This window comes from Micromonospora sp. NBC_01412, from assembly GCF_045040215.1.
Taxonomy (GTDB): Bacteria; Actinomycetota; Actinomycetes; order Mycobacteriales; family Micromonosporaceae; genus Micromonospora; species Micromonospora rubida.
In genome coordinates this window covers 3482710-3712109 of record NZ_CP109528.1, presented here as the reverse complement: position 1 = coordinate 3712109, position 229400 = coordinate 3482710, and the positions used below count along the sequence as shown (strand labels likewise).

219 protein-coding genes, 1 tRNA gene, 6 pseudogenes and 2 riboswitches (2 of these 228 only partly in view) are annotated in these 229400 nt (G+C 72.3%); of the genes and pseudogenes, 96 read left to right on the top strand and 130 right to left on the bottom strand.

The features are described from left to right. Window positions 1–198: the 5' portion of an NUDIX domain-containing protein gene (locus OG617_RS17150; protein ID WP_405102975.1), read on the bottom strand. 108 nt of this gene lie to the left of the window's left edge; the window shows 198 of its 306 coding nt (coding positions 1–198); the start codon lies at window positions 196–198; the stop codon falls past the left edge of the window. 625 nt (window positions 199–823) lie between these two features. After that, window positions 824–1129, bottom strand: a complete 306-nt coding sequence (locus OG617_RS17145; RefSeq protein ID WP_405102973.1) for a DUF6223 family protein — start codon at window positions 1127–1129, stop codon at window positions 824–826. A gap of 367 nt (window positions 1130–1496) precedes the next feature. On the opposite strand from OG617_RS17145, the gene OG617_RS17140 reads away from it, so the two are divergent. Together OG617_RS17140 and OG617_RS17135 are read left to right on the top strand one after the other, a co-directional pair. Then, on the top strand, window positions 1497–2627 hold the full coding sequence (locus tag OG617_RS17140) for a sensor histidine kinase (protein ID WP_405102971.1): 1131 nt from the start codon (window positions 1497–1499) through the stop codon (window positions 2625–2627). Continuing rightward, window positions 2624–3286: a response regulator gene (locus OG617_RS17135; protein ID WP_405102969.1), complete on the top strand. Its 663-nt coding sequence runs from the start codon at window positions 2624–2626 to the stop codon at window positions 3284–3286. The genes OG617_RS17140 and OG617_RS17135 overlap by 4 nt, the downstream gene beginning before the upstream one ends. Before the next feature lie 627 nt (window positions 3287–3913). Here the strand turns inward: OG617_RS17135 and OG617_RS17130 are convergent. The 7 genes from OG617_RS17130 to OG617_RS17100 all read right to left on the bottom strand — a co-directional run bounded on the left by OG617_RS17130 (window position 3914) and on the right by OG617_RS17100 (window position 8116). After that, window positions 3914–4354 carry an NUDIX domain-containing protein gene (locus OG617_RS17130; RefSeq protein ID WP_405102967.1) on the bottom strand — a complete coding sequence of 147 codons (441 nt, stop codon included), beginning with the start codon at window positions 4352–4354 and terminating at the stop codon, window positions 3914–3916. A gap of 29 nt (window positions 4355–4383) precedes the next feature. Continuing rightward, complete coding sequence (locus OG617_RS17125; RefSeq protein WP_405102965.1) at window positions 4384–4833, bottom strand: SitI3 family protein; 450 nt, start codon at window positions 4831–4833, stop codon at window positions 4384–4386. A 12-nt stretch (window positions 4834–4845) separates the two neighbouring features. Next, window positions 4846–5268 carry a hypothetical protein gene (locus OG617_RS17120; RefSeq protein WP_405103765.1) on the bottom strand — a complete coding sequence of 141 codons (423 nt, stop codon included), beginning with the start codon at window positions 5266–5268 and terminating at the stop codon, window positions 4846–4848. 173 nt (window positions 5269–5441) lie between these two features. After that, window positions 5442–5969: a DUF6244 family protein gene (locus OG617_RS17115; RefSeq protein ID WP_405102963.1), complete on the bottom strand. Its 528-nt coding sequence runs from the start codon at window positions 5967–5969 to the stop codon at window positions 5442–5444. A gap of 181 nt (window positions 5970–6150) precedes the next feature. Next, window positions 6151–6771, bottom strand: coding sequence for an IS630 family transposase (locus OG617_RS17110; RefSeq protein ID WP_405102961.1), 621 nt, complete (start codon window positions 6769–6771; stop codon window positions 6151–6153). Further along, a complete protein-coding gene (locus OG617_RS17105; protein WP_405102959.1) occupies window positions 6735–7175 on the bottom strand; it encodes a winged helix-turn-helix domain-containing protein in 441 nt (146 codons plus the stop codon). Before OG617_RS17105 ends, OG617_RS17110 begins: the two co-directional genes overlap by 37 nt. A gap of 257 nt (window positions 7176–7432) precedes the next feature. Beyond that, entirely contained in the window at window positions 7433–8116 is a 684-nt protein-coding gene (locus OG617_RS17100; protein WP_405102957.1) for a TetR/AcrR family transcriptional regulator, read from the bottom strand. Window positions 8117–8214: 98 nt separating this feature from the next. Between OG617_RS17100 and OG617_RS17095 the strand changes: the two genes are divergently transcribed. Continuing rightward, window positions 8215–9420: an FAD-dependent monooxygenase gene (locus OG617_RS17095; RefSeq protein WP_405102955.1), complete on the top strand. Its 1206-nt coding sequence runs from the start codon at window positions 8215–8217 to the stop codon at window positions 9418–9420. Window positions 9421–9578: 158 nt separating this feature from the next. Here the strand turns inward: OG617_RS17095 and OG617_RS17090 are convergent, their stop codons facing one another. Further along, a complete protein-coding gene (locus tag OG617_RS17090; protein ID WP_396680291.1) occupies window positions 9579–10106 on the bottom strand; it encodes a DUF6244 family protein in 528 nt (175 codons plus the stop codon). 235 nt (window positions 10107–10341) lie between these two features. On the opposite strand from OG617_RS17090, the gene OG617_RS17085 reads away from it, so the two are divergent. Together OG617_RS17085 and OG617_RS17080 are read left to right on the top strand one after the other, a co-directional pair. Continuing rightward, a complete protein-coding gene (locus OG617_RS17085; RefSeq protein WP_405102953.1) occupies window positions 10342–11061 on the top strand; it encodes a TetR/AcrR family transcriptional regulator in 720 nt (239 codons plus the stop codon). A gap of 5 nt (window positions 11062–11066) precedes the next feature. Next, window positions 11067–12041: a VOC family protein gene (locus OG617_RS17080; protein WP_405102951.1), complete on the top strand. Its 975-nt coding sequence runs from the start codon at window positions 11067–11069 to the stop codon at window positions 12039–12041. Window positions 12042–12123: 82 nt separating this feature from the next. On the opposite strand, the gene OG617_RS17075 is transcribed toward OG617_RS17080, so the two are convergent. Together OG617_RS17075 and OG617_RS17070 are read right to left on the bottom strand one after the other, a co-directional pair. Beyond that, on the bottom strand, window positions 12124–13119 hold the full coding sequence (locus OG617_RS17075; protein ID WP_405103763.1) for a ribonucleotide-diphosphate reductase subunit beta: 996 nt from the start codon (window positions 13117–13119) through the stop codon (window positions 12124–12126). A gap of 38 nt (window positions 13120–13157) precedes the next feature. Continuing rightward, complete coding sequence (locus tag OG617_RS17070; protein WP_405103761.1) at window positions 13158–15557, bottom strand: ribonucleoside-diphosphate reductase subunit alpha; 2400 nt, start codon at window positions 15555–15557, stop codon at window positions 13158–13160. A 170-nt stretch (window positions 15558–15727) separates the two neighbouring features. Beyond that, a riboswitch (cobalamin riboswitch) is annotated at window positions 15728–15943 on the bottom strand. Window positions 15944–16249: 306 nt separating this feature from the next. Here OG617_RS17070 and OG617_RS17065 point away from each other — a divergent pair. Further along, on the top strand, window positions 16250–19483 hold the full coding sequence (locus tag OG617_RS17065) for a hypothetical protein (RefSeq protein WP_405102949.1): 3234 nt from the start codon (window positions 16250–16252) through the stop codon (window positions 19481–19483). 320 nt (window positions 19484–19803) lie between these two features. Next, the gene (locus OG617_RS17060; protein ID WP_405102947.1) at window positions 19804–21054 is read left to right on the top strand and encodes a S8 family serine peptidase; all 1251 of its coding nucleotides are present in this window, start codon (window positions 19804–19806) and stop codon (window positions 21052–21054) included. Between the two features lie 124 nt (window positions 21055–21178). Here OG617_RS17060 and OG617_RS17055 read toward each other — a convergent pair whose 3' ends face one another. After that, the gene (locus OG617_RS17055; protein WP_405102945.1) at window positions 21179–21985 is read right to left on the bottom strand and encodes an ABC transporter ATP-binding protein; all 807 of its coding nucleotides are present in this window, start codon (window positions 21983–21985) and stop codon (window positions 21179–21181) included. 143 nt (window positions 21986–22128) lie between these two features. After that, on the bottom strand, window positions 22129–22281 hold the full coding sequence (locus tag OG617_RS17050) for a hypothetical protein (RefSeq protein ID WP_405102943.1): 153 nt from the start codon (window positions 22279–22281) through the stop codon (window positions 22129–22131). 158 nt (window positions 22282–22439) lie between these two features. Between OG617_RS17050 and OG617_RS17045 the strand changes: the two genes are divergently transcribed. Next, on the top strand, window positions 22440–23813 hold the full coding sequence (locus OG617_RS17045; RefSeq protein WP_405102941.1) for an N-acetylmuramoyl-L-alanine amidase: 1374 nt from the start codon (window positions 22440–22442) through the stop codon (window positions 23811–23813). A gap of 211 nt (window positions 23814–24024) precedes the next feature. Here the strand turns inward: OG617_RS17045 and OG617_RS17040 are convergent, their stop codons facing one another. The 17 genes from OG617_RS17040 to OG617_RS16960 all read right to left on the bottom strand — a co-directional run bounded on the left by OG617_RS17040 (window position 24025) and on the right by OG617_RS16960 (window position 40869). After that, a complete protein-coding gene (locus tag OG617_RS17040) occupies window positions 24025–26370 on the bottom strand; it encodes a M48 family metalloprotease (RefSeq protein ID WP_405102939.1) in 2346 nt (781 codons plus the stop codon). 299 nt (window positions 26371–26669) lie between these two features. After that, window positions 26670–27626: an amidohydrolase family protein gene (locus OG617_RS17035; protein WP_405102937.1), complete on the bottom strand. Its 957-nt coding sequence runs from the start codon at window positions 27624–27626 to the stop codon at window positions 26670–26672. A gap of 39 nt (window positions 27627–27665) precedes the next feature. After that, window positions 27666–28436 carry a GntR family transcriptional regulator gene (locus OG617_RS17030; RefSeq protein WP_405102935.1) on the bottom strand — a complete coding sequence of 257 codons (771 nt, stop codon included), beginning with the start codon at window positions 28434–28436 and terminating at the stop codon, window positions 27666–27668. A 201-nt stretch (window positions 28437–28637) separates the two neighbouring features. Then, a complete protein-coding gene (locus OG617_RS17025; protein ID WP_405102933.1) occupies window positions 28638–29519 on the bottom strand; it encodes a fumarylacetoacetate hydrolase family protein in 882 nt (293 codons plus the stop codon). Next, a complete protein-coding gene (locus tag OG617_RS17020) occupies window positions 29519–29929 on the bottom strand; it encodes a RidA family protein (protein WP_396680306.1) in 411 nt (136 codons plus the stop codon). Before OG617_RS17020 ends, OG617_RS17025 begins: the two co-directional genes overlap by 1 nt. Before the next feature lie 27 nt (window positions 29930–29956). Beyond that, complete coding sequence (locus OG617_RS17015) at window positions 29957–30493, bottom strand: cupin domain-containing protein (protein ID WP_405102931.1); 537 nt, start codon at window positions 30491–30493, stop codon at window positions 29957–29959. Then, window positions 30490–30861, bottom strand: a complete 372-nt coding sequence (locus OG617_RS17010) for a cupin (protein ID WP_350883987.1) — start codon at window positions 30859–30861, stop codon at window positions 30490–30492. Before OG617_RS17010 ends, OG617_RS17015 begins: the two co-directional genes overlap by 4 nt. Before the next feature lie 29 nt (window positions 30862–30890). Then, the gene (locus tag OG617_RS17005) at window positions 30891–32495 is read right to left on the bottom strand and encodes an FAD-dependent monooxygenase (RefSeq protein ID WP_405102928.1); all 1605 of its coding nucleotides are present in this window, start codon (window positions 32493–32495) and stop codon (window positions 30891–30893) included. Further along, complete coding sequence (locus tag OG617_RS17000; protein WP_405102926.1) at window positions 32492–33226, bottom strand: SDR family NAD(P)-dependent oxidoreductase; 735 nt, start codon at window positions 33224–33226, stop codon at window positions 32492–32494. Before OG617_RS17000 ends, OG617_RS17005 begins: the two co-directional genes overlap by 4 nt. 32 nt (window positions 33227–33258) lie before the next feature. Beyond that, window positions 33259–34338: an Ldh family oxidoreductase gene (locus OG617_RS16995; RefSeq protein WP_405102924.1), complete on the bottom strand. Its 1080-nt coding sequence runs from the start codon at window positions 34336–34338 to the stop codon at window positions 33259–33261. Continuing rightward, window positions 34335–35135, bottom strand: a complete 801-nt coding sequence (locus tag OG617_RS16990; RefSeq protein ID WP_405102922.1) for an ABC transporter permease — start codon at window positions 35133–35135, stop codon at window positions 34335–34337. The genes OG617_RS16995 and OG617_RS16990 overlap by 4 nt, the downstream gene beginning before the upstream one ends. Next, window positions 35132–35899: an ABC transporter ATP-binding protein gene (locus OG617_RS16985; RefSeq protein ID WP_396680317.1), complete on the bottom strand. Its 768-nt coding sequence runs from the start codon at window positions 35897–35899 to the stop codon at window positions 35132–35134. The genes OG617_RS16990 and OG617_RS16985 overlap by 4 nt, the downstream gene beginning before the upstream one ends. A gap of 60 nt (window positions 35900–35959) precedes the next feature. Further along, window positions 35960–36958 (bottom strand): ABC transporter substrate-binding protein, encoded by a 999-nt coding sequence (locus OG617_RS16980; protein ID WP_405102920.1) that lies wholly within the window; start codon window positions 36956–36958, stop codon window positions 35960–35962. Window positions 36959–37008: 50 nt separating this feature from the next. Then, on the bottom strand, window positions 37009–37905 hold the full coding sequence (locus OG617_RS16975) for a pentapeptide repeat-containing protein (protein ID WP_405102918.1): 897 nt from the start codon (window positions 37903–37905) through the stop codon (window positions 37009–37011). A gap of 38 nt (window positions 37906–37943) precedes the next feature. Further along, window positions 37944–38807, bottom strand: coding sequence for a riboflavin kinase (locus OG617_RS16970; protein WP_405102916.1), 864 nt, complete (start codon window positions 38805–38807; stop codon window positions 37944–37946). Window positions 38808–38948: 141 nt separating this feature from the next. Further along, entirely contained in the window at window positions 38949–39284 is a 336-nt protein-coding gene (locus OG617_RS16965) for a YnfA family protein (RefSeq protein ID WP_405102914.1), read from the bottom strand. A gap of 61 nt (window positions 39285–39345) precedes the next feature. Then, window positions 39346–40869 (bottom strand): glycosyltransferase family 2 protein, encoded by a 1524-nt coding sequence (locus tag OG617_RS16960; RefSeq protein WP_405102912.1) that lies wholly within the window; start codon window positions 40867–40869, stop codon window positions 39346–39348. Window positions 40870–41175: 306 nt separating this feature from the next. On the opposite strand from OG617_RS16960, the gene OG617_RS16955 reads away from it, so the two are divergent. Together OG617_RS16955 and OG617_RS16950 are read left to right on the top strand one after the other, a co-directional pair. Further along, complete coding sequence (locus tag OG617_RS16955; protein WP_405102910.1) at window positions 41176–42075, top strand: SDR family oxidoreductase; 900 nt, start codon at window positions 41176–41178, stop codon at window positions 42073–42075. A 58-nt stretch (window positions 42076–42133) separates the two neighbouring features. Continuing rightward, a complete protein-coding gene (locus OG617_RS16950; RefSeq protein WP_405102908.1) occupies window positions 42134–42583 on the top strand; it encodes an ATP-binding protein in 450 nt (149 codons plus the stop codon). Between the two features lie 26 nt (window positions 42584–42609). Here the strand turns inward: OG617_RS16950 and OG617_RS16945 are convergent, their stop codons facing one another. Further along, window positions 42610–42966, bottom strand: a complete 357-nt coding sequence (locus tag OG617_RS16945) for an STAS domain-containing protein (protein ID WP_405102906.1) — start codon at window positions 42964–42966, stop codon at window positions 42610–42612. 446 nt (window positions 42967–43412) lie between these two features. Here OG617_RS16945 and OG617_RS16940 point away from each other — a divergent pair, with 446 nt between their 5' ends. Beyond that, window positions 43413–44690, top strand: coding sequence for a DUF2786 domain-containing protein (locus OG617_RS16940; protein ID WP_405102904.1), 1278 nt, complete (start codon window positions 43413–43415; stop codon window positions 44688–44690). 130 nt (window positions 44691–44820) lie between these two features. Here the strand turns inward: OG617_RS16940 and OG617_RS16935 are convergent, their stop codons facing one another. From OG617_RS16935 to OG617_RS16915, 5 genes are all read right to left on the bottom strand, one after another. Then, window positions 44821–45312 (bottom strand): hypothetical protein, encoded by a 492-nt coding sequence (locus OG617_RS16935; RefSeq protein ID WP_405102902.1) that lies wholly within the window; start codon window positions 45310–45312, stop codon window positions 44821–44823. 196 nt (window positions 45313–45508) lie between these two features. Next, a complete protein-coding gene (locus OG617_RS16930) occupies window positions 45509–45682 on the bottom strand; it encodes a CsbD family protein (protein WP_161689222.1) in 174 nt (57 codons plus the stop codon). Between the two features lie 180 nt (window positions 45683–45862). Beyond that, window positions 45863–48130, bottom strand: a complete 2268-nt coding sequence (locus OG617_RS16925) for a heavy metal translocating P-type ATPase (protein WP_405102900.1) — start codon at window positions 48128–48130, stop codon at window positions 45863–45865. 13 nt (window positions 48131–48143) lie between these two features. Continuing rightward, a complete protein-coding gene (locus OG617_RS16920) occupies window positions 48144–49169 on the bottom strand; it encodes a hypothetical protein (protein WP_405102898.1) in 1026 nt (341 codons plus the stop codon). A gap of 28 nt (window positions 49170–49197) precedes the next feature. Then, entirely contained in the window at window positions 49198–49407 is a 210-nt protein-coding gene (locus OG617_RS16915) for a heavy-metal-associated domain-containing protein (RefSeq protein WP_405102896.1), read from the bottom strand. A 144-nt stretch (window positions 49408–49551) separates the two neighbouring features. On the opposite strand from OG617_RS16915, the gene OG617_RS16910 reads away from it, so the two are divergent. Beyond that, the gene (locus tag OG617_RS16910; protein WP_405102894.1) at window positions 49552–49854 is read left to right on the top strand and encodes a metal-sensitive transcriptional regulator; all 303 of its coding nucleotides are present in this window, start codon (window positions 49552–49554) and stop codon (window positions 49852–49854) included. A gap of 68 nt (window positions 49855–49922) precedes the next feature. Here OG617_RS16910 and OG617_RS16905 read toward each other — a convergent pair whose 3' ends face one another. Both OG617_RS16905 and OG617_RS16900 read right to left on the bottom strand, forming a co-directional pair. Further along, on the bottom strand, window positions 49923–50552 hold the full coding sequence (locus OG617_RS16905) for a DUF305 domain-containing protein (RefSeq protein ID WP_405102892.1): 630 nt from the start codon (window positions 50550–50552) through the stop codon (window positions 49923–49925). A gap of 91 nt (window positions 50553–50643) precedes the next feature. Next, complete coding sequence (locus tag OG617_RS16900) at window positions 50644–51324, bottom strand: hypothetical protein (RefSeq protein ID WP_405102890.1); 681 nt, start codon at window positions 51322–51324, stop codon at window positions 50644–50646. Window positions 51325–51767: 443 nt separating this feature from the next. Here OG617_RS16900 and OG617_RS16895 point away from each other — a divergent pair, with 443 nt between their 5' ends. Continuing rightward, window positions 51768–53174 (top strand): YibE/F family protein, encoded by a 1407-nt coding sequence (locus tag OG617_RS16895; protein WP_405102888.1) that lies wholly within the window; start codon window positions 51768–51770, stop codon window positions 53172–53174. 166 nt (window positions 53175–53340) lie between these two features. Further along, a riboswitch (cyclic di-AMP (ydaO/yuaA leader) is annotated at window positions 53341–53472 on the top strand. Window positions 53473–53475: 3 nt separating this feature from the next. Beyond that, entirely contained in the window at window positions 53476–54498 is a 1023-nt protein-coding gene (locus tag OG617_RS16890; protein WP_405102886.1) for a coiled-coil domain-containing protein, read from the top strand. A gap of 78 nt (window positions 54499–54576) precedes the next feature. On the opposite strand, the gene OG617_RS16885 is transcribed toward OG617_RS16890, so the two are convergent. Beyond that, window positions 54577–55389, bottom strand: a complete 813-nt coding sequence (locus tag OG617_RS16885) for a carbonic anhydrase (RefSeq protein WP_405103759.1) — start codon at window positions 55387–55389, stop codon at window positions 54577–54579. A gap of 246 nt (window positions 55390–55635) precedes the next feature. Here OG617_RS16885 and OG617_RS16880 point away from each other — a divergent pair, with 246 nt between their 5' ends. Next, window positions 55636–55974 carry a helix-turn-helix transcriptional regulator gene (locus tag OG617_RS16880; protein ID WP_396680350.1) on the top strand — a complete coding sequence of 113 codons (339 nt, stop codon included), beginning with the start codon at window positions 55636–55638 and terminating at the stop codon, window positions 55972–55974. A gap of 52 nt (window positions 55975–56026) precedes the next feature. Continuing rightward, complete coding sequence (mycP, locus tag OG617_RS16875; protein ID WP_405102884.1) at window positions 56027–57265, top strand: type VII secretion-associated serine protease mycosin; 1239 nt, start codon at window positions 56027–56029, stop codon at window positions 57263–57265. 73 nt (window positions 57266–57338) lie between these two features. Here the strand turns inward: mycP and OG617_RS16870 are convergent, their stop codons facing one another. The 6 genes from OG617_RS16870 to eccCa form a co-directional block, all read right to left on the bottom strand. Further along, complete coding sequence (locus OG617_RS16870; RefSeq protein ID WP_405102882.1) at window positions 57339–58661, bottom strand: WXG100 family type VII secretion target; 1323 nt, start codon at window positions 58659–58661, stop codon at window positions 57339–57341. Between the two features lie 17 nt (window positions 58662–58678). After that, a complete protein-coding gene (locus OG617_RS16865) occupies window positions 58679–59218 on the bottom strand; it encodes a hypothetical protein (RefSeq protein WP_405102880.1) in 540 nt (179 codons plus the stop codon). A gap of 37 nt (window positions 59219–59255) precedes the next feature. Beyond that, on the bottom strand, window positions 59256–60674 hold the full coding sequence (locus tag OG617_RS16860; protein WP_405102878.1) for a S8 family serine peptidase: 1419 nt from the start codon (window positions 60672–60674) through the stop codon (window positions 59256–59258). Window positions 60675–60758: 84 nt separating this feature from the next. Next, window positions 60759–61037, bottom strand: coding sequence for a WXG100 family type VII secretion target (locus OG617_RS16855; protein ID WP_405102876.1), 279 nt, complete (start codon window positions 61035–61037; stop codon window positions 60759–60761). 28 nt (window positions 61038–61065) lie between these two features. Continuing rightward, window positions 61066–61374, bottom strand: a complete 309-nt coding sequence (locus OG617_RS16850; protein ID WP_405102874.1) for a WXG100 family type VII secretion target — start codon at window positions 61372–61374, stop codon at window positions 61066–61068. Between the two features lie 469 nt (window positions 61375–61843). Further along, window positions 61844–65803: a type VII secretion protein EccCa gene (gene eccCa / locus OG617_RS16845; RefSeq protein ID WP_405102872.1), complete on the bottom strand. Its 3960-nt coding sequence runs from the start codon at window positions 65801–65803 to the stop codon at window positions 61844–61846. A 203-nt stretch (window positions 65804–66006) separates the two neighbouring features. Between eccCa and eccD the strand changes: the two genes are divergently transcribed. After that, a complete protein-coding gene (gene eccD / locus OG617_RS16840; protein ID WP_405102870.1) occupies window positions 66007–67404 on the top strand; it encodes a type VII secretion integral membrane protein EccD in 1398 nt (465 codons plus the stop codon). A 134-nt stretch (window positions 67405–67538) separates the two neighbouring features. Here the strand turns inward: eccD and OG617_RS16835 are convergent, their stop codons facing one another. Further along, the gene (locus OG617_RS16835) at window positions 67539–68735 is read right to left on the bottom strand and encodes a type VII secretion protein EccE (protein WP_405102868.1); all 1197 of its coding nucleotides are present in this window, start codon (window positions 68733–68735) and stop codon (window positions 67539–67541) included. Between the two features lie 149 nt (window positions 68736–68884). Between OG617_RS16835 and eccB the strand changes: the two genes are divergently transcribed. The 10 genes from eccB to OG617_RS16785 all read left to right on the top strand — a co-directional run bounded on the left by eccB (window position 68885) and on the right by OG617_RS16785 (window position 79353). Continuing rightward, window positions 68885–70465: a type VII secretion protein EccB gene (gene eccB / locus OG617_RS16830; RefSeq protein WP_405102866.1), complete on the top strand. Its 1581-nt coding sequence runs from the start codon at window positions 68885–68887 to the stop codon at window positions 70463–70465. Window positions 70466–70583: 118 nt separating this feature from the next. Continuing rightward, on the top strand, window positions 70584–70952 hold the full coding sequence (locus tag OG617_RS16825; protein ID WP_405102864.1) for a hypothetical protein: 369 nt from the start codon (window positions 70584–70586) through the stop codon (window positions 70950–70952). After that, window positions 70945–72162: a WXG100 family type VII secretion target gene (locus OG617_RS16820; RefSeq protein WP_405102862.1), complete on the top strand. Its 1218-nt coding sequence runs from the start codon at window positions 70945–70947 to the stop codon at window positions 72160–72162. The genes OG617_RS16825 and OG617_RS16820 overlap by 8 nt, the downstream gene beginning before the upstream one ends. A gap of 107 nt (window positions 72163–72269) precedes the next feature. Next, window positions 72270–72794, top strand: coding sequence for a PadR family transcriptional regulator (locus OG617_RS16815; RefSeq protein ID WP_405102860.1), 525 nt, complete (start codon window positions 72270–72272; stop codon window positions 72792–72794). Beyond that, window positions 72791–73519, top strand: a complete 729-nt coding sequence (locus tag OG617_RS16810; RefSeq protein ID WP_405102858.1) for an ABC transporter ATP-binding protein — start codon at window positions 72791–72793, stop codon at window positions 73517–73519. Before OG617_RS16815 ends, OG617_RS16810 begins: the two co-directional genes overlap by 4 nt. Beyond that, window positions 73516–75876: an FtsX-like permease family protein gene (locus tag OG617_RS16805; RefSeq protein WP_405102856.1), complete on the top strand. Its 2361-nt coding sequence runs from the start codon at window positions 73516–73518 to the stop codon at window positions 75874–75876. The genes OG617_RS16810 and OG617_RS16805 overlap by 4 nt, the downstream gene beginning before the upstream one ends. Window positions 75877–76067: 191 nt before the next feature. Then, window positions 76068–76490, top strand: a complete 423-nt coding sequence (locus OG617_RS16800; protein ID WP_405102854.1) for a hypothetical protein — start codon at window positions 76068–76070, stop codon at window positions 76488–76490. A 218-nt stretch (window positions 76491–76708) separates the two neighbouring features. After that, entirely contained in the window at window positions 76709–77638 is a 930-nt protein-coding gene (locus OG617_RS16795) for a hypothetical protein (protein ID WP_405102852.1), read from the top strand. An 83-nt stretch (window positions 77639–77721) separates the two neighbouring features. Then, the gene (locus tag OG617_RS16790) at window positions 77722–78054 is read left to right on the top strand and encodes a YkvA family protein (RefSeq protein WP_405102850.1); all 333 of its coding nucleotides are present in this window, start codon (window positions 77722–77724) and stop codon (window positions 78052–78054) included. A gap of 621 nt (window positions 78055–78675) precedes the next feature. After that, window positions 78676–79353 (top strand): C39 family peptidase, encoded by a 678-nt coding sequence (locus OG617_RS16785; protein ID WP_405102848.1) that lies wholly within the window; start codon window positions 78676–78678, stop codon window positions 79351–79353. Between the two features lie 285 nt (window positions 79354–79638). Here the strand turns inward: OG617_RS16785 and OG617_RS16780 are convergent, their stop codons facing one another. From OG617_RS16780 to OG617_RS16770, 3 genes are all read right to left on the bottom strand, one after another. Next, window positions 79639–79887, bottom strand: coding sequence for a ferredoxin (locus OG617_RS16780; RefSeq protein ID WP_405102846.1), 249 nt, complete (start codon window positions 79885–79887; stop codon window positions 79639–79641). A 16-nt stretch (window positions 79888–79903) separates the two neighbouring features. After that, the gene (locus OG617_RS16775) at window positions 79904–81106 is read right to left on the bottom strand and encodes a cytochrome P450 (RefSeq protein ID WP_405102844.1); all 1203 of its coding nucleotides are present in this window, start codon (window positions 81104–81106) and stop codon (window positions 79904–79906) included. 711 nt (window positions 81107–81817) lie between these two features. Further along, window positions 81818–82003 (bottom strand): antitoxin, encoded by a 186-nt coding sequence (locus tag OG617_RS16770; protein WP_405102842.1) that lies wholly within the window; start codon window positions 82001–82003, stop codon window positions 81818–81820. Window positions 82004–82193: 190 nt separating this feature from the next. Between OG617_RS16770 and OG617_RS16765 the strand changes: the two genes are divergently transcribed. Then, window positions 82194–83480 (top strand): AI-2E family transporter, encoded by a 1287-nt coding sequence (locus OG617_RS16765; protein WP_405102840.1) that lies wholly within the window; start codon window positions 82194–82196, stop codon window positions 83478–83480. A gap of 1 nt (window position 83481) precedes the next feature. Here the strand turns inward: OG617_RS16765 and OG617_RS16760 are convergent, their stop codons facing one another. Beyond that, complete coding sequence (locus OG617_RS16760; RefSeq protein ID WP_405102838.1) at window positions 83482–84159, bottom strand: dienelactone hydrolase family protein; 678 nt, start codon at window positions 84157–84159, stop codon at window positions 83482–83484. 123 nt (window positions 84160–84282) lie between these two features. Here OG617_RS16760 and OG617_RS16755 point away from each other — a divergent pair, with 123 nt between their 5' ends. The 3 genes from OG617_RS16755 to OG617_RS16745 all read left to right on the top strand — a co-directional run bounded on the left by OG617_RS16755 (window position 84283) and on the right by OG617_RS16745 (window position 85272). Beyond that, the gene (locus OG617_RS16755) at window positions 84283–84675 is read left to right on the top strand and encodes a MerR family transcriptional regulator (protein ID WP_161689195.1); all 393 of its coding nucleotides are present in this window, start codon (window positions 84283–84285) and stop codon (window positions 84673–84675) included. Next, window positions 84645–84992: a thioredoxin family protein gene (locus OG617_RS16750; protein ID WP_405102836.1), complete on the top strand. Its 348-nt coding sequence runs from the start codon at window positions 84645–84647 to the stop codon at window positions 84990–84992. Before OG617_RS16755 ends, OG617_RS16750 begins: the two co-directional genes overlap by 31 nt. Before the next feature lie 97 nt (window positions 84993–85089). Beyond that, window positions 85090–85272 (top strand): hypothetical protein, encoded by a 183-nt coding sequence (locus tag OG617_RS16745; protein WP_396680409.1) that lies wholly within the window; start codon window positions 85090–85092, stop codon window positions 85270–85272. Between the two features lie 57 nt (window positions 85273–85329). Here OG617_RS16745 and OG617_RS16740 read toward each other — a convergent pair whose 3' ends face one another. The 3 genes from OG617_RS16740 to OG617_RS16730 all read right to left on the bottom strand — a co-directional run bounded on the left by OG617_RS16740 (window position 85330) and on the right by OG617_RS16730 (window position 88998). After that, window positions 85330–87702, bottom strand: coding sequence for a glycoside hydrolase family 65 protein (locus OG617_RS16740; RefSeq protein ID WP_405102834.1), 2373 nt, complete (start codon window positions 87700–87702; stop codon window positions 85330–85332). Beyond that, window positions 87699–88451: a beta-phosphoglucomutase family hydrolase gene (locus OG617_RS16735; RefSeq protein ID WP_396680413.1), complete on the bottom strand. Its 753-nt coding sequence runs from the start codon at window positions 88449–88451 to the stop codon at window positions 87699–87701. Before OG617_RS16735 ends, OG617_RS16740 begins: the two co-directional genes overlap by 4 nt. Before the next feature lie 79 nt (window positions 88452–88530). Further along, complete coding sequence (locus tag OG617_RS16730) at window positions 88531–88998, bottom strand: DUF4442 domain-containing protein (RefSeq protein ID WP_405102831.1); 468 nt, start codon at window positions 88996–88998, stop codon at window positions 88531–88533. 338 nt (window positions 88999–89336) lie between these two features. Between OG617_RS16730 and OG617_RS16725 the strand changes: the two genes are divergently transcribed. From OG617_RS16725 to OG617_RS16680, 10 genes are all read left to right on the top strand, one after another. After that, window positions 89337–90206, top strand: coding sequence for a hypothetical protein (locus OG617_RS16725; protein ID WP_405102829.1), 870 nt, complete (start codon window positions 89337–89339; stop codon window positions 90204–90206). A 48-nt stretch (window positions 90207–90254) separates the two neighbouring features. Beyond that, window positions 90255–90530, top strand: coding sequence for a hypothetical protein (locus tag OG617_RS16720; RefSeq protein WP_405102827.1), 276 nt, complete (start codon window positions 90255–90257; stop codon window positions 90528–90530). Continuing rightward, a complete protein-coding gene (locus OG617_RS16715) occupies window positions 90523–91368 on the top strand; it encodes a cyclase family protein (protein ID WP_405102825.1) in 846 nt (281 codons plus the stop codon). The genes OG617_RS16720 and OG617_RS16715 overlap by 8 nt, the downstream gene beginning before the upstream one ends. A gap of 62 nt (window positions 91369–91430) precedes the next feature. Then, window positions 91431–92186 (top strand): ABC transporter ATP-binding protein, encoded by a 756-nt coding sequence (locus OG617_RS16710; protein ID WP_405102823.1) that lies wholly within the window; start codon window positions 91431–91433, stop codon window positions 92184–92186. Further along, the gene (locus OG617_RS16705) at window positions 92183–92893 is read left to right on the top strand and encodes an ABC transporter ATP-binding protein (RefSeq protein ID WP_405102821.1); all 711 of its coding nucleotides are present in this window, start codon (window positions 92183–92185) and stop codon (window positions 92891–92893) included. Before OG617_RS16710 ends, OG617_RS16705 begins: the two co-directional genes overlap by 4 nt. Before the next feature lie 3 nt (window positions 92894–92896). Continuing rightward, window positions 92897–93778, top strand: coding sequence for a branched-chain amino acid ABC transporter permease (locus OG617_RS16700; RefSeq protein ID WP_405102819.1), 882 nt, complete (start codon window positions 92897–92899; stop codon window positions 93776–93778). Then, on the top strand, window positions 93775–94767 hold the full coding sequence (locus OG617_RS16695; protein ID WP_405102817.1) for a branched-chain amino acid ABC transporter permease: 993 nt from the start codon (window positions 93775–93777) through the stop codon (window positions 94765–94767). The genes OG617_RS16700 and OG617_RS16695 overlap by 4 nt, the downstream gene beginning before the upstream one ends. Window positions 94768–94842: 75 nt before the next feature. Continuing rightward, window positions 94843–96069 (top strand): ABC transporter substrate-binding protein, encoded by a 1227-nt coding sequence (locus tag OG617_RS16690; RefSeq protein ID WP_405102815.1) that lies wholly within the window; start codon window positions 94843–94845, stop codon window positions 96067–96069. A 102-nt stretch (window positions 96070–96171) separates the two neighbouring features. Continuing rightward, window positions 96172–97089, top strand: coding sequence for an acetamidase/formamidase family protein (locus tag OG617_RS16685; protein WP_405102813.1), 918 nt, complete (start codon window positions 96172–96174; stop codon window positions 97087–97089). A 19-nt stretch (window positions 97090–97108) separates the two neighbouring features. After that, window positions 97109–98386 (top strand): amidohydrolase family protein, encoded by a 1278-nt coding sequence (locus OG617_RS16680; protein ID WP_405102811.1) that lies wholly within the window; start codon window positions 97109–97111, stop codon window positions 98384–98386. A gap of 35 nt (window positions 98387–98421) precedes the next feature. Here the strand turns inward: OG617_RS16680 and OG617_RS16675 are convergent, their stop codons facing one another. Next, window positions 98422–98574 carry a hypothetical protein gene (locus tag OG617_RS16675; RefSeq protein ID WP_405102809.1) on the bottom strand — a complete coding sequence of 51 codons (153 nt, stop codon included), beginning with the start codon at window positions 98572–98574 and terminating at the stop codon, window positions 98422–98424. A gap of 102 nt (window positions 98575–98676) precedes the next feature. Continuing rightward, on the bottom strand, window positions 98677–100155 hold the full coding sequence (locus OG617_RS16670) for an NAD-dependent succinate-semialdehyde dehydrogenase (RefSeq protein ID WP_405102807.1): 1479 nt from the start codon (window positions 100153–100155) through the stop codon (window positions 98677–98679). Between the two features lie 115 nt (window positions 100156–100270). Between OG617_RS16670 and OG617_RS16665 the strand changes: the two genes are divergently transcribed. From OG617_RS16665 to OG617_RS16650, 4 genes are all read left to right on the top strand, one after another. Next, window positions 100271–101803, top strand: coding sequence for a fumarylacetoacetate hydrolase family protein (locus tag OG617_RS16665; protein ID WP_405102805.1), 1533 nt, complete (start codon window positions 100271–100273; stop codon window positions 101801–101803). Continuing rightward, complete coding sequence (gene dapA / locus OG617_RS16660) at window positions 101800–102744, top strand: 4-hydroxy-tetrahydrodipicolinate synthase (RefSeq protein ID WP_405102803.1); 945 nt, start codon at window positions 101800–101802, stop codon at window positions 102742–102744. The genes OG617_RS16665 and dapA overlap by 4 nt, the downstream gene beginning before the upstream one ends. After that, window positions 102741–104258, top strand: a complete 1518-nt coding sequence (gene hpaE, locus OG617_RS16655) for a 5-carboxymethyl-2-hydroxymuconate semialdehyde dehydrogenase (RefSeq protein WP_405102801.1) — start codon at window positions 102741–102743, stop codon at window positions 104256–104258. Before dapA ends, hpaE begins: the two co-directional genes overlap by 4 nt. Before the next feature lie 81 nt (window positions 104259–104339). Next, window positions 104340–105050, top strand: a complete 711-nt coding sequence (locus OG617_RS16650; RefSeq protein ID WP_405102799.1) for a GntR family transcriptional regulator — start codon at window positions 104340–104342, stop codon at window positions 105048–105050. 79 nt (window positions 105051–105129) lie between these two features. On the opposite strand, the gene OG617_RS16645 is transcribed toward OG617_RS16650, so the two are convergent. Both OG617_RS16645 and OG617_RS16640 read right to left on the bottom strand, forming a co-directional pair. Continuing rightward, window positions 105130–105318, bottom strand: coding sequence for a DUF397 domain-containing protein (locus tag OG617_RS16645; protein WP_405102797.1), 189 nt, complete (start codon window positions 105316–105318; stop codon window positions 105130–105132). Then, window positions 105309–106109, bottom strand: a complete 801-nt coding sequence (locus OG617_RS16640) for a Scr1 family TA system antitoxin-like transcriptional regulator (RefSeq protein WP_405102795.1) — start codon at window positions 106107–106109, stop codon at window positions 105309–105311. Before OG617_RS16640 ends, OG617_RS16645 begins: the two co-directional genes overlap by 10 nt. 210 nt (window positions 106110–106319) lie before the next feature. Here OG617_RS16640 and OG617_RS16635 point away from each other — a divergent pair, with 210 nt between their 5' ends. Beyond that, a complete protein-coding gene (locus OG617_RS16635; protein ID WP_161689187.1) occupies window positions 106320–106655 on the top strand; it encodes a hypothetical protein in 336 nt (111 codons plus the stop codon). Window positions 106656–106711: 56 nt separating this feature from the next. On the opposite strand, the gene OG617_RS16630 is transcribed toward OG617_RS16635, so the two are convergent. Both OG617_RS16630 and OG617_RS16625 read right to left on the bottom strand, forming a co-directional pair. Continuing rightward, a complete protein-coding gene (locus OG617_RS16630; RefSeq protein ID WP_405102793.1) occupies window positions 106712–107557 on the bottom strand; it encodes a hypothetical protein in 846 nt (281 codons plus the stop codon). Next, entirely contained in the window at window positions 107554–108465 is a 912-nt protein-coding gene (locus tag OG617_RS16625; protein ID WP_405102791.1) for an ABC transporter ATP-binding protein, read from the bottom strand. The genes OG617_RS16630 and OG617_RS16625 overlap by 4 nt, the downstream gene beginning before the upstream one ends. A 132-nt stretch (window positions 108466–108597) precedes the next feature. Here OG617_RS16625 and OG617_RS16620 point away from each other — a divergent pair, with 132 nt between their 5' ends. The 5 genes and pseudogenes from OG617_RS16620 (at window position 108598) to OG617_RS16600 (ending at window position 112975) form a co-directional block, all read left to right on the top strand. Next, window positions 108598–109800, top strand: coding sequence for a sensor histidine kinase (locus OG617_RS16620; protein ID WP_405102789.1), 1203 nt, complete (start codon window positions 108598–108600; stop codon window positions 109798–109800). Then, window positions 109797–110462 (top strand): response regulator transcription factor, encoded by a 666-nt coding sequence (locus OG617_RS16615; protein ID WP_161689184.1) that lies wholly within the window; start codon window positions 109797–109799, stop codon window positions 110460–110462. The genes OG617_RS16620 and OG617_RS16615 overlap by 4 nt, the downstream gene beginning before the upstream one ends. Before the next feature lie 87 nt (window positions 110463–110549). Continuing rightward, window positions 110550–110765 (top strand): RNA polymerase sigma factor, encoded by a 216-nt coding sequence (locus OG617_RS16610; RefSeq protein WP_235966255.1) that lies wholly within the window; start codon window positions 110550–110552, stop codon window positions 110763–110765. Window positions 110766–110956: 191 nt separating this feature from the next. Beyond that, window positions 110957–111857 (top strand): annotated as a pseudogene (locus OG617_RS16605) (serine/threonine-protein kinase); the annotation flags it as partial. Then, window positions 111764–112975 (top strand): RICIN domain-containing protein, encoded by a 1212-nt coding sequence (locus OG617_RS16600; RefSeq protein ID WP_405102786.1) that lies wholly within the window; start codon window positions 111764–111766, stop codon window positions 112973–112975. The pseudogene OG617_RS16605 and the gene OG617_RS16600, both read left to right, overlap by 94 nt. 1015 nt (window positions 112976–113990) lie before the next feature. On the opposite strand, the gene OG617_RS16595 is transcribed toward OG617_RS16600, so the two are convergent. The 7 genes from OG617_RS16595 to OG617_RS16565 form a co-directional block, all read right to left on the bottom strand. After that, window positions 113991–115049: a hypothetical protein gene (locus OG617_RS16595; RefSeq protein WP_405102784.1), complete on the bottom strand. Its 1059-nt coding sequence runs from the start codon at window positions 115047–115049 to the stop codon at window positions 113991–113993. 89 nt (window positions 115050–115138) lie between these two features. Next, window positions 115139–116446, bottom strand: a complete 1308-nt coding sequence (locus OG617_RS16590; RefSeq protein ID WP_405102782.1) for an ABC transporter ATP-binding protein — start codon at window positions 116444–116446, stop codon at window positions 115139–115141. A gap of 122 nt (window positions 116447–116568) precedes the next feature. Continuing rightward, window positions 116569–118767, bottom strand: coding sequence for a CDP-glycerol glycerophosphotransferase family protein (locus tag OG617_RS16585; protein WP_405102780.1), 2199 nt, complete (start codon window positions 118765–118767; stop codon window positions 116569–116571). Between the two features lie 16 nt (window positions 118768–118783). Then, window positions 118784–120793, bottom strand: coding sequence for a DUF5941 domain-containing protein (locus OG617_RS16580; protein ID WP_405102778.1), 2010 nt, complete (start codon window positions 120791–120793; stop codon window positions 118784–118786). Then, the gene (locus OG617_RS16575; protein WP_405102776.1) at window positions 120790–121536 is read right to left on the bottom strand and encodes an ABC transporter ATP-binding protein; all 747 of its coding nucleotides are present in this window, start codon (window positions 121534–121536) and stop codon (window positions 120790–120792) included. The genes OG617_RS16580 and OG617_RS16575 overlap by 4 nt, the downstream gene beginning before the upstream one ends. Before the next feature lie 34 nt (window positions 121537–121570). Further along, window positions 121571–122398, bottom strand: coding sequence for an ABC transporter permease (locus OG617_RS16570; RefSeq protein ID WP_405102774.1), 828 nt, complete (start codon window positions 122396–122398; stop codon window positions 121571–121573). Window positions 122399–122415: 17 nt separating this feature from the next. Beyond that, window positions 122416–123786, bottom strand: coding sequence for an L-serine ammonia-lyase (locus OG617_RS16565; RefSeq protein ID WP_405102772.1), 1371 nt, complete (start codon window positions 123784–123786; stop codon window positions 122416–122418). A 343-nt stretch (window positions 123787–124129) separates the two neighbouring features. On the opposite strand from OG617_RS16565, the gene OG617_RS16560 reads away from it, so the two are divergent. After that, window positions 124130–124336 (top strand): PspC domain-containing protein, encoded by a 207-nt coding sequence (locus tag OG617_RS16560; RefSeq protein WP_161689174.1) that lies wholly within the window; start codon window positions 124130–124132, stop codon window positions 124334–124336. Between the two features lie 74 nt (window positions 124337–124410). On the opposite strand, the gene OG617_RS16555 is transcribed toward OG617_RS16560, so the two are convergent. The 6 genes from OG617_RS16555 to pdxH form a co-directional block, all read right to left on the bottom strand. Beyond that, complete coding sequence (locus OG617_RS16555; RefSeq protein ID WP_396680439.1) at window positions 124411–125097, bottom strand: DUF4230 domain-containing protein; 687 nt, start codon at window positions 125095–125097, stop codon at window positions 124411–124413. Window positions 125098–125304: 207 nt separating this feature from the next. Then, window positions 125305–125610 carry a type II toxin-antitoxin system VapB family antitoxin gene (locus tag OG617_RS16550; RefSeq protein WP_350884141.1) on the bottom strand — a complete coding sequence of 102 codons (306 nt, stop codon included), beginning with the start codon at window positions 125608–125610 and terminating at the stop codon, window positions 125305–125307. A 216-nt stretch (window positions 125611–125826) separates the two neighbouring features. Further along, window positions 125827–126429, bottom strand: a complete 603-nt coding sequence (locus OG617_RS16545) for a nitroreductase family protein (RefSeq protein ID WP_405102769.1) — start codon at window positions 126427–126429, stop codon at window positions 125827–125829. A 22-nt stretch (window positions 126430–126451) separates the two neighbouring features. Continuing rightward, entirely contained in the window at window positions 126452–127381 is a 930-nt protein-coding gene (locus OG617_RS16540) for an aldose 1-epimerase family protein (RefSeq protein WP_405102767.1), read from the bottom strand. Window positions 127382–127399: 18 nt separating this feature from the next. Further along, window positions 127400–128695, bottom strand: a complete 1296-nt coding sequence (locus tag OG617_RS16535; RefSeq protein WP_405102765.1) for an MFS transporter — start codon at window positions 128693–128695, stop codon at window positions 127400–127402. Then, the gene (gene pdxH, locus OG617_RS16530) at window positions 128692–129378 is read right to left on the bottom strand and encodes a pyridoxamine 5'-phosphate oxidase (RefSeq protein ID WP_405103757.1); all 687 of its coding nucleotides are present in this window, start codon (window positions 129376–129378) and stop codon (window positions 128692–128694) included. Before pdxH ends, OG617_RS16535 begins: the two co-directional genes overlap by 4 nt. 245 nt (window positions 129379–129623) lie before the next feature. Here pdxH and OG617_RS16525 point away from each other — a divergent pair, with 245 nt between their 5' ends. From OG617_RS16525 to OG617_RS16510, 4 genes are all read left to right on the top strand, one after another. Then, window positions 129624–130730 (top strand): citrate synthase 2, encoded by a 1107-nt coding sequence (locus OG617_RS16525; RefSeq protein ID WP_405102763.1) that lies wholly within the window; start codon window positions 129624–129626, stop codon window positions 130728–130730. A gap of 306 nt (window positions 130731–131036) precedes the next feature. Continuing rightward, window positions 131037–132164: a phosphoserine transaminase gene (serC, locus tag OG617_RS16520; RefSeq protein ID WP_405102761.1), complete on the top strand. Its 1128-nt coding sequence runs from the start codon at window positions 131037–131039 to the stop codon at window positions 132162–132164. 186 nt (window positions 132165–132350) lie between these two features. Then, complete coding sequence (sepH, locus tag OG617_RS16515) at window positions 132351–133436, top strand: septation protein SepH (protein ID WP_405102759.1); 1086 nt, start codon at window positions 132351–132353, stop codon at window positions 133434–133436. Between the two features lie 83 nt (window positions 133437–133519). Next, the gene (locus tag OG617_RS16510) at window positions 133520–134506 is read left to right on the top strand and encodes an aldo/keto reductase (RefSeq protein ID WP_405102757.1); all 987 of its coding nucleotides are present in this window, start codon (window positions 133520–133522) and stop codon (window positions 134504–134506) included. A 157-nt stretch (window positions 134507–134663) separates the two neighbouring features. On the opposite strand, the gene thpR is transcribed toward OG617_RS16510, so the two are convergent. The 5 genes from thpR to OG617_RS16485 all read right to left on the bottom strand — a co-directional run bounded on the left by thpR (window position 134664) and on the right by OG617_RS16485 (window position 139285). After that, complete coding sequence (gene thpR, locus OG617_RS16505) at window positions 134664–135242, bottom strand: RNA 2',3'-cyclic phosphodiesterase (protein ID WP_405102755.1); 579 nt, start codon at window positions 135240–135242, stop codon at window positions 134664–134666. Between the two features lie 13 nt (window positions 135243–135255). Continuing rightward, window positions 135256–135765 (bottom strand): hypothetical protein, encoded by a 510-nt coding sequence (locus OG617_RS16500; RefSeq protein ID WP_405102753.1) that lies wholly within the window; start codon window positions 135763–135765, stop codon window positions 135256–135258. 119 nt (window positions 135766–135884) lie between these two features. Further along, window positions 135885–137165, bottom strand: a complete 1281-nt coding sequence (locus OG617_RS16495; protein ID WP_405102751.1) for an MFS transporter — start codon at window positions 137163–137165, stop codon at window positions 135885–135887. A 64-nt stretch (window positions 137166–137229) separates the two neighbouring features. Further along, window positions 137230–137679: a MarR family winged helix-turn-helix transcriptional regulator gene (locus tag OG617_RS16490; RefSeq protein ID WP_405102749.1), complete on the bottom strand. Its 450-nt coding sequence runs from the start codon at window positions 137677–137679 to the stop codon at window positions 137230–137232. A 127-nt stretch (window positions 137680–137806) separates the two neighbouring features. Further along, a complete protein-coding gene (locus OG617_RS16485; protein WP_405103755.1) occupies window positions 137807–139285 on the bottom strand; it encodes an NCS2 family permease in 1479 nt (492 codons plus the stop codon). An 89-nt stretch (window positions 139286–139374) separates the two neighbouring features. On the opposite strand from OG617_RS16485, the gene OG617_RS16480 reads away from it, so the two are divergent. After that, the gene (locus tag OG617_RS16480) at window positions 139375–139653 is read left to right on the top strand and encodes a DUF2530 domain-containing protein (protein WP_405102747.1); all 279 of its coding nucleotides are present in this window, start codon (window positions 139375–139377) and stop codon (window positions 139651–139653) included. Between the two features lie 10 nt (window positions 139654–139663). Here OG617_RS16480 and OG617_RS16475 read toward each other — a convergent pair whose 3' ends face one another. Next, complete coding sequence (locus OG617_RS16475; protein WP_405102745.1) at window positions 139664–140494, bottom strand: DUF3027 domain-containing protein; 831 nt, start codon at window positions 140492–140494, stop codon at window positions 139664–139666. Between the two features lie 106 nt (window positions 140495–140600). Here OG617_RS16475 and OG617_RS16470 point away from each other — a divergent pair, with 106 nt between their 5' ends. Both OG617_RS16470 and OG617_RS16465 read left to right on the top strand, forming a co-directional pair. Further along, entirely contained in the window at window positions 140601–142322 is a 1722-nt protein-coding gene (locus tag OG617_RS16470) for an MFS transporter (protein WP_405102743.1), read from the top strand. Further along, entirely contained in the window at window positions 142319–143119 is an 801-nt protein-coding gene (locus OG617_RS16465) for a futalosine hydrolase (protein WP_405102741.1), read from the top strand. The genes OG617_RS16470 and OG617_RS16465 overlap by 4 nt, the downstream gene beginning before the upstream one ends. Window positions 143120–143128: 9 nt before the next feature. Here OG617_RS16465 and OG617_RS16460 read toward each other — a convergent pair whose 3' ends face one another. Next, complete coding sequence (locus tag OG617_RS16460; protein ID WP_405102739.1) at window positions 143129–144046, bottom strand: GNAT family N-acetyltransferase; 918 nt, start codon at window positions 144044–144046, stop codon at window positions 143129–143131. A 260-nt stretch (window positions 144047–144306) separates the two neighbouring features. Here OG617_RS16460 and OG617_RS16455 point away from each other — a divergent pair, with 260 nt between their 5' ends. Further along, window positions 144307–144543, top strand: coding sequence for a hypothetical protein (locus tag OG617_RS16455; protein ID WP_405102737.1), 237 nt, complete (start codon window positions 144307–144309; stop codon window positions 144541–144543). 118 nt (window positions 144544–144661) lie between these two features. Then, on the top strand, window positions 144662–145693 hold the full coding sequence (locus OG617_RS16450; protein WP_405102735.1) for a 1,4-dihydroxy-6-naphthoate synthase: 1032 nt from the start codon (window positions 144662–144664) through the stop codon (window positions 145691–145693). Here OG617_RS16450 and OG617_RS16445 read toward each other — a convergent pair. Both OG617_RS16445 and OG617_RS16440 read right to left on the bottom strand, forming a co-directional pair. Then, window positions 145654–146040 (bottom strand): cold-shock protein, encoded by a 387-nt coding sequence (locus tag OG617_RS16445; protein ID WP_405102733.1) that lies wholly within the window; start codon window positions 146038–146040, stop codon window positions 145654–145656. The two genes, OG617_RS16450 and OG617_RS16445, sit on opposite strands and share 40 nt — an antisense overlap. A 28-nt stretch (window positions 146041–146068) precedes the next feature. Further along, on the bottom strand, window positions 146069–146692 hold the full coding sequence (locus tag OG617_RS16440; RefSeq protein ID WP_405102731.1) for an HAD family hydrolase: 624 nt from the start codon (window positions 146690–146692) through the stop codon (window positions 146069–146071). An 84-nt stretch (window positions 146693–146776) separates the two neighbouring features. Here OG617_RS16440 and OG617_RS16435 point away from each other — a divergent pair, with 84 nt between their 5' ends. Continuing rightward, the gene (locus OG617_RS16435; RefSeq protein ID WP_405102729.1) at window positions 146777–149236 is read left to right on the top strand and encodes a helicase-associated domain-containing protein; all 2460 of its coding nucleotides are present in this window, start codon (window positions 146777–146779) and stop codon (window positions 149234–149236) included. A gap of 37 nt (window positions 149237–149273) precedes the next feature. Here the strand turns inward: OG617_RS16435 and OG617_RS16430 are convergent, their stop codons facing one another. After that, entirely contained in the window at window positions 149274–149513 is a 240-nt protein-coding gene (locus OG617_RS16430; RefSeq protein WP_405102727.1) for a hypothetical protein, read from the bottom strand. Window positions 149514–149616: 103 nt separating this feature from the next. Then, window positions 149617–150510, bottom strand: coding sequence for a L,D-transpeptidase family protein (locus OG617_RS16425; RefSeq protein ID WP_405102725.1), 894 nt, complete (start codon window positions 150508–150510; stop codon window positions 149617–149619). Window positions 150511–150683: 173 nt separating this feature from the next. On the opposite strand from OG617_RS16425, the gene OG617_RS16420 reads away from it, so the two are divergent. Continuing rightward, a complete protein-coding gene (locus OG617_RS16420) occupies window positions 150684–152363 on the top strand; it encodes a DNA repair helicase XPB (protein ID WP_405102722.1) in 1680 nt (559 codons plus the stop codon). Between the two features lie 91 nt (window positions 152364–152454). On the opposite strand, the gene OG617_RS16415 is transcribed toward OG617_RS16420, so the two are convergent. Beyond that, window positions 152455–155361 carry a hypothetical protein gene (locus OG617_RS16415; RefSeq protein ID WP_405102720.1) on the bottom strand — a complete coding sequence of 969 codons (2907 nt, stop codon included), beginning with the start codon at window positions 155359–155361 and terminating at the stop codon, window positions 152455–152457. 313 nt (window positions 155362–155674) lie between these two features. Here OG617_RS16415 and OG617_RS16410 point away from each other — a divergent pair. Beyond that, a pseudogene (locus tag OG617_RS16410) lies at window positions 155675–155904 on the top strand (hypothetical protein); the annotation flags it as partial. A 104-nt stretch (window positions 155905–156008) separates the two neighbouring features. Here the strand turns inward: OG617_RS16410 and OG617_RS16405 are convergent. The 3 genes from OG617_RS16405 to OG617_RS16395 all read right to left on the bottom strand — a co-directional run bounded on the left by OG617_RS16405 (window position 156009) and on the right by OG617_RS16395 (window position 158463). Beyond that, on the bottom strand, window positions 156009–156971 hold the full coding sequence (locus tag OG617_RS16405) for a zinc metalloprotease (protein WP_405102718.1): 963 nt from the start codon (window positions 156969–156971) through the stop codon (window positions 156009–156011). Between the two features lie 206 nt (window positions 156972–157177). Then, on the bottom strand, window positions 157178–157951 hold the full coding sequence (locus OG617_RS16400; protein WP_405102716.1) for a TIGR03089 family protein: 774 nt from the start codon (window positions 157949–157951) through the stop codon (window positions 157178–157180). Between the two features lie 302 nt (window positions 157952–158253). Continuing rightward, window positions 158254–158463 (bottom strand): GntR family transcriptional regulator, encoded by a 210-nt coding sequence (locus tag OG617_RS16395; protein ID WP_405102714.1) that lies wholly within the window; start codon window positions 158461–158463, stop codon window positions 158254–158256. A 373-nt stretch (window positions 158464–158836) separates the two neighbouring features. On the opposite strand from OG617_RS16395, the gene OG617_RS16390 reads away from it, so the two are divergent. The 3 genes from OG617_RS16390 (at window position 158837) to OG617_RS16380 (ending at window position 160825) form a co-directional block, all read left to right on the top strand. Continuing rightward, entirely contained in the window at window positions 158837–159100 is a 264-nt protein-coding gene (locus OG617_RS16390) for a DivIVA domain-containing protein (protein WP_405102712.1), read from the top strand. Continuing rightward, window positions 159097–159363: a hypothetical protein gene (locus OG617_RS16385; protein ID WP_405102710.1), complete on the top strand. Its 267-nt coding sequence runs from the start codon at window positions 159097–159099 to the stop codon at window positions 159361–159363. Before OG617_RS16390 ends, OG617_RS16385 begins: the two co-directional genes overlap by 4 nt. Before the next feature lie 304 nt (window positions 159364–159667). Continuing rightward, a complete protein-coding gene (locus tag OG617_RS16380; protein WP_405102708.1) occupies window positions 159668–160825 on the top strand; it encodes a hypothetical protein in 1158 nt (385 codons plus the stop codon). 39 nt (window positions 160826–160864) lie between these two features. On the opposite strand, the gene ligD (OG617_RS16375) is transcribed toward OG617_RS16380, so the two are convergent. Both ligD (OG617_RS16375) and ligD (OG617_RS16370) read right to left on the bottom strand, forming a co-directional pair. After that, entirely contained in the window at window positions 160865–161779 is a 915-nt protein-coding gene (gene ligD / locus OG617_RS16375) for a non-homologous end-joining DNA ligase (RefSeq protein WP_405102706.1), read from the bottom strand. Next, window positions 161769–162710: a non-homologous end-joining DNA ligase gene (gene ligD, locus OG617_RS16370; RefSeq protein ID WP_405102704.1), complete on the bottom strand. Its 942-nt coding sequence runs from the start codon at window positions 162708–162710 to the stop codon at window positions 161769–161771. Before ligD (OG617_RS16370) ends, ligD (OG617_RS16375) begins: the two co-directional genes overlap by 11 nt. 87 nt (window positions 162711–162797) lie before the next feature. Between ligD (OG617_RS16370) and OG617_RS16365 the strand changes: the two genes are divergently transcribed. Continuing rightward, the gene (locus tag OG617_RS16365; protein WP_405102702.1) at window positions 162798–163805 is read left to right on the top strand and encodes a Ku protein; all 1008 of its coding nucleotides are present in this window, start codon (window positions 162798–162800) and stop codon (window positions 163803–163805) included. 43 nt (window positions 163806–163848) lie between these two features. On the opposite strand, the gene OG617_RS16360 is transcribed toward OG617_RS16365, so the two are convergent. Next, complete coding sequence (locus OG617_RS16360) at window positions 163849–164241, bottom strand: PPOX class F420-dependent oxidoreductase (RefSeq protein ID WP_161689135.1); 393 nt, start codon at window positions 164239–164241, stop codon at window positions 163849–163851. 222 nt (window positions 164242–164463) lie between these two features. Between OG617_RS16360 and OG617_RS16355 the strand changes: the two genes are divergently transcribed. From OG617_RS16355 to OG617_RS16345, 3 genes are all read left to right on the top strand, one after another. Beyond that, window positions 164464–165126: an FKBP-type peptidyl-prolyl cis-trans isomerase gene (locus OG617_RS16355; protein WP_405102700.1), complete on the top strand. Its 663-nt coding sequence runs from the start codon at window positions 164464–164466 to the stop codon at window positions 165124–165126. 161 nt (window positions 165127–165287) lie between these two features. Next, on the top strand, window positions 165288–166112 hold the full coding sequence (locus OG617_RS16350) for an SCO6745 family protein (RefSeq protein ID WP_405103753.1): 825 nt from the start codon (window positions 165288–165290) through the stop codon (window positions 166110–166112). A 58-nt stretch (window positions 166113–166170) separates the two neighbouring features. After that, window positions 166171–166824, top strand: a complete 654-nt coding sequence (locus OG617_RS16345; RefSeq protein ID WP_405102698.1) for an HAD family hydrolase — start codon at window positions 166171–166173, stop codon at window positions 166822–166824. Window positions 166825–166854: 30 nt separating this feature from the next. On the opposite strand, the gene OG617_RS16340 is transcribed toward OG617_RS16345, so the two are convergent. Further along, window positions 166855–167607: a DUF981 family protein gene (locus OG617_RS16340; protein ID WP_405102696.1), complete on the bottom strand. Its 753-nt coding sequence runs from the start codon at window positions 167605–167607 to the stop codon at window positions 166855–166857. A 306-nt stretch (window positions 167608–167913) separates the two neighbouring features. On the opposite strand from OG617_RS16340, the gene OG617_RS16335 reads away from it, so the two are divergent. Next, window positions 167914–168921, top strand: coding sequence for an NADPH:quinone reductase (locus tag OG617_RS16335; protein ID WP_405102694.1), 1008 nt, complete (start codon window positions 167914–167916; stop codon window positions 168919–168921). Between the two features lie 208 nt (window positions 168922–169129). On the opposite strand, the gene OG617_RS16330 is transcribed toward OG617_RS16335, so the two are convergent. Next, window positions 169130–170764 (bottom strand): fatty acid--CoA ligase, encoded by a 1635-nt coding sequence (locus OG617_RS16330; protein ID WP_405103751.1) that lies wholly within the window; start codon window positions 170762–170764, stop codon window positions 169130–169132. A gap of 70 nt (window positions 170765–170834) precedes the next feature. On the opposite strand from OG617_RS16330, the gene OG617_RS16325 reads away from it, so the two are divergent. Beyond that, window positions 170835–171326 carry an NUDIX domain-containing protein gene (locus OG617_RS16325; protein ID WP_396680517.1) on the top strand — a complete coding sequence of 164 codons (492 nt, stop codon included), beginning with the start codon at window positions 170835–170837 and terminating at the stop codon, window positions 171324–171326. 132 nt (window positions 171327–171458) lie between these two features. Here the strand turns inward: OG617_RS16325 and OG617_RS16320 are convergent, their stop codons facing one another. Then, window positions 171459–173138: an MDR family MFS transporter gene (locus OG617_RS16320; RefSeq protein ID WP_405102691.1), complete on the bottom strand. Its 1680-nt coding sequence runs from the start codon at window positions 173136–173138 to the stop codon at window positions 171459–171461. A gap of 185 nt (window positions 173139–173323) precedes the next feature. On the opposite strand from OG617_RS16320, the gene rfaE2 reads away from it, so the two are divergent. Continuing rightward, on the top strand, window positions 173324–175180 hold the full coding sequence (gene rfaE2 / locus OG617_RS16315) for a D-glycero-beta-D-manno-heptose 1-phosphate adenylyltransferase (RefSeq protein ID WP_405102689.1): 1857 nt from the start codon (window positions 173324–173326) through the stop codon (window positions 175178–175180). Next, entirely contained in the window at window positions 175177–176055 is an 879-nt protein-coding gene (locus OG617_RS16310) for a glycosyltransferase family 2 protein (RefSeq protein ID WP_405102687.1), read from the top strand. The genes rfaE2 and OG617_RS16310 overlap by 4 nt, the downstream gene beginning before the upstream one ends. 70 nt (window positions 176056–176125) lie before the next feature. Here OG617_RS16310 and OG617_RS16305 read toward each other — a convergent pair whose 3' ends face one another. From OG617_RS16305 to OG617_RS16295, 3 genes are read right to left on the bottom strand one after another with little or no spacing between them, the layout of a single operon-like run. Then, on the bottom strand, window positions 176126–177229 hold the full coding sequence (locus OG617_RS16305; protein ID WP_405102685.1) for a glycosyltransferase family 9 protein: 1104 nt from the start codon (window positions 177227–177229) through the stop codon (window positions 176126–176128). A gap of 6 nt (window positions 177230–177235) precedes the next feature. After that, window positions 177236–177811, bottom strand: a complete 576-nt coding sequence (locus OG617_RS16300) for an Hsp20/alpha crystallin family protein (protein WP_405102683.1) — start codon at window positions 177809–177811, stop codon at window positions 177236–177238. Further along, a complete protein-coding gene (locus OG617_RS16295; RefSeq protein WP_405102681.1) occupies window positions 177808–178314 on the bottom strand; it encodes a DUF2231 domain-containing protein in 507 nt (168 codons plus the stop codon). The genes OG617_RS16300 and OG617_RS16295 overlap by 4 nt, the downstream gene beginning before the upstream one ends. A gap of 164 nt (window positions 178315–178478) precedes the next feature. On the opposite strand from OG617_RS16295, the gene OG617_RS16290 reads away from it, so the two are divergent. The 4 genes from OG617_RS16290 (at window position 178479) to OG617_RS16275 (ending at window position 181730) form a co-directional block, all read left to right on the top strand. Beyond that, window positions 178479–179096 (top strand): pyridoxamine 5'-phosphate oxidase family protein, encoded by a 618-nt coding sequence (locus OG617_RS16290; RefSeq protein ID WP_405102679.1) that lies wholly within the window; start codon window positions 178479–178481, stop codon window positions 179094–179096. A 72-nt stretch (window positions 179097–179168) separates the two neighbouring features. Next, entirely contained in the window at window positions 179169–179837 is a 669-nt protein-coding gene (locus OG617_RS16285; protein WP_405102677.1) for a helix-turn-helix domain-containing protein, read from the top strand. Next, a complete protein-coding gene (locus tag OG617_RS16280) occupies window positions 179827–181203 on the top strand; it encodes an MFS transporter (protein WP_405102675.1) in 1377 nt (458 codons plus the stop codon). Before OG617_RS16285 ends, OG617_RS16280 begins: the two co-directional genes overlap by 11 nt. A gap of 41 nt (window positions 181204–181244) precedes the next feature. Then, window positions 181245–181730 carry a GNAT family N-acetyltransferase gene (locus OG617_RS16275; protein WP_405102673.1) on the top strand — a complete coding sequence of 162 codons (486 nt, stop codon included), beginning with the start codon at window positions 181245–181247 and terminating at the stop codon, window positions 181728–181730. Window position 181731: 1 nt separating this feature from the next. Here OG617_RS16275 and OG617_RS16270 read toward each other — a convergent pair whose 3' ends face one another. After that, entirely contained in the window at window positions 181732–182268 is a 537-nt protein-coding gene (locus OG617_RS16270; RefSeq protein ID WP_405103749.1) for a DUF4240 domain-containing protein, read from the bottom strand. A gap of 180 nt (window positions 182269–182448) precedes the next feature. Between OG617_RS16270 and OG617_RS16265 the strand changes: the two are divergent. After that, a pseudogene (locus tag OG617_RS16265) lies at window positions 182449–182898 on the top strand (SRPBCC family protein); the annotation flags it as partial. Window positions 182899–183312: 414 nt separating this feature from the next. On the opposite strand, the gene OG617_RS16260 reads toward OG617_RS16265, so the two are convergent. Both OG617_RS16260 and OG617_RS16255 read right to left on the bottom strand, forming a co-directional pair. After that, the gene (locus OG617_RS16260; RefSeq protein ID WP_396680535.1) at window positions 183313–183561 is read right to left on the bottom strand and encodes a hypothetical protein; all 249 of its coding nucleotides are present in this window, start codon (window positions 183559–183561) and stop codon (window positions 183313–183315) included. A gap of 219 nt (window positions 183562–183780) precedes the next feature. Beyond that, window positions 183781–184674 carry a hypothetical protein gene (locus OG617_RS16255; RefSeq protein ID WP_405102671.1) on the bottom strand — a complete coding sequence of 298 codons (894 nt, stop codon included), beginning with the start codon at window positions 184672–184674 and terminating at the stop codon, window positions 183781–183783. 423 nt (window positions 184675–185097) lie between these two features. Here OG617_RS16255 and crcB point away from each other — a divergent pair, with 423 nt between their 5' ends. Then, entirely contained in the window at window positions 185098–185496 is a 399-nt protein-coding gene (gene crcB, locus OG617_RS16250; protein ID WP_405102669.1) for a fluoride efflux transporter CrcB, read from the top strand. Window positions 185497–185501: 5 nt separating this feature from the next. Next, window positions 185502–185891 carry a fluoride efflux transporter FluC gene (locus tag OG617_RS16245; protein WP_396680541.1) on the top strand — a complete coding sequence of 130 codons (390 nt, stop codon included), beginning with the start codon at window positions 185502–185504 and terminating at the stop codon, window positions 185889–185891. 104 nt (window positions 185892–185995) lie between these two features. On the opposite strand, the gene OG617_RS16240 is transcribed toward OG617_RS16245, so the two are convergent. Then, a tRNA-Thr gene (locus tag OG617_RS16240) sits at window positions 185996–186069 on the bottom strand. Between the two features lie 142 nt (window positions 186070–186211). Here OG617_RS16240 and OG617_RS16235 point away from each other — a divergent pair. Beyond that, the gene (locus OG617_RS16235) at window positions 186212–187966 is read left to right on the top strand and encodes a metallophosphoesterase family protein (RefSeq protein ID WP_405102666.1); all 1755 of its coding nucleotides are present in this window, start codon (window positions 186212–186214) and stop codon (window positions 187964–187966) included. A 199-nt stretch (window positions 187967–188165) separates the two neighbouring features. Here the strand turns inward: OG617_RS16235 and OG617_RS16230 are convergent, their stop codons facing one another. The 6 genes from OG617_RS16230 to tmk all read right to left on the bottom strand — a co-directional run bounded on the left by OG617_RS16230 (window position 188166) and on the right by tmk (window position 194474). Next, complete coding sequence (locus OG617_RS16230; protein WP_405102664.1) at window positions 188166–189002, bottom strand: stage 0 sporulation family protein; 837 nt, start codon at window positions 189000–189002, stop codon at window positions 188166–188168. Window positions 189003–189371: 369 nt separating this feature from the next. Next, the gene (locus tag OG617_RS16225; protein ID WP_405102662.1) at window positions 189372–190040 is read right to left on the bottom strand and encodes a hypothetical protein; all 669 of its coding nucleotides are present in this window, start codon (window positions 190038–190040) and stop codon (window positions 189372–189374) included. After that, window positions 190040–190345 (bottom strand): type VII secretion target, encoded by a 306-nt coding sequence (locus OG617_RS16220; RefSeq protein ID WP_405102660.1) that lies wholly within the window; start codon window positions 190343–190345, stop codon window positions 190040–190042. The genes OG617_RS16225 and OG617_RS16220 overlap by 1 nt, the downstream gene beginning before the upstream one ends. 1 nt (window position 190346) lies before the next feature. Further along, window positions 190347–190676, bottom strand: coding sequence for a YbaB/EbfC family nucleoid-associated protein (locus OG617_RS16215; protein WP_396680560.1), 330 nt, complete (start codon window positions 190674–190676; stop codon window positions 190347–190349). Window positions 190677–190800: 124 nt separating this feature from the next. After that, complete coding sequence (locus OG617_RS16210) at window positions 190801–192093, bottom strand: DNA polymerase III subunit delta' (protein ID WP_405102658.1); 1293 nt, start codon at window positions 192091–192093, stop codon at window positions 190801–190803. Then, the gene (gene tmk / locus OG617_RS16205) at window positions 192093–194474 is read right to left on the bottom strand and encodes a dTMP kinase (RefSeq protein ID WP_405103747.1); all 2382 of its coding nucleotides are present in this window, start codon (window positions 194472–194474) and stop codon (window positions 192093–192095) included. The genes OG617_RS16210 and tmk overlap by 1 nt, the downstream gene beginning before the upstream one ends. A gap of 145 nt (window positions 194475–194619) precedes the next feature. Here tmk and OG617_RS16200 point away from each other — a divergent pair, with 145 nt between their 5' ends. Next, a complete protein-coding gene (locus OG617_RS16200; protein ID WP_405102656.1) occupies window positions 194620–195828 on the top strand; it encodes an amino acid deaminase/aldolase in 1209 nt (402 codons plus the stop codon). A 78-nt stretch (window positions 195829–195906) separates the two neighbouring features. On the opposite strand, the gene OG617_RS16195 is transcribed toward OG617_RS16200, so the two are convergent. Next, window positions 195907–196497, bottom strand: coding sequence for a TetR family transcriptional regulator (locus tag OG617_RS16195; protein WP_396680566.1), 591 nt, complete (start codon window positions 196495–196497; stop codon window positions 195907–195909). 223 nt (window positions 196498–196720) lie between these two features. Between OG617_RS16195 and OG617_RS16190 the strand changes: the two genes are divergently transcribed. Then, window positions 196721–198040, top strand: a complete 1320-nt coding sequence (locus OG617_RS16190; protein ID WP_405102654.1) for a D-arabinono-1,4-lactone oxidase — start codon at window positions 196721–196723, stop codon at window positions 198038–198040. Window positions 198041–198110: 70 nt separating this feature from the next. Here OG617_RS16190 and OG617_RS16185 read toward each other — a convergent pair whose 3' ends face one another. The 7 genes from OG617_RS16185 to OG617_RS16155 form a co-directional block, all read right to left on the bottom strand. Then, complete coding sequence (locus OG617_RS16185; RefSeq protein WP_405102652.1) at window positions 198111–199076, bottom strand: DUF559 domain-containing protein; 966 nt, start codon at window positions 199074–199076, stop codon at window positions 198111–198113. A 117-nt stretch (window positions 199077–199193) separates the two neighbouring features. Further along, window positions 199194–202013, bottom strand: a complete 2820-nt coding sequence (gene topA / locus OG617_RS16180) for a type I DNA topoisomerase (protein ID WP_405102650.1) — start codon at window positions 202011–202013, stop codon at window positions 199194–199196. 410 nt (window positions 202014–202423) lie between these two features. Next, window positions 202424–203149, bottom strand: a complete 726-nt coding sequence (locus tag OG617_RS16175; protein WP_405102648.1) for a hypothetical protein — start codon at window positions 203147–203149, stop codon at window positions 202424–202426. Further along, a complete protein-coding gene (locus tag OG617_RS16170) occupies window positions 203140–203682 on the bottom strand; it encodes a hypothetical protein (RefSeq protein WP_405102646.1) in 543 nt (180 codons plus the stop codon). The genes OG617_RS16175 and OG617_RS16170 overlap by 10 nt, the downstream gene beginning before the upstream one ends. A 187-nt stretch (window positions 203683–203869) precedes the next feature. Further along, a complete protein-coding gene (locus OG617_RS16165) occupies window positions 203870–206254 on the bottom strand; it encodes a sodium-translocating pyrophosphatase (RefSeq protein WP_405102644.1) in 2385 nt (794 codons plus the stop codon). A 365-nt stretch (window positions 206255–206619) separates the two neighbouring features. Further along, window positions 206620–207054, bottom strand: coding sequence for an ATP-binding protein (locus OG617_RS16160; RefSeq protein WP_405102642.1), 435 nt, complete (start codon window positions 207052–207054; stop codon window positions 206620–206622). Further along, a complete protein-coding gene (locus OG617_RS16155) occupies window positions 207054–207410 on the bottom strand; it encodes an STAS domain-containing protein (RefSeq protein WP_396680580.1) in 357 nt (118 codons plus the stop codon). The genes OG617_RS16160 and OG617_RS16155 overlap by 1 nt, the downstream gene beginning before the upstream one ends. 132 nt (window positions 207411–207542) lie before the next feature. On the opposite strand from OG617_RS16155, the gene OG617_RS16150 reads away from it, so the two are divergent. Together OG617_RS16150 and OG617_RS16145 are read left to right on the top strand one after the other, a co-directional pair. Next, window positions 207543–210008 (top strand): DEAD/DEAH box helicase, encoded by a 2466-nt coding sequence (locus OG617_RS16150; RefSeq protein WP_405102640.1) that lies wholly within the window; start codon window positions 207543–207545, stop codon window positions 210006–210008. Window positions 210009–210169: 161 nt separating this feature from the next. After that, window positions 210170–210748, top strand: a complete 579-nt coding sequence (locus OG617_RS16145) for a hypothetical protein (protein ID WP_396680584.1) — start codon at window positions 210170–210172, stop codon at window positions 210746–210748. Window positions 210749–210800: 52 nt separating this feature from the next. On the opposite strand, the gene OG617_RS16140 is transcribed toward OG617_RS16145, so the two are convergent. Further along, entirely contained in the window at window positions 210801–210938 is a 138-nt protein-coding gene (locus OG617_RS16140) for a hypothetical protein (protein ID WP_405102638.1), read from the bottom strand. A 498-nt stretch (window positions 210939–211436) separates the two neighbouring features. On the opposite strand from OG617_RS16140, the gene OG617_RS16135 reads away from it, so the two are divergent. The 3 genes and pseudogenes from OG617_RS16135 to OG617_RS16125 form a co-directional block, all read left to right on the top strand. Next, a complete protein-coding gene (locus tag OG617_RS16135) occupies window positions 211437–211604 on the top strand; it encodes a hypothetical protein (protein ID WP_405102636.1) in 168 nt (55 codons plus the stop codon). A 730-nt stretch (window positions 211605–212334) separates the two neighbouring features. Next, window positions 212335–212964 (top strand): putative immunity protein, encoded by a 630-nt coding sequence (locus OG617_RS16130; protein ID WP_405102634.1) that lies wholly within the window; start codon window positions 212335–212337, stop codon window positions 212962–212964. A gap of 111 nt (window positions 212965–213075) precedes the next feature. Further along, window positions 213076–213339, top strand: a pseudogene (locus OG617_RS16125) (putative immunity protein); the annotation flags it as partial. A gap of 225 nt (window positions 213340–213564) precedes the next feature. Here OG617_RS16125 and OG617_RS16120 read toward each other — a convergent pair. The 10 genes and pseudogenes from OG617_RS16120 to OG617_RS16075 all read right to left on the bottom strand — a co-directional run bounded on the left by OG617_RS16120 (window position 213565) and on the right by OG617_RS16075 (window position 222305). Continuing rightward, window positions 213565–213774 carry a hypothetical protein gene (locus OG617_RS16120; RefSeq protein WP_405102632.1) on the bottom strand — a complete coding sequence of 70 codons (210 nt, stop codon included), beginning with the start codon at window positions 213772–213774 and terminating at the stop codon, window positions 213565–213567. Between the two features lie 157 nt (window positions 213775–213931). Then, the gene (locus OG617_RS16115; RefSeq protein ID WP_405102630.1) at window positions 213932–214414 is read right to left on the bottom strand and encodes an Rv3654c family TadE-like protein; all 483 of its coding nucleotides are present in this window, start codon (window positions 214412–214414) and stop codon (window positions 213932–213934) included. Then, a complete protein-coding gene (locus tag OG617_RS16110) occupies window positions 214411–214791 on the bottom strand; it encodes a TadE family type IV pilus minor pilin (RefSeq protein WP_405103745.1) in 381 nt (126 codons plus the stop codon). The genes OG617_RS16115 and OG617_RS16110 overlap by 4 nt, the downstream gene beginning before the upstream one ends. Window positions 214792–214856: 65 nt before the next feature. Continuing rightward, complete coding sequence (locus OG617_RS16105; RefSeq protein ID WP_007074167.1) at window positions 214857–215024, bottom strand: DUF4244 domain-containing protein; 168 nt, start codon at window positions 215022–215024, stop codon at window positions 214857–214859. 47 nt (window positions 215025–215071) lie between these two features. Next, window positions 215072–215809: a type II secretion system F family protein gene (locus OG617_RS16100; protein ID WP_405102627.1), complete on the bottom strand. Its 738-nt coding sequence runs from the start codon at window positions 215807–215809 to the stop codon at window positions 215072–215074. Further along, window positions 215809–216597, bottom strand: a pseudogene (locus tag OG617_RS16095) (hypothetical protein); the annotation flags it as partial. The pseudogene OG617_RS16095 and the gene OG617_RS16100, both read right to left, overlap by 1 nt. Before the next feature lie 692 nt (window positions 216598–217289). Beyond that, window positions 217290–218567, bottom strand: coding sequence for a TadA family conjugal transfer-associated ATPase (locus OG617_RS16090; RefSeq protein WP_405102625.1), 1278 nt, complete (start codon window positions 218565–218567; stop codon window positions 217290–217292). Then, on the bottom strand, window positions 218564–219667 hold the full coding sequence (gene ssd, locus OG617_RS16085) for a septum site-determining protein Ssd (protein WP_405102623.1): 1104 nt from the start codon (window positions 219665–219667) through the stop codon (window positions 218564–218566). The genes OG617_RS16090 and ssd overlap by 4 nt, the downstream gene beginning before the upstream one ends. A gap of 183 nt (window positions 219668–219850) precedes the next feature. After that, window positions 219851–221020, bottom strand: coding sequence for a winged helix DNA-binding domain-containing protein (locus OG617_RS16080; RefSeq protein ID WP_405102621.1), 1170 nt, complete (start codon window positions 221018–221020; stop codon window positions 219851–219853). Window positions 221021–221171: 151 nt separating this feature from the next. After that, window positions 221172–222305, bottom strand: coding sequence for an epoxide hydrolase family protein (locus OG617_RS16075; protein ID WP_405103743.1), 1134 nt, complete (start codon window positions 222303–222305; stop codon window positions 221172–221174). Between the two features lie 74 nt (window positions 222306–222379). On the opposite strand from OG617_RS16075, the gene OG617_RS16070 reads away from it, so the two are divergent. The 5 genes and pseudogenes from OG617_RS16070 to OG617_RS16050 all read left to right on the top strand — a co-directional run bounded on the left by OG617_RS16070 (window position 222380) and on the right by OG617_RS16050 (window position 225952). After that, the gene (locus tag OG617_RS16070; protein ID WP_405102619.1) at window positions 222380–223336 is read left to right on the top strand and encodes a helix-turn-helix transcriptional regulator; all 957 of its coding nucleotides are present in this window, start codon (window positions 222380–222382) and stop codon (window positions 223334–223336) included. Then, window positions 223333–223554 (top strand): annotated as a pseudogene (locus OG617_RS16065) (transposase); the annotation flags it as partial. The gene OG617_RS16070 and the pseudogene OG617_RS16065, both read left to right, overlap by 4 nt. 80 nt (window positions 223555–223634) lie before the next feature. Next, on the top strand, window positions 223635–224324 hold the full coding sequence (locus OG617_RS16060; RefSeq protein ID WP_405102617.1) for a class I SAM-dependent methyltransferase: 690 nt from the start codon (window positions 223635–223637) through the stop codon (window positions 224322–224324). A gap of 194 nt (window positions 224325–224518) precedes the next feature. Continuing rightward, window positions 224519–224965 carry a hypothetical protein gene (locus OG617_RS16055; protein WP_405102615.1) on the top strand — a complete coding sequence of 149 codons (447 nt, stop codon included), beginning with the start codon at window positions 224519–224521 and terminating at the stop codon, window positions 224963–224965. A 459-nt stretch (window positions 224966–225424) separates the two neighbouring features. Further along, window positions 225425–225952, top strand: coding sequence for a GNAT family N-acetyltransferase (locus OG617_RS16050; RefSeq protein ID WP_405102613.1), 528 nt, complete (start codon window positions 225425–225427; stop codon window positions 225950–225952). Window positions 225953–226081: 129 nt separating this feature from the next. On the opposite strand, the gene OG617_RS16045 is transcribed toward OG617_RS16050, so the two are convergent. Beyond that, window positions 226082–226585: a hypothetical protein gene (locus OG617_RS16045; RefSeq protein ID WP_405102611.1), complete on the bottom strand. Its 504-nt coding sequence runs from the start codon at window positions 226583–226585 to the stop codon at window positions 226082–226084. A gap of 127 nt (window positions 226586–226712) precedes the next feature. Then, a complete protein-coding gene (locus OG617_RS16040) occupies window positions 226713–227072 on the bottom strand; it encodes a hypothetical protein (protein WP_405102609.1) in 360 nt (119 codons plus the stop codon). A 419-nt stretch (window positions 227073–227491) separates the two neighbouring features. Between OG617_RS16040 and OG617_RS16035 the strand changes: the two genes are divergently transcribed. Then, the gene (locus OG617_RS16035; protein ID WP_405102607.1) at window positions 227492–227716 is read left to right on the top strand and encodes a helix-turn-helix transcriptional regulator; all 225 of its coding nucleotides are present in this window, start codon (window positions 227492–227494) and stop codon (window positions 227714–227716) included. A 353-nt stretch (window positions 227717–228069) separates the two neighbouring features. Here the strand turns inward: OG617_RS16035 and OG617_RS16030 are convergent, their stop codons facing one another. After that, window positions 228070–229311 (bottom strand): RNA polymerase sigma factor, encoded by a 1242-nt coding sequence (locus tag OG617_RS16030; RefSeq protein ID WP_405102605.1) that lies wholly within the window; start codon window positions 229309–229311, stop codon window positions 228070–228072. Then, window positions 229299–229400: the end of a YciI family protein gene (locus tag OG617_RS16025; protein WP_405102603.1), read on the bottom strand. 270 nt of this gene lie beyond the right edge of the window; only the last 102 of its 372 coding nucleotides appear in the window; the start codon falls outside the window, past its right edge; the stop codon is at window positions 229299–229301. Before OG617_RS16025 ends, OG617_RS16030 begins: the two co-directional genes overlap by 13 nt.

The window sequence follows — 229400 nt, the reverse complement described above, 5'->3', positions numbered from 1 at the left end:
GTGGTCTTCCTGACTCGCCCACCGCTCAGGTGCGGGCCCGGTCAGTTCCAACTGGAAGACGTGACGATTCTGGATCTCGAACCGCAGCGGGCTGATGTCGTACTTGACCTCGCCCAGCTTCCGGACGACCGTAAAGCCCGTCAGCCCGGTCTCTTCGCGGGCCTCGCGCAACGCCGCATCTTCCGGAGCCTCACCCACGCGTACGCTGCCCCCGGCACTTGGATGCCCACCTCTTCATAGCTGTAGTCGGTGTGCCGGAAGACGAGCAACCGCCCCTCCCGCACGATGTAACAGAGGACCTTGTCCACAACGACCTTGCTGGAATGTGGAATGACCCGATCGACATCCACAGCTCGCGACAGGTGCACGGGCGGCATCCTACAGTCACGTAGCGTCACGATCGCCGTCTATCGCGGTCCCGGCCGGGTCGAGCGCCTACGACAGCGGGCGGCTGGAAGACGGCTACCTGCAGGGTCTCCAGGTTGCGGCGGTATCGCCGTTTCGGAACGTTTCAAACCGGTGCCGCCACTGGTCGGTCAGGCTCGGGTTAAGCCGATCTTCTGCATTGACAGGCCGGAGATCGTCGACCTGATTCCCCTGTCCGTTGTCGGTGGAGTTGGGCCGGGTGAGTCGCTCTCACCAGGCCGGATCACGTTCGATGGCATGGTGCGTTGCTGCGAGCGGCTGGATTGCGGTGTGGCCGATGCTCGTGTCATCGAATCTGGTCCGATTCTGAGTTTCTGCGTGAGGTGCTGGCGACGTCGAGAGACGTAGTCGTGGACAGCCGAGTAGGGGGCGCGACCACCGACCGCAGCTCAGCCGGTCAGCCGGTGCGGCGGGAGCGGGCCAGAGCCAGCGCGCCGAGGACCATGGCGATCAGCCCGACCACCAGTGCCACGTAGGCCCCGCCTCGCCCGTTGCCGGTGCCGATGCCGCTGTCGGACGTGGCCACAACCACCCCGCCGAGGGCCATGCCGATCAGCCCGACCGCCAGGGCCATGGTGGCCCCGAGGCGCCCGTTGCTGGTGCCGATACGACTGGTGGGGCGGGCCAGAGCCAGCCCGCCGATGACCACGCCGGTCAGCCCCAGCACGGCGGCCACGCTTGCCCCGAGTCGCCCGGCGCTCATGGTGTAAACACTGGCGGCGGCCGGCTGGGCCGAGACGTGCGCGGCCGCCGGTCCAGCAAGCCCGAACCCCTCGAGCAGGGCGGCTCCGGCCACGGCAAGCACAAGTCGGACTGATCTCAGGGTTCCTGACGAGTTCATGTCCCTCTCCTCTTTCGTGCGTCTCGTTTCTGAGGTTTGGATGTCGCCTGATCATGTCCCCGGGCGCACCGCCGGTCATCCAGCAGACGGACGCCATTCGCGCTGCCACCGATGGCGCACCCGCCTGCTGCAGACGCCGCAGGCGCCGCGAAAGTACTGCACGCGCAGTAGGCAGCCGCTCATCCGCGAGCAGGAGTCGCCCGCAGCACCATCCGGCTAAGGTGCGGGCATGAACACAGGACGGGCGAGTGTTCAGGCCGGCTTCAGGAACTGGGCGATCGCTGTCTGCGTAGCGGCGACGCTGTTGGTCACCGGAATGTCACGGAACCACTCCGCCATGGATCTCGACCTACTCGGCTACGCGCTGTTGGCGGCAGGCGGCCTGGCACTGGCCGCGCGCCGCCGGGCTCCGGTTCCCGTCCTGGCCGTCACCGGGCTGTGCGTGGTGGGTTACCAGGCGGTCGGTTTTGACGTGCCTGCCGTCGCGTTCCTGTTCGCGGTGTACGCCGCCATGCGGGCGGGTCACCGCATCATCACGGTCGTGGCGGCTGTGATGATGCTGGCCGCTCTCCCGCTCGCGGCCCTCGCCCTGCCACAAGACATCCCCGTGGGCGAGGCGCTCGCACAGGCCCGGGGCGTCCTCGAGCTGGCTTGGCTGGTCGCCGCCGGTGCCGCGGGTGAAGCGCTGCGGCAGGCTGAGCAGCGGGCGGACGAAGCCGAGCGCACCCGGGAGGAGACCGCGCGGCACCGCGCCGACGAGGAGCGGCTGCACATCGCGCGGGAGCTGCACGATTCGCTCACCCACCAGATCTCGATCATCAAGGTGCAGGCCGAAGTAGCCGTCCACCTGGCCCACAAGCGTGGTGAACAGGTACCGGAGGCCCTGCTGGCGATCCGGGAGGCCGGCCGTGAGGCGACCCGAGAACTGAGAGCGACCCTGGAGGCGCTGCGCGACGACGGCAAGTCCCCGCCGCACGGGCTCCGCCATCTCCCGGAACTGGTGGAACGGGCCCGCATGACCGGCCTGGACGCGACGTTGACGATCGAAGGACAACGACACGACGTGCCGGCCGCGGTAGACCGGACCGCCTACCGGATCGTTCAGGAGTCCCTCACCAACATCGCCCGTCACGCCGCCGCCGCTACGGCCTCGGTCCGGATCGACTACCGTCCGGACGCCCTCGCGATCCGAGTCGATGACGACGGCAAGGCCACGCCGGCCACCGCCCCGATGCCCGGCGTCGGGCTGCTCGGGATGCGTGAACGAGTCACCGCCCTCGGCGGACGCCTGCGCGCGGAACCGCGCGGCGAGGGCGGCTTCACCGTCCAAGCTGAACTCCCGGTGGGCCCAACGTCATGATCCGTGTCCTGTTGGTCGACGACCAGCCGCTCCTTCGCAGCGGCTTCCGCGCACTCCTCGACGTCGAAGACGACATCGAGGTGGTGGCCGAAGCCGCCGACGGGAAGGAGGGCCTGGCGCTCGCCAAGGAACACCTGCCGGACATCGCGCTCATCGACATCCAGATGCCGGTCATGGGCGGCATCGAGGCGACCCGGCGCATCGCCGCAGACCCGACCCTGGCCCAGGTGCACGTCGTCATCCTGACCAACTACGGCCTCGACGAACACGTCTTCCACGCGCTGCGCGCCGGCGCCGCCGGATTCCTCGTCAAGGACATCGTGCCAGAAGACTTTCTGCACGCCATCCGCGTCGCCGCGCGCGGCGACGCCCTGCTCGCACCCTCGATCACCCGCAAGCTGATCAACCGGTACGTCACCGAGCCGCTCCACACAGGCGCCGACACGAGGCTGGAAGGGCTGACCAACCGCGAACGCGAGACAGTCGCCCTCCTCGCGCAGGGCCTGTCCAACGACCAGATCGCCGAACGCATGGTGATCAGCCCACTGACCGCAAAAACCCACATCAACCGGGCCATGGCCAAGCTCCACGCCCGTGACCGCGCCCAACTCGTGGTCCTCGCCTACGAATCCGGCCTGGTAGCCCCACGCAACCGCTGACATTGGCGGCCCGCACGGTTCCACCCTGGCGGGTTGACCGACGCCCCTGTCCACCGCGATCACCGCCGGCCTGCGTGCCGGCGCACCCCTGGCCGAGTTCGTGGACGAGTCGCGCCACACCAGGTACGTCCCCGCAGGCGCCACGGGTGACCTGGACGTGCCGCAGGCGACGTCGCTCGGTGACTACCTCGCCCAACGGCGGCACCACAATCATGCCGTCGAGCGCCTACGACAGCGGGCGACGGCTACCTGTAGGGTCTCCAGGCTGCGGCGGTATCGCCGTTGCAGAACGTTTCAAACCGGTGCCACCACTGGCCGGTCAGGCTCGGGTCAATTGGGAGTATCGGTAGAACGCTGGTTACGAGCTGGAGTTCTCGAAGCGAACACATCACAGCGAATACTGGCCATATCGAGGATATCGACCCCGCAGGTTTCGGTAATCTGCTTGTGTGTCTTGGGCATAGCCAATCGAACGTTCGATGGCGGTGCGACGCTGATCGTGTCTCACCGAGGGCTGTTCGGTGCCGTTGCGGCGATCAGCGCCGGCACCCGCAGCCCTGCAGATGTGTTCCGAGTAGCGTGCGCGTTTCACCTTGGCCCGAGCAGAATTCTGGCCGGTGTACCACCTCACGCCGAAAGCAGCGCCTCCAAATTCGAAACAATGAAGTCTTTCAACGCATCGGGCTTCAGATCCACCGTGGGGAGTCTCTCAACCGCCACCCGGTCAAGGGTATAGCCACCACGGGACGGATCAATGAACTCTGGCCCACTGCGCGCTTTCTCATCAACCCGCGTCAGTCGACAAGCAAAGAAATGCTGAACAGACACACCCTCACCCGCTGGCGAGGTGAACAAAAACACCTGGCTGAACCGCTCAGCCTCCGCACCTAATTCCTCGTCCAATTCTCGGCGCAAGGCAGCCTCTAGCGAGGAATCCGTCGGCTCCAGACCACCGCCAGGCGCTGTCCAGTAGGGGGCCTGACCAGACTTCGTCCGCTTGATCAACACGACATGACCGTGCTCGTCGAATAGGATCGCCCGTACGGACCTACGCGCGATCTCGCGCATGCTAAACCCCGATCAGCCTCGTCAGACCACTACCAGGCGATGAGGTCGTCCATGCCGTAATGGGTCCACCATTGCGACCTGTGCTTGCGCAGTTTCCCGTCGACGCGCGTGAGTAGAAGCCAGTTGCCGTCCAGCACCAGCGCTGCGTCTTCAGTCCGCCCAGTGAGCACCCGAGCCACGGTGGCCACCATGTTCGGCACCCCCTTGCCGACCCGGTCACCCTTGTCCATGTCAAAGCTGATGTTGACGTACTCCTGTGGCTCCCACTCCCAGTAGGTGTCACCGTCGTCCTCGGCGTCGTAGTAGCCGTTCCTGCCGGAGGTGATGCTGACCAGGTATCCGCGCTCCTTGTACAGGTCGGAGCTGAGGAGCCGGTTGCCCGTCGGCGACGGCGTCTCGGCGGCGCTCGGAGCGGCGATCGCTGCCAGCCGCTCCAGGGGAATGTCGCCTGCCAGCGTCAGTCGGTAGCCAATACCCATCTCGCAGCCTCCTCAGTGCCGCGGCACGATCTGCATGATCACACCGCTCCGCGTTACCGCCTTCAGTTCCTTCAGGCCGGGGATGGGCCAGTCGTCGAACTGCTTGCGCAGTGCGGTGAGGTCACCACGCCAGTCCTGAAGGTTGAGCACCACGCGTTGGGTCTGTGACTCGGTGACTTTCCCCGAGACCTCGGTCCACACTCCTCGCACGGGCTTGGGTGGAGTTGGAGAGTAGCAATCGAAGACGTGGCCTTCGAGTAGGTAGTCCGGCGTCTTGCGCGGGTTCCCTGTGTCGCCGGTGCGGAGCCGAGCGTCCGCGACCTCCGGTCTCGTCGGGTTCTGGTGCACCTGGTAGCCCTTGTCGGCAAGTGAGGCGGCGCACTCGTTCTCAAGTGTCAGCGCCCGACGGGTGGCGTCGTCCTCATCCGGCGAGATCTTTGTTCGCGGCCCGGTCGGCGACCCGCCGGGGATTCCCGTGGGGCGCCGCGTCCACAGCAGGCCGACACCATTGTCACCGGAACCGGCCCGGCTCGTGTCAGGGACTGTGCGGGTCGGATCGCCGTTCGTGGTAGCTGATGGGCTGGTCGGTGTGGGACCGCCAGCCCCGGTCAGTTTCCCGAAGCCCCCAGTTGCCGAGCCTCGGTGATCGCCGCGTCGACCAACTGCCGGGCAGTAACGGTGCGCTGGACTATCAGAACCAGGACTTCCTTGATGCTGTCCAATCCCTGCAACAATGGCCCCGGCTGCCCACCCTGAAGCACCATCACGACGAACTGCTGCACCTCGCCAACCTGGGCGATGGCCCAGACCGCCGCATCACGCACACGGTCGACCGCGCTCTGGATAGGCAAGAGCCCGCCAATGATCTCCTGTGAAGAGCCCTCGTGCGGCACAGCCGCAGTCGCTGTCGTCGCCTCACCGATCGTCCCAGCGAGACCACCCAGGCTGCCCTGGACCGTCGAGACCGCACTGCGCACCCGCGTCACACCAACTGCTACAGCGGCGAAGCCGGCGGCAGCGGCCCGCATCGCCACCTCCTGCACCTGGTTGTCAAAACCAACGGCCAGCCCACGCGCCCTCTCCACGCCTGCAATCAACCCTCGCAGCTCACCGGCGATCACCTCGATCTGCGACACCTCGCCGAAGCCCCCTATCGATGCATGGTAAAAACGCCTAACCTACCCGGCAGCGCCCGAGGTGACAGACCGGGAGCGTGTGCGAAAGGAAGCCGGACTGCTCGAACCACGGCCTACAAGGCGTTGCAACCCGCATGCTGGTCTTCAGCACGCGAGCACAGCAGCTACAGATCTTGAATGGTTAGGTTGAGTCGGGTTCGAGGGTCAGGCCGGTGTGGGCGAGGAAGCTGTCGAGCAGGTCGGCCCGGTACTGGATGCGCTTGAGTCGGTTCTTGATAGTCGCCTGGAGATGATCGACGCCGCGGACGGCGAGGTTGCCGATGCTGCGTTTAAGGTGTGACCACACCTGCTCGGTGGGGTTGAGGTCGGGGGCGTAGGCCGGCAGTCGGATCACATGTAGCCAGTCCCGGCCGTTGATCATCTGCCGCATCGCGGCGCTGACGTGGGTGTTGAGGTTGTCCCAGACCAGCACGATTGGACCGCCGAGCTGCTGGTGCGCGGTGTCGAGCAGGGCGATGTAGTCGGTCTCGGCGAAGCTGCGTCGTTCGTTCTTGCGGCCACGATGGGTGATCGTTCGGTAGATCAACCGGCTGCGTCGGCCCGGCTTCACGCAGACCAGACCTGCGATCGAGACCCGGCCGGAGCCCTTACCCGACACCGGAATCACCGGTGTTTCGCCGCGTCGGCCCCAGGTGCGGGCCTTCGGTGGGCGCAGCGTCTGACCTGCCTCGTCCTCGAAGCAGATCCACGCGCCGCGCTGCGCCGCTACCGTCTTCCCGCCGGCCACACCTCCCGCCGCCACGTCGCGACCGCCTCCTCGTCACGCTCGACGGGCCGGTGCGCCGGGACCTGCACCGACCAGCCGATGCGGTGCAGCAGATACGAGGTGCCGCGCAGCGTGTACCGGGTCCGGAACATCCGAGCGATCAGATCCGACACCCGCGCCAGGGTCCACCGCTGGTCCTCGCCGAACCCGTGCGCGGCCGGCCCTTCATCCAGGACATCGGCCAGGCGCCGCAGCCGGCCGGCGTCCAGGCGGCAGCGGGAACCACTCGGCCCCTTCGACGCCAGCCCGGCCTCACCCTCGGCACGCCACCGCCACCGCCACCGCCAGCCGTACACCGCTGTCTGCGACACCCGCAACCGCCGGGCGACCTCGGCGACCGGCACGTCCTGCGCGAACCACCCAGCCGCTTGCCGCCGCACCGCCTCACGCTTCGCCCGCCCTCGGTCGGACAGTCCACCTCCGTCGGGATACCTCATCCCTCCGGCCTACGCCGCCGACCCGCGAAGACCACGCCGACACGCCGAACCACAGTGGACAAACTTGACCTTTCAAGATCTGTAGCGATGCCCCAGGCGCGGATCGCGGCATGCGCGGACGCCGCCCGGCAGCCTGACCGCAGCCATTGACCTTGGCAACGGTGTGGTCTGGCGTGGTGTCCCTCCGCCGCGCTGATCGCTCAGCCGCCACGCCGGCTGACCAGTAGGTCGAGACCGTCGAGGATCCGGTCCAGGCCGAATTCGAACGCCTGGTCGTGCCCGCCGTCGGCGGCCGCTGCGGCCATCGTCGCGACCAGCGCCGGAAAGCGGTCGCCATGGCGGCGCAACTGCTCGGCGATCTCGGCAGTGAGGTCCGCTTCGGGTTGCCGGCCCACCATGGTCTGCTGGGCGATCGCGCGGACATGGCCGGCGAGCACCCCGATCGCGTCGAGGCGCTCGCTGCCGGTCAGCCCGGTGGACGGCAGGATGCTCACGGCGCACTCCATCCAGCTCAGTTCATTGGGGCCGACGGCCCGGGGACCGAGGATCGCCTCCACCGTCCAGGGGTGCCGCACGTACGCGTCGAGCAGATGGTGGGCCCACTGTTTCAGGGCGGCCCGCCAGTCGGCCGGGTCGATGGCCGGGGGCACCCCGATCGCGCGCTCGACCATGAGCGCCACGAGTTCCCCCTTGCCCGCCACGTACCGGTAGAGGGACATCTTGGTGAACCCCCGGTCGGCGGCCACCCGCTGCATGGTCACCGCCGTGAGGCCTTCCGCGTCGGCGATCGCGATCCCCGCGTCGGCGATGTGTTCGAGGCTCAGGGCGGGTTTGGGTCCTCGGGTCGGTTGCGCCCGACCTTCCCACAGGAAGTCGCTCGGCACCTGGCCTCCACGCGTCTGGCTGTTGTCCGGAATCTGTTTCCATGGTACACAGTAGCAACCGTGTCCGCCGGACACTGTTTTTTGTTGGAGGGCTTGCCATGAAGAATTCGACCGTGCTGATCTCCGGCGCCAGCATTGCGGGGCCGGCGCTGGCGTACTGGCTGGGCCGGTACGGCTTCCGGCCGACCGTCGTCGAGATCGCGCCTGGCCTGCGGGCCGGTGGCAACCGCGTCGACTTCCGCGGCCGGACCCACTTGGGCGTGCTGGACCGGATGGGCGTACTCGATGACCTGCGCGAGGTGCAGACCGGCGGCACCGCGATGCGCTTCGTCGACGCCACCGGCCGCAAGCTGATGGAAGTGCCTGCCGACTTCGCCGGCGGCGACATCGAAGTGCCACGCTTCGACCTGTCCCGGGTGCTCCACGAGCGGAGCCGCGACAGCACCGAGTACCTGTTCGGTGACAGCATCGCGACCATGACCGACACGCCGCAGGGCGTGGACGTCACCTTCACCAGCGGCACCCGCCGCACCTTCGACCTGGTGATCGGCGCCGACGGGGTGCACTCGGCCGTACGTCGGCTGACCTTCGGGCCGGAGGAGCGCTTCGTCCGGCACCTCGGCTACTACGTGGCGACCTGGGGACTGCCGAACGACTTCGGACTCGACCGACACTCGTTGTTGTACAACGCCCCCGGCCGGATGGCCAGCATCGGTGGCGATCACCGCGATCCGTCCAGGGCGGGCGCCTTCGTGGTGTTCGCCGCGCCCCGGATCGACTACGACCGGCACGACTCCGACCAGCAGCGCGGCATCGTCCGCGAGCGGTTCGCCGGGCTGGGCTGGAAGGCGCCACGACTCCTCGCCGCGCTGGAGGAGGCGACCGACTTCTACTTCGACTCGATCTGCCGGGTGGACATCTCGCCGTGGTCCAGCGGCCGGATCGCCGTAATCGGTGACGCCGCCTGCGGAGCCACGATCGGCGGGATGGGCACTGGTACCGCGGTGGTCGCGGCGTACGTCCTTGCCGGCGAACTGGCCGCCGCCGACGGCAACCACACCGTCGCGTTCCCGCGCTACGAACGGCTGCTCGCCGACTTCGCCCGGCGCTGCCAGAAGGGCGGCGACACCACAGGCAAGTTCTTCGCGCCGCGCACCGCTACGGCGGCGCGGGTACGCAACGGACTCCTCAACCGGCCGCTCCTCATGACCATGATGCTCAGGACGGCCGAGGACCGCAGCAACAACATCGAGTTGCCGGACTACCCCGAGCCGGCGATCGGCCTGCCGCCATCGTGGAACTGAGCCGACCGATCCGCCAGGGCCGCCGGTGGGACGCCTGCTCCACGGGGTTCCTCCGTCAGGGTCCGTGGAAGCGGCACCGTCCAGAGTCGGGGCCATCGAGGGTGGGCCGCCGGAAATGGCAGGGGCGGGGCTGGCCGGTGGACGACCGACAGCCCTCGTCAGTTTCCCGACGACCCCAACTGCCGAGCCTCGGCGATCGCCGCTTCGATGGACTGCCGGGCGCCGCCGGTGCGCGCAACGACCAGCACCAGGACCTGCTTGATGCTGTCCAGGGCCTGTAGCAGCGGCCCGGGCTGCCCGCCCTGCAGGATCATGGTGACCAGCTGCCGCGCCTCATCGACCTGGGTGATGGCCCCGGCCGCCACATCGCGGGCGCCGCGCACGGCGCTCTGCACAGGCGCCAGCCCGGCGATTGTCTCCTGCGGGGTGGCTTCGTGGGGCACTGCCATGGTGGCCTTCGTCGCCTCACCGATCGAACCGGCGAGCCCACCCAGGCCGCCCTGGATGCCCGTGATCGCGTTCCGCACCCGCGCCACGCCCGCCGCTACGGCGACGAAGCCAGCGCCTGCGGCCCGCAGCGCCACCTCCTGCGCCTGCCTGTCGGCGGCGGCTGCCAGCCCCTGTGCGCGTTCGACGCCGCTCGTCAGCGCGCGGAGTTCACCGGTGATCTTCTCGATGTGCGACACGTGGCCGGCATCCCCAATCGATGACAGTGAAGGTGTTCGACAGCTGAAACTACCGGGGTCTCTGCGGGGCCACCAGCCACTGGCGGGGCAGCCGGCGTGGCGGGGTGGGCTGGTGTCGGCGTACGGCCCGGCCCTGATGTGCACAGGCGCGTACGGCTGAACGCGCACCCCCGAACCCCCTCCTTGTGACTGATGACCAAAGTGCTAATCTGGTCATCAGTCACAAGGAGGGGTCATGGTTGACCAGCAGCCCACCGATCAGATCGAGCGTGCCGACCGGATCCTCGACGCGGCGAAGGAGCTGCTGCTGCGCTGGGGATACCGTCGGGCGACCATCGACGAGATCGCCCGACGCGCCGGTGTCGGCAAGGGCACCGTCTATCTGCACTGGCGCAGCCGCGAGCAGCTGTTTTTCGCTGTCGGCGCCCGGGAGGCAGTCGCGATGCTCGGCGCGGTGGTGACCGCGATGCGCCACGACCCGCAGGAGATCGCGCTGCACCGGTACATGCGCCGGTTCTTCCTGGAAGCGATGTCACGGCCGGTGCTGCGCGCGATCTTCACCCGGGACGCCGAGGTGCTGGACCGTTTTCTGTCCAGCCCGGCCCGCCGACCGCTGCAGAGCGCCAAGTTGCTGGCCTCCCGCGAATACCTCGGCATGCTCGCCGACGACGGCCTGCTGCGGGCCGGGCTACGCCCGGAGGATCTGGACTACACCCTGCCCGCAGTCATGTTCGGCTTCTTCGGCATCGACCCGCTCCTTTCTCCTGAGGTTGCACTGGCCCTCGCGGACAAGGCCGACCAACTGGCCGACACCCTGCGCCACGCGTTCGAACCGGCGAAGCCGCCACCGCCGGCGCGGTTCGCCACCGCCGCGCCACGGGTCATCGCCGTCTTCGACCGGCACGTCGACGACTACCGCCGCGCCACCTACGGCTCAGCAACCGAAAAGAGGTGACGAGCATGGGCAAGGACATCAGCGACCTGCACCACGTAGGCCTCGTCGTGCGAGACATGACAGCGGCGATCGAGACCTACCGGCGGCTTGGCTTCACCCTGCCGCCGCCGGCCTATCCGACACTGCCCACCGCCCCCGGAACGCTCCCCCGTCCGGTCGGCGCGGCGAACACCCACATCTACCTGCGTCGCAACTTCGTCGAGATCGTGACCGTCGTCGACGATGGGCAGCCGATCCCCGGCGACGCCCACCTGATCCCGCTCGACGTTCCCGACGACAGACTGCCCGGGCTCCTGGCCGCCGTCCGTGGCACCGCCGCCAACCTCGCCGCCTTCCTGGACCGATTCCAAGGCGTGCACATCCTCGTCGTCGACTCCGCGGACCTCGACTCCGCCGCCGCGCGGCTGGACGCCGCAGGCGCCGGGCACGGCGGCGTACACGCGGTGCAGCGCCCGATCGAAACCGCTGACGGCACCCGGATGGTCCCGACCCGCTACCTGGAGATCAACAGCGACGAGACGGACGCGCCACGCGGCCGGCTGCCCGAGGGCAGGGTCGGCATCGCCGAGAACACCGCCGTCGAGGGGCAGCAGCACCCGGAGCACGCCAACGGCGCCGTCGACCTGATCGGATGCCTGCTGTGCGTACCCGACGACGCCCTGCCCGACGTCGAGCGCCGCTACGAGACATACCTCGGCCGCGCCGCCCACCGCAACGGCTCCACCCGGACCTTCGACCTCGGCGACGCCTCAGTGATCGTCGTCGCCGAGTCCGCGCTGCCCGACGTCCTGCCCGGCGAGCGCCCGCCGGCCCTGCCCGCTTTCGTGGGGTACACGGTCGCGGTACACGACATCGCCCAGACCGAGCATCATCTACGGACCGCAGGGGTGCCGTACCGCACGCCCCGACCGGACGAGATCGTCGTACCGGCCAGCGAAGCCCTCGGCGTCGCGATCATCTTCCGTTCCGCCATCGACTGACATCCGAACCCCCGCAGACGCAGCCATGACGCGGAAGCGAGATCGCCGACATCTGCTGGGGGATTCGCCTGTCACGGTCGGCTCAGAAGTCGTCGTCGAAGCCGACGGTGCCGGTCACCCCGACCTGGTACGCCGACACCCGCCGTTCGAAGAAGTTGGACAGTTCCTGCACGTCCTGCAACTCCATGAACGCGAACGGGTTGGTCGACCCGTAGTGAACGGGGATGCCGAGCTGCGCGAGCCGACGATCGGCGACGTGCTGGAGATACTGACGCATGTCGGCCAGGGACATCCCGGACACGCCCTGGCCGAGCAGGTCCTCGGCGAACTGGACCTCGCACTCGACGGCCTCGGTGAGCATCAGGCGTACCTGGTCTGCGAGGTCGTCGTCGAACAGGTCCGGTTCCTCGCGGCGGATCGTGTCGACCACGTCGAAGGCGAAGGCCATGTGCATGGACTCGTCGCGGAACACCCAGTTGGTGCCGGAAGCCAGGCCGTGCAGCAGTCCCCGGGAACGCAGGAAGTAGACGTAGGCGAAGGCGCCGTAGAAGAAAAGCCCCTCGATGCAGGCGGCGAAACAGATCAGGTTGAGCAGGAACACCCGCCGGTCCTGCTTCGACCGCAGCTCGCGCAGGCCCTGGAGGGAGTCGATCCAGCGGAAGCAGAAGTCGGCCTTACGCCGGATCGAGGGAATGTTCTCGATGGCGTCGAACGCGGCGAACCGCTCGTCCTCGTCGGGCACGTACGTGTCGAGCAGGTTCAGGTAGAACTGGACGTGCACGGCCTCCTCGAACAGTTGCCGCGACAGGTAGAGCCGACCCTCCGGCGAGTTCACGTGCTGGTAGAGGTTCAGCACCAGGTTGTTGGCGACGATGGTGTCGCCGGTGGCGAAGAACGCGACGAGGCGGCTCACCAGGTGCCGCTCCGCCGGGGAGAGCCGGTCGAGGTCGGCGAGGTCGGCGTGCAGGTCGACCTCCTCCACGGTCCAGGTGTTGCGGATGGCGTCGCGGAACCGGTCGAAGAAGTGCGGGTAGCGCATCGGGCGGAGGGTGAGGTCCATCCCCGGGTCGAGCAGCATGTGTGTGGTCCTCGGATCGGTGGCGTCGGTCGGGGCGGTCACTGGCAGGATTCGCACGACTCGGGGTTCTCCAGGGAGCAGGCCACCGCCTCGTCGACGGTCACCGCCAGCGCGACGGCACCGACGGGACCAACGGGGTTCACCGGTCCGGCGGGGGCGACGGTGGCCTGCTGGATCCGGGTGGCGGGGCGGGACCGCAGGTAGTAGGTGCTCTTCAGCCCGGCTTTCCAGGCGTACAGGTACATCGAGGAGAGCTTGCCGATCGTCGGAGCGGCGAGGAACAGGTTCAGCGACTGCGACTGGTCGATGAACGGGGCGCGGGCGGCGGCCAGGTCGATCAGCGCCCGCTGCGGCAACTCCCAGGCCGTGCGGAACAACCTCCGGACCTCCACCGGCAGTTCCGTGATGCCCTGCACCGATCCGTCAGCGCGCTTGATCGCCGACCGGACCTGGTCGGTCCACAGGCCGCGGGCCTTCAGTTCGCGTACGAGAGCGGTGTTGACCTGAAGGAACTCCCCGGACAGGGTCTCGCGCTTGAACAGGTTCGACACCTGCGGCTCGATGCACTCGTAGCACCCGGCGATGGAGGCGATGGTGGCGGTCGGGGCGATCGCCACCAGCAGCGAGTTGCGCAGGCCGTGCGCGGCGACGCGCCCCCGCAGCGCCCTCCAGCGCTGCGCCTGGCTGCCCGTGACGCCCCACAGGTCCGGCTGGAGCTGGCCCCGTGCCGCCCGGGTCTCGGCGAACGCCGGGTGGGCGCCGAAGCGTTCCGCCAGGTCGGCGGAGGTCTCCAGGGCGGTCAGGTACAGCTCCTCGGAGATCCGGGTGGACAGTTCCCGGGCTTCCCGGGAGTCGAACGCCAGCCGCAGGGCGAAGAACACGTCCTGCAGGCCCATCAGCCCGAGGCCGATCGGCCGCCAGCGGGGGTTGCTCGCCGCTGCCTGCGGGGTCGGGTAGTAGTTGATGTCGATGACCCGGTCGAGGAACGTCACGGCGGTACGGACGGTGGCGCGCAGCCGTTCCCAGTCGAGGCCGCCGTCGGTGAGGTGGGCGGCGAGGTTGACCGAGCCGAGGTTGCACACGGCGGTCTCGGCGTCGCTGGACACCTCGATGATCTCGGTACACAGGTTGGACAGGTGCACCACGTTGCCCGGCTCGGCGGTCTGGTTGCACAGCCGGTTCGCGGCGTCCTTGAACGTCATCCACCCGTTGCCGGTCTGCGCGAGGGTCCGCATCATCCGCCCGTACAGCTCCCGGGCCGGCACCTGCCGCACGTACCGGCCCTGCGCCTCGGCCGCCCGGTAAGCCGCGTCGAACTCCTCCCCCCACAGGTCCGGCAGTTCCGGCACCACGTCCGGGTCGAACAGCGACCACATCCCGTCTGCCTCCACCCGGCGCATGAACTCGTCCGGGACCCAGTTGGCCAGGTTCAGGTTGTGGGTGCGTCGGGCGTCCTCACCGGTGTTGTCCCGCAGTTGCAGGAACTCCTCGATGTCCGGATGCCACGGCTCCAGGTAGACGCAGGCCGCGCCCTTGCGCCGGCCACCCTGGTTGACCGCCGCCACCGACGCGTCCAGCGTCCGCAGCCACGGCACGATCCCGTTGGACTGCCCGTTGGTGCCCCGGATCAGCGCGCCCCGCGACCGGACCCGGGAGAACGCGATGCCGATGCCGCCGGCGAACTTCGACAGGTTCGCCACCTGCGCGTACCGCTGGTAGATCGAGTCCAGTTCGTCGCGCGGGGAGTCGACCAGGTAGCAGGAGGACATCTGGGTGTGCCGGGTGGCGGAGTTGAACAACGTCGGCGAACTCGGCAGGTACGCCAGGCTCGACATCAACCGGTAGAACTCGATCGCCTCGTCCGGGGCTTGGGACAGGCCGCAGGCCACCCGCAGCAACCAGTACTGCGGGGTCTCCACCACCAGCCGGCTCGTCGGGTGGCGCAGCAGGTACCGGTCGTGGACCGTGCGCAGCCCGAAGTACTCGAACCGCAGGTCACCGTGGGGGTCGACGGCGTCATCGAGCTGCGTGGCGTTGGCGGCGACGAAAGCGGCGGTACCGTCGCCGATGAGGCCCTCGACGTGTCCCCGTCGGATCGCCTCGCTGAACGAGCCGATGCCCTGCCTGCGGACCTCCTTGTCGATGTAGCCGGCCAGCAGGCGGGCGGCCAGCCGCGAGTACTGCGGCTCCTCACCGATCATCTCGGCCGCGGTCTGGATGGACAGCCGGTCCAGCTCGGCGGTCGTCGCGCCGTCGTACAGGCCGCTGATCGTCCGCGTCGCCACCCGCAACGGGTCGACGTCGGCGAGGCCGGCGGTCCACCGCTCGACCGCTCGGACGATCCTGTTGACATCGACCGGCTCGGTGCCGCCGTCGCGCTTACGGACACGCATCTGCGTCCGCCGCCGGCCCGGTGGGGCTGCCTCGTCGGCCACCATGCCGTCGGCCGGGACAACCTCGGTGACTGCCACCACTCACTCCTCGCGGGCTCGAGACCTGATGGCCTTCGGACGCGTGGAGGCAGACACCGGCGGACGTCACGCCGGCAGGGCGCGGGTCAGGTGGCGTCGGCCGTCCCACGCGGCCTCGGACCGCCACCCACCCCGGTATGGGTGCGCGGCGCGCTGGCAGGTCTTCGGACTCGCGGGCGTGACCGGGCTCGCCGGTCTCCTACTGGCCGTCGCTTCCCAGGCCGCTGGCGGCCCAGTGCTGATGACGGCGGTCGTTCCCACTCACCGCTGCGGGGCAGTCCCGGTTTTCCACCGGGTTCCCTGTTGCCTCGACCGCCCGGATGAGCGGCCGAACCAGCTGCGCCCAACACCATATATAGGGACTGCGGCGTTGTCACACCCCACATGTCGAGTTCGGGCGCGTCGGAGGCCGCGGCGGTGAAGCCTCGTCGATTCCTTCAGGGCCGGGACCGATCCGATTGGTGGAGCGGGTCTGGATCCACGGACGGCGGACCCGGCCGGTAGGACCGGAACGGAAGTCGACCGGTCGGGTTTCGGACCGTCATCCGTACACAAGGGATGGTGACCTCCTACGGTGACATCCGGCACGCCAAGGGGATGGACGTTGCCGGGAATCACCCCGGTGGCGCGATTCAGGCGTTTTACAGGGGGTTGTCTCGATGCACGTTCGGAGCCGCGCCATCGCGGGTCTGGTCGCCGGGGCTGTTCTGTTGACAGGCCAACCGGCGGCTGCGGGCACTGTACCGGGCAGGACCGCCGACGACGGCGCGAGCACCAGCGCTCGCGCCGCCACGAGAACAGTCGGCGGCGATGCGACGCGTATCGCCGCCCGCACGGCCGCGGCCCAGTCGGTGCCGGGGCACACCGGGCTGGTTCCCAGCACGCCGCGCAATGACGTACCGAGGATCACCGACGGCGAGATCACGGACATCGAGGTGATCGGCAACCGGGTCTTCATCGCCGGCTCCTTCACCGCGATCGCCAACGTCGGCGGGACGCCGGTGGCGCAGCCGTCGCTGGCTTCGTACAACATCGACACGGGCCAGATAGACACCGGCTTCCAGCCGACGTTCGACGGATCCGTCGAGGCCGTCGAGGCCTCGCCGGACGGCTCGTCGCTCTATGTCGCCGGCTCGTTCAACACGGTCGGTGGCCTGACGAAGCGCAAGATCGTACGGCTCGACCCGGTCACCGGTGCGCCGATCGCGGCGTTCACCGCGCAGGGGAACGGGCGCGGGACCGCTCTGGCCGTGAGCAGCACCGCGGTGTACGTGGGCGGCCAGTTCACGAAGGTGAACAGCGTGAACCGCAGCGGGCTGGTCGCGCTCAACCCGACGACGGGGGCGGTCGACAGCGGGTTCAACCTGCCCCTGTCCGGCGGCATCGGCGTCGGCGGCATGCTCACCGTGCAGCAGCTCAAGCTGACGCACGACGGCAGCAGGCTGCTGGTCGTGCACACCGGTCGTCAGATCGCCGGCCAGGACCGCTACGGCGTCGGTCTCGTCGACACCGCCACCAAGGCCCTCCTGCCGTGGCGCACCCGCCTGTGGGAGGACAACCTCTCCTTTGTCGGCGGCATCCAGCGGGTCTTCGCCGGTGACGTCGCGCCGGACGACTCCTACTTCGTCGTCACCAGCGGTTCGGGAGGCGACCGCCCGCCGATCAACGACACGGCGATCGCGTTCCCGGTGGCCGGCAACGACCACGTCGAGCCGATCTGGGTGTCGCGTCACTTCGACAGCATCTACTCGGTCGCCATCACCGAGACGGCCGTGTACGTCGGCGGCCACTTCAGTTGGCAGGAATCGCCGACCTCCAACGTCCCGTGGCCCGGCCTGGACAACGTCGGGTACGGCACGGGCCAGGGCCTGAGCGGGTACGGTCTCGGCGATCAGGTGGTCCGCCGTGACCACCTCGGCGCGCTCGACCCGACCACGGGCACGGCGATCGAGTGGAACCCGGGTTCCAGCTCGTACGAGGGGGAGAAGGCCCTCCTGGCCACCCCGCGGGGCCTCTTCGCCGGTGGCGACGGCAACACCAAGGGCGGCCTGCCGGTGGGGCGGGTCGGCTTCTTCGACCTCACCCAGGCACCGGCGCCCTCGCCGGTCGACACGACGATCGTCACGCCCATCGAGGGGGCGGTCAAGCAGGCCAACGCGCCGTTCGTGCTCGACGGTCAGGCGACCTCTCCGGCCGGCGTCACCAAGGTCGGGATCGAGATCCAGAACCGGGGTTCCAAGAAGTACCTGCAGGACGACCTGACGACGTGGGGCGCCGCCAACAGCATCAACGCGGCAGTGGCAGCGGTGAACACCGTCTCGACCTCGTGGTCCCTCACGGTGTCGCTGCCCGTCGGCGAATACCAGGTCCAGGCGAAGACGTTCGGTAACAGCGGCCAGAGCGATGCCTCGAAGGCCGTCAAGAAGATCGAGACCTTCAGCTTCGACGACCTGCCGCCAACGACGAAAATCACCTCGCCGCCCCCTGGCCTGGTCGCCGCTCAGAGCTTCGTCGCGACCGGCACCGCCAGCGACGACAAGGGCGTCAGCGCGATGACGTACTCGTTCCGCAGGTCGGACAACCATTACCTCCAGGACGACGGGACGGCCGCACCGGTCTACAACACGTTCCGGGGCGAGCCGGACGTCATCGGCGCGCTGTCGACCACCTGGCAGGTCGAGGTGGCCCTCCCCACCGAGGGCGACTGGAAGATGACGGCCACCGCCATCGACAACGCCGGTCAGAGCGACCTGCGCGGCGACACCCGGGACTGGATCATCTCGGCGACCGGCGTCGCGCCGTCGGTGGCCATCAGCACCCCCACGCCGATGACACCGCCCACCGCCGCCGCACCGCTCACCGTCGCGCCGGGCGGCTCGATCACGTTCTCGGGGACCGCCAACGACGACGGCACCCTGAAGTCGGTCGAGATCTACCTGCGCAACAACACCACGCGCGAGGCGCTGGCCGCCGACGGCACGTGGGGCGCCGACTCGATCGCGGCGTACCACCGGGTCTCGCCGACGAACCTGAACGCCGCGTCGTACAACTGGTCCTACACCACCGTGCCGCTCACGCCCGGGGTGTACGACTTCCGGGTGCGGGCCACCGACAACCTGGGCCTGAGCACGACTAACGCCAACCTGGGCCGGCTCACCGTCACCGCCCAGGTGCCCGGTGACGCCTTCCCGAACGGCCTGTTGAGTTTCACCGGTGTCGATCAGAACGTCGACCAGTTGCACCTCAACCTGGCCGGCACCGCGACCGACAACATAGGCGTGCAGAGCGTGCGGGTGGCGCTGCGCGACCTGGACACCGGCCGGTACGTGCAGCCGAACGGCACCATGGCGGCGAGCTTCGCCACGGTGAACGCCACCCTCGCCTCGCCCGGCGCGACGAGCACCACGTTCACCCTGTCGATCGACCTGCCGACGAAGGGTGAGTACAGCGTCGAGGCGTGGGCCGTCGACACGGTGGGCCAGCAGGACGGTTCGACCTCCGGCGCCACCGCTCGGTACCTCGTGTATCCGGGCGATCTCGACCCACGGCTGGAGCCGAGCCTCACCCCGCAGGACAACGAGGTCTACACCGACTCGAGGATCGTGGTCACCGGACGTGCGGTGGACGACGTCGGGATGCTTCGGGTGGACGTCCAGATCGTCAACGGCGCGGGCCAGGGGATGAACGCCTCCGGTGTGTTCAGCACGCCGTCCGTCCCGGGCAACTTCCCGTGGATCTCGGTCTTCCTCACCAGCCCGGGATCCCCGGGGTCGAACTTCGCGTACACGTCACCGGTGATCCCGGCGGGTGCCTACACCGTCTCGGTCAGGGGGACCGACAACTACGGTCAGCTGCAACAGCCGCCGAAGACCGTCCCCGTGACCGTCAGCTGAGTTGATCGGCCGCGGACCGGTCTGCCTCGGGAGCGCTCCTGCCCCCACAGCAGATCGGTCCGCGGTGCCGCACGGGGTGCTGGAGATGCGAGGGCCGGTCCGGATCTCGTTGATCAGGAACGCGAGTCCTCATACGACCTCCTGATACACGCGGGAACAATAATTATCAACCCACGTTAAAAAGAACCCCGTCAATTGATATACGCATTCCTCCAATCGCCATCCGGGCAATCGGGCAGTACGATCCCGAAAACCGATCAGACCATTCCATCGGCGTCACGAGCGCGATGGACTGGCCGGAGCAGAGGGATGGCGCAGAGATGAGACTCCGCCACAGGGCGATCTTCACCCACACCCGTCGACCCGGGCTGGCCGCCATGGCCGTCCTCGCCACCACCACCCTGGCCGCCGCCATGCTCGCCGGTCCGGCCTCTTCGGCACCCGCTGCCGAGCCGGCGTCAGGTGCGATCGGCGAGATCCTGGGCGCTGGCAGTGCGACGGCGGTTCCCGGCAGCTACATCGTGACGCTCAAGGAGAGCGCGGTCGGCGGGTCCACGGTGTCCAGCGCGGTCAGCAGCCTGGCCCGCCGGTACGGCGTGAGCCCGGACCAGGTGTGGGGCGATGCCCTGAACGGCTTCTCGGTGCGAACGTCGGAGGCGGTCGCCCGCCGGCTGGCCGCCGACCGGGCGGTGGCCCACGTAGAGCAGGACCGGTTGACCACGTTGGCCACCACGCAACTGAACGCGCCGTGGAACCTGGACCGGATCGACGCATCGCTGGGGCTCAGCGGCACCTACAGTTACGTGAGCCAGGGCACTGGGGTCAGGGCGTACATCGTCGACTCCGGGATCTACATCGCGCACCAGGATTTCGGCGGTCAGGCGATCTACGGCTATGACGCGGTCGACGGCATGTTGCCGGCGGACGACTGCAGCGGGCATGGCACCCATGCCGCCGGAACCGTCGGCGGGACGACGTACGGGGTGGCGAAGGACGTCGTGCTGGTCGCGGTCAAGGTGTTCGACTGCGCCCTGCCCAGCACCCTGTCGATCCTGATCACCGGGATCAACTGGATGGTCGCCGACCACCTGGCAGGGCAGCCCGCCGTCGCGAACATCGGGGTCCAGTCCACCCTCAACAACGCGCTCAACAACGCGGTGGCCAACGCCGTCGCCGACGGCATCACCGTGACGGTCCCCGCCGGCAACTCGAACGCCAACGCCTGCCAATTCTCACCCGCGTCGGCGCCGACCGCGCTGACCGTGGCCGCGACGCAGTCGAACGACAGTCGGGCCAGCTTCTCCAACTACGGCCCCTGCGTGGACATCTTCGCCCCCGGCGTGAGCATCATGTCCGCCTGGATCGGCTCGCCCACGGCGGTGCAGATGTTCAGCGGCACCTCACACGCCGCGCCGAGCGTTGCCGGGGCGGCGGCCCGGGTGCTGACCAACTACCCGACGTGGACACCGGCCCAGGTGGCGAGCTTCCTGTTCGGCGTTGCCAACCCAGCGGTGGGCAATCCGGGTGCCGGCTCGCCCAACCGGCTTCTCTACCTGTCTCCAACTTTCTGATCCGTCGCCGGAGGCTGCCAAGGCCGGCCCAGCGCGGTCAACTCCCCGCCGCCACGGAGGTGGCGAGCAGGCCGCGCAGGGCCGGACCGCCGCCGTGGTGCGCCGACGACACTCTCCGCCGGGGTCACCGCGCCGTCGAGTCGGACGGCGCCACGCCGTCGGCGTCGGTCGAGCCGAGGTAGACCTGCCGCATCTGCGGGCTCGCCAAGCACTCCTGGGGATCGCCGTCGAAGGCGACCCGGCCCCGGTCGAGCAGCAGCACCCGGTCGACCAGTCGGGCGACCAGGTCCATGTTGTGGTCGACCAGGATCACCGCGTGGCCCCGCCGCTGGACTTTCCGGATCACCTTGGCGACAGCGGCCACGCCCTGCGCGTCGGAGCCGGCGAAGGGCTCGTCGAGCAGCAGCACCACCGGGTCCTGACCCAGTACCCGACCGAGCTCGACGAGTCGTTGCTCGCTCAGGGCCAGGTCGCCCGCCTCGCGGTCGAGGCCCTCGATGCCCAGTTCATGCGCCAACTGGCGGACGCCCTCGCGGTCGGCCGCCCGGTGCGGCCGTACCGCACCGGTGAACGCGCCGGCGATCTTCCGCCACGGCGTGCTGTCCCCTTGCGCGTGCCGACCGAGCAGCAGGTTGTCCAGGACGCTCAGGCGCGGCGCCAGCTGCGGGTGCTGGAAGGTGCGGCCGAGCCCGACCCGGGCTCGGCGGGAGGCCGGTCCGGTGAGCCGCTGCCCACTCAGCAGCAGCTCACCGGCGGTGGCCGCCTGCGCACCGGAGATCAGGTCCACCAGCGTCGTCTTGCCGGCGGCGTTCGGCCCGACCAGCCCGAGGATCTCCCCGGCTCGCAGCTCGAACGACACGTCCGCCAACGCGGTCACCCCGTCGTACCGCTTGGTCAGGCCGCGACCGACCAGCAGCTTCGTCTCGTCCACCGGTACGTCTCCTCCGTGGCAGCGCCAGCGCTTGCCGTCTCAACCTGTCGGCTATCCGATCACACCCTTCGGCGTGACCAGCATGATCACCAGCACCCCCAACGCGAGCAGCAGCGTGCCACTGGCCTGGATCGCCGGGAAGCTCAGGGTCGCAGATCGACGGCGCGCACCGCGTCGAACCGGCCGGACCGGCCCGTCAGGCCAACCATCACCAACCGGTGGCGGGGCCCGCCGGCCAGCACGACGCCGACGCCGGTCACCACGGCCCGGAGGATGACGGTCTTGAAGGTTTCCATCATGAAGAACGAGGCGGCCGGCAAATCTATACATCGATACTCGTTGTCATATATCGTGCGGCGACCAGGGTTCCGAGAGGCGGAGTGCTGGTTCTCCGGAAGGGGTGACGGTGAGTCCTCGATTTCCCGTAAGGCGATCGAATCGCCTGCTCGGAGCCGTGACGGTGCTGGCCCTCGGGTTCGGCGGCCCGGCCCTGCTGGCCGCCGGTCCGGCCGTCGCCGCCGGCTCCACCCACGCGACGACGCCCGCCGTTTCGGCGCACCCGCTCGGCAGCGCCTTCGACACCGCCGCCACCCGGTACGGCGTGCCACGCGACCTGCTGATCGCGCTCGGCTACGCCGAGACCCGGCTCGACGGCCACGCCGGTCTGCCGAGCGCCTCCGGTGGCTACGGTGTCATGCACCTGGCCAGCAACCGCCAGGTACGCACGCTGGACGAGGCGGTCACCCTCACCGGGCTGCACCGCCGGGCCCTCACCGATGACCCGGCTGCGAACATCGCCGGCGCCGCCGCCGTACTGCGCTCGTACGCCGACCGGGCCGGGCTCACCGCCGCCCAACGGGCCGACGTCAACCACTGGTACGGCCCGGTGGTCCGCTACGGCGGGGCGGCCGATCAGACCGTCGCCCGGCTCTACGCGGACACCGTCTTCGACCTGCTCACGGCCGGCTTCACCGCACCGCAGGACGGCTCGCTGACCGTTTCGGGGCGCTCGGTGGCGCCGCAGCGGGGCGACCTGGCCCGGGTGGCGGCCGCCGGGACCGGCGGCATCGGCACGATGAGCACCGACTACGGGCCGGCCGCCTGGGCGCCGGCCAGCACCAGCAACTACACCGTGGCGAGCCGGCCGAGCACCTACCCGATCAACTACATCGTCATCCACACCGCGCAGGGCTCCTACGCCGGTACGATCAGCTGGTTCCAGAACCCGGCGGCCCAGGTGAGCGCGCACTACACCTTCCGCTCCTCCGACGGGGCGGTCACCCAGTCGGTGCGCGAGAAGGACGTCGCCTGGCACGCCGGCAACTGGACCTACAACACCCAGTCCATCGGCATCGAGCACGAGGGATACGTCGACAACCCGAGCTGGTACACCGACTCGATGTACCGGGCGTCCGCGGCGCTCACCCGCACTCTGGCCAACCGGTACGGCGTCCCGAAGGACCGGGCGCACATCATCGGCCACAACCAGGTGCCGGGCGCCACCCACACCGATCCCGGGCCGAACTGGAACTGGACGTACTACATGCAGCTCGTGACCGGGGGCTCCAGCACCGTCGGCTCCGGAACGGTGAACACCGACGCCTCGAGCCTCAACATCCGGTCCGGCCCCGGCACCGGGTACGCCGTCGTCGGTTCGGTCGCCGACGGCGCCACCGTCGCGATCTACTGCCAGACCACCGGCACCACGGTCACCGGCCCCGCCGGCACCTCCAACATCTGGGACCGGATCGGCACCGGCCAGTACGTCGCCGACGTCTTCGTGCAGACCGGTCACGGCGGATTCATTCCGGGCGTGCCTCGCTGCTGAACGGTGAGCGGGGAACCGGGGAACGGCAGCCGGGCCGGGCACCGGCCGGGAGCCGCCGCCGAGGCGACCATCGCAGGGCCGGTCCGCCAGGGCCGGCCCTGCGCGTCCCGCGACGGTCACCGGTCCGCCGCCGTCGTCGTCGGCCGCCACAGCGTTGGGTCCGCAGGGTCTGTGCGAGTGGTCAGATCCGGGCCGGGAGACCTCTCGCTCCCTAGCCCAGCGCGTGTTCGAGCCAGACCTGGTAGGCAAGTGGGAGGACGCGCAGGCTCAGCCAGATGCTGAAGGCAACGAGCAGGACCAGGGGTGCTGCTGTCAGGGCTTGGCCGAGCCTCCCGAGGGGCGGGGGCGGGGCTGCGGTCGATGGGCGGCGGTGCCGATAGGCCTGGCCGAGCACCGCGGCCACGAGCCCGATGGGAATCGCGAGAACGACGCCCTGGACCAGAATCTCGTGGGCGACCCGCGAGAAGGACTGGGCGTACACCACGCCGAAACACCGCGTAGGCGCCGGCGAGAAGTCCCACACGTTGACGTGGCAGGCGACGGGGTCGGTCACGAAGAATATCGCCAGCGTGGACAGTGCCGCCGTCAGCGAGCCAGCCAGGATGGCGAGGGCCGGCCGGTGCGGTCCGCGTCGGGCGACGACAACCGCCATCACGACCGCGACGGTGACCGCGGCGATCGTGATGCCGGCGGCGTCGTAGATCGCGAAGAACGGGACCCCGTCCACTTCTGCGGGCTGCCGTACCCGGCTGGGGAGCGCCGCCTTGGTGGCGAACGGCAATGCGACGCCGATGGCGGTCACGCACGCCGCACCCACGATGCCGGCGGTGAACGCGCCCCGCAACGGGATCGGCTGGTGCCCCGGTGGTCTACGGACCCGGCTTCGGCGGGTCGCCAGTACCGGCACCAGCCAGCACAGCATCAGGGCGGGAAGCGTGAGCGGGTTGAACACCAGACGGTGCACGGGCCCGAGGGTCACGTCGGTCCATGTCGCGAGCCAGGCGTACCACCCGATGTCGGCGCCCACCGCGGGTGGTTGACTCCGGTGAACGGCGAAACCGGTCTCGACCAGGCTGGCCGGCAGCCAGACGGCGAAGAGGACGGCGCCGACGAAGGCGGCGACCACCACAACGGCTGGCATCGCCCACCGCGCGGGCTCGGGCACCATGAGTACGCCACGCGCCGTCGACGTGATCCAGCCGGCGAGCAGTACGCTGCCCGCCGTCAACAGCAGGGTCGAAACAACCCAGGTCACCGGGCTGACGAGGTTGCCGTCCATCCGAACAGTCGCCGCCGAGTGAAGAGACAGGAATGAACCACCCGCGAAACCGGCGACAAGAGCGACGGGACAGGCGAGCCAGGTCCGCGCCGATGGAGCCGTGACGGGATCGTTCGCGGTTGCCCGCCAGATCGCCACGGCGAGCAGACCAACGGCGACCGGGCTGGCGACGAAGCCGACCACTGCCAGGGCCAGCACGGCATCGTTCAACAGATTGATGCCCACCAGGAAGCCGAGATTGGAGCAGATCAGACCCGTGGCGATCCCGACACCGACGAGTTCCCATATCCCGGCGGTGAAGAGCAGCCCGGGATTGTTCACCGTGTCGAGTCGTCGGCGTGGATGCGGATGTGGGCCCCACCTGTTCCACCAGTGTCGCGGTGCCGGCAGCCGCTCCAGGGCGGCCCGCAGTGCGCCGACCTGCCCGCCATGGTGGGCGGCGGCGGTGACGTCCGCATGGGTTTCCCGGACCCGCAGGATCGCGTTGCGGGTCAGATACACCACCCCGGTCAGCACCAGCAGTGACCCGAGACGGTAGATGGTCGCTCCCGGATCGGCCACGAGGGCGATGTCGTGCCAATGCCAGCCGAACGGCGTTCGGAACAACTCTGGGTGCACGACCAGGACAAGGTATGGGAACAGGGCGACGACCGCGAACGCCCGCCAGATGCCGATCGTCAGATAGGTCTTGTCCACGTCCCGGTTTCGCAGGTGTGCCAGCTCGTGCAGCACCACCGCCCGAAAGGCCGGCCGGTTGGTGGCGTGCAGGACCAGCAGACCGGCGTCAAGCTGGACGTAGCGGTGCCACGGCAGACCGAACGCCTGCCCCCCGGCCGTCCGCGCGAAGGGGGCGAGGCGCCAATCCGGGGATCGGGACAGGCCCATCTCGTGGCTGAGCTGGTCCAGGTCTTCCCACAGCTTCGGCGAGGTGCCGGCCGACAACCGTTTCAACCTGCGTCGGCGCACGATCCACCACGGATGCAACAGGTGCGACGCGATCGCCAGGCCGAACAGCAGGCCGATGCCGCCGCCGACGAAGGCAAGCTGGTCGAGGAGCACGGGGCTCATGCACGTTCGCATCCGGCGATCGGCCGCGTCGGATCTCTGGGCGTCCTCAACGGTGACCAGGGGACCGTTGTTCCAGCCAGGCGCTGTCGATCGCTCCGCCTGGCACACGCCAATCGTCTCCGTCAAGCGTTGGAGCTTGTCGGGGATGTATGCGTAGACGCTCAGGAAGATGAAACCACTGGTGGCTACGACAACCGCGGCCAGCAGCACGAACCGGAGCGTGGACGCCGCCGGGGCGACAACCGGACGGACATGTTGTGGCGCAGCCGAGCCTGTTTCACCGTGAACCGGGGCAACGGACCCGGTCACGGCAGAAGTTCGTCCCGATCGGCGCTCATCAAGTTCCCTCCACTGACCTGGCGATCCTCGCGGGCGCAAGGACAAGCATAGTCAGAAGGGTCGATCCACAGCCTGTCGGAAGTTGGTCCGTTGCCCCCGGACACCCCGGCGTTCTGGTCACCGCCGCCCGCGCCACCACCACACGGGTCGGCCGGCGGTGCGCGAGACCGTCACGGACCAGCGGGCGCCCGTCCCAGGGCCCGCACCGCGTTGTCGGTGGCCACCTGCCGGGCGTAGTCCCCGCCCCGGTGGGTCACCGTGGCGGCCGGGTCGGCGGTGCCCATCGGGAACGGCCAGTCGCTGCCGAGCACCAGCCGGTCCGCGCCGAAGACCGACACCGCCAGGTCGACCACCGCCGGGTCGTGGGCCAGGTTGTCGACGTAGAGGGTGCGCACCGCCTCGGCCGGGGTGGGCGACAGCACCGGTACGCCCGGCCGGGTGGTGGTGTGCCCGCGCTCCCAGCGCCCGACCACCGCCGGCACGCAGCCGCCGCAGTGCACCAGCACGAACCGGATTCCCGGGTACCCGCCGAGCACCCCACCGAAGACGAGCTGGGCCACCGCCACCGTCGTCTCGACCGGGTTTCCCAGCAGGTTGGCCAGGTAGTAGGGCTCCAGCCGGGGATCCGCCGAGTGCGCGGGGTGCAGTTGCAGGGTGCGCCGGTCCGCGTCGAGGCGCTGCCACAGCGGGCGCAGCGCCGAGCCGTCCAACGGTCCGGCGTCTCCACCGGCGGCGCCGACCACCCCGGCCCAGCGGTCGTCGACGGCGATCCGGTCGTACTCGGCGAGCGCCACCTCGGGGTGTTCGAACGGCAGGTACGCCAGCGGGGTGAGCCGGGGCCGGTCGGCGACCACGGCCAGCAGGCCGTCGTTGACCGCGCGGACCCACGCCGTCGCCTCCGGCGCGGACAGCCGCTGGCGGTAGAAGGGCGGGGGCACGCTGACGATCGCCTCGTCCAGCCCGGCCCGGTCCAGGTGGTTCTCGAGCCGGTCCGGGTGGTACAGGTCGGTCGGGCCGACCCGCTTGCCGCCGAGCAGGGCCGCGCCGTCACCGTCGACCGCGACCCCGGGAAGGTCGGCGGGGCGCAGGTCGGGGGCGAGGTGGGCGTGCATGTCGATGCCGGACACTGGGCTTCCTTAACGGTTGGACCCGACCGGGGCCGGTGGTCATCTGCCGGTGCGCGCGCGCCCCGGTTCACGGGCCGCGGGCACCTCCGCGGCGTCGGTGTTCATCTTGCCGATCACCCGGTCGGCCGCATGCTGGATGTGGACCCGCACGGCGGCCACCGCCGCCGCCACGTCCCCCGCCACGCACGCGTCGAGGATGGCCCGGTGCTCCCGGACCCGCTCCTCGTTCTGCCCGATCGGGGTGACCGTGGCGAACCGGTACCGCTCGCTGTTCTCCCAGACCGGCTCCAGGCCGCGCAGCAGCCAGCGCGAACCGGCAGCCCGGTAGATGGTGAAGTGGAAATCGGTGTGCGCCCGGCGGGCAGCCGTGGCGTCGCCGCGCTCGGACGCGGCGACGTGCTCGTCGAGTGCCGCCTCGGCGCGCCGGGCGTCCGCGGCGGTGAACCGGGTCGCCGCCCGCTCGACCAGCGCCGTCTCCATGGCGATCCGGGCCTCGTGGGTGTCGACCGCGTCCTCGACGGTCAGCGGCATGACCCAGGCGCCCTTGTGCTGGACCACCTCGACCAGGCCGATCGCGGCCAACCGCCGGATCGACTCCCGGACCGGGCTCATGCTCATGCCGAGCAGGTCGGCCATCTCGTTGAGCCGCAGCGGGGTGCCGGCCGGCAGCCGACCGGTGAGGATCGCCTCGTGCAGGACTGCGGTCGCCGAGTCGGCGAGGGTGCGGTGCTGCCCGTCGGCTCCACCGGCACCGACCCGACCGTCATCGCTGGCGTCACTCAGGACGGTTCTACGATGCGTTGCTGCCACGGTGTGCCTCCGGGTAAAGCCGCTGGTGGATGCCGTCCGCGTCCCGTCGTCGTCGGGAACATGCGGGACATGATCCTGGTTCATGGGTGTTTCGGGGTGATCCCACAAACGCACCGGCGCGCTTTGGAAATGGTACCAATTTCGCTGCGGCGGAATGGTGCGGGGCGGTGCCACGTTGCGCCGCCCCGCACCCGCCGGGGGTCAGTGCAGCTTCGTGAGCCGCACTCGGTTGCGCAGCTCACCGAGCCCTTCCACCCGGGTCACCACCAGGTCGCCGTCGTTGAGGAACACCTGCGGATCGCGGGCGTTCCCGATGCCGCTCGGCGTTCCGGTGAGCACCACGTCGCCGGCCCGCAGGGTCATCCCCCAGCTCAGTTCGGCGATGATCCGGGCGAATGGGAAAGCCATCTGCGCGGTCGACGCGTCCTGGAGCACCACGCCGTTCACCTCGCACCGGATGCGCAGGTCCGCCGGGTCCGGCACCTCGTCGGCGGTGGTCAGCCAGGGGCCGAGCGGCATGGTGGCGTCGATGCTCTTGCCCTTGAGCCACTGACCGCCGTGCGCGCGTTGCAGGTCGCGCTGCGACACGTCGTTGGCGACGCAGAACGCCGCCACGTGAGACATCGCGTCCGCTTCGCTCACCGAGCGGCAGTCCGCGCCGATGACCAGCGCCACCTCCGCCTCGTAGTCCCACTTGGCGGAGATCCGCGGGTCGTAGGCGATGTCGTCGTACGGGCCGACGACCGTGTCCGGGCCCTTGGTGAAGAAGGTCGGGTGCTTGGGGGGTTCCGCGGGGTCCTGCCCCTCCCGCTTGCCGCGCGACTCCTCGAAGTGGTCCCAGTAGTTCCAGCCCGTGCAGAGGATGTCCCGGTTGAACCGGCGCAGCGGCGCGTCGAGCCGGACCTCGGTCAGCGGCACCGCCGCGACCTGCCGCGCGGCGGCGCGGACCGCGTCCAACGCGTCCGCGCCACCCCGGATCGCCTCGTCGAGCTCGCCCAGCTCGGCGGGGAGCACGGCGACGGTGTCGCCGTCCACCACCCCGATCCGCCGGCCGCCCTCGGTGAGCACGCTGGCGAGCCTCATCAGGCGTCCCGCTCGTCGTCGATCACGCCGATCGCGTTGATCTCGATGAGGTAGTCCTTGTTCACGAACTTGGAGACCTCCACCATCGTCGAGGCCGGCGGCTCACCGGTGAAGTACTGCCGGCGCACCTCGTGGATGGCGTTGAAGTCCTCCATGTTGCGGACGTAGACGTCCACCCGCACGATGTCCTCCAGCGACCCGCCGGCGGCCGTCATCGCGGCGCGCAGGTTCTGGCAGACCTGGTGCGTCTGGGCGGTGATGTCGCCGACGCCGGTCACCCCGCCGGAGCGGTTGCGGGCGGTCATGCCGGACACGAACACCATCCGGCCCCGCGCCCTGATCTGGGTGGCCTGGGCGAAGTGACCGTTCGGGACGGCCAGCTCGGGGGAAACGATCTGCTGCTTGGGCATGGTCATCTTCTCTTTCCGAGGGTGGAGCTAGCGGGCGTCCGCCGGATCGGTGTACCACTGCGGCTGGGTCGGGTAGTGCGGCCCGTCGTAGATCTCCAGCAGGACGCTCTCCTCTTCGGCGAGCGTGGGCCCGTGCAGGCTGCCCTTCGGGTTCCAGTAGAAGGAGCCCGGGGTGAGGGTCAGCCCGGTGGGCACGTAGGTGTACCGGCCGCCGAGGCAGAACATGAACTGGTTGGACGCGTGCGAGTGGCGCAGCGGGATGCCGGATCCCTTGCGGAACCGGACCAGCGAGATGGACGCCTCGGTGTCCTCGTCGCGCCACAGCGCCTTGTGCGACAGGCCGGCGAGCGTCTTGTCCGCCCAGTCCAGCTCGTCGGTCTGGAGCAGGATCTCGCGGAACCGGGCCAGCACCACGCCGCCCGGGGCGGGCACCAACTCCTCCCGCGACCGGTCGGCCGCCTCGCCGCCGTAGTTCGACGGCTCGGAGAGGTTGTTGGCCCACTCCTGCGGGTCGACGCCGGCCGGCACCGGCGGGGCCGGCACGAGCGGTGGCAGGTCGCTCACCGGTCGCCCTGACCGGCCACGAGGTTCTCCCCGAGGCACTTCAGCTCGACGAGCCGGCTGTGGTAGCGGGTCGTGCCGTGGTTGGTGAGCATGTGGACCTCCCCCGGCGCGCGGTAGACCACCCCGCCGACGGCCTCGTGCACCAGCCGTGGGTCGCCGCCGGCCAGCGCGTCGATCCGGTTGTCGGCGGCCGCCAACGCGATCACCAGGTACGGGTTGAGGTGGTGGTGCCAGGGCTGCTGCTCGCCGGGCTCCAGGCTGATCTCCCAGACCCGCACCTGGTCGTTCTCGAAAACCACCCGTTGGCCGACGGCGCCGAGCTCGACCTGGCTTCCGTCCGGGGCGGTCGCGTGACCGTAGTTACTCATTGTCATCCCTTTCGCAGACGAGGGTGTGGTCAGGCCGGGTCACGGGGCGGTGGGCATCCGGTGATCCGGGCGTAGAGCTGGGCAGCCGTGTCGACGCCGGTGGCCGGGTCGAACGGGACGATCGCCGCGACGTGCCCGTCCGGGCGGACCAGCACCAGGGTGTCGTCGGCCACCCCGAACCGGCGTCGCACCCGGTCGCCCGGGTCGAACAGCGCCCGGTCCCGCAGCCCGGAGTCGTGCGGCGCGTCCCACCGGCTCACCACGTGGTGCCGCAGCGCGGGCGAGTCCTGCGGCGGCAGCGCCGGCCCCCGGCGCGGGTCGGTGAAGTACAGCGCCACGAAGGCGTCGGCGACCAGGTCATGCAGGTGCACCGTGCCGGACTGGCCAAACAGCGGCAGGTCTGGGCTGCGCGCCCCGGCCAGCACCGGCAGCGGCTCGTCGCCGGCGGCGACCATCGACCAGTCGCCCGTGCCGTCCACGTCGAGGCGTACCCCGAGCATGGCCCGGGTGAACGCGTTGCCCCAGTTTCCGGCGGTCATCACCCCCGGGTCGTCCGCCCGGCGGGCCATGTAGGCCCGCGCCGCCGCGGCCATCGACGCGGAGCCCTTGGTGGCGACCGGCTCCTGCTCGACCTGGTAGCCGTCGAGCAGGCTCTCCTCGGCCCAGCCGCGCAGCACCCAGGCCATCCGCCAGGGCAGGTTGGAGGCGTCCAGGACCCCGGTGTTCAGGCCCAGCGCCCACATCGGCGTGATCAGGTGCGCGGCGTCGCCGAGCAGGAAGACCCGCCCGTCCTGCCACCGGTCGGCCACCCGCTGGTGGACGTTGTAGATGTTGGTGCCGACGATCTCCAGGGTCTTGGTGTCCCCGATGAACCGCCGCGCCTTGTCGACCAGTTCCTCCCGGCTCGGCTCGGCCTGCCCGGCCGGCAGCGGGTAGAGGAAGCGCCAGCAGTGCGGCTGGCGGACCAGGATCATCCACTCCGTCGGGTCACCGAAGTAGGCCAGGTACGGATAGTCGCGGGGGTTCTCCACGTCCAGGTCGACCTTCAGGTCGACCAGCATGTACCGCTCCTGGTACGTCTCGCCCTCGACCACCGCGCCGATCTGCTCCCGGACGACGGACCGGCCGCCGTCGCAGGCCAGCAGGTACCGCACCGGCACGGTCCGCTCCCCCTCGGCGGTACGCAGCCGCAGGTCCACCCGGTCCGGGTGCTGGACGAAGTCGAGCAGCCGGTGCCCCATGTGCAGCGCGCCGGGGGCGGTGGCGTCCAGCCGCTGCCGCAGGATCGGCTCCAGCTCGTGCTGCGGGATGTTGATGATGAACGGGAACCGGGTGTCCTCGGTCAGGTCGCCGGTCCGGACGCTGAGCGTCTGGGTGTTGGTGGCCCGGTCCAGCTCGCCGATCTCGTCGATGCGCAGCGACCCGGCCAGCACGTCGTCCAGGGCGCCGTACCGGTGCAGCACCTCCAGGGTGCGGGTGAGGACGGTGCCGGCCTTGGTGTCCAGCGACAGCCGCTCGTCCTCCTCGAAGACGACCACCGGTACGCCGTAGTGGGCCAGGCCCAACGCGGTGACCAGGCCGACCGGCCCGGCACCGACGATTCCCACCGGCAACTGCTCGGTCGTGTCGCTCATGTCGCCTCGCTCCTCGGGTACGCCCGGTCACGGGTAAGGGTGGATCCAGTCATCGTCGCGGCTGGCGAGAGCAGGAACATCAGCGGGCCGACCACATCGACCGGCGTGCCGATGCCGGTGGCCCGCTGCCAGTGCTCCCGTTCCCCGCCGGTCGGGTTGGCCTGCTGGAACTGCGGGGTGTCCACCACGCCGGGGAAGACAGTGTTCACCCGGATCCGGTGCTCGGCCACCTCGGCGGCGAGCGACTTGGCGAAGGCGATCAACGCCCCCTTGCTCGCCGCGTACGCCGACGCCTGTGCCCGGCCCGCGGTGGCCAGGCCCGAGGCGAAGACCAGGATCGCGCCCGAGCGGCGGGCGATCATGTCCGGCAGGACCGCCTGCGCGCACCAGACGACCCCGTCGAGGTTCACCGCCATCGTGCGGCGCCACTGCTCGGGGTCCATGTCGACCACGTCGCAGCGGGGCTGCACCGCCGCGCCGGCCACCAGGGCGTCGATCCGGCCGTGCTCGGCGAGCACCCGGGCCACGGCGGAGTGCACCGCGTCCCGGTCGGACACGTCCACCCGGTACTCGTGCACCCGCCCGCCGGGGTGCGGCTGACCGGGTGCCACGTCGAACACCACGGCCGTGCCGCCCGCGTCGGCGTACGCGTGGGCGAGTGCGGCGCCGATCCCGTTGGCGCCGCCGGTGACCACGAGCACCTCGCCGGTGGCGTCGAAACTGGCCTGCATGACTTCCTCCTCCTTCCTCGGACCGGACCGGCTCAGCCGGCGCTGCCCGGCGCGGTGAGCGGCACGCCCAGCCCGGCGGCGACCTCCACCAGCCCGGCGAAGACCGACGGCTGGAGCGCGACGCCCTCGCGCAGCGCCCGGTCGTACCGGCCGGCTTCGATGTCGCCGGGCAGGTGGACCTGCTCCGCGCCGGGTGCCAGCGCGGAGCCGAGCACCTGGCCGGCCAGGTCGTCCACCCGGCGGGCCATCTCCTCCGCGTCCTCGGCGAACGCCTCGGCGTCCAGGGCGAGGAAGAAGTGCGCGCAGTCGTTGGGCACCGACACGTCGGCGTAGAGGCCCTGGACCCCCCGGCCGTACGCCCCGCCGGACAGCACCCCGGTGAGCACGTCGACCATGAGGGCCAGGCCGTATCCCTTGTGGGCACCGGACGGCAGCAGCAGCCCCTTGAGCGCGGCGGCCGGATCGGTGGTGGGCCGCCCCTGCGCGTCGGTCGCCCAGCTCGCGGGGATCTCGCGGCCCGCACCGGCGGCCAGCCGGATCTTGCCGAGCGCGGCCTCGGACAGCGCCACGTCGAGGATCACCGGCTTGCCGCCCGCGCGGGGTACGCCCACCGCGAGCGGATTGTTGCCGACCACCGCCGAGGCGCCGCCCGGGGCGGGCATCAGCGGGCGGGTGTTGGCCGCCGCGATGCCGATACAGCCGTTGCGGGCGGCGAGGTCCACATAGCGGAACGCCCCACCGAAGTGGAACGCCCGGCGGACGGTGACCACGCCGACGCCGTACGTCTGGGCCTTCGCCACCGCCAGCCGCATCGCCTGGTCGCCGGTGAGCTGCCCCAGCGCGTGGCCGGCGTCGAGCACCGCGATGGCGCCCTTGTCCCGAACCACCTCGGCCCGCTCGGCCCGGCTGACCGAGCCGGCCCTGATCCGGTCGACGTACATCGGCAGCAGCATCACCCCGTGCGAGCCGATTCCCCGCAGGTCGGCGTCCACCAGGGAGCTGGCGACCAGTTCGGCCGCGTGCGCGGAGAAGCCGAGCGCACCGAAGACCGAGGCGACGGCGTCGGTGAGCCACCGGACCGGGACCGTCGGCGGGACGTCGGGCGCGCTCATGACCGGTCCGCCCATGGCACGAAGAACCGCTCGACCGCGGCGAGCAGGTAGAACAGCACGACGCTCAGCACCCCGAGCAGGATCATCGCGGCGAAGGCCAACGCGGTGTCGGCGCTCGCGCCGGAGGCGACGATCGCGTAGCCCAGCCCTTCGGTGGCGCCGACGAACTCGGCGATCACGGCGCCGATGACGGCGAGGGTGATGGCGAGCTTGAGACCGACGAAGAGCTGCGGTATGGCGGCCGGCATCCGGATCATGCGGAACGTCTGCCACCAGTTGGTCTTCAACGACCGGCCCAGCTCCACCAGGTCGGCCGGGGTGGAGCTGAGACCGGCGGCGGTGGAGATGACGATCGGGAAGAAGCAGACCAGGAAGACCAGGAAGACCTTGGGGAACTGACCGAAGCCCATCCACACCACCAGCAGCGGCGCGACGGCCACCTTCGGTACGGCGTTGAGCATCAGCAGCAGCGGGTAGACGGTCCGCTCCAGCATCCGCGAGGCGGTGACGATCAGCGCCAGCGGCACCCCGACCGCGATGGCCAGCAGGAAGCCCAGCAGCGTCTCGGCGAGAGTGACCAGGGTGTTGTCCCACAGGTAGTCGGCCTGCTCGACCATGGCCTGCCCCACCTGCACCGGGGACGGCAGGATGAAGCTCTCCACCTCGAAGACGACCGTGATCGCCCACCACAGGGCGACGGCGGCCACGACGCCGAGCACGGGCGGAAGGTGCTGGAGCCAGCGGGCGTCCGCGCGTGGCTTGTCGGGGCGGGTACGGCGGGGCTCGGTGACCGTCACCGTGCCACCTCCTCGGGGGTCATGAGCAGGTCGTGCAGGCGGGCGCGCAGTTCGCCGAGTTCGGCGGAGTGGCCGTCGTGTCCCAGCGAACGGGGACGGGTGATGTCGATGTCCACGATCTGCCGCAGCCGGCCCGGTCGCGGGCTGAGCACGACGACCCGGTCGGCGAGCAGCACGGCCTCGTCGACCGAGTGCGTCACGAACAGCACCGTCGAGGCGTGTTTCATCTGGAGGCGCTGGAGTTCCACCGTGAGGTCGGCGCGGGTGAGCGCGTCGAGCGCGGAGAACGGCTCGTCCATCAGCAGCACCCGGGGCTGCTGGATGAGGGCCCGACACAGCGAGACCCGCTGCTGCATGCCACCGGAGAGCTCGTGCGGCAGGCGCTTCTCGAAGCCGTTCAGCCCGACCAGTTCGAGCAGCTCGTGCGCGCGGGTCCGGGCGTCCCGCCGGTCCAGTTTGAACACCTGGGTCGGCAGCAGCACGTTGTCGATGACCGACCGCCACGGCAGCAGTGCCGGGCGCTGGAACATGAAGCCGACGTCCCGCCGGGGCCCGCTGATCGGGGTGCCGGCGACGGTTATCTCGCCGGAGGTGGCCGACTGGAGGCCCGCCACCAGCCGCAGCAGGGTGGACTTGCCGCAGCCGGACCGCCCGACGATCGCCACGAACTCGCCGTCGGCGACCTCCAGCGACACATCGCGCAGGGCCTCCACGTCACCGGCCCGGGTGCGGTAGATCTGCGAAACGTTACGAATTCCGATCATGGTTTCGCCCCTCGCGGTGCGCGCGGCAACGGGCCGCGCGCACCGCCGTCGAAGAGGAAGTTACGGCTTTGCGATGTCGTAGACGCCGAGGTCGTCGGCGCTCGGCGTCGACTTGAGGGTCCCGGTGCCGGCGAGCAGCTTGATCATCGCTTCCACTCGCGTCCGGTCGAGCTTTCCGGCCGACCCGCCGTCGACCAGGACGTACGGCCGCATCTCGGTGAGCTCGGCGGCGGCGACCTTCTCGTCGGCCGTCCGGTCGTGCTTCTTGAGCAGCTGGGCGGCTTCCTCGGGGTGTTCCACCGCGTAGACCAGGCCCTTGACCAGCGCCGCCGTGAACTTCTCGACCTCGGCGCGGTCGCTGTCCAGCTTCGTGGCGGAGACCAGCAGACCGTTGCCGTACAGGTCGGGCAGCTTGTCCGCGTACGGCAGCATTGTCACGGTCTTGCCGCCGGCTGCCTTCTCCAGCAACGGCTTGCCCGCGGCGAACTGGCCGATCGCGTCCACCGAGCCGGCGGCGAGCAGCTGCGGCAGCGACTGCGGCGAGGACGGGACGAACTTCACCGACTTCGGGTCGATGCCGGCCGCCTTGGCGTACGCCGGGAAGATGATCATGTTGGTGGAGCCGGAGCTGTCCGCGATGCTGGAGCCGGGCAGCTTCTCCGGCGAGTCGATCGCCTTGTCCAGCGAGGCGATGCCGGCCATCGACTTCTGGTGGATGGCGGCCACCGCGCGCACCGGCATCTTCTCGTTGGCCATCGTGGTGATGACCCCGGAAAGGTCGCCGGTGCCGTAGTCGGCCTGCCCCGACCCGATCAGCTTCATGACGTCGACAGTGCCGGTGCCGGGCTTGATGGTGACGTTGAGCCCGGCCTCCTTGAAGTAGCCCTTCTCCAGGGCGACGTAGGCGTACGAGTCCCGACCGAACGTCCCGAAGGAGGTCAGGTAGGTGACGGAGGCGGCATCGGGGGAATCGGTCTCCTCCGAGCCACCACAGCCGGAGACGGTGAGTGCGAGCGCCGCCGCGGCGACAGCCGCGACGAGACGGTTACGACCTGACATGTGACCTCCTGCGTCGACAGGATTTATCAAATGTCAAACTTCGCGGCCCGTCAAGCCCTCGTTTCGATAACGCCGCCGCCCACCGGCCTCGCACCGGTCCAGGTGGGGAACTGGGTATGCCCGGCAGATGGGCCCCGTGGTCCGGGCCGGCGACCCGCCCCGATCAACGCCTGCGGGCCGACACCGGCCCGGCCCACGCGCCCGGCCGAGGCGCGCCGCGCGTGGGACGCCGGACCCCTGCCCCGGCCGGGCTCACTCCCCGTCGGCGTCCTCGATGCGGATCCCAACGCGCCCGCCAGGGTGTACGACAGGGCGGCGAGGTCCTGCTGCGCGACGATCGCCCCGGCCATGCTCGTCACCCCGCCGATCCCGGCCAGGACGCAGTTGGCGAACCGGGTGCCCGTCACCGTCGCCTGGGAGAACTGCGCCCCGGTCAGATCGCAGTCGGTGAACCGGGCCCCGCGCAGGTCGGCGTTCTGGAAGTCCGCCCGGGTCAGGTTGCACCCCTCGAACGCCACGCTGGAGAAGTCCGTGAACCGCCACGACGACAGGTCCAGCCGGCAGTCCGAGATCGTCACGTCCCGCACCGCGCCGTTGATCCACTGCACGCCGGTCATCCGCGCCGTCGACAGCCGCACCCGCAGCATCGACGACTTCTCCGCCCGCAGGTTCGCCAGGTTCGTGCTCTCGAACAGGCAGTCGGCGAACCTCGCCCCCTCCAGCCGGGCACCGCTCAGGTCCGTGCCCCTGAACCGGCACTGCGCGAACTCGGCCCCGTCCGCCGATCGCCCCGACAGGTCGAGATCGAAGAACCCCAACCGACTGAACGTGGCCTCGTCCTCGACGGCGGCGCTCTCCGCGGTCGCCAGCTCCAGTGACGGCGGTGGCTTCGGCTTCACCGGCGCCCGCCACCGGCCGGAATCACGACGCGACGATCGCACAACCATCCCCGCAGGCTAGCCGAGTGCCGAGGCCGAATCCCGCACTAGCGGTTCATATCACGCAACACCAATCGAACATTCTCGACGTCCCGTTGCATGGCGGCGATCAACTCCTCGATCGAATCGAAGCGCTCGGGAACGCGTACCCGCTCGACGAAGTCGGTGGTCACCGTCTGGCCGTAGAGGTTGGCGGAAACGTCGAGCACGTGTGGTTCCACGGTGCGCCGGCGGCCCGCGAAAGTGGGGTTCCGGCTGATCGATATCGCGGCGGGATAGCGGACACCCCCGGCCATGCCCCCGTCGGACCAACTCCTGTCCACCACCGTGAACCAACCCGCGTAGATACCGTCGCCGGGCACCACCGAATGCTCGCCGAGGGCGAGGTTCGCCGTGGGAAAGCCGAGGCCGTTCCCCCGGCCCTCGCCGTGTACGACCACCCCCGCCACCCGGTGCGGGCAGCCCACCGCCTCCGTCGCCGCGGCCACGTCACCCGCCAGCAGTCGTTCCCTGACGTACGCCGCGGACAGCCGGTCCGGCTGTCGCCGCCCGGACGGGTCGACGGCGTGCACGGCCACCCCGGTACGCCGGCCCACCGCAGCCGGATCGCCCCCGCCGCCGCCGGCGACGGCCGCCGGGTCGAGCACCAACGCCACCGCCGGCAACTTCGCCACGAGGCCGGCGACCGTCGACTCGTCCCAGCCGCCTCGCGCCGACGGGACGGCGAGCGGCTGCACACACATCGCGTCGACGCCGAGGCCCGCGAGCAGTCGCCCGGCGTCCTCGACGGCGGCGGCCTCGGCCGGCGAGGGCACCAGGAGCAGCAGCACGCAGGCCACCCCGAGGCGACGGGCCTCCGCGACGCCGCTCCACACCAGCCGGTCGCCTCCGAGCTGCGATCCGTCGCACACGGCAAGGACGCACGGGCCCACATCGGAAGGTACGTCTGAGACGCCTCGCCAGATACGCACCGCGCCACCCTACCGGCCTGACGGGGCGGCCCCGCCGAGCTCGGCGAGCGGCGGGGGCACGCCCGGCAGCGGTCGAGCCGGTCAGGCGTCGCGCGGGGCGTACATGATGACGGCGACGCCGAGCAGGCAGATGGCCGCGCCGGCCAGGTCCCACCGGTCGGGGCGGAACCCGTCGACGAACATGCCCCAGGCGAGCGAGCCGGCCACGAACACCCCACCGTAGGCGGCCAGGATGCGGCCGAAGTTCGGGTCGGGTTGGAAGGTGGCCACGAAGCCGTAGGCACCGAGGGCGATCACGCCGGCGGCGACCCACCACAGGCCGCGGTGTTCGCGCCAGCCCTGCCACACCAGCCACGCGCCGCCGATCTCGGCGAGCGCGGCGAGGGCGAACAACAGCAGCGAACGGAGGACGGTCACCTGCCGGACCGTACCCCAGCCGCCCCCGCCCGCCCCGCACCGTGACCCCCGGTGGGGCAGGTCAGCGACCCAGCAGGCGCTTCACGGCCCGGCGGAGGCGGGCGCGCAGGCCCGGCCTGGCCGGGGTCACCAGGACCGGGGCCGAGCCGTCGGCCGCGCAGCGGAAGGTCAGCGGCAGGCGGACGTCCTCGGTCCATCCGTTCTCGGTGAGCCGCGCCTGCAGGGTCCAGGTGCCCTCGGTCCGGCCGGCGTTGAGAGTGGCGAAGTCGAGCCGGGCGGTGGCGTGGTGCACGAGGTGCACCCGCCCCGGCCCGGCCGACGGGACCGGCTCCTCCTCGGCGCGCTGGTCGACCGGCAGGAAGAACTCCTCCCCGCCGTCCTTGCGCCGCGCGACGACGTCGAGCCGGGCCTTGGACCGTCGGTCCGTGACGTCGAGCAGGTCGGGGTCGACGCCGTCGACGGGCAGCGCGAGCCGGTGCCGCCCGTCGGAGACGACGAGGGTGACCGGCTGGTCGCCGGACTCCAGGTGGGCGGTGACGGTCAGGGTGACGGCGGACCCGGCCGGCAGGTGCTCGTCGACCCGGGCGCGGACCCGGACCCCCGTCTCCCACTCGGCGAGCCGTCGCAGCTCGTCCAGCCGGTCCCGCGCGGTGAGGGACGCGATCGCCCGTTGCAGCGGCGGCAGCCCGGCTGCGACGCCCGGCGCGAAGCGCTCCCGGATCACCTTCCCGCACTCCAGCGCCACCTGGGCCGCCCAGTCCTGCGGGGCCTCCAGCAGCCGTTTCCCGCGCAACCGGCTGATCATCTCGTTACGCAGCCAGCGCCGGTGCAGCTTGTCGCGCAGCGGGCCCGGCTCGGTGTGCGCGTCGACGATGTCCAGCGCCTCGCGGAGGTTGGCGTAGTAGCCGGCCGGGTCGAACCTGCCGGCGGTCACGTTGCCCGCGTCCTCCCGCCGGAGGTGGTGGTAGCAGACGTAGTCGGCCAGCACACAGGTGCGCCGGGACAGGAACAGCGCCCTGGTCACCATGGCGTGGTCCTCCAGCCGGCGAGGACCCTCCGGAAACCGGATCTCGTGTTCGTCGAGGAAGGACCGGCGGAACAGCTTGTGCGCGGTCAGGCTGTCGATCAGCGGCGAGTTGTCCAGGGTCGCGTCGGCGCGGTCCCTGCGGAACAACTCGCGGGGCACCGACCGGCCGTGCCCGGCCATCTTGCCGACCACGATGTCGGCGTCGTGCTCGGCGGCGCGGGCGTGCAGACGCTCCAGCGCCTCATCGCCGAACCAGTCGTCGTCGTCGGCGAAGAAGACGTACTCCCCCCGGGCGTGGGCGACGCCGATGTTGCGCGGCCGGGACGGCCAGCCGGAGTTCTCGGTGTGCAGCACGCGGATGTGCGGGTGGACGGCGGCCAGCTCGTCCAGCCGGGCGGGCGTCGTGTCGGTGGAACCGTCGTCGACGAACACCGCCTCGAACTCGCCGGGCGGCAGCGACTGGCGCAGCAGCGAGGCGACCAGCTTCTCCAGGTAGGGCCCGGAGTTGAACGCCGGCACCACGACGCTGACTTTAGGAACAATCGCATTGACGTTCATCGAATTCCTCCCCGTGGGGTCCGCGAGCCGCTGATCGGACGCGAACACCATCATGGACCGTCGGGCGCGCCGCGTGTTGTCGCATTCGTGTCCTGGCCTTTTATACGGATCAAATCTCCCGTTCTCAGCCCGGGGAGGTTGGCCCACGTCCGGGACGGAAACAACGACGGACCGCCGGACCGGGCCGACTGCTGCCGACGGGCTGACTGGCTGACGACAATTGCCGCGATGCGATCTGGTTGGGCGGGCCTGGTAGGGGAATCACCCCACTCGTACCACGCAGCAGCGACGAGGAGGAATGGGACTGTGAGCCACGACCAACACGACCGGCAGGACCCCCAGGAGCAGTTCCGCACCCCGGGCGAGCAGATCGGCGGACGGCAGTCCGCCCCCGGGAAGACCTGGCAGATGCCCGACGCCCCCGACCACGGCGAGGAGAGTTACCGGGGCACCGGCCGGCTGACCGGCAGGCGGGCCGTCGTCACCGGCGGCGACTCCGGCATCGGCCGGGCCGTCACCCTCGCCTTCGCCCGCGAGGGCGCGGACGTGCTGATCACCTACCTGCCGGAGGAGAAGGCCGACGCCGAGGAATCGGCCCGACTGGTACGCGACGCCGGTCGCACGGCGGTGACCGTGGCGGGCGACATCCGCGAGGAGGCGCACTGCCAGGAGATCATCCGGCGGGCCGTCGACGAGCTCGGCGGCCTGGACATCCTGGTGAACAACGCCGCCCACCAGATGTCGCAGGCCGGCGGGATCACCGACATCAGCACCGAGCAGTTCGACCGGGTGCTCAAGACCAACCTGTACGCGATGTTCTGGCTCTGCAAGGCGGCGGTGCCGCACCTGGCACCCGGCGCGACGATCATCAACACCGCTTCGATCCAGGCGTACCAGCCCTCCCCCGACCTGTTGGACTACGCCACCACGAAGGCCGGCATCGTCAATTTCACCAAAGGGCTGGCGCAGAACCTGGCGGACCGGGGGATCCGGGTCAACTGTGTGGCGCCCGGCCCGGTCTGGACCCCGCTGATCCCGGCGACCATGCCCCGGGAAAAGGTCGATTCGTTCGGTGCGGACGTGCCGCTGGGCCGGGCCGGCCAGCCGGCCGAGCTGGCACCGGCGTACGTCTTCTTCGCCTCCCAGGAGTCCAGCTACGTCACCGGCGAGGTGCTCGGGGTGACCGGCGGCAAGCTGCTGGCATGACCGGCAGCCGACCGCCGGAGGTCGTGTGAGCGGCGGCCGCCACGGGTAAACCAGGATCATGGGATTGCTGCATACGTCGCCGCCACCGCCCCGCGCAACAGAAGTACGCCGCTGGGCCCTGTCCACCGGAGCGGAGCTACGCGGCCTCCGCGCGTCCCTGCACGAGGCGTTCACCGGGCATGCCCTCGCCGAGAAAGAGGAGCTCGACGGCATCCCCGAACGGGTCGTGCTGGTCGCCACGGAGCTGGCCACCAACGCCCTGCTGCACGGGCTGCCGCCGACCACGGTCCGGCTGCTGCGCGACGAGGACGTGTTCATCCTCGACGTCACCGACCACGACCTGACCACCGTGCCCGAGCTGGCCGACACCTGTCCGCTGGGCGCCGGCGGTCGCGGCCTCCAGCTCGCCCGGGCCTTCTCCCTGGAGGTCGGCTGGTACGCCACGGAGGACACGAAGCACATCTGGGCGTCCTTCCCCCGCGGGGAGGCTCAGGACGACGGGCGGTGAGCCGACCGGGGGGCGGCGGGTGGCCGTCAGCAGGCCGGGGACGCGCTGCCCAGACCCAGCGTGGCCAGCACGCCGGTGATCTCCAGGACCCGGCGCACCGCGGGCCGGACGTCGGTGACGGTGAGCCGGCAGCCCTGCTCGGCGGCGCGGGCATGGGCGCGCAGCAGGACCAGGATGCCGGACGAGTCCAGGAACCGGACCCCGGCGAAGTCGACCTCCAGCGCACTCAGCGGCGGGCCGCCCAGGGCGTCGGCCAGGGCCGCCGCCAGCTCACCGGAGGTCGCCAGGTCGATCTCGCCGATCACGACGAGCAGCCCCCGGCCCTCGGTGACCGCGAGCGGGGTGATCGACAGGTGACTGGGCGTCGACCATGGAACGGGCATCGGCGTGGCGGGGCTCAACGAACCACTCCCCCTGATCGGTGACCGGCAGCGGTCCCTCGTGGCAGAAGGCGGGTGCCGGCTCGTTCGCACCAGGGTAGCCGGCACCCGGAGCGATCGCCCCTGGGGCCGCGTGCCAGCCGGCCGGCATGGGCCGCCGTACCGGCCGGAAGGGCGGTGAACAGGGCCTTCGGCTCCACCCCACCGTCTTCCCCGGAACCGGGGGTGACCCCGGGCGGCAGGCGGCGCGATGACACGCGGCGGCCGTGTGCTCGGCGGTGGCATGGGTGTCCTGGAAGCCGGCCGACCCGGGGGGTCCGTGCCCGACGTGGCGGCGCTCACGCCCGGCCCGACCCGGCCCGGCGGTACGGTTTCCGGAGCGGACCGGCACGCGGCCCGCCCCCGAGCCGCCGGCCGAACACCGGGGACCCGAACTAACGGAGGACACCGTGCCGGACGCCGACGAGCTGGTCGCCGACGCCCTCGCGGCGGCGCGCGGCACCGACGTACGCGCGGCGGAGCGGCAGCTCGACCGGCTGGTGGTCGGCGCGGGTGTCGCGGACGGCCCGGCGGCGGTGGACGCCGCCCTGGCGGCCCGCCTGGTGCGTGGCGTGGGCCGGCTCTGGCCCCGGGGCTGGCAGCCGGCGGACCTGGTCCGGATCGCGGCCCGCCGGCTCGGCCCGCCGGCCGGACGGCTGGTGGTCGACCTGGCCGCCGTCGAGCGCCGGGACCTGCCCGGTCCGGTCCCCGGCTGGTGGGACGACCAGCTCGCCGGCCTCGACGCGGTCGTGTGGTGGGACGACGACCGTCGGTACCTGACGTCCTGGGCGGCCCGAGAAGGCACCGACCGGATCGCCGCCCTGCGCGACGCGGTGGACGTGCTGGCGCTGGTCGAGGGGCTGCCCCCGATCGCGGTGCTCCGCCCGCCGCCCGGGACGGCCGCCGCTGCGGCGGCCGTCCCGGCCGGTGGCAGCGGGTCGCGGATGCTCGACCGGGTGCGGGCCCTGCTGGCCAAGGCCGAGTCGACCACCTTCCCGGCGGAGGCGGAGGCGCTGACCGGCAAGGCGCAGGAGCTGATGACCCGGCACAGCCTCGACGTCGCCCTGGTCGCCGCGACCGCCGAGCGGGCCGACGTGCCCGGCGGCGTCCGGCTCGGCACGGAGCCGCCGTACCCGGGGGCGAAGGCGCTGCTGGTGCAGGAGGTGGCGGCGGCGAACCGGTGCGAGTCCGTCTGGTCCGACGACCTGGAATTCGCCACCGTGCTCGGCTTCCCGGCCGACCTGGCCGCCGCCGAGCTGATCTACACGTCGCTGCTGGTGCAGGCCACCGCCGCGATGCTGCGTGGCCGGACCGAGCGCCGGTCCACGGGCGGCAGCCGGCGGACGAAGGCGTACGACGAGTCGTTCCTCAACGCGTTCGCGCTGCGGATCGGCGAACGGCTGCGCTCCGCCACCGACGAGGCGAGCCGGGAGGCGGCCCGGGAACAGGGGGCGGAGCGGCTGCTGCCGGTGCTCGCGTCCCGCACAGAGGCGGTGCGGGAGCGGCTGGACGACCTCTTCCCGGGGGTCACCAGCAAACGGCTCACGGTCGCCGACGAGGAGGGCTGGTCCTCCGGCACCTCGGCCGCCGACCGGGCGTCACTGGACCCGGCCGGCCGCCCGTCCCGGCCACTGCCCGCCGGCCACCGGCCCGCCCGCCCCGGGCCCGCCCGCCGCGCCGACCGCTGATCCGCGCACCGATCGGACCCGCCGGTCCGGCCGCCGGTGGCCCGTGCAGGCCGCCGTCCAGGCGTACCTGCTGGGGCCTCAGGTGTGGACCTTCGGTGCCGAGCGAGGGTCCACACCTGAGCAGGATCCGTCAGGCCCGGCACTCCCGGGCCAGCTTCGGCGGGATGTTCACGAAGGTGGCACTCATCCACTTCACCGGGCTGGCCGATCGGGCGCCCGCGTCGAGCTGCTTCGCGGTGGACGTGATCAGCGCCTCGATCTGCGGGTCCTCGGCCCGGGATGCCTGCTCGCGTACGTCGTCGGCCAGTCCCGCGAGGGTCCGCTTGAGCCGGGCGTCGAGCTCCTCGTTCGTCGCCTCGTCGCGGGTGGCGTCCGCCGAGTCCGCGACGATCTTCTTGCTCCCGGTGAGGATCAGCTTGTCGACCGCGCGGCAGACCTCGTCGGTGTTGGCGGCCGTGACGGCGGACGGCGACTCCGACGGGGTCGGCGCGGCGGTCCCGGTCGGCGCGGTCGAGGCGCTGGTGGCGGGTGCGGCGGCCGGCTCTGTGCCGTCCTCCGCCGACTGGCAGCCGGCGGCGAGCGCCGCCAGCGTCAGCAGGGCGGTGGCACGGAGGGCGGTCACGGCATGACGAGACATGTTCTCCCCGTTCGGTTGTGGACCGTCCCAGCATGCCGGACGATGTCACGGACCGTGCCCATCGGCACGGGGGCACGCCCACCGGCCGGCTGCGGGACACGGCCACCCGCGCGGGACACCGGCCATCGGCACGCAGCACGCCGGGCCGGCGATGGCCGGCCCGGCGCGGGTACGAGCTGGTTCAGCTCTTGAAGGCGTCCTTGATCTTCTCGCCAGCCTGCTTCAGCTTGGCGCCGGCCTGGTCGTTGCGACCCTCGGCCTCCAGCCGCTCGTTGTCGGTGGCCCGCCCGGCGCCTTCCTTCAGCTTGCCGGCCGCGTTCTCGGACGTGTTGGCGATCTTGTCGTCGATACCCATGCGAACCTCCAGCGTTGCGGTTTTGCCTGTTCTCCGACGCCCTGGATGTACCCCGCCGCCCGGTCGCCCAACCATCCCCGCCGGGCAAAACTCACCCACGGTGACGGGCTCGACGACCCGGTCCGCGCCGGGCCGGTCGGCTGCGGAGTTGGCGGCGGTCCGGGGGCCGGACCGGCCGGGTCAGGGCTGGGTGGGGTGCGCCGGCCGGAAGCGGCGCAGGCGGAGGCTGTTGGCCACCACGAAGACCGAGGAGAAGGCCATCGCGGCACCGGCGATCATCGGATTGAGCAGGCCGGCGGCGGCCAGCGGCAGGGCGGCCACGTTGTAGGCGAAGGCCCAGAACAGGTTGCCCTTGATGATCGCCAGGGTGCGGCGGGACAGCCGGATCGCGTCCACGGCGGCGGTCAGGTCGCCCCGGACCAGCGTCAGGTCGCTCGCCTCGATCGCCACGTCGGTGCCGGTGCCCATGGCCAGGCCCAGATCGGCCTGGGCCAGGGCGGCGGCGTCGTTGATCCCGTCGCCGATCATGGCCACGGTCCGGCCCTCGGCCTGGAGCCGCTTCACCACGTCCACCTTGTCGGCGGGCAGCACCTCGGCGGTCACCTCGGCGATGCCGACCTCGGCGGCCACCGCCTTCGCCACCGTGGCGTTGTCGCCGGTGAGCAGCACCGGGGTCAGGCCGAGGGCGCGCAGCCCGGCGACCGCCGCCGCGCTGGTCGGCTTGACCGCGTCGGCCACCGCGAGCACGCCCCGGGCACGCCCGTCCCAGCCGGCCAGCACGGCCGTCCGCCCGGCGGCCTCCGCGCCGGTCACCGCCCGTTCGACCTCCTCCGGTACGTCGAGTCCGCGCTCCCGCAGCAGCCGCAGCCGGCCGACGGTCACCTCGCGGCCCTCGACGGTCCCGGTGACGCCGAGCCCTTCGACGTTGGCGAAGCCGGTGACCGGGGCGAGCGGCCCCGCGTCGGCGGCCCCGGCGGCGACGGCCCGGGCGATCGGGTGCTCGCTGGCGGCCTCCAGCGCCCCGGCCAGCCGCAACAGCTCGGCGGCGTCCCCGCCGTCGGCGGGGAGCACGTCGACCAGGGTCATCCGCCCGGTGGTGACGGTGCCGGTCTTGTCCAGCACCACGGTGTCCACCTGCCGGGTGGACTCCAGCACCTCCGGGCCCTTGATCAGGATGCCGAGCTGGGCGCCCCGCCCGGTGCCGACCAGCAGCGCCGTCGGCGTGGCCAGGCCGAGGGCGCACGGGCAGGCGATGATCAGCACCGCCACGGCGGCGGTGAACGCGGCGGTGGGGCCGGCCCCGGAGCCGAGCCACCAGCCCAGCGTGCCGGCGGCCAGCGCGATCACGATCGGGACAAACACCCCGGAGATCCGGTCGGCCAGCCGCTGCACGGCCGCCTTGCCGGTCTGGGCCTGCTCGACCAGCCTCGCCATCTGGGCCAGCTGGGTGTCGCCGCCGATCCGGGTCGCGGTGACCACCAGACGGCCGCCGGCGTTCACGGTCGCGCCGACCACAGTGTCGCCGGGGCCGACCTCGACCGGGACGGACTCGCCGGTGAGCATGCTGGCGTCGACGGCCGACGTGCCGTCCTCGACCACCCCGTCGGTGGCGATCTTCTCGCCGGGGCGGACCACGAACCGGTCCCCCACCGCGAGCTGGTCCACCGGGACACGGGTCTCCACCCCGCCGCGCAGCACGGCGACGTCCCTGACGCCCAGCTCCAGCAGGGCGCGCAGCGCCGTCCCGGCGGTCCGCTTGGACCGCGCCTCGAAGTACCGGCCGGCGAGGAGGAACGCGGTCACCCCGGCGGCGGCCTCCAGGTAGATGTTGCCGGCTCCGTCGGTGCGGGTGATGTCGAACCGGAACGGGTGGGTCATGCCGGGCATCCCGGCGTCGCCGAGGAACAGCGCCCACAGCGACCAGCCGAACGCGGCCAGGGTGCCCAGCGAGACGAGCGTGTCCATGGTCGCCGCGCCGTGCCGCAGGTTGATGAGCGCGGCCCGGTGGAAGGGCAGGCCGCCGTAGACCACGACCGGGGCGGCCAGGGTCAGCGACAGCCACTGCCAGTAGTCGAACTGCCAGGCCGGGACCATGGCAAGCACGATCACCGGCACGGCCAGCGCGACCGACACCCACAGCCGGGTACGCAGTCCGCGCAGCTCGTCGACCGGCTCGGCGGCGGGCTCCGCACCGGCCCGGGCGGGCGGGGGCGGCACGACGGCGGTGTACCCCGTCTTCTCCACCGTGGCGATCAGGTCGCCCGGGGTGACGTCGTTTGCGTACGAGACGGAGGCCTTCTCGGTGGCGTAGTTGACCGTGGCGGTCACGCCGTCCATCCGGTTGAGCTTCTTCTCGATCCGGGCGGCGCAGGACGCGCAGGTCATCCCGCCGATCGCCAGTTCGATCCGGTTCGCTGCAACCTGCAACGGCCGCGTGGGCGAAGTCATCGCAGCCCTCCTGTCAGTTGTGCCCGTGCCCGGGGACCCCGTGCCCGGCACCCGCGCTCGGGGTGCCGGTGGCGGTCGGGGCGGTGGCGGTCGGGCTGGTGGTGGCGGCCGGCGTGCTCGTCGCCGGGCCGGTGGGCACGGCGGGGACGCCCACGACGACCGTGAACTCGGCCGTGTGCACCGCCCCGCCGTGTCGGAAGTCGAGGTAGAGCCGGTACGCGCCGGCCGAGGGGAACTCCGCGGAGAACGTCACCGCCGGCCCGGCCGGGGTCCGCCCGTCCCCGGGTGCGCCCTCGGGATGCACGTGCAGGTAAGCCAGGTCCCCCTGGCGCAGCGCCACCAGGTGCCCGTACGCGCCGAGGTAGGGCTGCAGGTCGGTGACCGGCGTGCCGTCCCGGCTCACGGTCAGGGTCAGCTCGGTGGCGCGGCCCGGCTGCGGCGAGCCGGCCAGGGCGACGGTGTAGCCGTCGGCCGTGGCGCTGGTCGCCGGCGCGGGCAGCGGCCGGGTGTCGACCGGGCCGGGCACGGTGACGTCGACGCCGAGGGTCAGCGCCGGGCCGCCGGTGGGGGTGAAGTCCGCGAACGCGCGCCAGACGCCCGGGCCGCCGAGCGGGGAAGCGACCCGCCAGGTGCCGTCCGAAGCCAGCTCCGGGTGGACGTGCCGGAACCCGGAGAGGTCCCGCCGCGCGACGATCAGGTGCATCCGCTTGTCGTGCGCGACGTCGTAACGGGTGACGGGGGCATTGTCGGGGCCGGTGATCCGGAAGGCGAACTCGCCGGCCGGCGCGGCCACCGGGGCGAGGGTGTAGCCCCGGTCGGAGACGAGCAGCCCGCCGGGCAGGTGGGGCGCGGGATCGTCGGTGGAGGAGTGCGCGCCGCCGGAGGGCTGCGCGGCGCTGCTGTGGTCGGGGTCACCGGCATCGTGGCGGGTCTCGGCGGCCGGGGCGACGGGGCCGGCCACCCGGCCGACCCCGTACGCCGCGCCGAACACCGCCGCGAGCCCGAGGGCGAAACCGCTCAGCTTCGTCGCCGTGTTCATCGGGTACCTCGGTTCTGTGCGGGCGGCGTCACGCGCCGACGAGGTCGTAACCGGCCTCGTCGACGGCGGCGCGCACGGTGTCGGTGTCCAACGGGCCCTCGCTGGTGACGGTGACCCGGCCGGAGGCCAGTTCCACCTGGACGTCGCTGACGCCCTCGATCCCGCCGACCTCGGCGCTGACCGAGCTGGCGCAGTGCCCGCAGGTCATCCCCTGCACCTGGTACGTCGTGGTGACCATCGCAATTCTCCTCTCCCACCCACGCTACCCCCGGGGGGTAATCGTGAGGCGGACCACAGCCGTCTCCGGCATCAGATACCCATGGGGGGTATCCCCGTCGCAATGACCGTAGCATACCCCCTAGGGGTAGGCTATTCTCGGTGCATGACCGCACCGACGCCCGCCCCGACCCGGGGGTACACCGCCAGCAAGGACCAGTTGCTCGCACGGCTCCGCCGTGTGGAAGGCCAGGTCCGCGGCATCGAAAAGATGGTCGACGAGGACCGCTACTGCATCGACGTGCTCACCCAGATCTCCGCGATCCAGGCCGCCCTCGACAAGGTCGCCCTCGGCCTGCTCGACGGGCACGCCCGGCACTGCATGCACGAGGGCGCGGCCGAGGGCCGGGCCGACGAGATGGCCACCGAGATGATGGCCGCCGTCGGCCGCCTCATGAAGCGCGGCTGACCGCGCCCGCCGGCCTGGCCGGGGGACGGGCCGTAGAGACCCGTCCCCCACCTACAAGACCGCCGACGTCAGAGCCGGGCGAGGATCTTGTTCATGGCGTCGATCTCGCCCTGCTGGGCGGTGACGATCCGCTGGGCCATCACCTTGGCGTCGGCGTTCGTGCCCTTCGCCAGTTCCTCCTTCGCCATGGTGATCGCACCCTCGTGGTGGGCGATCATCATGGTCAGGAACTGCCGGTCGAACTCGGCGCCGGTCGCGCCCGCCAGCCTGGTCAGGTCTGCGGCGGACATCATCCCGGGCATGCCGTGGTCCATCCCCGGCATGTCGTGCCCGGGACCGTCCGACGGGACGGGGCGGCCCCACCCGGCGAGCCAGCCGGTCATGGTCGCGATCTCCGGCCCCTGGGCACCCTTGATCTCAACGGCGAGGTGCTTGACCTCGGCGTCGGCGGCCCGGGTGTCGGCCAGCTCGGCCATCTCCACCGCCTGCCGGTGGTGCGGGATCATCATCTGGGCGAACATCACGTCGGCGTCGCCGAACGTGGCCGATCCGCTGGCCGGTGCGCCGCCGGTCGCGGCGGGCTGCGTGTCGTGGCCGGAGGAGGCGTGGTCGGCGGAGCCGCAGGCGGTCAGGGCCAGGGCGGCGGCGAGCGCCCCGCCGGCCAGTGCGACGCGGCGCGCGATGGTACGAGTGGTCACGGTCTGGATCCTTCGGTGTCGAGTGCGTACGCGGGCAGGACGGGGACACGGGTCGCCGGCAGCAGAGGCCGGGCGCCCGCGTCGGGGCGTCCTACGTGCGCGACACCGAGGTCTCGGCCAGCCGCAGGCCGATCGGCCGGGGCGGTGGGGCACGCGGACCGGCGGGCGGCCCGCCCAGCCGACGGGCGGACGGGCCGACCGCCCGCACCCCGCTGAGCAGGAGCACGGCCACGAACAGCGCCAACGCGAGCGCCCCGAGCACAGCCAGACAGATGCTCCAGCCGGGCGGCCCGGCACCTGGATCGCCGGCGGGCAGCAGCCGCGTGGACGAGCACCCCGCCATCGGACAGCCCTCGGGCAACACCCGCACCGCGCCCACCCGCGTCACGCCGACCCGGAGCACGGCGCCTTCCCCCACCTCGGCCACGGAAGAGGCCGCGCCGACCACGCCGGCCACAGGAACGGCCACGCCGGTCAAGGCGGCCACGGGGAGGGCAGCGCCGACCACGGCGGCCACAGGAACGGCCGCGTCGACCATGGGGAAGGCAGCGCCGACCACGTCGGTCATGGCGGAAGCGTCGCCCGTCGCGGCGGCGTGGGAGGAGGCTGCCAGGTGCGCGTCGGGAGGCCCGGCCCGGTCGTGACCGCCGTGGTCCCCGCCGCCGTGGGCGCCGTGGCCGAGGGTGTGCATCGCGGCCAGCCCGACCAGGGTGCAGACCAGCAGCGCGAGCCGGGCCCACCGCCCGGCAGTCAGCACCGTCGCCATCCGCACCCGGTCCACGCTAGCCGGTCCGGCGGGACGCCCGGGCCGAACACGCCACGGGCGGCCGCACCGCCGCCCACCGGTCCCGGCCGGCGCGGTGACCTGCCCCCGCACCCAGGGCGGGACGATCGACCCGGAGGCCAGTCGGGGGCATGTTCCGGCGGGCAGGCCGACGCGCGATCGGCGTTCCCAGGTGGGGATGGCTACCATTCCGGGCGATGGTTGTCCGGATTCCGCATCGCCCGCCCCGCGCACCCCGCCGGGTGGCGCCGACCCGGCGGCCGGTGCCGGGCCGCCGCGCCGTCCCACCCCGTGTTCTCCATGCGTGACGGCGCGGGCACCGTCCCCGCCAAAGTCCGGCCGGACGGGCCGGGCCGGGCCGGACGACGGGAACGCTGAACCGCCCGGTACACCGGGCCGCACCCCGCGCTGACACCGTTTGGAGACCGTCGATGGGCGCCGACCACACCCGACCGGCCCCGCCCACCCCACCCGGGGTGCGGCGGGTCCTCGTCGCGACCGTGGTGCCGCTCTTCGTGATCACCGTGATCGCGGCGATCGTCCTCTGGCCCCGCGACGGGGGCCCGCGGGGCGACGGCAGCGCGGCGGTGCCCCGGTACCACGGCACGGTGACCCGGGTGGTCACCGAGGCGTGCCCGCCGCAGCCGGAGACGCCGGAGGACAGCTCGGGCGGGCCGGGCGCGCAGGACGGCCCGTGCGGCACGGTCACCGTACGGGTGGAGCAGGGGCCGGACGCGGGGCAGCAGGTCGAGACGCCGGTCCCGACCGGTCCCGGCGCGCCCACCGTCGCGGTCGACGACCGGATCGTCCTGGTCGAGCTGACCGACCCGGCCGACCCGTCGGCGAGCGCCTACAACATCGCCGAGCACCAGCGCGGCACCCCGCTGGTGTGGCTGGCGGTGGTGTTCGCGCTGGCGATCGTCGCGTTCGGCCGTTGGCGAGGGCTGGCCGCCCTGGCCGGCCTGGCCGCCACCTTCGCCATCCTGCTGACGTTCGTGCTGCCCGGGATCGGTGCCGGCGGGTCACCGCTGCTGATCGCCATCGTCGGCTCGGCGTTGATCATGTTCGTGGTGTTGTATCTCACTCACGGGGTGAGCGCGCAGACCTCCGTCGCCGTCCTCGGCACCCTGGGCAGCCTGGTGCTCACCGGCGTCCTCGGCACCCTGGCCACCGCCGCCACCCACCTCACCGGGTACGGCAGCGAGGACGCCACCACCCTGTCGATGTTCCGGGGCGACGTGGACCTGCACGGCCTGCTGCTGGCCGGCATCATCATCGGCTCGCTCGGGGTGCTCGACGACGTCACGGTCACCCAGGCGGCCACGGTGACCGAGCTGGCGCACGCCAACCCGGGGCTGTCCCGGTTGCAGCTCTACCGGGCGGCCACCCGGGTCGGCCGGGCACACATCGCGTCCACGGTGAACACCATCGTGCTGGCGTACGCGGGCGCGTCGCTGCCGCTGCTGCTCCTGCTCACCGCCGATTCCCGCCCGGTGACCGAGATCCTGACCACCGAGTTCATGGCTCAGGAGATCGTCCGCAGCGCCGTCGCCACACTGGGCCTGATCGCCGCCGTGCCGCTGACGACCGGGCTGGCCGCAATGGTCACCGCGGCGGGCCGGGCCGCCACGGCCCGACCCGGCCGGCCGGGCGGCGACGGGGACGTGCCAGCCTCGCGTACCCCCGGCGCCGGCCGGCACCCGGCGGAGCGGGACCTCGCGCTGGAGGCGCTCAGCGGTGGGCGGCCCGACGACCGGTTTCCGGGCGGGCCGGCCCGCCCCACCGATCCCCCGGCCCGGTGGGCCGGCCGAGAAGGGAGCACGGACAGCGCATGGTGACACTCCGCAGCGTGACCGAGAGTGGCGGCACGCGTGAGAACCGCGTCACCGACTACCGAAAGCAATTGCAAAATGACGCTTTTAGTCGGCATCCGGACGTAGATCCCCACGAGGACTGTCGGGTAACCTCGCTGCCGGTCACCGCCGAAGGCGCGCAGCGGCGCCTGCGGTGCCGCCGCCCAATCGCCGCGAGGCGAACCGGGGACCCAGGTACCTGGGGTGAATCCGCGACAGCGGTAGGGGCCACTTCCGCCCCGAACCCGTCAGCTAACCCGGTCGGCGGTCGATGGAAGGGAACACTGTGACGGCACCCCTGCGCCGCTGGCTGGCACCCGTGGCGGCCGTGTTCGCCGCGCTGGCGATCCTCGCCGGGCCGGCCATCCCGGCGCTGGCCGCGCCCTCCACCCCCAAACCCTCGGGGCACGAGGAGGACGACGAGCCCAAGCTGATCACCGACGTCATCGAGGCCGCCAACCGGGACTACACCCAGGCCAAGGCGAAGCTCGACAAGTCCAAGAAGCGCCAGCTCCAGCTCGCCCAGGAGGTGAAGCTGGCCGAACAGGAGCTGGAAGCGCTCGCCCCACAGATCAGCGAGATGGCCGCCCAGTCGTACCGGACCGGGCGGATCGGCCCGATGGCGGTGCTGCTGGAAAGCGGCGCCCCGGACTCGTTCGTCGAGCGCGCCACCGCCCTCGACCAGCTCAATATGATCAACGCTCGGAAGCTGGGCGAGGTCAACGACGCCAAGGAGCGGGCGGAACAGGCCAAGATCGCGGTCGACGCCGAGATCCGCGAGCAGCAGAAGCAGACCGCGATCATGGCGAAGAAGAAGCACGACGCCGAGAAGTCCCTCGCACTGGTCGGCGGCAAGGGCTTCACCGGCGGACTGGTCAACGCCACGTCCCCGGTCGCGAAGATCGCGCCGGGCCGGGGCTCGGATGGCGACTGGCCCCCCGAGTCGTGCAGCGAGAACGACCCGACCACCTCCGGCTGCATCACGTCGCGCACGCTGCACGCGTACAAGGAGACCAAGAAGGCCGGTTTCCACCGGTTCGTCGGCTGCTACCGCCCGGGCGGGCCGTGGGAGCACCCCAAGGGCCGGGCCTGCGACTGGTCGCTGCAGAACAGCGGGTTCGCCCCCTGGCACAACAACGACACCCGGATGTACGGCAACAACCTCGCCGCGTTCCTCATCCGCAACGCCGACCGGCTCGGCATCTACTACGTCATCTGGAACCGGCAGATCTGGTTCCCGGCGACCGGCTGGAAGTCCTACAGCGGACCCTCCGACCACACAGATCACGTACACATGTCGCTGCTCTGACGACGCCGCCACGCGATCGAGGGCCGTCCCACACACCTTGCGGGGCGGCCCTCGTCGTGTCGCGGTCCCACGAGCGCCTCAGGCGGCGGCCGGGGCCGCCCGGGTGGTCGGGGCGGCCCCCTGGAGCGGGGCGGCTCCCGGGGACGGGGTGATTGCGTCCTGGGCGGCCAGGGCGGAGGCGGCCGGGGCCGGAGCGCCCGGGGCCGCGGTGACGGCCGGGACGGAGCCGGCGGGCACCGCGGCCACCGTCCGCGCCTCGCCCGCGCTGAGCCGGTACGACATCCCGACCACCGCGCACCGCCCGGCGGTGACCTCGGCGGCCAGCACGGACGAGTTGGCGAGCATCGCCTCGACGGTCTGCGCGATGTGGATGTCGACGATCCCGTTGATGTCCTCGACCCCGCGCTCGGCGGCCCGGCGCAGGCTGGGCACCACGGCATCCACCACGGCCCGCAGGTGGCCGACGGGCGGGGTTCCGGTGCTGGCCGCCGCCCGGGCCGCCTGCACGGCGCCGCAGGAGTCGTGGCCGAGCACCACCACCAGCGGGGTGCCCAGCACGGTCACCGCGTACTCCACGCTGCCCAGCACCTCGGGGCCGACGGTGTGCCCGGCGGTGCGGACCACGAAGAGGTCGCCCAGTCCCCGGTCGAAGATGATCTCGGCGGCCAGCCGGGAGTCGGAGCAGCCGACGATCACCGCGAACGGGTGCTGGCCGTCGGCGACGGCCGCCCGGTGGCCGGCGTCCTGGTTCGGGTGACGCGGCACGCCGGTGACGAACCGGTGGTTTCCGGCGTGCAACTCCGCGAGAGCCCGATCCGGAGCGAGCGGGCCGAGATCGCCCGGGCGAGCGGCTGGCAACGGTTCGACCCGCTCCAACCCCGCCTCGGCCATCGACATGCTCAAATGATCCATGCCCCACCACCTCACCCTTCGGCCACACGACCAGCTCCCCCACCGTCACACGCAGCTAAAGGCACGTCAAGCGTTACGTGATACGCATTTCATACGTTGAGAAATCCTTGCGCCCGGGCCCGATGCGGCAGTGGCGCGCGAAGACCGCCCCCGCGCCCCGGTCCGGCCGGGACCGCAGGGGTATCCGGCCGCCCAGGGGAGTGCGCGGGACGGCGCCGCCATAGCATGTCGGACATGACGACGACGGCTGGCGCGAACGGGAGCACCCGGAACTGGACGTTCCTCACCAACCACGCGCACGTGCTGCTCGCCATCGCCCGGAACCCGACAGCCCGGCTACGCGACGTCGCGGACGAGGTGGGTGTCACAGAACGCGCAGCCCAGGCGATCGTGGCGGACCTGGAGGCCGGCGGTTACCTCCGGCGTACCCGGGTGGGCCGGCGCAACGAGTACACGGTCAACCCGCGCGGCCACTTCCGCCACCCTGCCGAGTCGGACCGTCAGGTCGGCGACCTGCTCGCCCTCTTCACCGGGGAGCAGGCCGAGAGGTCCGCCGACTCCTGAGCCGCCGGAGGCCGTGTCCCCGCCCGGGGCGGCGCGGCGGTACTCTCTGCCGGTGCGCGGGAGTTACCCGGCCAGGGGGATGGCAGTGAACGGGCGTACCCGGTGGGCGCGGTCCGTGCTCCTGTGTGGACTCGCGGCGGCGCTACTCGGCATCGCCGTCCCGCCCCCCGGGCCTGCATCGGCCGCCCCGGCCTGCGGGCCGAGCGGAAACCCCGCACCCACCGAGACTCCCTGGGCGCTGTCCCGGTTGGACCCGGCTGCGGCGTGGCGGATCACCCGCGGCGAGCGCGTCACCGTGGCGGTCATCGACTCCGGCGTCTCGGCCACCCACCCGCTGCTGCGCGGTCAGGTGCGCCCCGGGCGGGATTTCAACAACCTGCCCACGCACGAGGGCCAGTGTGACGAGGCCGGGCACGGCACCATGGTCGCCGGCATCATCGCCGGCCGGGAGGGCACCGGCTCGCCGTTCACCGGCATCGCCCCGGCCGCCCGCATCCTGCCCGTACGCGTGCTGCCCGACACCAAGCGCACCAACGACGAGAACCTGCCGGCGCAGATCGCCCAGGCCATCCGCTGGGCCGTCGACCAGGGTGCCGACGTGATCAACCTGTCGCTGGTCACCCTGCCCCGCCCGGAGCTCGCCGCCGCCGTCGAGTACGCCTTGGACAACGAGGTCGTCGTGGTGGCCGCCGCCGGCAACCGGCAGGAGCAGCAGCAGAACCTGCCCGCGTACCCGGCGGCCTACCCGGGGGTCATCGCCGTCGCCGGGGTCGACGAGCAGGGCGGCCACGTCGGCAGCTCGGTCAGCGGCGACTACGTGGACATCGCCGCGCCGGGGCTGAACATCCTCGGCCCCGCGCCCCGGGGGCAGGGGTACCTTGCCGAGCCGCAAGGCGGCACCAGCTTCGCCGCCGCGTACGTCTCCGGCGCAGCCGCGCTGGTCCGCGCCGCGTACCCGGGCCTCAACCCGGAACAGGTCGCCGCCCGACTCACCCGCACGGCAGACAACCCGCCGGACGGGCACAACGCCCAGATCGGGTACGGGGTGGTGAACCCGTACCGGGCGGTGACCAGCCTGCTCGGCACCCGCGCCGACCCGCCGCCGGGGGCCCTCGCCGCGCCGGACCCGCCCCGGGACCCGCTGGGCTGGCAACGGTCCGTGGCGGTCTGGGTGGCCGTGGTGGGCGCGTTGCTGGCCGCCGTGCTGCTCGCCGCCAAGCCGATCCTGGTCCGGGGCCGGCGACGCGGCTGGCGCCCCGGCCGCCGGCCCACCCCCGCCTCGTCCCGCTGAGCATGACGGTGCCGGCCCACGCCGAGGCGTGGGCCGGCACCGTCATGCTCACCACCGGACTTGGGCCGGGAGGTCAGCGAAGGATGCCGGGGCCGCCGTCGCCGCCCGCGCCCCAGACGTCCTCGTCCTCCTCCAGCCAGGTGTTGCGCGGCTGTTCCTCCTCGGCGTAGCCGGAACCGCCGTGGCCCGCCCCGGCCATGCCGCCCCGGCCGGCCATCGCGCCGCCCGGTCGACCGGCCCCGGCCTTGCCGCCCGCGCCCCGGCCACCGGCACCGCCCCCCATGCCGGGGGACATCATGCCGCCCACGCCGGCCTTGCCGCCGCCGAGCCGGCCACCCGCGCCCTTCCCGCCCGCGCCGGCCGCCCCGCCGCCCATCATCGGCGGCAGCCCCGGGCTGACCGCCTTGCCGAGCCCACCGCCGCCAGGAATGCCGCCGCCCACGCCGCCGCCGGACAGGCCCGCGCCGCTGCCACCGCCCAGCCCCGAACCACCCAGCCCGCCGCCCGAACCGAGGCCGGTGGTGGTCGGTGCGCCGGCGCCGGCCAGGCCGGTGCCATAGTCGTCGTCCACGCCGGAGCCCGGGTAGTCGGTGTCGGGGAGGTTCCCCGTGCCGGTGCCCGGGGTGGACAGGTCGGGGTGGGCGGTCGACCCGAGGTCCGGGCCGCCGCCGAGGTCCGGCATCCCGCCGACGTCGGCCGAGGGAGCACCGCCGATCCCGCCGGTGTCCGGCATCCCGCCGACCTTCGGCACCTTGCCGCCGCCACCGCCGCCCGGGCCATCCCCCAGGTCGGGTATGTCCGGCTTGAGATCCGTACGGGTGCCCCCGCTCCCCGAGGTCGGGGCCTCCATCGTCCGGTCCTTGAAGTTGTCGTTCACCTCGTTGTAGACCTCGCGGGCCTCGCCCTCCTGGTCGGAGAACCAGCCGGTCACCCAGTCACCGAGCTTGCCGAGCTGTTCGACGGGCCAACTACCCATCAGGTCCGCCTTGACCCGGGTCTCGAAGAGCCCGATCCCAAGGGTGACCTCGCCGTTACGGGCCGCCATGACGTCACCGACGCAGGCCGCCGGGATCGGCATCTTGCTCTGTGCCTGCTCCAGTTGGCGGGCTGCGGTCTCCAGGGTGGTCACGATGCTGACCTTGCCCCGGCCGGGGTCGTCGACGTCTTCGACGATGGTTTTCGCGCTCTTCGCGAGCCCCTCGATGTGCGTCTTGAACGACTCGTACGCCGGGCCCTTCCAGGCCACGCCGATGTCCTTGACGTTCGTCTCCAGGCTCTCCCGGACCTGATCGAGGTTCTTGATCAGCTCCTTCCAGCCCAGCGCGGCGCTCTGCACGTCGGCCGGCCGGCCCTCGACGAGCACCTCGCGGGCCATGTCCTCCCAGCTCTTCCCCACGTCCCGTTACCCCCGCTCTAGCTCTCGCCGCCGCGGGCGGCATCGGTGAAGGCCTGCTGCATCTCCTGGGCCGTCATGGCGTTCGCGCCCTCGGCGGTCTCGAAGTTCTGCTTGACCGTGCGCAGCGCCTCGGCGGCCGTGTACAGGTTCTCCGAGAGGGTGCGCAGCCCGCTCTCCGTGGTGCTGTACGTCTGCTGGTGCTGCTGGGCCAGTTGCTTGGCGTACTGGAAGCCGCCGAGCGGCCCCTTGCCCGCCATGGCCTGGTCGCCGCCGAGCTTCTCCTTGATGTCGACCATGTCGTAGGAGAGCCGGTGGAGGTAGCCGGCGTGCGTCTCCAGCCAGATGATGGCCGAGTCGAGGTTGCCGGCGTCCCACTCCGTCGCGACGCCCCTCTCGCAGCTCCCGGCGACCAGCCCGGACGGCGTCTCGGCCTGGTCCACGCCGATCCGGTCGAAGCTGATCCCCCGGACGTCGCCCACCCCGGGGAACATCGGGTTCGGCATGGGAACGGGGAAATCGACGTTCACCCGGTCCGGATCGTTGTCATCGTCGCTCATGGTGCCCTCCCCTGGCCCCGCATCTCAGGTGTCGGTGTCAACGCGGCTGCGGGTCCGCCGGGGGAGCCCCGGCCGGCCCGTCGCCCGGCGGCAGGCCCGGCCGCCCCGCCGGGCCGTACGGATGTGGGCCCTGCTGCCCATACGGGTGCGGGGCCGTCGGCTGCCCGAGCGGTCGCGGCTGGTGCGGGTGCTGCTGGTACGGCCGGGGGCCGTGGCCCGGCTGCGTCTGGCCGGGCGGCGGCGGCGGGCCGCCCACCGGGGCCTGCGGTACGCGTCGCCGCGCCGCCCGTCGGTTCACCACGATCAGCACCACGACCACCGCGCCCACGAGGAGCACCGCGAGCAGACAGAGCCCGAGCTGGATCGGTGCGTTGTCGGCCAGGCCGACGGAGATCGCCGGACGGTCGTCGCCGTCCTCCCCGTCGGAGGCCGCCGGGGGTGTCGGCGAGACGCCGGTCAGCAGCGGGTTCGCGTCGGCCTTCGGCACCGAGCGGGTCAACGCGGCCAGCACGTCGACCGAGCCGAAGCCGTACTCCGGGTCGCGGCCCCGGGCTCCCTGGTCCCGCGCGGTGCGGACCAGCCGGTTCACCACGTCGGCGGCGTCGAGATCGGGATGGCGGGACCGCACCAGCGCGGCGATCCCGGAGACCACCGCCGTCGCGTCGCTGGTCCCGTCGGTCACGCCGTAGCCGTTCGGCGAGACCGGTGGCGGCACCGGGCCGATGATCCGCTCACCGGGCGCGGCCAGCCCCACCTCCGGGCCGGTGACCGACCCGCTCCAGAGGGACCCGGTCTTTCCGGTGGCACCGACGGCGAGGACGCCGGGAATGTTGGCCGGCAACGGCACGGCCCGGTCGACCCGGCGGTTGCCTGCGGCGGCCACCAGCACCGCCCCCTTGCCGAGCGCGTACCGCACGGCCTCGGTGATCTGCGGATCGCTGCCGGTGACGCCGACGGACAGGTTGATCACGTCCGCGCCGTGGTCGGCCGCCCAGCGGATGCCGCCCGCGATGTCCCAGTCGCGCGGCAGGCCGAGGGCGACCGGCAGGATCTTCGCCTCCGGGGCGATGCCCAACTGGTGCATGGACCCGCCGCCCCGCCCGGCGATGATGCCGGCCATCTTGGTGCCGTGACCGTTCTCGCGGTCCGGGTCGGAACGACCGTCGGCCGGCACGTCCTTCGAGAAGGAGGTGCCGGGCAGGACCTGGCCCTTCAGATCGGGATGTGCGGCATACACCCCGCCGTCGACCACGGCGACCGTCACGCCCTTGCCCTTGGTCAGCTTGTGTGCCTCGGGGATGCGCAGCGTGTCGAGGTACCACTGGAGGCCGCGTACCGTGTCGGCGGCACGGACCGGCGCGGGCCCGGCCAGCAGGCCGGCTCCGGCGGCGGTTACCAGCGCCAGCACGGCGGCTGCGGACCGCAGCAGCGGCCGGCGGTGCTTCCCCGTACGCATCGCTCCCCCAGGACCCTCGTCGACCCGTCACGCAGAACGGCTCCGGTCCGGTCGAGCCGGACCGGAGCCGCGCCGGTAACTATCTCAGCTCCAGACCTTGGAGTTGCTCATCTCGGTGGTGACGTAGTTCGCCCGGGCGATGCCGACGGCACCGCCGATTTCGTTCAGGATCTTGTTGATGTCCCGGACGGCGGTGTCCCACTGCGCCTGGTGCTGCTGGTAGGCGACGCGGTCCTCGCCCTCCCACTGGAGCCTGGTCAGCATGGTCCGCAGCGTGTCGAGCTTCTCGTCGAGAGTCCGCGCGATGGCCGTCATTTGCTGGTTGCTGCTCTCGAGGACAGCGTAGTCAACCTTGATCGTCACGATTTCCTCCTCTGCGCCTGGCTGCCGGTCACGGGTTCAGAGCAGAGTGGAACTTGTCCAGCATCTGCTGCTGATCTTCGTCGTTGACCTGGTGGGTCGTGCCGGACTTGTCGAGCAGGTCGGCAATGTTGTCCATTGCCGTCAGCAGCAGCCCGGTGTCCTCGTTCCAGCGCTTCATGAGCATCTGGAAGCCTCCGGATGCCTGCCCCTTCCAGGCGATCGCCAGGTCGTCGACCACGCCCAACAGCTTCTTCAGCTCGCCGTCGACCTCGCTGCGCGTGGACCGCACGTCATTCGCCGCGGTATGAAGAGTCGATGCTTCGACCTCGAACGCCATGCTTCACACCCTTCCGTCATCGTTGTGGCGGCGGTACTCTGCCGCGCCTTCCCCCGCGGCAAGGCAACCAACCCCACCGACGGACACTCTGAATGAGACGGTAACCGATTCCGGCCAACCCGCGCAGCCCTGCATCCGTACCGTTGCTTTCGGACAGGTGGAGACCACAACGGGCTACGGACCCTGCGGCGGAGGCGGAACCGACCCGGCCCACAGCCGGCCTCAGGACGGCCGGGTATAGGACCTCACGTGCATCACCACGCCGACCACACCGCGATCAGGATCGGGATGAGCGCCTCCACCAGTGCGTTCACGGCGTCGTTGAAGGCGTCCCGGGCGGAGGTGAGGGTGTCCTTGTTGGCGCTGCGCCCCCGGCGCCGCCGTAACCCCGCGAAGTGCTCACCACGGTCCTCTCTTCACAAGCGACGATCGGCCCGACGCTACCGGAGCGGGTGCCCGACGTCCGACCCTAGGCCGGCTCGGACCAGGCCGTCTGGATCAGCTGCTGACCGTCGCGGCGGCGCACCAGGGTGCCCCGGCCCGGCGGCTGCGGGCTCGGCCGCAACGTGCCGAAGACCGACCCCTCCTCCCGGTTGCCGGACATCAGCAGGCCCGGGGAGTCCAGCTCGCGGAGGCGTTGCAGCACCGGCTCGTACAGCGCCCGCGCCACGCCGCCCACACGGCGGGTGATGATCAGGTGCAGGCCGATGTCGCGGGCCTGCGGCAGCAGCTCCTGCAACGCGCTGAGCGGGTTGCTGCCACCGGAGGCGACCAGGTCGTAGTCGTCCACCAGGACGTAGAGGTCCGGCCCCTTCCACCAGCTCCGGTCGCGCAGCTGGGCGGTGGTGACGTCCGGCCCGGGCAGCCGGTTCGACAGGGCGCTGCGGATCGACCCGAGCCCCTGGCCGAAGGCCTGGTTGGACGGCGCGTAGTCGAGCAGGTGCTCGCCCTCCACCGCGCCCAGCAGGCCGCGCCGGTAGTCGGCGATGACCAGCCGCGCCTGCGCCGGGGTGTACCGCTCGACGATTCCCTTCGCGATCACCCGCAGCAGGTTGGTCTTGCCGCACTCGGCGTCGCCGAAGACCGTCAGGTGCGGCTCGTTCGCCAGGTCCAGGTACACCGGGGCGAGCGCCGACTCGTTGACACCGATCGGCAGGCCGGGCGCCGACCGGTCGGTGACCCGGGCCAGCTCGTGCAGCGGCAGGCGGCGTGGCAGCAGCCGGACCTTCGGGGCCGGCGTGCCCGGCCACGCCCGCGCCACATGCCCGGCCAATGCGACCGACGCCTCGGTCAGGTCGTCGACGTCCCGGCGGCTGTCGATCCGGGACACCGCGGCCATGAAGTGCAGCTTGTCGCGGGTCAGGCCGCGGCCCGGGGTCTTCTCCGGGACGTTCTGCGCGGCCCGGCGGTCGATCTCGGACTCGGTTGCGTCGCCGAGCCGCAGCTCCAGCTTGGTGCCGAGCAGGTCCCGCATGCTCATCCGGATCTCCGCCCAGCGCACCGCCGTGACCACCACGTGCACGCCGAAACCCAGCCCCCGGTTGGCCAGGTTTGTAATGGTCTGCTCCAGCTCCTCGTACTCCTGGCGCAGCGTGTTCCAGCCGTCCACCACGAGAAAGACGTCGCCGAACGGGTCGTCGGCGAACTCGCCGGCCGTCCGACGGCGGCGGTAGCCGGCCACCGAGTCGATGCCGTTCTGGGCGAACCGCTGCTCGCGCTCGTCGATGATCCCGACCACCTCGGCGACCGTCCGGCGGACCGCCTCGGTGTCCCGCCGGCCGGCCACGCCGGCCATGTGCGGCAGCCCTTCCAGGCTGCGCAGCGCGCCGCCGCCGAAGTCGAGGCAGAAGAACTGCGCCTCGCGCGGGGTATGGGTGAGCGCCAGCGAGGCCAGCATCGACCGCAGCATGGTGCTCTTGCCGCTGAGCGAGGCACCGACGATGACCACGTTGCCGCCCGCGCCGGCCAGCTCCACCATCATCGGGTCGCGCCGCTGCTCGTACGGACGGTCGACCACGCCGACCGGGACGGTGAGCCGGCCCCGACCCTGCCAGCCCGAGGTGGTCAGGCCGTACGTCTTGTCGACGGCGAGCGGGCTGAGCAGGTCGAGCAGGCTCGGCGGCTCGGACAGCGGCGGCAGCCAGACCTGGTGGGCCGGGCGGCCCCGGCCGGCGAGCTGGTCGATCAGCACGTCGAGCATCGCCACGGCCTTGCCGTCTGTCGACTGCTCCGGCTCGGCCACGGGCTCCATCGGCAGCTCCGGGGCGCGCACCGGGACGAAGTCCGTGCCGTACGGCACGATCCGGCGCTGCACCAGCGCCTGCGACGACTTCTGCTCCCCCGCCGCCCGGTACGGCCCGGACACGTACGCGGCCCGGAACCGCAGCATGGTGGTGGTGTCTGTCTTCAGGTACCCGTGGCCCGGGGCGCTGGGCAGCTCGTACGCGTCCGGCACGCCGAGCACGATCCGGCTCTCCACCGCCGAGAAGGTGCGCAGGCCGATCCGGTACGACAGGTGGGTGTCCAGGCCGCGCAGCTTGCCCTCCTCCAGCCGCTGGCTGGCCAGGAGCAGGTGCACGCCGAGCGACCGGCCCAGCCGGCCGATCATCACGAACAGATCGATGAAGTCCGGCTTCGCGGCGAGCAGCTCGCTGAACTCGTCGCAGATGATGAGCAGGCTGGGCATCGGGTCCAGCTGCTCACCGGCGGCCCGCGCCTTCTCGTACTCGAACCGGGACACGTAGTTGCCGGCGGCCCGCAGCACCTCCTGGCGGCGGTTCATCTCGCCGGCCAGGGCGTCGCGCATCCGGTCGACCAGGGGCAGCTCGTCGGAGAGGTTGGTGATCACCGCGCTGGTGTGCGGCAGCGCGTCGAGCGAGGCGAACGTCGCGCCGCCCTTGAAGTCGACCAGGACGAAGTTCAGCTCCTCCGACGAGTGGGTGACCGCGAGCGCGGCGACCACCGTGCGGAGCAGCTCGCTCTTGCCGGAGCCGGTCGCGCCGATGACCAGGCCGTGCGGGCCCATGCCCTCGTGCGCGGACTCCTTGAAGTCCAGCTCGACGACGTTGCCGTCCGGGCCCACACCGAGCGGGATGCGCAGCCGGTCCCGTTGGCTGCGCGGGCGCCAGGTCCGCTGCACGTCGACCGTGGCGGCGTCGCCGATGCCGAGCAGGTCGGGCAGCTCCGTGCTGCGGGACAGCGGCTCATCGGCGCTGGCCTGCTGCTGGGAGAGCCGGTAGGGGGCGATCTGCCGGGCCAGCCCCTCGGCCGCGGTCGCGGTGAGCCGGTCCGGCCGGCCCAGCCGCGACACGGACGCCCCCCGGACCAGGTCGAGCGCGGCGCCGTCGCCGACGTCCAGGCAGAGCAGCCAGCGGCCGGCGTCGCGGGGGACGGCGCCGGACAGGTCGACGACGGTGGTGCCGAGCAGGCTCGGGCCGGTCAGGTGGCAGGTTGCGGCGACCTCGCCGCCGTCGATCAGCACCACCACGTGCGGCGCGGTGGTCAGCGGCTTCGCCTCCGGGGAGAACCGGGGCCGGCCGGCCAGCTCGTCGGCGAGGGACTCCTCGGCCTCGGCGAGGGTGGCGAAGACCAGCCGGCGGGCGCCCGCCGCGTCGCTGCGGCCGGGGTGCTGGGCGTGCGGCAGCCACTTCACCCAGTCCCAGGCGGGCTGCCGGTCCGGGGCGACGACGACCGCGACGACGAGGTCGTCCGGGGCATGGAAGGTGACGAGCTGGCCCAGCGTCGCCCGGGCCAGGTCGAGCACGGGTTCCCGCTCGCCGCGCAGCACCACCCGGGAGAACGCCCGCACGGACAGCGCGGTGGGCAGGGCCGGCACCGTCGAGTGGGCCCGGACGAACCGGCGCAGCGCGATCGCGCTCATCGGCTCCAGGTCCTCCACCGGCTTGGTCTCCGGCGGCACGATCTCCACCGCCAGCCGCTGCGGGCCGACCGCGATCCGGGCCTCGCCGAAGTCGTCCTCGGTGACCCGCCGCTCCCAGAGCCGGCGGGACGCGGCGATCGACCAGAGCGCGTCGGGCTCCGGGTGCCGCCAGGCCATGGCGGCCCGCTGCTGCTCGGCCGCGCGCCGGGTGCGCTTGCGCATCTGGGCGAGGTAGCGCATGTAGTCGCGCCGCTCGGCGTTCAGCTCGGCCTTGTCGTTGCCGCCGTTGCTCAGCGACCCGAGCGCCATGCCGAGCATCGAGACGCCGAACAGCCCGCCCGCGACGTACGTCATCATGCCGCCGCCCCGGCCGGCGTAGAGGAACGCCATCGCGCCGACGCCGCAGACCATCGGCAGGATCATCAGCAGCTGCCCCATCCCCCGAGGGGTCGGTTCGGGCAGCTCGGGCGGGGACTCCAGCAGCACCTCGCCACGCGGCAGGGCGGGCCCCGATTGGCGCGGAAGCCGGCGGAACACCACGGTGCTCACGGCTGTCTCCTCCCCCAGAAGCGGCCCGGACACCGACCGGCACGGCACGAGGTGCGGCCGGGGGGCCACGACGACCGAGCGCGGGCCGTCGGGTGGGCATCGTACGTGGACGCCATCGTAGGTAATCTCCCGTGGGCGTCGTGGACCCACGGTGCGGTGCCGCCCCGGTGGGGTGGAGCGTAGGCGAGCGCGAGGAGGCCACAGTGGCGACGAAGACGGCGACCGGTGGTCTGAGCCGGATCACCATCGTGGCGCCCCGAACCCGGATGGATCTCGCCCTCCCCTCCGACGTGCCGCTGGCCGACCTGCTGCCGACCCTGCTCCGGCACGCCGGGGAGGACCTCGCCGACGACGGGGTCCGGCACGGCGGCTGGAGCCTCGCCCGGCTCGGCGGGCAGCCGCTCGACGGTGGCCGTACCGCCGCGCAGCTCGGCCTCCGGGACGGCGAGGTGCTCTACTTCACCCCCCGCGCGGCGGCGGCCCCGGAGATCGTCTTCGACGACGTGGTGGACGCGGTGGCCACCGCGACCAACCAGCGCCCGGGCAGCTGGCAGGTGGGCACCACCCGCTCGTTCTCTGTGCTCTTCGCCGCGGCGGCGCTGTCCGCAGGGGCACTGGCGGCGCTGTTCGCCGGCCCGCCGCAGCTTCCCGGCGCGATCGCCGCCCTGCTGGTCGCGGTCGCCCTGGTGGTCAGCGCCGCAGTGCTGTCCCGGGCTGCCGGTGACAGCCGGACCGGCTCGGTGCTCGCCCTGGCCGGCATCGGGCACGCCGCGACCGGCGGCCTGCTGGTGCTGGCCGGTGACCGGACGCTGACCGAGCTGGCCAGCCCGCACGTGCTGCTCGCGGCGACCGCCGTGGTGGTGTTCGGTGCGGTCGCGGCGCTGGCGGTCGGCGACCGGCTCCCGCTCTTCTTCGGCGCGACCGCCGTCGGCGCGGCGGTGGGCCTCGGCGCGGTGGTGAGCCTGACGTTCTCCGCCGGTGCTCCGGCCGCCGCCGCGGTGGTCGCCACGGTCGCGTTCGCCGCACTGCCGGCCCTGCCGATGGCGTCCTACCGGCTGGCCCGGCTGCCCGTCCCGTCCATCCCGACCGGCCCGGACGACCTGAAGACCGACACCGAGACCGTGGACGGCCGCCGGGTGCTGCGGCTCAGCGAGCGGGCCGACGCGTTCCTCACCGGCCTGCTGTGGACGGTGGCGCTGCTGGTGCTGGGCGGGGAGTTCGTCCTCGCCCTCGACGGCCGGCTGCCGTCGACGCTGCTCTGCCTGGTGCTGGCCCTGCTGTCGCTGCTGCGCGCCCGGCCGTTCATCGGCCGCGCCCAGCGCACCCCGGTGCTCCTCGCCGGCACCCTCGGGCTCGGCCTGGCGGCGGCGGCCACCTTCGCCGCCGGCTCCACGGCGCTCCGGCTCGGCGTGGTCCTCGGCGGCCTGGTCGTGGCGGCCGTGATCAGCCTGATCTACGGGCTGACCGTGGCGGGCAAGCGGATCTCGCCGGTCTGGGGCCGACTTTTGGACATCGTCGAGATCATGCTGATCATCTCGCTGGTCCCGCTCGCGGCCTGGGTCTGCGGCCTGTACGGCTGGATCGTCAACCTCCGCCCCTGACGGCCCACCAGCCACGGCCGGACAACGGCCGGCCCCACCAAGCACCGCCGGACGACCACCGGCCCCACCAGCCACCGCCGGGCGGGGACGGGGCCGGTCCGGCCCCGTCGGCGGAGCGCCCGACCACGCCGGCCTCACTCGGCGCGGTGGTCGATGACGCGCAGGGCGACCGGGGCGGTGGCGTAGACGCCGGGGCCGTGCTCGCCGTCCAGCGGCCGGGCTCGGACCCCGCCCCGCCGGGCGACGTCCCGGACCGCCTTGACCAGCGCCTCGACGTGGTCGGCGGGGGCCGCGACGCGCAGCAGTGGCGGGGTCGGCCGGTCGCCGGGGCGGATCACTGCGGCGAGCGTGTGGGACGGGGCGGAGGTCGCGGTGACCGCGTCCACCAGGGCGCCCCAGGGAACCCCGGAGCGGACGCGCAGGGCCAGGCAGCGCTGGGTCCAGCCGCCGCCGCGCAGCCCGGTCCAGGTCTCCGCCTGCGGCGCGGGCGCCAGGTCCATTCCGGCCGCCGAGACGACCGCGGCGCGCAGTTCGTCCCGGCCGAGGACCCGGTGGCTCAGGCCGGCGGCGTGCAGCGCCTTGCCGAGCCGGCCGACTGCGGTGGACACGGTCCGGTGCACGCCCACCATCCCGCCGCCCCGGGTCACCGCCTCGTTCCGGGCGTCCCGCACGGACAGCCGCACAGCCACCCAGACGGTGCGGTGGGCGGCCGGGGGAGCGCCCGGGGCCGGATACCAGACCAGGGTGTGCGAGACGACCTGGGTGAGGGAGACCGGGGCCGAGAACTCGGCCAGGACGGCCAGCGTCCGGTCCACCACCGCCGCCTCGACGGAACCGGCGGGCGCTCCGGGGCGCGGGTCCAGCGCCACGGCGGCGAACCAGCCCTGGCCGTCCTGGCCGATGCCGAGCCGGGTGCCCCGCTCGGTCAACTCGATCACGGTCAGCTCCGGGGCGAGGGCCGCCAGCAGGGAGTCGCCGGGGCCACCTGCGGTCACCGCCGCCCGGGCCCGCTCCCGGCGACGCCGCAACCGGCGGCGCAGCAGCAGGTCCTCATACCACCAGCGCCCGCCGCGGCGGGCGAAGGCGGCGGCGACCGTGGCCGCCGCGAGGACGGCGGCGACCCCGACCAGCCAGCCGGGGCCGCCGAGGGCGGTGTACACGGCGAGGGCGCCGAGCTCCGCCACGACGAGCTGCCCGACGACGACCGGACCGAGCCGGCCCCGGCTGCGCCGGTCGGCCGGGACGACCGCGCGGTCGGGCGGCGCCGGCAGCGCGGGCGGGTCGGCCGAGCCGGTGGCCGTACGACCGGGTGGCGCCTGGACCTGGGGCATCGGTGGCGTCCCTTCTGGACGGGCGGCTTCCTGAGCCGGTACGGGGTGGGCGGTGGTCCCGTTCCCCGACCGGCGGCCCCTTATCGTAGGGAAGCCCGCGGCGGAGCTCGGACCTGATCGCCGCTGACCCATCCCGCCGGAGGTAAGTCATGCGGACCCGCCGCGACCAGGTGCAGGCGTACCGCTTCGTCACCCGCCGGATCGTCTCCGCGCTGCTGTCCGGCGATCCGGAGACCACGAACCTGCCGATGCGGCGGCTCGGACTCGCGGTGATCGGCAGCGTGGTGGCCGCTGCGGTGGTGCTCGGCGGCGTCGGCGCGTACGGGCAGCTCACCGGCAACGCCGCGCCGCTGGAGGCGAACACGCTGGTGATCGAGCGGGAGACCGGGGCGACGTACGTCTACGTGGACGGCCTGCTGCATCCGACCCTGAACTACGCCTCGGCCCGGCTGATCCTCAACGAAGCGAACCCGGCGGCGCGGACCATGTCGCAGGCGTCGATCGCCGACCGGCCGCGCGGGCGTACCGTCGGGATCGTCGGCGCCCCCGACGCGCTGCCCGACCGGAAGTCGCTGATCGGGCTGCCCTGGTCGGTCTGCGACGTGCCCGACCCGGCCGACCCGCGCCGCTCCACCACCCACGTGGTGATCGACCGGCCGCTCTCCGGCGGCGTGCCGCTCGGCGACCGGGCGGTGCTGGTCACCGTTGACGGCGGGCGGTACCTGCTCACCGGCGATGCCCGGCTGCAGATCGCGGGCGGGGACCAGGCGACGGCGGCGCTGCGGATGGCCGGCGCCCCCACGGTCACCGTCGGCGCACAGTTGCTCAACGCCGTGCCGGCGGGTCCGGTGCTCCGCGAGCCCGACATCGAGGGCGAGGGGGAGGCCAGCCGGCTGACCGTGGGCGACGGTCCGGCCCGGGTCGGCGACGTCTTCCGGGCTGCCGAGCAGCACTACGTGCTGACCCGGGAGGGGCTGGCCGCGATCGGCGAGGTCACCGCCCTGCTGCTGCTGCGTGACGGCGGGCGGGTCACCGACATCACGCCGGACCAGGCCGGCCGGCTGCTGACCCGGGATCGGGTGGAGCCGGAGGGGATGCCACGGGCGCTGCCGGTGCTGCACCCGGTCCAGACGGGCCGGACGGTGCTCTGCGCCACCTACCGGAAGGGGGCTGCGGACGGGCCGCCCACGACCACGCTGGAGGTCTTCGACCGGGTGCCGGCCGAGCTGAACAGCCCGGCCACGCCGGTCCGGCAGGGCGCCCGGGACGCGGTCCGCACCGCCGAGCAGGTCCTGCTGCCGGGCGGGAAGGGTGTGCTGGTCCAGGCCGCCCCGGGTGCCGGGGAGGGCGGCGCGGGCACGCCGGGCTCGACGGTCTACCTGATTGGCGCCCAGGGGGTGCGCTACCCGCTGGGCACCCGCTCGGGGGACGCGCTGACCGCCCTCGGGTACGGCGGCGTGACCCCGCTGGCGGTGCCCGCCTCGCTGCTGTCACTGGTGCCGACGGGCCCCACCCTCGAGCGGGAGGACGCGCTCGCCTACTTCGCCCCGGCCCCCGCGAGCGGCAGCGCGCCGAGCCCTACAAACGGCAGTACACCGGCCGAAGGGGCAGGTCGCCCGTCCGCCGGGGGTCCGAGCCGCACGCCGGGCCGGGAGGCGAGCGGCGAGCCGAGCCAGCCCGCCGTGGACGGGTCTGCCGGGGCGACCGGGGCGCCGGCCACCGGCGGGTGACCACATCGGCCGGGTCGAAAACGCGTCGGCGGCACTTTCGCGGGTCGCCCAGGTTGACTCCCGTCCACTAACCTGGTTCTCACCAACGGTTATCGACGAGGACTACGGGGATGCTGCCATGACCGGGCGCACTACAGTCGACGTACTGTCCCTAGAGGACTTCCATCAGCGGTTGGCCGGTCGGCTCACCGAGGCCGAAACCGTGCTCAGGAAGCTCAAGACGGAGACGCAGTGCCACCCTCCGGAGCTGGGCACGTTCACGGACGCGACCAGCAACTCCAAGCGCTACTCCGACCTGCACACGACCTACGTCCAGCAGGTCGAGCGGCTCCGCGACGCGGTGCGGGCCGCGCAGAGCGCGACCGGCACGATCCTGACCAACTACAAGACCACCGAGGCGCGCAACGCGGCCAACTCCGCTGACATCGCCGCCGCCCTCGGCGGGGTCGACGACGCGCTGGGCAGGCAGGGGGACCGTCGTGTCTGAGTACACCGCGCGCTACGAGCACGTCAGCCACGAGGAGCTGTACGAGGCCGTGAAGGCCGGCGACCCGGCCCAGATCGACGGGCTGGCCGCCAAGTGGGACTCGATGAAGGGCACCCTCGACGGCCTCGCCCGCGAGCTGCAGAGCGACCTCGACAAGCTGGCCAACGGCTGGACGGGGGACGCCGGGCGGGAGTTCCAGCGCCGGGTGTCGCTGGTCGTCGACCACTCGACCACCCTCTCCGAGGGGATGGCCGACGTCCGCCAGGGCCTCACGCTGATGGCCACCCACCTGCGCACCGCCAAGAAGGACGCGGAGAGCCCGGACGAGAGCGACGACCACGACAAGGCGATCTCCGGGGCGATCAAGGGCGGCGCGGCCCTCGGCCCGGCCGGCGCGATCATCGGCGGCTTCATGGGCCACAATCAGGACAAGGCCGAGAAGAAGAAGGCCCACCGGCGGATGGTGCAGGTGGTGGCCGAACTGTCCGCCGGCTACGACCTGTCCGCGTACGGCCGGCTGGTCCAACCGCGGGAGCCGCACCGGGACCTGCCGTTCGACCCGACCACCTCCACGTCGACGCCGTCCGCCGGCCCCGGTGCCAGCGTTCCGGCGGCCGCACCGGGCTCCGCCAACGGCACCCCGAACACCGGCCACAAGACGGTGTCCGCCCCGGGCAGCCCGGGGCACGTGCCGGACATCGGGTCGACGCCTTCGGGCGGGGAGCACGGCGGGTCGACGCCCGGCGGCGTCGGCACGGTCGTCGGCGGTCCGGGATCCGGGACGTCGCTCGCCGGCGCCGATCCGTCGCTCGGCGGGGTGCAGCTGGTTAGCGGCCCGGCGGGCACGGTCAGCGGCGGGACCTCGGTCGCGACGGCCGGAACCGGGGCGGGGTCGCTCTTCGGGGCGCCCACCGGCGCACCGGCCGGCGGCGTGCTCGGCGGCGGCACCGGCTCGCTGGCCGGGTCGGTTCGCGGCGGGGCGGCGGTGACGGCACGGCCGGCCGGTGGCCTGGCGGGGGCCGAGCACCGCGCCGCCACGGGCGTGGGCCGGGTCGGCGCGAACGGGAGTTCCGGCAGCCGGGCGGGCGTCCTCGGCGGGCAGGGGCGGCCCGAGGACGAGTCCGACGAGCGGCTGACCTGGCTGACCGAGGACGAGATGGTCTGGGGGAACGGCGACACCGGCGCCCCGCCGGTGCTCGGGGCGAGCTGACCCGTCCTCTTCACCCGTACGGCGCGGGGCCCTCCATGCGGAGGGCCCCGCGCCTTTTCCGGCCTGGCTATCCACCATGTGTATACCTGATGTGTATAGTCGCGCCCATGTCAATCGGTCAAACCATCCTCGGGCTCCTCGAGGCCAGCCCTCGCCACGGCTACGACCTGAAGCGCGCCTACGACGAACGGTTCGGCCACGCCCGTCCGCTGCACTTCGGCCAGGTCTACGCCACCCTGTCCCGGCTGCTGCGCAACGGCCTCGTCGAGGTCGACTCGGTCGAGGCCGGCGAGGGCCCGGAACGCAAGCGGTACGCGATCACCGAGGCCGGGGTGACCGACGTGCGGCGCTGGCTGTCCCAGCCGGAGAAGCCGGAGCCGTACCTGCACAGCACCCTCTACACCAAGGTGGTGCTAGCGCTGCTGACCGGCCGCTCCGCCGCCGACCTGCTGGACACCCAGCGCGCCGAGCACCTGCGGCTGATGCGCGAGCTGACCCAGCGCAAGACCGACGGGGACCTCGCCGACCAGCTCATCTGCGACCACGCCCTGTTCCACCTGGAGGCCGACCTGCGCTGGCTGGAGCTGACCGCCGCCCGGCTGGACGAGCTGACCGCGACGGTGCGGCGGTGAGCGCGGCGACCACCCCCGGCGGGGCGGCGACCGGGCAGGGCCAGACCGGAGCGGAGCTGCTGGCCGCCGAGGACCTGCACCGCGCCTTCGGCCCGACACCGGCGCTGGTCGGGGCGTCGTTCGCCGTACGGGCCGGCGAGGTGGTGGCGGTGATGGGGCCGTCCGGCTCGGGCAAGTCGACCCTGCTGCACTGCCTCGCCGGCATCGTCCGGCCCGACTCCGGCCGGGTGGCCTACCGGGGCACGGACCTGACCGCCATGTCCGACCGGGAGCGCAGCGCCCTGCGCCGGGGGCAGTTCGGCTTCGTGTTCCAGTTCGGCCAGCTCGTGCCCGAGCTGACCTGCCTGGAGAACGTGGCCCTGCCGCTGCGACTGGCGCGGGTCGCCCGGCGTGAGGCCGAGCGGCGGGCCACCGACTGGCTCGGTCGGCTGGAGGTCGCCGAGGTGGCCGGCAAGCGGCCCGGCGAGGTCTCGGGCGGGCAGGGACAGCGGGTCGCGGTGGCCCGGGCGCTGGTGACCGTCCCCCGGGTGGTCTTCGCCGACGAGCCGACCGGCGCGCTCGACTCGCTCAACGGGGAGCGGGTGATGAGCCTGCTCACCGGGGCGGCCCGGGAGACCGGCGCGGCCGTGGTGCTGGTGACCCACGAGGCGCGGGTGGCCGCGTACTCGGATCGGGAGGTGGTGGTCCGGGACGGCCGGACCCGGCACCTGGAGCCGGCGGCATGACCGGGCCACGGACGCCGGGCGACGTGCCCGGCCCGGAGACGCCGGGACGCGCGGCCGGCCGGCTGCGTGGGGCGCTGGCTGACCTGTTGATGGGTGCGCGGATGGCCGTCACGGGCGGCCGGGACGGGTGGACCCGGGCCGTGCTGACCGCGCTCGGGGTCGGCATCGGGGTGGCCATGCTGCTGTTCGCCGCGGCGGTGCCGGGCGCGCTCGACGCCAGGGCGGCGCGCGGCGACGCCCTGGCGGACGTCGGGAACCACCCGGATCTGGCCGCGGCGGCGAACACACTGCTGGTGGCACCTGTTTACACCGCATTCCGGGAGCGGCCGGTGCGCGGCCGGATCCTCCGACCCGAGGGGCCGGCCGCGCCGCTGCCGCCGGGGGTGCCCCGACTGCCGGCGGCCGGTGAGGTGGTCGTCTCCCCGGCCCTGCGGGAGCTGCTCGACTCGCCCGACGGCCCGCTGTTCGCGCCCCGGCTCGGCAGCGCCCGGGTCACCGGCACCATCGCGGCGCAGGGCCTCACCGGCCCGCACGAGCTGGCCTTCTACCTGGGCAGCGACACCCTGACCGGGGACCGGGCGCAGCGGATCGACCACTTCGGCGGCGGGCCGCCCAGCGAGGAGTTCTCGCCCGTCCTGATGGTCCTCGTCGTGGTCGTCTTCGTGGTGCTGCTGCTGCCGGTCGTGGTCTTCGTCGGCGCGGCGGTCCGCTTCGGCGGCGACCGCCGGGACCGCCGGCTGGCCGCCCTGCGCCTGCTCGGCGCCGACGCCGGGATGATCCGGCGGATCGCCGCCGGGGAGGCGGCGGCCGGCGCGGTGCTCGGCCTGGCCGTCGGCGGCGCGCTCTTCGCCGCCGGCCGCCAGCTCGCCCCGCTGCTCACCCTTCAGAACGTCAGCGTGTACGCGTCGGACCTGCGCCCGTCCCTGCCGCTGGTGGCGGCGGTGGCGGTCCTGGTCCCGGTGCTCGCGGTGCTGGTGGCGCTCGTCGCCCAGCGCCGGGTGGTGGTCGAACCCCTCGGGGTGAGCCGCCAGGGGACGACGGTCCGCCGCCGCCTGTGGTGGCGGCTGCTGCTGCCGGCCGCCGGCCTGGCGCTGCTGTACCCGCTGACCGGCGTCGGCGAGCGCACCGCCGGCAGCAACGACTACCAGGTGGCGGCCGGCGCGGTGCTGGTGCTGATCGGCACGGTCACCCTGCTGCCCTGGCTGATCGACCTGGTGGTGGGCCGGCTGCGCGGCGGCCCGGTTTCGTGGCAGCTCGCGGTGCGCCGGCTGCAACTGGACAGCGCCACCTCCGCCCGTCTGGTCAACGGTGTCGCCGTGGCGGTGGCCGGCAGCATCGGCCTACAGATGCTGGTCGCCGGTGTGGAGGACCGGTTCACGACGCGTACCGGCCAGGACACCTCGCGGGCCCAGGCGTACGTCTGGTTCGCCGACCTGCCCGATCCCGGGGCCGCGCTGACCCGGCTGGCCGCCGCCCCCGGCGTCACCCGCAGCGCGGGAACGTTGGCCACGGTGGCGACCTGGGAGCCAAAACCCGGCAAGGACGTACACCCGTTCGCCTACGTGCGGATCGGCGACTGCGCCGCGCTGGCCGAGTTCGCCCGGCTCGGCTCCTGCGCGGACGGGGATGTCTTCCTCGCCGAGGGACCGGCCGGCGCGAAGTCCCGCCCCGGTCCTGTCCCCGGAACCCGGATGACCGTGGGCGCGAACGCGGCCCCCTGGACGGTGCCGGCCCAGGCCCGCCCGGTGCCCGCGACACCGGACCCGGTCGGCTGGGCAGGGGCAAGCCTGTTGGTCACCCCCGGCGCGGCCGACGTCTCCCGGTGGGCGGGGCTGCGCGCGGAGGCGCTGATCAGCGTCGATCCGGGCGACCCGGATGCGCTGGAGCGGGTGCGCAACGCCGCCGCCGAGGTGGACCTACGCGCCCAGGTCAGCACGCTGACCGACGTCACCCAGTCGAAGCAGTTCGTCAACGTCAAGCGCGGCCTAGCCGCCGGCGTCGTGGTGACCCTGCTGCTGCTCGGGGCGAGCATGCTGGTCGGCGTGCTGGAGCAACTGCGGGAGCGTCGCCGCCTGCTGGCCATGCTGGTCGCCGTCGGCACCCCACGCCGCACGCTGAGCTGGTCGTTGCTCTGGCAGGCGGCCGTGCCGGTGCTGGTCGGTCTCGTCCTCGCGGTCGGGTTCGGGCTGGGTCTCGGGGCGGTCCTGCTGCGCATGGTCGGCGCGCCGGTCACGGTGAGCTGGCCGGTGGTCTCGCTGGGGGCCGGCCTCGGCGGTGGGGTGGTGCTGCTGGTCACCGGCGCGAGCCTGCCGGTGCTCTGGCGGCTGACCCGCCCCGACGGCCTGCGGGCCGAGTAAGCCGGGCCGACAGCACGAGGGGCCGGCGGGCCACTGTCGACAGGACCGTCTCCGTCGATGGGTCCGCCGGCCGCTCGGCCGTCGGGTTCCAGCGGCGCCCGTCTGTCCACAGCTCCGGTTCGTGGCCCGGCTCACCCCTACGGCGCTCCGCCGAGGCTGCGGGTGGACCGGAACGGGGATAGGTTGGTGTCGTGCAGTCCCTAGCGTTCGCCCGCCCCTCCCGGCCGGTGACGCTGCGCGGGGAACGCCCGTCGTGGCAGGCGACGCTGCGCCGCATCCGGGAACTGGGTCGCCTCGCGCTGACCGCCCTGGTCCTCGCGGTCGGCCTCGGCGGGGTGTCCGCCCTGACGGCCCCCTCAACCGCCGCCACCGCCGCCGGGCTGACCCGCCCCGCCGTGGTGACCAGCCGGGTGGCCGAGCTGCGACCCGGGTCCGGGCCGGCCGCCGAGCTGCGCGCTGGGCCAGCCGCCCGTCCGGCCCTCGACAACGACCGGCGACCGGCGACCGCCCCTGCGGCGACCGCGACGGCTGTAACGGCGGCCGTTTCGGTCGACCGCCCCGCTGTGGACCCGGCCCTCGGCGCCGTCGTCCGGCGCGGCCCGCCCCGGCACTGACCCGGGCCGATCACGCCCGACCCGGGCCGTCCCGGCGCCGCGCTTGCGCCGCCCCGGCACCGCATCGCTCTCCGCGGGCTCGCTGACGACCACGCCCACCGTCACCCGCAACGCTGACGACCCCGGCGAGGGCCCGTCCGGCACCGGTTCACCCGCGGCCCACCGCCCGCACAGCGGGCCGACCGTCAGTCCACGTCGTCCCACCCGAGGTGTTCCCCATGCAAACCGCCATCTCCTCCGTCCTGCTCGACGTGCCCCGGGCCGCCGCGATCTGGCTGGCCCTCCTCGGCGTCATCGCCGTCGCGGTGACCACCCTGGTCGTCCGGCCGGGCCTGTTCCGCTCCGTGATCGGCGGGCGCTTCCGCGAGGCCGCCATGCCGAGCCTGCTGGAACAGGCGACGGAGGACCGGGAACGGCGCCGCTACGCGGGGGAGGTGGCGACCGCGGCGGAGCGGGCGGCGGCCACCGGCCAGCGGCTGCGGGCCGAGTGGCTGTCCGCCCAGGAGGAGGTGGAGACCGTCTGGCAGGCGTGCGAGGTCGCGGAGGCCGACGTCCGCCGGCTGGCCGCCACCGCCGGCCTCCCCCAGCCGCACACCGAGCGCACCCCCGCCGAGTACGCCGACCGCGAGCGCTACCTGCACCGGGCCGCGCTGGACGCGTACTGGCGTCGGGAGCTGTCGGAGGAGCAGCTCAGCGACGTCTTCGCGCACCGCGACGGTTGGGATCCCCGGCTGCACCCGGTCGAGCAGGAACTGGTGCTGCGCCGCGCGGTACGGGACCAGCTGCGCACCCGGCAGCAGGCGGCCCGGGAACGGGAGCAGGCCGCCTGGCGGGCCGCCGAGCAGGCCGTCCTCGCCGCGCGCAGCCTCCGGGAAGAGGCGTTCGCCGCCACCGCCCCCGCCGAGCAGGAGCAGTCGCTGCTGCCCGGGGTGACCGACGAGCCGCCGGCCGCCGAGCAGACCCGCGAGATGCCAGTGCTCGCCCGCGAGGCGCCGACCGTCACTCGGGACCTGCCGACCGTCACCCGGGACCTGCCGACCGTGGCCCGGGGACGTGCCGCCGTGACCCGGGGACGCGCCACCGCCCAGGGCCGCACCACAGCCCGGGGACGCGCCACAGCCCGGGGCCGTGCCACCGTCCCCGCCTGACGCCCCTGACGCCCCGGCCGTCCCGCCCGACCCCGGATGCCGCGATCGAGCGTGATCTTGGTGATCTCGGCTAGCGTGGCGGCATGAACGAGCGCTACTGGCTGCTGGCGGTCGCCGCCCTGGTCGTCGCGGCGACGCTGGTCGGCGCCATCCTGCTGGCCGTGCGGGTGGTACGCACCCGCAAGATGCTCGGCACGCTGGGCGTGGGGGGCAAGGTCGCCTTCTGGGGCGCGTTGGCCTACACGATCTTCCCGATCGACGTGCTGCCCGACCCGATCTACCTGGACGACATCGGGGTGCTCGCCGGTGCCCTGATCTACCTGGGCCGGCTCGTCCAGCAGCGCCGCGCCGCCGAGCGGCGACTGCCCGGCCAGCCGGAGCCCCACGACGAGGAGACCCGTCGCCCGGTGCCCTGACCCGGCCGCCCCACGTCGGGGCGTCCCGTGTGACCGTCGAGGGCCGGGCGTGGTCCGCTCCACCCCGGCGGCGGTCGTCGAGGCCGAAAGCGATACGCCGAGCGATACCGCACCCCGCGTCCCGATCCGCACCGGCTGGTCATCGAAATCACCGTGACCCACATTCTGGCCGGTCTGTGGCCGGATAGCCGGTTCGCCACGTGCCCGCACCCCGCGTGCCCCCACGCCGCCGTGCCCCCACACCGCCGCGCCCCCACGCCGCGCGCCCACACGCCGCCGCGCCCGCCCACCGGCCGTCTGCCGTCGGCCGTCGCCGCGTCCCAAGGTGGATCTTGGACAGTTACCGTCTGCCCGGAACGACAACTGTCCAAGTTCCGCGCCTGAGCCGGGACGGGTCGCGCCGGGACGGGACCGGGCCCCGGGGGCGGAATCGGAGCGACTGCCGGCGCGTTGAATCCCCCGTACGACCGAGCAGGACCACCCCTCGCGCGGGGTGGACGCCCCCCGAAATGCGGCGGGGCCGGGGCGTTGTGGCCCCCGATGGTGAGTCAGCCGATCGCCCTTCCCGGTGCTTGCGCCTCCGGAACCCGGAGACGGCAACCCCCCGAACGGAGCTTCGACATGAACAAGATCCTGCGCAAGAGCATGCTGTCCGTCGCCGGCCTGGTGATGACCGGTGGTGCCGTCGCCGGCCCCGCGCTGGCGGCACAGGCGGCCCCGGCCAAGACCGGGCCCACCGGTGCGCTCCGAATCGACAAGACCATCAAGACCACCAAGACCAGCACCAAGGACGACAAGAGCGAGCGCCGGGCCGGCTACGAGTACCAGGCCCAGCCGAACTTCTACTACTGCGGCCCGGCGTCGGCCCGGATCGCCCTGTCGGCCGAGGGCAGGACCGTCAGCCAGGACGAGCTGGCCGCCAAGCTCGGCACGACCGAGAACGGCACCGACTCGGCCGTCGACATCACCCGGGTGCTGAACGAGTACACCGACGGCAGGTACAAGACCACCGAGATCAGCTCGGACGTCGCGTCCAAGGAGCAGATCGAGCGGCTGCGGATGGACGTGAAGGCCTCGGTGGACGCGGGTGAGCCGGTGGTCGCCAACATCCTCGGCGGCGCGGTGGACGCCGAGGGTCGGGAGCACAGCTACCCGGGCCACTACCTGACCGTGGTGGAGTACAAGGACAACGGCAACACGATCAAGATCGCCGACCCGGCGGACCCGGCCGTCCAGGAGTACTGGATGGACGTCGCCGAGCTGGCCAACTGGATCGCGGGCCGCGGCTACAGCTCCTGATCCGGCACGACCCGCGAGGGCCGGTCCCCACCCGGGGGGGCCGGCCCTTTCGGGCACGCGCGGCAGCCGGCCGCCGGGCCGCCGTACTACATGGGCACCAACCCGGCCGCCGCCCGCCGCACCCTCGCCGCCGTCCTGGACTGAACGTCGTGCCGTCCGAGGCGGGCCGTCGCACCGCCCCGGCCGCACCGGTCCGCCTACGGCGAGCGGGCTGACGGGCACCGTCCGCCGGCTGCCGTGCCCGTCGCGGGCCTGGCAGCCGGCGGTACGCCGTGTCCCGCCCGGTCAGGGCCCGGGGGCTATCTGCCGACGGCTCTCCACGTCGGAGACCACGATCGCCTCCATCGGGCAGGAGTCGGCGGCGTCGATCACCTCCTGGGCGGGCGTAACCTGCTCGGCCAACGGACGGGACAGGCCCTCGACCAGCGTGAAGTGCTCGGGCGCTGTCCCGGCGCAGATCCCCGAGCCGATGCACCGGGTCGGGTCCACGTGCAACCGCCACCCGGAGCCGGTCGTCTCCTCCTCCGCGTTCACCTGGTTCCCCTTCCCGTCACCAGGCCACCGGCATCGCGGTCAGGCCGCGCACCAGCAGGCCGCTCTTCCAGGGCAGCTCCGACTCGGGCACCGCCAGCCGCAGCCCCGGGGTCCGGTCGAGCAGGACGTCCAGCACCACCTGTAGCTCCATCCGGGCGAGCTGGGCGCCGACGCAGTGGTGCACTCCGTGCCCGAAGCCCAGGTGCGGGTTGACCTCCCGGCCCAGGTCGAGCCGGTCGGCGTCCGGGAAGACGGTCTCGTCGCGGTTGGCCGACGGGATCGACACGACGACCGGCTCACCGGCGCGGACCAGCACCCCACCGACCTCGACGTCCTCCTTGGCGTAGCGGGCGAAGGCGGCGGTCACGCCGAGCGGGACGAACCGCATCAGCTCCTCGACGGCGCGCGGCACCAGGCTTCGGTCCGCCCGCAGCCGGGCCCACTCGTCGGGGTGGTGCAGCAGGACGTACACGAAGTTGGGGATCTGGGTGACGGTGGTCTCGTGGCCGGCGGCGAGCAGCCCCGCGGCGAGCTGCACCACCTCCTCCTCGCTGAGCCGGTCGTCGGCGTCGCGGGCCCGGACCATCGCGCCGATCAGGTCGTCCGTGGGCTCCTGGCGGCGCTGCGCGATCAGCCCGCCCATGTACGCGAGCAGGTTGTCGATGTACCGCTGGGCCTGCTCTGCGCTCAGCGAGGTGGTCGAGACGATCGCCTCCGACCAGGTGTGGAACTTGTCCTGGTCGGTGACCGGCACGCCGAGCAGGTCGCAGATGACCCGGATCGGCAGCGGGGTGGCCAGGTGGGCCACCAGGTCAGCCGGCGGCCCGGCGGCGAGCAGGCCGTCGACCAGTTCGTCGGCGACCTGCCGGGTACGCGGGCGCAGCTCCTCGACCCGGCGTGCCGTGAAGGCCCGGGCGACGAGCCGGCGCAGCCGGGTGTGGTCGGGCGGGTCCATGGTCAGGATGCCGCGCTGGATCTGGCGGGGGCTGTTGCGCGGCTCGTCCCGGCCGACCGCCGCCGCCCGGCTGAAGCGGGCGTCGCCGAGCACCGTACGCACGTCGGCGTGCCGGGTGGCCAGCCACGCCGGCTCCCCGTAGGGCAGCCGCACCCGGATCAGCGGCTCGTCGCGGCGCAGCAGTGCGTAACGCGGGTCGAGATTGAGCCGGTCGGGATCGCTGAACGGGTAGCGCTCGATCGTCGCCTCGGATGTGTCGGCCACCGGATGACTTCCTCTCCTCCACGGCCCCGCCGTCGGGCCGTCCGACCGCCGGGCGCGACTCCACGGTGAGTCATGCCTCGAATGCGGATGGTAGCGAGAGAGGTCGATCCTCGGCCAGTGGCCGGGATGGATTCGTACCCCGGTGGGTGAAGGTCGCGCCGGACCGGCCGGCGAGTCGGGCTTCCCGGAGGCCGCAGCGTGGGCCGACGAGTACCTGTGCTCCCGGCACAGCGACGCCGACGCGCTCGCCGCTTTCGGCCCCGCGACGGCCGCTGACCCCGCCGGCCGGCTCGGCTGCCCCACCCGGCAGATGGAGGCGACAAGCAAGGTCGGCGAAGGCTGCCGGCAAGATCGGCGAAGGTGGCCAGCCGGCCGCCGGGCACCCCCCCTTTGCTGGGGACCCCCGGAAGTGACGTTTCCGCCCACCTCTCCGCCAGCTGCGACACGGTGCGTGGGTGCCCTCCGCGCGGTGGCTGTGCGTGGTCGGTCGCGGTGCGCGTGGTGAGTGTTTTCTGCGCGGCGGATGCGTGCGCCGTTTCTCCTACGGTGGATGTCCTTCGCCCGCCCTTTGGAGCTGATGTCGCAAACGACTCGCCCGGGGCGATGACGCAGACGACTCAGCTCCAAAGGGCGGGCGAAGGGGGCCCCGTCGGCAACGGCGGCCCCGGCAGGCGGCGCTGGGCGCGGGCGCTCGGGCCGCGACCGGCGGGGTCAGCGTGGCGAGGTGTCGCCCTCGCCGGTGCGCCGCTGGGCCGCGTCGACGCCCTTGTCGATCTGCTTGTCGTGCTTCCCCCCGGTGCGCCGGTCGACCATGTCGCCGGCCTTGTCGAGGCCCTGGTCGACCTGCTTCTCGTGCTTGTCGACGAAGTCCTTGGCCTTGTCCATGAAGTTGCTCACGCGTTCCTCCTCCACTCGGTCCTGGCGGAGCCTTCCCTGGGCCGCTGGTCGCAAACCGGCACCGCCTGGCCGCACCCGGCCGGACGCCGACCCGCCGAAGGCGACACCCTCGGGATCCGAGCGCGGACGGCGGGGTGTCGGAGAGTCGCCGGACGGGTAGGGAGGTCGCCGAGACCGAGGAGGACCAGACGTGGTCGAGGACGGTGCCGGGCGGACGCCCGAGGGGACGACGGACGACGGGAACCCCACGGCTCGGCCAGGGCCGGCGATGACCGCGACGGCCGGGGCTGTCGGGGCGCTCGGGGCTGCCGGGACTGCCGGGACTGCCAGGGCTGCCGGGGCGGTGGCGCCGGGGGCCGGGACGGTCGCGCCGGGGGCCGGGACGGTCGCGCCGGGGGCCGGGACGGGAACGCGGCAGGCGTGGGCCGGGCTCCCCTGGCTGGTCCGCTCGGCGGTGCTGTGGAGCGCCTGCCTGGTGGTGGTCGTCGCCGGCCTGTACCTGGTCGGCAAGGTCGCCGTGCTGCTGGCGCCGCTGGCCATCGCGCTGGCCGTGACCTTCTTCCTCACCGCGCTGCTCGACCCGGTGCTGCTCCTGCTGCGCCGGCTCCGGCTGCCGGCGGCGCTGGCCGCCCTGCTCACCGTGCTGCTCCTGCTGGGCGTCCTGGGCGGCGTCGGGGTGCTGGTGTGGAACCTGACGGCGAGCCAGTTCGGCGAGCTGAGCCAGGAACTCGACCAGGGCCTCCAGCGGAGCCGGGACTTCGTCACCTCCACGCTCCCGGTCACCGACTCCCAGCTCGACAAGCTGATCCAGCAGGCCCGGGACGGGCTGGGCGGCAGCGCCCCCGACCCGGTCGGCGGGGCCCGGACGGTAACCGAGATCCTCGGCTCGGTCCTGCTCTCCCTGGTGTTGCTGTTCTTCCTGCTCAAGGACGGCCGGTCGATGTGGCACTGGGTGCTGCGCCGGATGACCGGGCCGAACCGGGACGTCACCGCCGAGGCCGGCCGGGTGGGCTGGCGGACGCTCGGGGCGTACAGCCGGGGGACGATGTTGATCGCGGCCATCGACGCGATCGGGATCGGCCTGGCCCTGGTGCTGCTTCGGGTACCGCTCGCCCTGCCGCTGGCCCTGATCACCTTCCTCGGCGGGTTCGTGCCGATCATCGGGGCCACCGTGGCCGGGGCGGTGGCGGTGCTGGTGGCGCTCGCCGCCAAGGGGCCCGCCGTCGCCCTGCTCGCCCTGGCCGCGGTGATCACCGTGCAGCAGGTCGAGGGGAATCTGCTGGAGCCACTGGTGATGAAGCGCCAGGTCCGACTGCACCCGGCGGTGATCCTGGTGGCGGTGACGGCCGGCACGCTGATCGCCGGGGTCGCCGGGGCGTTCGTCTCGGTGCCGATCACCGCGGTCACGTACCGGGTGATCGACACCGTACAGCGGCACCGGCAGGACGCCGCCGGGCGACCGCCCACCACCGACTGAGTCAGGGCAGGTGGGCGGCGAACCAGTCCGCCGCCGCGTCGGCGACCTGCTCCAGCGTGCCCGGTTCCTCGAACAGGTGGGTCGCGCCGGGCACCACCCGCAGCTCGGCCACCTCGCCGAGGTCCGCCGCCGCCTCCTCGTTCAGCTGGATCACCTGCTCGTCCAGGCCGCCGACCAGCAGCAGCGTCGGGGCGTGCACCCGGGACAGGGCGGGGCCGGCCAGGTCGGGCCGGCCGCCCCGGGACACCACCGCCCGGACCCGCTCGGGCCGGGCCGCCGCGGCCACCAGTGCGGCGGCGGCGCCGGTGCTCGCCCCGAACAGGCCCACCGGCAGCCGGCTCAGGGCCGGATCGCCCGCCATCCAGTCCACGATCGCGGCCAACCGGTCGGCGAGCAGCCCGATGTCGAAGCGCAGTTCGGCCGTCCGGGCGTCGACCCGGTCCTCCGCCGGGGTGAGCAGGTCGACCAGCACCGTGCCGAGCACCCGCTCGCGCAGCACCCCGGCGACGGCCGTGTTCCGAGGGCTGTGCCGCGAGCTGCCGCTGCCGTGCGCGAAGAGCACCACCCCGGCCGCCCCGTCCGGGACCAACACGTCGGCCGGCAGCCCGGCGTCCCCCACCGGGATCGTGACCTCGCCGCCCCGGGTCGTCGTCGTACCAGCCTTTCCTCGGGCCGCCATCCGCCCACCCCTTCCCGTTTCTCGTCCCGCCCGGTTACCCACCCCGGCGGCCGGAATTCGTCGTTGCCTTGACACCGGCGACAAGGTCTAGCGTGGCGGACAGGGCGGGCGGAGGAGGGTCGGATGCGGATCGGCGAACTGGCGGAACGCGCCGGTACGAGCACCCGGACACTGCGGTACTACGAGACGCAGGGGCTGGTCCGGCCCGAACGCTCGGCCAACGGCTACCGCGTCTACGACGAGGCGGAGCTGCGGGTGGTGCACGAGATCCGCGCCCTGCTGGCCGTGGGGTTCGGCCTGGACGACATCCGGCCGTTCGTGGCCTGCCTGCGGGCCGGCCACTCCTCCGGCGACGTCTGCCCGGACTCCGTGGCCGTGCTGCGTCGCAAGCTCGCCGAGGTGGACGCCTACCTCGACCGGCTGGGTGCGGTACGGCGGCAGTTGCACGACCAGCTCACCCAGGCCATCGCGTACCGGGAGGAAACATGCTTCAGGAAACGGGGACTTCCCCGCTGACCGCCGTCACCGACGCCACGTTCGCGGAGACGGTGCTGGCCGCCGACCGGCCGGTGGTCGTCGACTTCTGGGCCGAGTGGTGCCCGCCCTGCCTGGCGGTCTCGCGGAGCCTCGCCGAGCTGGCCGGGGAGTTCGGGGACCGGCTGCGCGTGGTCACCGTCAACACGGACGAGAACCCGGCGACCACCAGGGCGTACGGGGTGATGTCGATGCCGACCCTGCTGGTGTTCCAACGCGGCGAGGTGGTCGGCTCGATCGTCGGGTCCCGGCCGAAGAACCACCTGCGGCTGAGCTTCGCCCGCCACCTGGAGCAGTGAGGGCCGCGCTGCCGTCGTTTGCGCTTCCGCCGACCGGGAAGGCCCGGGTGACCGCAGCACCGGCGCAGCCGCGCCCCGACGGATCGCGAGGATCGTCATGGCTCGACAGCAGGACAGGTCCAGGCAGCAGACCGCCGAGCGGGACGAACGACGGGAACGGGACGCCGAACGCGGCCGGGACTGGGCGGACGAGGCGGCGCAGGCCCGCACCTCCGACGACCCGCGGACGGTCCCCCCACGCGACGCGGCCGGCCGCCCCTCCAACGGGCGGCAGTTCTGAGCCCCCCGGTCGGGCGGGCGCGCGCCGCCCGCCCGGCCGGGGACCCGCCGCCGTCGGCTAGCTGACGTTGTCGGGCAGGTGCAGCAGGGGCGCCCGGCGGGGTGGCTGCTCCGGCTCGGGGCCGGGCGGGTCGAACGGCGGCACCGGCACGGTGACCGGCTCGGCGCAGGTGACCCGCACCTTCTCGCCGTGGTGTCGCAGCTCCACCATGTCGTCGGTGCAGCCGTGCCGCAGCGCGTACGTGGTCTGGTGCGGCCGGACGTCGACCCGCAGCCGCATGCCCCGCCACTGCAACGAGAACTCCAGCCGGGTGAGCCGGCTGGGCAGCCGGGGCGCGAACCTCAGCAGCCCGTCGTGGTCGCGCAGCCCCCCGAACCCGGCGACCAGGGCGATCCACGCCCCGGCGAGGGACGCCATGTGCACCCCGTCGCGGGTGTTCTCGTTCAGGTCGTGCAGGTCCATCAGCGCGGCCTCGCGCAGGTACCGGTGGGCGAGCTCCAGGTAGCCGATCTCGGCCGCCATCACCGCCTGGGTGCACGCCGACAGGGACGAGTCGCGTACCGTCCGCCGCTCGTAGTAGAGGAAGTTGCGCAGCTTCTCGTCGTCGCTGAACGCGTCCCCCCGCCAGTGCATGGCGAGCACCAGGTCGGCCTGCTTGACCACCTGCTTGCGGTACAGGTCGAAGTACGGGTAGTGCAGCAGCAGCGGGTACTTCTCGGCGGGGGTGTGCTCGAAGTCCCACTCCTGGAGCAGGGTGAAGCCGTCCACCTGCTCGTGCACGTCGACCTCGTCGTCGTACGGGACGCACATCGCGTTCGCCGCGTCCCGCCAGGCCGCCGCCTCCTCCTCGGTCACCCCCAGGTCGATCGCCTCGTCCCGGAACCGCATCGCGTACTCGGCGGCGGTGAGCAGGTTCCGCTGCGCCATCAGGTTGGTGTAGATGTTGTCGTTCTTCACCGCGGTGTACTCGTCCGGGCCGGTCACCCCGTCGATGTGGAACCGGCCGTTCCGGTCGTGGTGCCCGAGCGAACGCCACAGCCGGGCTGTCTCGACCAGCAGTTCCAGGCCGATCTCCCGGGCCAGCTCCTCGTCGTCGGTGACCATCATGTACCGGCGCAGTGCGTCGGCGACGTCGGCGGCGATGTGGAACGCGGCCGTCCCCGCCGGCCAGTACGCCGACGACTCCGGCCCCTCGATGGTGCGCCACGGGAAGGCCGCGCCGTCGAGGTTCAGCGTCCGGGCCCGGTCCTGCGCCTGTTCCAGGGTGGAGTGCCGCCAGTACAGGGCGTCGCGGACCGCGCCTGGCTGGGTGTAGGTGAGCACCGGCAGCACGAACATCTCGGTGTCCCAGAACGCGTGCCCGTCGTACCCGGGGCCGGTCAGGCCCTTCGCGGAGATCGGCCGCCGCTCGGCCCGGGCGCCGGCCTGGAGCACGTGGAACAGGCCGAACCGCACCGCCTGCTGCACCTCCGGGTCGCCCTCGACCCGCACGTCGGCGGCGTCCCAGAACTCGTCCAGGTACTCCCGCTGCTCGCGGCGCAGCCCGTCCCAGCCGTCGAGGCGGGCCGCGGCGAGGGCCGCGCCGACCTGGTCGCGCAGCGCCGGCAGCGACCGCTTGCTCGACCAGCCGTACGTCAGGTACTTGACCACCCGCAGCGTCTCGCCGGGCTTGAGCACGCACCCGACGGTGGTACGGACCCAGTCCTCGTACCCCTCCGACTCGACGGTGGTGCGCTCCGGGCCGTGCACGTCATGGTCCATGGCGGCGCCCACCCGCAGGCCGCTGACCTTGGTCCGGTGGATCAGCAGCCCGCCGGCCTCGGTGGTCAGCTCCTCCTCGGCCACCAAGGGCGACTCCAGCACCGCCGCCACCCGGGGGTCGCGGCTCTGCGCGGGGAGGTTCTCGTTGGCCACCAGCTCGGACTGGAGGATCAGCCGGATGGGCCGGTCGACCGCCTCCACCTCGTAGCTGATGGCGGCGAGCGCCCGCTGGGTGAACGACACCAGCCGGGTGCTGCGGACCTTGACCTCCCGGCCCGCCGGGGAACGCCAGTGCAGCTCCCGGTGCAGGGTGCCGGCCCGCAGGTCGAGGATCCGCTCGTGGGCGAGCAGTTCGCCGTACCGGACGTCGAGCGGCTCGTCGTCGACCAGCAGCCGGATCAGCTTGCCGTTGGTGACGTTGACGATGGTCTGGCCGGACTCGGGGAAGCCGAAGCCCGCCTCGGCGTACGGCAAGGGGCGCAGCTCGTAGAAGGAGTTCAGGTAGGTGCCGGGCAGGCCGTGGGGCTCCCCCTCGTCCAGGTTGCCGCGTAGGCCGATGTGCCCGTTGGAGAGCGCGAAGACCGACTCGGACTGGGCCAGCACGTCCAGGTCGAGGCGGGTCTCCCGGATATGCCAGGGCTCCACCGGATAGGCGCGTTCACGGATCATGCGGGTGTCCCCCTGTCGATCAGGTCGCCGAGGTCCGTCACCACGACGTCCGCCCCGTGCGCGCGTAACTCTTCGGCCTGGCCCACCCGGTCCACGCCCACCACGTAGCCGAACCCGCCGGCCCGGCCGGCGGCGACGCCGGCCAGCGCGTCCTCGAAGACGGCCGCCTGGGCCGGCTCGACCCCGAGCAGCGCCGCCCCGGCCAGGAAGGTGTCCGGGTGCGGCTTGCCGCGCAGCCCTCGCTCGCGGGCGACCACCCCGTCCACCCGGGCCTCCAGCAGCGGCTCCAGCCCGGCGGCGACGACCACCTGCCGACAGTTGGCGCTCGCCGAGACGACCGCGCGGCGCAGGCCGGCGTCGGCCGTCGCCTTCAGGTACGTCACCGAGCCCGGATAGACCTCGACCCCGTCGGTGCGGATGCGCTCCAGCAGGACGACGTTCTTCCGGTTGCCCACCCCGTTGACGGTGTCCGCCTCCGGCGGGTCGTCGGGCACGCCCTCGGGCAGGGTGATCCCCCGGGAGGCCAGGAAGGAGCGCACCCCGTCGGCCCGGGGCCGCCCGTCGACGTACCGGTTGTAGTCGGGCCCCGGGTCGAACGGCCGGTACGGCTCACCGGTGGCCGCCGAGTGCCGCCGGAGGAATGCGTCGAACGTCTGCGTCCACGCCGCGTTGTGCACCCGGGCGGTCTGGGTCAGCACGCCGTCCAGATCGAAGAGACAGGCGGTCACATGATCAGGCAGGCCCAGCACGGTACGAATCTATCCACCGGCCGGACCCGGCAAACCGGATTCACCCCACGACGCGCGGGGAGCCGGGGTGGCGACACGCTCAGCGGTTCGGGCGCAGCGTCCAGACCACGGTCATCGCCGAGGTCGGTGTGCCGTCCTCGGTGGCGATCTCGACCTCGACGGGGAACTCGGGTCGCCGGCCGGCGTCCAGCTCGGCGATCACCTCGGGTGCCGCCCGGCCGAGCCGCGCGGTGGCCAGCACCGGCCCCATCGCCAGCCTCCGGTACGCGATCTCCGCGCGCACGGCCAGCGGCACCGCGCGGTCGAGGAGTTGGCCGAACGCGGCCAGCACGACCGCGCCGGAGGCGGTCTCGCCGAGGGTGAACATCGCCCCGGCGTGCGGACCGCCGACGTGGTTGTGGGTGGCCGGCGAGGCGGGCAACCGGACCACGGCGCGCACGCCGCCCTCCGCCTCGGGGGCCACCTCGACGAATTCGACGCCGAGCGTACGGGCGAAGGGGACGGCCTCCAGCATGCCGGCGGCGACCTGGCGAGAGTCGATGGTCATGCCCGAACGTTACTCCCCGGTAACTTCTGCTTCAAGCGTGGCCGGCCGGCAACCCGAGCGGAGTTGTTCGAAGCGGGAGGTGTGGAGCTTCAGGGCTGGTCAATCCCTGGGCCCGGCAATGGCCGCCCTGTCGCTCGCCAACTCCACCTTATATGCGTCAGGCATGTCGTCTGATCACGCACCGTAGTCGCACTGTGCAGAAAATCGTGGTTGATGTCATATACGATCCGGGGTAGCTTCCTGTCAACGCCGGTAGCTCCACCCTATGGACCTGCTGCTCAACAAGGTTGTGGCTGCCCCCGCGGTGAAGTCATGCCCAGCGTAGAGAGGTTCGCTTTATGGGACGAATCGTGTCCGCATCCGCAGTGAGCCACGCCCCCGGCCTCGTCGGCCTGTTCCCCGAAGCACCAGAGGAGTCCAAGCACGTCGTTCGGACCTGCTTTGGGCGGATCAAACAGAATTGGCAGGACAGCCAGCCGGACGTGGTGATCGCTTTCGCCAACGATCACCTCGCCAACAGCCGGCCCCGCGCGTACCCGGACTTCCTCATCGGGATGGGGCAGACGCACTCCGGCCCGGACGAGTGGTTCAAGCCGTGGCTGGGCTGCCGCGACTACACGGTGCCCGGAAACCCGATGGTTGCCCAGGCGATGTTGACCGGCATGACCCGACGGGGCATCCGGATGTTCGCGCAGCCGGAAAACCTCCGCTTCGACGACAACATCTCCATCCCGACCGTCTGGACGGACCTCGACCAGTTGGGAACGACATTGGTGCCGGTGATGCAGAACGTCACCGTGCCGCCGATGCCCGGCCCCGCGCAGGCCTACCGGGTGGGCCAGGCCCTTGCCGAGATCGTGCGTGACGAACTACCCGAAGACTGTCGGGTGGCGGTCCTCGGCACCGGTGGGCTCAGCCACGAACCCGGCGGCAAACGGTACTTCTACATCGACGAGGAGTTCGACCGCTGGTTCCTCGACCTCCTGGTGGAAGGCGACCACGAGCGCATTCTGCGCGAGGTCACCATGGAACGGATGGAGGCCGCGGGCATCGGTGGCACCGCGGAACTGCTGTCGTGGCTCGTCGTGCTGGGCGCGGCCGGCCACGTGCCGTGCGAGAACCTCGGCTACACCGCGTACGAGAACTGGAAGAGCGGTGTCGGCGGCGTGCTTTGGCGAATTCCGGTCAGTGATGGGGCGGTGATCTGAGTGGGACTGAAGGCATTCGACGCGGGACTTGCCTCGCACGATCTTGTCATGGACCTCAAGTGGGACCCGGCGCTGCGCGAGGAGTTCGGGCGCGACGAGAAGGCCGTGCTGGACCGGTACCCGCTGGCTGCGGCCGAACGTGCCGCGATCGAGGCGCGTGACTTCCGCGCCCTGTACGACCTGGGATTCCACCCGTACCTGGGCAGCCAACTGGCGCGCCTGATCTACGGCAACGCGGCCGGGCCGGAGGCGACTCGAGCGGTCAAGGCCCTGGTGCGCTCGCTGACCGGCACGGACGAAGAGGCGGACGACTCGGATGAATGATCTGCCGGTCTCCACGCTGGTACCTGAGTTGGTGCGAGAGAACCGTTCGTTCGACCTGTCGCACCAGATTGCCCCCGGCATCCCGGTGTTCCCGCACCACGTACCGTTCAGCGTCACGCTCAACCGGCGGCACGCCGATGGGTTCGCGCAGCCGCGCCCAGGCGACACCCGCTTCAGCAACGAGATCATCGTCATGTCGGCCCACACCGCGACGCACGTTGACGCGCTGGGTCATTTCTCCCGCTCTGGCATGCTATACGGCGGGGTGCGGGCGCAGGAGGTGGAGACGCCGACCGGTTTGGACCGGCTGGACGCCGCAGAGATCCCGCCGTTCTTCTGCCGCGCCGTGCTGCTGGATGTCGCCGGTCACCGCCGTGTACCGGCGTTGACGGCGGGTGAGGCGATAACCGCCGATGAACTACGCGCGGTGACCGAATCGGCGAACGTGGAGATTCGCGCCGGAGACGTGGTGTTGATCCGCACCGGCTGGCAACGCCACTGGGGCGACGACCAGCGGTACAACGGTGGCGTCGGCGGCGACGGGGAGTACCAGGGCACCGGCCGAGGCTGGCCCGGAATCGATGAGAGTGCCGCACGGTGGCTGGCTGGCCTCGGAGTACGGGCGGTGGGCGCGGACACGCCGGTGGTCGAGGTCATTCCGTTCACCGGCGACTCGGTGCACGCCATCCTCCTGGTCGACTCGGGCATCTACCTGTTCGAGAACCTGGCACTGGACGAGTTTGCCGCACATGGGCGCTACGAGGCGCTGTTCATCGCGGTGCCGCTGCCGTTGAGAGGGGCGACTGGCTCGCCTGTCCGTCCGTTGGTGATTGTCTGATGGGGGCCGAAGCGATGGCCGCGAGACAGTCGGAGCGGGTGTCGGTGCCGGTCGAGCAGCCGTTGGAGCTCGCCGACGTGTCCATCTCGTTCGGCGGAGTGCAGGCGCTCCGTGAGGTGTCACTGCAGGTTACCGCGGGCGGGATCTGCGGGTTGATCGGTCCCAACGGAGCGGGAAAGACGACGCTGTTCAACTGCGTCACCGGCGTCTACCGGCCGCAGTCGGGCCAGGTGCGCTGGAACGGCGTCGACCTCACCGGCATGCCGCGCCGGCAGGTCATCCGGCACGGCGTCGCGCGTACCTTCCAGAACCTGGCGCTCTTCCCCGAACTCGACGTACTGCAGAACGTCATGCTTGGCGCCCACCACCGGTACGGGGCGGGCATCGCCAGCGCGGCGCTGCGCCTGCCGCGGTTCCGCGCCGAGGAAGAGCGGGTGCGTGCCGAGGCGGCGGAGATCCTGAGGTCGCTGGACCTCGGCCAGCTGGCCCATGCCGCGCCGGGTGACCTGACGCTGGGCATGGCCAAGCGGGTCGAGTTGGCCCGAGCCCTGCTGTCTCAGCCGCAGCTACTGCTGTTGGACGAGCCGGCCAGCGGCCTGGTGCATTCCGAGGTACGCGAACTCGGCGAGCTGATCCGTGAACTGCGCGTCCGACACGGCCTCACCATCGTCCTCGTCGAACACCACATGGAGTTGGTCATGAGCCTGGCGGACCAGGTCGCCGTACTCGCATCGGGCCAGCGGATCGCTTTTGGGTCGCCGACACAGGTGCAGCAGGATCCCGCAGTCGTCGCGGCCTACCTGGGGACGGCGGAATGACCCTCCTCGACGTCAAGGATCTGCACGCCGGATACGGTCGGTCCGAGGTACTGCACGGCATCGACCTGACGGTCGAGGCCGGCGAGATCGTGGCGATGCTGGGTTCGAACGGGGCAGGCAAGACCACCACGCTGCGCGCCCTGTCCGGCATGATCGGCCGGCGCGGTGCCGTCAGCCTGGACGGCAAGCAGCTGCCCAGCGATGACGCCCGCGCGGCGGTGGCGGCCCGGCTGGCACACGTGCCCGAGGGACGGGGCACGTTCCCCGGATTCACCGTGCACGAGAACCTGATGCTTGGCGCCTATGCCCGCAACGATCGGGCGGAGATCGCCCAGGACGTCGCGTACTGGGAGGACTTCTTCCCGATTCTCGGCAAGCGGGCCAAACAGCGGGCCGGCACCCTCAGCGGCGGCGAGCAGCAGATGCTGGCGATCGCACGGGCGATGATGCTGCGGCCCCGACTGCTCCTGCTCGACGAACCGTCGCAGGGCCTGGCTCCGATGATCGTGCAGGACCTGTTCCACCGGTTGCAGGAAATCAATGGATCGCTCGGCACCGGCATGTTGATCGTGGAACAGAACGCGCACCTGTCGCTGGCCATCGCGGCGCGTGCCTACGTCCTGGAGGCGGGTCGGATCTCGGTCAGCCAGCCCGCCGCCGAGCTGCGGGCCAACGACGATATCCGCCGCGCCTATCTGGGAGGTTGACCGGTGACTCTGTTTCTTCAGCAGGTGATCGGGGGCTTGACGATCGGCGGCATGTACGCCTTTCTCGCCATGGCCCTGGTGTTCAGCTTCCGCTCGACCGGCGTGGTGAACTTCGCGCAAGGCGAGATGGGGATGTTCTCCGTCTACCTGGCCTGGCAGTTCATGGCCTGGGGAGTGCCGTTCTACCTGGCCGTACTGCTGACCATCGTGGTGTCGTTCGTCATCGGTGGCGCGGTGTACGGGGCCCTCATCAAACCGGTACCGGCCTCGGCGCACCTGGCCGTGGTGGGGGTGACGATCGGCTTGTTCCTCAGCCTGAACGGGCTGGCCCAGTACATCTGGACCGGGCTGGGCAAGAGTTTCCCCAGCCTCATCAAGGGCGAACCGATCCGGTTCGGCGGGCTGGTCGTGGGGTTGGACGCGGTCAGTGTCTTTGCCCTGTTGGTGCTGACCCTCGGCGCGATCTACCTCGTGTTCGAGCACACCAAGCTGGGACTTGGGATGCGCGCCGCCGCAGAGGCCCCGCAGCAGAGCCGCCTGGTCGGCATCTCGGTCACCGGCATGTTCCTGCTCGGCTGGGGGGTGGCCGCGGCGATCGGCGCACTGGCCGGAGTCACCATGGCGCCGCGTCTGACGCTCAGTCCGGACATGATGCTCACCGCGGTCATCTACGCCTTCGCCGCGGCGACTCTCGGCGGGTTCAACAGCATCTCCGGCGCCGTGGTCGGCGGCTTGCTGGTGGGTGTGGCGGAGAACCTGTCCAGTACGTACATCCCCTTCATCACCGGCGACATGCGGATCTTCGTAGCGCTGGTCATCATCCTGGTGGTCCTGCTGGTCCGACCGTCCGGGATCTTCGGCAAGCCTGAGGCGGTACGGCTGTGACGTTTGCTTCCCTAACCCTGCGCCGGCCCCGGCCGGTACTGGCAGTGCTATCGGTGGTCGGGCTGCTGGTGCTGGTGGCGGCCCCGTTCCAACTGCCGCCGTTCCGGGTCAACCAGATCACCGGGGTGTTCATCTTCGCCCTCGTCCTGGTCGGGTTGAATCTCGTCACCGGGTACGCCGGGATCATCTCCCTGGGGCACGGCGCGTTCTTCGCGGTCGGCGCCTACACCAGTGCGGTGCTCACGCACCACGCGTCCTGGCCGTTACTGGCGACGCTGCCGGTGAGCCTGGTGGTCGCCGCCGCGTTGGGTGCCGTCGTCGGCCTGCCGACGCTTCGCCTGCGGGGCCTCTACCTGGCCCTGGTCACCGTGGCGCTCGCGATGTGCGCGGTCCCGATGTTTCAGCGTTTCGAGTGGCTCGGCGGATCGCAGGGCCTGGTGGTAACCGCCGACACCCCGCCCTTCGGGCTCGCTTCGGATCAGTGGGTGTACTTCGTGGCGCTGGTGTTGGCGGGGGCAGGGTTCCTCGTGACCCGCAACATCATGCGCAGCGATGCGGGGCGGGCGCTGCTGGCCGCCAAGTCCAACGAGCTGGCGGCGTCGACGTTCGGCGTGGACGTCTCGCGGTTCCGCACGATCACCTTCGTGATCAGTGCTGGCTTCGCCGGCCTGGCCGGCGGAGTGCAGACCATGATGGTCGGCTTCGCGTCACCGGAATCCTTCCCGTTGATGCTCAGCCTCACCTTCTTCATCGGTGTCGTGGTCGGTGGCGTGGGCAGTATCAGCGGCCCACTCATCGGCGCTTTCTTCGTCCAGTACGTGCCCATCTGGGGTGGAGACATCAACACCTCCCTGTCCGGGCTCGTCTTCGGCGCGATCCTCATTCTCACCATTCTCGTGGCTCCGGGCGGGATCGCCGGACTGGCAGGCCGGCTCGCCCGGCGGGTCCGGGCCGGCCGGAGCGTGAAGACGCAGTCGGGCCTGGCCTGACGGACTGTTGGAGGTAATACGATGTTGCGCAACAAATCGCGGCTGTTGACGGCGGTGACCGCGTCGGCTCTCGTGTTGGCCCTGAGCGCCGGATGCGGTGGGCGCGGCGGCAGTGACCAGGACGCGGGCGCGGGGCCGGGGTTCTCGGACACCGAGATTTCCCTGGGTAGCACCTGCGCCGCGTCAGGCAACCTGGCGTCGTTCCAGACCACCTGCGCGGCCGAACAGGCCTACTTCAACTACGTCAACGAGAAATTCGGTGGCGTGAAGATGGCCGACGGCAAGACCCGGAAGATCAAGTTCACCTGGTACGACGACGCCTACTCGCCGCCGCGCACGCTGGAGCAGGTCAAGCGGCTCGTCGAGCGGGACCAGGTAGCCGCGGTGTTCGGCCTGCTGGGCACCGGCACCAGCCTGGCCGCCCGGGACTACCTGAACCAGCAGAAGGTGCCGCAGCTGTTCATGGCTTCCGGCGCCAGCATTCTGAGCACCGAGCAGGAGAAGTACCCGTGGACGATGGGGTACCAGGTGCCCTACGCCGCCGAAGCCGCCATCTACGCCCACTTCCTGCGCGAGAAGTCGCCCAACGCCACCGTCGCCATCCTGTACCAGAACGACGACTTCGGTAAGGAGCTGCGCAGCGGCTTCAAGAACGCGATCGAGGGCAGCGGGATCAAGGTGGTCGCTGAGGAGAGCTACGCCGCCACGGCAGCCACGGTCGACTCGCAGGTGACCACGCTTGCCGCGTCCAAGGCCGACTACTTCCTGGTGTTCGCGATCCCCAAGTTCGGGATCCAGTCACTGACCAAGGCACACGAGCTGGGCTGGAAGGCAGCGCCGGTGCTCAACAGCATCGCCGCTTCGGTCAAGGGCGTCATCGAGCCGGCCGGCCCGCAGACCGCCGAGGGCGCCTACACCGCCAGTTACGTGATGGATCCGACGAGCCCGGCGTTCGCCTCCACGGAGGACATCAAGTTCTACCGTGAGGTGGCCGCCAAGCACGGTCCGAACAACCTCGTCGTCGACGACGCGCAGTCCATCCAAGGTTTCGTGCTGGCGCAGGTGATGGTCGGTGCACTGGAACAGGCCAAGGAACCGACCCGGGAAGGGCTGATGCAGGCGGCGCGCAACGTCAGCGGCATCGAGCCCAAGGGCCTGATCGGGGGCATCAAGGTGGCCACGTCGGGCAAGGTCGATCCGTTCCCGCTCGAGTCGATGCAGATCCAGGTGTTCCAGAACGGCAAGTGGCAGCTGGCCGGCGAGCCGATCACCGAATTCGAAGGCAAGACACCCCGGCTGTGACCAGCCGGACTCGCCGGGCCGGGGAAGGGGCGCGTCGCAGCCCTGCCCCCGGCCCGTTCAGGGGGCGTTATGCAAGTTCATGAGCTGCCGGTCGACCCAGGGGTGAGCGCACACGTCGGAGTGTTCGGTGGTGGCCAACCGCCGGTGCTGCGGGTGTCCGCCGGCGACGAGGTCGTCACCGGCACCCTGGGCCTGTGGGCCGGCCGGGTCACCCCCGAGCACACGCTGGCCGACGTGCTGCGGTTGCGCGCCGCGTACCCGGGAGTGGGTCCGCACACCCTGACCGGGCCGATCGCCGTGGAAGGCGCTCGGCCTGGCGACGCCCTGGGGGTGGAGATCATCGAGGCGCGGCCCGGCACCCACGGGTTCAACCTGGCCACCCCGCACGGGTTGTCCCGCGGTGTGCTGGCGGATCGTTTCCCGGACGGGATCCTGCGGCACTTCGACATCGACTCGGTCGCGGGGGTGGCCAGCAGCGGCGACCTGCGGCTGCCGATCCGGCCGTTTCCCGGTTTCGTCGGGGTGGCCCCGGCAGCGCCGCAGCCGCACGGCTCGGTGGAGCCGGGCACGTTCGGCGGCAATCTGGACATCGCTGACGCCGTGCCGGGCAGTACCGTGTGGCTCCCGGTGCAGCGCGCCGGCGGATTGCTCTATCTCGGCGACGGACACGCCGCGCAGGGCAACGGTGAGTTGAATGGCACCGCGATCGAGTGCGACCTGGACGTACTACGGGTACGCCTGCGCCTCGCACCGGGTGTGCTGCTGCGCTATCCCCGCATCACCAGTACCGAGCACCTGACGACGGTGGGGCTCGGCGCCAACCTGGCCGAGGCGGTACGAATCGCCACCGAGGACATGGTCACCTGGGCGGCCAGTACCGGCCTGACCGAGGCCGACGCGTACGTCCTGTGTTCGGTGGCCGGGCAGGTCTGCCTGTCCCAGGTGGTGAACCGGGTGGTCGGGGTGCACCTTCGGCTGGCTCGCAACCTGTTGCCCCGATGCGCCGCGTGGTGGTCGTGAACGGAATGAGGAAAGGCGGATGGTGATGTCGGAACAGCAGCGGTGGCAGCTGAGGGTCGGTCGCGCCTACGACGGTAGCGGGGCACCAGCGACCCGGGACGTGTTGGTGACGATCGACGGCGAGCGGATCGCCGAGGTGCGACCGGCGACCGGGGAGGACGTGCCGCACCTGCCCCAGGCCACCGTGCTGCCGGGTCTGCTGGATCTGCACGTGCACCTCAACATGCGTGGCGACGGCCAGCCGCTGGAGAGCATCAATTCCGTCAGCGACGGGGTGCTGGGGCTCCGGTCGTACGCCGCCGCGTCGGCGTACCTGCGGCACGGGGTGACGACGGTGCTGGACCTGGGTTCGCGCGACACCACCGTGCTGGACCTTGGCGAGGCCCTGGAGGAGGGGACGCTGGTCGGGCCGACGGTGCTCGCGAGCGGCCCCCCGGTGACCCGTACCGGCGGCCACATGTGGGTGATGAACGGTGAGGCCGACGGGGCGGACGGCGTGCGCAGGGCGGTGCGGGAACGCGCGAAGGCCGGTGCCGCGGCCATCAAACTGGTCGCCACCGGTGGCGCGACCCGGAACAGCTCCTGGTTCCAGCCCGCGTACACCGAGGAGGAGATGCGGGCAGCCGTCGTCGAGGCGCACGCGATCGGGCTCCCCGTAGCGGCGCACTGCACCAACAGCGAGGGTACGGCGATGGCCGTCCGCGCTGGTGTGGACCTGCTCGTGCACGCGTTCCTGTACGACGCCGACGGCACATACCGGTTCCGTCCGGAGCTCGCCGAGGCGATCGCAGAGCGCGGCACGTGGGTCAACCCCACCTTGTACACCGTGGAGTCGCGCATCCAACGCGCCCGCGAGCTCAGCGAGCTCCGGCAGCTCACCGCCTCCGAACGAGCCCAACTCGACGCCGATCTGCGCGGCCTGGACGAGCGCCGGGACATGACCGCACGGCTGCACGCGATGGGAGTCCCGTTCGTCATGGGCAGCGACGGCGGCTTCACCGAGGTGCGGCACGGTACGACGGCACGGGAGGCTGCGGCATTGACCGCGGCCGGGTTGAGCCCGGTGGCGGCACTCGCCGCGGCCACGGGTGCGGCGGCGGGAGTGCTGGGTCGCGACGACCTTGGCACGTTGCGTGCCGGCGCACGGGCCGACCTGCTCCTCGTCGGCGGCGACCCGGGCACGGACATCGACCAGCTCACCAACGTCGTCGCGGTGGTGAAGTCTGGCCGGCTGGTGCACGCCACCGACGACGCGCGGCAGGTGCTGGACCCGCACGGGGTGCTACGCCGATGGTGACTGTCCGCGTACGAGGCTGCCCGCTCCGGCTCGCCTCAGCGCGTCGGGGCGGGGAGATTCACGTACACCGTCTCCAAGGGCTCCTCGATCCCCTCGGTGCCGCCGCCTTCGCGGCGGAGGCCGGGCTGCGTGACGCCGCCGAAGGGTGCCGCCGGGATGGAGACGGTCCCCTGGTTCGCCCCGCGCATGCCGACCTCCAGCCGCTGGGTCAGCCACGGCTGCCCGCTTCGCGTACCGACAAGGAGCCCGGGCCAGTGGGCCCGGGCTCCTTGTCGACCCCGTTCCTGCGCTCAGCCCGCCGCTGTCGGGTCGGGCAGGTTGACGTAGACGGTCTCGAGAAACTCCTCGATGCCCTCGACTCCGCCCTCCCGGCCCAGTCCGGAATGTTTGACACCACCGAACGGTGCCGCCGGGTTGGAGATGACCCCCTGGTTGACCCCGAGCATGCCGACCTCGATCTGCTCGCTCATCCGCAGGACGCGCGCGAGGTCCCTGGTGAAGACGTACCCGGCCAGGCCGTACTCGGAGTCGTTGGCCAACGCCACTGCCTCCGCCTCGGTGCGGAAGGTGGCCACCGGGGCCACGGGGCCGAAGATCTCCTCGTGCAGGACCCGGGCGTCGGCTGGCACGTTGGTCAGCACGGTCGCGGGATAGAAGTAGCCGGAGCCGTCCAGCAGTTCGCCGCCCGTGGCCGCGATCGCCCCCTGCGCCACGGCGTCGGTGACCAGTTCGTGTACGCCGTCGCGGGCCGGGCCGTCGATGAGCGGGCCGATCTGGGCGCCGTCGGACAGCCCGTCGGCCACCGACAAGGACGCGAACACCTCGGCGAGCCGCGCGCAGAACTCTCCGGCGATCGCCTCGTGTACGAAGAACCGGTTGGCGGCCGTACACGCCTCGCCCATGTTGCGCAGCTTCGCCGCGGTCGCCCCGGCGACTGCGGCGTCGAGGTCGGCGTCGTCGAAGACCAGGAACGGGGCGTTGCCGCCGAGTTCCATGGAGGTGCGCAGCACGTTGTCGGCTGCCTGGCGCAGCAGGGCGCGGCCGACCGTGGTCGACCCGGTGAAGGAGAGTTTGCGCAGCCGACGGTCGGCGATGAGGGGCGCGGTCACCTCCTGGGCGTGGGCGGTCGGGATCACGTTGACGACGCCCGCGGGCACTCCGACCTCCGCCAGCAGCGCGGCGAAGGCGAGGGCAGTCAGCGGGGTCTGCGCGGCCGGCTTGAGCACGCTGGTGCAACCGGCGGCGAGCGCGGGGCTGATCTTGCGGGCGGCCATTGCCAGGGGGAAGTTCCACGGGGTGATGAACAGGCATGGGCCTACCGGTCGCTTGATGGTCAGCAGCCGGGAGCGACCGTCGGGGGCCGCCTGGTACCGGCCGGCGACCCGGACGGACTCCTCGGCGAACCAGCGCAGGAACTCCGCCGCGTACGCGACCTCGCCGCGGGCCTCGGGCAGTGGCTTGCCCATTTCCAGGGTGATCAGCGTGGCGAACTGCTCGGTGCGCTCGACCAGCAGGTCGTGGGCCCGGAGCAGCAGGTCGCCACGGGTTCGCGGGGCAGCGGTGGCCCACTCGCTCTGGGCGGCGACGGCGGCGTCCAGCGCGGCGCGACCGTCGGCAGGGGAGGCGCTGGCGGTCTGCGTGAGTACCTCGCCGGTCGCGGGGTTGACCACCGCAACCGTGGCGCCGTCCTGTGCGTGCAGCCACTGCCCGTCGATGAAGAGCCGGGTCGGGGTGGTGGCGAGAAGGTGAGGGACGTTAATGCTGGCCATAGAGATACCTCACTGTACTGGAGGGCGGTGCCGTGCCCCCACTTGCCAAATGCTATATCCCATCATATATCATTCTCTGCACTGAAACAGCATCGGTCCAGCAAGGGAGTCAGTGGTGAGTAACGATGCCGTAACTGTCCTGAGGGGTTCGCGTCCGGGCAAGGTCATCGCCGTCCACCTCAACTACCCGTCCCGGGCGGCGCAACGCGGGCGTGTGCCGCAGCACGCCAGCTACTTCCTCAAGCCCAGCTCCTCGCTGTGTGGGACGGGCCGAGTGCACCGGCCACAGGGCACGGAACTCCTGGCCTTCGAGGCAGAGGTGGCGTTGGTCATCGGCACCGCGGCCCGGCAGGTCGCACCCGAGGACGGGTGGTCGCACGTCGGGTGGGTGACCGCCGCGAACGACCTCGGCCTGCAAGACCTCCGCTACGCGGACAAGGGCTCCAACGTCCGCTCCAAGGGCGGCGACGGTTACACGCCGCTCGGCCCGGAACTCATCGAGGCCTCCCGCGTGGCACCCGACGCACTTCGGGTGCGCGCCTGGCTCGACGGTGAACTGGTCCAGGACGACACCACCGCCGACCTGCTCTTCAGCTTCGGCCATCTCGTCGCGGACCTGTCCCGCATGCTGACCCTTGAGGTCGGTGACGTCATCCTCACCGGCACGCCGGCTGGGGCCTCGGTGGCCCAGCCCGGCCAGCGAGTCGAGGTCGAGGTCTCGTCGCTGACCGAGCCGACCGTACGTTCGGGACGACTCGTCACCGAGGTCGTCGACGGCCCCTGCCTGGGGCAGTGGGGCGCCCCGCCCCGTGCCGACGACGCCGCCCGGGCCGACGCGTACGGCCAGACCCCCGCGGCCCCCGCCCCGATCCTGACCGACTACCTGCGCCGTCGGCTCGGCGCTGTCGCCGTCGCGACCCTCTCCGTCCAGCTACGCAAGCGCGGTTACGACGACGCCAGCATCGACGGCGTCCGCCCCCTCGTGCCAGGCCGGCCGATCGTCGGCACCGCACGCACCCTGCGCTACATCCCTTACCGCAAGGACCTCTTCGCGGCGCACGGTGGTGGCTTCAACGCCCAGAAGCGCGCGATCGACTCGGTCGGGCCCGGCGAAGTGCTCGTCATGGAGGCACGCGGTGACGCCACAGCCGGCACACTCGGCGACATCCTGGCGCTACGCGCCCAGGTTCGCGGTGCCGCGGGCGTCATCACCGACGGCGCCGTCCGCGACGCCGGGCCCGTGGCGGCCCTTGGGCTGCCCGTTTACAGCTCGGGAGCCCACCCTGCGGTGCTCGGGCGCCGGCACGTGCCCTGGGAGACGGACGTGACCATCGCCTGTGGCGGCGCGGCCGTCCAGGTCGGCGACATCATCGTGGCCGACGACGACGGCGCCTTGGTCATCCCGCCCGCCCTCGTCGTCGAGGTGCTCGAAGCGGCCGAGGAGCAGGAACAGCAGGAACGGTTCATCACCGAGCAGGTCGCCGCCGGGCACGGGGTCGACGGGCTCTACCCCCTGGGGCCGCATTGGCGCGACGCCTTCGACCGCTGGCGCGCTGCGCAGAACGACCGCGCGGACCAGCCCACTCCGACCAACCACCCGCCGAGCCCTGGCGCCTGCGCGCCAGCCGACCGAGAGGACACCCCATGAGCTTCCGATCCGATCCGGCCACGATCCGCGGGTCCATCGCCCCGATCGTCACCCCCTTCACCGAGGACGGCGCCGTCGACCACGAGTCCCTGCGCAACCTGGTGCGCTGGCAGATCGACTCCGGCTCGCACGGGATTTCCTTCGGCGGGTCGACCGGGGAGCCGTCATCGCAGACGATCGCCGAACGTGCCGAGGCGATCCGCACCGTGGCCGCCGAGATCGGCGGCCGGGTGCCGTTCCTGCCCGGCACCGGCTCGGCCAAACTCGACGAGACGCTCGAGCTGACGGCTGCGGCCGACGAGGCCGGCGCCGACGTCGCCCTGGTCATCACGCCGTACTACGCCCGGCCCACCCAGGAGGCGCTTTACCAGTGGTACTCCACGGTGGCGCGCGAGTTCCCCGACCTGCCGATCGTCGCATACAACGTCCCGATGCGAACCTCGGTGGAGATCGCCCCGGAGACGGTGGCGCGGTTGTTCCGCGACCACGACAACTTCGTCGGGATCAAAGAGACCACAAAGGACTTCGAGCACTTCTCGCGGGTCATGCATGCCAGCGGCCCTGACCTGCTGATGTGGTCCGGCATCGAACTGCTGTGCCTGCCCCTGCTCTCGCTGGGCGGCATCGGTTTCATTTCAGCGCTGGCCAACATCGCACCCGCCGCGGTAGCCGAGATGTACGAAGCCGCCGTCGCCGGCGACATGGACCGTGCCCGCGAACTGCACTACGCCCTGCACCCGTTGGTGGACCTGCTCTTCGTCGAGACCAACCCGGCACCGGCCAAGTGGCTCCTCGCCGAGCGGGGCCTGATCTCCTCCGGACACGTGCGCATGCCGCTCACCGCGCTCACCGAGCCGGGCAAGGACAGGGTGCGGGCACTCGTCGCCCAGGCCGGACACCTGCTTACCCCTATCCCGAACAAGGAAGGTGCCACCCGATGACCACCGTCGAGCAGCCGACCGCGGTACGCGCGCGCCCGCAGGGGCTGCCCACACACATTCGGCACTACATCGGTGGAGAGCACGTCGACTCGATCGGCGGGCAGACCTTCGAGGTGCTCGAGCCGGTGACCAACACCGTCTACATGACCGCCGCGGCTGGGCAGGCAGTCGATGTGGAACGCGCCGTCGCGGCGGCTCGCAACGCGTTCGACCATGGGCCGTGGCCGACGATGAAGGCACGCGCCCGCGCCGCAGTGCTCAACCGAATCGCCGATGCGGTCGAGGCGATGGATCGCCGCCTGGCCGAGCTGGAGACCTTCGACACCGGACTGCCGATCACCCAGGCACTTGGCCAGGCGCAACGGGCCGCGGAGAACTTCCGCTTCTTCGCGGACCTGATCGTCGCCCAGCGCGATGAGGCGTACAAGGTGCCCGGGAGCCAGCTCAACTACGTCAACCGCAAGCCGGTCGGGGTAGCCGGGCTCATCACTCCGTGGAACACGCCGTTCATGCTCTCGTCGTGGAAGCTGGCGCCGGCCCTGGCTGCCGGCTGCACGGTGGTCCTCAAGCCCGCCGAGTTCACCCCGCTCTCGGCCTCGCTCTGGGCACAGATCTTCGAGGAGGCCAGCCTGCCCCAGGGGGTCTTCAACCTCGTCGGCGGCATCGGCGAGGAAGCCGGTGACGCCCTCGTCAAGCACCCGGACGTGAACCTCATCTCCTTCACCGGGGAGAGTGCGACCGGGCAGGTGATCTTCCGCAACTGCGCCACGCAGCTCAAGGGCATGTCCATGGAGCTCGGCGGGAAGTCGCCGGCCGTCGTCTTCGCCGACGCCGACCTGGAAGCGGCGCTCGACTCGACGCTGTTCGGCGTCTTCTCGCTCAACGGCGAACGCTGCACCGCGGGCTCGCGAATCCTCGTCCAGCGGGGCATCTACGAGGAGTTCCTCGCACGGTACGTCGAGCGGGCGGAGAAGATCCGCGTCGGTGACCCGGCGGACTCGGCCACCGAGGTAGGCGCCCTCGTCCACCCCGAGCACTACGCCAAGGTGTTGGACTACGTCGAGATCGGCAAGGCCGAGGCGCGGCTCGTTGCCGGCGGGTCGCGCCCCGCGGACCTGCCCGAGGGAAACTACCTGCGCCCCACTGTCTTCGCCGACGTGCCCCGCACCGCGCGGATCTTCCAGGAGGAGATCTTCGGTCCGGTCGTCGGGATCACGCCGTTCGACACCGAGGAGGAGGCCATCGACCTGGCGAATGACGTCATGTACGGCCTCGCCGCCTACGTCTGGACGAACGACCTGCGGCGGGCGCACCGGGTGGCGCAGTCGATCGAGTCCGGCATGGTCTGGATCAACTCCCACAACGTACGCGATCTGCGAACCCCGTTCGGTGGCGTGAAGGCCTCCGGACTGGGCAACGAGGGCGGGTACCGCTCCATCGACTTCTACACCGAGCAGCAGGCCGTACACGTTGCCCTGGGCGACGTACACACGGCCCGGTTTGGTACGTCCTGACCCCACCCGCCGTCGCGCCGGGTCGTTAGGCCCGGCGGGACGGCGGAGGCATCGTATGGGATTTTCGATATTGTGGGCTACATGATCGCGACCGCGAGGGAGACGGTAATGGCAGCGGCGACCGAAGCGGGCGCTCCGGCCGCGATGTCGAAATCAGAGACCGTCTACCAGCGTCTGCGCGGCCGAATCCTCGACGGCACCTACTCATCGGGCTTCCGGCTTGTTCTCGGCCAGGTGGCCAAGGAGTTCGGCGTCAGCCCGGTGCCAGTGCGGGAGGCGGTGCGCCGGCTCGAAGCCGAAGGGCTGGTGACCTACACCCGCAACGTCGGAGCCGAGGTGGCCGGCGTCAACACGGCCGACTACGCCGACGCCATGCAGACCCTCGCGGTCCTTGAGGGAGTGGCCACCTCGCTGGCCGCACCGAAACTGACCAAAGCGGATCTCGACGCCGCCCACAAGATCAACGAAGAGATGCGCGCGATGCGTGGAGAGAACTTCGACCCCGTACGATTCACCGAGCTCAACCACAAGTTCCACGAGGTGTTGTGCGCGACCTGCCCCAACGCACACCTGCACGACCTCCTGCAGCGCGAGTGGGAACGGATCGGGCTCATCCGTCGGTCGAGCTTCACCTTCGTCCCGGGACGGTCACGGACCTCCGTAGAGGAACACGACAAGCTCCTGGAACTGATCAGCGCGGGCGCGGACGCCGAAGAAATCGAGATGGCGGCCCGGCATCACAAGTTGCGGACAATGGAGCAGTTCCTGGCTCGCCGCGCCCAGCGCAGCTGATCGCACCCGCCGCCCCCCACCGATCCGATTTACGGCACGGTTGGCGAGACAGGCCCAGTGCAGACAGGCGAGACCGGCCTCAGCGCCGCTTCGCGTACGTGACGAACGCCGACCAGCTCGCCGAGGCGAACACCAGCACCGCCCCCCGCCGATCCTTGCTGTCCCGCACCCCGACCGCCCCGGGGAGGTTGTCGGCCACCTCGACACAGTTGCCGGAGTTGCCGCTGCTGCGGGTGCTCTTGCGCCAGACCGCGCCAGTCAGGTCCATGCCTCTGCCGCCTCCGAGATCGCCGTGAGGGTGGCTCCATGCGGCAGCGCCTCGGCCCGCACGGACTCCCACACCTGCCGCAGCGAGTGTACGTCCGCCGTGCGCTCCACGATGGTGCCCTGCAACTGGTTGTCGAGGTAGCCGACGTCGTCGCCGTCGGGCGGGGTGGCGAGCACGAACGCGCCGTTGAGCCCCGGGTAGGCGCCCGTGCCGCGCGGCACCAGGTGCAGGTGCACCCGGGGGCGGCGGCCCACCTCGACCATGTGCCGCAACTGCTCGCCCATCACGTCGGGGCCGCCGACCGGGCGCTCCAGCACGGTGTAGTCGAGCACCGCCACGAACTGCGGCGGGGCCGGCCGGTCGAGCACCGCCTGCCGGGCCACTCGGGCGGCGACCTGCTGCTCCATCTCGTCGCCGATGAGCTGGCTGGCCCCCTCGTGCAGCGCCCGGGCGTACCCCTCGGTCTGGAGCAGGCCCGGCACCACCAGCGGCTCGAAGCTGCGCAGCGCGGTCGCCTGCTGCTCGATCGTCACCCACTCGCGGAACCACGGCAGCAGGCTCTCCCTGACCAGGGTGTCCCGGATCCGGACCAGCAGCCCCTCGGCCCCCAGCACGTCGTCGCAGCGCCGGGTGAACTCCTCCCGGGGCGGGCGGCGGCACTGCTCGACCGCCGCGACCAGCGAGGCGGAGTAGTTGACCCGCTCGCCGAGGGCCTCCTGCGACAGCGCCGCGCCGTCCCGCAGGCGGCGCAACTCCCCCGCGAAGAGCTCCAACATGGGCACCCGGTTCATCTGCACACCTCTGCACACACACGTCGGCCGAGTCGGACGGCTGGGCCGGTAGGGGCGGAACGGCTTCCGACAGTAGTCCCGCGATCAGCACACTGTCACGCAGCGGAGCCGCTGCCGCTTCCACCCCCGGGAACGCGGCGCGACCGCACGGGCCCGCCCCGCCAATCCCCCTGGTGGGGCGGGCCCCTCCCACCGACGAAGGAGACCCGCATGATCAGCCACCAGCTCCCGCAGCCCGGCGACGGGCCAGCCGCGGACCGCCCCCGGGCGCACCCGGCGCACGCCAGGCCCCACACGCCGCTGCGCCCCATCTGGTGCTGCCGCGCCTGCGGGCAGCCCTGGCCGTGCCCGCTGGCCCGCCTGCTGCTCAAGGCGGACTACGAGGACAACCCGATCGGCCTGTCGATCTACCTGAGCGGGATGTACTACGAGGCGCTCCGGGACCTGTACCGACTCAACCCCGACGACGGACCCGCCCCGGGCGAACTGTTCGCCCGGTTCGTGGCCTGGGGGCCGTACCGCCGGCGGGCCGTAGACCCGCCGTAGACCTCGACGGCGTCCGCCGATCCCGGCGGCCGGCGATCCCGGCGTCCGGCGTGGCCTCACGGGTCGCGGCGAGTCACCGACGCCACGGCGACGACGACGGCCGCGACGGCCCAGGCCGCGAAGACGATCCATGCTTCGGTGAGGGTCACCGGGTACTTGTCGACGCCGGGGGTCGGGCGTCCAGGAATGCTTGGGATCTGATGCGCCGAGTTCTTGACCAGGGCCTGCCACGCCGGGAACACCATGGCGTTCCCGATCTCCTTGACCCAGCGGTACGTCTCGCCCTGAAAGAGCGCCGGTAGGAACAGCAGCAGCCCGACGGCGGCGACGATCGTGCCGGCGGCATGCCGGATGACCGCGCCGAGCGCCATGCCGACCAGCGCGCACAGCGGGGCGAGCAGCGCGGACCCGGCTACGGCGCGGAGCGCTCCGGGTGCGGTGATCGACAGGCCGATGTGCTCCTGGTGGTAGATGGCCTGGGTGACGCCGAACGAGGTGGCCGAGACGATCGCGCCGAAGACCAACATGATCGACGTCACCACGACCACCTTGGCCAACACCACCGGCCGGCGGGCCGGCACGGCGGTGAACGTGGTGCGGATCAGGCCGCTCGCGTACTCGCCGAAGACCGTGATGGCGCCCACGCTGCAGGCGACGATCCCAAGGATCTGAAAGGCCTCATCCAGGAAGGCGGCGCTCATCGGGTCGAGGGCCGTGCGCTGCAACGGTGACGTGCTCCGCGCGATCAGCGCGACGTTGGAGCGGGCGGAGTTCGTGGTGATCCCGACGCAGATCAACGCGCCGGCCGCGAGCACGCCGTAGGTCGAGCGAAGCGACCACATCTTGATCCATTCGGCGGCGAGCAGGTCGCGGAACCGGGCGCGGGTGTCGGTGGTGGTCATCGCTGGTCTCCTGCGAGGTACTCGACGCTGCCGGCGGTCAGTTCCATGAACACTTCTTCCAGAGAGCTGGTCTGGGTGGTGACCTCGTGCAGCATGATCCGGTGGTCGAAGGCGAGTTGACCGATGCGGGCTGCCGTCAGCCCGGTCACGGCGCAACTGCCATCGCGGTGCGCGGTGACCATGGCTCCCTCGGCGGTCAGCAGGGCCGTCAGCGTCGCCGTGTCGGGGGTACGGACGATCACCTGCTGTTTCGCGCTGCGGGCGGTGAAGTCAGCCAGCGGTTCGGCGGCGATCAGCCGGCCCCGGCCGATGACGATGAGCTGGTCGGCCGTGTTCTCCATCTCGCTCATCAGGTGGCTGGAGACAAACACGGTGCGCCCCTCGGCGGCCAGCCGCCGAAACAGGCCGCGGACCCACAGCACGCCTTCGGGGTCCAAGCCGTTGATCGGTTCGTCGAACAGCAGCACCGGCGGGTCACCGAGCAGGGCGGTGGCGATGCCGAGCCGCTGCTTCATGCCGAGCGAGAACCCGCCGACGCGCCGACGGGCCGCGCTGCTGAGCCCCACCTCAGCCAGAACCTCGTCGACCCGCCGGCGTGGCAGGCCGTTGCTCGCGGCCAGGGCCCACAGGTGGGATCTGGCGCTGCGGCCACCGTGGACGTCGCCGGCGTCGAGCAACGCGCCGACGTGCCGCAACCCGCGGGGCAGGTCGCGAAACCGGCGCCCGTCGATGGTGGCCGTGCCGCTGGTGGGCTCGGTCAGGCCGAGGATCATGCGTAGCGTGGTGGACTTGCCGGCCCCGTTCGGGCCGAGGAACCCGGTCACCTGCCCCGGGCGCACGCTGAACGACAGGCCGTCGACTGCCGTGACCTTCCGGTAGCGCTTGGTCAGTTGGTTGACTTCGATCATGCCGTCAACGCTCGCCCGGCAAGGGGCCGCGCCACATCGCACCGCCGGTGACAATCGCCCGCTCGGCTGTCGACCCTGGTTGTACAACCGCCGGTCGATGCCCGGCGCAGCGGGCGAGATTACGATCGGCAGATGCCCACCACGACGAGGTTGCCGCTGCTCAGGGCTGTGCCACCGGGGGTGTGGACGGCGCTGACCTGGTGTGTCGGGACGGCATACCCGATCGTCATGTCCATCCGGTTACCGGGCGAGGTACCCGTCAATCCGGTCCGGGATCCGTGGGACCGTTTTTTCGTCACCTCATGGTGGTACCTGGCCATCGCCACCGCCCTGGCGCTGGGCGGCAGCGTCCTGCTGCGCCGCCGGCCGCTGCTGGCCGTCGCGCTGCTGCTGGCCGGGTCGGTCGCCGCGGCGATGGCGCTCAACTCGACCCGGATCGCGTTCCTGCAGTTCCTGGCGGCCGATGTGGCCCTGGGCTTCCTCGCGGCCGCCCAGGCCCGGCGGACCTCGATCGTGGCTACCGCCATGGCGCTGTCCGTGCTGGCCGGCCACGCGGCGGTGCGAGTGCTGCTCGGATACCCGATCGGCACCTCGACCCAGTTGACCGTCGCACTCAGCGCGATCATCGCCTGGCTGATCGGCAACTCGATTCGGCAGTCCCGCGACCATGCCGACCGGATGGCCACCCAGGCCACCGCTCAAGCGGTCACCGCCGAGCGCCTACGGATCTCCCGCGAGCTGCACGACAGCGTCGCGCACAACATGAGCATCATCGCCCTGCAGGCCGGCGCGGCCAGCCGGGTCATCGACACCCAACCCACTGCCGCCCGGTCCGCGATGACCGCCGTCGAGACCGCCAGCCGGCAGACGCTGTCGGAGCTGCGCCGGATGCTCGGCATCCTCCGCCACGCCGACGAGCCTCAGGACGCGCCGGCGTTCGATCCGCCGCCCGGCCTGGCCGACGTCGAGCGGCTGGCGGCGGCGACCGACGCCGCCGGCGTTCAGGTCCAGCTGCGGTGGCTGGGCGACCACCGGCCGCTGCCCACCGATATCGACATCTCCGCGTACCGCATCGTCCAGGAGTCGATCACCAACGTCGTACGCCACGCCGCCACCACCGCCTGCCGGGTAACCATCGACCAACGGGACGGCGAAATCGCCATCACCGTCGATGACGACGGGCGGGGTCACGGCCAGCGCCGAGGGACCGGCCACGGCATCGCCGGCATGCGCGAACGCGCCGAACTGCTGCACGGGCACTTCCACGCCGGCCCCCGCCCGGAGGGCGGCTTCCGCGTCACCGCCCGCCTACCGGTACTGGCGGCACACCGATGACCGTCCGCGTCGTTCTCGCCGACGACCAGCCCCTCGTGCGCACCGCCCTCAGGATGGTCATCGCCGACGCCGCCGACCTCGACGTCGCCGGCGAGGCCAGCACGGGTGCCGAAGCCGTCCAACTCGCCACCGACCTGCAACCCGACGTCGTTGTGATGGACATCCGCATGCCCGGCACCGACGGCATCGAAGCCACTCGGCTCCTCGCCACCGACCCGCGCACGGCGGCAGTCCGCGTCATCGTGCTGACCACCTTCGACCACGACGAGCACGTGTACGCCGCCCTGCGTGCCGGCGCGTCCGGATTCCTCGTCAAGGACATGGCCCTCGACGACATCCTCGACGCGATCCGCGTCGTCGCCGCCGGCGACGCCCTCATCGCGCCCAGCGTCACCCGCCGCCTGATTCAACACCTCGTCGAACGCCCCGAACCCACCCCTCACCGGCTCCCGATGATCGACGGGATCACCGGCCGGGAACGCGAGCTGCTGACCCTCGTCGGACGTGGCCTGTCGAACACCGAGATCGCGGCCGAGATGTTCATCAGCGTCACCACCGTCAAGACCTACGTCACCCGGCTGCTCGCCAAGTTGAACGCCCGCGACCGGGTGAACCTGGTCATCATCGCGTACGAAGCGGGGCTGGTGGCACCCCGTACCTGACGATCAAGAGTGGTAAGAAAGTCGGCGTTCGGCGACAAGTACTGGTGTGACACCACCACCTGGAGGAACAGTGCCCGGAGGACGGCTGTGGACCGGCAACGCCTCACCGACTTGTTCCGGCACCACGGCGACGCCATCTACGCCTACGCCACGGACCGGTTGGGCGGTGAGGATGCCCAAGATCTCGTGGCCGAGGTGTTCATCGTGGCGTGGCGTCGCTACGTCATCGACGGTGAACAGTTCAAGAACGCACCTGAGACCTGCGGCTCCGTTGAGATGCTGGTCGCTCCTGCTGGCAACTGACGTACTCCGCTGTCGCGCCAGGCCCCACACGCCGCTGCGCCCCAGGGTGATGCGCCTGACTGTCGCCTTTCAGGCGACCGCCCGGGCAGGAAGTCGAATGCCGTGCAGGTACGGTCCTGTTTGTGTTCGACACTCCACAACGTTCGATCGCCGGTCGGTACCGGCTTGTCAGTCCCCTCGGGCAGGGCGGCATGGGACGGGTCTGGCTGGCCCGCGACGAGACGCTGCGCCGGGATGTGGCGATCAAGGAATTGGTGCCGCCACCGGGTCTGACGGACGACGAGCGACGGGAGATGCGCGAACGGTCCATGCGCGAGGCGCGGGCGATCGCGCGGCTCGACCAGACCAATGTGGTACGGATCTTCGACGTGCTGCATGCCGACGGCGAGCCATGGATCGTGATGGAGTTCGTCCCATCCCGGTCGCTTCAGGCGGTGCTGACCGAGAACGGCCCGCTGGCCACAGCCCAGGTGGCGCGGATCGGCCTGGCCCTGCTCGCCGCGCTGCGCGCCGCCCACCGGGCCGAACTGCTGCACCGGGATATCAAGCCGGCGAACGTGCTGCTCGCCGATGACGGCCGGGTGGTGCTGACCGACTTCGGGCTGGCCACCGCACCTGACGACCCGAGCGTGACCCGAACCGGGATCGTGCTCGGTTCGCCCTCGTACCTCGCGCCGGAGCGGCTCACCGACGGCGTGGCCGGCCCTGCGGCCGACCTGTGGTCGCTCGGCGCGACGCTCTACGCCGCCGTGGAGGGGAGGCCACCGTACTCGCGGTCGTCGGCGCTCGCGACGTTGACCGCCATCGCGACCGATCCGCCGACGCCGCCGCAGCGCGCGGGCGCGCTGACCCCGGCGTTGGAAGGTCTGCTGCGCAAGGACCCGAGCCTGCGGATCGACGCCGAGGAAGCCGAGCGGCTCCTGCGTCAGGCGGTCACCGAGCAACCCTCCCCGGCACCCGCGCAGGCGTCGGCGAGCACGACGCCGACGGCCACGGCCATGGCGGTGGAAGCGGCGCCGCAGGAAGAGCCGGCCCCGAAACCGTCCGTCACCACGGCCGAGCCAGCCCGGACACCGATCGCCACCAAGACCGCCACCGCCGCCACGAAGCGAAACCGCTGGCTGATCGCCGCCGTCGTGGCCGTGGGCCTTGTCGGCGCCGTCGCGGTTCAACCGCTCATCAGCAACGCCCTGGCCAACGACGCCAAGCACGATCCGGCGCTCGGCACGTCGGTGTCACCGACCCACCCGCCGATGGCCGGATGGCACTACTACACCCAGGATCCCGGCTTCTCGGTACCGGTCCCGGACGGCTGGCAGCAGCTCCGCGACGGCACGCGCGTCGAGTTCCACCAACTGGACAGCCGTCGCGTGCTGGCCATCGATGCCCTCGGCGTACCGAAGGCCGATCTCTTGGCGGACGCCCGGGCCGCAGAGGCGGCGGACCGCGAGACCGGAAGGTATCCGGACTACAAACCGGTTCACCTCCACAAGGTGAGCTACCGGGCGCGGGCGGTGGACCGCGAATGGACCTACGTCGACGCCGGCGGGAGGCGGATGCACGCCCTCAGCCGCACCTTCATCGCCGAGAACGGCCAGGCATACGCGATCGACTGGACCACACCGGACGACGCCTGGACGTCCGGGCAGGACACTCTCTCACTGATCCTGGGGAGCTTCCGCGCGTTGCAGGCCCTGGCATCACCGGGCGGAGCATCGGCGTCTCCCAGACCGAGCAGGGGCGTTTCGCCCTCCCCTCGCGCCAGCGTCACCCCGACCGGGTCACCGAAGCCCGCCAAGAGCAGCACGCTGGCAAAGCCCCGGTTCACCAACCGGGCCATCATCAACAACGGCAGCGGCACGTGCATCGACGTACCGGACAGCTCCCCGACCACAACTGCTGAAATCCAGATGTGGGACTGCCACGGCGCCGCCGGGGAGCAATTCACCCTCGCCGCAGACCGCACGCTTCGGGTGGTGGGCAAGTGCCTTGAGGTCAGGGGCACCAGCAACGGCTCAACCCTCCGAATCGCCACCTGCACGGGCAGCGCGAAGCAGCGTTTCGACCTGAACAGCGCGGGCGACCTGGTCAACCTCGGCACGGTCCCGGCCAGATGCCTCGACGTGCCCGGCGGCGACCCCACCAACGGTGTCTGGCTCAAACTCTGGGACTGCAACGGCAGCGAAAATCAGAAGTGGCACGTCGGCTAGAGCCTGTGTCGAGGTCGGCCTGCCTCGGTTCGGCTCGGCGCTGTCGGCTCGGCGTGGTGAGAGCGGGGTGGGGTTCGCCGGGGCCGGCCCGCTCCGGGCGTTCAGGCTTGCTCCCTGCGCGGGCGGGGCCCTGGCGTGGTCTAGGTCCGTACGAGCGGACGCGATCGCGCTGGGCCGCGGAACAAGGTCGTGCTCGATCAGGGAAAGTGTGGCCTCGTTACGAGTAGGAGGCCACACTTTCCCTGATCGAGCACGACCTTGCACGCCTGGCCGATCAACGACGGTTCCCAGGACGCCGCCCGGCCCCGGAACGCTCCGGAACTGGCAGATCTCCGCTGATCGTCAGGGCAGCGGTCGGTTCCGGTTGGTAGCGCACACGCTTGCCTGCCGCCGAAGACGTGGCCGTGCGTCTCCCGCTTTCGACACGCCCTGGGGCGTGTCGAATTCGGCGTCGGCGTAACCGCTCAGCGTCGCCCCACCTGCCAGGCCTTCATGCACCCCGCCGGGGCCCTGCACGACGCAAGCCCCATCGGGATCCTGCACGACGCAAGCCACGCCGGGGTCCTGCACGACGCAAGCCACGCCGGGGTCCTGCACGACGCAAGCCACGCCGGGGTCCTGCACGGCGCAGGCCCCATCGGGTCACCAGTGGCCGGCACGCCGCATTGGCGCGTGTGCCCTGCTTGTCGGCCGGCCGCCACGGCGAGAGCGGGGAGTGGCTAATCACAGAGGGCTGCCGGCACCGCCGACAGGGCCTTGACGCAGGCGTTCGTGATCGGGGCGAGGCCGGTGGCCCTGCTCGCCGTAAGCAGGGCCGAGCCAGGTGAGCTGGTGCTCTCCCTCGACAGGGCCGGGCGCTTCCCTGCCTCCCGCCTCCGCCTCACCTCGCCCCCGTCAGGGGCGGCTTTCCATGATCGTCTGCTGATTCTGGAGAACTCGCCCGGCGTGTCGTCTCACAAATCAGCAGACGATCAAGGTGCGACGCCCACAGCACCCCGAAGGGTGGAAACTCCCGCTAGAAGAGGTGGCCGATGGTGCGGATGATCTCGGCGTAGAAGTTGCCCTCGATGCTGCGGAACAGGGCGAACCCCTCGCCAGGGCTGCCGAAGAACGGGCGGAGCGTCCAGGCGAGCTGGGTGCCGACGAAGCCGAAGAGCAGGATCCACACGTACAGCAGGGTCATGCTGGCCGGACGCTCTGCCGCCGGCCGCCGGACCGGACGCTCCGGCCATTGCCGGTACTGAGCCGGCGGATACCCGAAGGGAATCGGCCCCGCCCCGGCGGGTGCGACCTGGCCCGGCGCGAACTGGCCCGGCGCGACCTGGCCCGATGCGACCTGGCCCGGCACGAACTGGACGGGCGCGACCTGGCCGGGCACGACCTGGACGGGCGCGGCGGGAATGTGGTCGCCGGCCGGCGCGGGCTGCACGGCGGACTCGGCTGCGGCACCGTCCGCGCCGACCGCGACCGGCACGGGGACGGGGACGGGCGCGGCGACGGCCTGGACGGGCGCGGGCGCGACGGGCGCGACGGAGGCGGGGGCCGGGGCAGGGGCCGGGGCCGGGGCCGGGGCAAGCAGGCCATGGTCGTTGAGCACCTGCATGCCGCCGGTCAGGAAGCGCAGCCCGACCACCGCGCTCAGCGTCAGGATGGCGACGTTGAGCAGCTTGAAGAAGCCGTAGTCGGGCGCGGTGATCAGGAAGAAGAGACTGATCGGCGCGAACGCCACAGCCAGCATCGAGGTGACGGTGATCGCCACCATCACCAGCGCCAGCGACTGTCGCACCGACAGCCGGGCCCCGAAGACCAGGTTGAACAGGTAGAGCGTGGGCAGGCAGATGGCGAGGGTGACCAGGAACAGCAGCGGCAGCTTGACCGCCGAGGTCAGCGCCATCAGCACGCTGTGGAACGCGCCGAGCACCGCGCCGTAGCAGGCGAGGGCGATGCCGGAGCCGGCCAGCATCCGCATGGTGAGGCCGGTGAGGTCCCGGTCGTCCACGATCTGCTGCCAGATGCCCTGCCGGTCGCGCAGGATGCGCTCGATGACGAGCGGGCCGGGACGGTCAGCCGACACTGGCGGACCCCTTTCTCACACCGTGCTCTGTAGACGAAGTCCGCTGACCGTAGGGCACCGACCTATCCGCCCGCCACCCCGTCCGGCGGTCAGCGCCAGCCCACGTCGATCCGGTCGCCCCGCTCGTCGAAGAAGTGCAGCGCGTCCATGCGCACCGAGACGGCCAGCGGGTGGCCGGCGGAGACCGCCGGGTACGGCGCGAGCCGGACCCCAAGCTCCGCCGGGCGGCGGTGGTGCCGGCCTTGGTCGCTGAGCACGCTGGCCCGGTTGCCCCCGACGGTCTCGTCGGGAGTCGGTCCCGGCGCGGCACCCCGGCCGGTGAGCCGCTGCATGACCTGCCCGAGCCGGCGCCGGCCGCGCTGGCCGCCGTCGGCGTCCTCGGGCCGGCTGCCCATCTCGTCCACCACGATGGCGGTGGCACCGATGTCGAGGAAGGCCAGCGACTCGTGGCCGTGGTGCTCCAGGTAGCGGATCCGGCCCCGGAGCACGTCGCCCGGGGCGTCCGGGGCGACCGGGGTGAGCGCCTCGGCCCGCATCCCGACGACGATCCGCTCGCCGTGGTAGTGCGCGACGGCCCGGCTGCGGATGTCGGTCCAGGGCAGGTAGAGCGACTGCTCGCCGATTCTCAGCGCGACGTACCGGTCGAGGTGGACGTAGACCGACGCCTCCAGCAGGTTCATCCGGGGGCTGCCGAGGAACGCGGCCACGTAGAGGGTGGCCGGGCGGCCGTACACCTGGGTGGGGGTGCCTACGTCCTGGAGCACGCCCTTGCGCATGATGGCCACCCGGTCGGCCATGGTCAGGGCCTCGGCCTGGTCGTGGGTGACGTAGATGGTGGTGACGCCCAGCTCACGGGTCAGGCTGGAGATCTCCGCCCGCAGCTCCGCCCGCAGCCCGCTGTCGAGGTTGGACAGCGGCTCGTCCATCAGGAAGAGCCCTGGCCGGCGGACGATGGCCCGGCCCATCGCGACCCGCTGGCGCTGCCCGCCGGAGAGCTGGCTGGGCCTGCGGCCCAGCACGTCGCCGATGCCCAGCGCGCTGGCCACGTCGGCGACCCGCTCGTCGCGCGGCGAGGGGTCGACCCCGGCCAGCCGCAGCGGGAAGGCGATGTTCTCCCCCACCGTCATGTGCGGGTAGAGGGCGAAGTCCTGGAACACCATGGCGATCTTCCGGTCCCGGGGCTGCACGTCGTTCGCCAGCTCACCGTCGAGCAGGACCGCCCCGGAACTCGGGTCCTCCAGCCCGGCCACCATCCGCAGCACGGTGGACTTCCCGCACCCGGACGGCCCGAGCAGGACCATGAACTCACCGTCGTTGACATCCAGGTTGATCTTGTCGACGGCGACCGTCCCGTCCGCGAAGACCTTGGTCACATCCTTGAGCGCGACGGTTGTCACCGTCTCCTCCCCCAGTTCGTCGGCCGAACCCCGAATGAATGTGACCAGGATCATCGAGTCCGCACATCGGGTAAACGTGCCATGTTCGGCTCGTGACAGGCCTATTACATGGGCCAGCAGATTCAGCCCGGTTCGCCGAGGAAAACCCGGCGGACGACCCGCTCGGCGGCGTGGCCGTCGTCCAGGGCGCAGAACCGGGCCCGGAACCGCTTCCGGGCCGCGGCCGCGGCGGGAGCGTCGACCGCGCCGGAGCGGAACAGGTCGAGCAGGCCGGGGAAGCTGGTGGTCACGGCGCCGGGCGGCTCGGCGAGCAGGTCCAGGTAGACGCCCCGGGCCAGCCGGTACGCCGTCCAGTCCGGCGCGTACACGACGATCGGCCGGTCCAGCACGGCGTAGTCGAACATCGCCGACGAGTAGTCGGTGACCAGCACGTCGGCGGCGAGGTAGAGGTCCTCGACCCGGTCGTGGCCGCTGACGTCCCGGATCCGGGCGCCACCCGGGCCGAGGACCGGCCCGGCCGACCCCGACGGCCGGCGGTCCCGGTCGTGGAAGTAGTGGCTTCGGATCAGCAGCCGGCCGGCCGGGCCGAGCGCGTCGAGCAGCAGGTCCGGGTCGAACGGCGGGCGGTACCCGGGCAGGTGCTCGCGGTGGGTCGGCGCGTAGAGCACCACCCGGTCGCCGGGGGCGAGGCCGAGCCGGGCGCGCACCTCACGCACCTCGCCGGGGGTGGCGGTGGCCAGCCGGTCGTTGCGCGGGTACCCGACCTCCAGCGTGGTGTACGCGGCCGGGTACGCCCGCTCCCACATCTGGGTGGAGAAGCTGTTCGCGGAGACGCTGTAGTCCCACCGGTCCACCCGGCGGAGCAGCTTCGCGAAGTCCATACCCATCGCGCCGACCGGGTAGCGCTGCTGGTCCAGCCCCATCACCTTGACCGGGGTGCCGTGGTGGGTCTGCACATGCACCGAGCCGGGCCGCTTGCGCACGAAGTCGGGAAAGTTCACGTTGTTGATCAGCCAGGTGGCCCGGGCCAGCACCCGGTGGTACTCCCGGCTGCCGGCCACCACGAACTCCACCCCGACCGGGAGGGAGCCGGCCCGGTCCCGCCGGACCACCCACACCCCGCGTACCTGCGGGGCCAGCCGGCGGGCCGCCTCGTAGATCGCCGCCGGGTTGCAGGCGTACCCCCGGTACCAGTATGCCGCGTAGACGGCCAGCGTCGGGTCGAGCGGTCTGCACAGCTCGGCCCGGTAGTACTCGCGCAGCAGCGCGTCGCGGCCCCGCCGGGCGGCCCGGCGGGCCACCGGCCTCGCCCGGCGGACCTGCCGGCGGGCGGCCTCCCGGGTGTGGTTGGCCGCCCGCAGGGCGCTGAACGTCCGCCACCGGCCGGCGGCGGCCAGCCGGTGCTTGAGCCCCTCCACCCCCTCCGGCACCGGATGACCCCCGGGCGGTCGGAAGCGGGCGTGGTCGGCGGTGATCTGGGCGAAGAAGGCGGGCCGCAGCTCGGGAGCGATCCGCTCGCCGTTGCCGAGCACGGTCAGGTAGTGCCAGATCATCCGCTCGAAGACCGCCGGACGCAGGTCGTCCACGGCCGACGCCCACAGGTCCATCAGCCGGAACACCCGGTGCCACTGGACGAACACCTCGAAGTGCCGGTCCCCCCGGGTCCGGGTGATCGCGCCGGTCCGGCGCTGCCGGTAGTTGACGCAGACCCGGTCCAGCACCCCGATCCGCTCGGCGGCCATCAGCACCGGGAAGCTGAACGGCACGTCCTCGTACCAGCCGGGCTCGAAGCGCAGCCCGAGGTCGACCAGGAACTCCCGGCGGACCAGCCGGTTCCACGCGGTGTGCAGCAGCCGCAGCGTCTCCGGCCGCTCACGCAGCCGGAAGGTGGCCGGTCCGGGCGGCTCGGGGAAGACCTCCCGCATCGCGCTGCGGGTGGGCCGGTTGTCCCAGCGCACCCGGACGTGGTCGACGACCAGCACGTCCGGGCGGGTGGCCCGGAGCCGGGCGGCCACCTCGGCCAGGCAGTCCGGGGCCAGCCAGTCGTCGCCGTCGACGAACCACACGTACTCGCCGCCGGCCAGGTCCAGCCCGGTGTTGCGGGCCGGACCCAGGCCGACGTTCTCGGCCAGCCGGACGGCGCGGACCCGGTGGTCCCGGGCCGCGTAGTCGGCCAGGATGTCACCGCTGCCGTCCGGCGAGTGGTCGTCGACGCCGATCACCTCGACGTCGTCGAACGGCTGGCCGAGGATCGAGTCGAGGCACTCGCTCAGGTACGCCTGCACCCGGTAGGCCGGTACGACGAAGCTGATCAGCGCCATCGGCCGGCCCCCCACGTCAGCCCGGCTGGCGGACACCTCCGCGCGCCGGGACGCCCGCGGCCCGCCGGGCGCGGGCGGGCAGGACCACCCAGGCCAGAACCACGCTCCCGACGAAAACCATGAACAGGTACGCACCGAGTGTAACCATCACAACAGCCGCGAATCCGACGATCGCCGCGATGGCCAGCAGCACCGAGCGACCCTCCCAGCCCAGCGTCCACGGGTGCAGCGGCGGGGCCGCCTGCCGCTTCTCCAGCCGGGCCGTGAGGTCGTAGTGGTGCAGGGTGAGCACGAAGACGTACCCGAAGACCACCCACGCCGGCACCCCGGCGACCACGCCGACCGCGACGGCGAACACGTACTCGCCGGCCCGCAGCGCGGCCGGGACCAGCCAGTCCAGCGGGCCGTTGTGCGCCGCCCCGGCCCCCAGGCCGGCGACCAGCAGCACCAACAGGGCCGCCGGCACCGCCCAGCGCAGTCCGGCCGGGTCGCCGTCCCCACCCGCCCGGAGCAGGGCCGCGACCAGCAGCGCCGCCGGGCCGAGGACGCCGATCACCGCCAGCGTCAGCGGGCCCACCGGGCGCAGCGCCGGGAACCGGGCCGCGAGCGGGCCGTCGTCGCGGTGCAGGGTGGCGTCGACCGTGTCCAGCACCGGCACCCGCATCCAGCGGGCCCGCAGGGTGCGCAGCGCACCCGTGTACGCGAACGCCAGCACCCCCCAGGTCAGCACCACGACCAGGCTGACCAGCGGATCGAACAGCGCGACGGTCAGCGCGATCAGCGCCCACCGCTCCCCGATCGGGAACACCACCGTCCGCTTCAGCCAGTACGACAGCGACCCCGTGTCGGCCTGCACCCGGGTCGACGCGGCGTTCAGCTTGTCACCGATCCCACCGCCGCCCACGCCGGCGGTTTTCGGCCGGCGGGCCGCCTCGTCGTGCAGCACCCCGTACCACGTGTCGGTCATGTGCCGGACGGTCTGCAACGTCATCGCGGCGATGGCCAGCGCCCAGCCGTACCGGTAGCCGGCGGCCGTCGCCCCGTAGCCGAGGCCGGCGTAGACCACGTACTCCTTGGCCCGGTCGGCCATGGTGTCCAGCCAGCCACCCCACGCGCTGAAGTGCCGGGTGTAGCGGGCGAGCTGCCCGTCCACACAGTCCAGCATGAAGCCGAGGTACAGCAGCACCGCGCCGGTGACCAGCGCGGGCCGGCCGCCGACGCCGAACAGCACCGCCGCGGCCACCGCGAACAGCACGGAGATGGCGGTGACCCCGGTGGGGGTCAGGCGCAGCCGCGCACACGCCTTCGTGACGTACGGGGACCAGGTGCTGACGAAGTACGTGGTGAAGAAGTCGTCCTTCTCCTTCACCGACAGCCGCAGCTCGGCCTTGTCCTCGTCGACCGCGCCGAGGGCCGCCTCGGCGGCGGCCAGCCCGGCCGGGTCGGCGACCCGGTGGGCGACGAGCAGGCGTACCCGGTGGGCGAAGGTCAGCGTGCCGAGCGCGGTGAGGCCGGCGAACAACCGGTCCACCGCGGGCCCTGCCGGGTCGGGCCCGAGGGCTGCGCCGGCCGGCGATCCGCCGCTGTCGGCGGCCCGGGCGGCGGCGGCCAGCGCCGGCAGGTCGTCCAGCCCCACCCGCAGCGCCCCGCCGAACGCCCCGGTCGCACCGCCGTCGAGCTGCCCGTCCACGGCGGCGTCGACCACCTGGCCGCGCTCCTCGCGCACCACGGCCCGGCCGGGGGCCGGCGGGTCGGTGAGCACCAGGGCCACCGTCGGCCCGACCGGGCTGGTGGCCAGGTGCCGCAGTACGGCGGTGTGCGCCACCAGGTCCGCCCCGCTGACGATCACCGGCCCCGTCGCGGCGTCGGCGAGGGCAGCCAGCTCGGCCAGGTCGGCGGCGTGCCGCACCTGACTCGCCCCGGCCCGGCGCCACTGGTCGGCCAGCCGGTCGGCGAGCGTCGCCCCGGCGCGTGTCGGCAGGCCCGCGGCCGGCGAACCGGCGGCGAGCACGATCGTGAGCGTCACCGCGGAACCGCGGCGTGATACGCGTCCAGCGCCTCGGCGATCGTCCCGTCGACGATCAGCCGCCCGGCGTCGAGATACAGCCCTCGACGGCAGAACCGGGTCAGATCCTTTTCGTTGTGTGACACCAGCACCAGTGTGCGTCCCTCCCCCAGCAATCGGTCGATCGTCGCATAACACTTCTCGCGGAACTCCGCGTCCCCGACCGCGGTCACCTCGTCCATGAGCAGGATCGGGTGCGGCAGGTGCGAGATGATGGCGAAACCGAGCCGCACCTTCATCCCCGAGGAGTAGTGCCGCACCGCCGCGTCGATGGCCCGTTCCACCTGCTCACCGGCGAAGGAGACGATCTCGTCGAAGTGTTCGCGCAGGTAGCCCGACGACAGCCCGTGCAGCCCGCCGACGAGGTACAGGTTCTCCCGCCCGGTCAGGTCGTTGGAGAAGCCGGCGGACAGCTCCAGCAGCGGCGCCACGTCGCCACGGACCCGGATCCGGCCCTCGTCGGGGATCAGCACCCCGGCGATCAGCCGCAGCAGGGTGCTCTTGCCGGTGCCGTTGCGGCCGACCACCCCGACCGTCTCGCCGGCCGCGACGGAGAACGACACGTCCCGCAGCGGCCAGAACCGGCCGGCGTCGGCGGACCGGCCGCCCGGTCGGATGAAGAACTCCCGCAGCCGGAGCTGCCGCCGCCGGTTGCGGACGAACCGGATGCCGAGGTCGTCCGCCTCGATGATCGGTTCCGCCATCACAGCTCCCTGAGCGCCGTCGTCACAGCCGCCATCACAGCTCCTTGAGCACGGCGGGTTCGAGCCGGCGGAACGCCCACCAACCGGCCACCAGCACCAGCAGGCTCACCACGATCGTGGTGGCCAGCAGCCGGGCGTCGGGGAACTGGTCCGGGTACCAGACCGCGTGGTGCAGCTGGAAGATGCCGACCAGCGGGTTCAGCTCGTACCCGGTCTTCACCCAGCCGGGCACGGTGGACTCCCGGACCAGGCTCAACGGGTAGATGATCGGGGTGGCGTAGAACAACAGCCGGATCAGCAGCCGCATGAACCGCTCGATGTCGCGCATCAGCACGTTGAGCGCGGACAGCAGCAGCGCCAGCCCGACCAGCAGCATCGCCTGCACGGCGACGGCGAGCGGCAGGGCGAGCACCGACCAGCCGGGGTGCACCTCGCCGCGCGCCGCGTAGCCGACGGCGATGGCGACCAGGATCGGCAGGCCGGCGGCGTACTCGGCGAACCGGCCGGTGACCCGGCCGATCGGGAAGACCTGGCGCGGCACGTTCATCGTGGTGATCAGCCGGGCCTGCCCGGTCAGCGCGTTGGTCGCCTCGCTCAGCGCCGAACTGGTCCACATCCAGGCGAAGATGCCGGTGATCAGGAACAGCGGGTACGACGCGGCGGCCTGCCCGAGGTGCCGGCTGGTGTCGCCGGAGTAGAGCACCCCGAAGACGAACCAGTAGATCGCCCCCATGCCGAGCGGCTCGATCAGCGACCAGAGGTAGCCGAGCACCGACTGCTGGTACTTCACCGCCAGGTCGCGCCGGACGAGGATGCGCAGCGAGTTCCGGTGCGCCCACAGCGCCCCGACGCCAGACGTCACCCCGCCTCCTCGCCGGATCAGCACTCGATCACGTTGACGGCCAGGCCGCCTCGCGACGTCTCCTTGTACTTGACCTTCATGTCGGCGCCGGTCTCGCGCATCGTCTTGATCACCTTGTCCAGCGAGACGGCGTGCACCCCGTCGCCGCGCAACGCCAGTCGGGCGGCAGTGATCGCCTTGATGCTAGCCACGGCGTTCCGCTCGATGCAGGGGATCTGCACCAGGCCACCGACCGGGTCGCAGGTGAGCCCGAGATTGTGCTCCATGCCGATCTCGGCCGCGTTCTCCACCTGCTCGGGGGTGCCGCCGAGGGCCTCGGCGAGCCCGGCGGCGGCCATCGAACAGGCCGAGCCGACCTCGCCCTGGCAGCCCACCTCGGCCCCGGAGATCGAGGCGTTCTCCTTGAACAGCACGCCGATCGCCCCGGCCGCCAGCAGGAACCGGACCACGCCCTCGTCGGACGCCCCCGGGACGAACCGGGTGTAGTAGTGCAGCACCGCCGGGATGATCCCGGCCGCGCCGTTGGTCGGGGCGGTGACCACCCGGCCGCCGGCCGCGTTCTCCTCGTTGACCGCGAGCGCGAACAGGGTCACCCAGTCCATGACCCGCAGCGGGTCGGTGTTCCCGGTGTCCGCCTCCAGGCTGCGCCGCAGCTCCGCCGCGCGCCGCCGAACCTTCAGCCCGCCCGGGAGTACGCCGTCGCGCTCGTAGCCCCGCTCGACACACTCGCGCATCACCCGCCAGATCTCCAGCAGCCCGGCGCGCACCTCACCCTCGGTGCGCCGGGACCGCTCGTTGGCGAGCATCACCTCGCTGATCGACAGCCCGTTGCCGGCGCTGACCGCCAGCAGTTCCGCCCCGGTCAGGAACGGGTACCGGACCCGGCTGGTGTCGGGGACGATCCGGTCCGCCCCGGCCGCCGCCTCGTCGACCACGAACCCGCCGCCGACCGAGTAGTACGTCCGCTCCCGCAGCTCCGCGCCCGCGGCGTCGTACGCGACGAAGGTCATCCCGTTCGGGTGGTACGGCAGCGACCGGCGCCGGTGCAGCACCAGGTCCCGGTCCGGGTCGAAGTCGATTTCCTGAACGCCGAGCAGGCCGAGCCGCCGCTCGGCCCGGATCCGCGCCACCCGGGGGCCGACGGTGTCGGTGTCGACGGACTCCGGAGCCTCCCCCTCCAGCCCCAGCAGCACCGCCCGGTCGCTGCCGTGGCCGTGGCCGGTGGCGCCGAGCGAGCCGAACAGCTCCGCCCGCACCCGGGCCGTCGTGGAGAGCAGCCCATCGGCCTTGAGCCCGGAGACGAACGTCCGGGCGGCCCGCATCGGGCCCACTGTGTGCGAGCTGGACGGCCCGATGCCCACGCTGAAGAGGTCGAAAACGCTGATCATGTGCACTTCCTCGCCGTCGGCCCCGCCGCGCGGGCCCGGCCCCGGCCTCCCCGATCGGGTCGGCCGTCCCACCGCCGTCCGGGTGTGGACGACCAGACCGGCGAGCCTACCCGCCCAGCTCCCACACCCTCCACATCCTGCGTCCCACTCCGCACCAGCAGGCAAAACGTGCTGGCGGGGGCCCGACGCGGGGGCGCGGGGAGGCGTTGCGGTGGGGGTGCCCGGGTAAGCACCTACGGGTCAGGGGGTGCGGAATCACCCTCGGGACGGAGGGCGGGGTGGTCGTCCGTTCCTACCGTGGAATGCAGAGGCGGCGGGTACGCCGCAGAGTGGGAGTACGACGATGAGTCGCAAACTGGTCCGGCCCCGCGAGGGGCGCATGCTCGCCGGGGTCTGCGTCGGCCTGGCCCGCCGGTTCAACACCTCCGCCAACCTGGTCCGGCTGCTGTTCCTGCTGTCGCTGCTGCTGCCCGGCACCCAGGTGGTCGTCTACCTGGTGCTGTGGGTGCTCATGCCGAACGAGGACCGCTACGCCGCCGCCCGCCACTGACCCGCCACCCACCACACGCGGAAGCGCCCGCCCCGAACGTTCGGGGCGGGCGCTTCGTCGCTGGCGGGAGGACGTCAGGGTGCGGTGTAGGTGACGGTCACCTTCTCGTACCCGAGGGAGCGGAGCAGGCCCTCCAGCATCTTGCGGGTGTTCTCCTCGGCGCGGGCGGTCAACCCGCTGTCCCGGGCGGCGGCGGTGATCCGGTCCTCGGCCAGCTTGTACACCTGCTGCTGGCGGTTCGGGTCGCCCTTGACCAGGTCGTTGAGCCGGTTGATCAGGCCCCGCTGCTGCGCGACGACGTAGCTCTTCTCCATGTCCAGGTTGGTCTGGGCGAGCTGCGGCGCGGGAAGCTTGACCTCGACGGACTTCCCGTCGGCCGAAACGGCGATCGCACCCTCGGCGATCTTGCCGAAGTCCACGTAGGCCTCGACGCTGCCCGCCCCCACGAAGAGGGTGCGCTCGTTGAGCAGGAACTCCGGGACGTTTTTCCGGTCGTTCTGCAGGTCGACCACGACCTGGAAGTTGCCCTCGGCCGCGACGTAGCGGCTGAGGTCCTGGATCGACTTCAGCAGCGGGGGCTGACTGCGGTCGGTCTGCTCCTTGCTGAACGGGTTGCGGAAGTCCGGAATGAGCCCGGTCGCCTGCGTGCCGAGCAGCACCACCACGGCCAGCGCTGCGGCGCCGAGCACCACGAGCAACCCCCGGGCGGGCCCGGAAGGGCCCCGCGGGGCAGGCCGGTCGACCTCACCGTCAGGGGACATCGCGCTCACCATCCTCGATCGGACACATCGTCTTCCGATGACGGTACGGCTCTCGTGCGACACCCGCTCGGCGAGCACCCGGCCCGCGCGTGTCGCACTCTGGACGAACCTCTCCACCCCATCCCGGCCCCATCCCGTCGCACCCACCCGCCAGCCCGGATCAACGCGGGATCAAGCGGGGGCAGGGCGGTGGGGCGGCGACAGCCGTCAGTCGGCCTGGCCGGAGAGCACCAGCACCCGGGCGTGGATCTGGTTGCGCTGCTGGAGGGCGGCGCGCAGCGCGCGGTGCAGCCCGTCCTCCAGGTACAGCCCGCCGTTCCACTGCACGACGTGCGGGAACAGGTCGCCGTAGAAGGTGGAGTCCTCGGCGAGGAGCTTGTCCAGCGCCAGCTCGCGCTTGGTGGTGATCAGCTGGTCCAGCCGCAGCGGGCGCGGCGGGATCTCCGCCCACTGCTTGAGCGTCAGGTTGTGGTCCGGGTAGGGACTCCCGTCCCGGACCGCTCTGAAGATCACGACGGTACGCTCCCCTCCCCCTGACCGGGCCGACCCGCCGCGTCGGGTCGCATCGCGGTGTGGCGCCGCGCGACGCGGCACCGATGACCGTGCCAGCGTAGCCGCCCGTGCCACACCGCGTTTTACTCCCTCATGTCGCATTCACTACTGCGACGCCCCGGACCCGTCCCTGACCGGTTCTCCGGGCCGCCGGTCGCGGTCGGCCCCGCGGACCGGTCAGCTCCAGCGGCCCCGGCGGACCACCTCGTCGACCGGGCGACGCCCCCGGCGCAGCGACGGCGACCGGTGGTCCGATGCCCGGTAGCCGACGGTCAGCGCGCCGATCGGCTGGTACTCCTCGGGCACCCCGAAGGCCTGCCGGTACGCGGCGGTGCGCTGGGGCGAGATGCCGAAGAAGCACGCGCCCAGCCCCTCGTCCACGGCGGTGAGCAGCATCAGCAGTGCGGCGAAGCCGGTGTCGACGTGCCAGTACGGCACCGGCCAACGCTCCGTCGAGCGGTCCGCCCAGCCCTTGTCCGGCTCCGCGTACCGCTCCAGGTACGCCGACCGGTTGGCGTGCGGCACGACGATCAGCGGCGCCCGCCGCATCCCGGCCAGCCACCGGTCCCGCCCGCCGCCGTCCGGGGTGGTCGCCGCCCAGAACCGCTCCCGGTCCTCCGGCGCCTCCAGCACCAGGAATCCCCAGCCCTGGGAGAACCCGGCGGACGGGGCCCGGACCGCGTGGTCGAGCAGCCGCTCGACCACGTCGGGCGGGACCGGGCGGTCCGGGTCGTAGTTGCGCACCATCCGGCGCCGCCGGACGACCTCGGCGAATTCCATGTCGCTCCCTCGTGCCGGCCGCTCAGGCCCCGGGACGGATGCCCCAGGCGCCCCGCCAGGTGTCCCCCGGCTCCAGGGTGATCACGTCCTTGCCCGAGCGGAACGCGTCCGGCGGGCAGGTCATCGGCTCGACGGCCACCGAGCGCCGGTGCCGCTCCCCGCTGAGGGTGTCCCCGGTGAAGACCTGCCACCAGCCGAACTCCCGGTCCGCCCAGATCCGCACCGCGACGGCGTCGTCCGGGGCGGCCAGGGTCACCGAGGATCCGCCGTCGGCGGCCCGGGTCACCTCGCCGAACGCCGCGTCGAGCACCGCGTCGCCGATCCTGCGCGGGCTGGTGTAGTCGTACTCGGTGCCGGCGACCGGGGTCGCCCCGACCGGCAGCAGCCGCCCGTCCAGCAGCACCCGGGTCCGCCCGGGCACCTGGATCGAGATGTCGTCGACGGCCACCCCGGGCAGCCGCAGGTACGGGTGAATCGAGAAGCCGAACGGGCAGGGCCCGTCGCCGACGTTGGTCGCCTCGTGCTCGACGAGCAGGCCGTCCGGGCCCACGGCGTACCGGGTGCGCAGCCGCAGCCCCCACGGGTAGCCGGGGTGCGGCGGCAGGTCGTAGCCGACGGTGACCGCGTCGTCGGCCTGCTCGACGAGGTGCCAGCGCGCCCAGTTGACCAGGCCGTGGATGGCGTTGTGCCGAGTCGGCTCGGTCAGCGTGAGCTGCAACGACCGCCCCCCGAAGGAGTACTGCCCGTCGCGGATCCGGTTCGGCCACGGGGCCAGCACCTGACCGGCCCCGCCGGGGCAGATCTCGTCGAGGTCGTACCCGTCGAGGTAGTCGGCCCCGTCGTGCCGGTATGTCCGCAGACCGCCGCCCACCTCCACGATGACGGCCTCGTGGCCGGCGGCGGAAATGGTCCACTGTGCGCCTGACGGCGGGGGGGTAGCGGCGTTCTGCATGCCGGTGACCTTAGTCGTTCACTCCTGCGTACGCGGTGTGGCGGCCCGGTAGCGCAGCAGGGCCGGGAAGGCCGCCACCAGCAGCACCGCCAGCACCGCCGAGGCCAGGCCGCCGCCGACCCAGGCGACGCCGGTGCCGAACCCGGCGGCCGTCGCCCCCGCGCGCAGGTCGCCGAGTCGGGGCCCGCCCGCGACGACCACCGTGTTGACGCCCTGGAGCCGGCCGCGCAGCCGGTCCGGCGCGTGCACCAGCAGCATCGTCTGCCGCAGCACGGAGCTGATCAGGTCGGCCGCGCCGGCCAGGGCGAGCAGCCCGACCACCAGCCAGAGCTGGCGGGCCAGCCCGGCGGCGGCGATGGCCACGCCCCAGCCGACCACGGCGAGGACCAGCGCCAGCCCCTGCCGGCGGAGCCGGCCGATCCAGCCGGAGGTGAGCCCGCCGAGCATCGACCCGATGGCGATCGCGCTGTAGAGCCAGCCGACCGCCGCGCCGCCGCCGAACCGTTCCTGGGCCACCTGGGGGAACAGCGCCCGGGGCATCGCCAGCACCATCGCGATCAGGTCGATGACGAAGGAGAGCAGCAGCACGGGGGTCGCGGCCAGGTAGCGGAAGCCGTCCACGATGCTGGCCAGCCCCGCCCGGCGGGGCGCGGCGGAGCCGTCCGGGTCGGGCTCGGGGGGCAGCGCCGGCAGCCGGAAGGTGGCCCACAGCGAGACGGTGAAGAGCAGGGCGTCCACCGCGTACGCCACCGGCAGGCCGAGGCCGGTGCCCCAGCCGGCGAAGATCAGGCCGGCGGTCAACGGCCCGAACACCGAGGTGGCGGTGTGGGTGGTGAAGTTGAGCGTGCTCGCCGCCGCCACCAGTTCCGTCGGCACCAGCCGGGGCAGGATCGCGCTGCGGGTCGGCGAGGTGACCGCGAACGCGGTGGACTGCACCGCCACCAGGGTCAGCAGCAGCACCGGGCTGCCCACCCGCAGCAGGGCCTGGACCAGCAGTGCGAGCGTCGACGCCCAGAGCAGTGCCCCGCCGGCGAGCAGCACCCGGCGGCGGTCCAGGACGTCGGCGACCGCCCCGCCCCACAGCCCGAAGACCAGCAGCGGCAGGAACCCGGCGATGCCGAGCAGGCCGACCCAGAACGAGCCGCCGGTCAACGCGTACATCTCCACCGGCACCGCGACCGCCGTGAATTGGAAGCCGAACATGGCCACGGCGTTGCCGAGCCACACCCGCCGGTACGCGGGCACGCCGAGCGGGCGCAGGTCGATCGCCCAGCGGCGCGGTCCGCGCGGCCGGGTCTGCCTGACGGCGGTCACGGGGCCAGCCGCTCCACGACCCACTCTCCGTCGCCGGCCGTCCCCGGGGAGGCCCCGGCGCGGCGGAACCGCAGCCGGTCGTGCAGCCGGCTGGCCCGGCCCTGCCAGAACTCCACCGTCTCCGGGCGCACCCGCAGCCCGCCCCAGTCCGGCGGGGCGGGGATCGGCTCCACCCCGGCGAAGCGCTCGGCCGCCGCCCGGTAGCCGGCGTCCAGCGCGGCCCGGTCCGGGACGACCCGGGACTGGGCGCTGGCCCAGGCGCCGAGCTGGGAGCCGCGCGGGCGGCTGGCGTAGTACGCCTCGGTCTCGGCCCGGTCCACCGGCTCGATCCGCCCGGCCACCACCACCTGCCGCTGCATCGCGAACCATGGGAAGACCAGGCTGGCGTACGGATTGGCCAGCGCCTCGACGCCCTTGCGGGAGCCGTGGTTGGTGAACAGGACGAAACCCTCGGTGTCGTACTGCTTGAGCAGGACGGTGCGGCCGCTGGGCCGGCCCAGGGCGTCGGCGGTGCCGAGGATCATGGCGTTCGGCTCGGGCAGCCGGGCGGCCACCGCGTCGGCGAACCAACGGGCGAATTGCGTGTGCCAGTCGGCCGCCAGGTTCGCCTCGGAAAGGCCCAGGTCGGCGGCGTACTCGTTACGCATCCCCGCCAGTCCGGGTGTGTCACCCGTCACAGTCAGTCTCCCTCTCGTCGGGCCGCCCGTACCCGCACCGCTGGCCAGCCCGGACCCCCCAGTCTCACCGAGGCCACCCGGTTGTCCACCGGCGGGGATGAGGCGTGCAGCACAGTCGCACTGGGTCGCGCAGTCGGTTACCCAGCAGGCAAGATGTCACGAACACGTCCCTGAGGATCGCCTAAGGTGCTCGACCGGTCGGGCCGGATGAGCTTGGGCGGGCGCATCGAGCAGATCCAGGAGAGAGCGACATGGCCGACTTCAAACCCGGGCTGGAGGGCGTCGTAGCCTTCGAGACCCAGATCGCCGAGCCGGACAGGGCGGGGGGCGCGCTGCGCTACCGCGGCGTCGACATCGAGGATCTGATCGGTCAGGTCTCCTTCGGCAACGTCTGGGCGCTGCTGGTCGACGGGCGCTTCGGCCCCGGCCTGCCGCCGGCCGAGCCGTTCCCGGTGCCGGTGCACTCCGGCGACATCCGGGTCGACGTGCAGTCCGCCGTCGCCATGCTCGCCCCGTACTGGGGGCTCAGCCAGCTGCTGGACATCTCCGACGAGCAGGCCCGCGAGGACCTGGCCCGGGTCTCGGTGACCGCGCTCTCCTTCGTCGCCCAGTCCGCCCGCGGCCTGGGCCTGCCGGCCGTGCCGCAGAAGGAGATCGACAAGGCCGGGACGATCGTCGAGCGCTTCATGAAGCGCTGGCGCGGCGAGCCCGACCCGCGGCACGTCAAGGCCGTGGACGCGTACTTCATCTCGGCCGCCGAGCACGGCCTGAACGCCTCCACGTTCACCGCCCGGATCGTCGCCTCCACCGGCGCGGACGCCGCGGCCTGCATCTCCTCCGGCATCGGCGCCCTCTCCGGCCCGCTGCACGGCGGCGCCCCCTCCCGGGTGCTCACCATGCTGGAGGCCGTCGAGCGCAGCGGTGACGCCGAGGGGTACGTCAAGGGCGTCCTGGACCGGGGCGAGCGGCTGATGGGCTTCGGCCACCGGGTCTACCGGGCCGAGGACCCGCGCGCCCGGGTGCTCCGCCGCACCGCCAAGGAGCTGGGCGCGCCGCGCTTCGAGATCGCCGAGGCGCTGGAGAAGGCCGCCCTGGCCGAGCTCCAGGCCCGCCGCCCGGACCGGGTGCTCGCCACCAACGTCGAGTTCTGGTCGGCCGTGGTGCTGGACTTCGCCGAGGTGCCGGCGCACATGTTCACCTCGATGTTCACCTGCGCCCGGATGGGCGGCTGGAGCGCGCACATCCTGGAGCAGAAGAAGCTCCAGCGGCTGGTCCGCCCGTCGGCCACCTACATCGGCCCGGGCACCCGCAAGCCGCGTGAGGTCGAGGGCTGGGACGCCATCCCGCACGGCGTCTGAGCCCGACGCCTGTCACCACCTGGGTGCGCGACGCCCGTCCATCCCGTCAGCGCCAACGAGGAAGGGGCCCCGCCGGTCGGCGGGGCCCCTCCGCGTTCCCGGGGGCCGGCCGGCCGCGCGACCGGCGGTGTGTCCCATGCCTCACCGCCGGGTGTCCGGGTCGGCCCGGGTGCGAGGATGAGGGCTCGGCAGAGCCGCCGGACCATCTCGGATCCCGGCCGACCGTGCGCCCGCGCACGCGACCGCCGTCGGTCCGCACCCGCCCACCAGACCGGGCCCCGCCCACGCGGAAGGATCTCGACAACCGTGGCTGACGCACCGACCATCCGGATTCCCGAAGACATCAAGCCCACCGACGGACGGTTCGGCTGCGGGCCGTCCAAGGTCCGTCCGGCGGCCGTCTCCGCCCTCGCCGACGCGGCGACCGGCTTCCTGGGCACCTCACACCGGCAGAAGACCGTCCGGGACCAGGTCGCCCGGCTGCGGCGCGGCATCGCCGAGTTCTACTCCCTCCCCGAGGGCTACGAGGTGATCCTCGGCAACGGCGGCACCACGGCGTTCTGGGAGGTCGCGACGTTCGGCCTGATCCGGGACCGGGCCCAGTTCGCCAGCTTCGGCGAGTTCGGCGCGAAGTTCGTCAAGTCGGTCAGCCAGGCGCCGTTCCTCGGCGAGCCGACCGTGCGCAAGTCGGAGCCGGGCAGCGCCCCGACGCTCGTGGCCGAGGCCGGGGTCGACGCGTACGGCCTCCCGCAGAACGAGACGTCGACCGGCGTCGCCGTGCCGATCAGCCGGGTGGCCGGTGCCGACGAGGGCTCGCTGCTGCTGGTCGACGCCACCTCCGCCGCGGGCGGCCTGGCGGTCGACGTGCGCGAGACCGACGTCTACTACTTCGCCCCGCAGAAGTGCTTCGCCTCCGACGGCGGCCTCTGGCTGGCCCTGATGTCGCCGGCCGCGCTGGAGCGGGCCACCGAGATCAAGGCGTCGGGCCGGTACATCCCGGCGTTCCTCGACCTGGTCACCGCGATCGACAACTCGCGGCTGGAGCAGACGTACAACACCCCGGCCCTGGCCACCATCTTCCTGGCCGCCGAGCAGACCGACTGGATGAACGAACAGGGCGGGCTGGACTGGGCCGCCAAGCGCACGGCCGAGAGCGCCGGCATCGTGTACGGCTGGGCCGAGCGCTCGGCCGTGGCGACCCCGTTCGTCACCGACCCGGCGCTGCGGTCCAATGTGGTCGTCACCGTCGACTTCGCCGACGGGGTGGACGCGGCGGCGATCGCCAAGGCGCTGCGGGCCAACGGGATCGTCGACACGGAGCCGTACCGGAAGCTGGGCCGCAACCAGCTCCGCATCGCGCTCTACCCGGCGGTCGAGCCGGCCGACGTGGAGGCGCTGACCGCCTCGATCGACTACGTCGTCGAGCGGCTCTAGGCATCGTCACACTGGGTGGCCATCGGGCCGCCGACGGCCACCCAGTGTGATCATCTTCGCAGCTCGTCCGCGACATGCGGGGTGTCGGTTCCCCCACCTGGTGACGGATGGGCGTACCGTGGTGCGAGACGCCTGGGTGGCCGACTCGTGGCGTGCGGCCAGCGAAGCGGGACGGAGGCAACGCTCATGCGCCCAGTACGCTTCGTCGCCCTCTCGGAGGACGGCCAGGCTCTGGTGCTCGCCGACGAGGTCGGGCGGCTGCTCGCCCTGCCCATCGACGAGCGGATCGCCGGTGCCATGCACGCCGAGCCGGGTGCGCCCCCGCTCGCCGTGGTGCCGAACACCGCAGACCTGGTGCCGTCGCTGTCCCCGCGCGACATCCAAGCCAAGATCCGCTCCGGCGAGTCCGCCGAGGACGTGGCCCGCATCGCGGGTGTCCCGGTCGACCGGGTGCTGCGCTACGCCGGCCCTGTGCTCCAGGAGCGGGCGATGCTCGCCCAGCACGCCCGGCGCACCCGGCTCAAGGGCGCCGAGAAGCCGACCCCGCTGGCCGACGTGGTCAACGGCCGGCTGGCCCAGCACGGGATCGACACCGAGAAGATCTCCTGGGACGCGTACCGCCGCGACGACGGCACCTGGCGGATCATCGCCACCTGGCCGTCGGGCAAGGCCACCGCGCAGGCGGTGTGGGACCTGGACAAGACCCGGCAGAACGTCACCCCGCACGACGACATGGCGCAGTACCTGTGCGCCGAGCGCCCCACCCCGATCCTCGGGCAGGAGCCCACGCCGGAGCGGGGCGGCCACGCGCTGCCCGGCCCGTCGCGCGCCGAGCCGGGCCGGGGCGGGCACGGGCTGCCTGCGGCTGCCGGCGAGCACGGCCGCCCGGGGCGGGACCCGATCCGCGCCGGGCGCGACGCCCTGCTCGCCTCGCTGGACCGTCCACTCGGCTCGACGTCCGGGCGCGGCCTGGAGCCGCGCACGCCGGCGGCGCTGGCCGGGTCCGAGGCGCCCCGGCAGCGGCCGGTCGGCGGCGGGGCTGCGGCCCTGCTCGGCGGTGGCCAGGGCTCCGCGTTCGACGACGACTCGGACGCACCGAAGGAGATCCCGGCCGTGCCGTCGCTGGCGGTGCTCCGGCCCCGCCGCACGGCTGCCGCGACTGCGGCCGGCGGGAACGAGTCGACCGACGCCTCCGGCAAGCCCCGCAAGCGGCTGCCGAGCTGGGACGACGTCCTCTTCGGCAGCGGTCCGGCGGCCCGCGAGTCCTCCTGACCGACCCGTTCGCCGGCGGCGTGCCCGCCACGCCCCGGCGAACGGTGAGGCACTCGAGGTGCGCCCGTGGCAGGGTGGATCGCATGGAGTACACGAATCTGGGACGCACCGGGCTGTCGGTGAGCCGGCTCTGCCTCGGCACCATGAACTTCGGGCCGCAGACCAGCGAGCCGGACAGCTTCGCCGTCATGGACCGGGCGCTGGAACACGGCATCAACTTCTTCGACACCGCCAACGTGTACGGCTGGCAGACCGGCGAGGGGATCACCGAACAGATCATCGGCCGTTGGTTCGCCCAGGGCGGCGGCCGGCGGGACAAGGTCGTCCTGGCCACCAAGGTCTACGGCAAGATGGGCGAGTGGCCCAACGAGCAGGGCCTGAGCGCCCGACACATCGTCCGGGCCTGCGAGGACTCGCTGCGCCGGCTCCATACCGACGTCATCGACCTGTACCAGATGCACCACGTCTCCCGGGCCACCCCGTGGGAGGAGATCTGGCAGGCCATGGAGACCCTGGTCGCCCAGGGCAAGGTGGTCTACGTCGGATCGTCCAACTTCGCCGGTTGGCACATCGGGCAGGCGCAGGCGGCTGCCGAGCGGCGCAACTTCCTCGGCCTCGTCTCCGAGCAGTCGATCTACAACCTGCTGACCCGCCACGTCGAGCTGGAGGTGGTCCCGGCCGCCCAGCACTACGGCCTCGGCATCATCCCCTGGTCGCCGCTGCACGGCGGGCTGCTGTCCGGGGTGCTGCGCAAGATGGCCGAGGGCGGGGCCGCCCGGGGCACCAGCGGCCGGGCCGCCGAGGGCCTGGCGGAACACCGGCCGGCGATCGAGGCGTACGAGAAGTTCTGCGCGGAGCTCGGCCACGACCCGGCGGATGTGGCGCTCGGCTGGCTGCTCTCCCGGCCGGGGGTGACCGCCCCGATCATCGGCCCACGCACCCTCGACCAGCTCGACCGGTCGCTGGGCGCGCTTGACGTGCGGCTCGACGAGGCGGCGCTGGCCCGGCTCGACGAGCTGTTCCCGCCGGTGGGCAAAGGCGGCCCGGGCCCGGAGGCGTGGGCCTGGTGACGGCTCCGTGACCTGCTCCTGAGCGGCGGCGTGCCGGCCACCGCGTCGGGGCCGGCACGCCGCGTCCGTGCCGGCCACGTGTCGGGGCCAGCACGCCGCTCGGCGCCGGCCACCCTGTCAGGGCCGGCACGCCGCCGGCCCGGAGAACGGGCCGGCCTCAGACGGGCCAGGCGGCCAGCCGGCCGTGCGTCGGCCGGGGGCCCTGGTGGCTGCGGACCAGCACCAGCTCGGCGGCCGGCCACCGCGGCCCCAGGTAGTCGTGCAGGGCCTCCCGGTCGGCGGCCACGTCGGCCCGGTCGATCCGGGCGCCGGGCCGGGCGATGGTCAGGTGCGGGCGGAACGGCTTCTCGTCGTACGGCAGCCGGCCCCGGATCAGACCGATCCGGATCAGCCGGGCCAGGACGCGAAGCGCCTCGACGTCGCCGCGCACGTCCACCCAGAGCACCGTGAGCCGGCCCTCGCCGAAGCTGCCCCCGCCGCCGAGCCGCAGCACCGGTGAGCCGGCCCGGCCGGCCCGGAACGTCTCGGCGGCGATCCCGAGGGCACTCTCCGCATCGACCAGGCGGCCCGCGTCCACGTCGCCGAGGAAGGCGAGGGTGAGGTGGGCGTTCGCGGGGTCGGCGAGCCGGACGTCGGTGCCGGCCGCAGCCGCCCGGCCGACCCGCAGCCGGGCCACCTCGGCGGCCAGGTCGGCGACGGCCGCAGCCGGCGGGTAGACCGCGACGAACAGCCGCACCCGGGTACGCCGTTCAGTGGTGCCGCTGGCGGTGCGGGGCGCGGGCGGCGGGCAGGGGCAGCCCGGCGGCGTGCAGCGCCCCCTCGACCCGGACCCGTTCGATCTCCCGGTCGACGCCGGCCAGCTCGCCCAGGTGTTCGGTGAGCCCAAGGCACCGGCAGGCCGCCCGCAGGTGCTCGTCGTACGCGTCGAGGACGGCGGCGTGCCAGATCACCGCCCGGCCGACCTGGTTGACCCGGTGGCCGCCGAAACGGCGCAGGTCGGCGGCGATCTCCTGGAGGGACCGGCGGTCGGCCCGGTCGAACTCGGTCAGGTCGAGGCCCCGGGTGAGCGAGTCGGCCTCGACGGCCCGGTCCAGCCGGGCGACGGTGCGGCGTTCCCGGCGGCGTTCGCGCCACTCGGCGTGCCAGCAGGCGACCCGGTCGATGATCTCGTCGGCGCAGAAGAGCAGCGCGAAGGCGACCGGCAGACTCGCGACAGCGACGAACGCCAGGGCAAGGAGCATCGCGCGGCCTACCTCCACGCATCGACGCTAAGCCCCCGCGCGCCTGCCCGCCACCGGATTCTTGACATCCAAATACATCAATTTTTCACCCGCCTGTCGGGGCCCTTTCCCCGAGGGCCTCCGACAGGGGCCTTCCGTCACTCCGGGGAAACGACGTAGAAGCGGGGCATCGGGAGAATCCGCAGGCGAAGCCGGGCGCCCGAGCGGCGCAGCTGCCAGGCGAGCGCGATCAGGGCGGTGGCCAGCGAGATCAGCCCGCCGATCCAGATGCTCGCCCCGGCGCCGAAGGTCTCGGCCACCCAGCCGATCAGCGGCGCGCCGACCGGGTTGGTGCCGAGGAAGACCAGCACCCACAGCGCCATGACCCGACCCCGGAACGCGGCGTCGGTGCCGAGCTGCACCCGCTGGTTGGCGGCCTGTGCGAAGAACACCATGAAGAACCCGGCGGGCAGCAGCAGCGTCACCACCATCCAGTACGCCGGCACGACCCCGACCAGGGTGCCGAAGACGGCACAGCCGACCGCCGCGCCGAGCACCACCCAGACCGACGGGCGGCTGCGCCGACCGGTGCCGGCCAGCGCCCCGACCAGCGCCCCGACGGCCAGGGCCGTGCTGAACAGGCCGAACGAGGCGGCGCCGGTCTTGAACACGGTCTTGGCCAGCGCGGCCAGGGTGAGCTGGAAGTTGAACAGGCTCATCCCGATCACCGACATAACCGCCATCGGCAGCAGCAGGTCGGGGCGGCGGGCGACGTACCGCAGCCCGTCGACCACCCGGGCGGAGTCCCGCTCGCCGACCGGCAGCAGGGCCTCGCGGTACAGCTCGGCGGGGCGCATCCGGACCACGTTGGCCAGCGGGGCCAGCGAGCTGACCGCGGTGAACAGGAACACCGGGCCGACGTCGACGACGGCGATGGCCAGGCCGGCCACGGCCGGGCCGACGATCCGGGCCGAGTTGAACACGGCGGCGTTGAGCGACAGCGCGTTGGGCAGCAGGGATGTGCCGACCAGTTCGGAGACGAACGCCTGCCGCACCGGAGTCTCCACCGCGTTCGCGACGCCGAGCAGGGCGGCGAAGACGAAGACGTGCCAGAGTTCCACCAGGCCGGTGAGCACCAGCAGGCTCATCCCGAACGCCAGCACCGTCCAGAACACATTCGCGACGAACAGCAGCAGGCGCTTGTCGTACCGGTCGGCGAGCCGCCCGGAGATCAGGGTGAGCAGCAGCACCGGGGCGAACTGGAGCGCGGTGACGAAGCCGAGCGCGGTGGCGGAGTCGTCCGAGAGCTGAAGGACGAGCCAGTCCTGGGCTATGAACATCATCCAGACGCCGATCATTTTGATCAGCTGCCCGGACGCGAAGAGCCGGTAGTTACGGACCTGCAATGACTGGAACATCGTGCTCAGCTTCGCCTGCACCCTGAGTGCGCCTCCTCGGTCGTACGCGTCATCGACGGCGGACGGCGCGGGCGCGGTGGCGCGGTCAGGCGCGGGCGAGCTGCTGAAGAATCTCGGCGGCCTGCCGAAGCGTCTCCCGGTCGGACTCGGTGAGCTCGGCCAGCCGGCGGGCCAGCCACTCGTCGCGGACCCGCTCGAACTGATCGAGCACGGCCTGTCCCCCCTCGGTCGCCGAGAGGATGACCTGCCGACCGTCGGTCGGATGGGGGGTACGCCGCACGAGGCCGCGCTCCTCCAACTTCGCGACGATCTTGGTCATCGTCGGCGGTTGCACCCGCTCGACGTCGGCCAGTTCCCGGGGCGTCAGCGCGCCCGCCAGCCTGAGGCTGGTGAGCGCGGAGAGCTGGGTGACCGTCAGGTCGCCCACCGGGCGGGCCTGTCGGACCCGCCGGTTGAGTCGGGTGATCGCATCACGCAGCTGGGGGGCCAGCCGCGCCGGTGGCACGTGTTTCGCCGTCACCGTCCGCTCCGTCACGATAGTTAGCCTAGCTAATGAGCGTGGCTAACGACATCCGATATGACCATGCTCACCAGGGAGTTCGTGCAAGAAGGGCCGGGGTGCCCGATTCGGGCACCCCGGCCCAGCCGATCACGGTGGGTCGTCAGAGCACGACGGACTCGATCGGCCCACGCAGGAAGTACAGCACGAAGAGCACTGCCACCCCGTACAGCAGGGGGTGGATCTCCCGGGCCTTCCCCTTCGCCAGCTTGACCACCACGAACGAGATGATGCCGGCGCCGATGCCGTTGGAGATCGAGTACGTGAACGGCATCAGGGCGATGGTGAGGAACGCCGGGATGGCGATCTCGTAGTCGGTCCAGTCGATGGTCCGCACCGCGGTCATCATCAGGAAGCCGACCACCACCAGCGCCGTGGACGCCGCCTCGAACGGCACCACCAGGGACAGCGGCGCGAGGAACATCGCGAGCAGGAACAGCACGCCGGTGACCAGGTTGGCCACGCCGGTCCGCGCGCCCTCCGCGACACCGGCGGCGCTCTCGACGTACGACGTGTTGCTGGAGACGCTCGCCGCGCCACCCGCCGCCGCGGCGATCGAGTCGACCAGCAGGATCTCCTTGGCCCGCGGCGGGGTGCCCCGCTCGTCGAGCATGTTGCCCTCCTGGCCGATCGCGACCATGGTGCCCATCGTGTCGAAGAAGTCCGTGATCAGCAGCGTGAAGACGAACATCAGCGGGATGAGCCAGCCGACCCGGGTCCAGGAGTCCAGCACGTTGAAGTTGCCCAGCAGCGACAGGTCGGGGACGTCCACGACCTTCTTCGGCAGCTCCGGCACGTTCAGCGCCCAGCCGTGCGGGTTGGGCTTGCCGTTGACGAAGGACGGGCCGACGTTGGCCACGGCCTCCACGACGATCGCCAGCACGGTCGAGGCGAGGATCCCGATCAGGATCGCGCCCCGGACCCGGCGGACCACCAGCACGATCGTGATCAGCAGGCCCACCACGAAGACCAGCAGCGGCCAGCTGACGATCTTGCCGCTGATGCCGAGCCCGACCGGGACGGTCGTGTTCGCCGCGTCCGGGACACGGCGGACGAAGCCGGCGTCGACCAGGCCGATGATGGTCAGGAAGAGGCCGATACCGACGCCGATCGCGGTCTTGAGCTGGGTGGGCACCGCGCGGAACACCGCGGTACGCAGGCCGGTGAGCACCAGGATCGCGATGAGCACACCCTCGATCACCACCAGGCCCATCGCGTCGGCCCAGGTCATCTGCGGGGCGATCTCGTACGCGACCAGCGCGTTCACGCCCAGGCCGGCGGCCAGCGCCATCGGGAACCGGCCGACGACCCCCATCAGGATGGTCATCAGGCCGGCGACCAGCGCGGTCGCGGCGGCCAGCGCGGGGATGGCCAGCTTCTTGCCGTCGCCGTCGACGGCGCCGCCGAGGATCAGCGGGTTGAGCACCACGATGTAGGCCATCGTGAAGAAGGTCGCCAGACCACCTCGGACCTCACGGCTCAGCGTCGAGCCGCGGGCGGTGATCTCAAAGAACCGGTCGAAACCGTTACGGGGGTGGGCGGGATCGGGTGCAGTGTCTTCGTGCGGCGGCGCAATGGCCATCTGGTCCTCGCAGGTGATCTTCCGTCGGTCGCGCGCATCGTCGCAGATCACCGGCCACCTGCAAAAGTTGATCGCGTACGCTTGCCACCGTGCGACAGGAGCAACCGACGCGGCCCGAGCCGCTCGACCCGCCGATGGTGCCGTTCGCGGTCGCCGGGCTGGCGGTCTGGGCGGTGGCCGGCCTGGTGCTGCTGATCTTCTTCCGGGACTGGCTCACCGAGCACGGCCGCCAGGACTGGCTCTGGATCTGCCTGGCCGGGTTCCTGTGGGGCTTTCCCGGTCTGGCGGTGATGATGCGCCACGACGCCAACCGGCGTCGCCGCCGCGCCGCAGCTCAGACCGCCCGGCCCGACGACGCCGGCCGCTGACGCCGACCGGTCAGGGGTGGCCGTACGGCTCGGCCGGCTCCGCCGAGCCCGGGGCCCGGTTCGCCGACACCGCCTCGCTCACCGACACCGCCTCGACCGCGCTGTCGTCGTACACCGTGGGCAGCTCGTCGACCGGGGTGTCGGAGGTCTCGATGAGGGTCTCCGAGTGCGCGCCGCAGCCGTGGTCGGCGCTGACCACCCGGCCGTCGTCGGGTGCGTAGAAGTTGCCGCACGCGCCGAAGGACTGCCGCAGCGAGCCGGCCAGCGGCAGGTAGAAGCCGCAGGTGCCGCAACGGGCCGCCGCCGGGGCTGCCATGGAGATCGACGCGGCGGGCCCGTGGTCGCCGTCGTACCAGCGCTGGGCGGCCTCGGCGCGCCCCTCCCGGGAGAGCACCCGGGGCCGGCCGAGGCCGAGCTCCCAGGCGGTCTCCTCGACCGCGGGGTCGTCGGAGAGCACGTACCCGGGCGCGAGCCGCTCGTCGTCCGGCGAGGTGGGCAGCAGGTCGCCGGGGCCGAGGTCGCCCGGCTTGAGCCGCTCCTGCCAGGGCAGCCAGCCGGGGGCGAGCAGCGCGTCCGGGCCGGGCAGCAGGACCGTCTCGCAGAGGGTGACGTTCCGGCTGCGTGGCACCCGGGTCACCGTGACCGCCCACCGCCAGCCCCGGTAGCCGGACAGCCGGCACTCGAAGTAGTGGGTAACGAGCCGGTCGGCCTCGGCGACGGCCTGTAGGTGGTCACCGACATCGGAGGGCTCCACCTCGGTGATTGCGTCGCGGGCCACCTCAACGGCGGCGGCGCAGACCTGGTCGAGGCGGGCGGCACGGGCGGAGACGGGCCTGGTCACTCAACCATTGTCCCCCATGCGCGGCGACGACCGACAGGCACTCCCCGGAGCGTGTTCTCCGGTGGTGGTCGCGCGGGGGTGGGGCGGATGGGCGAGGATGGTGCACATGCCGTTGTTCTCCCGCTCCGAGCGGTCCCTACTCGGGCGGACCGTCGGCACCGGCATCCGCGCCGTCCGCCTGCTACTGCGCGGATCCGCGCGCGGCGGGCGCTGGATGACCCGCCGGGCCGGCTCGGCCCGGGCCAGGGGCGCCGGCGGCGAGGTCGGCATGGTGCGCCTGTTCGACCTGCACGCGGTCTCCTGCGCGGGAGACACCCTGATCGCGATCGGGCTCGCCGGCACGATCTTCTTCGAGGTGCCGCTGGGCGAGGCGCGCAGCAAGGTGGCGCTGTACCTGTTGGTCACGATGGTGCCGTTCGCCATGCTCGCACCGGTGGTCGGCCCGCTGCTGGACCACTTCCGGCACGGCCGGCGGTACGCGCTCGCCGCCACCATGCTCGGCCGGGCCTTCCTCGCCTGGATGATCTCCGACCACATGAACGGCTTCGGCCTGTACCCGGCGGCCTTCGGGGTGCTCGCGCTCTCCCGGGCGTACGGGGTGGCCCGCTCGGCCGCGGTGCCCCGGCTGCTGCCGGAAGGGCTCGGGCTGTCCCAGGTGGGCGCACGGGCCAGCGTCTACGGCACCGTGGCCGGCGGGCTGGTCGCCCCGATCGGGCTGGCGGCGTTCTGGTTCGGCCCGCAGTGGCCGCTCCGGGTCGCCTCGGTGATCTTCCTGGTCGGCATGGTGATCGCGCTGCGGCTGCCGCCCAGGGCGGACTCGGACCCGCCCGAGCGGGTCCCCCGCCCGCTACGGTCGCTCGGCCGGCGGTCCGCCGGGGACCGTCCGCTGGGGCGCGGCCGCCCGGCCGGTCGGCTCGTCATCGCCACCCTGGTCGGGGCGGCCCTGCCCCGCGCGGTGTACGGCTTCCTGCTGCTCTTCCTCGCGTTCGCGCTGAGGAAGGGCGACCTGACGACCGACTTCTTCGGCCGGGAACTGAGCCCGGAGGTGGCGCTCGGCCTGGTCGGCGGGGCGCTGGCGGTGGGCACCTTCCTGGCCACGGCGGTCGGCACCCGGCTGCGCATCCACCGGCCCACCGCGATCCAGTCCAGCAGCATGATCATCGTGGCCGGCACGGCCGTCCTGGCCACCATCCAGTTCTCGCTGCCGATGGTGGCGCTGCTCTGCCTGGTCGCCGCGCTGGCCAGCGGGGTGGCGAAGCTGTCGGTCGACGCCTCCATCCAGGAACGCATCCCGGAGCGGCTGCGGGCCAGCTCGTTCGCCCACTCCGAGACGGCGCTGATGCTGGCCTTCGTGGCCGGCGGCGGCCTCGGCCTGGTCCCGCTCGACGGGCGGCTCGGCATCGCTGTCGCCGCCGGGGTCGGCGTGCTCGCCGCCGCCCGGGGCGTGTACGTCGCCGGGAAGCTCCGCGACGAGCGGCTGGTCGGCCGCCCACTCGGCGACGACGAGCTGACCGAGGAGACCACCGCAGCCCCGCCGGACGCCGACGACACGGCGGCAAACGCCGTCCCGTCCCCACCCGACCGCTCCTCGCCTGCCCGCTCCGCCCCCGACTGGTCCGCCCCCGACCAGTCCACGCCCAGCCGGTCCTCGGCCGACCGCTCCGCGCCCGACCCGGCCCGGGGCCCCGACGCCGATCCGGCCGACGAACCAGCCCTCGCCCCACCCGGGTACCACATCTACCGGCCCTCCTCCGCCGTCGCCGGCTCCGGCGGCCCGGGCGGGGCCGACGACGAGACCCGCCGGGAGCCCCGGGACCCGGTGTCGTGACCGGCCCCACCGCCGCGCGGACCACCCCCGGAGGGCTGCTCGTGGTGACCGCGGTGCCGGCCGAGGCCGAGGCGGTCCGCGCCGGCCTCCCGGCCCCCACGCCGGGCCGTCCAGGCTCGGGCTCGGGCTCGGGCTCCGGTTCCGGCCCGGGCTCGGGGTCGGGGTCGGGCTCCGGGTCGAGGGCGGGCTCGGGGTCGCCGGCGACGCCGACAGGCCCCGCGGTCACCGTCGTGCCGGTCGGGGTGGGACCGGCCGTCGCCGGGGCCGCCACCGCCCGGCTGCTCGCGCTCGCCGAGGCCGCCGGCCGCCCGTACCGGGCGGTGGTCAGCGCGGGGATCGCCGGCGGCTTCGTCGGCCGGGTGGCGGTCGGCGGCACGGTGCTCGCCACCCGCAGCATCGCGGCGGATCTCGGCGCCGAGTCGCCGGAGGGTTTCATCCCGGTGGACGAGCTGGGCATGCCGCCCGAGCTGCTCGGCGGCGGCAGTATCGTGCCCGCCGACCCGGAGCTGCTCGCCGCCCTGCTCGCCGCCCTGCCGTGGGCGACCGTGGGCGCGGTGCTCACGGTCAGCACGGTGACCGGCACCTCCGCCGGCACCAAATCCCTGGCCGACCGGCATCCGGACGCGGTGGCCGAGGCCATGGAGGGGTACGGGGTGGCGGTCGCCGCCGCCCAGGCCGGCCTACCGTTCGCCGAGCTGCGTACTGTCTCCAACCCGATCGGCCCACGCGACCGGGCCTCCTGGCGGCTGCGTGAGGCGTTCGCCGCCCTCACGACGGCCGCCGCCGCACTGACCTGAGCCAGACGCTCAGACCACCCGCCGGGACGGCGAGCGGTCCAGACGAAGCGCATAGGGCCGGCTCGCCTCCAACCGGTACCCGCAGGCCAGCAGCAGATCGACGCCACCGAAGTCGGCGACGGCGTGCGCCGCACAGAGCCCTCTTCGGTCCATCTCCGCGGTGAGCGCCTCCACCAGCCGCCGCCCGATACCGAGCCGGCGACATGCACCGGTCACCAGGACGCCGTCCAGCACGATCTCCCGCTCCCCGGCCTCGACCAGGTCGCCGTACAGCAGGCGAGGGCTGCGCTCGTGGGCCCGCAGTTCGCCGAGCACCCGACCGTCGGGCAGCTCCGCCACGAACCGCCAGCACGTCGAGGGCAGTCCGTCGTCGGTGACCTGGCGCACCGCCACCTCGCGCCGGACCCGGTCGGCCCACCGGCGCTGGTCCCGGTAGCGGCGGCCCAGCTCGTACGTCGCAGCCGGCACCGGTCTTGGGAACCGCTCCGGTGGCAGCTTGTACCACTCTGCCCACCAGGCGCCCGGCCAGTCCCTGGGGTCGTGCACCTCCCAGACGTCCAGGTGCGCCGGGTACCGCCGCCCCGCCTCGTCCCGCATTCCGTCGTGCGGCACCCCCGGCACCGCCACCACGTCGTCGGGCGGCCCATCGGGACCGTGGGCGTCCGGCGCCCCAATCGCCAGTCGGCCACCGGCCGCCCGCACCAGCCGCTCCACCGTGCGGAACCGTGGATCAGCCACCCGCCCCACCTCGATCCGCGCCAACGTCGCCTGGGGTACCCCGGACCTCTCGGCCAGCCCGCGTTGGCTCAGGTCTGCCCGTCGGCGCAGCGCACGGAGCAGAACACCCAGGTCCACAGGCTCCGGCGCCTCCAACTCCCCCGACGCCTCCAGTTCCTCGGGTTGCTCCAGCTCCTGAGGCTGCTTCACGTCACTTCCTCCGGCTCGGCCACGCTCTTCTCTCCAGCCGCCCACATCCCGATGCTGCCCTCATCCCGACCATCCCTCAACTGACCCCGCCCAGCTGTGGACAACCTGTGGATAACCTCGTCCGCCTGGGGAAGAACCTCTGCTGAGGACCCTTTGGAGCTGAGTCACTGACGACATCACCGCCCCGGGCAGGTCCTGGTGTGCCACCCCGGCTGAGTCGTTCACGACATCAGCTCCATAGGCAGCGGAAGGGCTTCCCTATGCCGGTTCCATACAGGGCCGAGCCGGGCCGGGCCGGGCACGCCGGGCCGGGCCGGGCACGCCGGGCCGGGCCGGGCACGCCGGGCCGGGCCGGGCACGCCGGGCCGGGCCGGGCACGCCGGGCCGGGCCGGGCACGCCGGGCCGGGCCGGGCACGCCGGGCCGGGCCGGGCACGCCGGGCCGGGCCGGGCACGCCGGGCCGGGCCGGGCACGCCGGGCCGGGCCGGGCACGCTGAGCCGAGCCAGACCGGGCCGAGCCGAGCCACGGGCCTGGCTCGACCGCCGGGGACCGACATCGGAGGGCCTTGAGGCGCAGAGCCGGGCCGGAACCCCGGAGGCGTACATCCGTGGTGCATGAGGCCGGGGAGCGGGGCCTCAGGGTCATACGTCAGGGCGCGGCGGGTCACAGCGGGCGGGACAGGCCGGGGAGCGGGGCGGGGGCGGGGATACGGTGGGGACGTGGCGCTCTCCCTGGCGATCTCGCCCTGCCCCAACGACACGTTCGTCTTCGACGCCCTGGTGCACGGCCGGGTGCCCGGCGCACCGGCGGTCGAGGTGACGTACGCCGACGTGGACGTGACCAACACCGCCGCCGAGCGGGGGGCCTTCGATCTGGTGAAGGTGAGCTACGCGGCGCTGCCCTGGCTGCTGGACGACTACCACCTGTTGCCCTGCGGCGGCGCGCTCGGCCGGGGCTGCGGTCCGCTGGTCCTGACCCGGGGCGACCAGGGCGATCGGGGCGACCCGGCTGATCGGGGGCACCAGGGCGAGCGGGGGCACCAGGGCGAGCCGGCCGGCCGACCGGGCCGTGCCGATCTGGCCGGTGCGACGGTCGCGGTGCCCGGGGACCGGACCACGGCGTACCTGCTGTTCCGGCTCTGGTCGGCCGACCAGCCGCCCGCGCGCATCGAGGTGGTCCCGTTCCACGAGATCATGCCGGGGGTGGCTGCCGGGCGGTACGACGCCGGGCTGGTGATCCACGAGGCGCGCTTCACGTACCCCCGGCACGGGCTGACCGCCCTGGTCGACCTCGGCGAGTGGTGGGAGGGCGACACCGGGCTGCCGATCCCGCTCGGCGCGATCCTGGCCCGCAAGGGCGCGGTCGACCCGGTCGAGGCGGCCGGGTGGATCCGCGAGTCGGTCCGCCAGGCGTGGGCCGACCCGGAGGCCAGCCGGGAGTACGTGCTCGCGCACGCCCAGGAGATGGAGCCCGACGTGGTGGACCGGCACATCGCCCTCTACGTCAACGAGTTCACCGCAGACCTGGGGAACGCGGGGTTCGCCGCCGTGGAGGCGCTGCTGGGCCGGGCCACCGACGCCGGGCTCGTACCTAAGACCTCCAGCCCTCAGACCTCGAGCTCGCGCGCCACCGCGTGGACGAGCTGAGCGATCTTCTGCGCGGCCTTCCGGTCCGGGAAACGGCCCCGCCGCAGGTCCGGCTGGACCTTTGCCTCCAGCACCTTGATCATGTCCTCGACGAGGCCATGCAGCTCCTCCGCCGGCCGGCGGCGCAGCTCCGCCATCGACGGTGGGGCGTCGAGCAGCTTGACCCCCATCGCCTGGGCGCCCCGGCGGCTGTCCACCACGCTGAATTCGACCCGTTGACCACCCGTGAGGTCGGTGACGCCCGCCGGTAGCGCGCCCTTGGGCAGGAACACGTCGCCACCCTCGTCACTGGTGACGAACCCGTATCCCTTGGCCGCGTCATACCACTTCACTCGACCCGTCGGCACCTGAGAACCCCTGCTTCACTTGAGACGTCTACTGCTCCAAGGCTAGCCGGATCATGCGGTCGAGCGCCGCTGGGAATCCGGTGAGATCGTCCAGCACGAGGTGGGCCCCGGCGGAGCGCAGCTCCTCGGCCTGGCAGGGGCCGGTGGCCACCGCGATCCCCGGGATCCCGGCTGCCCCGGCGGCCACCATGTCGGCCACGTGATCGCCGACGTACAGGGTCGCGCCGTGCTCGCGCAACGCCGTCGCCTTCTCCTCGGCGAACAGGTCACCGGCCAGCTCGTCCACGGCCAGCCCCAGGTGGTCCAGGTGCAGCCGGGCCAGCCGGCCGATCTTGGAGGTGACCACCAGGACCCGGCCGCCGTGGGCGTGCACGGCCGCGATCGCCGCGATCGCGCCGGGCATCGGCAGGGTCGGGGTGATCGCGTACGCCGGATACAGCTCCCGGTACGCCTCGACGGCCGACTCGACCCCCTCGGGCGGGAACCAGCGGGCGATCTCCACCCGCAGCGGTGGGCCGAGCCGGGACACCGCCGCCTCGGCGTCCACGGGCACGCCGGTGCGCGCGGTGAGCGCCCGGTAGGCCGCGGCGATGCCGGGACGCGAGTCGACGAGGGTCATGTCGAGGTCGAAACCGACCGTCAGCGGGGGCATTCCGAGAACGTACCCGCCCATCACCGGCCGAGCCGGACGTCCGGGGGGCGCGCAGGCCCTGAAGCGGGCTAGCGTGGAACGACGATGACCATCTCACTCGCCGACCACCTACGGACGCTGCCCGACGAGTCCCTGGCCGCCCTGCTCCAGCTCCGGCCGGACCTCGTCGTGCCCGTGCCGGCCGACGTCTCCGCGCTCGCGATCCGGGCCCAGTCCCGGGTCTCGGTGGCCCGGGCCCTGGACGGGCTGGACCAGTTCACCCTCCAGGTCCTCGACGCCGCCCGGCTGACCCGGGACCCGGACGACGACACCACCGCCACGGAGGCGGTCCTGGCCATGGCCACCGCCGGCCCCCGCCCGCCGGCCCCCGCCACCATCCGCGGCGCGGTGGACAAGCTGCGTGCGCTCTTCCTGCTGTACGGCCCCGAGCACGCGCTGCGCGTGGTGGGCGGCGTGGACGAGGTCTCGCCGTACCCGGCGGGGCTGGGCCGGCCGGCCGCGGAGCTGGACCCGCGCGCGGCCGCCCTCTGCGCGGACCCGGCGAAGCTGCGCCGCACGCTGCTGGCGGCACCGCCGTCGGCCCGGGCGATCCTGGACCGGCTGGCCGCCGGGCCGCCGGTGGGCAGCGTGCCCCCGGGCGCGCTCCAGGCCCCGCCGATCGGTGCCGAGGACAGCGTCCCGCCGGACCCGACGAACGGCGGCGCGCCGACCGGCTCGCCGGTGCGCTGGCTGGTGGACAACCGGCTGCTGGTGCTGGCCTCCGCCGGCACTGTGGAGCTGCCCCGCGAGGTGGGCCTGCTGCTGCGCCGGGACAGCGGCCCGCTCGGCCCGCTGCGCACCAGCCCGCCGCCGGTGGCCGCCACCCCGCGCGAGGCGAAGGCCGTCGACTCGGCCGGGGCCGGGCAGACCATGGAGGTGGTACGGCACACCGAGGCGCTGCTGGAACTGCTGTCCGCCGAGCCGGCGCCGGTGCTGCGCTCGGGCGGGGTCGGGGTGCGTGACCTGCGCCGGCTGGCCAAGACCCTCGGCGTGGACGACCCGACCGCCGCCCTGCTGCTGGAGGTGGCGTACGCGGCCGGGCTGGCCGGCGAGCTGGAGCTGACCGGTGCGGCCACCGCCCGGTACGGCGCGGACCAGCAGGTCATGCCCACCGGCGGGTACGAGGTGTGGCGGGCCATGTCGCTGGCCCAGCGCTGGGTGCAGCTGGCCCGGGCGTGGCTGGTGATGACCCGGCAGGCCAGCCTGGCCGGGCAGCGGGACGACCGGGACCGGCCGATCTCCGTGCTGTCGGCCGAGGCGGAACGGGCCGGTGCGCCCGCCGCCCGCCGGGCCGTGCTGTCGGTGCTGGCCGACCTGGAGCCGGCCACCGCCCCGACGCCGGATGAGGTGCTGGGGACGCTCGACTGGCGGGCGCCCCGGCGCAGCCGGGGCCGGGAGGCCGCGCACCGGGAGGTGCTGACGGAGGCCGCGCGGCTCGGGGTGACCGGGCTGGGGGCGCTCACCTCGTACGGGCGGCTGCTGCTGGCCGACCTGACCGACGCCGACGAGCGGGGCTCGGACGACCCGCTCGGGCTGCACACGGACGCGGAGAGCGATGCCGCGTCCACCGCCGTGCGGGCGCTGGACGCCCTGCTCCCCGCCCCGGTCGACCACTTCCTGGTGCAGGCCGACCTGACCGTGGTGGTGCCCGGCCCGCCCGACCCGGCGCTGGCCGGGGAGCTGGAGGTGATGGCCGAGCACGAGTCGGCGGGCGGGGCGAGTGTGCACCGGGTCACCACGGCGAGCGTGCGCCGGGCCCTGGACGCCGGGTACTCGGCCGACGACCTGCACGCCCTGTTCCGTCGCCGCTCCCGCACCCCGGTCCCGCAGGGGCTGGCCTACCTGGTGGACGACGTGGCCCGCAAGCACGGCGGGCTGCGGGTCGGCTCCGCCGGTGGGTACGTGCGCAGCGACGACGAGGCACTGCTCGCCGAGGTGCTGGCCGACCGGCGGCTGGAGTCGCTGGCGTTCCGCCGCCTGGCCCCGACTGTGCTGTCCACCCCGTACCAGGTCAACCGGATGCTGATGGCGTTGCGCGACGCCGGGTACGCCCCGGTGCCGGAGGACACCTCCGGCGCGGCGGTGCTGGCCCGGCCGAAGACCCGGCGGGCCCCCGGGCGGGCGCCGGTCGGCCGGGCGCTCGACCCGCTGGCATCCCCGAAGCTGGCCATGCCGCGGCTGCTCGGGGTGGTGGAGCAGATCCGCCGGGGCGAGGCTGCGGCGCGGGCGGCCCGGCGGGCCCCGGCGGTGGTGCGTGGCGGTGCGGCCGGCTCGGGCCCGGCACCGGCGCACGGCCACAGTGACGCGCTCGCCGTGCTCCAGCAGGCGGTCCGGGACAAGGCGCTGGTCTGGGTGGGGTACGTCGACACGCACGGAGCGACCACGTCCCGGCTGCTCCGGCCGGTGTCGATCGGGGCGGGCTACCTGCGGGCCGAGGACGAGCGGACGGAGATGCTGCACACCTTCGCGCTGCACCGGATCACCGCGGCGGTCCTGGAGAGCTGACCGGCGTGCCGGCACCCGGCCGGGGCGTCGTCCCCGGTCAGCGGCGGCTGCGCCGCATGGTGCCCACCACGGAGACGGCCAGCAGCAGGGCGAACCCCGCCCCGGCGGACTCGCCGACCGAGGCGACGAAGCCCTGCTGCTGGACCAGCCAGCCGTACAGGAACCAGCCGACGAGGACGGCGGCGGCGAGCCCGTAGCCGACCACGGTGGCCGTGGTGACCGCGATGCCGGGCACGGGCTCGTCCTCGGCTGCTGCCGCCTCGTGGTCGACGCTCATCGCCGCCTCCTCGGAGCCGGGGCTGGTCGGGTGCCGGGCGGATCGCGGGCCGGCCGATCGCGGGCCGTCCGGTCAGGTGCCGGGCGGATCGCGGGCCGGCCGGTCAGGTGCCGGGGCGGCGGCCGAAGAGGACCACCCGGCTGCCGACCTTGCCCAGCTCCCACGCCCGGCGGGCGTCGGCGGGGAGCAGGTTCACGCAGCCGTGCGAGCCGATCGACTTCTCGTGCAGGTAGGTGGTGGTCTGGTGGTAGCCCATCCCTCGGGTGAAATGCTGCCAGTACGGCAGCCACACCTCGTACGGGTCGGACCACTCCTTGATGTTCCGGTAATTGATCTTGTAGGTGCCGGCGGGGGTGGCGTACCCCGGCATGCCGGTCCGGGTCACCGTCGGGCCCCAGACGACCTTCCCGCCGCGCACCGCCCAGGTGGTCTGCCGGGTGAGGTCGATGCAGAACGTGGTGCCGGACGACCCGGCCTTGCACCGGCGGGTGTCGGTGGTGGCCAGCCGCTTCGACACGTCGTACGTGGTGGGGCCGGCGCGGCCGGCGGCCGGGCGGATGTCGTACCGCTGCTGGAACTTCTTGATCGCGGCGCAGTCGGCGGCGGACTGGCGGCCGTCCACGGTCACCCGCCCGAACCCGCCCAGCTTCGCGAGGTACGTCTCCACCTCGCGCTGGTACTCGCCCTGCGGGCAGCCGGCGGCCCGCGTCGGCGTGGTCGGCGCGGCCCGCTCGGGGGCCGCCGTCCGGGTCGGTGTCGGTGTCGGCTTCGGCTTGGGTTTCGGCTTCGCCTTCGTCGGGGTGGGGGTCGGCCGGGTCCGCTGGTCGGGGTCGGACGAGCCGCCCGCCCCCGTTCCCTGCTCGGCCGAGCCGGCCTGGGCGAGCCCTCCTCCACGGCCACCCGGGTCGGCCTGGCGATCGGGCGTGCACGAACCGACACCGACCAGCGTGACCACAGCCAAGGCGACGACCCTGGCGGTGAACAGAACCTGTCTCATGAGACCTCCCAGGGTGGTCGTCCCTCTGCTAGACGCCGGGCGTACGGGAATGGTTGCACCCTGGTGTCCGATTTTCTGCCCTCATCCGCTTCCGTGCAACACTGGATGGTCGGCCCGGGGTCACCCAGACGCCCGCGAGGCGGCCGGCGACCAGGCAAGGAAAGGACGCTGGCGTGAGCGGTGGACCACTGATCGTTCAGTCGGACAAGACCCTGCTGCTGGAGATCGACCACCCCGACGCCCAGGCCTGCCGGATGACGATCGCGCCGTTCGCCGAGCTGGAGCGCTCCCCCGAGCACGTGCACACGTACCGGCTGACCCCACTGGGGCTGTGGAACGCGCGGGCCGCCGGCCACGACGCCGAGGGCGTGGTGGACTCGTTGATCAAGTACTCCCGCTACCCGGTGCCGCACGGGCTACTGGTCGACGTGGCCGAGACGATGGACCGGTACGGCCGGCTGCAACTCGCCAACGACCCGGCGCACGGGCTGGTGCTGCGGGCACTGGACCGGATGGTGCTGATCGAGGTCGCCAAGAGCAAGAAGCTCGCCGGGATGCTCGGCGCGAAACTCGACGACGACACGATCGCGGTGCACCCGTCCGAGCGGGGCCGGCTCAAGCAGGCGCTGCTGAAGCTCGGCTGGCCGGCGGAGGACCTGGCCGGGTACGTCGACGGGGAGGCCCACCCGATCGAGCTGGCCGAGGCCGGCGAGGGCGGCGGGAAGCCGTGGACGCTGCGGTCGTACCAGCGGGAGGCCGTGGAGGCGTTCTGGGCCGGCGGGTCGGGCGTCGTGGTGCTGCCCTGCGGCGCGGGCAAAACGCTCGTGGGCGCAGCCGCGATGGCCGAGGCGAAGGCGACCACCCTGATCCTGGTGACCAACACCGTCGCCGGCCGGCAGTGGAAGCGGGAACTGATCGCCCGCACCTCGCTGACCGAGGAGGAGATCGGCGAGTACTCGGGCGAGCGCAAGGAGATCCGAGCGGTCACCATCGCCACGTACCAGGTGCTCACCTCGCGGCGCGGCGGCGCGTTCACCCACCTGGACCTGTTCTCCGCCCGCGACTGGGGCCTGGTCGTCTACGACGAGGTGCACCTGCTGCCCGCGCCGATCTTCCGGTTCACCGCCGACCTCCAGGCCCGCCGCCGGCTGGGCCTGACCGCCACCCTGGTCCGCGAGGACGGCCGGGAGGGCGACGTGTTCAGCCTCATCGGCCCCAAGCGGTACGACGCGCCGTGGAAGGACATCGAGTCGCAGGGCTGGATCGCCCCGGCCGAGTGCACCGAGGTACGGGTGACACTGACCGACGCGGAGCGGATGTCGTACGCGACGGCGGAGCCCGAGGAGCGCTACCGGATGGCGGCGACCGCCCGCACCAAGCTGCCCGTGGTGAAGGCGCTGGTGGACCGGCACCCGGACGACCAGGTGCTCGTGATCGGCGGGTACATCGACCAGTTGCACCAGCTCAGCGAATACCTCGACGCCCCGATCGTGCAGGGGTCGACGACCAACAAGGAACGGGAGCGGCTCTTCGACGCCTTCCGGTCCGGCGAGGTGCGCACCCTGGTCATCTCGAAGGTCGGCAACTTCTCCATCGACCTGCCCGAGGCTGCGGTGGCCATCCAGGTGTCCGGGACGTTCGGGTCGCGGCAGGAGGAGGCGCAGCGGTTGGGCCGGGTGCTCCGGCCGAAGGCCGACCGCCGGCAGGCGCATTTCTACACGGTCGTCTCCCGGGACACCATCGACACGGAGTACGCGGCCCACCGGCAACGCTTCCTGGCGGAGCAGGGGTACGCATACACGATCGTCGACGCCGACGACATCCTCGGCCCGAAGCTCCCGAGCGTGGACTGAGGCTGACCGCCCAGGTGCCCGTGCCGAGGTCTAACGCCGCCCGACGCGGTGGGCCGCCCCATCCGGGACGACCCACCGCGTCAAGGCCTGGTCAGGAGACGTCGACCAGGAAGTAGTAGTTCGTCGTGTCGGTCCATGCCCCGTCGGCCGTACGTCCGCGCACCCTCATGGTGTGCGAGCTCGCCGAGGTCGGCGTATAGCTTGCGGTGGCAACCCCAGCGGCATTCGCCGCCACCATCACCGGCTGCCCGTCATCGACCGTATATTCGAACTCCACCACGCCCGGACTGCCCTGGGTGAAGGTGAACTCACCCGATACACCCACGCCACCAGCCCACTGGTTGGTCGGGTAGGTACTCGACGACACCAGCGGCGCCGTGCCGACCAGGAATGGGTAGTCCGTCTGTGGTGTGTACTCGCCCGCCGCGGTTCGGCCCCGCACCGAGAAGACGTTCGCGCCGTTGCGATCCATGGTCACCGAGATGTCAGTTACCAGCGCGTCGGGAGTTTTCGGCAAGCTATGCCAGGCACCGCCGTTGAGCTGGTACTCGAAGGCCGTCACCTCGCCGATCTCGGTGTATACCCCGAACCTGCCAATCGCGCCGATCCCGCCACGGGGGGTGTACTCGTTGTACGCGCTACTCACATTCACCCGCGGATCACGTACACGGAAGTAGTACCGACGCTCCGCGCTGACCGTGCCATCGGCCGCCCGGCTGGTGACCGTCAACAGGGTGTAGCCGGGATGCGTGGGCGTGATCTCGATCGTGGCCCTACCGTCCGTTCCAGCCGCCACAACCTGCTCTTCGCCGCTGTACTCCAGCACGTATCGGTACTCCACCACGTCGGAGCGGCCCGGGTTGAGGGTGAACCGGCCCGGCTGGCCTGGCTGGCCAGCGTCATGGTTCTCGGGGTAGTCGCTGGAGGTCACCACCGGTGCATCGCTGACCTCAAACGTGTAGGTCCGCGTCGGCGAGAAGGACCCGTCCAGGAAACGCGTACGTACCGTCAGCGTATTGCTGCCAGAGCGATCAGGGGCGAGCGTCACCAGAGCCCAGCTGTACTCCGGGTCGACGATCTGCTCGGGCCCTTCGTTGAGCCGGTAGAGGTAGACGTCCACGTCCGGCATCGCGGTGTCGAAGTCGAACTCACCGGGGATGCCCACGCCGCCCCACGCGCCGGACTCGTAGTACGTGCTCGAGTAGACGGCCGGCTTGGTGTCGATGACGTTGAACTGGTACTGCTCGGTCTCCGAGACAGTGCCGTCGGCGCTGATGCTGCGCACGTTCAGCACGTACCAGTCCGGCTCCGTCGGCGTCCAGCGCAGCACCGCCGTGCCGTCCGCTGCCGCGTCAATGCGATGCATCTCGCCGTGGACGAGCGTGTACTCGTAGGCCACCACCCCGGTTCGACCGGGCCGGAAGGTGAAGCTGCCCGGACGATCTACCACACCGTCGTGGTCGGGGAAGGCGAAGTCGATCGACTCCACGAACGGGGTGTCGCGGACCAGCACATCCTGCAGGTGCGCGCCGACGAACTCGGTTCCGACGTAGCTGCGCACCTGGAGCTTGATGGAACCGGCCTGCGGGAACACCACCGGGACGTCGGTTGCGCCGTCGGCGTCCGCCGGGACCCTGAGCTCGTCGCCGTCACCGATCTTGTAGCCGAACTCGGTGACCCCCTCGACATTGGTCCAGATTGCCAGTTGGCTCGGCAGGCCGACCCCACCCACCGTCACCCGCACCCCTGGTGCCGTGGATCGCACGAAGAACCGGTACTCGGTCACCTCGGAGGAGTTCGACGCGCTGTCCACACTGCGCACGCTCAAAAACTCAGTGAACGAGGTCGGCGTGTATTCGAGCGTGACGTCCGCGCCGGGTACAGGCGCGGGGATGTAGTTGTACGTGCTGCCGAAGCGCCCCCAGTAGTAGCCGACCACATCCGGCGATCCGTTCGCCTTGAAGGTGAACGTGCCCGGAACTCCCGAACCGCCATGCGGCTGGTCATCATTCGGGTACTTCGCCGAGGTGACCACGGGTGCGGCTGGCCGTTGCCCGTCCGCCTTCACGTAGCACGGCTCGGCCCACGTCGAATAGTCGTGACCGTCGTAGGCACGGACGGTCCAGGCCACCACGGTCCCGTGCGGGTACTGCGACATGTCCCAGGGGACCTTGGCAAGCGTGCTTCCGTAACTCGATCCGAACCGCTCGGAACGCTGGTCCTCATGGCCGACCGGCCAGGCGGCGAATTGCCCGTTGAAATTGAAATCGTTGCTGTCCGCGTCCGCGCCCCGGAGCATCAGGCTGTAGTAGCGCGGCCCCACGGGCTGCGGGTTCTCCTTGCTACCGCAGGACCACGACGGAAAGTCGAGCCCGATCTGTGCCACCGTCGGTGCGTGGTTGGCCTCACTGCGGATGGCCGGGAACGGGCGGAGCTTACGACCGTGCGAGAGCTTGCCTTCGTAGCCGTGCGGCACGCGAATCTCGACGGTGAGGGTCTGCTCGTCCTGGTTTGCCAGCTTCTGCAACGCCGGCATGATGTCCCACACCAGATAGCCGGGACAGGCGGCCGCACCGCCGGCTTGGACGGTGCCAAGCAGTTCACGTCGGCGCGGCGTTGACTCCCAGCTCGTGGTCGCCTTGATCGGATCAGTGCGCCAGAGCTCCACCGGCTGGGCCGACGCGCAGTCAGCCGCCGATCGCTCCGCGATGACCAGGTCCGCCTTGTGGATGACGGCTCCGCGGAAGCGAGCGATGTCGAAGGTGAAGTAGGACCGGGACTTGTGCTTGTTCCCGTCCGCGTCCGCCCAGGCGCCGATCGGTGCGTCCTTATTGGGGTTGATAAACGATTCGTCCGACAGGTGCGAGTCCGTGTAGGCCCAGCCGGACTTGCCCACGTCCCGGTACTCGTAAGCTTGTGCCGGCGTGGCGATGACGTTGATGAGACCCGCAACAAGCATGGTCCCGAGTGATGCGGCCAGCAACTTCCGTGCGAGCACGCTCGATGCACCTCCCAGCGTCGATGGCGCGCTTCGCCATCGACGGCGCGCCTGAGCATAGCCAGGTACAGCAAGGTTTCACGGACTTTATTTCGCACCGCCCTTGAACCTTGGACCGGTCTATCGCACTCCACAGCGGAGGCGACGATGGCCGCTACTCGGACCTGACGTCGACGGCGACGACACCCTCGGCCCGGAACTGAGTCGATCAATACACGGGCCCCGGAAACGTGCCGAAATCCGGCCGCCCTCGTGCTCGCTACAGACCTAATTCGCCAATTAGGTGATCTCAACGACTTTCGGGTAGGTATCGATCCACCTGCCGATCACCGCACCCGACCTGCTCCAGGCCCGGATCTTCGCCCGGATCTTCGTCCGGGTGCTGGCCCGCCCAGCGCCCGCGTGGAGCCGGGCGGGGTCACCGTCTCGGCCGAGGACCAGCAGGCCGCACGCCACTAGGTCTTCTGCGACCGGCAACTGCCCGGCGGCGCACGGTGTGCCCTGCCCACCGACCACACCGCGCCCTGCTCGCGGCGTGCGCCCTGGCGCAACCGGCGATGGCGGCCGGGCACGGACGGGCCGCGCCCGGCCACGAAGAGGGAGTCGGCGGGCCGCCGAGCGGCCCGCCGACCCCCGGCAAGGCTTGGTTAACCGGCGCCGCCTGCCCGGAACGCCATCCAGGCGTCGCTCATCCGGTCCGCCTGGCCCGGCGTGAACATGTTCATGCAGGAGTCCTGCGTGTAGTCCATGAAGTTGTGGATCGGGTCCAGCCCGGGCGCGGCGCAGCTGTCCGCGCCCACCGGGCAGTTGAACTGGGGCGCCGCCTCCCGCGGGGTGTCCGCGACGAAGTCGCCGGAGGCGGAGCACCCGTGCGCGAAGGTGTGCTCCAGCATCAGCCAGTGCCCGACCTCGTGCGTCAGCGTGTCACCGAGGGCGTACTTGCCCGCCGTCCCGCCCGGCATCGACTCGTCGAGCATGACCACGCCGTCGATGTAGTCCCGGCCGTTGTTGTAGCCCTTCGGGAAGTACGCCCAGCCGAGGAGGCCATCGCCGATGTTGGCCGCGTACACGTTGAGGGTCTCGGAGTCGCCGGTGTACAGCGCCTTCTTCATGTCGCGCTCGTTCTTGCCCGGCACGACTGTGTACCAGGCGCTGTTCACCGTCCACGTCGTGTCCACGAGCGAGAACCGGAACGGCGTGTCGGAGGCGTTCGCGGCGGTGCTGCCCCCGAACGAGTCGTTGAGCACCGTCATCTGCGCCGCGATCAGGGTGTTCCATCTGGTCGTCTCGGCCGCGCTGAGGGGGTGGTCGGAGACCATGTGGAAGACCGTCGGCACGGTGACGCTGCCGTTGGCCAGCCGCGGGGCGTCCTTGATCACGCCGTAGGCATTCGCCTCGTTCTTGGAGTACAGCTCCGGCTCCTGGGCGGTGGCGCCCTCGCTGACCCGGGCCGCGCTGGACCCCTCGGCACCCGGCTCGCACGCCGCGACGCCCGGGGAGAGGGTCGCGGGCGCTGCCACGCCCGCCGCGCCGTAGGCGCCCCCGGACGCCAGGAACGTCGCAGCGGTGGCGGTGAGGACTGCCAGTCGGAAGGTCGATCTCCTGTGCATCGTTGCACCTTTCAGGGATGGGAGCGGTGCGGAGCGACGCGGGGTTGCCATGACCAGGTCAATGACGTCGTCGTAGCGGTATAAGACCACGTCAGTGGTGCCGACGACAGACCTGGGAGAAGGGTTGGTGTCGATGTAACGGCAGCGGGCCGAGGAGCGCTGTTGGACAGCGCCGAGCCCGGCCGAGGGGTAATGAGCCCGTCCGGTCAGAGGACCCGGGTGATCTCCTCGGCGGCGATCCGGGTGTCGAGGCGTGACCGGTCGAGGTTGGCGCAGACGACCACGGACGCGCCGACAGCGAGCGGGGCGAGCAGCCACTTCAGCGGCTGATCGTCCTGGGTGGCGTCGACCAGCAGCCGGTCCCCGGCCCGCAGGTCGAGCTGCGCGGCGATCTCGGTCGCGAGCCGGCCCCACTCGTCGTAGCTGGTGCCGTCCGGGCTGGCCGGATCGCTCGGGCGGAGGGTGGTCACGTCGGGCGGCGTGGCAGTGTGCCGGAGCACCTCGGTGGACCAGTCGAGCCAGCCGACCGGCACCTTGGCCAGCGGCCCCGGTCCGCTGCCGACCAGGTACCGGTGCAGGCCCTCGGGCACGTCCTCCAGCCAGTCGTCGAGCCGCTCCGGGGTGACGAACACGGCGTCGTACGGTCGGTCCCCGCCCGGCTCCAGGACCGGCAACCCGGCGGTGGCCCGGGGCCTGAACGACACCGCGACCCCTACGGACCAGGCACCCAGCAGCACCGCGGCCGTACGCCAGTGCGGCGGCAGCAGCACCGCCGCCCGGTCGCCGACGCCGAGCCCGCACCCGTCGCGCAGCAGGCCCGCCGCACGAGCGGCCCAGTCACCCAACTCCACGACGCTCAGCGCGACCTGCTCGCCGGTCGCGTCGTCGTAAAAGGTGAGCAGCGACCGGTCGGCGTCGCCAGCCGTCGCAGCCGAGGAGGGGACGGCCGCCGTGACGGCCGGCAAGGTGGTCCGCTCCACGTGGCACTCCTCGGTTCGGGCGCAGCGCCCTGGTCGTCGGCACCGGCTGGTAGTTTCGCCTGGTCACCGACCGGGGTCGGCACGGACGGGGGCCGGCGGTCAGCGGGCTCGTCGGACGGCGCCCTCGCCCCAGACCGGCTCGTCGCTCCCGTAGACCATACCGTCGGCGCCCGGTAACCACCGCTGCACCTAAGCGGGGGAATTCACGGCGAGCAGGAACGGGCTGGACCCTGGCCGAAGCCACCGGCGCGGTCGCGGCACCCCGGGCGGCGCGAAAGTTGACCGCCCACCCACCAGCCTGGTCAGCGCCGGGAGGACTCCGCGACGAAGACACCGCGACCCGGACGGCCGACCAGCACACCCTGCTCCCGCAGCGTCGCCACCGCCCTGCTGATCGTGGACTGCGATACGTCATACACGTCCGCCAGCTCCCGTCCGGACGGGAGCTGAGATCCAGGCGGATAGGTTCCGTTCTTGATCTTCTTCAGGAGATCCTCGAGCAGCTCGTCCATCGTGGGCGGAATAGGCACATCGGGCCCCTTGCAGTCGGTTGGCCCGCCCAGTATCGATCAACAATCACGACACAGGCAACACACGTAGCGCTAATGACATAGGTGGGCAGATAACTCAGAGACATGCTTGACATAGGTGAATCAGTGGCGATAGCGTCGCTGTCGGTGATGCGGTGCTGCTGCGGTCGGTTGGCACCTCTCGTACCGGTCTCGTATCGCCACCGGAAGACCCCACCCCCGCGCCACTCCCCGGCGCGGCCCTGCCGCCGTACCGCCGTTCGTGGCTGCGGCGGCCGGGCGGGCGGCCTCCGCCGACTGCGACCGGCGGGGGCCGCCCCTCCACTTCGACGTGCACCCGACGAAGGGCGGTCCCGTGCGCCACCTGATCCGTTGGCTGACCGGCCGACAGGAAAGAGCGAGACAACCCCTGCGCCCCGCACAGATCCGCGAGCGGCGGTTCAACGTCCGCCGGCACGGGCTCGACCCGTTCGAGATCCGTGCCTTCCTGCACGAGGTCGCCGACGAGTTGGCCGTCGCACAGACCGCCCTGGTCGCGGTGCGGGAGGAGAACGTACGCATCCGGCGGGCGCTGCACACGTGGCAGAGCAGCCAGTCCGGAAAGCACCGGTACCGATGATGGACCGTTGGGTGATCCACCTTCCGATCACCGCGCCCGACCTGCTCCGGGCGCGGATCTTCGCCCGGACCGCCGCCCGGGTGCTGGGCCGGCTCAGCGCACGCGTCGAGCCGGGCGGCGTCACCGTCTCGGCCGAGGACCAGCAAGGCGTACACCACTGGGTCTTCTGCGACCGGCCGCTACCCGGCGGCGCGCGGTGTGCGCTTCCCACCGACCACCTGTCGCCCTGCTCCCGCCGGGTCCGATGGGTGAGCCGGCACTGATCCGACTGCCCGGGACCTGCCGGGCGGCTACGCGGTGAGCACCGGCCGGCCCACCTCTGCCGCCCGGCCACCGGTCAGCGGCTCCCGGACGAGGGGTTCATGTCGCAATCCTCGACAGGCTGCGGCCACCCAACTCAACCGGCGACGGGCCAGCGGGGGCCGCCGCGCCAGTCCCCCGGCCGGTGCGGAACGCCGGTCGCCGGCTCCGCCGCCGACGCGTCACCGCCGCACCGGGTTGGCCATTGACGGGCATTGCCACACTCGTGGCGCGAACGGTCCGGCGAGGCTCAGGGAGGCTGCGGTCATGCGGACAGATCGACGATTTCCCCGAGCCCGGCGAGGCGGGACACTGCGGGGCGCGGTGGCGCTGGTGGCGCTGGCAGCGCTGCTCGCCGGAGCGGCGCTGGCCGGGGCGGCGCCCGCCACGGCGGATCCGCTGCCCGGGCTCGACCCCACGGTGACGGCCACAGTCTGGGCACACTCCCCGACCACCGCCGAGTACCGCATCACCGGCGGCTACAGCGCCCACTCCGGCGAGGGCGACGTCGTCGTGCGGCGGACCGGCACCGGGGCGTACACGGTGGTGCTGGAGGGGGCGGCGACGAGCGGCGGGGTGGCGCACGCCGTGGCGTACGGCGGTGGGCCGGTGTTCTGCACGGTGGCCAGCTGGTACCGCAGCCCGATCGGTGCCCCCGACCTGCTGATCCAGGTGCGCTGCTTCGCCGCGACCGGCAGCCCGGCGGACAGCAGGTTCGTCACCACCTTCACCAACGTCCGCCAGGTCAGCCAGGGTCGGCTGGCGTGGTTCGTCACGGACCAGGCGCAGCCGACCGGCGTGCGCACCCTGCCCGCCGCCTACCGGTACGACTCGACCGGAGGGGCGGTCTCCTACGAGCGTCTCGGCACCGGGCGGTACCGCTTCCTGATGAACCCGAACCCGGCCAGCGAGGGCGGAGCGATCTTCCCGATGTCGCACGTGACCGCGCTGGGCAGCGCCGCCGTGCACTGCCAGCTCGACCCGCCGGACGTGTGGGTGGTCCACTGCGCGAACGCCGCCGGCAACCCGGTGGACGCCCGCTTCGTCGTCACCTACGGCTCACGGGTGGACCTGCTGGGCCGGGCGTCTGGGCCGCGCTTCGCCAGCGGCGTGTTCTACGGCGAGGACGTCAGCGGCACGTGGATCGGCGGCGAGAGCTACAACTCGACGATCCCCGGCTTCGGCGGCGCGGCGGGCACTGTGGTCGGCACCGGCCGCTACCAGGTGCGCTTCGCCGGCACCGGGACCGGCTACGGCACCCCCTTCGTGAACTCCTTCGTGACCAGTCTCCAGCGCCCGCCGCGCGGCTACTGCGTGCTGGCCGGCTGGTTCCCGTCCGGGGCCGACACGGTCGTCTCGGTCAACTGCTACGCCTGGCTGGGCGTGCCGGCCAACCTGAACGCGCGGATCTCGTACACCACCTGACCGGCCGCCCGGCCGACCTTCCCCACCGGCCGGCCCCGGTCACGGGGCGGGCAGTTTGGGGCCGCCGTCGAGCAGCGGCGCTAGCAGATCCCCCTGCTTCTCCACCCGCTTCAACACCTCCGCAGCGGTATAGGGGCGAGCCGCCGGCCGCTTACCAGCGGCACCGGCGGAAACCTCGTCCCAGGTCAACGGGGTGGAGACGGCCGGAACGGACTGAGCCCGCAGCGAGTACGGCGACACCGTCGTCTTCGCCGCGTTGTTCTGGCTCCAGTCGATGAAGACCTTCCCGGGGCGCAGGTTCTTCGCCATCCGCGACACGACCAGCTTCGGGTGTTCCTTCTCCAGTTCCTGGGCGACCCGCTTCGCATAGTCCGAGACGAGATCAGAGGACTGGCTGCCGGCGATCGGGCAGCACAACTGCATGCCCTTCTTCCCGGACGTCTTCGGGTACGAGTCGATGCCGTCGGAGGCCAGCCGGTCGCGCAGCAGCAGCGCCACCTCGCAGCACTCGCGCAGCCCGGCCGGCGGCCCCGGGTCCAGGTCGACGACCATCGTGTCCGGGTGGGCGCCGATCCTCCACTGCGGCGTGTGCAGTTCCAGCGCGGCGAGGTTGGCCAGCCAGACAAGGGTGGGCAGGTCGTCGGCCACCACGTAGTCGATGGTCTCCCGGCCCTTGCTCGACCCGGGGACGGGCAGCGTCTCGGTGTGCACCCAGTCGGGGGTGGCAGCCGGGGCGTTCTTCTCGAAGAAGCTCTTGTCGTCGACCCCGTTCGGGTACCGGATCCGGGTGAGCGCCCGATCGGCCAGGTGCGGCAGGAGCACCGGGGCGATCCGGGTGTAGTAGTCGATCACCTCGCCCTTGGTGAACCCGACGTCGGGATAGAGCACCTTGTCCAGGTTGGACAGGTCCAGCGCGCGCCCCTGCACGTCGACCCGGAACCGGTCACCCGGCATCCTCCACCTCCTGCGGCGGCTTGTCCGGGCGGAGCCGCAACACGCGGGGGAAGCGCAGCCGGCCGTCCGGGGTGCGCTGACCGTACTTCACCTCGACCACCACCGCGGGCCGTACCCAGATGGCGGCCCGGGCGTCCTCGCGCGGCACGTCCCCGGCGAACGGCGACTCCCCGGTGCGCAGCGGCTCCAGCTCGCGCAGCAGCTCCCGCTCCATGGCCGCGCCGATGCCCCCGCCGACCCGGCCCCGGTAGACGAGCCGACCGGCGGGGCCGGGCACCCCGATCAGCAGCCCACCGATCTTGCGCGCGCCGGGTCGCCAGCCGCCCACCACGAAGTCGCCGGTCACCTCCAACTTGACCTTGACCCAGTCCGGGGAGCGGACGCCGGGCCGGTAGGCCGAGCCGGCCCGCTTGGCCATCACCCCTTCGAGGCCGTGCTCGCCAGCCGCCTCGTAGGTGGCCGGGCCGTCTGTGAAGGTCGGCGGCACCGCCCACCGGGCGGCGCCGAGGCCCAGCCCGTCCAGCAGCTCCCGCCGCTGCCGCCACGGCCGCCCTGTCAGGTCCGCGCCGCCCAGCCGCAGCAGGTCGAAGATCATGTACGTCACCGGAACGGTCGCCGCGAGCCGGGCCGCCTTGACCGCGTCCCGCACGTGCATCCGCTCGGCCAAGGCGGTGAACGAGGGCTGGCCGGCCTGGTTGAGCAGCACCACCTCGCCGTCGAGCAGCGCGTCGTCGACCTGATCGCCGAGGGTGATCAGCTCGGGGTACGCGGCGGTGATCTCGACGCCGGAGCGGGCGTACAGGTGTTGCCGGCCGGTGGTGATGTCGGCCAGCGCGCGTACGCCGTCCCACTTGAACTCGTACGCCCAGTCGGCGCCGGCGGGCAGCGGACCGGTCATCGCGAGCATCGGCTTCAACGGCGCGCCGGGCATTTCTCGACTGTAGTAGGGCAATAGAAGTGCTCGCGCCCGCTTCGATCCTTTGGGATCCTGAGTTAAACCGGGGAAGAGGAGCGTGGTATGCGGGCGATCTGGAAGGGGGCGGTCTCGTTCGGGCTGGTCTCGATAGCGGTGAAGCTCTATTCGGCCACCGAGGAGAAAGACATCCGCTTTCACCAGGTGCACCGGGAGGACGGCGGGCGCATCCGCTACAAGCGCACCTGCTCGGTCTGCGGCGAGGAGGTCACCTACGACGACATCGCCAAGGGGTACGACATCGGCGGTGGCGAGATGGTGATCCTGACCGACTCCGACTTCGCCGACCTGCCGCTGACCACCTCGCGGGCCATCGACGTGCTGGAGTTCGTCCCGGCGGAGCAGGTCGACCCGATCCTCTACAACAAGGCGTACTTCCTGGAGCCGGAGGGCGCGGCGACCAAGCCGTACGTGCTGTTGCGCGACGCGCTCGCCGACTCGGAGCGGGTGGCGATCGTGAAGGTGGCGCTGCGCCAGCGGGAGCAGCTCGCCACCCTGCGGGTCCGGGAGGGGGTGCTGCTGCTCAACACGATGCTGTGGCCGGACGAGGTGCGTACCCCGGACTTCGGCTTCCTGGGCGAGGACCTGAAGGTGCGCCCCCCGGAGCTGGCGATGGCCAGCTCGCTGATCGACTCGATGGCCGGCGAGTTCGAGCAGGACGCCTTCACCGACGACTACCGGGCGGCGTTGCAGGAGGTCATCGACGCGAAGGTGGAGGGCCGGGAGGTTGTCCAGCCGGAGGAGGTCGAGGAGGCCCCGGCCGCGGCGGTGGACCTGATGTCCGCGCTGAAGGCGTCGGTGGAGCGGGCCCAGGCGGCGCGCGGCGAGCAGCCGGAGGCCCGCGGCGGGAAGCCGACCCCGATCACCTCGGCCCGGTCGGCGCAGAAGGCCGCCAAGGCCCCGGCGAAGAAGACCGCCGAGAAGAAGACGGCCGAGAAGAAGGCCGGGGGTACGAAGAAGGCGGCCACGAAGAAGGCTGCGGAGTCCGGCACCGCGAAGAAGGCCCCGGCCAGTAAGGCCGCCCCGAAGAAGGCCCCCCGCAAGACCGCCTGACGGTTCGGCGGGGCCCGGTCGTCCGTCGGCCCCGCCGCACGCGTCAGCCTCGGCCGAGCTTCTGGGTGGGGGTGACCCGGACGATCACCCGCTCCTCGCCGGGCTGCCGGAACGGGTAGGTGTCCTGCCCGAGGTACTTCTGCGCCATCCGGTCGATGTGCTCGTCGGCACCCTCCTCGACCAGTTCGGTGGTGCCCTTCACCCACAGGGTGCGGAAGTCGTCGGCCTTGTCGACGACGGAGACGGCGACCATCGGGTTGCGCTGGATGTTGTTGTACTTCTGCCGCCCCTTGGCCGTGTTGAACACGATGTGCTGGCCGTCGGTGTCCACCCACACCGGCGTCACGTGCGGGGTGCCGTCCGGCTCGATGGTGGCCACGTGGGCGAGCTGCGGTTCGGCCAGCAGGGCCAGGTCTGCTTCGGTGAGGATCGCCATGGTCGTGAAACTACCCCCGTCGGGAGCACCGCACCCGGGCAACCGCGGCCAAAGGGCGGCGACCGGGCGCGACCGGGACGGGCGGGCGGGGCGGGCGGAAACGGGACGGCCGGGGCGGGACGGGCGCAGGCCGAGGCAGCACCGAGGGGAACAGGGCGAGTACCGTGTGCGCTGGCCTCGGCAGCGGCCGCCGGGCCCCCACCTCTTGATCAGGGAGTCGACGTGAGCGAGCGTGTGCAGAACCGGTCGGCGGGCCAGGGCCCGGGCGGCAAGGCGGAGCGGCGACTGGCCGTCCAGTTGGCGGCGAAGAAGGCCGCCGAGGCGAAGCGCCGCCGGCAATCCATCCTCGGCGCGCTCTCCGGCCTAGCCGTCGTGGCGATCCTGATCGGCGTCTTCGTCGTCGTGAACCAGGGCGACGACGACACGACGGAACAGACCGCGTCCTCGGTCGGGGCCACCCCGTCGGCTGCCGATCCCAGCGCGCCGCCCGCCCAGCAGCTTCCCGAGGGGGCGGACCCGGCGCTGGCCACCAAGCCGAAGGTCGAGGCGGGCAAGGGCGAGCTGAAGAAGCTCGTCGTGACCACGCTGATCAAGGGCAAGGGCCCGGTGGTCAAGTCCGGCCAGCAGATCACCACCAACTACGTGGGCGTGTTCTACAAGGACGGCAAGGAGTTCGACGCGTCCTGGAAGACCGGCCAGCCGGCCACCTTCGGGATCGGCGTCGGGCAGGTCATCAAGGGCTGGGACCAGGGCCTGGTCGGGGTGAACGTGGGCAGCCGGGTGCAGCTCGACCTCCCCGCCGAGCTGGCGTACGGCAACGACGCCTCCAGCGGCCGTCCGACCGGCCCGCTGCGGTTCGTCGTCGACGTGCTCGCCGCCCAGTAGCCCGCGCGGTCATGCGGTAGTTCACAGCGGTCTTCCTTCCGGTCGCCCACGACCAGTAGGTTCGGGGTCACCGTGGGCGGTTCCGGCCGCGCCACGGTGATTCCCGACCCGACGCGGAGGTGCACGTGGCGGCGCTGGACGACCCGGGTCTCGCCCGGCTGATGTGGACGCACTTCGAGCCGGTGCACGCGGTCACCTACTTCCATCCGCGCGCCCGTGCCGCCTACGAGGCGGTCGGGCTGCGCGGCTACTGGCGGGGCTACTTCGCCGGCCGCTCCGCCCCGCTGGGCGCCACCGAGGCCGCCCCGGTGGTCGCGGCGTTCTTCAGCTTCGCCCCGCACATGGTGACCCGGGCGCTGCCGGCGGTGTGGCGGCTGGTCACCCCGGAGGAGGCGCTGCGGGCTCGGCTCACCGGGGCGGTGCAGGCGCTGGCCGAGCTGACGTACGAGCTGCCGGAGGGGCACCTCGCCGAGGCCGCCGAGCTGCTGGAGACGGCCGCCCGCGCGGCGCAGCCCGCCGGCCGGGTGCTGGGGGCCGCGAACGCCGCCCTGCCGGCCGCCGAGTATCCGCTGGCCCGGCTCTGGCAGGCGGCCACCACGCTGCGCGAACACCGGGGCGACGGGCACGTCGCCGCGCTGGTCGCGGCCGGCCTGGACCCGGTGGAGACGCTGGCCTGGAAGGTGGCCGACGGCATGGCACCGGTGAACCTGCTGGGCCGGGGCTGGTCCGAGGAGCAGTGGCGGGCGGCGGCCGGCCGGCTGGCCGAGCGGAATTGGCTGACGCCCGACGGCGAGCCGACCGGGCACGGCCGGGCCGCGTTCCGGGCCGTCGAGGACGCCACCGACCTGGCGGCCATCCACCCATGGCGGGCGCTCGGCGCGGACCGCGCGGGGCGGCTGCGGGAGCTGCTCGAACCGATCGCCCGCGCCGGCCACACGGTGATCCCGCCGGGCAGCCCGATCGGCCTGTCCCCGCTGCCCGCCTGAGCCCGGCCCGCCGCCCCGGCCACCGCCGGGTCCGCCCCGGATCGGGCAGGATGGGGGTGTGGCTGATGCGGTGGTCTTCGACCTGGACGGCGTGATCGTGGACTCCGAGCCGGTCTGGGAGGAGGTCCGCCGGGCGTACGTGACGGCGCATGGCGGCGGCTGGCAGCCGGACACCCAGCGCCGGCTGATGGGGATGAGCACGGGCGAGTGGGCCCGGTATCTCAGCGGCGAGTTGGGCGTCGACCGGACGGCCGAGCAGGTCGCCGCCGAGGTGGTCGACGAGATGACCCGGCGGTACGCGGAGCGCGTACCGGTGATCGACGGGGCCGACCGGGTGGTGCGCCGGCTGGCGGCGCGGTGGCCGCTGGGGCTGGCCAGTTCCTCGCCGACCCGGCTGATCGCGGCGGCGCTGGCCGCGACGGGCCTGACCGACGCGTTCGGGGCGACGCTGTCGACCGAGGAGACCGCGCACGGCAAGCCCGCCCCCGACGTGTACCTGGCCGTCGCCGGGCGGCTCGGCGTCGACCCGGCCCGCTGCGTCGCGGTGGAGGACTCCTCCAACGGGGTACGGTCGGCCGCCGCCGCCGGGATGCGGGTGGTGGCGGTGCCGCACGGGGCGTACCCGCTGGATCCGGACGCCGAGCGGCTCGCGGCCGTGGTGCTGCCGACGGTGGGCGACCTGACCCCGGAGGTCGTCGCCGGCCTCGACTGAGCGATCCCGGGTCGACCAGGACGCTTCCGGCTATTGGGTGTTGACGATCAGCCCGATGTGGGTGAAGTAGTTCAGCGCGCCGAAGAGCAGGAACGCGAGTCCGGCGAGGCCCCAGGCCCAGCCCCCGATCAGCAGCAGCGGGCGGCGCAGGCGGCGCAGCGCGAACGGGAAGAGCACGGCGCCGATCCCGACCAGCACGTACAGCCCGGAGATGAAGGTGGCCTCGACGAGGGGATAGTCGGCGAACTCCCCGGAGATCGGTTCTTCGGGCGGGGCCGCGAAGAGGGTGTACGTCCAGCCTGCGGCGGCGATCGCGAAGCAGGCGAGGCCGAGCGCGAAGACGAACACCGAGATGGGCGCGAGGAGCCGTTGGGTGTACCGGAGCCGCTCGTCGGCGGCCATCGGCTCGCGGCCCTCGACGTCCCCGGCTCTCCCGGCGAAGAGGGGCGCCCGGCGCCACAGCACGAACCCGGCGGCCAGCAGCAGCACGCCGAAGGCGAGTGCGGGTTCGCCGAAGATGATGTTGTCGAAGGCGAAGCCGCCGCTGGCCAGGGGCCAGGTGAGCGTCATGTGCAGACCGGTCGCGGCGAGGATGGCGCCGAGGACGACGAAGGCCATCGCCCACCCCTCCGCGACGATCTCCTGCCGTTGGAGCACCTGCCGGCCGAGCGCGACGATCAGCAGCAGGCCGACGCCGGCGGCGAGCGACATGATGGTGTTGTAGGTGGGCATCTCCACCCAGTTGATCTTCAAGCCGTCCTGAGCGAGCGTGTCCGTCGCCATGCCGCCTCCAACGCCGTCGAGGTCCGCCGCCGGGGGGCGGAACCCACTCACCGCGCTGTCCCCGTCGTAGCGCCCGGGAAACCCCTCGGGCGGAAGTCGACGCAGGTCAGCGGGGTTAGGCAGCGCGATCGTGCACTCGCCGACGGCGGTCACTGCGGGCCACGGGCGGCCGGGTTGCGCGTTCCGGCCGGCCGCCCGTTTCGCAACGCGGGCGGCCGGTTGCGCGGTGCGCCGGCCGGGCGCGTCGGAATGATCGGGGCCCGCCGGGGTACGGCGGAACGCACGTCCCGACGTGAGGAGACGACGATGAGGGCGATCGTGTACGAGACCGGTGGTGACGCCTCGGTGCTGCACCTGGTCGACCGGCCGGTGCCCGAGCCGGGGCCCGGCGAGGTCCTGGTCCGGGTGGCCGTCTCCGGGGTCAACCCGACCGACTGGAAGTCCCGCCGGCAGGGGCCGCCGGCCGGCTGGCAGATCCCCGGCCAGGACGGCGCCGGGGTCGTCGAGGCGGTCGGCGCGGGCGTGGACCGGAACCTGATCGGCGAGCGGGTGTGGATCTGGGAGGCTGCCTGGCAGCGGCCCTGGGGCACCGCCGCCGAGTACACGGTGGTGCCGGTCCGGCAGGCGGTCCCCCTCGGCGGCGCTTCCTTCGGCCTCGGGGCGAGCCTGGGCATCCCGTTCCTCACCGCGCACCGCTGCCTGACGGCCGGGGAGTTCATGCCCGACGGGCTGCACGCCGGCGCGCTGACCGACCACACGGTGCTGGTGCAGGGCGGGGCGGGCGTGGTCGGCAACGCGGCGATCCAGCTCGCCCGGTGGGCCGACGCCACCGTGATCACCACCGTGAGCAGCGCGGAGAAGGCGAACCTGGCGGCGGCGGCCGGGGCCTCGTTCGTGATCAACTATCGCGAGCAGGACGTGGTCGAGGAGGCCCGCAAGATCGCCCCCGACGGGGTGCACACGATCGTCGAGGTCTCGGCGGCGAGGAACGCGGCGGCCGACGTCCAGCTGCTGCGCCGGGGCGGGGCGGTCTGCGTCTACGCCGACGACGGCGGGGACGAGGTGACCCTGCCGATCCGGCCGCTGATGGCGCCGAACGCCCGCTGGCAGTTCGTGCTGGTCTACACGGCCCCTACGGCGGCAAAGGCGCAGGCGGTCAACGACGTGACGGCGGCGGTGGCGCAGGGCGGCGTACGGGTGGGCGCGGAGGCCGGCCTGCCGCTGCACCGCCACCCGCTGGCCGACACGGCGGCGGCGCATCGGGAGGTGGAGCGTTCGGTGGTCGGGAAGGTGCTGGTCAGCGCCGCCGACTGACCGCGTTCACCGGCCGTTTTCCCCGACGCCGGGACAGAGCCGAACAAGTTTCGTGACAATGGCAGTGCGGGGCCGCACCGTGGATAAATCGGGCGGCCCGCGTGAGACGGGCGGCCCCGGCGCGGTGCGAACGCCGGGGCCGCCCCCTGGGGAGGGATGTTTAGGAGTACGTCCCTGCCCCCTTCAGGCGACGATGCGCCTGAAAGCGTTACGGCGTTGTCAGCTCCCGGACACTCAGCCCGCCTTCGGCGTACCGGGAGCGGACCACCTTCTTGTCGAACTTGCCGACGCTGGTCTTCGGGACCTCGTCGATGAAGGACCACCGCTCCGGGAGCTGCCAGCGCGCCACCGACTTCGCGAGGAAGTCGCGTAGCTCCTCGGCGCTCACCTCGGTGCCCTCGCGGACCACCACGGTGGCCAGCGGGCGCTCGCCCCAGCGCTCGTCGGGCACGCCCACCACGCACGCCTCCAGCACGGCCGGGTGAGCCATCAGGGCGTTCTCCAGCTCCACCGAGGAGATCCACTCACCGCCGGACTTGATCACGTCCTTGGCCCGGTCGGTGAGCGTGATGTAGCCGTCGGGCGAGAGCGTGCCGACGTCGCCGGTGCGCAGCCAGCCGTCGCGGAACTTCTCCTCGTCCGGGGCGTCGTCCCCGACGTACCGGGAGGTCACCCATGGCCCGCGGACCTCCAACTCGCCGACGGAGGTCCCGTCGGCGGGCAACGGCTCGCCCAGCGGGCCGACGATCCGCGCGGCGACCCCGGCCGGGACCCGGCCCTGGGTGTACCGGTAGCGCCAGGCGTCCTCGCCGGTCGCCCCGGCCGGCGGCCGGGCCACCGAGCCGAGCGGCGACGTCTCGGTCATCCCCCAGGCGTGGATGATGTCGATGTGGTGCCGGTCGTCGAACGCGTGCATCAGCGCGGGCGGGCACGCCGACCCGCCGACGATCACCTCCTTCAGTGAGGAGATGTCCACGTCGTGGCCGTCGAGGTAGGCCAGCAGGTCGTTCCAGATGGTCGGCACCGCGCCGGCCAGGGTGGGCCGCTCGGCGGCGATCATCTCGGCGATCGGGGCGGCCTGGAGGAACCGGTCCGGCATGATCAGCGACGCTCCGGAGAGGAACGCCGCGTACGGCAGGCCCCAGGACATCGCGTGGAACATCGGCACGATGGTCAGCTCGCGGTGCATCGGCCCGAGGCCGAACCCCTCCGGCAGGCAGACCTGGAGCGAGTGCAGGTAGATCGAGCGGTGCGAGTAGGCGACCCCCTTGGGGTTACCCGTGGTCCCGGAGGTGTAGCAGAGGGCCGCGGCGTCGCGCTCGTCCACCTCCGGCCAGTCGAAGATCTCCGGCCTCCCCGCCAGCAAGGCATCCCAGTGATGTACGGCGATCCGGTCGCCCGCCGCAGCCACCAGCGGGGCGGGGTCGCCGCCGCCGACCACCACCACGTGCCGCACGGTGACCAGCTCGCCGATGACCCGGGCCAGCAGCGGGATCAGCGTCGAGTCGACCAGCACCACCCGGTCCTGCGCGTGGTTGGCGATGTAGACGACCTGGTCGGGGAAGAGCCGGATGTTGAGCGTGTGCAGCACCGCGCCCATGCTCGGCACGGCGAAGTACGCCACCAGGTGCTCGGCGTTATTCCACATGAACGTGGCGACCCGCTCGTCGCCGGTCACCCCGCACTCGTCGCGCAGCGCGTGGGCCAGCCGGGCGGACGTCCGCCCCACCTCGGCGAACGACATGCGGCGGGGCTCACCGCCGGTCCAGGTGACCACCTCGGCCGTGCCGTGCACCGTCGCGCCGTGGTCGAGGATCCGGGCGACCTGGAGGGGGGCGTCCATCATCGTGCTACGCATGAGTAAGAAGCTAGTGTCGGCGGTCACACGTTGGGAACCCCCGTAGGTTGTCCAGATGAGCATCTCCTGGGCCGACTCGTACGTGGGGCAGCTCCGCGCCCTGGCCGGTGACCGCACCCTCATGTTCGTCGGCGCCCGCGCGGTGGTCCGCGACAACGCCGGGCGGGTGCTGCTGATCCGGCGTTCCGACAACGGCCAGTGGGCGATGCCGGCCGGCGCGATGGAGCTGGGCGAGTCCATCGCCGACTGCGCGGTCCGCGAGGTGCGCGAGGAGACCGGGCTGCGCGCCCTACGGGTCGGTGCGTTCGCCCTCTACACGGGCCCGGACCGCGTCAACACCAACATGTACGGCCACACCTACCAGGTCTTCACGGTCGCCTTCCGGGTCGAGGACTGGGACGGCGACCTGACCCGGGTGACCGACGAGACGACCGACGCGGGATTCTTCCCGCGCGAGCGGTTCCCCACCCCGCTCTCGGTGTCGGTCACCGAGACCCTCGCCGACCTGGACGTCTTCGAGCAGGCCAACCGGCTGATCCTCAAGTGACGGAGTCACCGGCTGGCCCTCAAGCGAGCCTGAAGTCACCGGCTGGCCCTCAAGCGAGCCGGAGGTCACCGGCTGGTCCTCAGGCGAGCCCGGCGCCGGTCGGCGCCTGACCCTCGGGCGGCCCCGCCCGGGTCAGAGCATGGTCTGACTCTTGGCCTCCATGTCGGTGGCGGCCTCGTCCTTCGACTCCTTCGCCAACGGCCGGCCGCCGGGGGCCGGCGCCTTTCCGCCGAGCGGGTCGGCTCCGCCGGTGGCGCCCTGCGGGCCGGCACCGCGTAGCTGCTCGTTCGGCAGGGCCAGGGTCAACAGCACCGCCAGCACGGCGACCAGCCCGGTGGTGAGGAAGACCAGGTGCAGCGACTCGACGAACGCGCCCTGGACGGCGGCCCGGACCGGGCCGGGCAGGGCCATGATCGTCGCCGGGTCGTTGATCGTGATGCTCGTCCCGCCCTGGGCCGCCACCGCGGCCTGCTGGTCGGGCGGGAGCTGGGCGATCGCGCCCGGCAGCCGGTCGGCGAGCTGGCCGGTGAGCCGGGAGGACAGCACCGCCCCGAGGATCGCCACCCCGAACGAGCCGCCCAGCGACCGGAAGAACGTCGCCGAGGAGGTGCCCGCCCCCAAGTCCCGGACGTCCACCGAGTTCTGCACGGCGAGGATCAGCGACTGCATGGACAGACCCAGCCCGACGCCGATCACCACCATGTAGCCGAAGGCCAGCCAGAGCGACGTGGCGACCTGGAGCTGGGTGAAGAGCAGCATGCCGGCGAGCAGCACGGCCGAGCCGGCCACCGGGAACCACTTGTACCGGCCGATCCGGCTCATCGCCCGGCCGGTCGCGATCGAGGTGACGATGATGCCGGCCATCATCGGAAGCATCAGCAGGCCGCTGCGGGTCGGCGAGGCGCCCCTGACGATCTGGAGGTACAGCGGGATGAAGATGATCGACCCGAACATCACCAGGCCGAGGATGAAGCCGGCACCGTTGGCCAGCGCGAACGTCGGGCTGCGGAACAGCCGCAGCGGCAGGATCGGCTCGCCGACCCGGGCCTCCTGGACCAGGAAGAGCCCGGCCAGCACCGCCCCGACCACGAACAGCCCGATGATCACCCCGGAGCCCCAGGCGTACGAGGTGCCGCCCCAGCTCAGCGCGAGCAGTACGCAGCTCACCCCGGCGACCAGCAGCCCCGCGCCGAGCCAGTCGATCGCGTGTTCCCGCCGCTCGAACGGGATCAGCCGCAGGACGTGGTAGCAGACCACGATGGCCAGGATCGCCAGCGGCACGTTGATGTAGAAGATCCACCGCCAGTTGGTCTCGGCGAAGTAGCCGCCGACCAGTGGCCCGGCCACCGAGGAGACGCCGAACACCGCCCCGAACAGGCCCTGGTAGCGGCCCCGCTCCCGGGGCGACACCACGTCCGAGATGATGGTGAACGCCAGCGTCATCAGGCCGCCCGCGCCGAGGCCCTGCACCCCGCGCGTCACGATGAGCTGGGTCATGTCCTGCGACAGCCCGGCGAGCAGCGAGCCGAGCAGGAACGTGCCGATCGAGAAGAGGAAGACCGGGCGGCGCCCGTACAGGTCGGCCATCTTGCCGTACAGCGGGGTGGAGGCCGTGGACGCGAGCAGGTACGCGGTGACGACCCAGGAGTAGTGGTCGATCCCGCCCAACTCGCCGACGATGGTGGGCAGCGCCGTGCCGACGATCGTCTGGTCCAGCGCGGCGAGCAGCATGCCCGTCATCAGGCCGAACATGAGCAGGCGGAGCTGGCGGGCGGTCAGCGTCGGGCGGCTGTGGGCGGCTTCGGTGGTCACCCCGCCTTCTTTCCCGTACTGCGGGGAACATGCCCGGCCCCGGAAATCCGTCGGCCGACGGTCGGTGGCGGCCCTTCTCCACGATCTTGGGCAGAAGGCCGGCGGGCCGTCCGGCCTGCCGCTGCTGACCGGCCCGCCGGGGGCGGCCCAGGTTTGACCCGACACCCTCGGGGGACCCGACGGGCATGGCAGGAGCAGCAGCGGAAGAGCGCCGGCTCGCCACCGTCGTGGAGAGCTGGCTGGGCCGTCCCGTGCTGGTGATCGGCGACGCCATGCTCGACGAGTGGCGGTTCGCGGAGCCCGACCGGCTCTGCCGGGAGGCGCCCGCCCCGGTCCTCAGCCTGCGCCGGCGCATCTCGGCGGCCGGCGGCGCGGCGAACACCGCCGTCAACGTGGCCGCCCTCGGCGGGCGGGCGGTGCTGGTCGCCCCGGTCGGCGCGGACGCCGCCGGGGACGAGCTGCACGACTGCCTGGACCGGGCCGGCGTCTGGGACCGGACCGTCAACCAGCCCGGCCGGCCGACCCCGGTGAAGCGGCGGATGCTCGCCGGCAACCAGATCCTGCTGCGCGAGGACTCCGGAGACCCGGACGACGCGCTCGAACAGGACGGCGTGGTCCGGCTGCTCACGGCGCTGGAGTGCGCCACCGAGGAGCTGCGGGCCGCCGCCGGTGGCGAGGTGCCCACCCTGGTCGTCTGCGACTACGGGCTGGGCTCGCTGCCCGCGCCCGTGCGCGCCTGGCTGGTCGCCGCCCGGGACCGGTACGCCACGGTCGCGCTCGACGCGCACGACCTCGCCGACTGGCGGGGCCTCGCGCCCACCGTGGTCACCCCGAGTTTCGCCGAGGCCACCCGGCTGCTCGCCCGGGCCGCCGCCCGGTCCGACTCCCACCTGCACCTGGACCACCCCGGGGCCGACCCGGCGGACGGGCCGTCGGAGCTGAGCGTTGGCTCGGCCCCCAGCCGTCCCGACCCGGCCGGAAGCTCCACCGACGGCGGCCCCGGCGGCGGGGCCACGGCGGCGTCCCGGCTGCCGCTGGGCCGGCTGACGGGCCCGACCGGCGAGCCGACGCCCGGCGAGGACCGGGTGGCGATGACCGGCGACGGGCTCAGCGTCACCGGGACGGGCGTGACCGTGAACGCCGAGGCCGGCGACGGGGTGGACAGGGCGGTGCTGGCCGAGTCCCGTCTCGCGGAGCTGCGCGCGCACACCGGCGCGGACGTGGTCGCGGTCACCCTGGACACCGAGGGCGCCGTGGTCGGCGGAGCGGACGGCGCACCCCGGCGCAGCCACAGCACCCCGGTCCCGGCCAGTCACGCGGTCGGCGCGGGGGACGCGTACCTGGCCGCGATGACGCTGGCCCTGGCCGCCGACGCGCCGCTGCCGACCGCCGCGCAGCTCGCCCAGCTCGCCGCCACCATCACCGTGTCGGACACCGGCACCTGCGTGTGCCGGCACGAGGACCTGCTCGACGCGCTCGGCGTACCGGCCGGCGACCCCGGGCACCCGGTGCTGGTCGCCTCGGACGAGTTGGCGGACATCGTGGCCGCGCACCGGGACGCGGGCCGGTCGGTGGTTTTCACCAACGGCTGCTTCGACGTGCTGCATCCGGGGCACGTGCGCTACCTGGAGCAGGCCCGGGCCCTCGGCGACCTGTTGTTGGTCGCGGTCAACTCCGACGACAGCGTGCGCCGGCTGAAGGGGCCGGACCGGCCGGTCAACCCGGTGGAGGACCGGGTGACGCTGCTCGCCGCGCTGTCCTGCGTGGACCACGTGGTGATCTTCGAGGAGGACTCCCCGGCGGCCCTGATCGAGACAGTCCGCCCGGACGTCTACGTCAAGGGCGGCGACTACCCGCCGGAGATGGTGCCGGAGGCGCCGCTGGTGCGCCGGCTCGGCGGCCAGGTCCGCACGCTCGGGTACGTGCCGGACCGCTCCACCTCGGCGATCATCGAACGGATCCGGGCCCAGGCGACGGGCGCGTCGGACACCGCGCACCGGTCCGACGGCCCGGGGCAGACGTTGACCGGCAGGCCGGCGTGAACCGTCCGCTCGTCCCCGGCGACGCCGCGGAGTTCCGCCGGGAGCGGCAGCTCGACGTGCTGGTCCCGACCCGCAACCGCCCGGCCGAGCTGGCGGTCACCCTCTCCGGGCTGGCCACCCAGGAGGGCGTGCCCGGGTTCGGGGTGGTGATCAGCGACCAGTCCGACGGCGACCCCGCGTACGCCCACCCGGCGGCGGCCACCATGGTGCGGGCGCTGCGCCACCGGGGCCACCCGGTGCTGCTGACCCGGCGGCTGCCCCGGCGCGGGCTGGCCGAGCACCGGGCGTACCTGCTGGACCTGTCGGCGGCCCGGTACGTGCTCTGCCTCGACGACGACGTCTGGCTGGAGCCGGGGACCCTGCACCGGCTGGTCACCGCGATCGGCGAGCTGGGCTGCGGCTTCGTCGGCAACGCCGTGCACGGGCTGTCGTACGTCGACGACGTGCGCCCGGAGACCCACGGGCACTACGAGGAGTGGGTGGGTCGGCCGGTGCCGGAGCGGGTCCGCCCGGGCACGCCGCAGTGGCAGCGGGCCTCGATCCATCCGGCGGCGAACCTGCTGCACGTCACACAGCGGCTGAACCTGCCGCCGGGGGCCTGGCGGGCGTACAAGGTCTCCTGGATCGGCGGGTGCGTGCTCTACGACCGGGCGGCGCTGGTCGACTCGGGCGGCTTCGAGTTCTGGCGGCGGGTGCAGGAGAAGCACCAGGGCGAGGACGTGGCCGCCCAGCTCGCCGTGCTGGAGCGCCACGGCGGCGCGGGCGTCCTGCCCAGCGGGGCGTACCACCTGGAGTCGCCGACCACCGTCACCGAGCGGGACGTGGAGGCGTGGGAGGTCCTCCTCACCGACTCGGACACCCCGCAGCCCGCCTGACGGGCGGAAGGCGGGCTGCGGGCGGAAGGCGGGCGGGGGCGGACCCGGCCCGCCAGTGGGGCCGCCCCGCTCAGCCCAGCAGCTCGCGGGCGGCCTCGACGACCTCCACGACCGGGACGTCCGTGACGAAGGAGTCGCGGTGCGGGCAGTCGCCGTGCCCGGGGCGGTGCGGGTAGATCCCCGGGGTGCAGTCGACACCGCAGACCGGGCAGTGCACGGTCCAGGAGGCGATCGGGCGGTGCCGGGCGCGCAGCGGGTGCCCGCTGTTGATCAGGTTGCCGACCCAGTAGATCCCGACGGTGGCGGTGCCGACTGCGGCGGCCAGGTGCAGCGGGCCGGTGTCGTTGGAGACCAGCAGGGCGCAGCCGGCGTAGCAGGCGGCCAGCCCGCCGAGGCCGAGCGTGCCGACGAGCGGGCGGAGGGGCACCCCGGCCGCCGCGACCACCCGGTCCACCAGCTCCCGTTCGGCGGGGGTGCCGGTGACCAGCACCTCGTACCCGTCGCCGGCCAGGACGCGGGCTACCTCGGCGAACCGCTCGGCCGGCCAGCGCCGCCGGGTGTCGGTGGCTCCGGGGTGCAGTGCCACCCGGGGCCGCGTCGCCGCGCCGAGCACCCCGGCGGCCTCGGCCCGGTCGGCGTCGGTGACCGCCAGCGTCGGGACGATCGTGGTGGCGGGCGCCCCGACCAGGCCGGCCACCTCCAGGTAGCGCAGCACCTCGTGCTGGTAGTAGACGTACCGGGTCCAGCGGTCCAGCGGCGGGGCGTCCTCGGCCCGCAGCCCGGCGGTGACCCGGGCGCCCAGGCCGGCGACGATCGGGTTGGAGTTGCCGCCGCCGCCGTGCAGTTGCAGCGCCAGGTCGAAACGCTCGGCGCGGGCGGCGGCCAGGAAGCCGTCCATCGACGACTCCGGCTCGCCGGGTTCGGGGGCGCGGATGCCGGGCGCGGGCGGGACCACCAGCACGCGGTCCACCGGGCCGGGCCGATCGCGCCAGAGCTTCGCGTGCCACGGCGCGCCGAGCAGCACGATCTCCGCCCCCGGGTACGCGGCGCGCAGCGCCTCCAGCGCGGGCAGGACGAAGATGAAGTCGCCGAGCGCGTTGGCGCGCAGCGCGGCGATCCGCGCGACGTCGGGCACGCGCTCGCCCACCGGGCCGAGCGGGGACGGGGTGGCCACGGCCCGCTACGGCCGGTCGATCTCGTCGGCGGCCCGGTCCGGGTGGTGCAGTTCCCGGCCGGGAGCCAGGTCCGGGTGGTGCAGTTCCCGGTCGGCGGCCGGGTCGACCGGACGGCCCGTACCCGTGCCGGCGCCCCGGTAGCCGGCACGGCCGACGGTGATGGTGCGCGGCGCGGGCCGGGTCGCCCGGGGCAGCCGGACCCGGAGCAGCCCGTGGTCCATCACCGCGTCGATCCGGTCGGGGTCCACCCGGGACGGCAGGTCGACCCGGTACTCGAAGCCCCGGGTCCGAAAGCCGCCCGGGATGCCCTGGTCGGCGTTGACCTCGGCCTCGGAGCGGGCCCGGACGCAGAGCTCCCGGTCGTCCAGCTCGACGGCCACCTCCTCGGGGGCGACGCCGGGCAGCCGGACCACGGCCTCCCAGCCCTCGGCGGTCTCGGTCAGCTCCAGTTCGGGCGGGGCCGGCCGGGCGCCGCCGACCAGCCGGCTCAGCTCGGCGCGCAGGGACTGGAGTTCCCCCATCGGGTCCCAGCCCTGCTGTCGGCCGCGCCAGCCCCGGCCGCCTGCGGGCTGTTCGCTCATCGCACGTCTCCGATCGAATGGGTGGCTGTCGGTGACCGCAACGAGCTGGGGGCGTCCAGGTTGGCGTCCGGGTCGACGCCGACGCCGAGCCGGTCGACCAGCTCGCCGCCGAGCCACGCGCTGCCGCCGAGGATGGCCAACGCGACCACCTCGATGGCGATGAGCGCGCCGCCGGCCGCCCGGGAGTCGGCGTTGAGCCGGACCGCCCAGACGGCGGCGAAGAGCAGGATGACCGCGATGTTCGCGGCGGCGTGGCTGAGGCCCACCCGCTTCGCGCGGGTGCCGGTGGGGATGGCGAGCAGGTCGAACGCGCCGGCCACCGCCGCCAGCAGCCCGCCGATCAGGCCGACCGTGATGTTCCAGTAGGCCACCTCGCCGAGGAACCGCGGGCCGCCGACGGCGTCGACGACGTCGAAGATCACCGCGGTGACCAGCAGGCCGACCGGGAACGTGATCAGCATCGGGTGCACGGGGTGCCCGAGCACCTTGAGTCGGCTCTCCACTGGCGGCCTCCATTGGTGTGTTGCGGGGCGCTGGCTGGCGCGGTACCCGGAACACCGCTGGACAAACGGCCAGACGCGCCCGGTTAGGCTGAGGGGCGACAGGTGGCCTGGGCACCGGCGCCGCACGCCGCCACCACCGAGGTCAACGGTCGGGGGAGAAAGACGTGACGGTGGAGATCACCTCGCACGAGGAACTGCGCGAACTGCTGGGGACGCCGAACGCCCGGGCTGCGGCCAAGGAGCGCAGGGCCCTGCACGAGCGGGACCGGCAGTGGCTGGCCGCTTCGCCGTTCTGCCTGGTCGCCACGGCGGGCGCGGACGGCACCTGCGACGTCTCGCCGAAGGGCGACCCGCCCGGCTTCGCCCTGCCGCTGGACGACACGACGATCGCCGTCCCGGAGCGGCCGGGCAACCGGCGGGCGGACGGGTACCGCAACATTCTGGACAATCCGCACGTCGGGCTGATCTTCCTGGTCCCCGGCCGGACCGACACGCTGCGGATCAACGGCCGGGCCCGGCTGGTGCGGGACGCGCCGTTCTTCGACGACATGGTGGTCAAGGGGCACCGGCCGATCCTGGCGATCGTGGTGGAGATCGAGCAGATCTTCTACCACTGCGCCAAGGCGTTCCTCCGCTCCGAGCTGTGGCGGCCGGAGAGCTGGCAGCCGGACGCGCTGCCGTCCCGGGCCCGGTTGATCAAGGAGGTCGAGGCCCCGGCCGAGAGCCTGGCCGACCTGGAGCGCCACTACGGCCCGGAATACGCGAAGAAGATCTATTCCTGATCGCGGCGGTCATCCCGCCCACCTTCGCGCGGACCGTTGCTAAAGCTATCTTTCTAAAGATAGCTTTAGGATATGACGTTGCCTCGGGTGAAACTCTCCGACCCGGTCGCCCTGCGCGGCTACGCCCACCCGCTGCGGATGGCCCTGATCGGGCTGCTGCGGCGGGAGGGCCCGATGACCGCCACCCGGGCCGCCGAGCGGCTCGGCGAGAACGTTCCCAACTGCTCCTTCCACCTGCGCCAGCTCGCCAAGTACGGCCTCGCCGAGCGGGCCCCCGCCGGCGACGCCCGGGAACGCCCCTGGCGGGCCACTGCGCTCGTCACCTCCTGGGACGACGCCTCCGACGACCCGCAGGTACGCGCGGCCACGGACGCGCTGAACGCCACCCAGCTCGCCCAATACACCCGGCAGGCCGAGGAGTTCCTCGCCCGGCGGGCCGACGAGTCGGCCCGGTGGCGAGCGGTCACCCGCTTCAGCGACACGTCGCTGTACGTCACCGCCGACGAGCTGGCCGCGCTGACCGAGCGGATGGACGCCCTGCTCGCCGAGTACGACGACCGGATCGCCGACCCGTCCTCGCGGCCGGCCGACGCGCGCCGGGTCGTCCTCGTACAGCTCGCCCTCCTCGGCGCGCCGGCCCCGACGGACGGCGACACGGCCCCGAGCGACGGCGGCGCGACCCTAGGCGACAGCGACACGGCCCAGGGCGACGGCGGCGCGGCGGTGCCCGATGAGCGGTGAGCCGACCGCCGCGCCGGAGGCCGCCCCGCCAGAAACCGCCACACGAGACGTCGGCCCACCCCCGGACGCCGCCGCGCCGGCCCGTCCCGTTCGGCGCGGGCGGCTGCCCCGGCTGCTGCGGGAGCGGACGTTCCGGCGATACTGGTCGGCGCAGACCGTCTCGTACTTCGGCGACGAGATCTCCACCCTCGCCCTGCCCCTGCTGGCCGTGCTCGGGGCCGGCGCCGGGCCGGTTGAGATGGGTTACCTGACCGCCGCCGCCCTCGCCCCGAACCTGCTCTTCTCGCTGCTCGCCGGGGCGTGGGTCGACCGGTTGCCGCACAAGCGGCGGCTGATGATCCTCGCCGATCTCGGTCGCGCCCTGCTGCTGGCCGTCGTGCCGGTGCTGTACCTGTTCGACCTGCTGGCCCTGCCGCAGCTCTACCTGATCGCCTTCGCCACGGGCACCCTCGCCGTGCTCTTCGAGGTGGCGCGCGCGCCGCTCTTCGTGTCGCTGGTGCGCCGCCCCGACTACGTGGCCGCAAACACCCTCATCTCAGGCAGCCGGGCGATGTCCCTGGTCGCCGGCCCGAGCGTCGGCGGCGTGCTGGTGCAGGTGCTCACCGCCCCGATCGCGCTGCTCGCCGACGCCGCGTCGTACCTCGTGTCCGCGTACTTCCTGGCGCGGATCCGGCCGACCGAGCCGGCGCCGGCCCGGGGTGGCGGGCTCGGCATCGCCGACGGGCTGCGGTTCCTGGCGCGGGCACCGGCGATGCGGTCCATCCTGCTCGGCACCACCACCCTCAACCTCTTCAACTTCATGTTCTCGGCGCTCTTCGTGCTCTACGCCGTCCGGGAGCTCGGCCTCTCCCCGGGCGTGCTCGGTGGGGTACTGGGCGCGGGCGCGGCGGGCGGCCTGTTCGGCGCCGCGGTCACCGGCCGGCTGACCCGCCGGTTCGGGATCGGGCCGACGATGGTGGCGAGCTTCGTGGCCTTCCCCGCCCCGCTGCTGCTCGTCCCGCTGGCCGACGGGCCGACGCCGGTGGTGCTCGGCATGCTCTTCGCCGCCGAGTTCGGCGCCGGCGTCGGCGTGATGATGCTCGACATCACCACCAGCTCGATGCAGACCGCGCTCACCCCCGACGCGCTGCTGTCCCGCACCATGGGTGCCCGGCGCACGGTCAACTACGGGATCCGACCGATCGGCGCGCTGCTCGGCGGGGCGCTGGGCGCCACCATCGGCGTCCGGCCGGCGCTGTGGATCGCCACCGCCGGTGCGCTGCTCGGCCTGTTCTGGGTGCTTCTCTCCCCCGTGCGCGGCATGCGGGAGCTTCCCGCCCAGCCGGAGGAGCCGGGCCGGTCGCGACCGGCCCCGCCGGCGCGATAACCGGTCGTCGCCGGCCGGCGACGCTGCTAGCGTCGGCGCCCGTGCTGATCCGCGAGTTCGTCGAGGGCGACTGGCCCCGGGTGTGGGAGATCATCGGCGAGGTCGTCCGGGCCGAGGAGACCTTCCCGTACGACCCGGCGACGACCACCGGGCAGGCGTACGACATGTGGGTGGAGCGCCCGCCCGGCCTGACCGTCGTGGCGGTCGAGGGCGACCGGGTCCTCGGCACGGCCAAGATGGGCACCAACCGGCCCGGGCCCGGATCGCACGTCTCCACCGCGAGCTTCATGGTCGCGGCCGACGCCCGGGGGCTCGGGGTGGGCACCGCCCTGTGCCGGCACGCGCTGGGCTGGGCCCGTGAGCGCGGGTACGCCGGGATGCAGTTCAACGCGGTGGTCGAGACCAACCGCACGGCGGTGGAGCTGTACCGGCGGCACGGCTTCGAGGTGGTCGGCACGGTGCCGGGCGCGTTCGCCCACCCGAGCCTGGGCCGGGTGGGCCTGCACGTGATGTACTGCGCGTTCTGAGCTAGCCGCGCCAGCCCTCCGGGTTGCTGAACGACTCCCGGGAGATGCCCGACCCGGTGCGCGGCCACCCGCCGAACAGCTTGTCGTGCAGGTGGGCGAACAGGTAGCAGATGCTCTCGCAGCTGCCGTCCGGGACGGCCAGGGCGGGGTTGGCGCGCACCGCCTCGTAGAACTCCTGCCCGAGGGCGACGATGTGGCCCCGGCAGTAGAGGAAGCCGTCGTCGGAGCCGTCCGTCACCGCGTGGATGTCGGCGCGGTCGACGTCGTACAGCTTGCGCTCCATCACCCGGTCGAGGGCGGTCAGCTCCTCGCTGGACAGCTCGGCGCCGAGGGAGCGGAGGTTGTCCAGGAACGGGGCGAACCAGGCGTCCACGGCGTACACGTCGACGTCGGCGGCGTCCGGGTCGCGCTGGACGAGGGCGCGGCGCTGCGCCTGGGCCTCGGGGCCCAACGGCTCCCACGCGGACTCCACCAGCGCCCAGAACCGGGTCTCGTCGCCGGCGCTCGGCAGCAGCTTCACAGGATTGTCTGAAGGCATGGTCACGGGCGGGATGCTAGCCAGCCCGACCGACACGTTCCGCCGCCGACCCCACGGCGGATGTGACGACCGTCCCGAACGGACGTGGTTGAGGCGCCCGGCCCCGGGTACGGATTCGGTGGACGTGAGCACGTTTCCGGCGCGCGAGAGCGCGGAAGACCGCAACCCGAAGGAGTGCCGATGACCACCACGGTCGAGAAGTCCATCGAGGTGAACGTCCCGATCCGCACCGCGTACAACCAGTGGACGCAGTTCGAGGAGTTCCCCCGGTTCATGGGCGGTGTCAGGGAGGTGCGCCAACTCGACGACCGGCGCATGCACTGGGTCGCCGAGATCGCCGGCGTCCAGCGCGAGTGGGACGCGAAGGTCCTGGAGCAGGTGCCGGACCGCAAGGTCGCCTGGGCCGCCACCGAGGGCACCACCAACGCCGGTGCCGTCCACTTCCAGCCGGTCGACACGAATCGCACGATGGTCCGACTGTTCCTGGAGTACGAGCCGGAGGGCTTCGTCGAGAAGACCGGCGAACGGCTGCACCTCGTCGAGCGGCAGGCCGAGTCCGACCTGGAGAGGTTCAAGACGTACATCGAGAGCCGCGGTGTCGAGACCGGCGGCTGGCGCGGCACGATCGACGAGGGCCGCCAGCTCGGCACGCCCGGCGTCGAGTATGCAGCCGGCACCCGGGGCGACAGCGGCAGGGTCGACGGGTCCGGCCGGGACACCGACGCCGGGACGACTGCGCCGACCACCCCGTACCCGACCGGCACCGACCCCGACGGCGCCCACCGGCCACTCTGACCGACTCCCGCATCTGACCCACTCCCGCATCTGACCCACTCCCGCATCTGACCGGCTCCCGCACGCGAAGGCCCGGGCCGCGCGGCCCGGGCCGGTCACGCCGAGAGAGCCGGTCACGCCGAGAGAGCCCGGGGCCTGGTCCGCCGAGAGGGCCTGGTCACGCCGACGGCGCGCGTTGGGCGCGGCGGTACACAGACCGCCGGCCCGCCGCCCTCCGGGAGAGCTGGCCGGGGCGGTCCGGGCGGCGCGTTACCGGCGGCTCTCCAGCAGCCGGGCCACCGTGGCCGGCGAGTAGACCCGGCCCCGGGCGATCGCTGCCACCACCAGCGGGGCGAGCACGGCGACCAGGCCGAGGATCGCGGTCTGCTGGTTCGCGGACAGCGGCAGGCCGAAGGCGACCAGGAGGCTGATCACGGCCGTCCCGGCGGCGGTGATCCCGCCGACGGTGAACAGCGGCTCGGTCGCGGTCGAGGTGGGGATGGGGGTGGGGGTGGACATGCGGGCCTCCTCTGTCGATCGGTCACTCGGTCACGCAGGCGGCGATGCGCCGCGTGCCGTCGGCGGTGACGGCGGTGACGACCTGCGCGGTCGTACCGTCGGGGTGCTGGGGCCCGGGCGGGCCGCTCTCGCCCCGCGGCCCCGCCCTCGCCCCACGGCCCCCGGCCCGCCGGGCGGGGCCCGCCGGGCGGGGACGAGGGTCGACAGGTCCACCCGTCGTCAGGTGGACAGCCGGGCGGTCAGCTCGTCGACGACCTGACGGGCCAGGTCCGGCGGCACCGCCGCCGCGATGGCCGCCGGGGTCAACCCGGCGGTCGTCAACGCCTCGGAGAGCCGTTGCGGGGACAGCCCGGCGAGCACCCCGGCGATGATGGCCGGCTCGTCCGTCCAGTCCTTCCCGCCCAGGGTGGTGACCCCGGCGGCCACACCGTCCAGGCGGGACATCACGTAGTCGAGCTTCGCGACGATGCTGTTGCTGGCCTTCTCTGGCCCGGTGCCGTCGGGGTCGACGGTCCGGCCCATGCTCGACCCGCCGGTGAAGAGCCCGGCGTACACCTGGTGGATCTCGTTCTCTGCCTGGGCGCTCATGTCGTCCTCCGGGATCGTGGTGAGCAGTCCGATGGTCGTCAGGTAGCGGCGGAACAGCGGGGTCTGGCCCCGGCCCGCCTTCGTGGAGTCGCGGAAGAAGCTGAAGTGGGTGTGCCACAGGTGGGAGTTGTCGCCGGTAGTGCGCCTGCCGAGCCGGTCCCACCGCCGAACGACCTTGCCGTCCGCGGAGTAGATGATCTCCCTGATGTCCCGCGTGTCGGCCGCGCCGGCCGCACACTGCTGCACACACCAGACCGAGAACGAGCGCAGGTCGTGGGTCTGGCCGCCCGACCGCACGGTGAAGGAGCCGACGTCCAGGCCGGAGGCGTCCAGGGTCAGCCCCGACTGGTCCCGGGGGGACTCCACGACCGAGTAGTCGTTGGTCACGACCCGGTCGGAGCCGCAGTGGTAACCCCCGCGGTGGGCCGGGTCGCCGACGATGCCGACGGCGGCCGGGTCCAGGTCCTTGAGGTACGACAACAACAGGGTCCGAACGTTCAAGAGATTCGTCGGGGCCCGCGTCATGGGGCCCTCCTTCCGTGGGGAAGGCCGAGCACAACGATCACTCCGAGTAAGAATTCGGAGGTGCGGGACGCGCCCGACCAAAGGAGCACATCGTTGGGCTGATGAGCCAAGAGTAACGAGGCATCCATACATCTACCAGCGGAAACGTCGCCTCTTCGGATAGTGGCAGTTGCCGGAGGGCACGCCTGGCCGGGCGTCCGCCCCTGCGAGCAGAAGCCCCGGAACTTTCACGCAGAGTTATCATCCGGCGAGTCGGTGAGTGGCCACCCGGGGCCCGCTTCGCGGCTGCCGCCGATTCTCGGGGTGGCGCGTCGTGGGGTGGGTAATTTCGATGTTGGGCCCGCTCGGGCAGGGCCCCAACCGTACGGGTGAGGCCTTCCCAACCTGGGCGGTGACCGAGGACGCCGGTGAGCTAATGGGTACGTGACAGTCCTGGCGATCATCATCGGCGGCGGCATCGGCGCCACCCTGCGGTACGTCCTGGGGCTCGCCCTCGCCCCACCCACGCCACCGGACTTCCCCTGGGTCACCTTTATGATCAACATGGTGGGCGCCTTCGCTCTCGGCGCCGTGATGACGCTGCTCGCGGCACACCGGCTACCGGGGCCGTGGGGCAAGCCGTTCCTCTCGACCGGCGTCATCGGCGGCTTCACGACCTGGTCGCACTTCATCGTCGAGTCCGACCAACTGATCGGGGCGCAGCGCAGTGGGGTGGGCATCGCCTACCTCGTCGTGAGCATTTTCGGTGGAGTGATCGCCGCGGCGCTCGGCGCTCGCCTCGCGGAACTGCGGGTGGGGCATCCGGCGGGCGGGCGTGCGTGATGTGGGTGGGCATCGGGGTGTTTCTGGCCGGCGGGCTCGGGGCGCTGGCCCGCGCCGGCGTTGACGCGCTGGTGAAGCCATGGTGGAAGAAGCGGGTCACCGGGTCCAGCAAGGCCTTCCCCGCGAGCACCTTTTTGATCAATGTCTCCGGCGCCTTTGTGCTCGGCATCGTCACCGGCTATGCCGCGAAGAACGCCGCTGGTGGGGCGCAGGACTTCGCCGCGATCGCCGGGGTCGGCTTCCTCGGCGCCTACACCACCTTCTCCACCGAGGAGTGGCACACGCTGGGACTGCTGCGCAAGAACGCCGCCGTCGAGGCCTTCAACGTGCTCGGCAGCCTCGGCGCGAGCCTTGTGCTGGCCGCGTTCGGCCTGTGGCTCGGCGGTCTGATCTAGCAACAAGGCGTCAGGCGGAGGAGCGGGCTCCGTATCAAAAACCAGAGATGGGAAAGGCCCCGTGACCGGCATTTCGCCTGGTCACGGGGCCTTTCGATCTACCGAGCCGCCTGACGGAATCGAACCGTCGACCTACGCATTACGAGTGCGTCGCTCTAGCCGACTGAGCTAAGGCGGCAACGATCGTAAAGTGTACGGCACACCCGGGCGGCGCACCCAGTCGGATCTCCCCGCCGCGTCGACGTGCGCGGACAGCCGGCCGGCCGGGGGATGCCCGCACCCGACAGCGCGGCGGCCTGGACGGGACTACGCTGCCCCGGGTGACCGACGATCGCACCCCCGTCGACGGCCCGGACGACGTCGACCGCCCGGACGACGACAGCGCCGACGCCGGGACGGCGCGTCGGCCGCGCAGCACCGATCCGCTGGAGCTGGGCTTCACCCCGCGCAAGCCGGTGCCCTGGCTCGCGCCGCTCCTGCTGATCAGCACCGGCCTGCGTACGCTGCTGGCGATGCTGTTCGGGGCGTACCTGGACAAGCGGGAGCTGCAGAACGCGTTCGGCGACGGGATCTTCCGTCAGGTCGGGCCGGACGGCGGGCTGTGGCTGGACTACGTGGCCGACCTGGGTGACGGCTTCAACGCCACATACTCGGTCGCATACCTGCTCGCCCAGCCCGAGCTGGAGGTCGACGGGCACCGACTGCCCCGGGCGCGGACCCTGGTGATGGGCGGCGACCAGGTCTACCCGTCGGCGTCCTACGCCGCCTACGAGGACCGGTGCAAGGGGCCTTACCAGGCCGCGCTGCCGGTCACGCCGCCCGAGCGCCCCACCCTGTTCGCGGTGCCCGGCAACCACGACTGGTACGACGGGCTGACCGCCTTCCTGCGGCTGTTCGTCCGGTCCCGGGACCGGCACTTCGGCGGCTGGGGAACCGGGCAGTCCCGCTCGTACTTCGCCGTGGAACTGCCCGCCGACTGGTGGCTGCTCGGCCTCGACGACCAGTCCGGCTCGTATCTGGACGACCCGCAGCTCACCTACTTCGACGCGGTCGCCCGCAAGCTGGGGCCGCAGAGCCAGGTGATCATCGCCGTGCCGGCGCCGACCTGGGTCAAGGCCGTCGACCACCCCACGGCGTACGACTCGATCGACTACTTCGTCCGTACCATCGTCGCGCCGACCGGGGCGCGGGTGCGGCTGCTCATCTCCGGCGACCTGCACCACTACGCCCGGTACGCCGGCCCGGACCGGCAGCTGATCACCTGCGGCAGCGGCGGGGCCTACCTGTACCCCACCCACCACCTGCCCGAACGGATCGAGGTGCCGCCGCGCGACACCCTGGCCCGGCGGGCCAGCCGCACCCGCGCGTACGACCTGGTGGCCCGCTACCCCGACCGGGCCCGCTCCCGGCGGTACGGCTGGGAGGTCTTCGGCCGGCTGCCGCTGCGCAACCCGGGCTTCTGCACGCTGCTCGGCACCCTGCACACGCTGCTCATGCTGGCCATGGCCGGGGTGGCGGCGAACCGGGCCGGAGGCACCGAGCAGCGGCTGTTCAGCGTCCCGCTGGTGGCGATGCTGGTGGTGACGATGCTCGGGGCGGCGGTCTTCGCGAAGCCGCCCAGCGCCGGCGGGAAACGGCACGTACGACACTGGCTGCTCGGGGTGGGGCACGGGCTGGCCCACGTGGCGCTGGCCGCCGCCGGCACCTGGGCGTGGCTGTCGCTGCCCTTCTACCACTGGTCGTGGCCCCTGTCGGCCGCCGCCGCAGCGGTGGTCTACGGGCCGGTGATCGGATTCCTGGCCGCCGAGCTGGTGGCGGCGTACCTGCTGGTCGCCGGCGCGTTCGGGGTGAACCTGAACGAGCTCTTCGCCGGCCAGGGCATCGAGGACTCCAAGGCGTTCCTGCGGATGCGCATCGACCCGGACGGCACGCTGACCATCTACCCGATCGCGGTGGACCGCGTCGCCCGCGACTGGCGCATCAACCCGGACGCCTCCCCCTCAGCCTCCTGGCTAGCCCCCAAGACCCCCCTAACCCCCCACCTGGCCGAACCCCCCATCACCCTCCACCCCTAACCCACCCACAACACCAACCCCAACCCCCACCCACCCCACCCTGGCCCCACCCACCCTGGCCGCGGTGATCAAGAGGTTTGCGTCAGGAATCGGCCGCCGGACGACGCAAACCTCTTGATCACCGCGGGGAGGGGCGGGGCGGGGGTGGGGGTGGGGTGGGGGTGGGGTGGGGGTGGGGGTGGGTTAGAGGTGGGTGGGGTTAGGGGGTGTAGTGCTGGTCGTGGGCCTGGCGGGGGGCGCAGACCGAGGCTCGGCTGCACGAGCAGCGGGAGCCGTCGGCGTCCAGGCGGACGGTGACCGAGTCGCGGGGGACGCTGTGGCCCACCACCCGGCCGTCGCCCTCGGGGGCACTCACCCGGCTGCCGACGGGCGGGGCGGACTCCTGGAACCGCTGGTAGAGCGGGTGCTCGTACTTCAGGCAGCACATCAGCCGGCCGCAGGCGCCGGAGATCCGCAGCGGGTTCAGCGGCAGGTCCTGGTCCTTGGCCATCCGGATGGTGACCGGCTCGAAGTCGGTGAGGAAGGTGGCGCAGCACAGGTCCCGGCCGCAGGAGCCGATGCCGCCCTGCACCCGGGCGGAGTCCCGGGCGGAGAGCTGGCGCAGCTCGACCCGGCAGTGCAGGGTCGCCCCGAGGTCACGGACCAGGGAGCGGAAGTCGACCCGGTGCGGGGCGGTGAAGTAGATCGTGGTGCGGTCGCCGTCGCCGTCGGTGCCGAGGACGTGGTCGACGGCGACCACCTTCATCGGCAGGCTGTGATCGCGGATCAGCCGCTTCGCGGCCACCTTCGCCTCGGCCTTGCGCCGCCGCAGCAACTCGTCGCGGCGCAGGTCGTCGTCCCCGGCGAGCCCGGCCAGCTTGGGGAAGCCGTCGGTGTCCTCGCCGACCCACTGCGCGGCCCAGACACACTCCGCGACCTCGGGACCGTCGTCGGTGGACACCAGCACCCGGTCGCCCACCTGCGGGCGGAACTCGCCCGGGTCGAGATAGTAGAGCCGCCCGTACCGGTTGAAGCTGACCGCGCAGAGCATGCCCATGCCCTCACCCTACGACGGAGTGACCGCGCCACCCACCCCACCGGTCGCCATCTGGTCACCCGGCGCAGCTATCCATGATCGTCGAATCGTTCGACCCGGCCGACCCCTCGTCCCGATACGCCTGCCCGGACGGCTGATTCCACGCCCAGCCGGGCGACAAACGCCGGCCGGGGGCGTTGAGTGGAGGCAGACCTGCGGGGGGGTGCAGGGGATGCCACGGCGTCGCCGCCGGAAGACCGGGTCACACCGGTGCCACCGGCGCGACGCCGTGGCCGCACCAGCCCCGCCGGAAGATCGGGTCACACCGGTATCGGTATCGCCAACGCGACGCCACAGCCGCGTCAGCCCCGCCGGCGAGCGCGGGCGGGGTCAGCGGCCGACCCGGGTGACGGTGTCGTAGCGGGTCGGCCCGCCGGCCGGCCCACGCCAGGTCGTCTCCGCCAGGCTCGGCGACCACTGGCGCAGCAGCGTCTCCGCGCCGTCGTAGGCAACCCCCAGCACCGAGAGCACCCGGTACGCGACGTCGGCCGCCGCGAGCGGCCCCACGGCGCCGGCCTCGGCCCCCGGCGCGGTGGCGGCGCGGACCCGGACCGCCTCGGCGGAGCCGAGCACGTCGGCCAGGGACCGGGCCAGCGCGAGACGGCTGCCCTCCACCCAGTCGGCGAGGGCGTCCGCGTACCCGGCCGTCGCCTCCAGCCGACCCACCAGGCTCTCCGGGCCCTCGTCGAGGTGACGCAGCAGGGTGGTCCGCGCCTGGTCGTACGCGGACGCGGCCGGCCCGGACCAGGCGGCGGGGTCGATGAGGGTGTGACAGACCTCGTCGTACCCCCGGACGAGCGTGCGCACCGCGTGGCCGGCGTCAGTCAGCGGCGCTGGATGCAGTTCGAGGAAGCCCCGCACCGCGTCGCCGGGGAGCACCTGCATCCGCCGCAGCAGCGGCCAGAGCCGGTGCCCATCGGGAGCCCCGCCCGCGAGCAGCGTGTCGACCCGGCCGAGCAGGTCGAGGCCGGGCTCGGCGAGGCGGTCCAGGGCGTCCATCAGACCTCCCGGCGCAGCCGGCGTCGGGCCGTGTCGTCGACACCCGAGTACCGGTCGGCGGCGCCCCGGACGGCGGACGCGGCGGCGGACAGCCGGCTCGCGGCGACGGTCGCCTCCCGGGCCCGGTCTCCGGTCGCCTCGGTCCACCGCTGGTGCAGCGCCCGGCCGATCTCGCCGGGCCGGCCCGGGACGTGCGTGCCGAACGCCGGGTGCGACGGGTCGGCGGCGGTCACCGCGCGGGCCAGGACGTCGAGGGTGGCGCTCGCCTCGTCCAGCCGGGCGGCGAGGGCGCGCAGCTCGTCCATCTCAGGCCCCCGCCAGCGGTCGGTACGCGGCGAACGTCTCGTTGTGCAGCTTCTCCCGGGCCCATTGGGCGGCGTCGGCGGCGGCGATCACCGCAGCCCGCACCGAGCCGGCGACGTCCCGGGGATGGCGGCTGTGCAGCGGGCCGAGGAACCGCACGTCGGTGATCCGGCCGCCGGCGGTGACCACCACCTCGACCAGCCCGTCCGGGGAACGCACGGTGACCTCCACGGTCGCTACCGCCTGGTCGAACTCGGCCTGCAACGACTCGATGCGGCGGTAGCGTCGCACCGCCTCCTCGATCCAGGCCTCGTCGATCTCCCCCCGAGGCATCGCGGACTCCTCCCGGCACTGCTCTCACTGAGTGTGCCGCCACCGTCACCGCGGCATACGGGACCGTACCGCACACCAATCGCGCCTGTCGATGACCTGTGGACCGGGCAGGGGTGGGGAGGGGTCAGCCCTTCCAGAGGGTCAGCATCATCGCCTCCACCGCGATCCGCGGCTTGACGTTCGCCTCGATGGCGGCGCGGCACTCCAGCACGGCCTCCAGCCGGCGCAGCGACCCCTCGGCACCCCACCGCTGCGCGCCGGCCTCGGTCAGGACGGCGGTGTCGGTGTGCACCGGGGCCACCGGCGCGCGCAGTGCCGCAGTGAGCGCGTCGCGGTAGAAGCCGGCCAGGTCGACCAGGGCCCGGTCCAGGGCGTCCCGCTGGGCCCGGGTGGCTCGCGACTTCTGCCGCTTCTCCAGTTCCTTGAGCTGACCGGCGGCCCCGCGCATCGCGCCGGCCGCGCCCCGGCCGGTGCCGCCCGCGCCGAGCGCCGTCTGCAACGCGGCCCGCTCGGCGGCGTCGCTCTCCGTCACGGCCGCGCCAGCCTCCGCCTCGGCCGCCTCGATCAGCGCGGACGCCGCGTCGAAGGCGGCGCCCACCCCGGTCAGCCGGCGCGGCACCGCGAGCACCGCGTCGCGCCGGCTGCGGGCCTCCGGGTCGCCGGCGAGCCGCCGGGCCCGGCCCACGTGCCCCTGCGCGGCCGCCGCCGCCCACCGCGCCACGTCCGGGGCGACGCCGTCCCGGCGGACCAGCACCTCGGCCACCGCCTCGGGCGCCGGCTGGCGCAACGGCAGGACCCGGCAGCGCGACCGGATGGTCACCGAGACGTCGTCCGGGTGGGTGGACGGGGCGCAGAGCAGGAAGACCGTGCGTGGCGGCGGCTCCTCGACGGCCTTGAGCAGCGCGTTGCCGGCCGCCTCGGTGAGCCGGTCGGCATCGGAGACGATCACCACCTGCCACCGGCCGCCGGACGGGGTGCTCGCCGCCCGGAGCACCAGGGCGCGCATCTCGCCGACGCCGATGGAGAGCCCCTCGGGCACCACCAGACGGACGTCGGCGTGGGTGCCGGCGAGCGTGGTGTGGCAGCCCTGGCACTCGCCGCAGCCGGTGCCGCGCAGGCACTGGAGGGCGGCGGCGAAGGCGCGGGCGGCCACCGAGCGCCCCGAGCCCGGCGGCCCGGTGAGGATCCACGCGTGGGTCATCCCCGACCCCTGGTCGGCTCCGCCAGCCCCCTCGGTGGCCTCGGCCTCCGCCTCGGCGGCCAGGGCGTCATCGTCGTCGGCGGCGACCGGGCCGGCGGTGGCCGCCGCGCGGACGGCGGCGGCCCCGCGCAGCACGGCCGCGGCGGACGCGGCCGCCCGGCGTAGCGTGTCGACGACGTCGTCCTGCCCGACCAGGTCGGCGAAGACGTCGGGCATCAGGTCCGGTGCTCCATCGTCACCAGCTCCGTGTCGGATAACTCCGGCTGCACCGAGGTGTCCGGCCCCTGGGCGGGGCGGGGGTGCACGATGCCGGCCGGGTCGACGAGGAACTCCCCCACCCGCCGGACCACCCGCTCGGCGGTCTCCCCGACGGGGCGGGACGCGTCGAGCACCAGGTACCGCTTCGGGTCGCTCGCCGCGAGGTCGAGGAAGGCGTACCGGACCCGCTCGTGGAAGGCGACAGACTCGGCCTCCAACCGGTCGACCCCCGCGCTGCGCGACGCGACCCGGGACAGGCCGGTCTGCGGTTCGACGTCGAGCAGCACCACCAGGTCGGGCTTGAGCCCGCCGGTGGCCCAGGAGGAGAGCCAGGAGACCTCGTCGACGGGCAGCGTCCGCCCGGCCCCCTGGTACGCCAGCGACGAGTCGACGTACCGGTCGCTGATCACCACCGCGCCCCGGACGAGCGCCGGCCGGACCACGGTGGCCACGTGGTGCGCGCGGTCCGCAGCGTAGAGCAGCGCCTCGGCGCGCGGCGACGGCGCCTCGACGGCGGTGTCGAGCACCAGCGAACGGATCTGCTCGCCGATTCCGGTGGCCCCCGGCTCCCGGGTCACCACCACCTCCCGGCCGTGCCCGCGCAGCCGCTCGGCGAGCATGGCGAGCTGGGTCGACTTGCCGGCGCCCTCGCCGCCCTCGAAGACCACGAAGAGCCCGCTGGAGACGAACTTCTCGGCCGGCATCAGCGGGCGGCCCCGGATCGACCCCCACAGGTCGGCGAGGACCGGCACGCCCTTCTTGTCGTCCATCTGGCCGAAGGCGCTGATCCCGGCGAAGATGCCGGCGGCGCCGGCAGCGAGCAGCAGCAACCGGGTGGACGAGATGGAGATGCCCAGGTCGGCGATGGTCAGCTGGCGGGAGCCGCCGACGCCGACCAGCAGGCTGCTCAGCGCGATGGCCAGGATCAGCACCAGCCGGGTACCGATCTGCACCACCGCGAAGACCCGGCCGCGCACCTCGTCGGCGACCTCACCACCGAGCAGCGTGGTGCCGGCGAGGAAGGCCATCCCGGCGCCCGCGCCGACCAGGATCGCGCCGAGCACCGCCATGGACAGGTGGATGGCGAACGCGAGCACCAGCACGGACGCGCTGGCCAGCACGATGCTCATCCCGAACCAGCGCCGCCGGGACATGTCCCGGACGATCATCGGGCCGAGCCCGATGCCCACGGCGAGGCCGACGAACATCGCGCCGAAGAGCAGGTAGAAGGCGGCGTCACCGGCGCCGAGCGAGGCGGCGAAGAACTTCGCCGTGCCGATCACGATCCCACCGCCGGCGAACGCGCCGAAGATGCCGAGCACCAGGCCGCGCACCAGCGGGGTCTGCCCGATGTACTTCCAGCCCTCGGTGAACTGGTGCCGCATGCCCTGCTCGGTGCGCTCCGCCTCGCTGGCCTGTGTCTGGCTGATCTCCTTGATCCCGAACGCGACCACCAGCGCGGTGGCCAGCCGGGAGAACGCGTTGAACCAGAGCGCGATCTGGGCCGGCTCGGACCAGGACGGGATCTCACCGCCGGTCGCGCCCCGGATGCTGCGGTCGAGCACGGCCAGGCCGAGCGCGGCGGCGATCGGGGTGATGCCGTACGTGGTGATCAGGGTGAGCTGGTTGGCCGCCTCCAGCCGGGCGCGCGGGATGAGGTTGGGAACCGCGGCCTCCTTGGCCGGGATCCAGAGCAGGGTGATCGTCTCGATCAGGAAGGTGGCGACCGCCGCCCAGCCGACCACCAGGCCGCCGCTGACCCCGGTGAGCGCGAACAGCGGGATGGAGGCGAAGAGCAGGAAGCGCAGCACGTCGCAGATGACCATCGTCCAGCGCCGGTCGAACCGGTCGGCGAGGACGCCGGCCACCGGGCCGAGGATCAACGCGGGCAGCAGCCGGATCGCGATCAGGGTGCCGAACGCGGCGCCCTGCGCGGTGCTGCCCGAGACCTGGGCGGCGGCGAAGACGGAGGTGGCGAGCAGTCCGAGCCAGTCACCGAAGGAGGCGGCGCCGAGCACGATCCAGAGCCGGCGGAACGGCCGGATGCGCAGCACGGAGCGGATCGCGGCGGCCCCGGACCGGTCGGCGGCCTGGGTCGTGGCCGCGCCGCCGGACCGGCCACCGGTCTTGTCGGTGGCGGCGTCCGCCGGGGCGGTGCCCGGGGCGGCGGGCTGGGTGCCGGACCGGCCCCCAGCCGGCTCGCCGGACGAGCCGGTGGCGGCGGAGGGGCCGGTGGTGGCGGCGTCGGGCCGGTCGCCGGAGGGCGACACGCCGGGCGACTCGCCGTTGTTCTGGCTTTCGATGGCCGTACCTCCACGTGCCGGCCCAACGCTGGGCAGTCCCGGTGCAACACTCTAGTCCCGGCCGGGGGCACCCCGTCCGGGACATTGCCTGCTCGCCGAGCCTAGGCCGCCGGCACCACCGCCGCAGCCAGGCATACGCGAGGGTATTTCGCATTGACCGTTTGACAGTTAGCGTGCACACGTGGCCACCGAAAGCGACAAACTTCGCGAGCGTCTGAACCGGGCGACCGCCCACCTCGACCCGCCGTACGCGGTGGTCGACCTGACGGCGTTCGATGCCAATGCCGCGGCGCTGCTCCCACGCGCCGGCGGCAAGCCGATCCGGGTCGCCAGCAAGTCCGTGCGTGTCCGTGAGCTGCTCGGCCGTGTGCTGGGCCGACCCGGCTGGGCGGGAGTGATGGCGTTCACCCTGCCCGAGGCGAGCTGGCTGGTCCGCACCGGCGTGACCGACGACGCGCTGGTGGCGTACCCCACGGCCGACCGGGGGGCGCTCGCCGAACTGGCCGGTGACGAGGAGCTGGCCCGGTCCGTCACCCTGATGGTCGACAGCACCGACCAGCTCGATCTCATCGACACGGTCCGCCCGCCGGGGCGTCGCCCCCCGCTGCGGGTCTGCATCGACCTGGACGCCTCCTGGCGACCCCTGCGCGGGCGGGTGCACGTCGGGGTGCGCCGCTCCCCGGTGCACAGCGCCCGGGCGGCCGGCGCGCTCGCCGCCGCCGTCGCCGCCCGGCCCGGCTTCCGGCTGGTCGGCCTGATGTCGTACGAGGCCCAGATCGCCGGGCTGGGCGACGCCCCGCCCGGGCGGGCGGCGCTGGCCGCCGCGATCCGGGTGGCCCAGCGCGGGTCGTACCGGGAACTGCTGGCCCGCCGGGGCGCGGCGGTGACCGCGGTACGCGAACACGCCGAGCTGGAATTCGTCAACGGCGGCGGCACCGGCAGCGTGGCGGCGACCAGCGCCGACCCCGCGGTCACCGAGGTCACCGCGGGATCCGGCCTGTTCGGGCCGACGCTGTTCGACGCGTACCGTGCCTGGCGACCCACCCCGGCGGCGTTCTTCGCCTGCGCGGTGGTCCGCCGCCCGGCGCCCGGGCTGGCCACGGTGCTCGGCGGCGGCTGGATCGCCTCCGGCCCGGCCGAAGACACCCGCCTGCCCGCCCCCTGGCTGCCGACCGGGTTGAAGCTGCTCGGCGCGGAGGGGGCCGGCGAGGTGCAGACCCCGCTGGCCGGCCGGGCGGCGGACGACCTGCGGCTCGGTGACCTGGTCTGGTTCCGGCACGCCAAGGCCGGTGAGGTCTGCGAGCACGTCAACGAGCTGCACCTGGTCGAGGGGGACCGGGTGGTGGGCAGCGTCCCCACCTACCGGGGGGAAGGCCACGCCTTCCTGTAGCCGCCCGAGCGACTTCAGGAGGCCGGGCCGCCACGTCCCCCGTCATGTGCTTCGTCGGCGGCGGCCCGGCGGCCGGGATCAGGAGGAGGTGCTGGGAGCGGGAGCGGCGGCGTCGGCCAGGACGGTGACGTGCCGGTGCAGGTACTCGCGGATGAGTGCCTTGGCCTCGGCGAGCACCCGCTCGTCGCCCTCGGGGTTGCGCCGGAACGCCAGCTTGATCAGGGCGTCCGAGGCCTCGACGGCGATCTCCAGGCAGAACCGCAGGCGCGGCTCGTCGGTCATCCCGAACCGTTCGGTGAGCACCCGGGCCAGCTGGTCGGCGATCACGCCGTTGTTGTCCCGCTGCTCGTCGAGCAGGTGCAGGTCGACCACGTCGCCGAAGTGCAGGGTGCGGAACCCCGGGACGGTGCGGTGCATCGTGATGTATTCGTCGATCCCCGCGTCGACGCCGTCCCACCAGTGGCTCAGGTCGTCCGAGGCGAACCGCTCGTCGAGACGCTGGAGGTACGATTCCATCGTGCGCAGCGTCAGCGCCTGCACGATGGCCCGTTTGTCCGGAAAGAACTGGTAGACCGAACCGATCGCAACCTCGGCGCGCTCGGCGAGCAGGGTCGTGGTCAGGCCCTCGTACCCCACCTCGTCGACGAGTTCGGCACAGGCGTCCAACATTCGCTGGACCCGCGCCACGCTTCGACCCTGGACCGGTACCCGGCGCAGCGGCCCGGTCGTGGCGGCTGGTGTGGACACTCGGCCACCCCCCTTCGACGGATGAACATATCTGCACGTCACGAGTGCGTGACTACCGGTACAACGAGCGGACCTCGATTGCGGTATTTACCAGGCACAACGTTCCTGATATGAAGGCAGTTCATATTCACGTCGAGGAGCGCGCATGGCCAGCACCGCACCGCTCACCACCGCCGCCTGGACCAACTGGGCCGGCAACCAGCGCAGCACCGCCACCGCCATCCTCCGCCCTCGCACGGTCGCCGACGTCGCCGACGCCGTCCGGGCCGCCGGGGCGGCCGGCGAACGGATCCGGGCGGTCGGCAGCGGCCACTCCTTCACCCCCGTCGCCCGCACCGACGGCCGCCGGATGGAGCTGACCGAACTCGACACCGAGATACGGATCGACCGGGGCCGACGCCTGGTCACCGTACCGGCCGGGATGCCCCTGCACCGACTCAACACCCTGCTCACCGCCAACGGGCTGGCCATGCCCAACCTCGGCGACATCGACGCGCAGACCATCGCCGGGGCGATCTCCACCGGCACCCACGGCACCGGGGCCGCGTACGGCTGCCTGTCGACCTTCGTCGAGGCGCTCACCCTGGTCACCGGCACCGGCGAGGTGCTGCACTGCTCCGCCGAGCAGCACCCGGACGTGTTCGCCGCCGCCCGGGTCTCCCTCGGCGCCCTCGGGGTGCTGACCGAGGTGACCCTGCGCTGCGTGGACACCTTCACCCTGCGCGCCCACGAGCGGCCCGCCCCGCTCGCCGAGGTGCTGTCCGACCTGCCGGCCCTGATCTCGGCCCATGACCACGTCGAGTTCTACTGGTTCCCGTACACCGACCGGGTGCAGGTCAAGGTCAACGACCGGACGCCGGCCGACGACCGGCCGCTGCCCCGCTGGCGCGGCTGGCTGGACGACGACTTCCTGGCCAACACGGTCTTCGCCGGCGCGTGCCGGCTCGGCCGGGCCGTGCCCACCCTGGTGCCGACGATCAGCGCGGTCTCCGCCCGGGCGCTCACCGAGCGCACCTACACCGGCCGCTCCGACGAGGTCTTCTGCACCCCGCGCCGGGTCCGGTTCGTGGAGATGGAGTACGGCCTGCCGCGTGCCGCCCTGCCCGAGGCGCTGGACGCGCTGCGCCGGATCGTCGACGGGCTCCCGTTCAAGGTGCTCTTCCCGGTCGAGGTCCGGTTCACCGCCCCGGACGACATCTGGCTGTCGCACGGGTACGGGCGCGAGTCGGCGTACATCGCCATCCACCAGTACGTCGGGATGCCGTACGAGCCGTACTTCCGGGCCTTCGAGCAGGTCGCCGCCGGCCTGGGCGGCCGTCCGCACTGGGGCAAGCTGCACTGGCGCGACGCGGCGTCGCTGGCCCCGGCGTACCCGAGGTTCGCCGACTTCCAGGCCACCCGCACCCGCCTGGACCCGGCAGGCATCTTCAGAACCCCCCACCTGGACACCCTCTTCGGCGCCTGACCGCCCAGATCTTGGAAGGAAGTGGCCCCCGGAAGGGCCGTTTCCTTCCAAGATTTCCATGGACCTCCCGTCAGCCGGGCCAGCCGGCAGCGCGCAGGGCCGCCCGTAGCTGGGCGATGACCTCTTCGGGGTGGGCGCGGACGGCCCAGGACGGGAAGCGGAGCACCCTGTCCCCGTCGACCCAGAGCGCGTTCTGCCGGCGCATGTCGGCCCACGCCTGGCGGGGGTCGAGGTGCTGCCCACCATCGATCTCGACGTGCACCTGCCACTGTTCGAAGTAGGCGTCGAGGTAGCGGCGTCGGCCGGTCGAGTCGTACCGGACCAGCTGCCGGGTCGGCTCGGGCAGCCCCGCACGACGGACCAGGCCGAGGAAGCCGAGCTCGGCCAGGGAGTGCGCGCCGCCGGTCGCATCGGTGGCGGTGGCCAGAATCAGCCGTCGGCGGCGCACCCTCGGCAGCCGGTCGAGGACGCGGTGCACCTCGTCGCCACCGACCAGACGCTGCTGGAAGCCGGCGGCGATCACCGCCCTGGCCTCCTCGTCGCTGCCGGCCCACCCCGCCGCGTCGACGATCGACCGGGCGGGCATCGTCCGGCGGGGTTGCCCGACGGCGAGCACGTCCTCGTCCGGCAGACAGGCCGTCCGGTGCGCCGACACGCCCTGCGGCAGCGGATCCCGCCGGCTGGTGGCCGGCAGCATCAGGTGGATGGGTCGACCGGGGAACCCGCGCAGACCACCCGCCTGGGCTGCGGTCAGCCCACCGAGCACGGCCGTCGGCCCGGCGGCGAGCACCGCGATCCAGCGGAGCTGCTCGGCGCTCACCGGGCCGTTGTGGGCGACGAACACAGCCCGGTGCACCTGGCGCCAGCGATGGGTGTCGACCCGGTGCCGAATCGCCTTGCGGGACAGGTGCCGCAGCGCCTGACGGAGGCTGATCACCTCCTCCTGGCGGAAGAGCAGCCAGGTCAACTCGTCGGCGTCGTCACCTGGCAGTGCCCGCCGCCACCCCGCCAAAACCCGCGACTCACGGTTCCCCACCCAACAAACCCTGCCGAACCCGCTGCCCTCCCGCTGCCCCTGTGGACAACGTTGAGATCTTGGAAGGAAGTGGCCCCCGGAAGGGCCGTTTCCTTCCAAGATCTGGGCAGGAAAGCGTCAGTCGGTGGGGGTGGTGGCCTTCTTCGGGGGGGTCTTCTTTGCCGGGGTGGCCTTCTTGGCCGTCGACTTCGCGGCCGTGGACTTCGTCGCCGTGGTCTTCTTGGCGGCCGTGGTCTTCTTTGCCGGGGCCTTCTTCGCGGGGGCCTTCTTTGCCGGGGTCTTCTTCGGCGCTGGGCCCTTCGCGCGCTTCTCGGCGAGCATCTCGGAGGCTTCCTCGATGCTCAGCGCCTCCGGGGTCTGCCCGCGCCGCAGGGACGCGTTGAACTCGCCGTCCGTCACGTACGGGCCGAACCGGCCGTCCTTGATGACCATCGGCTTCTCGGTCAGCGGGTCGACGCCCATCTCCCGCAGCGGGGGCGCGGCGGCCCGGCGCTGGCGGGCCTTCGGGGCGGCCAGCAGGGCCAGCGCCTCGTCCAGCGTGACCGTGAACATCTTGTCTTCCGAGTCCAGCGAGCGGAACTCGTCGCCCTGCTTGACGTACGGCCCGTAGCGGCCGTTGTTGGCGAACACCTCGACGCCGTCCGGGGCCAACCCGATCAGCCGGGGCAGGCTGAGCAGCTTCAACGCCTCGGCGAGGGTCAGCGAGTCCGGCGCCTGCGAGCGCAGCAGCGACGACTTGCGCTCGCCGCTGGCCACGTACGGGCCGTACCGGCCGGACCTGAGCAGGATCGGTTCCCCGGTGGTCGGGTCGTCGCCGAGCTTGCGCTCGCCGCCCCCGCCGAGGAACAGCTCGTGCACCTTCTCCGGGGTCAGCTCATCCGGGGCCAGCCCCTCGGGGATCGGTGCCCGGTCGCCCTGGCCGCCGCCCTCCTCGCCCTCCGCCTGCGCCGCCGGCTCGCCGCCGGGCAGCTCCCGCTGGAGGTACGGCCCGTAGCGCCCGACCCGGACGACGACCTCGCGGCCCTCCTCGTCCGCGAACAGGGGGATCGAGTTGACGCTGCGCGCGTCGATATCGCTGAGGTTCTCGGTGACCAGCTTCTTCAGGCCACCGGAGCGGGCGATGGTCTGGTCGCCGGCGCCGTTGGCGCTGCCGAAGTAGAACGCGGTGAGGAAGTCGACCGCGGCGTGGTCGCCGCCGGCGATCTCGTCCAGCTCGTTCTCCATGCTGGCGGTGAAGTCGTAGTCGACCAGCCGGGGGTAGTGCCGCTCCAGCAGGCCGATCACCGCGAACGCCACGAAGGTCGGGATGAGCGCCTGGCCGCGCTTGGTCACGTACCCGCGGTCCTGGATCGTCTGCATGATCGACGCGTACGTCGACGGGCGGCCGATGCCCAGCTCTTCCAGGGCCTTGACCAGCGACGCCTCGGTGTAGCGCGACGGCGGCTGGGTGTGGTGCCCCTGCGCGGCCAGCTGGTCGGCGGTCAGCGGCTGGTCCTTGACCAGGTTCGGCAGCCGGCGTTCGGCGTCCTCGGCCTCGGCGGTCTCGTCGTCGGACGACTCCACGTACGCCCGCAGGAAGCCCGGGTCGGTGATGGTCTTGCCGGTCGCGCCGAAGTCGGCCTCCTCCTGCGCGGAGGACACCGCCCGGATGCGCACAGAGACGCTGGAGCCGACCGCGTCGGTCATCTGCGAGGCGATGGTGCGCCGCCAGATCAGCTCGTAGAGCTTGAACTCCTCGCCCGACAGCTCCTTGGCCACCTCGCCCGGGGTGCGGAAGTTGTCCCCCGCCGGGCGGATCGCCTCGTGCGCCTCCTGGGCGTTCTTCACCTTGCCGGTGTAGCGGCGCGGCTCCGGCGGCACGCTGCGCTCGCCGTACAGCTCGACGATCTGCCGGCGGGCCGCCGTGATGGCGGTCTCCGACAGGTTCACCGAGTCGGTACGCATGTAGGTGATGTAGCCGTTCTCGTAGAGCCGCTGCGCGGTACGCATCGTCTGCTGGGACGAGAGCCGCAGCTTGCGGGCCGCCTCCTGCTGGAGGGTCGAGGTGATGAACGGCGCGTACGGGCGGCGGCGGTAGGGCTTCTCCTCGACCCGGGTGACCTTGAACGGCTGCCCCTGAAGGCGGGCGGCGAGCCCGCGCGCGCCACCGGCGTCGAGGTGCACCACGCCCGAGCCGGGCTTCACCCGGCCGGTGGTCGGCTCGAAGTCCTTGCCGGTCGCGATCCGGTCGCCGTTCAGCGCCACCAGGGTGGCGTTGAAGGTGCGCGGCCCCTCGCCCGGCTTCGCCACGGCCAGGGTGGCCAGGATGTCCCAGTACTCGGCGGTGCGGAACGCCATCCGCTGCCGCTCCCGCTCGACCACGATCCGGGTCGCCACGGACTGCACCCGGCCCGCCGAGAGCTTCGGCATGACCTTCTTCCACAGCACCGGGGAGACCTCGTAGCCGTACAGCCGGTCGAGGATGCGCCGGGCCTCCTGGGCGTCGACCAGGTCCCGGTCGATCTCGCGCGGGTTGGCCACCGCGGCCTGGATCGCCGGCTTGGTGATCTCGTGGAACACCATCCGCTTGACCGGCACCTTGGGCTTGAGGGTCTCCACCAGGTGCCAGGCGATCGCCTCGCCCTCACGGTCCTCGTCCGTCGCCAGGAAGATCTCGTCGACTTCCTTGGCCAGCTTCACCAGCTTGCTGATCTGCTGCTTGCGGTCTGGCGAGACGACGTAGAGGGCCTGGAAGCCGTTGTCGACGTCGACGCCGAGGCGGGCCCACGGCTCACCCTTGTACTTGGCCGGCACGTCGGCGGCGTTGCGGGGCAGGTCGCGGACATGACCGAAGCTGGCCTCCACGACGTATCCCGGGCCGAGGTAGCCCGAGATCGTCTTGGCCTTCGCCGGTGACTCGACGATGACCAGACGGGTGGTCCTGGCGTTGCTCGGCACGTCTCCTGCGACCTCACTCCTGCTCGTGGCCGGCCGGGTCCGAGGCGCGGACCACCCTCGGTCCGCCGGAACCGCCGGCGGTCCGGATGTCCAACGTAACGCGCCGCCCGCGTCTCGGGTTTCGCGGGCGGCCAACCCGCCCACCCGCATCCCGGGCGCCGTTGACGGTCTTGCCGGACGGCGCCACCGTACACCGTGTGTAGGGTGCCGAGCGGGCCACTGTGACGATGCCGCCCCCTCGGCCGATGACTCACCAGCCCGTTCGCGCGGCAAACCGACGGCCAAACTGTCCCCCATCGGACATCCGGCCACACCTCACGCATCCGCCCCGACGCCGATCATGGGCTTGTGGTGGGCGGTTGAGGCTGATCCGCCGCTTTTGCGGGGCACCACGGCACCGGGTTGGGGGGTCAGGGGTGGTGGGGCCAGGCGAGGGGTGGGGCGGTGGGCGGGGGGTCGCCGATGAGGTCGGCCAGGCGGGCCAGGCGGCGACGGCCGGTGATCCGGTACGCCGGCCCGCCCGCCTCCGCGTCCAGCAGCGCCGCCGGCAGGCCGACGGCGGCCAGGGCGGCGCCGACCGGTTCCCGGCACGCCTCGTCGTCCGCGCCGAGGCGGAGCAGGAATCCGGGCGGGTCGGACTTCCCGGCGGCGGCCACCCAGAGCCGCAGCCGCCGGCCGTTGAGGTGGAACCCGGCGGGTGGTCGCTTAACCGGGACGGGGGCGGCCAGGCCGGGGGCGGGGGCAGCCAGGCCGAGGACGGCCGGGGCGGCGGGGGCGAGGGCCGGCGGGTCGGCCGGGGGCGGCGGGTCGGCCGGGGGCGGCGGGTCGCGGAACCAGGCGAGGGTCAGCGGGGCCAGCGTGCTGGCGTACGAGGTGCGGACCAGGTGCCGCTGGTCAGCGGTCGCCTCCCAGGTCGCGGCGAGCCCGCGCCGGGCCAGCTCGGCGACGAGCACGTGCACCCGCCAGGCGGCGTCCACCACGATCGACAGCCGCGCGGTGCCGCCCATCCGGACCATCTCCCCCGGGCCGGCGAGCAGGCCGGCCAGATCGGCGACGGACGGGTCCGCCGCCTCGGCGCCGAACAGCGAGAGCTGCCGGACCGGGTCGGGTGGTCGGTCGGGGGGCGTCAGCGGCACTCCGGGACCTCGTCGAAGGCGTTCTTGAGTTCTTCGGAGCTGAGCCGGCTGGTGTCCAGGGCGCTGGCGTCGTACTCCTTGTTGAGCGTGTCCACGGCGGCGCGCACGCCGTCGTAGAAGGCGGTGGGCTCGCCGGCGCCCAGGCCGCCGATGGTGTTCCGGGCCCGGCCGTACGCGTCGCGCACCTTGCCCAGCGACGCCTGGAAGCCCTGCGAGATCTCCTCGCCGTGGTCGGTCTCCGGGACGCCGGCCTCGTCGACCTTGCGGCGGGCCGTCTCGCTGGCCTGCTCCGCGCCACCGAAGAGCCGCACCAGGTTCTCCTTCGCCTGTGCCGGGGTGGTCTTCGCGGTCATCTGCTGCTGGGTGCTGCTGGTCAGCTTGTTGATCTCGGCGCGCCACGGGGTGAGCGCCTCGCACACCGACGCCGCCCAGGCCCGAGGGCTGGGGCCGCCGCCGCAGGCGGCCAGCGTCAGGACGAGCGTGGCGAGGACCACCGTGAGCTTTCCGGCGGTCGCCGCCCGGCACGTGCGCATGCGAAGCAGCGTACGGCCTCCACGCCGATGTGCCACCGCTCGGTTTGCCGGACCCCGGCCGCCTACCGGCCCCGGCGGGAGCCGACCGGCCACTGATCTTGCAGATGGGGCAGATGTCCCGGCAGCGGGACGGGGCGGGTTCCCGGCCGCGAGTACTGGACCGGCCGGGAACCCGCTGTGTCACCGCTCAGGCGTTGACCGCCTCCGGCCGCTGGTCGGCGCCGCTGGCGCCGCTGCCGCTGCCGTCGGTGTCGCCCATCGCGACGCCCTTGCGCTTGCTGAACACCACCGACGCCACGATGATCAGCGTGGCCACCACCGCGATGCCGATCCGCAGGCCGACGTTGCGCTCGTCGCCGACGCTCCACGCCACGACGGCCGGCGCGATCAGCAGCGAGACCAGGTTCATCACCTTGATCAGCGGGTTGATCGCCGGGCCGGCGGTGTCCTTGAACGGGTCGCCGACGGTGTCGCCGATGACCGTGGCGGCGTGCGAGTCGGAGCCCTTGCCGCCGTACGCGCCGTCCTCGACGAGCTTCTTGGCGTTGTCCCACGCGCCACCGGAGTTGGACAGGAACACCGCCATCAGGGTGCCGGCACCGATCGCCCCGGCCAGGTACGCCGCCAGCGCGCCCGGCCCGAGGCCGAAGCCGACCGCGATCGGGGCGAGGATGGCCAGCAGGCCGGGGGTCATCAGCTCGCGCTGCGCGTCCCGGGTGCAGATGTCGACGACCTTGCCGTACTCGGGGCGCTGGGTGCCGTCCATGATCCCGGGCAGCTCACGGAACTGCCGGCGGACCTCCATCACCACGGCCCCGGCCGAGCGGGACACCGCGTTGATGGCCAGGCCGGAGAAGAGGAAGACCACCGCCGCACCGATGATCAGGCCGACCAGGTTGCGCGGGTTCGCCACGTTCAGCGAGTTGAGGATCTCCGCGCCGACGTCGCCCACGCCCGCGTCGGCGTACGCCGTGCGCAGCGTGTCGGTGTACGAGCCGAACAGCGCGGTCGCGGCGAGGACCGCCGTGGCGATCGCGATGCCCTTGGTGATCGCCTTGGTGGTGTTGCCGACGGCGTCCAGCTCGGTGAGGATCCGGGCGCCGTTCTCGTCGATGTCGCCGGACATCTCGGCGATGCCCTGGGCGTTGTCGGAGATCGGCCCGAAGGTGTCCATGGCGACGATCACGCCGACGGTGGTGAGCAGGCCGGTGCCGGCCAGCGCCACGGCGAACAGCGACAGCGTGATGGAGCCGCCGCCGAGCAGGAACGCGCCGAAGACGCCCGCGCCGATCAGCAGCGCCGAGTAGACCGCCGACTCGAGGCCGATGCTGATGCCGGCGAGGATGACGGTGGCCGCGCCGGTCTGCGAGCTCTTGCCGATGTCCTGCACCGGGCGCCGGTTGGTCTCGGTGAAGTACCCGGTCAGCGCCTGGATCGCGGCGGCCAGCACGATGCCGATGACGACGGCGGCGATGGTCACCCCGCGCGGGCCGAGCGGCGGGTCCCCGCCGTCGACGCCGAGGCTGGTCCGCCACTCCGGCCCGAGCAGGTCGGCCCAGGTCGGCTTGAGGTAGGCGTAGGAGGCGATCGCGACCAGCACCGCCGAGACCAGGGCGGAGATGTAGAAGGCCCGGTTGATCGCGGTGAGGCCGTTGCGGTCGGAGGCGCGCAGCCGGGTGATGAACACGCCGACGATCGCCACCAGCACGCCGATCGTGGAGATGATCAGCGGGAGGACCAGGCCCTCGTCGCCGAACGCGGCCCGGCCGAGGATCAGCGCGGCGACCAGGGTGACCGCGTACGACTCGAACAGGTCGGCGGCCATGCCGGCGCAGTCGCCGACGTTGTCGCCCACGTTGTCGGCGATGGTGGCGGCGTTGCGCGGGTCGTCCTCGGGGATGCCCTGCTCCACCTTGCCGACCAGGTCGGCGCCGACGTCGGCCGCCTTGGTGAAGATGCCGCCGCCGACCCGCATGAACATGGCCAGCAGGGCGGCGCCGAAGCCGAAGCCCTCCAGCACGGTCGGGGCGTCACCCTTGAACAGCAGGACCACGAGCGCCGCGCCGAACAGGCCGAGACCGACGGTGAGGAAGCCGACCACGCCCCCGGTACGGAAGGCGATCTTCATGGCGCCCTCCCGGCCGCCGGTCACCTCCCGGGCCGCGGCGGCGACCCGCAGGTTCGCGCGGGTGGCCAGCCACATGCCGGCGCCGCCGATGAACGCGCTGAACCCGGCGCCCACCACGAAGAAGGCGGACCGGCCGATCTTCACCGCGGTCTCGCTGCCGTCGGTGTCGTGCACCGGCAGCAGGAAGAGCAGCACCACGGCGATCACCACGAAGATCGCGAGGGTCCTGAACTGCCGGAGCAGGTAGGCCGAGGCCCCTTCCTGTACCGCCCCGGAGATCTCCTGCATGTTGGTGGTGCCCTTACCGGCTGCCAGCACGGCCTTGGTCAAGGCGGCGGCGAAGACGAGTGCCACCAGCGCGATGACCGCGGCGATGACGACGTACGTCAGGTTGGCTCCGGTAAGGGACAGTGCGCCGCCGTCGGCGGCCAAGGTCCCGGACATCTGTGTCCTCCTGTACCGAACGCTCGCGCCGGCCGGTGGAGACGCACAGACCGACGCCTGGATGCGGACTCGCAAGCGCGCCAACCCACCCCAGCGGACCAGCGATGAACACCCATACCCGCTGGCTGCGGGAAGGATCACTTGCTGACAACCCGCGTACTGTAGCCCTCCGTAGTGCCGGAGGTCACATCAGAGGGCACCGTGTCCGGATGATCTTCGTCGCTGTGTTACATGAAAGAATCTGATATAAGGCCCGGGAACGACGGATGGGCCGCCCTCCCGGTCGGGAGGCGCGGCCTGAGCAGCGGGTCAGTCGGTTGAGCGGTGGGTCAGCCAGAGAAGTTGATCGACGGGTCAGCGGGAGGTCAGCGACCCACCGGCCAGACCATCCGGACCTCGGTGCCCACGCCCTCGTCGACCGGGCGCACCTGAAGGTCCTCCACGAAGCCGGCGAGCAGGGCGAAGCCCACGCCGGTGGTCAGGTCGTCCTCGTCGAGCGACTCGTTGGCGAGTTGGTCGGCGTCGAGCGCGGCCAGGCCGATGCTCGCCTCGATCGGCGCCCGGTCCACCACCCGCACCGAGTACGACCCGGCGTCGGACATCTCCACCAGCACCGGGTCGGACACGTGGTACTGCCGGTGCAGGGCCACCGCCCGGGTGCACGCCTCGCCGATGGCCAGGCGCACCTCGTCGAGCAGGTCCTCGCGCACGCCGGCCCGCCGGGCCACCGCGACGCCGACCAGCCGGGCGGTGCGGACGTGCACCGGGGCCGGCGAGAAGGAGAGCCGGACCGTGGCCATCAGGCGCCGGCGCCGGTCGGACCGGCCCCGATGGCCGCGTCGACCGTCGGGTAAAGCGGGAACACCTGGTCCAGCGCGGTGATCCGGAAGATCTTGAGCAGCGGCTCCTTGTCGCAGACCAGCGCGAAGCTGCCGCCGACCGAACGCAGCCGCTTGAGCGCGCCCACCAGCACGCCCAGGCCGGTGGAGTCGAGGAAGTCGACCCGGCCCAGGTCGACCACGACGTGGCGGGCCCCACCGTCGATCAGCTCCAAGAGCCGTTCCCGCAGTCGGGGTGCGGTGTAGACGTCCACCTCACCACCGACCTCGAGCACCGTGTGCTCCCCCACGGCACGGGTCGCCAGCGACAGCTCCATCGGTCCTCCTCGCAAGAGTCGTAAACTCTCCTGGGCATCTAACCATCCCCGCCTGCGGCACTCCTGAGGTCACCGGCGGCGGCTCCCCCTTACCCACACCCACGCCAGTCAACTCCGAACACTTGTGCGAGAGTGCAGGACGTGAGCCCCGCAGCAACCGTATCCGCAGGCCGCGGGCCCGACCGCCCGCCGGTGGGCGCACCGGTCGAGCTGCTGCGCCAGCTGCGCGCGCGTACCGGCGCCGACCCGGTCACCCACGTCGAGCGGGTGCCGGCCAGGGCCGGGGAGCAGGCGCCATGGCCCGACTGGACGCCCGAGCCGCTGCGGGCGGCGTTCGCCCGGCGCGGCGTGGTCGCGCCCTGGCGGCACCAGGCCCGGGCCGCCGACCTGGCGTACGCGGGCAGGAGCGTCGTCGTCGCCACCGGGACGGCGTCCGGCAAGTCCCTGGCGTACCAGCTCCCGGCCCTGGCCACCCTGCTCGCCGATCCCCGGGCCACCGTGCTCTACCTGGCGCCCACCAAGGCGCTCGCCGCCGACCAGCTACGCGCCGTCGCCGGCCTGGAACTCGACGGGATACGCCCCGCCTGCTACGACGGGGACACCCCGCGCGCCGAGCGGGACTGGATCCGCCAGCACGCCCGGTTCGTGCTGACCAACCCCGACATGCTGCACCACGGAATCCTCCCCGGGCACGCCCGCTGGTCCGGCTTCCTGCGCCGGCTGGCGTACGTGATCGTCGACGAGTGCCACACCTACCGGGGGGTGTTCGGCTCGCACGTCGCGCACGTGTTGCGCCGGCTGCGCCGGCAGTGCGCACGCTTCGGCCGTACCCCCGTGTTCATCCTGGCCTCGGCCACGTCGGGCGACCCGGCGGCGACGGCCGGGCGGCTCACCGGCCTGCCGGTGTCCGCCGTCACCGAGGACGCCTCACCGCGCGGCGGGGTGACCTTCGCCCTCTGGGAGCCGCCGCTGCTGCCCGCCGACGCCACCGACACCGACACCACCGTCGCCGACCTCGCGCCGGTGCGCCGGTCGGCGCTGCGGGAGACCGCCGACCTGCTCGCCGACACGGTCGCCGCAGGGGTACGCACCCTCGCCTTCGTCCGGTCCCGCAAGGGCGCCGAGGTCGTGGCCGCCAACGCCCGCCGCGCCCTGGACGAGGCCGTCCCCGGGCTGGGCGAGCGGGTGGCCGCCTACCGGGGCGGCTACCTGCGCGAGGAGCGGCGCGAGCTGGAACGGGCGCTGCTGCACGGCGACCTGCTCGGGCTCGCCTCGACCAACGCGTTGGAGCTGGGCGTCGACCTGGTCGGGCTGGACGCCGTGCTGATCTGCGGGTGGCCGGGCACCCGGGCGTCGCTGTGGCAGCAGGCCGGCCGGGCCGGGCGCTCCGGCGGCGAGGCCCTCGCGGTGCTGGTGGCCCGGGACGACCCGCTGGACACCTACCTGGTGCACCACCCGGAGGCCCTGTTCGGGCGGCCGGTCGAGGCGACCGTGCTCGACCCGGCCAACCCGTACGTGCTCGCCCCGCAGCTCGCCTGCGCGGCGGCCGAGGCCCCGCTCACCCCGGCCGACCTGGAGCTGTTCGGGGAAGGCGCGAAGGAGGCCGTCGACTCGCTCGTCGAGGCAGGCGCGCTGCGGCAGCGGCCGACCGGTTGGTACTGGCGGCACCGGGAGCGGCCCGAGGTCGACCTGCGCGGCGAGGGCGGGGCGCCGGTGTGCGTGGTGGAGGCGGCCACCGGGCGGCTGCTCGGCACCGTGGACGGCGGCTCGTCGCACTTCCTGCTCCACCCCGGCGCGGTCTACCTGCACCAGGGCGTCTCGTACGTGGTCGACGCACTCGACCTGGCCGACGGCTGCGCGCTGGTGCACCCCGAGGAGCCGGACTGGTCCACCCACGCCCGGGACGTCACCTCGCTGACCGTGGCCGCGGTGCGCTCGTACGTCGACGCCGGGCCGGTCGGGCTGTTCCTCGGCGAGGTCGACGTGACCAGCCAGGTGGTGTCGTACCAGCGGCGGCGGATCGCCTCCGGCGAGGTGATCGACACCCGGCCGCTGGACCTGCCGGCCCGGGAGCTGCGCACCGTCGCGGTCTGGTTCACCCTGTCCCCGGAGTCGATGACCTCGGCGGGGATCGCGCCGGCGGACGTCTCCGGGGCGCTGCACGCCGCCGAGCACGCCGGGATCGGGCTGCTGCCGCTGATGGCCACCTGCGACCGGTGGGACATCGGCGGGCTCTCCACGGCGCTGCACCCGGACACCGAGGCCCCCACCGTCTTCGTGTACGACGGCCACCCGGGCGGGGCGGGGTTCGCCGAACGGGCGTACCGGACGGCGGCGCAGTGGCTCCGGGCCACCCGCGACGCGATCGCCGAGTGCGGCTGCGAGGCGGGGTGCCCGTCCTGCGTCCAGTCCCCGAAGTGCGGCAACGGCAACAACCCGCTGTCGAAGCCGGACGCCGTCCGGGTCCTCGACGTGGTGCTGGCCAACCTGCCGACCGACCACCCACCCCGGCAACCCGGCCCCGCCGACGCGCCGGACTCGACGGCGGGTGCGGCCGGACAGGAACAGGACGGGCAGGAACAGGACGGGCAGGAATAGATCGCGGCCCGACGGGGCAGTTGAGGCATAAAAGCGCCCCCATACATCAATTCCCGCCACAGCAAGAGCCGCCGTTTCCCGCCGGAGGAGAAGTCCCGGCGGGCGCTGAATGCCGGCATTGAAGGCTGTGCGACACTCGGCGACCCGTCAAAGGAGATTTCATGCAGCTCGACACCTTGCAGCACCAGCAGCAGTTCCACATCCGGCAACGGATCCGGTTGATGGTCAACCAGTACCAGGTCCACGCCGTCAACCCCGACGGGTCGGAAGGCGAGATGCTCGCGTTCGCGCAGCAGAAGCGGCTCGCCTTCAAGGAGCAGGTGACCCTCTACACCGACGACACCAAGCAGCACCCACTGCTCGGCTTCAAGGCCCGGCAGCGGCTCGACCTCGGCGCCACGTACGACGTGACCGACCAGGCCGGTAACCCGATCGGGCTGTTCCGCAAGGACTTCGCCCAGTCGCTGCTCCGCTCGACGTGGCACGTCGAGCAGGCCGGGCTCCCCCAGATCACTGGCCAGGAGCGGAGCATGCCGGTGGCGCTGCTGCGCCGGTTCGTGGACTCGCTGTCCTGGCTGCCGTACCACTTCGACTTCGTCGCCGGCGGCCAGCCGATCTTCTCGGTCATCAAGAAGTGGGGCCTGCGCGACCGGTACGTCGTCGAGGTGCAGAACCCGCAGATCGACCGCCGCCTCGTGATCGCCATGGCGATCGGCCTGGACGCCCTCCAGGGCCGCTGACCCGACGGCCCTCGGTCCCGGCTCCGCAGGCCGGGACCGGGCCGGGGAGAGGTCAGACGACCACTCCCATCTCCTCGGCCAGGCGCAGGGCGTCGAGGCTCGCCGCCGGTGAACGGCGGAGGACGGCCGCCACCAGCCGTGCCCTCCGGCCGGTTACGGACTCCGCCGTCGCCACCCGGTCGGCGCTCACCATCGCCTCGCCCGCGCCGGCCAGGTCACCCGCCTGCAGGAACCCGTTCGCCGCGTCGAGCAGATAGGCCGCCCGGCGCCCCGGCGGCAGCCTCCGAAACCCCTTCAGGCGGTACGGCCAAGCGGAGCGTGGGGAAGCGGCAAGACGGTGCCTTCGATAAGCCGCCGATGTGCGGCAGGATCGGTGAGGCCCTCGCCGAGATCGACCATCGTCGCCACCCGAGCTAATTGGACGGCCGTCGGGCCGAAGGACGTCCGGTGGTGGTCCTGTCCATCGCCGACGATCTCCGCCACCTCTCCGGCCTGGTGGATAGATTCGCCGACGCTGTCGTCGTGCCCGAGAGCGGCAGCCCTCCCGCGCGGCCACGATGAGCAGCGTCCCGTGGACGGACAGCTGGTCGGCGGGGCCGGCGAGCGGATTCGGACGTCGACCCCCGGTTCACCGGGACCAGCGTGGCGACGCGATCCGGTGGGCCACCGCGATGCTGATCTCCACCGCGTGCCGGGCCTGCCCCTGGGCCAGCAGCGCGTACCCGAGCTGAACGGCGGCGGCGCCCGTCAGAAGCTGGTCGTCGACGTCCCGGCTGGCGACCAGCGCCCGGTCCGCGGCCAGCCACGCCAGGTCGTTGATCCCGACCTTCGCAGCACGACCGACGCGACCTGGTAGGCCTCGGCCAGGTGATGCGCGCCTTCCGGCGCACCAGGGTTGGCCGTCCGAACCTGCTGGGCGTCGAGCAGCAGCTTCGGCAGCGCCCGGACCAGCTCGACGTACCGCGTGTGTTGCAGGCTCAGCCAGGAATAGGGCCCCGGCGAAATTCGCGAAGCGTCCGGGACCGCGCTAATCAAGGCCGCGTGCGCGGATGCCTCCGGCGCGACGTCACCCCGCGACCGTCACCCTGCCCCGCCGCCGATCCCGCCCTCATGGAAGTCCCGCCCCGCCGCACTGGCCACCGCCCCGACCCCGCCGATCCCGCCGATCCCGCCAAAGTTCGCCCACATTCCGGGAGCACCGTTCCGCCCCTTAGGATGACCGGAGATCTTGGAAGGAAACGGCCCCTTCAGGGGCCGTTTCCTTCCAAGATCTCCCGTGCGGTCAGTCGTAGCCCCCAGCGAATCGCCGAGAATGGCGCTCCCGGCCGTGGCGCGTGGCCATGAGGGCCAGGGCCTCGGTTTCGCGGACCTCAGCTGTGTCACATCTTCCGCAAATGCCCCGGCAGTCGCCGCTACGCCGCCCACGCCCGTCCCGCGCACTGGGCAGCCCGGCGGCGGTATCGGCACCGTGACGCCCAGCGCTGCGCACGAGTCGCAGCGAACCAAGTTTGAGAGTTGCAGGCACGTCAAGCAGCTCCCATCGCCCAAAACCCTCCACCGAGGGTTCACAGTTACGATGGAATCCCATGGACAAAGAATTGGGCATGCCACAGGCGCGGGACCCTCGCAGAGCCCAGGCCGGAAGAACCGCCCGGAAGCCCGATTTCTTGCTGACAGCATCCGAGTTGCGGGAAGTAACTACATTCGCCGTGGCCGCCGCTGCGGAAGTGCTACCTCTCTACGAGTCGGCCAGCCCAAATGACGCCAGGCCGCGCCGGGCGATCGAGGCAGCCCAGGACATTGTTCAGGGTGCGCCGCGCTCGAAGTTGCAACGAATGACGGCTTTTGCTGCACACCGGGCCGCAAAGGACGCCCTCTCAAGAGCAGCTCATCACGCCGCCATGGCGGCAGGTGACGCCGCCGCGTCCGTGTACCTCCATCCCTTGGCGGACGCCGCTCAGGTGAATCACATTCTGCGCGCAGCAGCGCACGCCGCGTGTGCCACAGAACTCATCCGTACGGATGTTCCGCACGCTGCGGAGACCTTCCTCGAAGCAGCGCGGCGACGAGCCACTCCCACACTCGTCTCGGTCCTGAGCCGATACCCCGCCACCCCGGAGAGCTCCAGCCGGGTCGCCCAGCTGATGCGCCGACTCGACATAGCGCTCCGCGACAATTCGGAAATCACCGAACGCCAGATAGGGGAAGGCAGATGATTCTCCCGCCGGTTCGCGACCCCCGCCTCGTGACCATTCGGCGCGGCGCCGCTCACCGATGCCGACCATCAGGCCCTTGCCCTTTGGGCAGCCGCCTGCGCTGAGCACGTCCTGCCCCTGTTCGAGAGAACTCAGCCCGCTGACCAGCGTCCTCGGCAGGCGATCGAGGCGACGCGGGCCTGGGTGCGCGGCGAGGCCGCAATGATGGCAACCCGGGCGCTCGGTGGTCACGCCATGGGCGCTCGTCCGCTCAGCGGGGCGGCACGCTTCGCTGCATACTCCGCCGGTCAGGCCGCTTGTGTGGCCCATGTTCCCGAGCACGACCTGGGCGCTGCTGCATACGCGATCAAAGCGGTTCGAGCCGCAGCGGAGCCCGGGGAGGCGCGACAGGTGGGGAAAGTCGAACGCGACTGGCAGCGCAGCCACCTTCCGGACCACGTTCGCGACCTGGTCATCGAGGACCAGAAGCGCAGAAACAGCATCTGTTGGTTCGTCTTCGACGACTGAACGCAGTTTCGCCCCTCCGCCACAGCCCGCCTGAACTGACTGACGCACGTCGACCGCGCGACCGGCGGAATTTACGCCGGCGCACAGTTCGAGTCAGACCCCGCCACGGTCGACCAGGCTGAACGTGATGTCGGTCGAGGCGTCGCCGAGAAATTCCACGTAGATCTTCTTCTTACTCGGGCTCCACTGCACCACGCCGTACTCGTCGCTGAAAATGGAGTACGAGATGCGCCCCTTGTCGTCCTTGCCCGCACGGGAGATCACGAACAGGGTGGCTTTGGTCGGCTGACAGTCGGCTCCCACCAGCGACGCATACCCCTCCGTTCCGCCTATCACCAGTTCCCCTTAGGCCACTCGGACGCCGCCCGCAGCCTATCGCCCGCCCACCCGACCCCGTCGATGTCACCCGCCGCCACGTCCCGCTGTGGCCCCCGCCGCCGTGGCTGCCCACCGACGACGCTCACGCCCGCACCGGCCCGGCACGGGAGGTCACCGTGGCGACCCGGGTGAGGCCAGGTACCGGGGTAACCGTCACCTCCGCCGTCACCACCGCGTCCAGCCCGTCCAGACGACAACCGGTCAGCCGCGCCCCGTTGGCCCGTACGACCTCGTCGGCGGACGAGCAGGCCACCTGTTCACCGGCCAGGGCCCGGCTCGCCCCGGCGAGCGCGCCGAAGTCCGCCGCCACCCGGACCTGTTGCCGGGCCACCCGGGCCGCACCGACCGCCGCCCCGAACAGCCCCACCACGACGAACACCAGCCCGACCGCGAGCAGGCACACCGTCGCCCCGCCCCGCTCGCGCCCAGCCCAGGGCGTGCCGGCACCTCGCCGCTGAACGTCGGAACTTCCAGGACGCCCCGCCCGATGCCTGCGACCGCAGTGGTGCGCGCGGGCACTCCCGGCCCGACGGCTGCGACCACAGTGGTCCGCGTGGGCCGTCACGGTTGTGGTCCCGGGGCGCCCGGCTCGACGGCTGCGACCGCGCTGGCGGTCACGGTGATCCGGGGCAGGCGCGCACCGAGGGCGCGGACCGGTGCCCGGACCATGGCGGTGACCCGTTCGCCGTCCACCGTGACCGAGACGTCGGCCCCAGCCGGAGCCGCCGCAGCGCCCGCCGGCCCTCCGGGCTGGCCCCGGGAGGCGGCCAGCGCCGCCTCCCGGGCCGCTCCCAGACAGGCCGCCTTCGTTGCGACCGCATTGACGGCGGTTAGCCCGGCCAGCAGGAGCAACAGCAACGCCGGCAGGCCTGCGGCCAGTTCGGCCGTGAACGATCCGCGCTCCCGTGGCGACCGGACCGTACGCCGCCGCGCCGACGCGATCGGCCGAACCGCCTCCGGCTGACGCACGGGCGTCCCCCGGTCGCCCCCGGCCTGCCGGCGGGTGGTCACTTCAGCGCCCGGTCGATGACGGCGGTCAGCGCGGACTGGACGTTGCCCGAGGTCAGCACCTTGAGCAGGATGCCGGCGAACGCGACGGCGGCGAGGGTGCCGACGGCGTACTCGGCGGTGTTCATCCCGGCGTCCCCGCGCAGGCGGGTGAGGATCTTGCGCATGCTTGTCCCTTCTCGACGGTTACCGCCGGCCGGTCGGCCGGCGGCGCTCACAGCACGTCGCCGAGGACGGCGACGATCACCGGCACCAGGCCGGCGAGAATGAAGGCCGGCAGGAAGCAGAGCCCCAGAGGCAGCACGATGAGGACCCCGGCCCGACGGGCCGACGCCTCGGCGGCAGTGGACCGGTCGGCGCGCAGGTCGTCGGCGAGGCGGGTCAGCGCGCCGGCCAACGCCGCGCCGCTGCTCGACGAGCGCAGCGCCGCATTTGCCAGCCGCTCGGCACCCGGCACCGGGACGAGGTGCGCCCAGGCCTCCTCGGGGCCGCCACCGAGCAGCAGGGTCCGGCCGACCCGGCCCAGGCGGTCGGCCAACGGGCCGCCGAGCGCCTCCGCGACTGCCAGCACGGAACGGTCTACCGGCGCACCGGCCCGCAGCGCGGCCGCGAGCAGGTCCGCCGCGAGAGGCAGGTCGGCGGCCTCCCGGAGCCGCCGCTCCCGGACGGCGGGGGGCTCGATCCGGCGCAGACCCCGGTCCGCCACGACGGCGACGACGGCGCCACCCAGGAACCCGGACCAGCCACCGACGACCACGACGGTCGCAAACCCGGCAAGGCCCGCCCCGAGCCGGATCCGGTCAGGCCACCACGCCGGTTTCGATCGCCCCGTCGACCCGGCCCGCCCCTGCAGGCCGCGCAGGCGACGGGTGGTGCCCGCAGGCGAGCCGACGGAGAGGGCGAGCGCCGCCGCCGCGACGAGGCAACCGGCCGCCACCGCCTGCCTGGTCATCAGCGGCTCCCGTCCGGCACCGCGCCGAGGCGTTCCGTCCAGAGCAGCCCGGCCGACTGGAGGACGACGGCCACGATCGCGCATCCGCCTCCGACGGGTGTGTGCAGCAGGACCTGGACCGGGTCGACGCCGACCCCGTACCCGAGCCCGATACCGCCGAGCGGCAGGGCTGCGAGCAGCAACGCGGTGGCCCGGGCCCCGGCCGCCTGCGCCGCCGCGCCGGCCAGCCCCCGGTCGGTGGCCCGCGCGTCGGCCTCGACGCGCTCCAGCAGGTCGGCCAGCGGAGCACCGGTCCGGTCCGCGAGCCGGATCGCCGCCTGGGCCAACCGCGCCAACCGGTCCGGATCGGGCGCGGCGACGGCCGGCCTGCCGGCGGCCGTGGCCGAACCGGGGATCAACCCCGGATCGTTCACCGCCCCGGATGCGCCCGGCGGGTCATCGGGGGCCGGCAGGGCTCCGGCAGTCAGCGCGACCTCGACCGGTGGCACGATGGTGGCGGTCAGGGCGACCTCAGCCGAGGGCAGCCGGGCGGTCAGGGTGGCGGCGGCGGTCAGCACCGGCACGCCGGCGCGCAGGTCTGCGGCGAGGGCGCTGAGCTGGTCCAGGCTGTGCCGTCGGGCACGCTCAGCGGCACGCGCGAGACCTCTGCGCAGCACCGCCCGCGCGGCCAACGCCCCGTACGCACCGACCACCACGGCGGCCACGGGCCCGGCCAGCAAACCACCCGCCCCGGCGCCCGCCGCTCCCGCCAGCAGCAGACTTCGCCGGGGCGAGGCGGGAAGCCACCCGGGCATCCCCAGCCGGCGGCTGCTCGCCGTGCCGGCGGGAAACCGCCCCGGCGACGACCCGGTACGCCAGTTCCCGGCAGCCGGGAGGAGTGAGGCCAGCAGCGAGCTTCGCTGCCCCGGCAGGGTCGGCTCGGGCCGGTCCAGGGTGGCAGTGGGCCGGCGCGGGTCACGACGACCGGGCGGCCCAGACCGCCCGCCGAAGCCGAACGGGTCGGGCGGCCTGGACGGACCGGACCTCGGGGACGGGCCCGACGGGCCGGACACCGGAGAAGCTCCGGGGAAGGAGCGTGGGCCGGAGGCGTCGCACGGACGGGATGGCGGGCGGGATAGCGGGCGCGGGCGGGACTCATCGGATGGGCCGGGGAACGGACGCGGGCCGGACGGCCTACCCGGGGCAGGGCGCGGGCCGCCAGGCTCCCCTGGCACTACCCCGTTCCGGGGGTTCCGCCCGGGGTCCCGTCCGTCGAGGGGGTCGTGCTGCCAACTGGACGCCCTGCCGACGACGCTCGGCACGGCCTGCCCGGCGGGGACACGTACAGAATCGACCCGATCGGCCGGGTCAACGGGCGACGACGGCCGGCCCGGAGGCGAACCGAGCAATCGCCGTCGCCGGGACCGGCTGCTGCGCAGCGGCCACCCCACAGCCGCGGCGGCAGCGACGAGAAGGGCCGCCACCAGCCAACCCGCCGTGGTCACTCGGATCCTCCGTGCCGGGACCCGCCACCCGTCGCCTCGAACCGGTCGCCCCGTTCGGGGCGGGCATTCCGATCGGGGTGGCTCGGCCGCACCTCGCTGAGGACGGGCGGGACGGGCACGTCCCGCTCTCGCAGCAACATGCCGAGGGCCGCGGCGGCGGGACCCGGTCCGTGGCCGCGCACCCAGGCGGGGACGACGGTGACCAGGCGGTCCGGTCCCTCGGGGAGCAACAGGCAGACCGACTCCAGCACCCGGCCCCGGGCGCCCCGGCGGACCTGGAGCAGCACCTGGAGCGCGGCGACGACCTGGGCGTGCAGGGCGGCCCGGGGCAGCCCGCCCAGCATCCCGAGCGCCTCCAGCCGGGCCGGCACGTCGGACGGGGCGTTCGCGTGCAGCGTCCCCGCCCCGCCGTCGTGGCCGGTGTTCAGGGCGGCGAGCAGGTCGACGACCTCCCTGCCCCGGCACTCCCCCACGACCAGCCGGTCCGGCCGCATCCGCAGGGCCTGCCGAACCAGGTCGCTGAGCCCGACCGCGCCGGAGCCCTCCACGTTGGAGGTGCGGGCCTGCAACCCGACCACGTGCGGGTGTACGGGCCGTAGCTCGGCGGCGTCCTCGACCAGGACGATCCGCTCGGTACCCGGGACCAGCCCCAGCAGCGTGTTGAGCAGCGTCGTCTTGCCGGAACCGGTGCCACCGACGACCAGGTACGCGAGCCGGGCCGCCACCACGGCGGCCAGCACCGGCGCGACCGGCCGGGGCACGGTGCCCTGCCGGACCAGGTCGTCGAGGGTGAACGGGCGCTGCCGGAAGGTGCGCAGGGACAGGTAGGGCCCGTCTGTCGCGACCGGGGGCAGCACGGCGTGCAGCCGGGTCCCGTCGGGCAGCCGGGCGTCCGCGTACGGGGAACCGTCGTCGAGGCGGCGGCCGGCCCCGGCGGCGAGGCGCTGGGCCAGCCGGCGGACGTCGTCGATCGTGCCGAGCGGAATAGCGACCTGGCGCAGGCCCTGCCCTCGGTCCACCCACACCCGATTTCCGTTGACCAGCACGTCGGTCACCTCCGGGTCAGAGAGCAGGGGCGCCAGCGGACCCGCGCCGACGAGGTCGTCGTGCACCCGGCCGGCGATCCGGAGCACGGCTGTGTCGCCGAGGACCGCCGCAGCGGGCTCGGCGCGTACGGCGGAGACGACGGCGGCCGGGGTGACCGGGGTGTCCGCGGCGGCGAAGCGCTGGCGTACCCGGCTCGAAAGCTCCTCGCCGCCGGGAGGCGCGGTCATGCCGCACCCGACGCGGGCAGGCCGGTCAGCTCGCCGACGATCCGCTGGCAGAGTGCGGCGAGCGGGCCACGCCCGTCGGCGGCGGGCGCCTCGCCCCGTTCCAGCCCCCGGCACAGGCCCGGCTCCGGTCGCAGCGTCCCGGCCAGCGGCAGCCCCAGTGCGCGGGCCACCTCGACGGCTTTCAGCCGCCCCGGGGCCGGGCCGCGTACGACGACGGAGAGCTGGGCGCAGTGCGGAGCGGCGGCGGCGACCACCCGGGCCGCCGCCGCAGTGGCCCGCAGCTCGGCCGGCACGACCAGAAAGGCCTGGTCGGCGGCCTGCAACGCGAGCACGGCCGGGTCGTCGAGGTGTCGGGGCACGTCGGCCACGACGAAGTCCCGCCCCCGGCGGGCCGCCTCCAGGGTGGCCGCCATCGCCGGGGCGGGCAGCGGCAGCAGGTCACCCCGGTCCCAGGAGAGCACCACCAGGTCACCCCGGCTGGGCAGAGCCCGGACCAGCGCCGGTGGATCGACCCGGCCGTCGGCGTCGGTGAGCGCCGGCCAGCGCAGCCCCTCCAACTGCTCCCAGCCGAGCACCAGGTCCAGCCCGCCGCCGAGCGGGTCGACGTCGACGAGGAGGGTGCGCAGCCTGGCCCGGGCGGCGGTGACGGCCAGCCCGCCCGCGAGGACGCTCGCCCCGGCGCCACCCCGCCCGCCGAGCACCGCGACCACCCGGGCCACGCCGTCGCCGGCGCGGTCCGGCGCGCACTCGGCGAACCGGTCCACCAGCCATGGCTCGGCGGCCGGAAGGACGGCGACGTGCTCGGCCCCGATCAGCTCGGCGATTTCCCAGCCGGGGTCGAGCTGCCCGGACCGGCCCACCAGGACCATCCGTGGCCGGCGCGGCAGCCGCGCCCGCAGGCACGCCTGGGCCTGGTCATCGCCGACCAGCACCAGGGGCGCCGGTGTCCACCGGGACCTGGCTGCGGCCGGGTCAGCGGCCACCTCGACCTCGGTGCCGCCTGCGGCGGCGAGCCGGAGCAGGTCATCGAGGAGGTCGTCGTCCGAGGTCACCAGCAGGGGCAGTCGCCGGTGCGTTGGGAGCGAGGTACGGGGTGGCATCGCGGCCTCCAGCAGTCGGGCTCGGGGGTGCTGCCGGAGAGCGTGCTCGGATCCGTCACCTCCCGTCGCCGCCTGTGGACAACCTGGTGCCCTGTGGAAAACGCCCGAAAGGCGAGTCGATCTGCTACGGCACCGCGCTCCTGAGCAGGTGCGGCCGCAGCCGTCGATTCCAGCCAGGGGTGCCTACGCGTGGCCGCCGATGGCGACCGTCCCGATGGTCAACAGCGGCTCGCCCTCCAGGATCTCCCCGACACGCTGCGCCTGGTCGTCGAGTTCCTGGCGTTCGGCAACGGTGAGCGCGGCCAACGGTTCGACCGTGATGTTCAGCTTGCGTCCGGAGCGGCGGAGGTGCCAGATGCCGGCGACCACGCCGTCGATGAGCAGTACCGGGAAGTTGCCGGCCTGACCGCCGGAGAGCGCGCGTTGCGCGGCAGGCCCGGGGAAGAGCCGCTCGCGCGGATGGCAGCCGACGGGGTAGGCGTCGAAATATGGCAGCAGCCGCACCCCCTGCGGTGGCACGGGTGCCGGCTCGGTGTCGCCGGCGGAAACCCAGGCGACAGAGCCGGCGACCTCGACACGTTGCAGCTCGCTGGCGAGCGAGTCGAACAACTGGGTCGCCCAGCGGCGAGGTGCGGAGAGCCACTGCGCGAACTGCTGCGGCGTTGCCGGCCCGTACGCGTGCAGGTAGCGCCGGACCAGGTCGGCGAGGGCCGCGGGTGCCGGAGCGGGCTGGAATCCCGGCAGCCACCGCTGCGGGCTGGTGTACGTCACCTTCCGTCCACGGTTCGGGCCGAAGCACAGGACACCGCGGTGTGCGGCGAGGGGTATCGCCTGCCGCCAGCGCGGCGCCATGCTCCCGAACGCCGGTACGACCAGGTCGACGGCCCAGGGACCTGTGCGGGTGGCCACCTCGGCGGTGAGTTCGTCGATGGTCAGTTCCGCGTCGGCCAGTGCTCCCGCGATGGCCGCGACGACCTCTTCGGTCTGGTCCGGGGCCAGCCGTGCGTCGGCGGACATGCTGTTCGCAGGGGCCGGCAGCGCGCCGAGCGCGCCGGTCCACAGCGGCAGGTCACGGGTCGGCAGCAGGTGCACGGTGCCGCGAGGGCCGTGTGTCTTGACCAGGCTGCGTTCGCCCCACAGCGCCTGCCGGACGTCGCTGCGGGTGACACCGGCGACGCGCAGCCCCACGGACAACTCAGCGGCGGAGAGCACCTGGGCGTGCGCGCCGCACATGGCGGCGATGGCGTCGGCTGGTCGGCCGCGTACCGGAGTGGACAGCCCGTGCCGGTCGAGCCGCCGGCTCCACACGTCGGGCCAGGACAGCCGGGGCATCGCCGTGGACTGGTTGGTCATCGAGCACGGCTCCTGGTGTCGTCATTCGGTCTTGGTGGTGCCGGCAACTGGTCGTCGTGTTTTCGCCTGGTTCCAGGCCCCGAAGGCGTCGTCCTGCCGGCCCGGATCGAGCGGTGCGGGCCGGCGGGACGTCTGCCATGTCCGGTCGCCGTCAGCGGAGCGGGCGGAAGAACTTCCGCACGTCGTCCACCAGGAGGTCAGGGGCCTCCAGGGCGGCGAAGTGGCCGCCGCGGCTGAATTCGCTCCAGTGCACCACGTTGTGGTCGCGTTCGGCGAGGGGACGGAGGGTGATGTCGTTCGGGAACACCGCCACCCCGGTCGGGACCTGTGACCTCGGGCTGGCCTGGCCCCAGGTGCGGGCGTCCTCGTAGTAGATCCGGGCGGCGGATCCGGCGGTGCCGGTCAGCCAGTACACCGAGACGTCGGTGAGGATCAGGTCGCGGTCGACGGCGTCCTCGGGCAGGCCGGTGCTCGGGTCGGTCCACTCCTTGAACTTCTCGATGATCCACGCGAGCTGACCGACCGGTGAATCGGTGAGGGCGTAGGAGATCGTCTGCGGCCGGGTCGACTGGACGATGGCGTACCCGGACATGTCCCGGCCCCAGGTCGTCATGAACTCGAGGCGGGCCTGGTCGGCCTCGGTGAGGCCGGCCAGCTCGGCCGGATCGCCGGAGGGGAAGGTGCCCAGGTTGTTGACGTGCACCCCGATCACATGGTCGGAGTCGATGCGGCCGAGCTCGGGGGTGATGATCGCTCCGGTGTCGCCGCCCTGGGCGCCGTAGCGGTCGTAGCCGAGGCGCTTCATCAGCTCGGACCATGCCTGGGCTACCCGGCTGGTGCCCCAGCCGGGTGCGGCGAGCGGGGTGGAGAAGCCGAAGCCGGGCAGGGACGGGGCCACGACGTGGAAGGCGTCGGCGGTATCGCCACCGTACCGGGCGGGATCGGTCAACGGGCCGATGATGTTCATGAACTCCACGACCGAGCCGGGCCAGCCGTGGGTGAGGATGAGCGGCACCGCTCCCGGCTCAGGCGAACGAACGTGCAGGAAGTGCACGGTCTGTCCGTCAATCTCGGTCGTGAACTGGGGAAACTCGTTCAGCCGCGCCTCATGGGCGCGCCAGTCGTACTCGGTGCCCCAGTAGTCGGCCAGATCCTTCAGATAACCCAGCGGCACCCCTGCCTCCCAGCCGGTGGCGGGCGACTCGTCCGGCCAACGGGTGGCGGCGAGCCGCTGGCGCAGGTCGTCGAGGCGGTCCTGGGGAACTTCGATCCGGAACGGGGTGATCTGTTCGCTCATGAACATCACACTACGGGCGAGCTAGGACAGCTCCAGCCCTAGCTTCCTGGCAGACTCGGGGCATGTTGGAAACCTCCGCCCGGTTGCTGCGGCTCCTCGGGCTGCTACAGACACCCCGCGAGTGGTCCGGCGCCGAGCTGGCGCAGCGCCTTGAGATCGACGTACGGACCGTGCGCCGCGACATCCAGAAGCTGCGTGACCTCGACTACCCCGTGCACGCCACCCCTGGTGCTGCCGGTTACCGGCTTGGCGCGGGAACGAAGCTCCCGCCGCTGCTCCTCGACGACGACGAGGCCGTCGCTGTCGCCATCGGGCTGCGCACCGCCGCCAGCGGCACGGTCACCGGCATCGAAGACACCTCGCTACGCGCCTTGGCCAAGCTCGAACAGGTCCTGCCGTCGCGCCTACGGCACCGGGTCAACCTGCTGCACTCGGTCACCGTCACGGTCCCCGCCACCGGTCCCACCGTCGACCCGGACGTGCTGGTCGCCATCGCCACAGCCTGCCGCGATCACCAGAGGCTCCGCTTCGACTACCGTCGCCACGACGGCACCTCGTCAGTACGCGACGCCGAACCCCACCGGCTCGTCCACAGCGGACGGCGCTGGTACCTCATCGGTTGGGACACCGACCGGGACGACTGGCGCACCTACCGCGTCGACCGGGTCCAGCCGCGCATCCCGACCGGACCCCGATTCACGCCACGGCAGGCACCCGACCCCGACCTCGCCACGTACCTGACCCGCGGCGTGTCCACCGCCTCCTACCGCTACCAGGCCAAAATCACTTTGTACGCCTCGGCTGAGGCCGCCGCCGAACGGATCGCGCCCACCGTCGGCGTCATCGAAGCCATCGATTCGCACACCTGCATGCTGCACACCGGGTCGAACTCCCTGGACGAGATCGCCGTCTACGTCGCGCTGTTCGGCTTCCGCTTCCGCGTCCACGAGCCACCCGAGCTGATCACACACGTCCGAGGCCTCGCCGCCCGGCTGACCGACGCTGTCGAGGATTCCTGAGCAGCGGGTTGGCGGCCGGCTCCGCCCGTTTGCTGCCCGCGCCGGGTCGGCGTTCGGGCCGGTGGGATCACCGGCACTGATAAACGGGATTTGTGAAAGCTGCGGACCGGGGCGCCGTGACGGGACTTGCCCGGACGCTATGAGCCGTGGAAACCTGCCATGAACGGTTGCGGCGGTGGACGGCGGACGGGACATGGGATCGGATCCTGGCCTACGCGCATGAGCCCTGTCCTTGTTTGTGGCACACACGCGGCTTTGGCAGGAATGCACCCTCGCTTTTCGTCGGAATGGGGTAACGGTGACAACCACCGACTACGACAACTTTGCGGACGCCTACTCGGCGGAGAACGAGTCCGGCCTCTTCAACGCCTACTATGAGCGACCCGCGATGCTTCGCCTCGCCGGCAACGTCTCGGGCCGCCGAATCCTCGACGCGGGGTGCGGTTCCGGCCCGTTGTCAGCTGAGCTGCGCGCCAAGGGGGCCGTGGTCACCGGCTTTGACGTGAGTGCGGCCATGGTCGACCTGGCCCGCCAGAGGCTGGGTGAAGACGCCGACTTGCACGTGGCGGACCTGAGCGCGCCGCTGCCGTTCGCAGACGCCGAGTTCGATGACGTCGTCGCGTCCCTGGTCCTGCACTACCTGGAGGACTGGTCCGGCCCCCTCGCCGAGCTGCGTCGCGTGCTGAAGCCAGGCGGTCGCCTGATACTCTCGGTCAACCATCCCGTTGCACATGTGATCGAGAATCGCAAATACTTTGCGCTTACGAAGTACTCCGAGGAATACACTATGGACGGCCAGACTGTGTGGCTGACCTTCTGGCACCGGCCGCTGCACGCCATGGCAGATGCTTTTACTGCTGCTGGGTTCCGCATCGCGACGATCAGCGAGCCGCCCCCTTCTCCGGACACTCCTGCGGAGCTGCTTCCACCCGACCTGGACTCCGGGTCCTTCATGTGTTTCCTCTTCTTCGTCCTCGAGTCCGCCTAGAGGTAAACTCCCGGCAGACCAGGGGATACGTTCCCACGGCCGTCCGGACCTATGCCTGCGGAGGCCAACTGGCCTGGCTCTCATGATCGACAGGACAGGCCGAACCCGAGCAATTCCGGAGAACCTGGCAAATCCCGCAGGAATTTAGAAGGAGTGCTGTAGGCGATGGGCGCGCGAAAAGATCGAATACTGGCGTGAGCAGATTCGCGGAAGTTGTCGTGCTGGCGGCCGACGCCCACGACGTCATGGCCCCGCTGACCCAGGAAAACAACGGGGCACGTCCGTGGAACACCATTTTCGTGCCAATTGAGAGCCAGTGGCCAAGTACGTTCGGCCGAGGCTGGGCAGCCGAGTTCACCCACCGGCACCACTGGACCCAACTGCTGGAGTACCTGCAGTCGCTCCCTTGGCCACGCCCTGAGACATTGCAGGTGCTGATCCACGACGAGGAAGACGACTGCTTTGGCCTGTGGATGATGCACGACGGCGCGCTTGTCGAGGTGCCGCTCCCGCGCACCGAGCGGTCCGTCGCGCACGATCCGTGGACCGGGGAGGATTCGGCAGAGATCAGCTACCTGCATCGGACAGACCTCGGCCGGAGCGTCCCCGCAAGGCATACAGTGGACCGCCCCAGCCCGTAGCCCCGGCAAACAACTCCCCAGGGACCCCGACCTTGCAAAGATCAAGACTGCTACCGGTCGGCGTCCACTACTGCCGCTGATCTGCTCGGCATGTTAACTGTCGCCGCTCATTACCCCTGGCTGACGGCCGACTTGGCTACGGATGGCTGTACAGCTACCTCCTGATCCGTAGCCTCGGCGGTACTGTCGCAATCGGTTCGTGCCCGCGTTCCGCCCTGACCCAAAGCCTGCTGGCGTCCTCGCCGCGCGTCACAGCCCAGGCCGTTGCCGTGCAACTCCGGCGACGCACCTCGGCCGGGGTGCGTCGCGGGCGAAACCAAGAACCTCGTGAAGCCAGTGATCGAAGTACCGGTCCAACGCAGCGTCGTCCGCGAGGTTCAGAGCCCTTGGCAAGTCGGTCGGTTCGCCTTCGCCCGAAAATTGGTTTGTATGACCATGGCGGTCCTCCGACAATGGCGCGTGAGCATCACCGTCCCGCGCGAACAGACCTGGAACGTAGCCCCGGCCCTCGTCAACTCCACCGAGGCAACAGCTCTGCTGCGGGACTACTACACCGAGGTCAGCCACCGCTACCACCAACTCCACCTCGGCCGCCCGTCCACGCCTCTTGAGATCGAAGAGGGCCTTGCCGCCACCCCGAGCGGCGATCTCGCCCCGCCAACCGGCCTGTTCCTGCTTGCGCGATATGACGACGATCCGGCCGGCTGCGTAGGTCTACGGATACGCGACCCGCATACCGTCGAGTTGACCCGGGTGTTCGTACGTCCGACGCTGCGGGGCATGGGCGGCGGCGCCCGGCTGCTGGTTTCGGCGGAGAGAACTGCACGTGACCTGGGTGCGGAACGAATCGTGCTCGACACCCGCCTTGACCTGGTCGAGGCTCGTGCGCTTTACGTACGGCACGGCTATGTCGAGATCCCGGCATACAACGACGGCATGTACGCGGAGGTTTGGTACGGAAAAAGGCTGACGTCCAGCCTGAAATGAGATCTACGACTTACGGAATCTCCTCGTCGGGCAGTCTCCGGCCGTCCCCAACGGGTCAGGCATGCAAGTCTGCGGCCAAGGTTATTCCGTATGTAGTCCGCGACCTCGGCGAGCCCTTGGTTTCCGACGTCACTGCCCTTCGGCAGTGGGTGCGGTGGTGCTCAGCCAGCCGCTGATCGACCGGTACTGCCGGAGTCTGTCCGGGACCGGTCCCGGTTGGCAGATCCACTCGTCGGCCAAGGTCGCGACGAGCAACTCGGTCTGCTCGAAGCGCAGCAGGGTTCCGCCGACTGCTGGAATCGTGCTGTATCCCCGGATGAGCCCTACGTCAACGAGATGCTGTCCAATTACCTCGCCGAGCAGGTCTATGGGTTGGGCCGGCCCGACCACAGTCCGTCCGGCCTCCTGCATGTCGTACGACGTGTAGGGCTCCTCCTCGGTGAACTTCAGCAGGTCACCGCAGCCGTGGGCCATGACGGCTGGCATTCCCTCGAAATGCAGCCAGAAATGCAGCAGACCATCGGTTCCCGCTACCGGCCTGTCGTCGAGCCAGTACCGCGCCTCGGTTACCGCGAGCAGGCGTCGACCCAGGAGCGGGCGAAGTAGGGCGGAAACCGTCGCGGGATTCGGCACGGCGGCACCATAGCAACGCCATACCGCCAGCTTGGAAGACCGTTGATCGGCCAACGTGTCTGTACGGGCCAACGGGTGATCTCGCACCGAGGTCCCACCCTGGTGCGGGTTGTACCCCCGCACCCGTTCAGGCCCTCATATTCGATCTGGACCGCCTCGGTTGCTCGACCGGGGCGGTTCGTCGTTGCACGATCAAACCCGCCGGCTGGACGAAGATCTCCCGGCGGGCCACGGCCTCGCCCTTGGCATCGAGCTGATAAGCGTCGAGCCACAACCAGCCGTCGTAGGTGATCAGGTCGGTCCGAACCTTGATCAACCTGAACATCACCGGCTTGACGAACTGGACGCTACATGCGGCGGTTATGTACAGGACGTCGCCGGCCTTGAGTTCGATCATCGGCGGGGGCCGTACCGACGCCAGGCGGTGATCCGGTTCTTGGCCGCCCGAACCAGAGGACACCAGCCGCTCGGGCTGCAGACGGCGCACCGGCGGTGCCTGTGCCAATCGAGCGTGTGCCAGGCGGCCCGTATCAACAGGGGCAGCCGACGCGCGGTCACTTCGCCCCCACCCGGCGAGACCCAGCAGCGCGGATGAGGTCAAGCCGGTCCCTGCCCCTCCAGAGCCACGACACACAAGCGTCCCACCGAAAGTCCTGGTGCGGCTTTACGAGGGTTAGGTGTCGGGCGTCTTGCAGCGCCATCGGTGCCTCCCACGTGGTCCGGTTTCTGCGGCACCCCGCCCCACCGGGCTCCGCCTCCACCAGGGCGGGGGTACCGCGCCACCGATCACACACCCTCCGCCGACCCCCTGTCATTACAGGCAGACCTAACAAGGTAGACCCTTTAGGGCGGGCTGCTTAAGGCGGGCCACTTCGGGTAGGTCAGCCCATGCCTACCGTCGTGCGCATGGGTGAGCCGGAGGTCCCGGGACCGCTCGTCGGTCCAGGCGAGATCATGGATATGCTCGGCGTGAGCCGGTCGCGGTTCAGACAGATCATCATGCAGCCGTATTTCCCACGCCCGTTCCAGACCTTGCAGGCCGGTTCGGTGTGGCTGCGATCCCAGGTCGAGGCGTACATCCGGGACTACCGCCGTCCCCGGCCGCCAGCGGACGAGGACACCCCAGGCTGACCAAACGCCCCCATACGGGAGGTGGCGGCGATCTGGCCGATCCTGCCGGGTCGAAACACACGTGTCGAAGCGCCCTGAAGGTCATTGTGAATTCCGCGTAGACCTCCTCCGACCCCCTGCGGGGGTTATCAGGGGGTACGGGCCGGGTTTCGACTGGCAGCTCGCCGACTTCCTCGGCTTGGCCGGCTTCCTCCTGTTCGTACCGCTGGTCTTGGGGGTGCGGACCCTTACTGCCCGCCGGGGCGGTCCGTGACCTTCCACCTCGACGGCGCGTCCTCGACGAGATCTTGACCGAGTACGTAGTCGACAGTCGGACCGACGGGACAGGCGGTAGGTTCGGCTGACCAGAGCACTCAGTCAGTGGAGTCACCCACCTGCTCGCGCATGGTGACGAGGTGTTGGCGTACCGCTGCCTGGGTGGTCAGTGAGATGGCCTTGCTGAAGGCGGCCCGGGCAGCGTCGGTGTCACCGGCTCGCGCCAGCAGGTGGGCCCGGGTGGCCCAGGCGGGCTGGAAACGCTGGGCCGCCGGCCCGGTCAGGGTGTCGAGCAGGGTCAGTCCGACTTGCGGCCCGTCGGTCTCGGCGAGCACCGCCGCGAGCGACACGGTGACGCCGAGCGTGGGGGCCACGGAGATCAAGGCCTGGTGCAGGGTACGTAGTGCGGCCCAGTCCGTGTGCCCGGTGACCCGCCGGGCAGTGTGCACGGACTGGATGGCGGCCTCCAGCTGAAAGCGCCCAGACCGGCGCAGGTCGTGGGCGTTACGCAGGTACCGCTCACCTCGATCGATCAATTCGCTGTTCCAGTCGGTGGTGTCCTGTTCGGCCAGGGCGAGGAACCTCCCGTCGGGCGCGGTCCGGGTGTAGTGGCGTGCCGACGACAGGCAGATCAGGGCCGCCAGGCCGAGCACCTCCGGCTCGTCCGGGAGCAGGCCGGCGAGGGTTTCGGTGAGGTGCAACGCCTCACCGCCCAGGTGTTCCCGCTCGGTCGGCGCGGCAATGCCCTGCCAGTCGATGGCGTAGGCGCCGTAGACGGCTTCCAGCACAGCGGCCAGCCGGCCCGGCATGGCCGAGCGGTCCGGGATCGCGAACGGGATGCCTGCGTCGCGGATGCGGCGTTTGGCCCGGACCAGTCGCTGCGACATCGTGGGCGGGGGCACGGCGAAGGCCCTGGCGATGTCCTGCGAGGCGACACCGAGCACGGTCTGCAGCATCAGCGGGGTACGGATCGTCGCCTCGATGGCGGGGTGTGCGCAGACGAACAGCAGAGCCAGACGGTGCTCGGGTATCGCGTCGGGGTCGACGTCGTCGACGGTGTGCAGGTGCAACGCCTCGTCGAGCGCGACGCTGGTCCGGTGGGCGGCCGACCGGTACCGGTCGCGCTGGCGGTTACGGGCCACGGTCAGCAGCCACGCCTGGGGGTTGTCCGGCACGCCGGTGTCCGGCCAACGGGTCAGGGCCTGCTCGAACGCGTCGGCCAAGGCGTCCTCGGCCGCGACGATGTCCCCGCTGCGCGCGGCCAGTAGGGCCAGCAGGCGGCCGTAGCAGGTACGGGCGGTGGCCTCCGCCCGTACCCACGCGGTGGCTACTTCGTCCACTGGCCGTTCAGGAACGCGGTCGCCGTCGGGCGCACCTCGACGGTGCCGTACTGAGCGCCGGGGCACCGCTCGGCCCAGGCCAGCGCGGC

Excerpts from the sequence above, each read along its gene's own strand:
- OG617_RS17145 (WP_405102973.1), bottom strand. The coding sequence starts at position 1,129 with ATGAGCGCCGGGCGACTCGGGGCAAGCGTGGCCGCCGTGCTGGGGCTG.
- OG617_RS17140 (WP_405102971.1), top strand. The coding sequence starts at position 1,497 with ATGAACACAGGACGGGCGAGTGTTCAGGCCGGCTTCAGGAACTGGGCG.
- OG617_RS17135 (WP_405102969.1), top strand. The coding sequence starts at position 2,624 with ATGATCCGTGTCCTGTTGGTCGACGACCAGCCGCTCCTTCGCAGCGGC.
- OG617_RS17130 (WP_405102967.1), bottom strand. The coding sequence starts at position 4,354 with ATGCGCGAGATCGCGCGTAGGTCCGTACGGGCGATCCTATTCGACGAG.
- OG617_RS17125 (WP_405102965.1), bottom strand. The coding sequence starts at position 4,833 with ATGGGTATTGGCTACCGACTGACGCTGGCAGGCGACATTCCCCTGGAG.
- OG617_RS17095 (WP_405102955.1), top strand. The coding sequence starts at position 8,215 with ATGAAGAATTCGACCGTGCTGATCTCCGGCGCCAGCATTGCGGGGCCG.
- OG617_RS17085 (WP_405102953.1), top strand. The coding sequence starts at position 10,342 with ATGGTTGACCAGCAGCCCACCGATCAGATCGAGCGTGCCGACCGGATC.
- OG617_RS17080 (WP_405102951.1), top strand. The coding sequence starts at position 11,067 with ATGGGCAAGGACATCAGCGACCTGCACCACGTAGGCCTCGTCGTGCGA.
- OG617_RS17075 (WP_405103763.1), bottom strand. The coding sequence starts at position 13,119 with ATGCTGCTCGACCCGGGGATGGACCTCACCCTCCGCCCGATGCGCTAC.
- OG617_RS17070 (WP_405103761.1), bottom strand. The coding sequence starts at position 15,557 with ATGGTGGCCGACGAGGCAGCCCCACCGGGCCGGCGGCGGACGCAGATG.
- OG617_RS17065 (WP_405102949.1), top strand. The coding sequence starts at position 16,250 with ATGCACGTTCGGAGCCGCGCCATCGCGGGTCTGGTCGCCGGGGCTGTT.
- OG617_RS17060 (WP_405102947.1), top strand. The coding sequence starts at position 19,804 with ATGAGACTCCGCCACAGGGCGATCTTCACCCACACCCGTCGACCCGGG.
- OG617_RS17050 (WP_405102943.1), bottom strand. The coding sequence starts at position 22,281 with ATGGAAACCTTCAAGACCGTCATCCTCCGGGCCGTGGTGACCGGCGTC.
- OG617_RS17025 (WP_405102933.1), bottom strand. The coding sequence starts at position 29,519 with ATGAGGCTCGCCAGCGTGCTCACCGAGGGCGGCCGGCGGATCGGGGTG.
- OG617_RS17020 (WP_396680306.1), bottom strand. The coding sequence starts at position 29,929 with ATGCCCAAGCAGCAGATCGTTTCCCCCGAGCTGGCCGTCCCGAACGGT.
- OG617_RS17010 (WP_350883987.1), bottom strand. The coding sequence starts at position 30,861 with ATGAGTAACTACGGTCACGCGACCGCCCCGGACGGAAGCCAGGTCGAG.
- OG617_RS17005 (WP_405102928.1), bottom strand. The coding sequence starts at position 32,495 with ATGAGCGACACGACCGAGCAGTTGCCGGTGGGAATCGTCGGTGCCGGG.
- OG617_RS17000 (WP_405102926.1), bottom strand. The coding sequence starts at position 33,226 with ATGCAGGCCAGTTTCGACGCCACCGGCGAGGTGCTCGTGGTCACCGGC.
- OG617_RS16995 (WP_405102924.1), bottom strand. The coding sequence starts at position 34,338 with ATGAGCGCGCCCGACGTCCCGCCGACGGTCCCGGTCCGGTGGCTCACC.
- OG617_RS16985 (WP_396680317.1), bottom strand. The coding sequence starts at position 35,899 with ATGATCGGAATTCGTAACGTTTCGCAGATCTACCGCACCCGGGCCGGT.
- OG617_RS16980 (WP_405102920.1), bottom strand. The coding sequence starts at position 36,958 with ATGTCAGGTCGTAACCGTCTCGTCGCGGCTGTCGCCGCGGCGGCGCTC.
- OG617_RS16975 (WP_405102918.1), bottom strand. The coding sequence starts at position 37,905 with ATGGTTGTGCGATCGTCGCGTCGTGATTCCGGCCGGTGGCGGGCGCCG.
- OG617_RS16960 (WP_405102912.1), bottom strand. The coding sequence starts at position 40,869 with ATGAACGTCAATGCGATTGTTCCTAAAGTCAGCGTCGTGGTGCCGGCG.
- OG617_RS16950 (WP_405102908.1), top strand. The coding sequence starts at position 42,134 with ATGGGATTGCTGCATACGTCGCCGCCACCGCCCCGCGCAACAGAAGTA.
- OG617_RS16945 (WP_405102906.1), bottom strand. The coding sequence starts at position 42,966 with ATGCCCGTTCCATGGTCGACGCCCAGTCACCTGTCGATCACCCCGCTC.
- OG617_RS16930 (WP_161689222.1), bottom strand. The coding sequence starts at position 45,682 with ATGGGTATCGACGACAAGATCGCCAACACGTCCGAGAACGCGGCCGGC.
- OG617_RS16925 (WP_405102900.1), bottom strand. The coding sequence starts at position 48,130 with ATGACTTCGCCCACGCGGCCGTTGCAGGTTGCAGCGAACCGGATCGAA.
- OG617_RS16920 (WP_405102898.1), bottom strand. The coding sequence starts at position 49,169 with ATGAACACGGCGACGAAGCTGAGCGGTTTCGCCCTCGGGCTCGCGGCG.
- OG617_RS16915 (WP_405102896.1), bottom strand. The coding sequence starts at position 49,407 with ATGGTCACCACGACGTACCAGGTGCAGGGGATGACCTGCGGGCACTGC.
- OG617_RS16910 (WP_405102894.1), top strand. The coding sequence starts at position 49,552 with ATGACCGCACCGACGCCCGCCCCGACCCGGGGGTACACCGCCAGCAAG.
- OG617_RS16895 (WP_405102888.1), top strand. The coding sequence starts at position 51,768 with ATGGGCGCCGACCACACCCGACCGGCCCCGCCCACCCCACCCGGGGTG.
- OG617_RS16885 (WP_405103759.1), bottom strand. The coding sequence starts at position 55,389 with ATGGCCGAGGCGGGGTTGGAGCGGGTCGAACCGTTGCCAGCCGCTCGC.
- OG617_RS16880 (WP_396680350.1), top strand. The coding sequence starts at position 55,636 with ATGTCGGACATGACGACGACGGCTGGCGCGAACGGGAGCACCCGGAAC.
- OG617_RS16865 (WP_405102880.1), bottom strand. The coding sequence starts at position 59,218 with ATGAGCGACGATGACAACGATCCGGACCGGGTGAACGTCGATTTCCCC.
- OG617_RS16860 (WP_405102878.1), bottom strand. The coding sequence starts at position 60,674 with ATGCGTACGGGGAAGCACCGCCGGCCGCTGCTGCGGTCCGCAGCCGCC.
- OG617_RS16850 (WP_405102874.1), bottom strand. The coding sequence starts at position 61,374 with ATGGCGTTCGAGGTCGAAGCATCGACTCTTCATACCGCGGCGAATGAC.
- OG617_RS16835 (WP_405102868.1), bottom strand. The coding sequence starts at position 68,735 with ATGCCCCAGGTCCAGGCGCCACCCGGTCGTACGGCCACCGGCTCGGCC.
- eccB (WP_405102866.1), top strand. The coding sequence starts at position 68,885 with ATGCGGACCCGCCGCGACCAGGTGCAGGCGTACCGCTTCGTCACCCGC.
- OG617_RS16825 (WP_405102864.1), top strand. The coding sequence starts at position 70,584 with ATGACCGGGCGCACTACAGTCGACGTACTGTCCCTAGAGGACTTCCAT.
- OG617_RS16815 (WP_405102860.1), top strand. The coding sequence starts at position 72,270 with ATGTCAATCGGTCAAACCATCCTCGGGCTCCTCGAGGCCAGCCCTCGC.
- OG617_RS16805 (WP_405102856.1), top strand. The coding sequence starts at position 73,516 with ATGACCGGGCCACGGACGCCGGGCGACGTGCCCGGCCCGGAGACGCCG.
- OG617_RS16795 (WP_405102852.1), top strand. The coding sequence starts at position 76,709 with ATGCAAACCGCCATCTCCTCCGTCCTGCTCGACGTGCCCCGGGCCGCC.
- OG617_RS16790 (WP_405102850.1), top strand. The coding sequence starts at position 77,722 with ATGAACGAGCGCTACTGGCTGCTGGCGGTCGCCGCCCTGGTCGTCGCG.
- OG617_RS16785 (WP_405102848.1), top strand. The coding sequence starts at position 78,676 with ATGAACAAGATCCTGCGCAAGAGCATGCTGTCCGTCGCCGGCCTGGTG.
- OG617_RS16760 (WP_405102838.1), bottom strand. The coding sequence starts at position 84,159 with ATGGCGGCCCGAGGAAAGGCTGGTACGACGACGACCCGGGGCGGCGAG.
- OG617_RS16755 (WP_161689195.1), top strand. The coding sequence starts at position 84,283 with ATGCGGATCGGCGAACTGGCGGAACGCGCCGGTACGAGCACCCGGACA.
- OG617_RS16750 (WP_405102836.1), top strand. The coding sequence starts at position 84,645 with ATGCTTCAGGAAACGGGGACTTCCCCGCTGACCGCCGTCACCGACGCC.
- OG617_RS16745 (WP_396680409.1), top strand. The coding sequence starts at position 85,090 with ATGGCTCGACAGCAGGACAGGTCCAGGCAGCAGACCGCCGAGCGGGAC.
- OG617_RS16740 (WP_405102834.1), bottom strand. The coding sequence starts at position 87,702 with ATGATCCGTGAACGCGCCTATCCGGTGGAGCCCTGGCATATCCGGGAG.
- OG617_RS16730 (WP_405102831.1), bottom strand. The coding sequence starts at position 88,998 with ATGACCATCGACTCTCGCCAGGTCGCCGCCGGCATGCTGGAGGCCGTC.
- OG617_RS16725 (WP_405102829.1), top strand. The coding sequence starts at position 89,337 with ATGGGACGAATCGTGTCCGCATCCGCAGTGAGCCACGCCCCCGGCCTC.
- OG617_RS16720 (WP_405102827.1), top strand. The coding sequence starts at position 90,255 with ATGGACCTCAAGTGGGACCCGGCGCTGCGCGAGGAGTTCGGGCGCGAC.
- OG617_RS16715 (WP_405102825.1), top strand. The coding sequence starts at position 90,523 with ATGAATGATCTGCCGGTCTCCACGCTGGTACCTGAGTTGGTGCGAGAG.
- OG617_RS16705 (WP_405102821.1), top strand. The coding sequence starts at position 92,183 with ATGACCCTCCTCGACGTCAAGGATCTGCACGCCGGATACGGTCGGTCC.
- OG617_RS16680 (WP_405102811.1), top strand. The coding sequence starts at position 97,109 with ATGGTGATGTCGGAACAGCAGCGGTGGCAGCTGAGGGTCGGTCGCGCC.
- OG617_RS16675 (WP_405102809.1), bottom strand. The coding sequence starts at position 98,574 with ATGCGCGGGGCGAACCAGGGGACCGTCTCCATCCCGGCGGCACCCTTC.
- OG617_RS16670 (WP_405102807.1), bottom strand. The coding sequence starts at position 100,155 with ATGGCCAGCATTAACGTCCCTCACCTTCTCGCCACCACCCCGACCCGG.
- dapA (WP_405102803.1), top strand. The coding sequence starts at position 101,800 with ATGAGCTTCCGATCCGATCCGGCCACGATCCGCGGGTCCATCGCCCCG.
- hpaE (WP_405102801.1), top strand. The coding sequence starts at position 102,741 with ATGACCACCGTCGAGCAGCCGACCGCGGTACGCGCGCGCCCGCAGGGG.
- OG617_RS16650 (WP_405102799.1), top strand. The coding sequence starts at position 104,340 with ATGATCGCGACCGCGAGGGAGACGGTAATGGCAGCGGCGACCGAAGCG.
- OG617_RS16645 (WP_405102797.1), bottom strand. The coding sequence starts at position 105,318 with ATGGACCTGACTGGCGCGGTCTGGCGCAAGAGCACCCGCAGCAGCGGC.
- OG617_RS16640 (WP_405102795.1), bottom strand. The coding sequence starts at position 106,109 with ATGAACCGGGTGCCCATGTTGGAGCTCTTCGCGGGGGAGTTGCGCCGC.
- OG617_RS16635 (WP_161689187.1), top strand. The coding sequence starts at position 106,320 with ATGATCAGCCACCAGCTCCCGCAGCCCGGCGACGGGCCAGCCGCGGAC.
- OG617_RS16630 (WP_405102793.1), bottom strand. The coding sequence starts at position 107,557 with ATGACCACCACCGACACCCGCGCCCGGTTCCGCGACCTGCTCGCCGCC.
- OG617_RS16625 (WP_405102791.1), bottom strand. The coding sequence starts at position 108,465 with ATGATCGAAGTCAACCAACTGACCAAGCGCTACCGGAAGGTCACGGCA.
- OG617_RS16620 (WP_405102789.1), top strand. The coding sequence starts at position 108,598 with ATGCCCACCACGACGAGGTTGCCGCTGCTCAGGGCTGTGCCACCGGGG.
- OG617_RS16615 (WP_161689184.1), top strand. The coding sequence starts at position 109,797 with ATGACCGTCCGCGTCGTTCTCGCCGACGACCAGCCCCTCGTGCGCACC.
- OG617_RS16600 (WP_405102786.1), top strand. The coding sequence starts at position 111,764 with ATGGCGGTGGAAGCGGCGCCGCAGGAAGAGCCGGCCCCGAAACCGTCC.
- OG617_RS16585 (WP_405102780.1), bottom strand. The coding sequence starts at position 118,767 with ATGGCGCTGATCAGCTTCGTCGTACCGGCCTACCGGGTGCAGGCGTAC.
- OG617_RS16575 (WP_405102776.1), bottom strand. The coding sequence starts at position 121,536 with ATGGCGGAACCGATCATCGAGGCGGACGACCTCGGCATCCGGTTCGTC.
- OG617_RS16565 (WP_405102772.1), bottom strand. The coding sequence starts at position 123,786 with ATGATCAGCGTTTTCGACCTCTTCAGCGTGGGCATCGGGCCGTCCAGC.
- OG617_RS16560 (WP_161689174.1), top strand. The coding sequence starts at position 124,130 with ATGAGTCGCAAACTGGTCCGGCCCCGCGAGGGGCGCATGCTCGCCGGG.
- OG617_RS16555 (WP_396680439.1), bottom strand. The coding sequence starts at position 125,097 with ATGTCCCCTGACGGTGAGGTCGACCGGCCTGCCCCGCGGGGCCCTTCC.
- OG617_RS16545 (WP_405102769.1), bottom strand. The coding sequence starts at position 126,429 with ATGGAATTCGCCGAGGTCGTCCGGCGGCGCCGGATGGTGCGCAACTAC.
- OG617_RS16540 (WP_405102767.1), bottom strand. The coding sequence starts at position 127,381 with ATGCAGAACGCCGCTACCCCCCCGCCGTCAGGCGCACAGTGGACCATT.
- OG617_RS16525 (WP_405102763.1), top strand. The coding sequence starts at position 129,624 with ATGGCCGACTTCAAACCCGGGCTGGAGGGCGTCGTAGCCTTCGAGACC.
- sepH (WP_405102759.1), top strand. The coding sequence starts at position 132,351 with ATGCGCCCAGTACGCTTCGTCGCCCTCTCGGAGGACGGCCAGGCTCTG.
- OG617_RS16510 (WP_405102757.1), top strand. The coding sequence starts at position 133,520 with ATGGAGTACACGAATCTGGGACGCACCGGGCTGTCGGTGAGCCGGCTC.
- OG617_RS16485 (WP_405103755.1), bottom strand. The coding sequence starts at position 139,285 with ATGGCCATTGCGCCGCCGCACGAAGACACTGCACCCGATCCCGCCCAC.
- OG617_RS16470 (WP_405102743.1), top strand. The coding sequence starts at position 140,601 with ATGCCGTTGTTCTCCCGCTCCGAGCGGTCCCTACTCGGGCGGACCGTC.
- OG617_RS16455 (WP_405102737.1), top strand. The coding sequence starts at position 144,307 with ATGCCGGTTCCATACAGGGCCGAGCCGGGCCGGGCCGGGCACGCCGGG.
- OG617_RS16450 (WP_405102735.1), top strand. The coding sequence starts at position 144,662 with ATGAGGCCGGGGAGCGGGGCCTCAGGGTCATACGTCAGGGCGCGGCGG.
- OG617_RS16440 (WP_405102731.1), bottom strand. The coding sequence starts at position 146,692 with ATGCCCCCGCTGACGGTCGGTTTCGACCTCGACATGACCCTCGTCGAC.
- OG617_RS16435 (WP_405102729.1), top strand. The coding sequence starts at position 146,777 with ATGACCATCTCACTCGCCGACCACCTACGGACGCTGCCCGACGAGTCC.
- OG617_RS16430 (WP_405102727.1), bottom strand. The coding sequence starts at position 149,513 with ATGAGCGTCGACCACGAGGCGGCAGCAGCCGAGGACGAGCCCGTGCCC.
- OG617_RS16425 (WP_405102725.1), bottom strand. The coding sequence starts at position 150,510 with ATGAGACAGGTTCTGTTCACCGCCAGGGTCGTCGCCTTGGCTGTGGTC.
- OG617_RS16405 (WP_405102718.1), bottom strand. The coding sequence starts at position 156,971 with ATGCACAGGAGATCGACCTTCCGACTGGCAGTCCTCACCGCCACCGCT.
- OG617_RS16395 (WP_405102714.1), bottom strand. The coding sequence starts at position 158,463 with ATGGACGAGCTGCTCGAGGATCTCCTGAAGAAGATCAAGAACGGAACC.
- OG617_RS16385 (WP_405102710.1), top strand. The coding sequence starts at position 159,097 with ATGATGGACCGTTGGGTGATCCACCTTCCGATCACCGCGCCCGACCTG.
- OG617_RS16380 (WP_405102708.1), top strand. The coding sequence starts at position 159,668 with ATGCGGACAGATCGACGATTTCCCCGAGCCCGGCGAGGCGGGACACTG.
- ligD (WP_405102706.1), bottom strand. The coding sequence starts at position 161,779 with ATGCCGGGTGACCGGTTCCGGGTCGACGTGCAGGGGCGCGCGCTGGAC.
- ligD (WP_405102704.1), bottom strand. The coding sequence starts at position 162,710 with ATGCCCGGCGCGCCGTTGAAGCCGATGCTCGCGATGACCGGTCCGCTG.
- OG617_RS16365 (WP_405102702.1), top strand. The coding sequence starts at position 162,798 with ATGCGGGCGATCTGGAAGGGGGCGGTCTCGTTCGGGCTGGTCTCGATA.
- OG617_RS16360 (WP_161689135.1), bottom strand. The coding sequence starts at position 164,241 with ATGGCGATCCTCACCGAAGCAGACCTGGCCCTGCTGGCCGAACCGCAG.
- OG617_RS16350 (WP_405103753.1), top strand. The coding sequence starts at position 165,288 with ATGTGGACGCACTTCGAGCCGGTGCACGCGGTCACCTACTTCCATCCG.
- OG617_RS16340 (WP_405102696.1), bottom strand. The coding sequence starts at position 167,607 with ATGGCGACGGACACGCTCGCTCAGGACGGCTTGAAGATCAACTGGGTG.
- OG617_RS16335 (WP_405102694.1), top strand. The coding sequence starts at position 167,914 with ATGAGGGCGATCGTGTACGAGACCGGTGGTGACGCCTCGGTGCTGCAC.
- OG617_RS16330 (WP_405103751.1), bottom strand. The coding sequence starts at position 170,764 with ATGGACGCCCCCCTCCAGGTCGCCCGGATCCTCGACCACGGCGCGACG.
- OG617_RS16325 (WP_396680517.1), top strand. The coding sequence starts at position 170,835 with ATGAGCATCTCCTGGGCCGACTCGTACGTGGGGCAGCTCCGCGCCCTG.
- rfaE2 (WP_405102689.1), top strand. The coding sequence starts at position 173,324 with ATGGCAGGAGCAGCAGCGGAAGAGCGCCGGCTCGCCACCGTCGTGGAG.
- OG617_RS16300 (WP_405102683.1), bottom strand. The coding sequence starts at position 177,811 with ATGAGCGAACAGCCCGCAGGCGGCCGGGGCTGGCGCGGCCGACAGCAG.
- OG617_RS16285 (WP_405102677.1), top strand. The coding sequence starts at position 179,169 with ATGACGTTGCCTCGGGTGAAACTCTCCGACCCGGTCGCCCTGCGCGGC.
- OG617_RS16280 (WP_405102675.1), top strand. The coding sequence starts at position 179,827 with ATGAGCGGTGAGCCGACCGCCGCGCCGGAGGCCGCCCCGCCAGAAACC.
- OG617_RS16270 (WP_405103749.1), bottom strand. The coding sequence starts at position 182,268 with ATGCCTTCAGACAATCCTGTGAAGCTGCTGCCGAGCGCCGGCGACGAG.
- OG617_RS16260 (WP_396680535.1), bottom strand. The coding sequence starts at position 183,561 with ATGTCCACCCCCACCCCCATCCCCACCTCGACCGCGACCGAGCCGCTG.
- OG617_RS16255 (WP_405102671.1), bottom strand. The coding sequence starts at position 184,674 with ATGACGCGGGCCCCGACGAATCTCTTGAACGTTCGGACCCTGTTGTTG.
- OG617_RS16230 (WP_405102664.1), bottom strand. The coding sequence starts at position 189,002 with ATGGGCATGCTCTGCGCGGTCAGCTTCAACCGGTACGGGCGGCTCTAC.
- OG617_RS16225 (WP_405102662.1), bottom strand. The coding sequence starts at position 190,040 with ATGGACGCCCTGGACCGCCTCGCCGAGCCCGGCCTCGACCTGCTCGGC.
- OG617_RS16220 (WP_405102660.1), bottom strand. The coding sequence starts at position 190,345 with ATGGACGAGCTGCGCGCCCTCGCCGCCCGGCTGGACGAGGCGAGCGCC.
- OG617_RS16215 (WP_396680560.1), bottom strand. The coding sequence starts at position 190,676 with ATGCCTCGGGGGGAGATCGACGAGGCCTGGATCGAGGAGGCGGTGCGA.
- OG617_RS16210 (WP_405102658.1), bottom strand. The coding sequence starts at position 192,093 with ATGCCCGACGTCTTCGCCGACCTGGTCGGGCAGGACGACGTCGTCGAC.
- OG617_RS16195 (WP_396680566.1), bottom strand. The coding sequence starts at position 196,497 with ATGTTGGACGCCTGTGCCGAACTCGTCGACGAGGTGGGGTACGAGGGC.
- OG617_RS16190 (WP_405102654.1), top strand. The coding sequence starts at position 196,721 with ATGGCCAGCACCGCACCGCTCACCACCGCCGCCTGGACCAACTGGGCC.
- OG617_RS16170 (WP_405102646.1), bottom strand. The coding sequence starts at position 203,682 with ATGCGCACGTGCCGGGCGGCGACCGCCGGAAAGCTCACGGTGGTCCTC.
- OG617_RS16165 (WP_405102644.1), bottom strand. The coding sequence starts at position 206,254 with ATGTCCGGGACCTTGGCCGCCGACGGCGGCGCACTGTCCCTTACCGGA.
- OG617_RS16160 (WP_405102642.1), bottom strand. The coding sequence starts at position 207,054 with ATGGCCACGGTCCGGCTCTCCTTCTCGCCGGCCCCGGTGCACGTCCGC.
- OG617_RS16155 (WP_396680580.1), bottom strand. The coding sequence starts at position 207,410 with ATGGAGCTGTCGCTGGCGACCCGTGCCGTGGGGGAGCACACGGTGCTC.
- OG617_RS16145 (WP_396680584.1), top strand. The coding sequence starts at position 210,170 with ATGCAGCTCGACACCTTGCAGCACCAGCAGCAGTTCCACATCCGGCAA.
- OG617_RS16130 (WP_405102634.1), top strand. The coding sequence starts at position 212,335 with ATGGACAAAGAATTGGGCATGCCACAGGCGCGGGACCCTCGCAGAGCC.
- OG617_RS16105 (WP_007074167.1), bottom strand. The coding sequence starts at position 215,024 with ATGCGCAAGATCCTCACCCGCCTGCGCGGGGACGCCGGGATGAACACC.
- OG617_RS16100 (WP_405102627.1), bottom strand. The coding sequence starts at position 215,809 with ATGACCAGGCAGGCGGTGGCGGCCGGTTGCCTCGTCGCGGCGGCGGCG.
- OG617_RS16090 (WP_405102625.1), bottom strand. The coding sequence starts at position 218,567 with ATGACCGCGCCTCCCGGCGGCGAGGAGCTTTCGAGCCGGGTACGCCAG.
- ssd (WP_405102623.1), bottom strand. The coding sequence starts at position 219,667 with ATGCCACCCCGTACCTCGCTCCCAACGCACCGGCGACTGCCCCTGCTG.
- OG617_RS16080 (WP_405102621.1), bottom strand. The coding sequence starts at position 221,020 with ATGACCAACCAGTCCACGGCGATGCCCCGGCTGTCCTGGCCCGACGTG.
- OG617_RS16070 (WP_405102619.1), top strand. The coding sequence starts at position 222,380 with ATGTTGGAAACCTCCGCCCGGTTGCTGCGGCTCCTCGGGCTGCTACAG.
- OG617_RS16035 (WP_405102607.1), top strand. The coding sequence starts at position 227,492 with ATGGGTGAGCCGGAGGTCCCGGGACCGCTCGTCGGTCCAGGCGAGATC.